General features: G+C 39.3%; 160 protein-coding genes, 4 tRNA genes, 1 rRNA gene, 1 riboswitch and 1 other annotated feature (1 of these 167 cut by a window edge). Of the genes, 110 read left to right on the forward strand and 55 right to left on the reverse strand.

Features of this window, described 5'->3' with window-relative positions; genetic code table 11:
- The 9 genes from fba to BM398_RS05095 form a co-directional block, all read right to left on the reverse strand.
- Positions 1-211 carry the start of a class II fructose-1,6-bisphosphate aldolase gene (fba, locus tag BM398_RS05055; RefSeq protein WP_092336700.1) on the reverse strand. 653 nt of this gene lie to the left of the window's left edge, so 211 of the gene's 864 nt are visible here — the first part of the coding sequence; the start codon lies at positions 209-211; its stop codon lies beyond the left edge, outside the window.
- A 116-nt stretch (positions 212-327) separates the two neighbouring features.
- Positions 328-2,421, reverse strand: a complete 2,094-nt coding sequence (locus BM398_RS05060; protein WP_092336701.1) for a glycoside hydrolase family 13 protein — start codon at positions 2,419-2,421, stop codon at positions 328-330.
- A gap of 254 nt (positions 2,422-2,675) precedes the next feature.
- Positions 2,676-4,535 (reverse strand): ATP-dependent zinc metalloprotease FtsH, encoded by a 1,860-nt coding sequence (gene ftsH / locus BM398_RS05065; RefSeq protein ID WP_092336702.1) that lies wholly within the window; start codon positions 4,533-4,535, stop codon positions 2,676-2,678.
- A gap of 43 nt (positions 4,536-4,578) precedes the next feature.
- Entirely contained in the window at positions 4,579-5,103 is a 525-nt protein-coding gene (hpt, locus tag BM398_RS05070; protein ID WP_092336703.1) for a hypoxanthine phosphoribosyltransferase, read from the reverse strand.
- On the reverse strand, positions 5,096-6,472 hold the full coding sequence (gene tilS / locus BM398_RS05075) for a tRNA lysidine(34) synthetase TilS (RefSeq protein ID WP_175531847.1): 1,377 nt from the start codon (positions 6,470-6,472) through the stop codon (positions 5,096-5,098). The genes hpt and tilS overlap by 8 nt, the downstream gene beginning before the upstream one ends.
- Before the next feature lie 122 nt (positions 6,473-6,594).
- Positions 6,595-6,906, reverse strand: coding sequence for an FtsB family cell division protein (locus tag BM398_RS05080; protein WP_026656347.1), 312 nt, complete (start codon positions 6,904-6,906; stop codon positions 6,595-6,597).
- Between the two features lie 58 nt (positions 6,907-6,964).
- Positions 6,965-7,204 (reverse strand): RNA-binding S4 domain-containing protein, encoded by a 240-nt coding sequence (locus BM398_RS05085; RefSeq protein ID WP_092336705.1) that lies wholly within the window; start codon positions 7,202-7,204, stop codon positions 6,965-6,967.
- A complete protein-coding gene (locus BM398_RS05090; RefSeq protein WP_175531848.1) occupies positions 7,205-9,040 on the reverse strand; it encodes a PEGA domain-containing protein in 1,836 nt (611 codons plus the stop codon).
- Between the two features lie 24 nt (positions 9,041-9,064).
- Positions 9,065-10,399 (reverse strand): CCA tRNA nucleotidyltransferase, encoded by a 1,335-nt coding sequence (locus BM398_RS05095; RefSeq protein ID WP_092336836.1) that lies wholly within the window; start codon positions 10,397-10,399, stop codon positions 9,065-9,067.
- Positions 10,400-10,499: 100 nt separating this feature from the next.
- Between BM398_RS05095 and BM398_RS05100 the strand changes: the two genes are divergently transcribed.
- The 7 genes from BM398_RS05100 (at position 10,500) to BM398_RS05130 (ending at position 21,145) form a co-directional block, all read left to right on the forward strand.
- A complete protein-coding gene (locus BM398_RS05100; RefSeq protein ID WP_092336707.1) occupies positions 10,500-12,275 on the forward strand; it encodes a GGDEF domain-containing protein in 1,776 nt (591 codons plus the stop codon).
- The gene (locus tag BM398_RS05105; protein ID WP_175531849.1) at positions 12,268-13,953 is read left to right on the forward strand and encodes a GGDEF domain-containing protein; all 1,686 of its coding nucleotides are present in this window, start codon (positions 12,268-12,270) and stop codon (positions 13,951-13,953) included. Before BM398_RS05100 ends, BM398_RS05105 begins: the two co-directional genes overlap by 8 nt.
- Positions 13,954-14,115: 162 nt before the next feature.
- Positions 14,116-15,420 carry an ABC transporter substrate-binding protein gene (locus tag BM398_RS05110; RefSeq protein ID WP_092336709.1) on the forward strand — a complete coding sequence of 435 codons (1,305 nt, stop codon included), beginning with the start codon at positions 14,116-14,118 and terminating at the stop codon, positions 15,418-15,420.
- Positions 15,421-15,432: 12 nt separating this feature from the next.
- A complete protein-coding gene (locus BM398_RS05115) occupies positions 15,433-17,196 on the forward strand; it encodes a methyl-accepting chemotaxis protein (protein WP_092336710.1) in 1,764 nt (587 codons plus the stop codon).
- Positions 17,197-17,398: 202 nt separating this feature from the next.
- Positions 17,399-18,061: a hypothetical protein gene (locus BM398_RS05120; protein WP_092336711.1), complete on the forward strand. Its 663-nt coding sequence runs from the start codon at positions 17,399-17,401 to the stop codon at positions 18,059-18,061.
- Between the two features lie 25 nt (positions 18,062-18,086).
- Positions 18,087-18,770: a hypothetical protein gene (locus BM398_RS05125; RefSeq protein WP_092336712.1), complete on the forward strand. Its 684-nt coding sequence runs from the start codon at positions 18,087-18,089 to the stop codon at positions 18,768-18,770.
- Between the two features lie 158 nt (positions 18,771-18,928).
- The gene (locus BM398_RS05130) at positions 18,929-21,145 is read left to right on the forward strand and encodes a type 2 periplasmic-binding domain-containing protein (protein ID WP_092336713.1); all 2,217 of its coding nucleotides are present in this window, start codon (positions 18,929-18,931) and stop codon (positions 21,143-21,145) included.
- 92 nt (positions 21,146-21,237) lie between these two features.
- Here BM398_RS05130 and proS read toward each other — a convergent pair whose 3' ends face one another.
- From proS to murI, 5 genes are all read right to left on the reverse strand, one after another.
- On the reverse strand, positions 21,238-22,671 hold the full coding sequence (gene proS / locus BM398_RS05135; RefSeq protein ID WP_026513399.1) for a proline--tRNA ligase: 1,434 nt from the start codon (positions 22,669-22,671) through the stop codon (positions 21,238-21,240).
- An 83-nt stretch (positions 22,672-22,754) separates the two neighbouring features.
- Positions 22,755-22,964: a binding site (T-box leader), on the reverse strand.
- Positions 22,965-23,304: 340 nt separating this feature from the next.
- A complete protein-coding gene (locus BM398_RS05140) occupies positions 23,305-24,327 on the reverse strand; it encodes a sugar kinase (protein ID WP_092336714.1) in 1,023 nt (340 codons plus the stop codon).
- A 148-nt stretch (positions 24,328-24,475) separates the two neighbouring features.
- On the reverse strand, positions 24,476-25,024 hold the full coding sequence (nrdG, locus tag BM398_RS05145) for an anaerobic ribonucleoside-triphosphate reductase activating protein (protein WP_092336715.1): 549 nt from the start codon (positions 25,022-25,024) through the stop codon (positions 24,476-24,478).
- Positions 25,025-25,114: 90 nt separating this feature from the next.
- Positions 25,115-27,346, reverse strand: coding sequence for an anaerobic ribonucleoside-triphosphate reductase (gene nrdD / locus BM398_RS05150; protein WP_092336716.1), 2,232 nt, complete (start codon positions 27,344-27,346; stop codon positions 25,115-25,117).
- 130 nt (positions 27,347-27,476) lie between these two features.
- A complete protein-coding gene (murI, locus tag BM398_RS05155; RefSeq protein WP_092336717.1) occupies positions 27,477-28,295 on the reverse strand; it encodes a glutamate racemase in 819 nt (272 codons plus the stop codon).
- Positions 28,296-28,329: 34 nt separating this feature from the next.
- On the opposite strand from murI, the gene BM398_RS05160 reads away from it, so the two are divergent.
- Entirely contained in the window at positions 28,330-28,782 is a 453-nt protein-coding gene (locus tag BM398_RS05160; RefSeq protein WP_026656327.1) for a hypothetical protein, read from the forward strand.
- Here BM398_RS05160 and BM398_RS05165 read toward each other — a convergent pair.
- Genes BM398_RS05165 through trmB form a run of 3 tightly spaced genes read right to left on the reverse strand, consistent with a single transcriptional unit; the run spans position 28,765 to position 31,249 of the window.
- On the reverse strand, positions 28,765-30,240 hold the full coding sequence (locus BM398_RS05165) for an SH3 domain-containing protein (RefSeq protein ID WP_092336718.1): 1,476 nt from the start codon (positions 30,238-30,240) through the stop codon (positions 28,765-28,767). The genes BM398_RS05160 and BM398_RS05165 overlap by 18 nt on opposite strands.
- A gap of 34 nt (positions 30,241-30,274) precedes the next feature.
- Positions 30,275-30,595 carry a thioredoxin gene (trxA, locus tag BM398_RS05170; RefSeq protein ID WP_026656325.1) on the reverse strand — a complete coding sequence of 107 codons (321 nt, stop codon included), beginning with the start codon at positions 30,593-30,595 and terminating at the stop codon, positions 30,275-30,277.
- A gap of 3 nt (positions 30,596-30,598) precedes the next feature.
- Positions 30,599-31,249 carry a tRNA (guanosine(46)-N7)-methyltransferase TrmB gene (gene trmB / locus BM398_RS05175; RefSeq protein WP_092336719.1) on the reverse strand — a complete coding sequence of 217 codons (651 nt, stop codon included), beginning with the start codon at positions 31,247-31,249 and terminating at the stop codon, positions 30,599-30,601.
- Between the two features lie 164 nt (positions 31,250-31,413).
- Here trmB and BM398_RS05180 point away from each other — a divergent pair, with 164 nt between their 5' ends.
- Positions 31,414-33,942: a putative glycoside hydrolase gene (locus BM398_RS05180; RefSeq protein WP_242949762.1), complete on the forward strand. Its 2,529-nt coding sequence runs from the start codon at positions 31,414-31,416 to the stop codon at positions 33,940-33,942.
- 20 nt (positions 33,943-33,962) lie between these two features.
- Here BM398_RS05180 and BM398_RS05185 read toward each other — a convergent pair whose 3' ends face one another.
- From BM398_RS05185 to BM398_RS05205, 5 genes are all read right to left on the reverse strand, one after another.
- A complete protein-coding gene (locus BM398_RS05185) occupies positions 33,963-34,898 on the reverse strand; it encodes a 3'-5' exonuclease (RefSeq protein WP_092336721.1) in 936 nt (311 codons plus the stop codon).
- Between the two features lie 27 nt (positions 34,899-34,925).
- The gene (locus BM398_RS05190) at positions 34,926-35,738 is read right to left on the reverse strand and encodes a YlmH/Sll1252 family protein (protein WP_092336722.1); all 813 of its coding nucleotides are present in this window, start codon (positions 35,736-35,738) and stop codon (positions 34,926-34,928) included.
- A complete protein-coding gene (locus tag BM398_RS05195; protein WP_092336723.1) occupies positions 35,735-36,244 on the reverse strand; it encodes an NUDIX hydrolase in 510 nt (169 codons plus the stop codon). The genes BM398_RS05190 and BM398_RS05195 overlap by 4 nt, the downstream gene beginning before the upstream one ends.
- 339 nt (positions 36,245-36,583) lie before the next feature.
- On the reverse strand, positions 36,584-39,028 hold the full coding sequence (locus BM398_RS05200) for a clostripain-related cysteine peptidase (RefSeq protein WP_092336724.1): 2,445 nt from the start codon (positions 39,026-39,028) through the stop codon (positions 36,584-36,586).
- A 60-nt stretch (positions 39,029-39,088) separates the two neighbouring features.
- Positions 39,089-39,433: a phenylpyruvate tautomerase MIF-related protein gene (locus BM398_RS05205; protein ID WP_026513415.1), complete on the reverse strand. Its 345-nt coding sequence runs from the start codon at positions 39,431-39,433 to the stop codon at positions 39,089-39,091.
- A 253-nt stretch (positions 39,434-39,686) separates the two neighbouring features.
- Between BM398_RS05205 and BM398_RS05210 the strand changes: the two genes are divergently transcribed.
- Positions 39,687-40,229 carry a DUF8052 family protein gene (locus tag BM398_RS05210; RefSeq protein WP_092336725.1) on the forward strand — a complete coding sequence of 181 codons (543 nt, stop codon included), beginning with the start codon at positions 39,687-39,689 and terminating at the stop codon, positions 40,227-40,229.
- Positions 40,226-41,971: a carbon starvation CstA family protein gene (locus tag BM398_RS05215; RefSeq protein ID WP_092336726.1), complete on the forward strand. Its 1,746-nt coding sequence runs from the start codon at positions 40,226-40,228 to the stop codon at positions 41,969-41,971. The genes BM398_RS05210 and BM398_RS05215 overlap by 4 nt, the downstream gene beginning before the upstream one ends.
- 68 nt (positions 41,972-42,039) lie before the next feature.
- Here the strand turns inward: BM398_RS05215 and BM398_RS05220 are convergent, their stop codons facing one another.
- The 21 genes from BM398_RS05220 to rpmH all read right to left on the reverse strand — a co-directional run bounded on the left by BM398_RS05220 (position 42,040) and on the right by rpmH (position 60,125).
- Positions 42,040-42,660, reverse strand: a complete 621-nt coding sequence (locus BM398_RS05220) for an HAD family hydrolase (protein ID WP_092336727.1) — start codon at positions 42,658-42,660, stop codon at positions 42,040-42,042.
- A 30-nt stretch (positions 42,661-42,690) separates the two neighbouring features.
- Positions 42,691-43,665: an acyltransferase family protein gene (locus BM398_RS05225; protein ID WP_092336728.1), complete on the reverse strand. Its 975-nt coding sequence runs from the start codon at positions 43,663-43,665 to the stop codon at positions 42,691-42,693.
- Positions 43,666-43,806: 141 nt separating this feature from the next.
- Positions 43,807-44,589 (reverse strand): ABC transporter permease, encoded by a 783-nt coding sequence (locus BM398_RS05230; RefSeq protein WP_092336729.1) that lies wholly within the window; start codon positions 44,587-44,589, stop codon positions 43,807-43,809.
- Entirely contained in the window at positions 44,586-45,362 is a 777-nt protein-coding gene (locus BM398_RS05235; RefSeq protein ID WP_092336730.1) for an ABC transporter permease, read from the reverse strand. The genes BM398_RS05230 and BM398_RS05235 overlap by 4 nt, the downstream gene beginning before the upstream one ends.
- Positions 45,359-46,123: an ABC transporter ATP-binding protein gene (locus tag BM398_RS05240; RefSeq protein ID WP_092336731.1), complete on the reverse strand. Its 765-nt coding sequence runs from the start codon at positions 46,121-46,123 to the stop codon at positions 45,359-45,361. Before BM398_RS05240 ends, BM398_RS05235 begins: the two co-directional genes overlap by 4 nt.
- A gap of 129 nt (positions 46,124-46,252) precedes the next feature.
- On the reverse strand, positions 46,253-47,290 hold the full coding sequence (locus BM398_RS05245; RefSeq protein WP_092336732.1) for an ArsR/SmtB family transcription factor: 1,038 nt from the start codon (positions 47,288-47,290) through the stop codon (positions 46,253-46,255).
- Between the two features lie 93 nt (positions 47,291-47,383).
- Positions 47,384-47,457 (reverse strand) — tRNA-Arg (locus BM398_RS05250).
- A gap of 133 nt (positions 47,458-47,590) precedes the next feature.
- The gene (gene deoD / locus BM398_RS05255) at positions 47,591-48,298 is read right to left on the reverse strand and encodes a purine-nucleoside phosphorylase (protein WP_092336733.1); all 708 of its coding nucleotides are present in this window, start codon (positions 48,296-48,298) and stop codon (positions 47,591-47,593) included.
- Between the two features lie 21 nt (positions 48,299-48,319).
- Positions 48,320-49,210 (reverse strand): DUF3881 family protein, encoded by an 891-nt coding sequence (locus BM398_RS05260; RefSeq protein WP_026656310.1) that lies wholly within the window; start codon positions 49,208-49,210, stop codon positions 48,320-48,322.
- Between the two features lie 29 nt (positions 49,211-49,239).
- Complete coding sequence (gene serS, locus BM398_RS05265) at positions 49,240-50,529, reverse strand: serine--tRNA ligase (RefSeq protein WP_026513424.1); 1,290 nt, start codon at positions 50,527-50,529, stop codon at positions 49,240-49,242.
- Between the two features lie 36 nt (positions 50,530-50,565).
- Positions 50,566-51,087 (reverse strand): DUF4446 family protein, encoded by a 522-nt coding sequence (locus tag BM398_RS05270; protein WP_026656309.1) that lies wholly within the window; start codon positions 51,085-51,087, stop codon positions 50,566-50,568.
- Positions 51,088-51,103: 16 nt separating this feature from the next.
- A complete protein-coding gene (locus tag BM398_RS05275) occupies positions 51,104-52,009 on the reverse strand; it encodes a ParB/RepB/Spo0J family partition protein (protein ID WP_092336734.1) in 906 nt (301 codons plus the stop codon).
- Between the two features lie 18 nt (positions 52,010-52,027).
- Entirely contained in the window at positions 52,028-52,804 is a 777-nt protein-coding gene (locus BM398_RS05280; protein WP_026656307.1) for a ParA family protein, read from the reverse strand.
- A 277-nt stretch (positions 52,805-53,081) separates the two neighbouring features.
- The gene (gene rsmG, locus BM398_RS05285; protein ID WP_092336735.1) at positions 53,082-53,819 is read right to left on the reverse strand and encodes a 16S rRNA (guanine(527)-N(7))-methyltransferase RsmG; all 738 of its coding nucleotides are present in this window, start codon (positions 53,817-53,819) and stop codon (positions 53,082-53,084) included.
- On the reverse strand, positions 53,809-55,737 hold the full coding sequence (gene mnmG / locus BM398_RS05290) for a tRNA uridine-5-carboxymethylaminomethyl(34) synthesis enzyme MnmG (protein WP_092336736.1): 1,929 nt from the start codon (positions 55,735-55,737) through the stop codon (positions 53,809-53,811). Before mnmG ends, rsmG begins: the two co-directional genes overlap by 11 nt.
- A gap of 3 nt (positions 55,738-55,740) precedes the next feature.
- The gene (mnmE, locus tag BM398_RS05295) at positions 55,741-57,156 is read right to left on the reverse strand and encodes a tRNA uridine-5-carboxymethylaminomethyl(34) synthesis GTPase MnmE (protein WP_092336737.1); all 1,416 of its coding nucleotides are present in this window, start codon (positions 57,154-57,156) and stop codon (positions 55,741-55,743) included.
- A gap of 86 nt (positions 57,157-57,242) precedes the next feature.
- Positions 57,243-58,010 (reverse strand): RNA-binding cell elongation regulator Jag/EloR, encoded by a 768-nt coding sequence (jag, locus tag BM398_RS05300; protein WP_092336738.1) that lies wholly within the window; start codon positions 58,008-58,010, stop codon positions 57,243-57,245.
- A 38-nt stretch (positions 58,011-58,048) separates the two neighbouring features.
- Positions 58,049-59,356, reverse strand: a complete 1,308-nt coding sequence (locus BM398_RS05305; RefSeq protein ID WP_092336739.1) for a YidC/Oxa1 family membrane protein insertase — start codon at positions 59,354-59,356, stop codon at positions 58,049-58,051.
- A 17-nt stretch (positions 59,357-59,373) separates the two neighbouring features.
- Positions 59,374-59,583 (reverse strand): membrane protein insertion efficiency factor YidD, encoded by a 210-nt coding sequence (gene yidD / locus BM398_RS05310; protein WP_026656300.1) that lies wholly within the window; start codon positions 59,581-59,583, stop codon positions 59,374-59,376.
- Entirely contained in the window at positions 59,580-59,930 is a 351-nt protein-coding gene (gene rnpA / locus BM398_RS05315; protein WP_026656299.1) for a ribonuclease P protein component, read from the reverse strand. The genes yidD and rnpA overlap by 4 nt, the downstream gene beginning before the upstream one ends.
- Positions 59,931-59,990: 60 nt before the next feature.
- Positions 59,991-60,125 (reverse strand): 50S ribosomal protein L34, encoded by a 135-nt coding sequence (gene rpmH, locus BM398_RS05320; protein ID WP_013282343.1) that lies wholly within the window; start codon positions 60,123-60,125, stop codon positions 59,991-59,993.
- A 528-nt stretch (positions 60,126-60,653) separates the two neighbouring features.
- On the opposite strand from rpmH, the gene dnaA reads away from it, so the two are divergent.
- The 9 genes from dnaA (at position 60,654) to BM398_RS05365 (ending at position 72,563) form a co-directional block, all read left to right on the forward strand.
- A complete protein-coding gene (gene dnaA, locus BM398_RS05325; RefSeq protein WP_092336740.1) occupies positions 60,654-62,054 on the forward strand; it encodes a chromosomal replication initiator protein DnaA in 1,401 nt (466 codons plus the stop codon).
- Positions 62,055-62,362: 308 nt separating this feature from the next.
- The gene (dnaN, locus tag BM398_RS05330) at positions 62,363-63,472 is read left to right on the forward strand and encodes a DNA polymerase III subunit beta (RefSeq protein WP_026656296.1); all 1,110 of its coding nucleotides are present in this window, start codon (positions 62,363-62,365) and stop codon (positions 63,470-63,472) included.
- Positions 63,473-63,497: 25 nt separating this feature from the next.
- Entirely contained in the window at positions 63,498-63,713 is a 216-nt protein-coding gene (locus BM398_RS05335) for an RNA-binding S4 domain-containing protein (RefSeq protein ID WP_026656295.1), read from the forward strand.
- On the forward strand, positions 63,710-64,813 hold the full coding sequence (gene recF / locus BM398_RS05340) for a DNA replication/repair protein RecF (protein ID WP_026656294.1): 1,104 nt from the start codon (positions 63,710-63,712) through the stop codon (positions 64,811-64,813). Before BM398_RS05335 ends, recF begins: the two co-directional genes overlap by 4 nt.
- A gap of 15 nt (positions 64,814-64,828) precedes the next feature.
- Positions 64,829-66,766, forward strand: a complete 1,938-nt coding sequence (gene gyrB / locus BM398_RS05345; protein ID WP_092336741.1) for a DNA topoisomerase (ATP-hydrolyzing) subunit B — start codon at positions 64,829-64,831, stop codon at positions 66,764-66,766.
- 21 nt (positions 66,767-66,787) lie between these two features.
- Complete coding sequence (gene gyrA / locus BM398_RS05350; protein WP_026667313.1) at positions 66,788-69,349, forward strand: DNA gyrase subunit A; 2,562 nt, start codon at positions 66,788-66,790, stop codon at positions 69,347-69,349.
- A 24-nt stretch (positions 69,350-69,373) separates the two neighbouring features.
- Positions 69,374-70,828: a GGDEF domain-containing protein gene (locus tag BM398_RS05355; RefSeq protein WP_092336742.1), complete on the forward strand. Its 1,455-nt coding sequence runs from the start codon at positions 69,374-69,376 to the stop codon at positions 70,826-70,828.
- A gap of 1 nt (position 70,829) precedes the next feature.
- A complete protein-coding gene (locus BM398_RS05360; protein WP_034462119.1) occupies positions 70,830-71,591 on the forward strand; it encodes an exodeoxyribonuclease III in 762 nt (253 codons plus the stop codon).
- 12 nt (positions 71,592-71,603) lie between these two features.
- Positions 71,604-72,563 carry an AEC family transporter gene (locus tag BM398_RS05365; protein ID WP_026667315.1) on the forward strand — a complete coding sequence of 320 codons (960 nt, stop codon included), beginning with the start codon at positions 71,604-71,606 and terminating at the stop codon, positions 72,561-72,563.
- Positions 72,564-72,579: 16 nt separating this feature from the next.
- Here BM398_RS05365 and BM398_RS05370 read toward each other — a convergent pair whose 3' ends face one another.
- Entirely contained in the window at positions 72,580-73,506 is a 927-nt protein-coding gene (locus BM398_RS05370; RefSeq protein WP_092336743.1) for an alpha/beta hydrolase, read from the reverse strand.
- Between the two features lie 163 nt (positions 73,507-73,669).
- Between BM398_RS05370 and arfA the strand changes: the two genes are divergently transcribed.
- From arfA to BM398_RS05500, 26 genes are all read left to right on the forward strand, one after another.
- On the forward strand, positions 73,670-75,178 hold the full coding sequence (gene arfA, locus BM398_RS05375; RefSeq protein ID WP_092336744.1) for an arabinosylfuranosidase ArfA: 1,509 nt from the start codon (positions 73,670-73,672) through the stop codon (positions 75,176-75,178).
- A gap of 69 nt (positions 75,179-75,247) precedes the next feature.
- Entirely contained in the window at positions 75,248-76,771 is a 1,524-nt protein-coding gene (locus tag BM398_RS05380; RefSeq protein ID WP_092336745.1) for an MBOAT family O-acyltransferase, read from the forward strand.
- Between the two features lie 14 nt (positions 76,772-76,785).
- A complete protein-coding gene (locus tag BM398_RS05385; RefSeq protein WP_092336746.1) occupies positions 76,786-77,880 on the forward strand; it encodes a hypothetical protein in 1,095 nt (364 codons plus the stop codon).
- A 77-nt stretch (positions 77,881-77,957) separates the two neighbouring features.
- On the forward strand, positions 77,958-79,043 hold the full coding sequence (locus tag BM398_RS05390; protein ID WP_026656284.1) for an undecaprenyldiphospho-muramoylpentapeptide beta-N-acetylglucosaminyltransferase: 1,086 nt from the start codon (positions 77,958-77,960) through the stop codon (positions 79,041-79,043).
- 98 nt (positions 79,044-79,141) lie between these two features.
- The gene (locus BM398_RS05395; RefSeq protein WP_092336747.1) at positions 79,142-81,061 is read left to right on the forward strand and encodes an EAL domain-containing protein; all 1,920 of its coding nucleotides are present in this window, start codon (positions 79,142-79,144) and stop codon (positions 81,059-81,061) included.
- Between the two features lie 77 nt (positions 81,062-81,138).
- Positions 81,139-82,005 carry a MurR/RpiR family transcriptional regulator gene (locus tag BM398_RS05400; RefSeq protein ID WP_026656282.1) on the forward strand — a complete coding sequence of 289 codons (867 nt, stop codon included), beginning with the start codon at positions 81,139-81,141 and terminating at the stop codon, positions 82,003-82,005.
- An 11-nt stretch (positions 82,006-82,016) separates the two neighbouring features.
- Positions 82,017-82,496 carry an S-ribosylhomocysteine lyase gene (locus BM398_RS05405; protein ID WP_026656280.1) on the forward strand — a complete coding sequence of 160 codons (480 nt, stop codon included), beginning with the start codon at positions 82,017-82,019 and terminating at the stop codon, positions 82,494-82,496.
- A 24-nt stretch (positions 82,497-82,520) separates the two neighbouring features.
- Complete coding sequence (locus tag BM398_RS05410; protein WP_092336748.1) at positions 82,521-83,216, forward strand: 5'-methylthioadenosine/adenosylhomocysteine nucleosidase; 696 nt, start codon at positions 82,521-82,523, stop codon at positions 83,214-83,216.
- A 765-nt stretch (positions 83,217-83,981) separates the two neighbouring features.
- A complete protein-coding gene (locus BM398_RS05415) occupies positions 83,982-85,820 on the forward strand; it encodes an ABC transporter ATP-binding protein (protein WP_092336749.1) in 1,839 nt (612 codons plus the stop codon).
- Positions 85,817-87,625: an ABC transporter ATP-binding protein gene (locus BM398_RS05420; protein WP_092336750.1), complete on the forward strand. Its 1,809-nt coding sequence runs from the start codon at positions 85,817-85,819 to the stop codon at positions 87,623-87,625. The genes BM398_RS05415 and BM398_RS05420 overlap by 4 nt, the downstream gene beginning before the upstream one ends.
- A gap of 18 nt (positions 87,626-87,643) precedes the next feature.
- Positions 87,644-91,462, forward strand: a complete 3,819-nt coding sequence (locus tag BM398_RS05425) for a non-ribosomal peptide synthetase (protein WP_092336751.1) — start codon at positions 87,644-87,646, stop codon at positions 91,460-91,462.
- Between the two features lie 345 nt (positions 91,463-91,807).
- Positions 91,808-92,170, forward strand: a complete 363-nt coding sequence (locus BM398_RS17375) for a hypothetical protein (protein ID WP_242949763.1) — start codon at positions 91,808-91,810, stop codon at positions 92,168-92,170.
- A 45-nt stretch (positions 92,171-92,215) separates the two neighbouring features.
- A complete protein-coding gene (locus BM398_RS05435) occupies positions 92,216-93,814 on the forward strand; it encodes an AMP-binding protein (protein WP_092336753.1) in 1,599 nt (532 codons plus the stop codon).
- 1 nt (position 93,815) lies between these two features.
- Positions 93,816-94,691, forward strand: coding sequence for an amidohydrolase family protein (locus BM398_RS05440; RefSeq protein ID WP_092336754.1), 876 nt, complete (start codon positions 93,816-93,818; stop codon positions 94,689-94,691).
- Between the two features lies 1 nt (position 94,692).
- A complete protein-coding gene (locus tag BM398_RS05445; protein ID WP_092336755.1) occupies positions 94,693-94,950 on the forward strand; it encodes an acyl carrier protein in 258 nt (85 codons plus the stop codon).
- A gap of 158 nt (positions 94,951-95,108) precedes the next feature.
- Positions 95,109-95,945, forward strand: coding sequence for a hypothetical protein (locus BM398_RS05450; protein ID WP_139233784.1), 837 nt, complete (start codon positions 95,109-95,111; stop codon positions 95,943-95,945).
- Positions 95,946-95,967: 22 nt separating this feature from the next.
- Complete coding sequence (locus BM398_RS05455) at positions 95,968-96,963, forward strand: hypothetical protein (RefSeq protein WP_092336757.1); 996 nt, start codon at positions 95,968-95,970, stop codon at positions 96,961-96,963.
- 32 nt (positions 96,964-96,995) lie between these two features.
- Positions 96,996-97,691 carry an aspartate/glutamate racemase family protein gene (locus tag BM398_RS05460; RefSeq protein WP_092336758.1) on the forward strand — a complete coding sequence of 232 codons (696 nt, stop codon included), beginning with the start codon at positions 96,996-96,998 and terminating at the stop codon, positions 97,689-97,691.
- Positions 97,692-97,863: 172 nt separating this feature from the next.
- On the forward strand, positions 97,864-99,444 hold the full coding sequence (locus tag BM398_RS05465; protein ID WP_092336759.1) for a glucose-6-phosphate isomerase: 1,581 nt from the start codon (positions 97,864-97,866) through the stop codon (positions 99,442-99,444).
- 45 nt (positions 99,445-99,489) lie between these two features.
- Positions 99,490-99,603: riboswitch (FMN riboswitch) on the forward strand.
- 358 nt (positions 99,604-99,961) lie between these two features.
- Positions 99,962-101,065, forward strand: coding sequence for a bifunctional diaminohydroxyphosphoribosylaminopyrimidine deaminase/5-amino-6-(5-phosphoribosylamino)uracil reductase RibD (ribD, locus tag BM398_RS05470; RefSeq protein ID WP_092336760.1), 1,104 nt, complete (start codon positions 99,962-99,964; stop codon positions 101,063-101,065).
- Positions 101,050-101,691 carry a riboflavin synthase gene (locus BM398_RS05475; protein WP_092336761.1) on the forward strand — a complete coding sequence of 214 codons (642 nt, stop codon included), beginning with the start codon at positions 101,050-101,052 and terminating at the stop codon, positions 101,689-101,691. Before ribD ends, BM398_RS05475 begins: the two co-directional genes overlap by 16 nt.
- A gap of 14 nt (positions 101,692-101,705) precedes the next feature.
- Positions 101,706-102,902, forward strand: coding sequence for a bifunctional 3,4-dihydroxy-2-butanone-4-phosphate synthase/GTP cyclohydrolase II (locus tag BM398_RS05480; protein WP_092336762.1), 1,197 nt, complete (start codon positions 101,706-101,708; stop codon positions 102,900-102,902).
- A gap of 47 nt (positions 102,903-102,949) precedes the next feature.
- A complete protein-coding gene (gene ribH / locus BM398_RS05485; protein WP_092336763.1) occupies positions 102,950-103,414 on the forward strand; it encodes a 6,7-dimethyl-8-ribityllumazine synthase in 465 nt (154 codons plus the stop codon).
- Positions 103,415-103,515: 101 nt separating this feature from the next.
- Positions 103,516-104,085 (forward strand): helix-turn-helix domain-containing protein, encoded by a 570-nt coding sequence (locus BM398_RS05490; RefSeq protein ID WP_092336764.1) that lies wholly within the window; start codon positions 103,516-103,518, stop codon positions 104,083-104,085.
- The gene (locus BM398_RS05495; protein WP_175531850.1) at positions 104,075-104,839 is read left to right on the forward strand and encodes a DUF6036 family nucleotidyltransferase; all 765 of its coding nucleotides are present in this window, start codon (positions 104,075-104,077) and stop codon (positions 104,837-104,839) included. Before BM398_RS05490 ends, BM398_RS05495 begins: the two co-directional genes overlap by 11 nt.
- A gap of 27 nt (positions 104,840-104,866) precedes the next feature.
- Positions 104,867-105,574 (forward strand): class I SAM-dependent methyltransferase, encoded by a 708-nt coding sequence (locus BM398_RS05500; RefSeq protein WP_092336765.1) that lies wholly within the window; start codon positions 104,867-104,869, stop codon positions 105,572-105,574.
- An 18-nt stretch (positions 105,575-105,592) separates the two neighbouring features.
- Here BM398_RS05500 and BM398_RS05505 read toward each other — a convergent pair whose 3' ends face one another.
- From BM398_RS05505 to BM398_RS05515, 3 genes are read right to left on the reverse strand one after another with little or no spacing between them, the layout of a single operon-like run.
- Positions 105,593-106,597, reverse strand: a complete 1,005-nt coding sequence (locus BM398_RS05505; RefSeq protein ID WP_092336766.1) for a GNAT family N-acetyltransferase — start codon at positions 106,595-106,597, stop codon at positions 105,593-105,595.
- Between the two features lie 44 nt (positions 106,598-106,641).
- The gene (locus tag BM398_RS05510) at positions 106,642-107,169 is read right to left on the reverse strand and encodes a DUF3267 domain-containing protein (RefSeq protein WP_092336767.1); all 528 of its coding nucleotides are present in this window, start codon (positions 107,167-107,169) and stop codon (positions 106,642-106,644) included.
- Positions 107,170-107,195: 26 nt separating this feature from the next.
- Positions 107,196-108,239 carry an ATP-binding protein gene (locus BM398_RS05515; RefSeq protein WP_092336768.1) on the reverse strand — a complete coding sequence of 348 codons (1,044 nt, stop codon included), beginning with the start codon at positions 108,237-108,239 and terminating at the stop codon, positions 107,196-107,198.
- 158 nt (positions 108,240-108,397) lie between these two features.
- Between BM398_RS05515 and BM398_RS17100 the strand changes: the two genes are divergently transcribed.
- From BM398_RS17100 to BM398_RS05630, 24 genes are all read left to right on the forward strand, one after another.
- Positions 108,398-108,574, forward strand: coding sequence for a hypothetical protein (locus BM398_RS17100; protein ID WP_175531851.1), 177 nt, complete (start codon positions 108,398-108,400; stop codon positions 108,572-108,574).
- Positions 108,575-109,230: 656 nt separating this feature from the next.
- Positions 109,231-110,103 carry an amino acid ABC transporter substrate-binding protein gene (locus tag BM398_RS05520; protein ID WP_092336769.1) on the forward strand — a complete coding sequence of 291 codons (873 nt, stop codon included), beginning with the start codon at positions 109,231-109,233 and terminating at the stop codon, positions 110,101-110,103.
- 24 nt (positions 110,104-110,127) lie between these two features.
- Positions 110,128-110,808, forward strand: a complete 681-nt coding sequence (locus BM398_RS05525) for an amino acid ABC transporter permease (RefSeq protein ID WP_092336770.1) — start codon at positions 110,128-110,130, stop codon at positions 110,806-110,808.
- Positions 110,809-110,820: 12 nt separating this feature from the next.
- Positions 110,821-111,576, forward strand: coding sequence for an amino acid ABC transporter ATP-binding protein (locus BM398_RS05530; RefSeq protein WP_092336771.1), 756 nt, complete (start codon positions 110,821-110,823; stop codon positions 111,574-111,576).
- Positions 111,577-111,784: 208 nt separating this feature from the next.
- Positions 111,785-112,924 carry a glycosyltransferase family 4 protein gene (locus BM398_RS05535; RefSeq protein ID WP_139233785.1) on the forward strand — a complete coding sequence of 380 codons (1,140 nt, stop codon included), beginning with the start codon at positions 111,785-111,787 and terminating at the stop codon, positions 112,922-112,924.
- 60 nt (positions 112,925-112,984) lie between these two features.
- Entirely contained in the window at positions 112,985-114,133 is a 1,149-nt protein-coding gene (locus BM398_RS05540; RefSeq protein WP_092336772.1) for a radical SAM/SPASM domain-containing protein, read from the forward strand.
- A gap of 15 nt (positions 114,134-114,148) precedes the next feature.
- Positions 114,149-115,144: an NAD-dependent epimerase/dehydratase family protein gene (locus BM398_RS05545; RefSeq protein ID WP_092336773.1), complete on the forward strand. Its 996-nt coding sequence runs from the start codon at positions 114,149-114,151 to the stop codon at positions 115,142-115,144.
- A 60-nt stretch (positions 115,145-115,204) separates the two neighbouring features.
- Positions 115,205-116,212 (forward strand): glycosyltransferase family 2 protein, encoded by a 1,008-nt coding sequence (locus tag BM398_RS05550; RefSeq protein WP_092336774.1) that lies wholly within the window; start codon positions 115,205-115,207, stop codon positions 116,210-116,212.
- Between the two features lie 26 nt (positions 116,213-116,238).
- Positions 116,239-117,402, forward strand: coding sequence for a glycosyltransferase (locus BM398_RS05555; RefSeq protein ID WP_092336775.1), 1,164 nt, complete (start codon positions 116,239-116,241; stop codon positions 117,400-117,402).
- Positions 117,403-117,423: 21 nt separating this feature from the next.
- Positions 117,424-119,460, forward strand: a complete 2,037-nt coding sequence (locus tag BM398_RS05560; RefSeq protein WP_092336776.1) for a hypothetical protein — start codon at positions 117,424-117,426, stop codon at positions 119,458-119,460.
- 43 nt (positions 119,461-119,503) lie between these two features.
- Positions 119,504-120,538, forward strand: coding sequence for a glycosyltransferase family A protein (locus tag BM398_RS05565; RefSeq protein WP_092336777.1), 1,035 nt, complete (start codon positions 119,504-119,506; stop codon positions 120,536-120,538).
- Positions 120,539-120,571: 33 nt separating this feature from the next.
- Entirely contained in the window at positions 120,572-121,309 is a 738-nt protein-coding gene (locus BM398_RS05570) for a class I SAM-dependent methyltransferase (RefSeq protein WP_175531852.1), read from the forward strand.
- A 43-nt stretch (positions 121,310-121,352) separates the two neighbouring features.
- Positions 121,353-122,846 carry a PIG-L family deacetylase gene (locus BM398_RS05575; RefSeq protein WP_092336779.1) on the forward strand — a complete coding sequence of 498 codons (1,494 nt, stop codon included), beginning with the start codon at positions 121,353-121,355 and terminating at the stop codon, positions 122,844-122,846.
- A gap of 91 nt (positions 122,847-122,937) precedes the next feature.
- Positions 122,938-123,906, forward strand: coding sequence for a GNAT family N-acetyltransferase (locus BM398_RS05580; protein ID WP_092336780.1), 969 nt, complete (start codon positions 122,938-122,940; stop codon positions 123,904-123,906).
- A 29-nt stretch (positions 123,907-123,935) separates the two neighbouring features.
- Positions 123,936-125,459, forward strand: a complete 1,524-nt coding sequence (locus BM398_RS05585) for a lipopolysaccharide biosynthesis protein (protein ID WP_092336781.1) — start codon at positions 123,936-123,938, stop codon at positions 125,457-125,459.
- A 289-nt stretch (positions 125,460-125,748) separates the two neighbouring features.
- Positions 125,749-126,480 carry a hypothetical protein gene (locus BM398_RS05590; RefSeq protein WP_092336782.1) on the forward strand — a complete coding sequence of 244 codons (732 nt, stop codon included), beginning with the start codon at positions 125,749-125,751 and terminating at the stop codon, positions 126,478-126,480.
- An 81-nt stretch (positions 126,481-126,561) separates the two neighbouring features.
- Entirely contained in the window at positions 126,562-128,310 is a 1,749-nt protein-coding gene (locus tag BM398_RS05595; protein ID WP_092336783.1) for a hypothetical protein, read from the forward strand.
- 4 nt (positions 128,311-128,314) lie between these two features.
- Positions 128,315-129,316: a glycosyltransferase family 2 protein gene (locus BM398_RS05600; protein ID WP_092336784.1), complete on the forward strand. Its 1,002-nt coding sequence runs from the start codon at positions 128,315-128,317 to the stop codon at positions 129,314-129,316.
- Positions 129,313-129,840: a hypothetical protein gene (locus BM398_RS05605; RefSeq protein WP_092336785.1), complete on the forward strand. Its 528-nt coding sequence runs from the start codon at positions 129,313-129,315 to the stop codon at positions 129,838-129,840. The genes BM398_RS05600 and BM398_RS05605 overlap by 4 nt, the downstream gene beginning before the upstream one ends.
- Entirely contained in the window at positions 129,833-131,248 is a 1,416-nt protein-coding gene (locus tag BM398_RS05610; protein WP_092336786.1) for a hypothetical protein, read from the forward strand. The genes BM398_RS05605 and BM398_RS05610 overlap by 8 nt, the downstream gene beginning before the upstream one ends.
- 35 nt (positions 131,249-131,283) lie before the next feature.
- Positions 131,284-132,528: a nucleotide sugar dehydrogenase gene (locus tag BM398_RS05615; protein ID WP_092336787.1), complete on the forward strand. Its 1,245-nt coding sequence runs from the start codon at positions 131,284-131,286 to the stop codon at positions 132,526-132,528.
- 72 nt (positions 132,529-132,600) lie between these two features.
- A complete protein-coding gene (locus BM398_RS05620; RefSeq protein WP_092336788.1) occupies positions 132,601-134,121 on the forward strand; it encodes a sensor histidine kinase in 1,521 nt (506 codons plus the stop codon).
- A gap of 18 nt (positions 134,122-134,139) precedes the next feature.
- The gene (locus tag BM398_RS05625) at positions 134,140-134,829 is read left to right on the forward strand and encodes a response regulator transcription factor (RefSeq protein WP_026656260.1); all 690 of its coding nucleotides are present in this window, start codon (positions 134,140-134,142) and stop codon (positions 134,827-134,829) included.
- A 9-nt stretch (positions 134,830-134,838) separates the two neighbouring features.
- Complete coding sequence (locus BM398_RS05630; protein ID WP_092336789.1) at positions 134,839-136,302, forward strand: O-antigen ligase family protein; 1,464 nt, start codon at positions 134,839-134,841, stop codon at positions 136,300-136,302.
- Here BM398_RS05630 and BM398_RS05635 read toward each other — a convergent pair.
- The gene (locus BM398_RS05635) at positions 136,279-136,761 is read right to left on the reverse strand and encodes a hypothetical protein (RefSeq protein WP_092336790.1); all 483 of its coding nucleotides are present in this window, start codon (positions 136,759-136,761) and stop codon (positions 136,279-136,281) included. The genes BM398_RS05630 and BM398_RS05635 overlap by 24 nt on opposite strands.
- Positions 136,762-136,923: 162 nt before the next feature.
- Here BM398_RS05635 and BM398_RS05640 point away from each other — a divergent pair, with 162 nt between their 5' ends.
- Positions 136,924-137,700: a polyphosphate polymerase domain-containing protein gene (locus BM398_RS05640; protein ID WP_092336791.1), complete on the forward strand. Its 777-nt coding sequence runs from the start codon at positions 136,924-136,926 to the stop codon at positions 137,698-137,700.
- Between the two features lie 38 nt (positions 137,701-137,738).
- On the forward strand, positions 137,739-138,428 hold the full coding sequence (locus BM398_RS05645) for a DUF4956 domain-containing protein (protein ID WP_092336792.1): 690 nt from the start codon (positions 137,739-137,741) through the stop codon (positions 138,426-138,428).
- On the opposite strand, the gene BM398_RS05650 is transcribed toward BM398_RS05645, so the two are convergent.
- From BM398_RS05650 to BM398_RS05660, 3 genes are read right to left on the reverse strand one after another with little or no spacing between them, the layout of a single operon-like run.
- Complete coding sequence (locus BM398_RS05650) at positions 138,400-139,158, reverse strand: RluA family pseudouridine synthase (protein ID WP_092336793.1); 759 nt, start codon at positions 139,156-139,158, stop codon at positions 138,400-138,402. The two genes, BM398_RS05645 and BM398_RS05650, sit on opposite strands and share 29 nt — an antisense overlap.
- 6 nt (positions 139,159-139,164) lie before the next feature.
- Positions 139,165-140,469, reverse strand: a complete 1,305-nt coding sequence (locus BM398_RS05655) for a sensor histidine kinase (protein WP_092336794.1) — start codon at positions 140,467-140,469, stop codon at positions 139,165-139,167.
- A gap of 1 nt (position 140,470) precedes the next feature.
- Positions 140,471-141,163, reverse strand: a complete 693-nt coding sequence (locus tag BM398_RS05660) for a response regulator transcription factor (protein WP_092336795.1) — start codon at positions 141,161-141,163, stop codon at positions 140,471-140,473.
- 188 nt (positions 141,164-141,351) lie between these two features.
- Here BM398_RS05660 and BM398_RS05665 point away from each other — a divergent pair, with 188 nt between their 5' ends.
- The 3 genes from BM398_RS05665 (at position 141,352) to BM398_RS05675 (ending at position 143,655) form a co-directional block, all read left to right on the forward strand.
- The gene (locus BM398_RS05665) at positions 141,352-142,539 is read left to right on the forward strand and encodes a DUF3810 domain-containing protein (RefSeq protein WP_175531853.1); all 1,188 of its coding nucleotides are present in this window, start codon (positions 141,352-141,354) and stop codon (positions 142,537-142,539) included.
- Positions 142,536-143,225 (forward strand): hypothetical protein, encoded by a 690-nt coding sequence (locus BM398_RS05670; RefSeq protein ID WP_092336797.1) that lies wholly within the window; start codon positions 142,536-142,538, stop codon positions 143,223-143,225. The genes BM398_RS05665 and BM398_RS05670 overlap by 4 nt, the downstream gene beginning before the upstream one ends.
- Before the next feature lie 163 nt (positions 143,226-143,388).
- Positions 143,389-143,655 carry a hypothetical protein gene (locus tag BM398_RS05675; RefSeq protein ID WP_092336798.1) on the forward strand — a complete coding sequence of 89 codons (267 nt, stop codon included), beginning with the start codon at positions 143,389-143,391 and terminating at the stop codon, positions 143,653-143,655.
- Positions 143,656-143,771: 116 nt separating this feature from the next.
- Here the strand turns inward: BM398_RS05675 and BM398_RS05680 are convergent, their stop codons facing one another.
- The gene (locus tag BM398_RS05680) at positions 143,772-144,668 is read right to left on the reverse strand and encodes a putative manganese transporter (protein ID WP_092336799.1); all 897 of its coding nucleotides are present in this window, start codon (positions 144,666-144,668) and stop codon (positions 143,772-143,774) included.
- A gap of 53 nt (positions 144,669-144,721) precedes the next feature.
- Positions 144,722-144,792, reverse strand: a tRNA-Gly gene (locus BM398_RS05685).
- A gap of 155 nt (positions 144,793-144,947) precedes the next feature.
- On the opposite strand from BM398_RS05685, the gene sufC reads away from it, so the two are divergent.
- From sufC to sufU, 5 genes are read left to right on the forward strand one after another with little or no spacing between them, the layout of a single operon-like run.
- Positions 144,948-145,703, forward strand: coding sequence for a Fe-S cluster assembly ATPase SufC (gene sufC / locus BM398_RS05690; RefSeq protein WP_092336800.1), 756 nt, complete (start codon positions 144,948-144,950; stop codon positions 145,701-145,703).
- Positions 145,704-145,730: 27 nt separating this feature from the next.
- On the forward strand, positions 145,731-147,140 hold the full coding sequence (sufB, locus tag BM398_RS05695) for a Fe-S cluster assembly protein SufB (protein ID WP_092336801.1): 1,410 nt from the start codon (positions 145,731-145,733) through the stop codon (positions 147,138-147,140).
- A gap of 13 nt (positions 147,141-147,153) precedes the next feature.
- Positions 147,154-148,323, forward strand: coding sequence for a SufB/SufD family protein (locus tag BM398_RS05700; RefSeq protein ID WP_092336802.1), 1,170 nt, complete (start codon positions 147,154-147,156; stop codon positions 148,321-148,323).
- A 16-nt stretch (positions 148,324-148,339) separates the two neighbouring features.
- Positions 148,340-149,560: an aminotransferase class V-fold PLP-dependent enzyme gene (locus BM398_RS05705; RefSeq protein ID WP_092336803.1), complete on the forward strand. Its 1,221-nt coding sequence runs from the start codon at positions 148,340-148,342 to the stop codon at positions 149,558-149,560.
- On the forward strand, positions 149,550-150,005 hold the full coding sequence (sufU, locus tag BM398_RS05710) for a Fe-S cluster assembly sulfur transfer protein SufU (RefSeq protein WP_092336804.1): 456 nt from the start codon (positions 149,550-149,552) through the stop codon (positions 150,003-150,005). Before BM398_RS05705 ends, sufU begins: the two co-directional genes overlap by 11 nt.
- A 135-nt stretch (positions 150,006-150,140) precedes the next feature.
- On the opposite strand, the gene BM398_RS05715 is transcribed toward sufU, so the two are convergent.
- A tRNA-Lys gene (locus tag BM398_RS05715) sits at positions 150,141-150,213 on the reverse strand.
- A gap of 205 nt (positions 150,214-150,418) precedes the next feature.
- Between BM398_RS05715 and BM398_RS05720 the strand changes: the two genes are divergently transcribed.
- The 12 genes from BM398_RS05720 (at position 150,419) to BM398_RS05775 (ending at position 170,612) form a co-directional block, all read left to right on the forward strand.
- Positions 150,419-151,195 carry a TatD family hydrolase gene (locus tag BM398_RS05720; protein ID WP_092336805.1) on the forward strand — a complete coding sequence of 259 codons (777 nt, stop codon included), beginning with the start codon at positions 150,419-150,421 and terminating at the stop codon, positions 151,193-151,195.
- On the forward strand, positions 151,196-152,056 hold the full coding sequence (gene rsmA / locus BM398_RS05725; protein ID WP_092336806.1) for a 16S rRNA (adenine(1518)-N(6)/adenine(1519)-N(6))-dimethyltransferase RsmA: 861 nt from the start codon (positions 151,196-151,198) through the stop codon (positions 152,054-152,056).
- Between the two features lie 55 nt (positions 152,057-152,111).
- Complete coding sequence (locus tag BM398_RS05730; RefSeq protein WP_092336807.1) at positions 152,112-155,438, forward strand: tetratricopeptide repeat protein; 3,327 nt, start codon at positions 152,112-152,114, stop codon at positions 155,436-155,438.
- Positions 155,439-155,467: 29 nt separating this feature from the next.
- Positions 155,468-157,426: a 1,4-alpha-glucan branching protein GlgB gene (glgB, locus tag BM398_RS05735; protein ID WP_092336808.1), complete on the forward strand. Its 1,959-nt coding sequence runs from the start codon at positions 155,468-155,470 to the stop codon at positions 157,424-157,426.
- 108 nt (positions 157,427-157,534) lie between these two features.
- Positions 157,535-160,675 (forward strand): DUF6240 domain-containing protein, encoded by a 3,141-nt coding sequence (locus BM398_RS05740; protein WP_092336809.1) that lies wholly within the window; start codon positions 157,535-157,537, stop codon positions 160,673-160,675.
- Between the two features lie 28 nt (positions 160,676-160,703).
- Positions 160,704-161,891 carry a flagellin N-terminal helical domain-containing protein gene (locus BM398_RS05745; RefSeq protein WP_092336810.1) on the forward strand — a complete coding sequence of 396 codons (1,188 nt, stop codon included), beginning with the start codon at positions 160,704-160,706 and terminating at the stop codon, positions 161,889-161,891.
- Between the two features lie 34 nt (positions 161,892-161,925).
- Positions 161,926-162,402, forward strand: a complete 477-nt coding sequence (locus BM398_RS05750; RefSeq protein WP_092336811.1) for a flagellar export chaperone FliS — start codon at positions 161,926-161,928, stop codon at positions 162,400-162,402.
- Between the two features lie 28 nt (positions 162,403-162,430).
- Complete coding sequence (locus tag BM398_RS05755) at positions 162,431-163,135, forward strand: LytR/AlgR family response regulator transcription factor (protein WP_092336812.1); 705 nt, start codon at positions 162,431-162,433, stop codon at positions 163,133-163,135.
- Positions 163,136-163,156: 21 nt separating this feature from the next.
- The gene (locus tag BM398_RS05760; RefSeq protein WP_092336813.1) at positions 163,157-164,515 is read left to right on the forward strand and encodes an ATP-binding protein; all 1,359 of its coding nucleotides are present in this window, start codon (positions 163,157-163,159) and stop codon (positions 164,513-164,515) included.
- Positions 164,516-164,686: 171 nt separating this feature from the next.
- Positions 164,687-167,038 (forward strand): glycoside hydrolase family 3 C-terminal domain-containing protein, encoded by a 2,352-nt coding sequence (locus BM398_RS05765; protein WP_092336814.1) that lies wholly within the window; start codon positions 164,687-164,689, stop codon positions 167,036-167,038.
- A gap of 13 nt (positions 167,039-167,051) precedes the next feature.
- Positions 167,052-167,603, forward strand: a complete 552-nt coding sequence (locus BM398_RS05770) for a GtrA family protein (RefSeq protein WP_092336815.1) — start codon at positions 167,052-167,054, stop codon at positions 167,601-167,603.
- Between the two features lie 75 nt (positions 167,604-167,678).
- A complete protein-coding gene (locus tag BM398_RS05775) occupies positions 167,679-170,612 on the forward strand; it encodes a glycoside hydrolase family 3 protein (RefSeq protein WP_092336816.1) in 2,934 nt (977 codons plus the stop codon).
- Positions 170,613-170,742: 130 nt separating this feature from the next.
- On the opposite strand, the gene BM398_RS05780 is transcribed toward BM398_RS05775, so the two are convergent.
- A complete protein-coding gene (locus tag BM398_RS05780; RefSeq protein ID WP_092336817.1) occupies positions 170,743-172,296 on the reverse strand; it encodes a sodium/proline symporter in 1,554 nt (517 codons plus the stop codon).
- Positions 172,297-172,681: 385 nt separating this feature from the next.
- Here BM398_RS05780 and BM398_RS05785 point away from each other — a divergent pair, with 385 nt between their 5' ends.
- From BM398_RS05785 to BM398_RS05870, 18 genes are all read left to right on the forward strand, one after another.
- Positions 172,682-173,089, forward strand: a complete 408-nt coding sequence (locus tag BM398_RS05785) for a prepilin peptidase (RefSeq protein WP_051199141.1) — start codon at positions 172,682-172,684, stop codon at positions 173,087-173,089.
- Positions 173,086-174,105 (forward strand): P-loop NTPase family protein, encoded by a 1,020-nt coding sequence (locus BM398_RS05790; RefSeq protein ID WP_092336818.1) that lies wholly within the window; start codon positions 173,086-173,088, stop codon positions 174,103-174,105. The genes BM398_RS05785 and BM398_RS05790 overlap by 4 nt, the downstream gene beginning before the upstream one ends.
- A gap of 79 nt (positions 174,106-174,184) precedes the next feature.
- Positions 174,185-175,342: a CpaF family protein gene (locus BM398_RS05795; protein WP_092336838.1), complete on the forward strand. Its 1,158-nt coding sequence runs from the start codon at positions 174,185-174,187 to the stop codon at positions 175,340-175,342.
- Position 175,343: 1 nt separating this feature from the next.
- Positions 175,344-176,042 (forward strand): type II secretion system F family protein, encoded by a 699-nt coding sequence (locus BM398_RS05800; protein ID WP_175531854.1) that lies wholly within the window; start codon positions 175,344-175,346, stop codon positions 176,040-176,042.
- A 96-nt stretch (positions 176,043-176,138) separates the two neighbouring features.
- On the forward strand, positions 176,139-177,515 hold the full coding sequence (locus BM398_RS05805; protein ID WP_175531855.1) for a type II secretion system F family protein: 1,377 nt from the start codon (positions 176,139-176,141) through the stop codon (positions 177,513-177,515).
- 33 nt (positions 177,516-177,548) lie between these two features.
- Positions 177,549-177,767, forward strand: coding sequence for a Flp1 family type IVb pilin (locus BM398_RS05810; protein ID WP_034500810.1), 219 nt, complete (start codon positions 177,549-177,551; stop codon positions 177,765-177,767).
- Positions 177,751-179,187, forward strand: coding sequence for a DUF5702 domain-containing protein (locus BM398_RS05815; protein ID WP_139233787.1), 1,437 nt, complete (start codon positions 177,751-177,753; stop codon positions 179,185-179,187). Before BM398_RS05810 ends, BM398_RS05815 begins: the two co-directional genes overlap by 17 nt.
- A complete protein-coding gene (locus tag BM398_RS05820; RefSeq protein WP_092336822.1) occupies positions 179,177-180,079 on the forward strand; it encodes a TadE/TadG family type IV pilus assembly protein in 903 nt (300 codons plus the stop codon). Before BM398_RS05815 ends, BM398_RS05820 begins: the two co-directional genes overlap by 11 nt.
- Positions 180,080-180,088: 9 nt before the next feature.
- Entirely contained in the window at positions 180,089-180,520 is a 432-nt protein-coding gene (locus BM398_RS05825; RefSeq protein WP_092336823.1) for a prepilin peptidase, read from the forward strand.
- Positions 180,507-180,965 carry a hypothetical protein gene (locus BM398_RS05830; protein ID WP_092336824.1) on the forward strand — a complete coding sequence of 153 codons (459 nt, stop codon included), beginning with the start codon at positions 180,507-180,509 and terminating at the stop codon, positions 180,963-180,965. Before BM398_RS05825 ends, BM398_RS05830 begins: the two co-directional genes overlap by 14 nt.
- Positions 180,966-180,968: 3 nt before the next feature.
- Positions 180,969-182,309: a DUF6382 domain-containing protein gene (locus BM398_RS05835; RefSeq protein WP_092336825.1), complete on the forward strand. Its 1,341-nt coding sequence runs from the start codon at positions 180,969-180,971 to the stop codon at positions 182,307-182,309.
- Positions 182,310-182,358: 49 nt separating this feature from the next.
- The gene (locus tag BM398_RS05840) at positions 182,359-183,369 is read left to right on the forward strand and encodes an SCP2 sterol-binding domain-containing protein (RefSeq protein ID WP_092336826.1); all 1,011 of its coding nucleotides are present in this window, start codon (positions 182,359-182,361) and stop codon (positions 183,367-183,369) included.
- Positions 183,370-183,378: 9 nt separating this feature from the next.
- On the forward strand, positions 183,379-184,047 hold the full coding sequence (locus BM398_RS05845; protein ID WP_092336827.1) for a rhomboid family intramembrane serine protease: 669 nt from the start codon (positions 183,379-183,381) through the stop codon (positions 184,045-184,047).
- Positions 184,047-184,451, forward strand: a complete 405-nt coding sequence (locus BM398_RS05850; protein ID WP_026656212.1) for an HIT family protein — start codon at positions 184,047-184,049, stop codon at positions 184,449-184,451. The genes BM398_RS05845 and BM398_RS05850 overlap by 1 nt, the downstream gene beginning before the upstream one ends.
- 16 nt (positions 184,452-184,467) lie before the next feature.
- Positions 184,468-185,310, forward strand: coding sequence for a fumarate hydratase (locus BM398_RS05855; protein ID WP_092336828.1), 843 nt, complete (start codon positions 184,468-184,470; stop codon positions 185,308-185,310).
- A gap of 43 nt (positions 185,311-185,353) precedes the next feature.
- Positions 185,354-185,911 carry a Fe-S-containing hydro-lyase gene (locus tag BM398_RS05860; RefSeq protein ID WP_026656210.1) on the forward strand — a complete coding sequence of 186 codons (558 nt, stop codon included), beginning with the start codon at positions 185,354-185,356 and terminating at the stop codon, positions 185,909-185,911.
- 99 nt (positions 185,912-186,010) lie between these two features.
- Positions 186,011-186,098, forward strand: a tRNA-Ser gene (locus tag BM398_RS05865).
- A gap of 703 nt (positions 186,099-186,801) precedes the next feature.
- Positions 186,802-187,034: ribosomal RNA gene (locus tag BM398_RS05870) — 16S ribosomal RNA — on the forward strand; the annotation flags it as partial.

Consider the following 187,034-nt stretch of genomic DNA (forward strand, 5'->3'; position numbering starts at 1 on the left):
TATCCATTGCCTTAACCATTGCTGATACAGTCTCAAATCCTGTCATGTACTTACCTGCGCCCTCAGATACACCAAGGATTACAGGTGAATTGAGCTCCTGAGCTGTTAAAAGAATAGACTTTGTCCACTCAAGGTTATTGATGTTAAACTGTCCTACTGCGTAGTGACCTTCTTTTGCTTTTACAAGCATGTCTTTTGCGGATACTAACATAGTTTATCTCCCTTACATTATATTTTTGTAGGCGCTATACTATACCCACGCCTTATTGAACGACTAAATCTATTATATACTTACCTTCCTAAAAAATAAAGTTAATCATTTCACAATCATTCAAAGCTGATGAAGTTGTCAGCCCAGAATCCTTCTGATGAAGTAGGTGCGGTGCTGTCGTACCTAAGGATCAGTCCCGATTTTCTCGATACCGTGACCGTCAGAATACCGTCTTTTACCCTCATATTGCTTGATTTATCGATAAATCCCTTTCCGTCGGTAAGCATAAGCTGTGTAAGCAGCGCTTCCTTCGGAATTCCTATGGGCATAACATCGATTTCTTTGGTAACCTCATATTCATTATTATTTATCACAACAACAGAGGCCGCAGTCCTGTTAAATCTGCCGTATGCAAGGAAATTAAAGTCTGCGTACAGTTCTCTTATCGACCCTTCCGAGAATTCCTTATGTTTCTTGTGAATTTTTATCATCTTCTTGTGATATTCAAGCATCTCAAGGTCTTCTTTGCCCCACGGATAAGTCCTCCTGTTATCGGGATCCGTAAATCCGCAAAGGCCGACCTCATCACCGTAGTATATCGTCGGTGCACCGGGCCATGTCATCTGGATCATCACCGCTTCGCGCATTACAGGCTTACTTATTCCCGTATTTGCCGATGACGACATAAGCGTGCTGCTCCGTCCGACCTTCTGGCTCGTTCTTGTAAGGAATCTCGAGTGGTCGTGATTGGACAACTCATTCATTGCCGTATACAGGGAAGGCATAGTGAAATTCTCGCCTCCTATATATAACATCGTGTCAAAAAACTCCCTGGCATTTCCTATACGTGTCGGCTTAAACTCATCGCTGTGCTTGTCCATTCCCGTAAGGAACCATGTCACAGGCTCCATGAAAGCATCATAGTTCATAACCGTATCCCACTCATCGCCCATAAGCCAGCTTGCAGCGGGACCGTACTGCTCAGCGAGAATTATCGCCTTAGGATTGGCCTTTTTTACCTCTTCCCTGAACCTCTTCCAGAAATAATGATTATATTCCTGGGAATGTCCAAGATCGGCTGCAACGTCAAGCCTCCATCCGTCTGCGTTATACGGAGGTGAAACCCACTTTCTTCCTATGTTTAATATATATTCTTCAAGTTTCTTAGAGCCCTCGTAATTAAGCTTGGGAAGCGTATCATATCCCCACCAGCCGTCATAATGCGGATTATATGGCCAGGCATCTCCCGTAAAAGCAAAGAAATCATGATATGGACTGTCCTTGGAAACATAGGCGCCCGGCTCATATCCCTTGCTGTTCTCGTAAATCCTCTCTCTGTCCATCCACTTATTAAATGAACCGCAGTGATTGAACACACCGTCCAATATAACCTTGATACCGCGCTTATGCGCTTCGCTTACAAGCTCTGCAAATAGCTTATCACTCGCTTCAAGGTTCTTTTGGTCGGTAACACGCTTGATATATTTGGTTGCTTTTGTGTTATCATGCTCATTATTTCCAAGCACGCTTCCACCATCCTCAACAATCTTGCCGAAATGAGGATCTATATGATCATAATCCTGGGTATCATACTTGTGGCAGGAAGGCGATACAAACAGCGGGTTAAAATAGATCGCATCTATCCCAAGATCCTTGAGATAATCAAGCTTATCCATAACGCCCTTAAGATCGCCGCCATAGAACTCTCCGAAATCATACTGAGGATCGGGGTATCTTTCCCACTCACCTACCTTCAGCACGTTTCTTCCGTTATAAGAATATTCACCGGAGACAACGTCATTATCCTTGTCTCCGTTACAGAATCTTTCCACGAATATCTGATATATCACCGCACCCTTGGCCCACTTGGGCGTTGACAGGCCGGGATATACCTTGAAATTCATGCTCTCCATTATATTGGTAACAGCGCCTCTCTTATCATAGTAAAAAAAGCTGCCGTCCATTCCTTCGATTTCAAAAAAATAACTCGCAGGCTCTTCACCTACATTTACGGATGCATCGAAATAATCGAACTCTCCCGATGTCTCCGAATATGTCATGGGATGTCTTTCGCCTTTCCACACGAGAATAATTTCAGATGCCTCAGCCCTCCTGCATCTGAATCTTATATCTACCTTTCTGTTTTTGTCCGGTTCCGCAGGCCTTAGGTAGTCTAAGGTCATATCATGGAAAAACGCTCTCTCATTCATAAGTCATTCCCACCGGTCATATTCGCGCACATTTAGGCCGCGTAGACTCCGTAACATTCGTATATAAAGCAAAAAAGACAGCATAGCTGTCTTTTCTAAGAGAAGGTATTTCTTTCTTATGGGGTATAGCAAAAAACTATATAATGTATTGGGGGGTTACGCATATTATACTAACACCCACCCAAACCCGCGTAAAGACTAACACTTCACAAAGTTATCAAAAACAGCTATGAGTTTTTGTGCAATTTTCACAATCAGATTTCTAATGCATAATCGATATCAACGTTGTGACCTTCGAATAATGCTTCAAATTCCTCTCTTCCGATCTTCTCCTTTTCTATGAGGAGTGCTGAACTGCTGTGCAGAATGTCCTCATACTTAAGAATAATCTCTTTTGCTTTTGCGTAACACTTGTCTATTATGGTCTTTACTTCTTTATCAATCTCGCCTGACATAAGCTCACTGTGCTTCTTTGAATGAGATATATCATAGCCGATGAACACATCTTCTTCATTGTCATCGTAGTTTACAACACCGATGGTCTCTGACATTCCGTACTTGGTAACCATACTTCTGGCTTCCTGTGTAGCTTTTCTGATGTCGCTTGATGCACCTGTTGTAATATCGCCAAAGATGATCTCTTCTGCGATTCTTCCTCCGAGAGATACCATGATCTCCTGAAGCATCTTGTTCTTTGTAAGGAACATATCATCATTCTCGGGAAGAGGCATTGTATAACCCGCTGCGCCAAGTCCTGTAGGAATGATAGATATTGTATGCACAGGTCCCACATCCGGAAGAAGGTGGAACAAGATTGCATGGCCTGTCTCGTGATAAGCCGTTATCTTCTTTTCCTTCTCGGAAATGATCTTACTGTGCTTCTCAGTTCCGATTCCAACCTGAGTAAACGCCCTGTTTATATCATCGGGAGTAATAAACTTCCTGCTGTCTACCGCTGCATTTATAGCTGCTTCATTAAGAAGGTTCTCAAGATCTGCGCCTGTGAATCCGGCAGTTGTCTGAGCAAGCTGCTTAAGATCCACATCGCTTCCAAGAGGCTTATTATGTGCATGAACCTTAAGGATTGCCTCTCTTTCACCAATGTCAGGTCTTGTAACCGTAATCTTTCTGTCAAATCGTCCGGGTCTTAAGATGGCAGGATCGAGGATATCAACTCTGTTTGTGGCAGCCATTACGATAATTCCCTCGTTCACACCAAAGCCATCCATCTCGACAAGCATCTGGTTAAGTGTCTGCTCTCTCTCGTCGTGTCCGCCGCCCATACCTGTACCACGTCGTCTTGCAACCGCATCAATCTCATCAATAAAGATTATGCAAGGCGCATTCTTCTTAGCCTCGGTAAAAAGGTCTCTTACTCTGGATGCCCCTACACCAACGAACATTTCTACGAAATCGGAACCTGAAATACTAAAGAACGGAACGCCCGCTTCACCTGCAACGGCTCTTGCAAGGAGTGTCTTACCTGTTCCGGGTGCACCTTCAAGGAGAACACCCTTGGGAATTCTGGCTCCGACAGCCGTGAATTTGCCGGGATCCTTCAAGAATTCGATTATCTCAGCAAGCTGCTCTTTTTCTTCCTTAAGTCCCGCTACATCATTGAGCTTGACCTTGTTTTCATCACCTGTTGATAACTTTGCTCTGCTCTTTCCAAAGTTCATCATTCGGCTGTTTCCCGAACTGCTCGCCTGCATATTGCTGAACATCGAGAAAACGAATACCATTACGATAAGTCCCACTATAACGGGAATGATTCCATTTATAAGCACATTCTCAGACGGAATGTCTTTTACCTCTGTCTTAACACCCTTTTCTGTACAAATGCTCTCAACTTTGGTCACATCAGTTGTGTAGAATGTCACATCATCTGATGCATTGTTGAAGCTTACTCTTACAGAACCTGTAGGTGTCTCGGAATTGGGCATGATCATTACATATGCGACTGTATCTGCATTAAGATCGCGCTCAAATTCATTCATGGAATATGCGCCTGACTGGCTTGAAATGAAACTCTTACCATATTCAATGAATATCACGCAAACAAGTAATACTACTACAAATAGAAAAATTGAATTAAAACTTTTATTCCGGTTCAATTGCTTATGTTCCCCTTTCGGAAGCTTTTTTATGACGCCTTTATCAATTAAATTCTACTACTCCGATATACGGAAGGTTACGATATCTCTGATCGTAGTCAAGTCCGTATCCTACAACAAACTCATCGGGAATATTAAATCCCGTATAATCCACTTTTACATCTGTAACCCTGCGCTCAGGCTTATCTAGGAGTGTGCAAAGCTTGATGCTTGCAGGCTCTCTGTCGCCGAGCATCTTGATAAGATACGACAACGTTCTTCCCGAATCAACAATATCCTCTACTATAATAACATGTCTGTCCTTAAGAGGTTCATCGAGATCCTTCACAATCTTAACTACACCGCTTGACTTAGTTGAACTGCCATAGCTTGATGCTGACATAAAATCCATCGTAACAGGGACTGTGATACGCTTTGCAAGCTCACACATAAAGAACACTCCGCCCTTTAAAACACATACAAGGTGCACTGTCTCACCCTGATAATCTCTGCTGATTGCTTCCCCAAGCTCCTTTATTCTCTTGTCAACTTCCTCTTCTGTCAATAAAACGCGAACTGATTCAGCCACAGTAATTTCCTCCATCCAAAAAATTTATAGCCAAAATACTTTTTGTATCTTCACTCACCTTGGTATTAGCACTTATTCTGTACCCCGGAACCCACAAAACATGGTCTCCGTCAGCCATTACATAGATACTGTCTCTTCTGTCTATAGGAATTTTGACATCTGTCATGAACTTCGACAGCTTTTTCTTATGAATGCCGCTTCCCGTTTCAATAAATATATAATCATCGGGTCTTCTGCATCTAAAAACGGCTGCTTGTATTCTATCACAATCGAACCATTTAGTATACGTACCGCGCGGAATACTTGCGCCTTTTACAAACTCTATTACGCTTGCTTCCATCCTTCCAAGCCCCGGAATGTCATAGCCGGCCTCACCGTCTTTTTTTACCCGGTCAAAAAAATCTATAACAAGCGAATTATCAAGGCTTTCCGCCGCTTTCTTCGAAAGCGTAAGTACGTCGTACTCTCTCTTTGCGACAAGCCCGTACGGAAGGTCGACATACGCCGTTCCTCTTTCCGATGCCATGATATCCGTCACCGCATCAACGTGACTTGCCGTAATGTCTTTCCTGTTTGGTGTAAGCATCTCGAAACACCTTAAGATCACGTTCTTTTGGATAAAAAAATCTCCGCTCTTAAGAACCTTTAATTCTATTCTGACACTTTTTCCGTCAAAGGTACAAGCCTTGTCAAAAAGTTCTGTCGTAACCTTACATATAAAGTCATCCGCGAGGGCAAAATCAGACGCCACTCTGCACAGATGCTTTACCGCCTCTGCATTTATATTCTCAGTCATATAAGGAATAAGCTCGTTTCTTACCTTGTTCCTCGTATGGATATTCTCGTCGTTGGTGGCATCGTGACAAAAAGATATTCCTTCGCCCGCAAGATACTCCTCAATTTCCTGTCTCGTAACGCACAATAAGGGCCTTATCACATTATCCCTAACGGCACGTATGGCACCCGCACCATGAAGCCCCGTTCCTCGAAGGAGATTTAAAAGAAGTGTCTCCGCCACGTCGTTTCTGTGATGTGCAACCGCAATCTTAACGGCGCCTTCTTTCTCAGCTATCTTGCGAAAAGCCTCGTATCTTACATTCCGTCCCGCTTCTTCTTCGGTCAGCTTATTTTCTCTTGCAATTCCGGGGACATCCTCTTCCACCAGATAATAACTTATTCCCCGTTCTTCGCAGAAGCTACGGGTAAACTCTGCGTCTTCTCCCGCTTCTTCCCTGATACCGTGATTTACATGAACCGCAACAAGCTCGATGCCAAGAAGCTCTCTTAACTTATACAAGACCAGCAAAAGTGCGACAGAATCCGCTCCTCCCGAAAATCCCACAAGGATCTTTTCTCCGGAAACTGCCATTTTATTGGCTCTTATATAGTTTAGTACGGTGTTTTCGAATCTGTTCATATTGAAAAATTAAAGCGCAGACCTATACGTACCCGTATCATTGTCTGCGCTGTGCTCCGCAAAATAATAACAAATTACCTGTCCTCAATTTTAAAAACAATCTCACCGGGATAAACCAGTCCAAGTTTATCCTTAGCGGTTTCTTCTATATATTTTCGTGTCTGGGTATATCTTTCAAATTCGGCTATTTCCTTGCCTCTTGCAACCTCGGCGTCAATCTGGGCATTGAGGTAAGCTTCCTTCTCCTCATACTCATTAACCTTCTCAAAAAGACTGATGCTCTTTATGGACACAACAGTCGCAAGAATTATAACCACACACGACGCGAGCGCGATGCCCGCTTTATTTTGAAAACTACGCCTTTTATAGCGTGCTTTTGTCGCCATATCGTACCTCTTCAAATGCTTTTATATATTTTATTTTAATACATGCTATAAAAGCCTGTCAAATGTAGCGATAGAGCTCTGTTACGTCTTCTTTGTGTATTGTTTCCCGCACATCAAGCACTTCGACATTCACGTCTTTATTACCAAATCCGATGGTTATCTTATCTCCGACCTTTACATCGGCAGACGCCTTTGCAGGCTTTCCGTTTATCTGAACTCTTCCCGCATCGCAGGCTTCATTCGCTACTGTGCGTCTCTTTATCAGTCTTGTTACTTTCAAATACTTATCTAATCTCATTTATTCCTCTCCTGATGCGGTATTTGCCGCATCGCCGTTGTTATTTTTATCTTTCCCTGTCTTATCTTTGCTGTCGCCGGCCTTTTTACCGTCTTTATTATCAGGGTCTTTCTTATTTACAGACGTTGTCTCATCTTCTTTTGTCGAACTCTTATTAGCTGCGTCTGCCGTTGATTTTTTAGACGGACTTTCATCTTCCTCGGAAGAAGCCGTGCTTGCATAATGCGCGGTTGCAGTCGTTTTCTCTGTAGCTGAGGATGTATCGGACTTCTCCGATGAAGAAGGAGTCTCCTTCTTACCTAAGTCATGCGTTGTAGATTCGGATGCTGCCTTAGACGGATTCTCAGTCTGTTTTTCAGTCGAAGCGGCTGTGGGAGTCTCTTCAGACTTAGGCTTAGTCTCAGTCACAGTATCCTCCTTCACTTTTACCATCTCACCCAGGTTATATGACACATCCGACTCATCCGCGTCTATGTTCACGCGAAGACTCTTCGTATTATAACCATTTTTCCTAAGTATTATCTCATGATTTCCTGAAACCTTTTTAAGGCTGGTCGGCACTACACCTATATAATTCCCATCAAAAAACAGCTCCGCTCCTTCAGGCGAATCCACATAAACCTTGTAACCTTCGATAACCTTATTCTTCTGGTTCTTCGTCTTATCCTTGTCAGTTATGCTTGAAGCCGATGTAGCAGCTGAGCTCTTTCCCGGAAGTGACGCAACAGAAACAGCGCTCGATGACTTGTTTGTCTTGTCATACGACGAAGAAAAAGACGAACTGTCTGACGATGAGCTGTTTGATGAATCCGCACTATCAGAATCAGGCTCAAGTTCTATCTTTACCACAGACTTAGGCGTACCCACCTTAAGATACTTGTTCTGTGTGATATATCCTTCGGCCATTACCTTGAGATTGTGGTAACCATAGCTTACAGACTTTGAAGTATCGGCAAAAACCTGCTCCCCGTCGATGTAAATCTCGGCATCTGCGGGAGTTACCTCAAATGACACAAGTCCCTCTTTTGGCTTGGTTATCTTGACATTTCTGGTATCAATGACGGTTTCCTGGTTCCTGCTTATTGTGACATTTGTTTTATACTCTGCGCCGTTTCCGATGATCTGCAGATTATAATCGCCCTCGGGCGCACTAAGCAACATATTGGGAGAAATCTTGTAAATAACGTCATTATCAAGCTCAAGCCATGCTCCGACAAGACTGTGTTCATCAACAGTGTCGGATGACAGGCTGACATAACCGTGTCCGCTTGTAACAACAACGCTGTATACCTCTTTTCCAATTCCGTATGCCTTGATATTGTCGGTCGTAAGTACATTCTCTGCTATAGCAGGCGCTCCGTCCGCAAGTATCAGTGTTCTTGAATCAAGCTTGTAAGTTTCACCCTGTATTCTTGCGGTACCATCGCCCCTTACAAGTTCGTGACTACGCGTATCATCGATAGTCCACGCTTCATCCGATACCTTAAGCGAAGTGATATGCTTGCTGCTCTTAAGGAAATTGACATCAACAATCTGACCTTCCTCTAAGAGTCTTGCCGACATGGGCGTTCCTCTTAAATCGTACATCATGCTTGTATTGTCATATTTAAGGGTATACGTCTTTCCCGTAGAATGATTTCTGAATCTGATTTCCTTATTTTCCGAATCTATGGAACGAATTGAAGCAGTGTCGGAAGAATCGTATTTTCCGATAAGCGATACGCTCTTCTTTTCATTTTTTACGGCAGCACTTACATCTGCGCTGTATACGCAGGTAAAAGCGGCCGCAAGAAACACTGCCGTAAATGCTCTTACAGATCTCATGATTATTCTCATGTTCATCCCCTCATACATGATCTTTTAAAAGAATTTTTTTAACTGCTCAGAATCCAGCAGATATTCTTTAGTATTGTGCGAAGGCTCGTCAATGACGTCTTCTAGCATAGCTCCGAGCACTTCTCCTATCTGCTTTCCGGGAGTCACTCCCAGAGCGATAAGGTCTTTGCCGTTGACCGCAAGCTTCTTAAGGCTCACGCACTCGCCTTCCTTTTTTATATTCTCATAAAGAGCTCTTGAATCCTCTATATTCTTGAGCTTTTCCTCGCGGTAATACTCACTCTGAGCCATTGTATCCGCATATTTCACATCAAGAAGAAAAGGAAACTCATCCTCTCCCACTCTGTTCATGGTTCTTCGCACATTCTTTGCGGTAGCGGGGAACCTGTCATCGTGGTACTTAATAAGGTTGCACACCCTGTCCATGGTGTTTCTGTCAAACTTAAGGCGTCTGAAAATGTCATGTGCCATCTTCTCGCCAAGCTGTGCATGGCCGTGGAAATGGTTAACACCTTCATCATCCGTTGTTATCGTCAAAGGCTTCGCTATATCATGCAAAAACATTGTAAGCCTTAATACTTTATCGTTTCTCACATATCCGAGCGACTTGATAATGTGCTCTCCGACATTGTACATATGATGGGGATTGTTCTGGGAAGTCTCCATGCACACATCAAATTCGGGAAGTATCACCTTGGTGATTCCAAGTTCGTACATAACCTGCGCTTTTTCCGGATGGCCAGAAACAAGAAGCTTTACAAGTTCAGTCTGGATTCTCTCCGCGCTTATCTTGGAAAGCGTAGGCGCAAGCTCTTTTATTGCCTCTTTTGTCTTCTCTTCTATATCATAATCAAGCTGAGCCGAAAATCTGACGGCTCTCATTATGCGAAGTGCATCTTCTGAAAATCTCTCTGCAGGCTCTCCAACGCATCTTATCAGCTTATTCTCAAGATCTTCGATTCCTCCGAACCTGTCTATAAGCCCCTCTTCCTCGTTATAAGCCATGGCATTTATGGTAAAGTCACGGCGTCTCATATCTTCGGTGAGACTCTTTGTAAATGTCACTTCACTGGGATGTCTGTTATCTTCGTACTTTCCGTCTATTCTGTACGTTGTGACTTCATATCCCTCTTTATCCATCAAAACGGTGACCGTTCCGTGTTCAATTCCCGTATCGACCGTTCGTTTAAAAAGCTTTTTTATATCTTCAGGCAAAGCATTTGTCGTTATGTCCCAGTCTCCCGGTTCTCTTGAAAGAAGAGCATCTCTTACACATCCTCCGACAACATATGCTTCAAAACCAGCTTTATGCATGGTATCCAATATCTTTTTTGCATTTTCCGGTAGTTTAATAATCATACCTTCATAATATCCCAAAGAATATCAAATGTGAATAATACTCTAGGAATTTTCTCAATCTCGATATATACTTAATATATGAAATTATGAGGGAATCAGAATGAAATTTAGAATTAACAACAATTTGATAGCAGTAGGCTTCTTACTGCTTATCTTGGTGGGCATATTTTCATTTGTGAAAATTATTGATTCTTCCTACCAATATACCTCAGAGTTAATACCGATAGATGATGGTTGGACCGTTACTTATAACGGCAAAGAAATAGCTACAAACAAGAATCTGAACGACGTACAAGTGCCTGTTATCAATGAAGGTGATACGTTTTCTTTGACCAGAGTACTTCCTCCGATTCGTGATGATTCGTTATGCCTCTACTTTTATTCGATGCACAGCATCGTCGATGTTAATATTCGTCATTATGCTGAGCGTTCCAAGAAAGCCGATAAGCTTGAAAACTGGCAAATATACACTTACGGTAGAGATTTGTACAGCCAGACCACAGAAGTTCCAAACAGATACAATCACGTTCCTATTGTAAAAGGCTATTCTGAAGAAGAGATCACGATCACCTTCATAGGCACGAGAGAAGCATCATTTTCTTCGCTGTCTCCTTTTATTATTGGTTCAAGTGTTGATATATTATCCTATCATCTTTTAAGTAATACAATTAATTTGTTTGCCGGAGTATTCCTTGTAGTGCTCGGGCTTGTTCTTATAGTCATTTCTCCTTATATGTTCTTGTATCACAATAAGGAATCCCGACTATTTTTCAGTGGACTTACTTCACTCCTATTCGGAACTTACATTGTTGCCAGATTTGATTTCATCGATATGCTTATAAATAACCCGATGACTAACTCGTTTTGCGAATACTCATCGTTTATTTGTATGCCTATCTCTATTTTGGGCTATTTCATTTCAATATTCAGGGGCAAACTTAAGAGATTCTTGAAACTCCTTGTAATATTTGATTTCCTTCTTTTCGCCGGAATGACAATCCTGCACCTGTCTACGATCAAGCGTTTTTCAGCTATGACATCCTTTATTCAGGGCTACATTGTCAGCGAGACCATTATGGTTCTGGTAATTCTGGTCAGAAACAGAAAACATTTCCGAAACTCACAGAACAGAAATCTCAATTCAGATATGTTCTTCCTCATAGGTGTTGTGACATTCATTATATCTTCCTCAATAGATATTGCTATGTTCAACATCCACAAGTATTCAAGCAACCGCGGATATACCCAGAACTACGGTAACGGATTTACTTTTGGTGCCGTTATCTTCGTCTCCTGCCTGCTTATAAGTTACATGTTCTACAGTATCTACAGTAGCAAGATTTCTTCATTGCAGGAGAGATTGTCGGATTTCGCTTACACCGATCCTCTGACGGGTCTTTCAAACAGAGCCCGTTGCGAACAGGTAATGAATGTTATCTCTCAGGATCGCAGTATATATGTAATCATCAGTATCGACCTGAACAAGTTGAAAATGGTCAACGATACATACGGTCACCACGAAGGAGATCGCTTGCTTACCGGCTTTGCAACAATTTTGACAGATTGCTTCTGGGATGCAAACCTCATCGGTCGTATGGGTGGAGACGAATTTGTCGTTATAATGCTTGGCGAACATGCATCAAGCTGTACCAAGAGAATACACGAATTCCACTCTCTTATGTCCGACTGGAACCTTAAGGAGCAGGTCTTCCAGTATAGTGCTTCTTACGGCTACGCTTACAGCTACGAGGTTCCGAACGCATCCTCAAACGAAGTATATATGCTCGCAGATTCAAGAATGTATGAAATGAAAAAAGAACATCACGGACGTAAAGAAATGGAACACGAGATGGAGGAGGTGAATGCCAATGCGTAAACATATCACCTTCGCCCTTTCATCAATCTTTTTTATAGCGCTTATATCATTTGTATTTACCACATTCCTCAAGGTCGTACCTTGGTATCCGCAGTTCAAACTTCAAAAAGGATGGGTAATTACTTATAAGAACCAGCAGTACTTAAACACAGATATATCAAACTTAAGTGACCAGCTTGGTCTTACATTCTCACGAGGAGACAAGATAACGCTGACAAGGCCGAGTCCTCTTACTAAGAACAACGCGCCGTTCCCTTACCTTGTATTTAAGACCCAGCACTGCGCTTACGAAGTATTTCTTGACGGTTATACCATTGCAAAAGAGAACCTGGATGCCCGTACAGACGGCTCCTTCATTGGAACAGGCTACAACATCATTCCTCTGAAAAGAGATTTTGAAGGAAAAAAACTGTCAATCGATCTATACGTAGTTGAAAATGATACGAAGATCAACATCATTACCCCGCTTCTGGGTAACTACGACGATATATACAGATTCCTTTTGTATACTGCGGCATATCCGCTCCTGACGGGAATGTTCCTTATCGTTTTCGGACACATTTTCCTATTGATCTCACTTGTCCTGTACATGAGATCTTCGGGCGTATTTACACAGATTATATGCTCGCTTATCGTAATACTTTTGGGCCTCTGGCTCTTAACAACATTTGACTGCACAACGTTCCTTATTACCAAGGAAATGACCACGTTCCTAAGTTATATATCGCTATACCTGCTTGTCCCGTGCATATATCTGCTTATATACAACCTGCACAAGCAAAATGTTTATTCGGTCATCGCAGTACTTGGCTTTGCAACACTGGCATTCAGCATACTTTTTATTGTTCTTCACTTATTGAACAGAGTGCATATACATCATTTCCTGATGCCTTACTACATATTGTCAACGCTGTCGTTCCTTGCGCTGATCATGTACAACATAAAGGACCTTAGGAGCAAAACACGGAATCCTTCAACGCAGATCATCATGTTTGGTATCACATTCGTTAGTTTGAGCTTTATGTTGCTTGTCTTTTTCGACATGATGAACAAGAATGTCGACTGCAGAGACAGCTTTATAATGAGATTCCTGATTCCTTCGGCCGCACTGTTCTTCGTAGTAACGCAGCTGCTTAACCACTTTGTATTCATGACAAAGTTCTATGCTCAGCGAAAAGAATATGCATCTCTTACACAACTTGCCTACGAGGATGCGCTTACACGACTTCCCAACAGAGCAAGCTGTGATATGAAGCTCAACGACCTTGAACGCTCCGATCTTGACTTCTGTATCGTCAGCCTTGACCTTAACGGTCTGAAACAGGTTAACGATAACGACGGTCACCCCGCCGGAGATAAGCTTATCAAGAGCTTTGCGGATGCGCTTTCCAAGGTATTTAGCAGAAAAGGTGACTGCTTCAGAACAGGTGGTGACGAATTCCTCGCCGTATTCGACAGTATACGCCGCGAAGAACTTGATGCCCTACTTAAGAAGTTAGACGATCTTCTTCTGGAACTTGACGAAAAAGATCCTGACGTAAACCACAGCGTATCTTACGGATATGCTTTCCGTTCCGAAACAGAGGAACAGGATGTCCATTCGGTATTCATGCTTGCCGACAAGAAGATGTACGATGCAAAGCGTAAGCACTACGCAGAGATTGGAAAAACAAGATAACTATACAGAATTTAACGCGCCCGCGACTTTTATGCCGCGGGCTTTTTTTGTTTATTTTTTAAGAAAATTTCATACATTTTTTATCGGTTTCATGGCTACATATTAGATAATATAAGTACGAACAAAACGTCTATTTCTAACTCGTCACGAAAAGAGGTATCCATGAAAAACTTAAAAATCTATCTTACAATCTCTGCCCTGACAATAAGCTGTATCTTTGGCGGTTGCGGAAAAGAAGCTGTTTCAGACGAAGAGGCTTCGGAATCTGCGCCTGTTGAAAAACTCACTCTCGTAAATGCAAAGAGTGAAGTAAAGACCCAGATAGAGTCGCTTGCCCAAAAATATGCTCAGGAAACAGGCATATCGGTTGAAGTTATCGGTATTGAAGCAGGCGCGAATGTTCAGGCAACAATCAAAGGATATTATCTTTCAGATCAGATGCCTGACATTATCTGTTGTGAAGCGGCTGATTTTTCCAACTGGGACGGTCTTCTGATCGATCTTAGCGATCAGGACTGGGCAAATCGCACTGATGCTGAATTTGTGGATTCAACTTTTGGAACACTCGGATTCCCCTACACAACAGAAGCAATCGGTCTAGCATACAACGCAGATATTCTCTCTAAATGCGGCGTAGATCCCGCTTCCATTACAGGACCCGATTCAATGAGATCCGCTTTTGAAAAAATAGATGCTAAGAAAGATGAACTTGGTCTCAAAGCTGTTATAGGCTATTTTACTGAAGCAGAAAACTTGGGATGGTCTGCCGGAAACCATATATTTGGCGCATATCTCGACTCAGGTCTTGATCGTTCCGATACGACATACATTGATACATTTAATGATAATGGCAAACTTGATGAATCCAGATTCATGGACTTCGCCAATATGATAGGTCTTTTCAATCAATATTCAGATCCTGAACTCCTGACTACAGGCGCCTACGCAGATCAAGTGTCAAACTTCTCCGCAGGCAAATATGCATTTATTACTCAGGGCTCTTGGATCGGAGCGACAATGACCGGCGACAATTCTAGCGAATACGCCTCTGCCGGAAATTTCAAGGTTGGAATGGTTCCTTACGCTTTTCAGGATGGAATGGACACAATACTTACAAGTTCACCGTCCTGGTGGGCTGTTCCAAAAGAAGGTCAGGTTGAAGCTGCTAAAGCCTTTCTTCAATGGTGCTCCGAATCCGATGCTCAAAAGATTTTGGTGGAAGAAGCCGGATTTGTCAGTCCATTCACCGACTGCACTTTTGTAGCTTCCGATCCGTTTGCTCCTGTAATCGCAGAATATATCGCAGCCGGAAAGACCTCAAGCTGGCACTGGATGAACATGCCGGCAGGTCTTGGGCAAAGAGGTTTGTCTTTTGCCTTCCAAAAATTTGCCGCAGGCGAGGTCGACGCAAACGGCTTCATGAACGAGATCAAATCTATTGCAACAGAATGGTTTAAAACACTTTAAGGAGGCGGAAACGTGAAAGACAATAATAAAGTAATCGTAAAGAAAAAAGATTCCATCGTATTCCAGCTATCTTCCTTGAATTTATTGATGCTTATATCTTTTTTGATTGTAATGTACATGGTGATGTCAGCCATGAAAACATCCACAACGAGCAGTATCAATATGTTTGATTCAATGGTTGGCCTTACAACACATGAAGCAAAACTTAAATCAGATGTCATGAACCTCTATGACCAGACAACAGGATACATTTCTGCAAGTGCCGTTGAAACGCAGGCAGCTCTTTTGCCTCAAATCAATGTTGCCAAACAGGACGTTGCTTCTGATATAGAAACATTGAAAAGCAACTTTGCGCAATATAACGATGAAGAAGCAACTGCGCAGCTTGAAGAGATAACCGCCCAATATCAACGACTCACTACTTTCATAGACTCTGCTATTGCAAAGAGCGATGCCGGTGATAAAGATTCCGCATATAATATTCTTTTTGATAAAGCTGAAATACAGAAGATTGCTATTTTTCACTCATCAAAAGCACTTGATGCCGCAATTACCAAATCATCTGCGGAAACAACAAGCACGATGAATGCACTCTTTAGACAAGGCAGTTATGTAGGATTTGTCGGCGTTTTCATAATGCTCCTACTTATCACATTCAACTTCCTTATAAGTTATAAGAACATAGTTAAAAAGATTGAGCGCATCAGCGGCGAAGTAAACACGATGATCACCAACATCGAAGGCGGAAACGGAGATCTTACGGCTAGAGTGCAGACAAAGACTCACTCAGAGCTCTTATATATCACAACAGGTATAAATCACTTCATCGAAACCCTTCAGGGAATCATGAAGGATGTAAAAAACGGATCATTAGTCCTTACAAGTTCGTCTGAAAAAGTAGTCTCACAGCTTCGTCTGGCAGATGACAACGTAACCAACACTTCTGCGGCTCTTGAAGAGCTCTCGGCAAACATGGAAACCGTAGCGGGAACCGTATCATCCATCAATGACCGCGTTGAAGACGTAAAAGCCGCCGCTCAGGAGATCACGGAACAGGCTCTTTCCGGAACCGAGACCGCTGTTTCCGTCAAACAGGAAGCAAATGAAGTCAAAGCACGCGTCAACCAAAAAAAGATTGCCGCAAGCGACCATGTATCACAGCTCTCCGAGGTACTCTCAAAATCTGTGCAGGATTCCGAGAAAGTCAGCCAGATCAACGAACTTACAAATGTCATCCTCGATATCGCAAAGCACACCAATCTCCTTGCACTTAACGCTTCTATCGAAGCCGCAAGGGCAGGCGAAGCCGGAAAAGGCTTCTCCGTAGTAGCGACGGAAATAAGCTCACTCGCCGAAAACAGCAGACGAACTGCCGCAAATATCCAGGATATAAGCGCAGAAGTTACCGAAGCTGTTCGAAGACTTGCCGACAACGCACAATCAACGCTTGATTACATCAATGGAACCGTACTCGGTGATTATGATGACTTCGTAGAAACAGGTGAAAAATATGAGCAAACGGCGGATATCATGAGCGATTCCTTCGCCGCCTTTGATGATAAGGCGTCTCACCTTAACAAGATAATGCAGGAAATGGTTGAATCCGTGAGAATGATAACCGAATCCATAAAGGAAAGCTCTATCGCAATCACCTCTTCCGCCGAAAGTTCATCAGAAATTGTCGGAGGAATAAAGAAAATTTCCGAGGCAATCAATGAAAATAATGAGATTACCGAGCAACTAAACGATACAACGCAGAAATTCAAATCATTATAAATATTACAATATAGCCTTACTCTAAGACGGGACTTCGCCATGAAGTCCCGTCTTTTCTGTATTCTTGATGTATTTTGTCTAAAAGAAGATTAATTTGCTCTCACGGTTGACAACATTTACCCCCCATGTTATAAGTGTATTAATTCAATTAACACAGATGGCATTATGACATTGTCATTGCACTAATAAAAAGGAGAGACCTATGAAAAAGAAAACAACGACAGCAATTTTATTAGCAACTACAATGATGCTCGCTCTTATGGGATGCGGCGCAGCTTCGGAATCATCTTCTGACGCAAAAGCGCCGGTAGCAGAAATCAACGAAAAGGCAGACATTTACTCGACAGAGTCTGATAAAGAAGAAAAGGATGATACTGACATAGAAGCAGACGAAGAAACCTCAACGGAATCGGCAGCTCCTGCTGATCCTGCTGCTATAGCTGAATCTGCAATTGAATATAAAGGAGAGAAATTTTCAGCGCTTGACGACCTCCAGGCTTCGCTTGATAAGGCAGGTTCAATTGCTGAGCCCGCTTCCGGTTATCCTATCGAAATGGAAACCAGAAATTGCCTATATGCTTTTGATATGATAAATAAAGAGAACGACGAATGGGGCCTTCATTTCACGTCATTTGATGACAATGGTAAAGAAGCTATTATGCAGGTATCCAGTAATGACCCAAACTCCAAAACATCTAAAGGCATACACCCCGGAAGCACCAAGGACGAGCTTATCGCAGCATACGGAGAACAAAAGCCTGATGAACTCGGCTGGTATTCCTATGAATTCGATAAATACGCAATGTACTTCAAAGTAGAAAACGACAAAGTAACACTGATTGGTTCAGAAAACTTGGCAAGATGAATAGGATAATAATGAGGATAACGATATGAAGAAAAAGACAACGACAGCAATTTTACTCGCAACTACAATGATGCTCGCTCTTATGGGATGCGGCTCAGCTTCTACAGATACAGACTCTTCATCGGATGCAGCTTCTGTTGCAGAGGTTAATACAGATACAAATACAACTGACGATACATCCAAGGAAACAGATGCTGATACAGACACAAGCTCAGACAGTGCTTCAACTGATTCTTCAGAAGCAGCCAGCACTACTACTGCTTCATCTGATGCTTCATTTACATATAAGAACGAAACATTTACTATCCTTGATGATCTTCCGACTACACTGGATAAGATAAACGCTGTAGGAACCATTGTTCCGGGTACTCCTGTAGAAATAGATACAGGATCAAAGCTATATGACTATGATGCGACCAAAAACGATGCTGACTTTGGTATAGTTACATTTACTGACAACGGCAAAGAATCTGTAGGACAAATTAGTCTTATGGGTCCAAACGCTAAAACATCAAAAGGAATCGGCATTGGAAGTTCATTAAAAGAACTTACTTCTACTTACGGTGAACCAACCACAAAGCGTGCTAAAGGCTATTTTTATGATTATATATTTGATAAATATGTTCTCAGCTTCGACACCAATGACGACAAAGTATATGTAATCTACTACTATAACTTAGATTATTACAATTCTCGATCAAAGTCTTAAAATATCTACGCAAAATTTGATAAGTTCACAATCAGCTTTGATATAAAAGATAGAAAAATAACCAATGTTGATTACCTTAACTCAGATTTTTTAAATACCAGAAAGTAACATCATTTTGGACTAACTCTTCAAGCTTCGCAAATATGGAGACCTACGACATGACTAAAAAAATACCTCTACTAGAAAAAACTATATGCTCCATTCTCTCTTTTACCCTTCTTGCCACTGCAGTAACAGGCTGTGGCAAGAAAGATACCGAAAGGAAGATCACCGATCCGATAAATCCTGAAGTGTCTACTATGTTAAGCGACTCTCAGACTATGCCTAAGGACTATATTTTTAAGCAGACCGATCATGAAGGCATCCTCAATAAAGACGATTATGTTGAGTATCTTGACTACATCGAAGGCAAAGTAAGAGCCGTTACTTTGGGTAAAGACGCCAAATTCAGGTATCTCTTTGTCAACAAGGATGGTTCCAACGCACAATCTTTTGACCTTCCGATTGATGGAAAAGAGGTTTCTGATGTCATTTGCGCTTCGGATAAAGACGGAAATCTCTATACTTATTACTATACGAATGAATCTTGTCTTAAAAAGTTTAATAATACAGGAAATGAAGTCCTGAGTAAGACACTTGATTTTGAAATCTATGATATGTACTGTAGCGATAAGTACGGGCTTGTTCTTAATACTTCACGTGGCATCGAAACATTTAGCGATCAGCCTGATTTTACAGTTTTAATAAAGTTAGAGGATGCTCAGAAAAAATTTGATTCAGATGCTTTTTACCTATATAAAGGCTCAAAGGATCAGTTCTTTATCGAAGGAGCAACTTCTGAAGATGTCCCCATATTAGCTAAGGTTGATCTTGATAATAAATCTTTTGGCAAAACAAGTAAGGTCTGCTCAGAAAGACACTACTCCTATCAGAGTGGTGAAGGATATGATCTTTATGCAAAAGATTATAACGGAATATACGGCTACGACTATGAATCCGATAAAATGACCAAACTGCTTGATCTTGATGATTCATGCATAGACAGACTGAACTTTTTAAACTGGATTGCAATAAATGATAAGGAATTATTTGCTGCAACACTTGATTTCAATTCAAATATCCATTTTTCTACTTTAACTAAAGTTGATCCCGCAGATGTACCGGATAAAACGATGCTCACTTTGGGTGGTGCATGGTTCACAGCAGATGTAACCATGGCAGCAAACGTATTCAACAGATCAAGTGATAAATACAAGATAAAAGTTATTGATTATTCAGACTCCTACCCTGAAGATGAGCTTGATGATGTTCTGCAGGCGTTTAATCAGGATATTCTCGCAGGAAAAGCTCCCGATATCTTCTGCTTTTCATATTATTTTGCTCCGAACATTGACAGTTATGCAAATAAAGGCGTACTGATGGATCTTTCATCTGCTTTTGCTAAAGGCGGAGCGCTGGGCGATGTAGAAATTCTCCCTAATATATATGAGATGATGAAAACGGGTGACAAGGTGTATTCTGTTTATCCTTCGTTCGTATACAATACTCTTCTGATGAAGGAAAGTGCCGCAGGTGGTAAAACCTTTCTTTCGTTAAAAGAGTATGACGAGCTAAATCTCAAAGATTCAATGGATGGAGATAAGTTCATCAATACAAGTATTCAGACAGCCGGTGATAAGTTCATTGATTGGAAAAACAAGAAATGTAATCTTAAATGCCCTGAATTTATAGAGATTCTTGAATATGCCAAAAAGTTAAACAGCGGTAAGAAAAAACCTGCTGCATCAGACGATGAAGAGATTGCAGTCGTTGATGAGCTTCCCACCGTTAATAGTAACGGAATACTCTGTGATGAGGATTTATGGGGATTTAACTCTTTTACAGACATAGAGCAGAATGAATTAAAGGATAAGGTGGCAATACTTGGTTTTCCTAACAATAGCGGTGAAACCACAACAATGATAACTCCATTCAACCAGTTATGTGTTAGCGCATCTTCCAAATGCCCCGAGGGTGCACTGGAATTTATAAAGAGTTATTGTACAAATCCCGCAATTAATGACGTTTCTACTTTCCCTTCAGATAAGGCTCTTTTTGAATCTTATATGAAAAAGGCTACGGAGCCGGCTGCATCAGAAGAAGACGCTACCGTGTATACCAATTATCACGAGGTAAAACTAAAGCCTCTTCCTGCGGATGAAGCTCAAAAGCTCTACGACAGCATTCTTTCATGCAAGGCAATACACAGGCTTGATTCAAAGATTGATTCCTTCGTTACTGAAGAAACTGCCGCATTCTTCGAAGGTCAGAAATCAGCCGAAGAAGTTGCGGATGTTATCAATAACCGAATTCAGACATATTTAAATGAGCAGTAATTAGCTTTTGCGTTAATAATAACGGGCGCGAGAAATTAATTAGATTTCTCGCGCCCGCTCTATTATCATTTTTTACTTGATAAAAGGATTTATCAATATGCTCTTCCCCAGTAAACCATCTTTTTAGCAGGCTTGCCGCAGATAGGGCAAACATCTGAGATGTTCTCCTGCTCGAAAGGCATACAACGGCTTGTTACGTTGAATTCTTCTTTGATCTTGTCTTCGCACTCGCGGTCTCCGCACCACATAGCCTTTACGAAGCCCTTTGTCTCCTTGAAGTTCTCAGCGAACTCTTCTTTGTTGTGAGCAACAAATGTATGCTCTTCAAGGTGCTTCTTTGCTCTTGCGAACATGTCTTTCTGGATCTGATCGAGGAGCTCTCCGACTTTAGCCGATACTTCTGAGATAGCGCACTCAATCTTTTCTCTTGTATCTCTTCTTACAAGTACGCACTTGCCTGCCTCGAGGTCCTTAGGTCCGATCTCGACACGTACAGGGATTCCTCTCATCTCCTGCTCTGCGAACTTGAATCCGGGTGTTCTGTCTGTATCGTCTGTCTTTACTCTGTAATCTGAAAGACTCTTAGCGATATCGTAAGCTGCGTCAAGAACGCCTTCTTTCTTCTGCTGGATAGGAATAACAACAACCTGGATAGGAGCGATCTTAGGAGGTACAACGAGTCCTGAGTTGTCACCGTGTACCATGATCATAGCTCCGATAGTACGTGTTGTAAGTCCCCATGAAGTCTGATTTACATAGTGGAGTTTGTTGTCTTTGCCCGCATACTGGATCTCGAATGCCTTGGCAAATCCATCTCCGAAGTTGTGGCTGGTTGCGCTCTGAAGGGCTCTTCCGTCGTGCATAAGTGCCTCAACTGTGTATGTAGCCTCAGCTCCTGCAAATTTCTCTTTATCTGTCTTCTGTCCCTTAATTACAGGGATAGCCATATCGTTCTCAAGGAAGTCAGCGTATACGTTAAGCATCTGCTGTGTACGCTCTTCTGCTTCTTCGAATGTAGCGTGTGCTGTGTGGCCTTCCTGCCAGAGGAATTCTCTGCTTCTAAGGAAAGGTCTTGTCTCTTTTTCCCAACGAACAACGCTGCACCACTGGTTGAGTACCTGAGGGAGGTCTTTGTATGAGTGGATTTCTCCTCTGTAATAATCACAGAAAAGTGTCTCTGATGTAGGACGTACGCAGTATCTCTCTGTAAGAGGCTCGAGTCCGCCGTGTGTTACCCACGCAACTTCAGGTGCAAAACCTTCTACGTGATCCTTCTCCTTCTGAAGAAGTGACTCAGGGATAAACATGGGAAGATATGCGTTCTGAACTCCTGTTGCCTTGAATCTAGCGTCAAGGTGTTTCTGAATGAGCTCCCAGATTGCATATCCCGCAGGTTTGATTACCATACATCCCTTAATATTGGAATAACTTACGAGATCGGCTTTGATGCACACATCGGTATACCATTGTGTGAAATCTTCATCCATAGATGTGATCTCTGATACGAGTTTCTTGTTGTCAGCCATGTCTTTTCTCCTTTTTTGCAATTAAGTGTTTCCGGGAACTTTGAGAGACTTTTTTCAAAAAGAAAAGAACCCTCTAATCCCCTAACAGGGACCGAAGATTCTCGGCGGTACCACCCTATTTAAACCATGCAAACTCAGCAATGGTCTCACTCAATTTAACCCTTAACGCGGGAAACGCTGTATTTTCATACAGGACTCCAAGGTAGGTTCGCTGTTTATACGTAAGAACCTCGCACCAACGGCTCTCTCTCTGAAACGCTTACGCAGTTACTATTCCTCTTCAACGTCGTATTATTTAAAGATGATTTTATTAACATTTCGCAGGATTGTCAAGGGTACGTATGTTTTAGGGAACTTTTTGTAGTGTTTTCCTTATAAAAGTTCCCTAAAATTTAAAGAGAACAAAGAGTTGCTTTGCAACTCTTTGCGCGCCGATGCGCGCAAGCTTTAGCTTGCATAATTCATCTGCGCATCGGTCGCATCCATAGCGGAGCGATTTTATTTGATAGGAATTTCCTATCAAATAAAAAAAGACCGGTGGGTCCGGTCTTTTCCGCAAGATTACTCCTGCTTGTAGAGGTTTTATAAAGGAAATACGTTATGGCGAACGTAAATCGGCAAATTCATTTGTCCTCAGCGATCAAGCTCGCTGGTAGGACCTCCGGCATTGTGATTCTTGATGATGCTGTCAATCTCTTTCAGATCACTCGCGGGAAGATCTCCCGGAATCGTATTCTTTACGCTTGATGTCGCATTACCGTATGCAAGCGCTTTCTGAACATCATCATACTTAAGCATTCCGTATAATACTCCGGATACGTAAGCATCGCCGGAACCAATCCTGTCTATAACATCTATGTCTGCATATGGCGCTTCGGTGTAGAATCTATCACCTTTAGCGTCATATATAGTAGATGTAAAGTTGTGCTTTCTGGGGCTTATAACCTGCCGTTGAGTTGTGCAAACTACTTCGACAGGATATTCCTCAGTATAGCTCTTCATTATATCGAAGAGCTCGCCATTTTTCTGCATCATGCGTCGGGATGTTTCCTCCGACACAAAAAGAATATTTACATAAGGGAGGATCTTCTTTATTGCAGTCCTGGCGTCTTCTTCGCTCCAAAGGTTGGCACGGTAGTTACAATCAAATGATACCTTGGCGCCACCTTCCTTGAATCTCTTTATCATCTCAGTTGCAACTTCACAGGTGTTCTTGTTAAGTGCAAGTGAAATTCCGCTTGTATGGAACATTCTTGTAGATGTATACACACTCTCCGGAATCTCTGACAAAGAAATCCTTGTTATTGAAGAATTCATTCTGTCGTAGACTATGGATGGTTTGCGTGGTGCAGCACCGTTTTCGTAGTAATATATTCCAAGTCTTGCCTCCGGTGACTCATCGTAGATAAGGTAGTCATCCGATACACCCTCGAAACGGATTCGGTTCTTAATAAAAGTTCCGAGAGCGTTCTGTGGAAGTCTTGAAATGACTCCTGTGCGGAGTCCCAAAAGCGCTACGCCTGATGCTACATTGAGTTCAGAGCCGCCGGCTCTTTTGTCAAAAACATCTCCGCGTGTCATACGCTCATAATTCGGCGGTGAAAGACGAAGCATAATCTCTCCAAAAGTCAGAAGATCAAATCTCTCGTCTCTCATAGCTGCCTCCTCATAGCCGTAACGGCTTTCGCGTTCAATAAGTACTGCTCACGTTAATTATAATATATCAAAAAGTTTTGTATTGTAAGTGCTTACATTGTGGCGAACATTGCAAAAGTTGCACTGGTTTTTTCGATTTTTTGTACATCTAGAACCTTGAGTAGTCTCTGTCATTATACTTAGAAAGCACTATTTTCCCTGCTTTTAGCGTTTCCTTCATATCGATAACTCTCTGATTGGACGAGCCTCTGAACCTGAGCATCAGGTCTTTTTTATCAAGTTCAAACTCTCCGTCAACAAGTACATCTGTCATGGAAAGAATGGCATCCGTGTCATCCCCATGACATCTCTTGTTTCCGGTATCTGTAAGCTCTTCCAAAGTGTATCCGGAATAGATCCATATTGTAGCTTTGGGGACTTCTTTTTTTATCCGTTCAAGAAGCGGTCTTATCTCTTTCTGGTTAGCTATTTCCATAGGCTCTCCTCCAAGAATTGTAAGACCGTCGATATAGCTTGGCTTGAGAGATTCTACAATCTCATCTTCCACTTCTTTTGTATATTTCTGTCCGTAATTAAAGTCCCATGTCATTTCATTGAAACAACCTTTGCAATGATGTGTGCATCCGCTTACAAAAAAAGCTGTTCTGCATCCTATTCCGTTTGCCACATCACTGTAATATATCTGTCCGTAATTCATTTCTCGCCTTTCCTAAAAAACTCCCATCTAGTAATAAAAGCCGGGATTATTCTCCCGGCTTTTACATAGTAGGTTTAAATCAGTAACCAATCAAAGCTTAGGTGTCGCCATGTGGAGCACTCTTTCTTTGATCTCCTGTGTACGTCCCTGGTTCCAGAACTGTGTTCCGATATAACCGCAGGTACGTCTTGCTACATTCATCTTGTTCTGGTCTCTGTTACCGCAATTAGGGCATTCCCAAATGAGTTTTCCGTCTGTATCTGTAACAATCTTGATCTCCCCATCATAACCGCAGCATTGACAGAAATCTGATTTGGTATTGAGCTCAGCATACATGATGTTTTCATATATATATTTCATTACTGAAATAACCGCTTCAATATTGCTATTCATATCAGGTACTTCTACATAGCTTATTGCTCCGCCGGGTGAAAGTGCCTGGAACTCGGACTCAAACTTAAGCTTAGTAAATGCATCGATCTGCTCAGTAACATGAACATGATAGCTGTTTGTAATGTAGTTTTTGTCTGTAACGTCGGGAATCATTCCAAAACGCTTCTGCAGACATTTTGCAAATTTATATGTTGTTGACTCAAGAGGTGTTCCGTAAAGGCTGAATGAAATATTTGTCTCAGCTCTCCACTTAGCACACTTGTCGTTGAGGAACTGCATTACTTTTAATGCGAAGTCTTTTCCCTTAGCATCTGTATGGGAAACGCCCTTCATATATCTTGTACATTCGCAAAGACCTGCATATCCGAGTGATATTGTCGAATAGTTTCCAAAGAGAAGATTATCAATTGTCTCACCTTTCTGAAGTCTTGCAAGTGCACCGTTCTGCCAAAGAATAGGAGCTACATCGGAAGGTGTTCCGAGAAGTCTCTCATGTCTGCACATGAGTGCTCTCTTACAGAGTTCTGTTCTCTCTTCCATTATCTCCCAGAACTTTTTCTCATCCTTATTTGATGTACATGCTACATCTACGAGGTTGAGGGTTACAACTCCCTGGTTGAATCTTCCGTAGTATTTGTGATCGCCCTCTTTATAATTCTGCGCATGAGCCTTGTTGCCCTTGTTGCACAATCCTTCGGGAACGTTCTCGTTGTCGGGTGTAAGGAAACTTCTGCATCCCATGCAAGGATAAACGTCTCCACCCTTAAGTTCCTTCATCTTCTTAGCTGAGATGTAGTCAGGAACGAGTCTCTTTGCTGTACACTTTGCAGCGAGCTCTGTGAGGTACCAGTACTTGGAATCCTCATGGATGTTGTCCTCGTCAAGAACGTAGATAAGCTTAGGGAATGCAGGTGTGATAAGCTGTCCCTTTTCGTTCTTAACTCCGGTGATACGCTGCTTGAGCATTTCCTCGATGACCATGGCAAGGTCTTCTCTTGTCTGTCCCTCGGGAACTTCGTCAAGGTACATATAAACTGTTATGAAAGGAGCCTGTCCGTTTGTGGTCATAAGTGTGATGACCTGATACTGGATTACCTGGCATCCTCTCTCTACTTCTTTTTTAACACGCATTTCTGCGATGTCATTTACCTGCTTCTTGTTGATCTTCATTCCGGCTGTCTCGAACTCGAGCGCAACTTCCTTACGGAATTTCTGTCTGCTGACATCAACAAAGGGAACAAGGTGTGAAAGTGTGATACTCTGTCCGCCGTACTGTGAGCTTGCAATCTGCGCGATCGCCTGTGTTGCGATGTTGCATGCTGTAGAGAAGCTCTTGGGACGCTCTATCATTGTCTCTGAAATAACTGTTCCGTTCTGAAGCATATCCTCCAGATTTACAAGGCAACAGTTATGCATATGCTGTGCGAAATAATCAGAATCATGGAAGTGGATAAGTCCTGCCTCATGCGCTCTTACCACGTCTTCGGGCAAAAGAAATCTTCTGGTGATGTCCTTACTAACCTCACCGGCCATGTAATCTCTCTGTACGCTATTTACTGTAGGATTCTTATTAGAGTTTTCCTGCTTAACTTCCTCGTTATTGCACTCAATAAGAGACATGATCTGCTCGTCAGTCGTGTTAGACTTTCTGACAAGAGCATGCTTATAGCGGTATGTAATGTATTTTCTGGCAACCTCGTACTTACCTGATTTCATGAGTCCATCCTCAACCATATCCTGGATTTCCTCAACGCTTGCTGCACGAGTAAGAGATGCGCACTGATTCTCCACGCTTCTTTCGATGTCGCTGATCTGGCCTGCGGTTAATTTCTTCTCGTCGGTAACTTCGTTATTTGCCTTCTCAATAGCCGCAAGAATCTTATTGCCATCAAATGCAACTTCTTTACCGCTTCTCTTAATGATCTTCATAAGAACCCCCTTCTTTTATTTTACAAAAAACTGTTTTCGCAATCACGATATTTTTTAGCCGAATAACAATATATTGTGGTCGCATAACTATGATAATACTTTATCTAGTAAAATACAAGAAGGATAATTATTATTTTTTTCTTACATTTTCTAACCGATTATGTAGTATTTTCAAATGTTCAAGCTCTGTCTCACTCGTTATCGGTTTTCCGGAATAAAAATATTCTGTTTTCGATTGTTTCAACATCTTGTGTACGTCATCAAAAATAACTACATTATCTGGTGTCTTAGATAATTCTAATCCGAGAACCTCGGCTAAATGCTTCACTGTACCATGATTTCCGTCGATAAGAAGGGTCTCATCGCCAAAAATCTGTCTGTACGCAGGTTTAAAGTAGTTAAAGTGCGTACATCCAAGTACAAGTGCACAATATTCTTCCATATTATATGGTTCAAATTGTTTCTTTATATAATCAAGGACCTCGTCCGAATCAAACTCAGCTCTTTCCGCAAACTCAACGAGCCTTGGCATCGGCAAAAGGTCTACCCTGTGATGTTCATCTACTCTGTGAAGAAGGTCTTTTAACTTATCTTCTCTAATGGTCACGGGGGTCGCGATTACCATAATACGCTTCTTATCCGTTCCCTCAACAGCGGGCTTTACAGCCGGCTCCATCCCCAAGATAGGGATGTTGTATCTTTTCCTAAGTTCCTTAATTGCTACGCTGGTTGCGGTATTACAAGCTACTACTATCGCTTCCGCTCCCCTCTCAAGCAAAAACTCCGTGATGCCGATCGAATAACTAAGGATCTGCTCCGGGGTCTTTAATCCATACGGTACATGCTCTGTGTCTGCGTAAAATATGTAATTTTGCTCCGGAAGGTAATGATAGGCTTCATGAAGCACAGAAAGCCCACCTATTCCGGAATCAAAAATACCGATCTTCATTTTTGATTTCCTCTGTATATGCTATACTTTAATTATGAATGATAAAAAAATTGACGAACTTCAGAAATTGTACGACAACTCAAAAGTCGGTGCCTTGGTTCAGGAGATTTGCGAGTACTACGCAACAAGAGATGACTATGAAGACAACTCCTATCAGGAAGAAATTGAACCTCATGAAGTAGTTGAGTCTGTTTATATTCTCTTTTGTCTACAGAGCAGAGAACAGATACTTGATGAATTCTCTCTTATACAGAAAAAATATCCTTCTCTGTATACCTGTGTCAGTGCCCTGCACAACAATCTTCTGGTAAATATGGATTATCGTCTGCTGGAGGCAAGTTCTGCCCAAAAAATCGCAGACTATGCCAAGGATACCACTTCCGATGAAGTCCTCACCCACGCTGATACTTTTTCACGTTCGGAAAGTTCTCTATCGGAAGCAATGGATAAATTCTACTCTTGGCTTCACTCAAGGATTCTCGCTTAGATAATCCATAGATGCGTACACTGCCTTACCTTTATAATTAATAAGTGCCCATGATCCGTCATTACTTACTGCAATTCTCTTAAGTTCATCTCCGTCTTTTGCCTTGGTAACGATATCGCTGCTCGTGCTTGGCGAAGATCTGAGATTCAGGAACTCATAATTTACAACAACTTTATCATTAGTCTCCGTGTATCCTTCGGGGATGTCAAAATCACCTTTTCCGCCCCCATCGTCATCATCGCTATCGTCATCGCCATCTTTATCTTTCTGCGATTCCGTAGCTGTTTTTTCTGAATCGGGAGAAGCTACCTTATTAATAAGCTTCGTCTTTACAATAAACGCAAGAAGCATAAGGATAAGTATTCCGGTAACAACAGAAGCGATTCTGACCATTAAGAGCTTTGTCTGCTCATCGATTCCGTTATCATCATCGTAATTATCATAATCTTCATCATATTCATCTTCGTAGTAATCTCTTCCACGACGGCGATAGCGATCATCATCACGATAATCGTCTCTCTCGTCACGGCGTCTCGGACGCTCGTCTCTTCTCGGCATATATTCGTCATCACGACGTCTCGGACGATCATCTCTTCTTGGTGCATATTCATCATCGCGATATCTTGGACGGCCATCATCTCTTCTTGGCGGGTATCCGTCGTCACGACGCATAGGGCGATCATCACCCCTTCTTGGCGGGTATCCATCATCTCGGCGCATAGAACGTTCCTCATCTCTTCTCGGCGGGTATCCGTCATCTCGACGCATAGGACGCTCATCACCTCTTCTCGGCGGGTATCCATCATCTCGACGCATGGGACGCTCGTCATCTCTTCTCGGCGGGTATCCGTCATCACGGCGCATTGCGCGATCATCATCTCTTCTCGGCGGATATCCATCATCTCGGCGCATAGGACGCTCGTCGTCTCTTCTTGGGATTCGACTGTCATCACGATTATCTGCGCGCTCTCTTCTTTGCATATCAGGATTTTCAGGTTGTCCGTCAGCTTGCTCTCTTTGGCGGAAATATGCCTCGCGTTCTTCCGCATTGAAAAAATTATAGGGATCGGCAATCTCGATATCACCCGCATCCTCATGCTGATTATTCTCAGATCCGGCATTTACCTGTGGTATGTCCTGAGTCTGACCGACATTGTCCTGATTACTGACATGCTCGTTATGATCATCATAATCACGCTGATTATCATAGTTACGCTGTCCGTAATTCTGACCTTCGTAACCCTGCTGATCATCCTCATGCCCATCATAGTCCTGCTCGTGCTCATCATAGTCATGGCTGTCATAGTCTTGACCGTCATAATCACGGCTATCGTAGTCATGATCGTCATAATCCTGCATGTCTCCATACATATCGCCCGTATCGTATCTCTCATCCGGATCGTATGTATCGTAGTCATCTCTCTTCCTATAATTTTCAAAGTTTGTAATCTTTGGCAAAACCTTAATCTCCTCTTTAAAAAGGTGCTGACTGTTAAGCCAGCACTTTATCGATTATAGACTGTAATTTTGTCTTGTTCTGAGCTCCTATTGCTGTCTCAGTAAGCTCTCCATTCTTGAATAAAGCGAACATCGGAATGGACATTACATTGTACTTCTGAGCTATGTCGGGTGCCTGGTCAACATTTATCTTTCCGACCTTAAGCTCTCCTTCGTATTCCTCTGCAAGTTCGTCTATAACAGGTGACATCATCTTACATGGTCCGCACCAGTCTGCTGCAAAATCAACAAGCACCGGCAAGTTACTTTTCAAAACTTCTTCTTCGAAGTTCTGACTGTTTAGCGTGTAGTCCATAGGTTAGTCCCCCTTTCTACTGATCACGTACTTAAAAATCGGATTTCCAAGTGACGAAAACTTTTCCTCATATTCAGTCATCACATTTCCTTCGTTCATGACTTCGTCATTATGAAGGTCGTATGTAATGGCATCAATATTCCATCCGGCAGGCTCTACCTCATCGCGTGCGAATGTGAAAAGACCTTCGTTATCAGTCTTAAATTCCACAACGCCGTCCGCTTTTAATATTTTATCATATCGCTTCAGAAACTCGCGGGAAGGAAGTCGCCTTTTGGCATGTCTGTCCTTCGGCCAAGGATCTGAAAAGTTCAAATAAATTCTACCAACTTCTGATTCATCAAATACTTCCGTAATATCTTCCGCATCCATTCTTATAAAGATAACATTTGGAAGCTGCAACTCTTCCTGCTTCTGTATCGCACGAAGAAGTACGCTCGAATATTTTTCTATTCCTACATAATTAATATTAGGATGAAGCGCCGCCATATCCATGATGAAACGACCCTTGCCCATTCCTATCTCAATATGAATCTCATTATCGTTTCCAAATATTTCTTTTTTCCAAAGTCCTTTTTTCTGCTCAGGGTCCTTAACAGTGTACTTACTCTCGGCAATGACTTCTCTCGAACCCGCTATATTACGTAATCGCATTTTTTAAATTCCACCTATCCTTTATAAAGAATTTTACAACATTTGCCCTTGAATGGGAAGTATTGTATTATTTACATACTATGAACTTTTTTAATGACTTCCATAATAAAAACAGAATAAGATTTATCGCTGCTTCATTCTCAATGTTTTTTGCAGCTTTTTTTATGTTGCAAACAGCAGTCCACGCAGAAACAGTCGATCCGTCCGAAGAGGCGCTTAAGCAAAAAGAGGCTCCGATTCAAAGTAATTCCATACAAGGATGGCCCGAAGGTCCTATCATATCGGCAGAAGCTGCCATCTTGATGGATGCGAATACGAAGACTATTCTCTATTCGAAAAATATCGATGAGAAACTCTATCCCGCAAGTACGACAAAAATTATGACTTGTCTTCTTGCTGTGGAGAATGCCAAATTGGATGAGCAGGTTGTGTTCTCTCACGACGCTGTATTTAGTGTTCCAAATGACGGATCAAGTATAGGAATGGATGAAGGCGAATCAATTCCACTTGAGCAGGCTCTTTTTGGAATAATGGTTGGAAGTGCAAATGAAGTTGCCAATGCTCTTGCGGAACATATAAGTGGAAGCGTATCAAAATACGTAGATGAGATGAACAAGAGAGCCAAAGAACTTGGATGTCAAAATACCCATTTTGCCAATACCAACGGACTTCATGATCCGAATCACTATACGAGCGCCCATGATCTTGCTCTTATAGCGGCAGAATATTTTAAAAACGATCTGTTATGTAAAGTCGGAAACACACCAACATATCATTTTACTCCTACTGAATCTCAGCCTGATGATTTCTATTTGCACAACAAGCACAAGCTGATAAACGGTGAAATAAAATATGATGGTATTATAGGCGGCAAAACAGGTTACACCGCACAGGCAAATGAGACACTTGTAACTTGCGCTGAGAGAAACGGCATGAAACTTATCTGCGTCGTATTAAAAGATGACTCACCGGAACAGTTCAATGATACAGTTACACTTTTTAATTACGGCTTCAATAATTTCCGTGTGGAAAAGGTTGCCGATGTGGACAAAAGATATATGCCGGATGATTCTCTTTTCTTTGAGTCCGATAATGACGTGTTTGGTAAGTCGGGAACAATCCTTAATCTTAATCCAAAAGATTATGTTATTCTTCCCGTAAATGCATCTGTTGAAGATACCGACTTTGAGATCTCATATGATCTTACTCCTGAAGAACAGGCTAAGGCAGGCAACGCTCTTGCAAAGGTTATATACAGCTACAAAGGTATCCCTATAGGAAACGCCCATGTATGCTACTTTGAACAGAACGGAACACCCTCACAATTAGCCAATGCGTATCATTCGATTTTTATCAATGTAAAGATACTTATTATGTGTGCCGGAGTCTTTGTTGTTCTAATGACCTTAGTCGCATCTGTTGCAACAAGGATTGCAGCTAACAGAACATTCCATAGCAGAAGCGACAGAATTAGATACAACAGAAGAAAGCGAGAATTTAATAAAGGACATATCCAGTATAAAAAAATATATATTATTGTAGCTGTTATAGTTATCGCAATTATGTGCTTCGGTTTGTTTATCTTTTTTAATTCTAAATCACAAAAAGATGCTCATACAAAAAATACGGATGAGATTAAACCGGAAGCACCTGTTATAGAAGAATCAGCTGATAACATGGATGTGTGGAAAGAAAATCATTTAAAGGTAAAAGGCATATATGTCACAGGTCCAACAGCCGGAACAGATAAGCTTGACGATATCATTAGTCTTATAAACGAAACAGAACTAAATACAATTGTTCTTGATGTTAAAGATGACAATGGAAACATTACCTTTAAAATGGATAATGAAAATGTCATAGAAATGAACTCCGGCATTGCCTACATAAAAGACATTAGTGCACTTTTAAAAAAGTTAAAAGAAAATGATATATATGTAATTGCAAGAATAGCTTGTTTCAAAGATCCTATATTGGCAAAAGCTCATCCTGAACTTGCTCTTACAGCTCCTGACAACTCACTTATAACTGATGCCAATGGTAATGCTTGGGTGAACCCATGTAAAGAAGAAGTGTGGAATTATATTATTAGCCTTGTGAACAGTTGTTGTGCTCTCGGTTTTGATGAAGTGCAACTTGATTATGTTAGATTTCCGGTTGGACAAAAAGCTGATGATGCCTTATATGATCTCGTTTCAGATGATGATGATGCCCGTAGAAATTATATCACTGAGTTCTTAGCCAAAGTAACTGAAGAGGGGCATAAACATAACATTCCTGTATCAGCTGATGTTTTTGGAACAATAATCAATAGTAACAAGGACTCAAAACACGTCGGCCAGGATTATGTAAATCTTGTCTCCAATTTAGATATTATCTGTCCAATGATCTATCCATCTCATTATGCAGACGGAGAATTTAAATTAGATGTTCCCGATGCCCATCCTTACGATACGGTTAATAAAGCACTTGAAAAATCTAATGAAATCTTAAATCCAATTTCAAATAATAATCATGCTGTTATTCGGCCATGGCTTCAAGCGTTCACCGCAACCTGGGTAAAAGGACATATAAAATATGAGGGAAAAGAAATACGAGCGCAAATCCAAGCCGTATATGACGCCGGTTATGACGAATGGATACTATGGAATTCTAATAGCAATTACAATATTGATGCATTAACAAAAAGCTAAAAAAAGCAGACCCCATTATATTATGGGTTCTGCCTCTTTTTTATCTTTCTCTGTTTTTGTTTCATTGTCTCGACATCTTCAGGTGAAATGAACCTACATGTCTTTATTACGAACAGCCTTCCGTTCTCGGCTTTTTTTATCCTGACTTTTGCCTTCATAAAACCATGCTTGTCACAACATGCAACTGCATAGTAATGTTTGCCGTTTGGAGAAAACCATTTTATCTTACGCCTTATGTTCTTATGACATATGTAGCACTTGGTACTCATTATCTCCATATTTTCAAGGATATCTTCTTTGGTATCAAATTCCCTTGAAATATATTTTTCATAGCTGTCAAAGACAATCTTGATTTCCTGCTTCTTGGTCTTGGGTGTTACATAGGTGTCAAAAGATATCCTCTCAAGAACTCTTTCTTTAAACCTCTGAAAAATCCTTGCCGTGTACTCCGCATCCCCCAGTGCTCTGTGGAACGGATTATCCGTATTAAGTCCCAGCTCTTCTACCGCCGATGAAAGTGCCTTTCTGGTACGTCCGTCATCAAACGCAAGACTATATAGTTTTTGTACATCATAAAATGCAAGTGGTCTGTCCGATAAAAGCGGCATTCCAAAGAAGTCTAAATTCCTCTGAAATTCTGTAAGATCAAGAGGTCCCCAGCTGCAGAATTTTGGATTCTCTCCGCACCATTCCAAAAACTCTTTTGCCGCATCACAAAAATCTTCTCCGTTTTCAAGGTCTTCCATGGAAAGATTAATAAGCTTCCCGGTTATCTTGTGCATCTGCTTGTGAACTTTAGGTTTTATAAGCTTTGAAAACTCACCTATCTTAACTCTTTTCTCATCTAATTTCACAGCGCCTATTTCAACTATTTCGAATGAAAGAGTTTTGCCGTCTATTGTAACAGGCGCTTCACCCTGATTCCACTCAAGGTCAAATACAATGTAATTACCCATAAAAAATCGCCTTCCTGTCAGGCTCTATTATACAAAAATTTTTACTTTTATAAACAGTCTGCCTTTTCTGGTCGTATTCTCTGTTCCGAGATAAATAAATTTGCCGTGTCCTCTTACCGAAACTCTGGCTCCTTCTTTGAGGTCATATCCACCGCTGTAAGCAGTGCGTCCGTCTATGTATACAGACTCCGCTTCAATAAGCCTTTGAGCTTCCGATCTTGAGAGGTGATAAACAAAAGAAAGAATTGCATCTATTCTCTCTGATGCAACCGTGCCTCCGATTTCTTCGAATTTCGGTTCGATGTTACACTCGGAAGATTTTACCGTTTCGCACTTCACGGAAGTGTGCTTAATTCTAATAAGTTCTTTGCATATCATTTCTGCGATGTCGCATGTGGCATAAAGATACGCTTCATTTTCTCCCGCAAAGATATCTCCGATCTGATCTCTTTCTATTCCGAGATTCATGACTGCGCCGAGGTAGTCTCTGTGTGTGAGATTATCGGCGAATTTTGCATTCACAGGTTTTATCCTTACACATGCAAGAACAGAAGGCTCCTCCTGCTCCGCCATTATAAAGCTCTCTTCATCCATGTAATCGGGGAGAAAACATACCATCGCTCTTTCGGCGTCTTTATTACCTCCGTACATAACGAAATGCGCACCGTGATATTCGTGTACATTTGCAGGTATTTTTTCACTCGCAAGTATGTTGTAAAAAAGCGCCTGCTCAGATACAGACAAGAAGTCCGTGTGAGTGACAAAATTATTCATGTAAGCTCTTGTGGCAAGATCCTTTGCTCTTCCCGCAAGATAATCGCGTGATTTTTCTTCGTTCATTTTATATTTCTCAGATATTCCTTGTGATCCATTTTCTTTCCGTCAAGAACAGCCTCTATTAGGTTGTCTTTTCCGTCGTAAACAAGCTTCAGTGAAAAGAAGTCTTTTCTCTCTTCCAAGAGTTTAAAAAATATCTTGTCTCCTTCCCATAGATTGAGTCCGTAAACATCACTCTTTTTTATCCATTCAAGTTTTCCTTCATCACAGTCGCTCGGCTCTTCGTTTGGAGCAGGTGCGGTAAAGAGGGACATAAGCTCGTAGTCTCCTTTGCCGGAAACAAAGGTCACAAGTCCTCTGAAATCAAGCTCCTCTTTTGGTATGTCATAACCTGTCTCTTCAAGTATCTCTCTGTGCATACATTCTTCGGGACTTTCATCCGCTTCAAAGTGCCCTCCGACACCGAGCCATTTGTCTTTGCTGATGTCGTTCTTTTTGGAGACTCTGTGGAGCATAAGATATCTGTCGTCGCGTTCGATGTAACACAAAGTTGTAAGTATGTCGTGCATTTATAACTCCCGTTGTAATGTGTTTATGGTTTTGAGTTTATTCTCTGAATAATCTTTTGCTTTATATCTGTGTAATTTGTTATCGGATAACAGGGTAAAAAACAGACTCAAAACACACCTGTTTTTTATCCCCGTTTTTTGTTGTGCATTTCTTATCGCCAAAAATGCTGAAGCCCACTAATAGTGCAGCTTTGCGCGATTTACACAAGCTCAAAAATCACCCCGAAATTTATCCCGATTTTTACTCTGATTTTTATCCGTATTTTTTCTCTAAAACAGCTCTCAAATCAACCTTTAAATTTACTCTGTATCGTTCATTTTTAAGAGCGTATTATTTCATCAATGTTTAAGTGATTCTGTCCAATATTTTTGTCCGTAAATATCTGTGAAACAATATGTCTCAAGAACCGCTCCGTCACCTACGGGAACATTGCTTATTTTCATATCGGACATTGCCCCTTTTACTGTGTATTTTTCACTCAGTAAATATGCGTCCTTAAAGGACTTGTCATACCCATAGTAATCACAGGTAAAATCAATCTCATCTCCCGCCTGCAATTCTGTGAGGTTCTTTGCTATGGTCTCTGTCTCGCCTTCAACGTAGTCGTAACATACCCCCGCAACATACCCGTCTTCATTGTCTGAATCAAACACGAGAATAAGGTTCGCTTTTTGCTTGTTTAGATAGCACGGAACTCTGCCCGTTATTGCATAGCTATCATCGGTTGCCTGTATGTCTACCACATAGTAGGCTACAACATTGCCGTCAATCGCGAGCCAAGTCTTGTCGTTCTGCGACCTCAAATTTCCACTCTCATCAAAGTCGAAAACATTATCCATTCCAAGGTCTATGTATCCCTCGCCGTCATCATAGAACATATTTAGGTCGAGTTCATGTACCATTTTCCACTGGTCTTCAGACAGGCTTATAACATCTTCTCCGGCACTGTTTTTTGTCCACATAAGAGCGGACTCATCAAACCTGTTAGAAGCAATGTATTTTGCTGCCTTTTCCACATCAAGACTTTTACCGAGGAATGCTGTGTTGGAAGAATTAAGTCCCGACACGCTGCTAAAGTCACTTGAAAGGAAGGTCGTAAGAAGCTGTGTTATCATCTCCGCAGAAGCATCCGAATTTCCGCTTCCGGAAAGCTCTCCAAAGATGGATGGTAAAGGTGTCTGTGAACCACCCGCTGCAACCTGTCCCGCAACCTCCATAGAAGCAAAGTTCTGAATGCACTTTGCATACTCTTTATCCATGCCGATATCTTCATAGGTATTTACCATCGAATCTACCTTATGTGTTTTCTTATAAGGGAAGTAGATGGAAAGCCCGTATGAGTTGGTCATATTTGAGCTTGTTTTGTTGTATTTTATTGCGCTTTTTAATGTTGCCACAAGTCCTTTTGCATCATCTGTTCCAACCCTGTTTGCAAAGTCCACAAGATCGACCTGATCTATCTTTGAAGAAGCCGCAAATTCTCTCGTGTTTCCTCTCGCATTTGAAACCGTTTTATAGTTGTCACTATTTATCATTTCAGAGGTGCTTTTTGAGAAGTCGGCAAGCTCTGTCGGAACTGTCTGCGAAAGCTCCGCAAGATCTGTTATTGAAAGTGTTGTTTTTTGCCCCGGACAAGTCTGTGCACATGTACTTGTAAAAGAGTCGATAATATTCTTTCCGATATTTATCGTCTCCATCGATGTATTTTTTCCAAGTTCTGTAAGCCAGTCTGTGTAGTACCAACCAACTCCCGGTTCTGTCTCTTCGGATGCCACAAGATAATCCGCGTAATTAGACACTACAAGAGCGTTCTCAACAGTCGCCATAAGACATGTGTCAAAACCGACAAAATCAAACGTCACTCCGCCGTCTTTAAGTGCCTTATTAATTCCTGCCAAAGACATTGCTCCTGCGGTCTGGAATTTTTCATCGTATCCGTATCCGCCTGTAGACCCACCGCCGTGGTCCCAGAAAATAAGCTCATATCTGTCCGCAGGAAAGTTCTTTGCAGACCACTTGATATAGTCCGACAAAGTCTCTGCTTTTGTCATAGGTAAGTTACCCACGTTATTCACAAGAGGATTTAGCTTACCATCCTTTATCTGATATATCTGATTTGTAGCATTGGAAATTACATTGTTCTGCCACTGCTTACAGCCGCCTGTATAAACAAGGAGATTTATCTTATCACCAATGTCTGCTTTCATCATCTCCTGAATGTCCCTTGAAGCCATTCCGTTTCGGGACTCAAGATCTGCTCCGCACATGTAGACCATAATCGTGATATTATCCTGTCCGTTCCCCTTAATTACAGTCCTTTTTTCACGTGCTCTGCTGTCCACACTTGTGTTAAGATTTCCTGTGTTTGGAGTGTCACTCCAGGTTGCCGAATTTGCACCCGATCCTGTGTATGAACCGTAGCCACCAAAAAGCTGGCCAAGAATCGATCCGGCTGCCCCTGAATTTCCGCCCTGAGAAGTCTGTGAATTCTGTGCTGTATTTGCAGGCGTTTGAGTTGCGGGCGGTGTATCTGTCTGTCCGCCTCCCAACATAGTCGAAAGTCCACCGCCTCCGGCCAGGAACAAAAGCACTATTATCATAAAGAGTGGATTAACCCCTCTTCCAGAACGCTTCATTCCACCGCCGTTTTCCGACGGTCCGGATCCCGATGAATACCCACTGCTATTACCTACAGGACCGGTTCCGATTCCTTCACCTCTTTTGTGTACTCCGGAACCTCCTTCAGTGACATTCTTTTTTCTTCCAACAGGTCTGTTCTCCATTGCTTCCCTCCAGACTTATTTTTCATACAGATTTCGCAGAAAAAATATGATGTATTAATATCAGAAATTACTTCCGTTCCATCCCCACTGATCTGCGGGTGTATATTTTATGTAGATGTGGTCCGGCTTAATGTCGAGTACATCTCCAAAGATTTCTGTTATCTTTTCAGTGAGCTTTTCAAACGCATCCGGATTTGCTTTTCCAAATATCATTACTTCAACGAATGCAGTAGGCAGAGAATTGTCTCCTCTAAAGTACAAATGATACCCGTCTTCGAACCCTGTCATAAGCCAGTTCTCACTCTTTCCCGGAATGAGCTCTATTGCTTTTCCAAGTTCTGTCTTTAACTTTGTCTCCTGTTCCTTTGAAATTGTTATGCTTATTTTTGAATTTATAAAAGGCATATTTTGTCTCCCTTCGTCTACTTTCTTTCCCAATTTATTATACATTATATTGCAGATTGGTTTCATATTAGTTTGTCTTTATCAACGCTTCTGCTACATCTTTGTCGGATTTTCAATCATTTTCATTCTGTTTCTTCTATATATTATTTACTGTAATAAAGTGCATTTTCCTCTTTGCAACACCGCGTCAAAGTGATAAAGTATATATGGTCTTTATTATCAATAAGAAATTTTTACTTGTAAGGTGACTTCAATGGTATCATCCGACGCATATTTGCAAGAACTTCTACGCCGGTATCAGGCAAATTTCGATGTCACAGAAAACTATAAATTTGGTGAAATCCTTTTCCCTGCCTATGCCTTTTTTCATTCGATGAGTGAGAAATATGTTCTTAGAAAAGAAGCTCAGCTTTGGGCTGTCAAAACTTTTGAACATGTTTTTTTTATAAAAGAAAATTCTTTTTCACCGGAAAAAATTGATGAGATAAAAGAGCTGATCATTCAAAAGATAGAACCTGAATTTGTCCGCAAGAATGAGAAGTATCCCGAGAAGGATCACATGATCTCTTACATTACTTTTGTTGTGTTATGCGATTCTGCTCCCGATTCTCAGACAAAAAAACTGATTAAGAAATTTCATTTTGATAAGGGATATCTTCTTAATTTCAGAGGTCACAGCGAAGCTAAACTCGCCGTTGCAACTATGGACACAAGGGAAGTCTTTACCAATTACGTCGGCAAAGAGCTAAAATCTCTGCTCTTTGATATATACAAAAAAATGGAGGAATTGTTATGAATGCAGCAGTAATACTTTTAGTAAGCGTTGCGCTTCTGGCTGCCGGTTATGTTTTTTACGGCAGTTGGCTCGCAAAGCAGTGGGGAATTGACCCTTCGCAGAAAACACCTGCGCATGAACTCGAGGATGGCATCGACTATGTTCCTGCCAAAGCACCTGTTCTTATGGGTCATCACTTTTCATCAATCGCCGGAGCAGGCCCTATCAACGGACCTATTCAGGCAGCCGTTTTCGGATGGATTCCCGTATTGTTATGGGTAATCATCGGAGGCATTTTCTTTGGAGGAGTACATGATTTTGGTGCTCTCTTCGCTTCACTTCGCCACAAGGGTCAGTCAATCGGAGAGATCATCGATGATTCAATGGGCAAAAAAGCTAAGAGACTCTTTATCACATTTGGCTACCTTACTCTTCTTTTGGTCGTTGCTGCTTTCAGCTCAATTGTTGCAAGCACATTCGGTGTTACAACATCAGCCGGCGCAGCAGTTGAAGGACCTACACTTGCAGCTAATCAGTCAACCGCTATGATTTCAATCCTTTTCATCGTTCTTGCGATGGTATTTGGATTCTTTGTTTACAGAAAGAATGCTCCCATCGGAGTTGCTTCTGTTTTCGGATGTCTTGGAATCGTTGCAGTTGTTGCCATCGGTCTTAACTTCCATCCTATCGCACTTTCATACAACACATGGATGTGGGTTATCGGTGTATATATTTTGATTGCATCCGTTACTCCTGTTTGGATCTTGTTACAGCCAAGAGATTACCTCAGCTCTTTCCTTCTTTACTTCATGATCGGAGCCGGTGTCATCGCAGTTCTCGGAGCTGTTGTTACAGGAAACGGTTCATTCCAGATTCCTGCTATGGGTGATGCAGCACTTAAGGGAACAGGCGTATTTACAACAGGTACTGCTTTCCCTGCTCTCTTTGTTACAATTGCTTGCGGTGCTATTTCAGGTTTCCACTCACTTGTTTCATCAGGAACAACAGCTAAGCAGCTTGATAATGAAAAAGATGCTAAGCCTGTTGCTTACGGTTCAATGCTTATCGAGTGTGTAGTTGCCGTTATCTCTCTTCTTGCAGTCGGCTTTGTTTGGGCAGCTGCTTCAGACGGAACATACGCAAGCCCGACTCAGGTATTTGCCGGCGGACTTTCAGCAATGATCGGATCATTCGCTCCCGGTGCAAAAGACATTATGTACCAGATGCTCATCCTTGCAGTATCAGTTTTCTGTCTTACTTCTCTTGATACCGCTACTCGTCTTGCAAGATACATGTTCCAGGAATTCTTCCTTGAGCAGGGACAGACAGCTAAGGATGCAACAGGTTACAAGAAGGTTCTTGCAAATCCTTATGTTGCTACAGCAATCACAGTTGTACTCGGTGTTGCACTTGGTATGACAGGATACACCAAGATCTGGCCTTTATTCGGTGCCGCTAACCAGCTTCTTGCTGCTATCGGTCTCCTTGCAGTTTGCACATGGCTTGGTTCTGTAGGTAAGAACAACAAGATGTTCTACATCCCTATGGTATTCATGCTTGCAGTTACTATCTGCTCACTCATTCAGACAATCACTGCTAAGCTTACAGCTTACACATCAGGATCTGCAGATGTTTGGGCACTTATCCAGGCACTCATCGCTGTACTTCTTGTAGTACTCTCAGTTGTACTTGCAGTAATCTCTGCAAAGACTCTTCTCAAGCAGAAGTCTGAGAAAAAAAACGATGAAAGCAAAGTAGCTTAATCATTTCTATATATATAAAAGAAAGCATAAGATTTTGCTCATGTTGCAGCAAAATCTTATGCTTATTTTTATAAAAATCTTTCCTTTAATTCTGACAGACTATTTATCTCTTCATCCGGAATTTCATTTTCGCAGGTTATATTCCAATATTTACCAAATCCTTGTTTGATCCATATCGTTTTCATTCCTAATTCTTTTGCGGGAACTATGTCATTATCAATTCGATCACCGATCATTACCGCATTTTCCGGATTGCAAGAAGCTTTAGACAATGCAATATTAAAAATTCTTTTGTCAGGTTTTTCCACACCTTCTTCAGCTGATGCAATTATAAGATCTATATATTTTTTTATACCGAATTTTTCAAGTCTTTCTGCTGTTCCTAACGATTGATTTGCTATAATACCTATCTTATATTTTGGGCTCAATGCCTTTAAGGTTTCTTCTGTATCCCCGAATAATTCCTCTTCTTCTAAATACCACTTTGAACCTGAGACTTTATATTTCAGTGTTAATTCCAGATCGCCCTTCTTATTATCTTTGTAAAATTCAATTGCCAGGTTATATATTTTTTCAAACGGCTCACCGGCCACGCTCGCGATATCCTGTAACCTGTGACAATAAACCTTTTCTTCATTTACCAAAGTAGAACCCACATCAAAAAAGATCCATTCAATATCATTTTTCATCAAGCTTTTTCTCCTGCCTTAGTTATTATGTTATTTAGCTTTTATAAGATAAGAACTTATTTTTTCCATGAGCGTGTTATAGCCCTTGTTTACATATTTGTTTCCTGTGATTATAAATGTCAGTACTGTAATGCCAAGAGCTACTATGATTTGTAGAAACGTTTCTTCTATGCTTATACCTATGTTTGTCATCAGTCTGTGTATTGGAATGATCACAAAACTTGAAAGGACATAGATGCAAAGTGTGCGCTGTCCGTATATTGTAACCGGAAATTCCTTATCTGGCATGAGGTTTACTAATGCAAATATTATTATCGTAGCTAAAATGTAGATTGTTCCCCTTAATATCATTCCATGTAGATTATCAAGATTAGTTGCTTTATATGACTGTATAAGTTCATACATTTTGACAGGCATTGTCTCGCTGATGTTTAGGAATACAGTAACTTCAAACGCTGCGATGATAAGTGCAAGACTGTATATCTTAGGAACTTTTCTAATTTTTTCTATACTCTCTTTTTTGAATTTGTAACCGAGTATGAAATACGGAAAGAACGATACGGTTCTTGATATTGAGAAAAACCTCTCCGCCTCTCCTATGCATCCGCAATATATTCCAACAATGAATGCCAGTATTACTATTCCTTTTACTCTGTCAAAATATTTAACGGTCACTCTCCAGAAAAAAAGACTCAGCAGATACCAAAATACATATATAGGTTTAAAGAAATTTATTTTGTTAATTGCAGTTCCCTGAGTAAACAGCCAGATTGTATTAAACATAATGAATGGAATAACTGTTGTCTTCAATAATTTCTCCGGCTTTGCATCTGACTTCGAAAAATATCCGGATATAAAAATAAAGAGCGGCATGTGGAATGAATAGATCACCGCCCTTATAAGTCCCAACTTTCCTGTTGTCCCAAACTCCTCAAGTGCATGCCCAAATACTACCAAAGTTATCAGCAGTACTTTCATGTTGTCGAATGAATAATCTCTTTTCATATTACTGTTTTTATTTGATTCCGTGATACGGATCAGTTATCCTCTCTAACTTGTTATACCCATTATACCCTTTTATTATTTTAAATGGGTATAATGGGTATAACAATCAGACTAACAGTTTCTTCCGTATTTATCTTATAGTCAAAACATATCAAATTTCCCATTTCGCTGAGCCACTCTCTCCGCAACTCTGAAAACCACAAAAGTAAGCAGTAAATATACTATCCCTGTGACAAACTCAGCTATTATCAGTACTATAAAATCTTTTATATTCCCTTCAAAGAGCCTGTTCATCGCTAAAATAGCTTTTGTAAGCGGCATTATCTGAGCCATCACTTGACCTGCCACAGGAAGTTGCTTAATTGGAAATTCAGCTCCGGTAAAGATCATAAGTAGGTAACTCACTACATTTAATACCAAATGCATGCTGTCATTCATAAGTCCGAATGCTGAGATAAAAAGTCCAAAAAAAGTTGCTGAGATCATAGCGACAATTATTGTTAATGCTACAAGTAACAGATTAACACCTGAAAATGTAACGCCAAACACAAGGCATCCTACTACTAATCCGCACACAGATGCACACACTGCAAACAAAGTCGGGAACACTCCGCTTGCCAATATAAGAGAGAGCTTAGAACAGGGAGCAGCAATAATGGAGCGCATTCTTCCATACTGTCTCTCTTTAACAAACATTATTCCTACTCCAAATATGCATGCATTTGTACATAGTAAAAATGCATTTCCAATAACCCAACACGTCAGATCTGTTGTTTTGAAACTAAATGTTGCAACCAGACAATATAAAATCATTGTGATAAGCGGATATGTAATTTCCATCAGAACAAATTCCTCAGCTTCAAATGCTACGCTCCTGCCCTTATGATAAAGATATGCCTGATCCAAAAATCTTTTTATCATCATGCCACCTCCAATGTTGCAGCTATTCGGACGCTTCGATCTATTTTTTTATAAAGAAATGCAGATATTAAGGCATAGATCAAAGTTAATATCATAAGCACCAAAAGCTTTTCACAAAATTCTGCTTTATCTGTAATTCCCCATACTGCCATTCGCATAAGTTCTACTGCATATGTCGGTGCTAAAGTGTAACTTACAATTCTTATTCCAAAGGGTAATACCGACACCGGAAAAGCAAATCCACATAATAATATTATTGGTATCTCAATGCAATTCATGTATAACTCTGTTTTTCTAGACAATGTCAATATGCATGCAATTACTGAGGAAATCACTATGAATGAAATTATAGCCGCAAGTAGTGCAATCAAAAAATATAACGGATCTGCCAATTGAAGCTGTATCCTGAAAAAAATGACTGATGTCATAAGTGAGATTATCATTGTAAGTAATGACATTATTGTGTTTCCTATTATTTTCCCCAATATTATTATCGGGAATCTGGCAGGTGCTGTGAATATCAAAGCCAGTGTTCCGCTAAACCTCTCTCTGTTTATATCACCTGCGGATGAAAAACAAATACATCCCCAAAGTCCCATAAGACCTGCCCCCAACGTAACATAAGCCATATAGTTTGTAGCCCCTGATTCCCTGAACATTTCGTATAAAAGAATTGTGTTCAAAATCGGATTGGCTATAAGGCAAAACCTAAACATCGGCCTTGCAAATGATTGTTTCATCTGAAGAATCATTGTACTGATAATGACTTTAATCATGCTGACACCCCCTTAACAATTTCAACATATGAATCTTCCAAAGAATTGTAATTTCCTTTTATACTTTCAGGTGTTCCTTCTGCAATTACTCTTCCCTTATTTATTATCACGAGACGATCGCATAATTCCTCAACTTCTGCAAGATTATGTGTTGTTAAAAGAACTGTCTTACCCTCATTCTTAAGTCTTCGGATTATATCTCTTAACATCCTTGCGCCTACAGGATCCAGTCCGATTGTTGGTTCATCCATGAAAAGAATCTCAGGATCGTTGATAAGTCCTCTTGCAATCTGCAATCGCTGAATCATTCCTTTCGAATATGTCTCCACAAGATCATCTGCTCTGTCAGCTAAATCAACAAGCTTTAGTATTTGTTCTATCCTCTCGTTCTGTTCTTTTTGCGGAATTAGATATAGATTTGCAAAGTATCTTAGATTATCTCTTGCAGATAATCTTTTATATACTCCCAGCTCACCGCCAAAAATAAAATTGATCCTTGACCTGATATGATTTTCTTCTCCAAAAGATTTATATCCAAACACTTCACATTTTCCGGATGTCGGAGCCAGCAATGTAGTAAGCATTTTTATTGTAGTTGTCTTTCCCGCGCCGTTTTGTCCGAGAAGTCCAAAGATTTCTCCTCTCTCAACATCAAAAGAGATTCCATCTACAGCCTTCACAATTTTTATCTCTTTTTTGAACAAGCCTTTTTTACTTACAAATTCCCTCTTTAGATTTTCCACACAGATTACCTGACTCATTTTCAGTTCTCCTTTTTTGCTTTGAGTTTATTCGATACCCATCGAATTAGATTATAATAGAAACAAAAAATATGTCAAATTAATAAGCGAAGCATTTTCTTTAAAAACGCCTCGCTTAACCAATTATTCTTATAAGTTGAAATCTATTTTTATAGTTTGCAATACTTCTTTTAGTTTATTACTTGATAGTCCATAATACTTTGATGTCTTTACAGGTTCCTCAGTTATAAGACCGCATTCCTTTAGTTCACTCATGTGATGAGATATTGTGGATGGAGCAAGCTTCAATTCTTTTACTATGTCCTGCCCTTTCATCGGGCCTTTGTTTGACAACAGCCTGAGAATCTGATATCTGGTTTCATCAGAAATAGCTTTTAAGACCGCTACTATATCTCCCTTACTTTGCTTTTCATTTCTGATATTCCAAAACAATATCTGTCTATTGTTCTTTGTTCCATTCTCATAAAACAATCTAAATCTTTTTCCCGGCATCATCAACGAAGGAACAAAATAAAACATCTCATAAGGTCCCCTGTTATGAAAAGATTTTCCCATAATATCTTGAGAAACTTCAAGCGGGTTCTTATCCTTTAATCTTTCGATCATATTTTGCTTAAAAGAATCTATATCATCGCTACATTCTTTTATAGCTTTTTTTAGTGATGGTGTATTCATTTCTTTTGCCAGTTCAAAGAACTCTTTGATAAATCTTTTGTTTTCTCTGACAAAAGATGAAAAACCTAAATAGCTGTGACAATACTCATTTACTTTTGAGTATAATTCATCCAGCGAAGCATCATCATTTAAAGCTCTGGAAATCTCATCTTTATTTATCTTCCTAAGATACCATGCTCCCATCCTGTATATTCTTGCATCTTCAGGCATGGACTTATACACATCATAGAATTTTTGCAAAGAAAAATCCTCAGCGAAAACATCAAGTATTACATCTACTAATTCGAAATCCGTAAGACTTTTCACCGCTTCATATGTCTCAAATAGAAAACAATACTTACTTCGCCATTCTTCTATTTTCTTTTCACCATAAATTTTAGTACATTCCGAGTTATCCTCTTTTCCATCCAGAAGAGAAAGCGCTCCGAATATTGTCTCCAATTCAGGATCATATGCATATATACAATTCTCTGCGATTTTTTCGAACAGCATCTATTTAATCTCCATACTAACTTTTTCTATACTCATCGAAATAAATTATAACATATATAAAAAAAGAGAAGCCTTAAAAAGCTTCTCTTAAAATGTTCGCGATGCGATTCGAACGCACGACCTTCCGCTTAGGAGGCGGACGCTCTATCCAACTGAGCTACGCAAACATGACCTTTGTATATTAGCACAATCTGAGGCACAATTCAAGGGAAACGCATAACATAGCGCTTCCCTTGGTACCATGTTTTGTATTACTTTTTTTAATATATGATATGCAAATATTGATAGAACTAATCCACATTAAAGCTGGATTGCTGTCTTAAGTGCAATCTCCATCATATCAGTAAATCCTGTCTCTCTTTCTTTTGCAGTAAGTTCTCCTGCCTTGAAGAGATGGTCTGATATTGTAAGGATTGTAAGTGCATTCTTCTTAGCTTCTGCAGCATTCATGTAAAGAGCAACTGTCTCCATCTCAACCGCGAGTGCGCCCATGTTCTTGTAGAGTTCACTCTCGTTGCACTTCTTGTAGAATGCATCTGAAGAAAGTACGTTACCAACATGGAACTTTACGTTCTTCTCTCTTGCTATGTTTACAGCTTTCTCCAACAAGTCATAGCTTGCTGTCGGACAGAATGTTCCGGGAAGTCCAAACTGGAATCCGTAGTTGGAATCTGTGTGAGCACCCATGGCGAAGACGATGTCCATTACATTAACATCCTCTTTTAATCCACCGGCGCTTCCAACTCTGATGATGTTATCCACATCATAAAAGTTGAAAAGTTCATAAGTGTAGATTCCGATTGAAGGAATTCCCATTCCGTGTCCCATTACAGACACTTCTTTTCCCTGATACTTACCTGTGAATCCAAGCATTCCTCTTACTTCGTTAAAGCACTTAACGTCTGTAAGGAAATTCTCTGCAATGAATTTTGCTCTGAGTGGATCGCCGGGCATAAGCACGGTCTTTGCGATGTCGCCTTTTTCGGCACTGTTATGAGGTGTAGCCATATCTATTTTCTCCTTCTCTTATTAATTTGTTCCGGGAAAATTGATATATCCCTGCATCCAAATGTTACCTTTAAATCTTCTTCCGACTGCCGGTTCACCAAGCAGGTCGGCATCGTTTATACACAAATCGAACTCAAGTCCGTTACAATTAATCCTCATTATGTGTATAACTTCTTTTGTCAGATAGTTCTCCGTCTTATCAACTTTGACTATCTCTCCCAAAACGGAGTAGTGATCGCACTCAACTCCATATGGCATAAAATATGTATCTACCAGACTATACACATCTTGCTTTCTGATTTTTCTCGAAAGCGTTGTGTATATGTCCATGTCGTCAAGAGTCAGTGATTCAATTGCTGCTTCATCACCTCGTCTTGCATTATCTATAAGTTTGTTCCTATAACTGGTTTTCTTTTTAGCCACTTCGATTTGCTGCTCTGTCTTTGCAATCGGCATCATTATCTGACCCTTTATCGACAGCGCGGACAAACTAAGTGTCGTTCCTCTGACAGGGAAGTGATCCTCGTTCTCATACTTGATGTAAGGAATTATATTCTGAAGGTAAAAGATAAGTGAAACGCCAACCCTGTTTTCATTACAGATTCCTGCATATGAATACTGGGCTGCATGGCGTTCTATTGTTATATCTTCTTCCGTACTGATCTGCGAAGGAACTAAGTACGGATAGTAATATTCATATATAAACTTATCTTGTTCATCAAATTCCCCACATACCGCGAGTCCTATTTTTTCATTTGCATAGTCATGCATGAACTCCGCAAGAATAACATTATCCTCTATGGACACATATCCTCTTCTTGAAGATTTCTGAATAGAATCGGTAATTAATCCGGTCAACTCATTCCTGTCTTTTATTTTAGAAAAACCGACTGCTCTTAGAAATTTATGCAAGGAATCTTTTCACCTTTCTACTGCTGTTATCATTTCTTCTTAGGAATAAGTACTTCTTTTCCTCCCATGTAAGGACGAAGAACTTCAGGAATCTTTACACTTCCGTCTGCCTGAAGATTATTCTCAAGGAAAGCAATAAGCATTCTCGGAGGAGCAACTACTGTGTTGTTAAGTGTATGTGCGAGGTAGTTTCCATCCTTACCTTTGATTCTGATCTTAAGTCTTCTTGCCTGTGCATCTCCAAGGTTAGAACAACTTCCAACTTCGAAGTACTTCTTCTGTCTGGGTGACCATGCCTCTACGTCACATGACTTGCACTTAAGATCTGCGAGATCTCCTGAGCAACACTCAAGTGTACGTACAGGAATGTCCATTGATCTGAAAAGATCTACTGTATTCTTCCAAAGTTTCTCATACCAATCTTTTGACTCTTCGGGCTTACAGATTACAACCATCTCCTGCTTCTCGAACTGGTGAATTCTGTATACACCTCTCTCCTCAATTCCGTGTGCACCTTTTTCTTTTCTGAAGCAAGGTGAGTAACTTGTAAGAGGCATAGGGAGTTCTTCCTCGGGAATGATCTGATCAATGAACTTACCGATCATTGAATGCTCACTTGTTCCGATGAGATAAAGATCTTCTCCCTCAATTTTATACATCATAGCTTCCATCTCAGGGAAACTCATAACTCCTGCTACTACATTTCCATGAATCATGAAAGGAGGAACACAATATGTAAATCCTCTGTCGATCATGAAATCTCTTGCGTAAGAAATTACTGCGGAGTGAAGTCTTGCAATATCTCCGAGCAGATAATAGAATCCGTTACCTGCTACTCTTCTTGCAGCATCAAGATCGATTCCGCAGAAGCTCTCCATAATATCTGTGTGATAAGGAATCTCGAAATCGGGAACAACAGGTTCACCGAACTTCTCAATCTCAACATTCTCAGAATCATCTTTTCCGATAGGAACAGATTTGTCGATAATCTGAGGAATGATCATCATCTTATTTGTAACTTCTTCATCAAGCTTCTTCTGATTCTCTTCGAGTTCTTCAAGACGCTTTGCTTCTTTTGCAACTTCATCCTTGAGGGCCATTGCTTCTTCTTTTTTGCCCTGTGCCATCATTGCACCGATCTCTTTAGAAATCTTATTCTTATGTGCACGGATCTCATCCGCTTCTTGCTGGTTTGTTCTTCTTGCTTCGTCGAGTTTTATAATCTCATCTACTAGAGGAAGTTTCTCATCCTGAAATTTGTTCTTGATGTTCTCTCTTACCACATCAGGGTTTTCACGTAAAAATTTTATGTCGATCATTTTGATCTCCTCCATGTATGTTTATATATTTTATTCTTATCTTCTTACACTTTCGCGTGCACTATCCAATGCTTTCTTTTCCTCATCACTGAGTTCAACATCTGCTATTCCGGCGTTGATAACTTTCGAATATGAATAGTTAAGTCCGTCTGTGCTGTGAACTGAATTCATAAGGAATCCGTTGTCATTTTCATCGAGCATACAAAGTGCGAAGCTGAGCTGTCCACCCATCTGACTAAATGCATCATATTTCTCAAGTCCGATTTTTTGGAAGGTTCTCTGCATTCTTTTGTTGATGTCCTGAATGTCCTTACGGTTTTTATCGTTCTCCGCTCTTATCATTTTATTTTCATGAAAAAGATCTACGATTTCATCTTCAAGTGATTTCGCATCTTTTCCTGTCATGAACTTGTTAAACTTTTTTGATACTTTACTTATCTTGCATCCTTGTATGATGACAATAAGTAGAAGTATTAATACTAATGCTAAAAGTGCCAAGATAAAAATTGCAGGATCTATGTTTCCAAGACCCAAAAGATTTAATATGTTACTTTCCATTTTATTCTGTCTCCGATTATTCTGTGCATAGTCTGTTTATTATTTTCTCAAGATCGTCGCTGTTATAAAACTCAATCTCAATTTTTCCTGCGCCACTGCCTTTGGAAGTAATATCAACTTTTGTTCCTATTGCCTGCTTACATCTTTCAGATAGATTTGCATAGATTGCATCCAGACTTGAGTTGGTTTCTACTACCTTCTTTGGCTTGGGTGCTTTGCCAAGATTCTTTACAAGTTTCTCAGTTTCTCTAACGCTTAACTTCTCATCAAAAACTTTCTGAGCGAGCATCGTCTGCTCTTCTTCACTTTCAACAGATATAAGTGCTCTGGCATGACCTGTTGTAATAAGTCCGTCGATAACCATCTGTCTTACTTTTTCGCAAAGCTTCAAAAGTCGAAGTGAGTTGGTAATTGTTACTCTGCTCTTTGATACTTTCTCTGCGACAATATCCTGAGTGTATCCAAATTCATCGATAAGCTTTTTATATGCAAGAGCTTCTTCAATAGGATTTATGTCTTCTCTCTGGATGTTATCAATAAGAGAAATCTCTGCAATTTCATGTTCGCTAAGATCTTTTACTATAACCGGTACTTCTTTTATTCCGGCTTTCTTAGCTGCTCTCCATCTTCTCTCACCACCGACAATCTCATAGTGATCGTTCTTATCTGTTACGATAAGTGGATTGATGATTCCATACTGTTTGATTGATTCAGCTAATTCCAAAAGGCTATCTTCATCAAAAGATTTTCTTGGCTGATTTCTGTTCGGTTCAACCTGAGTAATGTTTACATGAACAACCTGTCCTTCGCTGATGCTCTGTTCTTCAGAGAATGAAACTTCTTTTGTTGTGAAAGATGTCTTCGCAGGTATTATTGAATCAAGTCCTTTTCCTAATCCTCTTTTCACATTCTTAACTGCCATATCTTATGCCCCTCCGCTTTAATCAAATTTTCTGTCGATAACCTCATTTGCAAGAAGTCGATACGCTTCGGCTCCTGCGGACTTTGGTTCATAAACGTTTATAGGTAGACCGTAACTGGGCGCTTCTGCAAGACGAATGTTTCTTGGGATTATTGTCTTATACACATTCTCCTGTATATGTTCCTTTACGTTTTCTACAACCTGGAGTGAAAGATTGGTACGAGAATCAAACATCGTAAAGACAACACCTTCCATATCAAGTTCCGGATTAAGTCTGTCTTTTACCAGATTAACTGTATGTACCAATTGGCTGAGACCTTCAAGTGCATAGTACTCACACTGAATAGGTACAAGAACTGTATTAGCTGTAGTCATTGCATTGACTGTCAGCATACTAAGTGATGGCGGGCAATCTATAATTATGAAATCATAGTCATCCCTTATACCACTTATTGCCTCTCTTAAAATATATTCTTTGTTGTCGGAATCTATCAACTCAATTTCTACTGCGGCAAGATTTACATTCGAAGGAATGATATCAACTCCATCGATTCCCTTTACAACATTTCTGGTTATTACTTCATCAATGCTGCACTCACCGATCATTAACTCATAGATGGTGTTATCGATTTCATTCTTATCAATACCAAATCCACTTGTTGTATTTCCCTGAGGATCGGTATCAATAACAAGTACCTTCTTTCCTTTCTCTGCCAAAGCAGATGCTAGATTGATTGATGTGGTAGTCTTTCCGACTCCGCCTTTTTGATTTGCAATTGCGATTATTCTTCCCATTACGCCTCCCATCATCGTGAAACACTAATCTGATTTTACCACATTATTAAAATTATAGAACATAAAAAAAGCACAATCTTTAGAAAATATGATATTATTTTCCAGATTGCGCTTCATTTACTACATATAAATATGTGTATTTTTTTGATGTTTCATGACCGATTTTATGTTTCACGGATCATCACTATATTTTGTATTCTAATGTTTCACGTGAAACAATCAGTTGTGTTCATTTTTCACAGTAAATAATGTTTCACGTGAAACATTATTTACTACCTCAAAGAGGATTTTTGGCAGGCGTTCCGGCCTTACGTGGATACTGTTTTGAGGTATGTTCTTTTTTATCAACCACACATATCGTGCGGGATATATCTGTTCCCGGTAAAAAGAACTCCTTACATTCCTTAAGCTTTCCACCAAGAAGATGAATTGCTCCCTTCGCTGCTTCTACTTCTTCAGATCCTTTATCACCTTTGAAAGCAATGAACTCTCCTCCGACCTTTACATAGGGAAGACAATATTCTGTAAGAGTAGACATATTAGCTACTGCTCTTGAAACAGCAAAATCAAATTTTTCTCTGAGTGCTCCATTCTTACTCGATGAAAAATCCTCCGCTCTTCCATGGAGTGTTTCAATACTTCCGGATTCATTAAGACCAAGAGTATCTATCACTTCATTTAGAAAGTTGATTCTCTTATTGAGTGAATCGAGCAACGTAACATGAAGATCAGGATAAACAATCTTAAGTGGAATTCCCGGAAAACCTGCTCCTGTTCCGATATCGATAAGCGAATACTCTTTATCTTTAAAATCAACAAACGAAGTACATGAAATACTATCAACAAAGTGAAGCTTACATACATCATCGAAATCTGTTATGGCAGTAAGATTCATAACCTCATTTACGCGAACAAGAATTTCGAAGTATTGATCAAATTGTTCCAGTTGTCTGTCGGTGAGTTCAATTCCGTATGAACGAAAGTCCTCAATCATTTTGTTGTATTTATTCCTCATTCTGTTTTCCTCTGTTTAGTGAGTCAAGATAAATGATCAGTACAGAAACATCAGCCGGATTAACTCCACCGATACGTGAAGCCTGTCCGATATTTACCGGTCTAAACTTTTCAAGTTTCTGTCTTGCTTCAAGTCTTAAACTGCTGACATCATTGTAATCAATATCCGCGGGGATAAGTTTTCTCTCAAGTTTCTTGAACTGTTCAACCTGTCTTTCCTGTCTGTTGATATACCCTTCATACCTGATGGTAATCTCAACCTGTTCGATGACATCCTTTGGAAGGTCAGGTCTGTCAGGATCAATCTCCGCGATCATATCGTAAGTCATTTCAGGACGACATAATAATTCTGCAAGAGAGACTGCAGTCTTTAAAGGCGTACTTCCACATCTTGTCAGGAAATCCTGAATCTTAGAATTTGCTCCGATATTAATACTCTTCAATCTCTCAACTTCTTTTGTAGTAAGTTCAATCTTCTTGAGTAACTTATTATATCGTTCATCATCTATAAGACCTACTTCATGACCTTTTCCTCTAAGTCTTATATCTGCATTGTCCTGTCTAAGAAGTAATCTGTACTCTGCTCTTGAAGTCATCATCCTATAGGGTTCAAGATTTTCTTTTGTAACAAGATCATCAACAAGAACTCCGATGTATCCTTCGGATCTGTCTATAGAAAGATAAGGTCTGTTCTCAATCTGCATCGCAGCATTAATTCCGGCGTACAATCCCTGAGCAGCAGCTTCTTCATATCCACTACTTCCGTTAAACTGTCCCGCTGAAAAGAGTCCTCGGATATCCTTGATCTCAAGAGTGGGATGAAGCTGTCCGGGGCAAAGACAATCATATTCGATTGCGTAAGCATTTTTTACAATGCGACAATTCTCAAGACCTGGCACTGTTCTGTACATTGCAATCTGAACATCTTCAGGAAGTGATGAAGACATTCCGTCTATATACATCTCATTGGTAAATGTTCCTTCAGGTTCAACAAACACCTGGTGTCTTTCATGGTCGGGGAACTTTACAACTTTATCTTCAATTGACGGGCAATATCTCGGACCCACTCCTTCAATGATTCCCGCATAAATTGGGGACCTGTCGATATTATTGCGTATTATTTCGTGCGTTTTTTCATTAGTGTATGTTAGCCAACATGATACCTGTGGTCTCTGGACATCAGAAGGATCTGTATCAAATGAAAAAGGAATTACCGGATCATCTCCAAACTGCTCTGTCATCTTGGAATAGTCGATTGTATTTCCATCCATTCTTGCAGGGGTTCCGGTCTTAAATCTTCTAAGTTCAATTCCCGCATCGATAAGTGATTGTGACAAAAGGTTGGAAGGTTGAAGTCCGTTCGGTCCACTGTAAGTAATCGCTTCACCTGTAAGACAACGACTCTTAAGATAAGTTCCCGTACATAAGATAACAGCTTTAGCTTCATAAGTTATTCCGGAAAAAATCTTTACTCCGGTAATGATATGTTTGTAACCCTCAGCCTTTAATTTATCGGAAGGTTCGTCGTAAAGAATTTCTGAAACCTCAGCTTGCTTTATTGTAAGATGTTCCTGCTTTTCAAGTACCTCTTTCATCTTCTTGGAATATTCCATTTTGTCAGCCTGACATCTGAGTGAATGTACAGCAGGTCCTTTAGAAGTGTTAAGCATCTTTGACTGCAAAAAAGTCTTATCTATATTTTTTCCCATCTCTCCACCAAGAGCATCTATCTCTCTGACAAGATGTCCCTTGGAAGATCCGCCTATGTGAGGGTTACACGGCATGAATGCAATGTTATCCGCACTCATTGTAAAAATTATAGTTTCTAGACCAAGTCTGCTACAAGCAAGTGCCGCCTCACATCCGGCATGTCCTGCTCCAATTATTACAACATCATATTTTTCAGTAAAAACATTCATAAATTATTTTCCCATACAAAATTTTGAAAAGATTTCTTCCACCAGATCATCGCCGACTTCTTCTCCGATGATCTCGCCAAGATAAGCATAAGCATTTGAAAGATCGACTGTATAAAAATCTTCCGAAAGATTTTTTGAAATACTGTCATCAACAAGTTTCAGACTTTCATAAACTTTCTGAAGAAGTTCTTTGTGTCTTAAGTTTGTGATATAAATTTCCTGCTTCGGTAAAATGTCACCATGAAAGAAAAGTTTTGAAAGTGCATCTTTAAGTTCATCTATTCCTTTACCTTTCAACATCGAAGTTTTTATAACGGGTACGTTATCCACATTTGTGAAAAACTTAAACACATTATCTTCATTGATCTTTATGTCATCAGAAAGATCGTTCTTATTAAGAAGAACAATCGTCTTCTTTCCTTCACACAAACTGATGATCTCTTTGTCTTCATCATCAATGTCGCGAGTCGAATCAAGAATATACAAAACCAGATCTGCTTCTTCAATCTTACTCTTTGCTTTATCCACACCCATCTTCTCAATAATGTCATCGGTGTCTCTGATTCCGGCTGTGTCTATAAGATGCAAAACAATATCACCGAGTCTTACGGTCTCTTCAATAATATCACGTGTTGTTCCTGCGATGTCGGTAACGATTGCTCTTTCATCTCCTATAAGAGTATTCAAAAGAGATGATTTTCCTGCGTTCGGCTTTCCAACAATAACAGTCTTTATCCCATCTTTTCTGATTTTACCTTCATCCGCGGTACTAAGAAGTTTCTCAATCTCCGAAGTCAAAGATGAAACTTTGGCTTTAAGTTTTTCAGGATATCCGGTCAGATCATAGTTTTCCGGATCATCAAGTGCCGACTCAATAAAAGCCATCTCATAAATTATCTGTTCTCTCAAACTCTTAACTTTATCATAGATACTTCCGCGAAGCTGATTTCTGGAACTGTCCAAAGCAAAATTGTTCTGAGCACTTATGATATCCATGATAGCTTCCGCTTTAGTAAGATCAATTCTTCCATTAAGAAATGCTCTCTTTGTGAACTCACCAGGATCGGCAAGACGGCAACCACTTTTTAGAAGTAGCTCAATAATCTGATTCATGATGAGAATTCCGCCATGAGTATTAATCTCAATAACGTCTTCTCTTGTAAAACTATGAGGTGCTTTCATAAATGAGATCATAACTTCATCAATGATCTTGTCACCATCACAAATATATCCGAATTTGATCGTATTCGGATCATGCTTTTTTAAAGTCTGTTTCATTTTTGCAGAACGATAAATCTTATCGCAGATTGAAACCGCTTCTCTTCCGCTCACTCTTATAACTCCGATTCCGGAATCAGACATCGCGGTTGCAACAGCGCAGATAGTATCGTCATTAAAATTATTAAAAACACCTGACATATTTTGTCTCGCTTCTATTTTAATAAAATTTTCTCTACATATAATAATACCCCTCAAAGTATACAACTCCGAGGGGTAAATGTTTATTATTTCTTTAATGTAACAACTACTCTTCTGAATGGTTCTTCACCTTCGCTGTGAGTAGTAACAAACCTGTCTCCCTGAAGAGCTGAATGAATAATTCTTCTCTCATAAGGATTCATAGGCTCTAAAGCTACTGAATGTCTGGACTTTCTAACCTTATAAGAAATGTTCTTTGCAAGATTTTCGAGAGTAGCTTTTCTTCTCTCTCTGTAATTTTCTGTATCAACCTTAACATGGATGTACTCGGAATAATCTCTGTTAACAACAAGAGAAACAAGGTACTGAACAGAATCAAGTGTCTGTCCTCTCTTACCAATGAGAACTCCCATCTCATCTCCGCTAAGTTCAATCTCAAGAATCTTATCAACCTGATTGAAAGTAGTCTTAACAACAACTTCCATTTTCATTGCATCGAAAACTTCTTTTAAAAACTTATTGGCTTTTTCACAAACCTCATCAGCATTTATATCAGAGCTGACTGTCTTTTCAACTTCTTTTACAGTCTCTTTTACTTTTTCTTTTTTGCTTTTTATTTCCTGCTTGGGTGAAACCTTTGTATCTAATTTGATATCATCAATCTTGATTTCTTCACTCTTCTCTTCTTTAACTCTAGCCTTGATGATTGCAGGCTTAGCATTTATCCCCAAAAAACCTGATGATCCGTTTGAAACTACTTCATAATCAAGTTTATCACTGGTAACGCAAAAAGTTTCGCAAGCTTCTGTAATAGCATCATCAACATTTTTTGCTGTAAACTCTCTATACTCCATTTTTCCCTCCCAAATAGACAGTAACCATAAATCTTCTCTTATTTATTATTCTTTTCGTTGAAATCTTTTACCATATTTGCTTTTGCAAGAAGAGAATCCTTTTTAATCTCTTTTCCTGAGAAACTATCTCTTACCTTCTTGAGCTGATTCTCTCTCTCTTCCATAGAAACAGAATTTGAACTGCTGTTCATGATGTTTCTTGTAGACATGTTTGCATATCTGTTCATCTGAGGAGTAGTTCTCATCTTCTCCTGCTTCTGTTTATACTTTTCAATGTTCTTCTCAATCTGAGCATCAATATCAGATCTGTCGATGTGCTTATTAATAAGAATCTGCTGTACCGATCTTATAACCGCACCGATAATCCAATAAATACCCATGCCGGCATTAAAGTTAAAGCAAAAGATTGCAGACATCATAGGCATCATAATGTTCATGGTCTTCATTGACTGCTGCATCTGTGCTGCCGGATCATCGGGATCGATCTTACCGTCTGCAGGAACCTGCTGAGGCATGAGCTTTGTGCTTACCCACTGAGTAAAGAATGCAAGGAAAGGAATAAGAATAGCTCCAATAAGTAAAACGAAGTTCTTATCCACAAATGCACTCTTTATCATGTACATAGGTGTATCAGCAATATTCATTCCGAGGAAATTGTTATATCTGTTTAAAAGATTATGTGTATCTAAAACAGAACCACTGATATCCTTAAAGTTATTTGTGATCAAATCCCAGTCAGAAGATGATGCTCTGTTCAAAACATCAATAAGTGTGTTTTCCACATAAGTTGTATCACCTGATGTGAAAAGCTGGTTATTAAACTGGCTGGTAAACATCTTCGCACTTGAAACGTTGTTTCTGATGAAATCAACACCACCATTTGTACTTCTGATCTGCTCAACAAGAGGATAAAATGCTTCTTTAACAGTTCCTACATATGCAGGAATTGAATAGATAACACGATAAAGTGCAAATAAGATAGGCATCTGAACAAGAAGCGGTAAGCAGCTACCTGTCTGTGAAACACCGTATTTAGCGTAAACTTCCTTAGTCTCCTGCTGCATTGCAAGCATAGAGTCGTTATCTTTTTTACCCTTATACTTCTGCTGAATAGCCTTAAGTTCAGGACTCATCTTTGACTGGAGTTTAGAAAACTTCTGCTGTTTGTAAGTCAAAGGAAGAAGAATAAGATTGATAACTATAGTGAATAATATGATTGAAAGACCAAAATTAGGAATACCAATTTTATTAAGTATATTGAATATGGCTGTCATTACATATCCAAGTAACTTAGCAACAGGTCCTACAATACGTCCCTGATAAGGGGTTAAAAGAACTGGTGTCAAAATAAACCTCCTGTACATTACGGAACGGGATCATATCCGCCACTGGAAAAAGGATTACACCTAAGTATTCTCCAGATTGCGAGCAGACTTCCCTTCAATGCCCCATGTTTTTCTATAGCTTCGAGCCCGTACTCCGAACATGTCGGAATATACGGACATTTTGTTCTCTTTAAAGGAGAAATGTACTTTCTGTAAAACTTAATTAAAAAGATAAGTATCTTTTTCATTTTTCACCGCCATTTTTCTTTATGCGGGCCTTCCCTGCCAAGCTTAAAAGAGAATCTTCTATATTATGATAGCTTGCATCTCTTGCACAGGCTCTGGCAACGACTACTATATCCAAACCACTATTGAATACATCTTCGTGTAGCCGGTAAACTTCTCGAACAAGTCTTGCAAATCTGTGCCTTACAACACTGTTCCCAATTTTTTTACTACATGAAATCCCAAGTTTATTAGTCGAACCGTTATTTTTCCACACATAAACAACCAGGTACTTATCGGCATAACTTTTGCCGTTCTTATAAACATTGCGGAAATCATTTGTCTTTTTCATTGAATCTGAAAAAAGCATGTCATTGTCCTTTTTAATTCAGAAAGATGAAAAAAGGTCACAACGTTGTGACCTTTACTATCAAGCAGATAATCTCTTTCTTCCCTTTGCTCTTCTGGCTGCAAGTACTTTTCTGCCGCCCTTAGTAGCCATTCTTGCTCTGAAGCCGTGAACTCTGGCTCTCTGGAGCTTATGAGGCTGGAATGTCATTTTCATATCGTAAACACCTCCTTCTTTACTAATTATACAACGCAATTACATTTAGTAATTACAGATTATATCAGTGTGGAAAAAATCTTTATAATTATAATAAATAAAATCAAGGCAGTCAAGCCATAAAAACGCAGAAAAATAGGGCAAATCTTTGAAAAAAATATCAAAAAAATAATTTGCCTATATATTGTGTTGACAAAACTTATCCACAGCAAAATGTTGATTTTGTGGATAACATGTTGATTAATATATACCACGTTATTTTATCCACATATTTCTTAAATTTTGTGGATAAACCGGAGCATAATTTTGTGGTTATTAATCGGAAATCCAGTAACCACGCCATTTATAACGGTAGATAGCTTAAAGTGGAAAAATGACCATTTATCCACAGTGTAAAAATATAATTATGTTTGAAATTTTTTTTCCGGTAGTTATCCACATAATACCCTTGTTTGATATTTAAAGTTTTTTAAGATAAAATAGTAAAAGTCTACAAGTCTATAAATTGCGTAATTGGGGAGTTTTTTCATGTATTCAACAAAAGAAATCACAGATAAATTAAAAAACAATTGGGAAGAAATCAAACGCACTATAAAAAATGAGTTTGGGATTACAGAAATATCCTATAAAACATGGATTGATCCTTTAAGTGTTTACAGTGTTTCGGATAATACTGTAACTATTTTGATTCCTTCCGACAATTCAATGGCTCTTCAGTACATAATCAACCATTACATGGACTTTATTAAAGTTACCATTTCGGAGTTTCTGGAGATTATGGTAGACGTTTCATTCATTTTAAAGAAAGACACTATTAATAATGAAGAAACACATGAAAATAATTCAGAAGATGCTTCTGAAAACAGCTATATATCTAACAATAACTACGAACAATCAAATCTCAATCCAAAGTACAGATTTGATACATTCGTCGTAGGTAGTAACAACAAGTTTGCGCACTCCGCATCACTTGCTGTTGCAGAATCTCCGGGAATATCTTACAACCCTCTCTTCCTCTACGGTGGACCGGGACTTGGTAAGACTCACCTTATGCACTCCATTGGTCACTTTGTTATGGAACATAATCGCAAAGCGAAGGTTCTTTATGTAACATCAGAGCAGTTCACAAACGAAGTTATCGAATCTATCCGAAGCGGTAAGACAGAAAGCATGTCAAAGCTTCGTGATAAGTACAGAACAGTCGATGTTCTCATGGTCGATGACGTACAGTTTATTATAGGAAAGGAATCAACTCAGGAAGAGTTTTTCCACACATTCAACGAGCTTCATCAGGCCGGAAAACAGATCATTCTTTCATCCGATAAGCCTCCTAAGGAAATGGAAACTCTTGAAGAGAGATTCAGATCCCGTTTCGAGATGGGACTTATCGCCGATATCCAGTCTCCTGACTACGAGACAAGAATGGCTATCCTGCGTAAGAACTCTGAGAACTACGGCAAGAACATTGATGATGAGGTAATCAACTACATTGCTACCAACATCAAGTCAAACATCAGAGAACTTGAAGGTGCATATAACAAGATCATTGCTTATTCAAGACTAAATAATGTAGATGTAACTCTTGAAAATGCCATGGAAGCTCTTAAAGATATCATCTATCCTGATAAGTCAAAGGTCATTACACCTCAGCTTATCATTGATACTGTCTGCGAACAGTATGGCGTAAAGAAAGATGACATACTCTCTAAGAAGAGACAGGCAGAAATTGTTCTTCCACGCCAGATAATAATGTATCTTTGCAGAGAAAACACCGAAGCTTCTCTTGAAGAAATAGGAAAACTTCTCGGTAAGAAAGATCATACAACTGTTATCAGCGGAATCAACAAGATTAAAAAGCTTACCGCAGTTGATGATGATCTCAACAAAAACATGGATATAATAATGAAGAAACTAAATCCTTCATTATAAATTGTGGATAACTTTCTGTGGATATCTATGTAGAAAACCTGTTATTAGGATGTTATTTATATGTTATTTGATGTTGATTGAGGGTGGATAATTTTTTTCACCCTCATTTGTCAAAATTAGGCCTGTTTATAACTTTTATCTTTTCAACACCTAATTTTTTGTTTTCAACACCTAAAAATTTGTAAAAAAGCCGCATAGATAGTATAATGGAATAGGTTTTACACTTTTCAACAGCTATTATTAATTCTTTTACTATATTTTTATATATATTTTATACTTTTTAAGTTCTGAAGGGAGTATGTGGTTAAATGAAAGTCGTTTGCTCAAAGTCGAATCTTATTAGTGGATTGCAGATCGTATCGAAAGCAGTTCCTTCTAAGACAACAATGTCTATTCTTGAATGTATATTGGTAGATGCAACAGAAGGAGTTATTAAATTCATCGCCAATGATATGGAGCTTGGTATTCAAACAATAGTTGAAGGTAACATTGAAGAAAGAGGATACATAGCAATCGATGCAAAGATCTTCGTAGATATTGTAAGAAAGCTCCCTGATAATGCAGTAACTATTGAATCAGACAGCTCAAACAAAGTAGTAATCAGTTGTGAAAAGGCAAAGTTCAACCTTATTGGAAGAAAAGGTGATGATTTCACATATCTTCCTTCAATTGAGAAAGTAGACGGAGTATCGGTTTCTCAGTTTACTCTTAGAAATGTAATTCAGCAGACAATCTTTTCCATTTCTGAAAATGATGCAAATAAAATGATGGCAGGAGAACTCTTTGAAGTTGACAGAGATACTTTGAAGCTCGTTTCTCTTGACGGTCACAGAATTTCTATCAGAAAAGTAAAACTTTCTGAAGAGTATTCATACAAGAAAGTTATTGTTCCCGGTAAAGCACTCGGTGAGATCAGTAAGATTCTAGGTGACAGCACTGAGAAGATGGTAAATATCTACTTTACCGACAAGCATGTTCTCTTTGAGTTTGATAATACAGTTGTTGTTTCAAGACTTATTGAAGGCGAGTACTTCAGTATTGATCAGATGCTTTCAAGTGACTATGAAACAAAGATGAGCATTAATAGAAAAGAGCTGCTTGATTGTATAGACAGAGCTACGCTTCTTGTAAAAGAGGGAGATAAGAAGCCTGTAATTATATCTATTACCGATACAAACATGGAATTAAAGATTAAGTCAACCATAGGAAGTATGGATGAAGTGATCGATATTGATAAGCAGGGAAAAGATCTTATGATCGGATTTAATCCCAAGTTCCTTATCGATGCACTTCGCGCAATTGAGGATGAAGTAGTTGATATTTATCTTGTTAATCCTAAAGCACCTTGCTTTATTAGGGATAAGGATTCAACTTACACATATCTGGTATTACCTGTTAATTTCACAACAGTTGATTAATACTTACCAAAGGACCTGATTTAAGATGGAAATAGTAAAATTAAGAGAACAAGATGAATTCATAAAACTCGGACAGGCTTTGAAAAAAGCCGGTCTCGAGGGCTCAGGTGTTGATGCCAAAATGGATATACAAGCCGGTCTTGTAAAAGTAAACGGCGAAGTTGAGGTAAGACGCGGTCGTAAGCTTTATGACGGAGACAGTTTTGAATATGACGGCGTACAGGTAAAAATAGAAAAATGATAATAAAATCATTGGAATTAGCTGACTTCAGAAATTATGAGAATATAAAGATAAACTTCAGCAGAGGAACTAACATACTGTACGGTGACAATGCGCAGGGCAAGACCAATATTTTGGAGGCAATCTTTGTTTCTGCAACAACAAAGTCACACAAAGGCAGTAAGGACAAGGAAATAATCAGATTCGGTAAAGAAGAAGCACATATCAGAACTATTTTGGAAAAAGATAATGCTGAATACCGCGTTGATATGCATCTTAGGAAGAATAAGTCCAAAGGAATCGCTATTGACGGGCAGAAGATAAAGAGGGCATCTGATCTGATAGGTCGGTTGAATGTTGTTTTTTTCTCACCGGAAGATCTGAGTATAATTAAAAATGGTCCTTCGGAAAGGCGCAGATTCATGGATATGGAGCTGTGTCAGTTGGATCAGATATATCTTAACAGTCTTTCCAAGTACAACAAACTGGTAGTCGAAAGAAATAAGATTCTAAAGGATCTTTTTGAACACCCTGAAAACAGCGTATTACTGGATGTTCAGGATAAGCAATTATTCGAATACGGATCCGTCATAATAAAGACAAGAGAAAAATTCATCAAAGATCTTAATGAAATAATAAGACCTATCCACGAGAAACTAACGGGAGAAAAAGAGACACTGTCTGTTTTTTATGAACCGAATGTAAAACTTGAGGAATTTGAAAGTAAGTTGAAGCAGGCAAGGAAAAAAGATACCTATGCCAAGCAGACAACAGTAGGACCTCATAAAGATGATTTTTCTTTTATGATTAAAAAAATGAATGCGGATGATGCGATAGATATCAGGAAATTCGGCTCACAAGGCCAGCAAAGAACCGCATCCTTATCACTTAAACTGTCAGAAATAGAGATAGTTAAGAGAGCAAAAAAAGAAAACCCGGTACTGCTTCTTGATGATGTTTTGTCAGAACTTGACAGCAACAGACAGAATTATCTTTTGAACACCATCGGAGATATACAGACAATAATAACCTGTACCGGTCTTGATGAGTTTGTTAATAACAGATTTGAAATAGATAAGCTGTTCAAAGTAACCGAAGGAACAGTAAGTAGTGAAAACTAAGGAACGGAGTAGAGCATGAGTAACGAAGAAGTACAGTATGGCGCTGACCAAATTCAGATTTTGGAAGGACTTGAAGCGGTCAGAAAAAGGCCCGGTATGTATATCGGAACTACAGCAAGCAGAGGATTGCACCACCTTGTATACGAGATTGTGGACAATTCTGTAGATGAAGCACTTGCTGGATTTTGTGATCATATCGAAGTAACAATTAACGAAGACAATACTATTATTGTAAAAGATAATGGTAGAGGAATCCCTGTTGACGTAAACCACAAGTCAGGTCTTACCGGCGTTGAGGTTGTATTTACAATACTTCACGCAGGCGGAAAGTTTGGCGGTGGAGGATACAAGGTATCAGGCGGACTTCACGGAGTTGGTGCTTCTGTCGTTAATGCGCTTTCTGAATGGCTTGAAGTTCAGGTTACAAGAGACGGAAAAGTATATGAGCAGAGATACGAGAGAGGAAAAGTTTGTTACCCTCTTAAGGTTGTTGGTGATGCTCCCGAAGGCGTTTCCGGAACAAGAGTATACTTTAAGCCCGACGCTCTTATTTTCAAAGAGACAACAATATATGATTACAACGTTTTGAAGCAGAGACTCAGAGAAATGGCATTCCTTACAAAGGGACTTAGAATTTCTCTTACAGATATGCGTACTGAAGAGGGCGAAGATCCTATTGTTCAGACTTTCCACTATGAAGGTGGTATTAAAGAATTTGTTGAATATCTCAATAAGAGCAAGACAGCTCTTTATGAAGACATTATGTACTTTGAGGGAAATAAGAACAACGTACAGGTTGAAGTTTCTCTTCAGCATAACGATTCATACACAGAGAGCATTTATACATTCGTAAATAACATCAATACACCTGAAGGCGGTACTCATCTTGAAGGATTTAAGGCCGCACTTACAAAGACCTTTAACGATTATGCAAGAGCAAATAAGATGCTCAAGGATAACGATGATAATCTTACAGGTGAAGATATCAGAGAAGGTCTTACAGCTATCATAAGTGTTAAGATTGAAGATCCTCAGTTTGAGGGACAGACAAAGCAGAAACTTGGTAACTCGGAAGCAAGAGGAGCTGTTGCCGGAATCGTTGGAGAGCAGCTTACATACTTCCTTGAGCAGAATCCAAGTGTTGCCAAGCAGATTCTTGAAAAGGCAATCCTTGCACAGAGAGCAAGAGATGCAGCAAGAAAAGCAAGAGATCTTACAAGACGTAAATCTCCTATTGACGGATTGGGACTTCCCGGAAAGCTTGCCGATTGTTCAGACAAAGATCCCAAGAACTGTGAGATATTCATAGTTGAGGGAGATTCCGCCGGCGGATCTGCTAAGACTGCACGAAGCAGAGCAACACAGGCTATCCTTCCTCTTAGAGGAAAGATTCTCAACGTAGAAAAAGCAAGAGTTGACAGAATATATGGAAATGCAGAGATCAAGTCAATGATCACAGCATTCGGAACAGGTATACATGATGATTTCGACATCAGCAAACTCCGTTATGACAAAATCATTATCATGACCGATGCCGATGTAGACGGTGCGCATATTGCAACACTTATGCTCACATTCCTTTACAGATTTATGCCCGAACTTATCAAAGAAGGACATGTATATCTTGCACAGCCGCCTCTTTATAAGCTTGAGAAGAACAAAAAAGTCTGGTATGCATACAGTGATGAAGAACTGAACAAAATCTTGGCTGATGTTGGAAGAGACCAGAACAACAAGATTCAGCGTTACAAGGGTCTTGGAGAGATGGATCCCGAGCAGCTTTGGGAGACAACAATGGATCCTGAGAGAAGAGTTCTTCTTAGAGTAAATATGGATGAGGAATCCGAATCTGATATAGACGTTACTTTCACAACACTTATGGGTGATAAAGTTGAACCCAGAAGAGAATTTATTGAAAAGAACGCGAAGTTTGTAAAGAACCTGGATATTTAAAGAACGTAAAAAGGAAAAGAAATGGCTGATAATAATAACAATAACAACAACGAACTGTCAGATGACGTTTTTGATAAAGTCACTACTGACAGAATAAAGGAAGTAGATCTTCAGAAGACAATGGAAGCAGACTACATCGATTATGCCATGAGCGTAATCGCATCACGTGCGCTTCCTGACGTAAGAGATGGTCTTAAGCCTGTACAGAGAAGAATTCTGTACTCTATGATCGAACTTAACAACGGTCCCGACAAGCCGCACCGTAAATGTGCGCGTATCGTCGGTGATACAATGGGTAAATACCATCCTCACGGTGACAGCTCTATTTATGGAGCCCTCGTTAATATGGCACAGCCCTGGTCAATGAGGTGTTGTCTTGTCGACGGTCACGGAAACTTTGGATCTGTCGACGGTGACGGCGCTGCTGCTATGCGATACACAGAGGCACGTCTTACAAAGATCGCAATGGAGATGACTGCGGATATCGGAAAAGATACCGTAGACTTTACTCCGAACTTCGATGATACAGAAAAAGAACCTGCAGTTCTCCCCAGTAGATATCCTAACCTTCTGGTAAACGGAACAACAGGTATCGCGGTAGGAATGGCAACAAACATTCCTCCTCACAACTTAAGAGAGATAATCGCAGCGGTTGTTAAGATGATCGATAACCGCGTGCTTGAAGACAGAGAAACAGATATCGAAGAAATTCTTTCGATAGTAAAAGCTCCCGATTTCCCTACAGGTGGAATAATCCTTGGAACAAGAGGAGCGGAAGAAGCTTACAGAACAGGTAGAGGAAAAGTAATAGTAAGAGCCGTAACAGATATCGAGCCTATGCAGAACGGCAAGAACAGAATTGTTGTTACAGAGCTTCCTTACCTCGTAAATAAAGCAAACATGATCTCAAAGATTGCTGAGCTTGTTAAGCTTAAAAAGCTCGACGGAATAACAGCGCTTAGAGATGAGTCTGACAGAGAAGGTATGCGTGTTGTAATTGAGCTTAGAAACGATGTTAACCCTAACATCATGCTCAATAAACTTTATAAGCATACACAGATGCAGGATTCATTCGGAATCATCATGCTTGCGCTTGTAAATAACCAGCCTAAGGTTATGAGCATCACAGAGATGCTTAAGCACTACATCGCTCATCAGGAAGATGTAGTAACAAGAAGAACAAAGTATGATCTTAACAAAGCTGAAGAGCGTGATCATATCTTACAGGGATTGCTTATTGCCCTTGATAATATCGATGAAGTAATCAAGATCATAAGAGGCAGCGAGACAGTTGCTCTTGCTAAGGAACAACTCATGGCCCGCTTTGGTCTTACAGATGTTCAGGCTCAGGCAATTGTTGATATGAGACTTCGTACTCTCACAGGTTTGGAGAGAGACAAGCTTGAACAGGAACATGCTGAACTCCTTAAGAAAATCGAGGAATTAAAAGCTATTCTTGCAGACAGAAAGATACTTCTCGGAGTTATCAAGAAAGAGATAACAGAGATTTCCGATAAATACGGTGATGAAAGAAGATCACAGATCGGACATGACGATTCAGATATTGACATGGAAGATCTGATTCCTAATGTAAATACAGTAATTGCAATGACAAATCTCGGATATATAAAGAGAATGTCAATTGATAACTTTAAGGCTCAGAACCGTGGAGGAAAGGGAATCAAGGGAATTACCACAATCGATAATGACTTTGTGGAAGATATCCTTATGACGACCACCCACAATTATGTAATGTTCTTTACCAACACAGGTAGAGTTTACAGACTTAAGGTTTATCAGATTCCTGAGGCATCAAGAACTTCAAGGGGAATGGCAATCGTCAACCTCCTTCAGCTTGCTCCGGGAGAAAAGATTACAGCTATGATTCCTGTTAAGGGCTTTGAAGATGAGGATAAGAGCCTCTTTATGGTAACTAAGAAAGGTACTGTAAAGAAAACTCCTATTACTGACTTCATAAATGTCAGAAAGACAGGACTTGCAGCTATCAATCTTAGAGATGATGATGAACTTATTGAAGTTAAGAGTGTTCAGAAGGGTGCTGAAGTATTCCTTGTAACAAAGAACGGAATGTGTATCCACTTTGATGAGGAAGACGTAAGAGCAACCGGAAGATCATCAATGGGTGTAAGAGGTATGACACTTGACGATACAGATGAGATTGTCGGAATGCAGCTTAATACTCAGGGTGATTCACTTCTCATAGTTTCTGAAAAAGGATATGGAAAGAGAACAGTTCTCAGTGAGTTCAATAACCAGTTCAGAGGCGGAAAAGGTGTAAAGTGCTACAAGATAACCGAGAAGACAGGAGCTGTTATCGGTGTTAAGGCAGTTAACGAAGATAACGAGATCATGATGATCACAAATGCCGGAATCATAATCCAGCTTCGTATGGACGAGATAACTGTCCACGGAAGAGTAACATCCGGAGTAAAGATGATCAATCTTGACAAGGGAGTTACTGTAGCAAAAATTGCCAAAGTTAGAGAAAAAATCTCTGACGGAGATAAAGAACTCGATAATATCGATGAAGTAAACGACGGCGAGATAGACGAAAAGGCTTAATGTATTTCGAGTGATGGGGGAAGTATGAAAATCGGACTTGTAATCTCTGAACTAGAGGATAATGAAGTCAAGAAAATCTGTATAGGTGCTAATAAAGCGGCAGTTGACAAGGGGATAACCCTTGTCATCATGCCGGGTAAATACCTTGTAAATAATGACGATGTTGATGAAAAACATCCTTACAGATTTCAGAACACAGCTCTTTTTAAATACGCAACAAAGCTTGGATTTGACGCGGTAGTAATTGATATTGAGCGAATCGGAAAGAATGTTGCCATCTTAAAGAAAGAGGCTCTTTTAAAGACCTTTTTTGAAATTCCTTTTCTGACTCTTACCGAGCAGGAAGGATATGTTGCTTCTAAAAAAATAATGTCTGATCACGGATATCTTGAACAGCAGGGATATCAGGCTATTTGTGATGCAGTGTCATATGCAGAGACAGGAAAGCTTTCAAATGAAGAGCCTTCCTGTGTTTTCTCGTTCATAGAAGAGTCAGAAGCAGAGGCTCTTTCTGTAATTTCAGAAATAGGAACAAGACTTTTTAACCGAAAATTCGAGGTAGAAGGTCTTTATAAGTCAATGGGACAGATAAATGCAGAGCATGGTGTAAAAAACTGCGGCCTGTTCCTGTATGACAAAAAGATAAGAAATACTTTCAAACATCCTTGGGAATTCCCCGAAAAAATTAGAATTAAGAGTGCGATTGTAGACGGAACCGAAATAGTAACCGGAAACAGCACTGAAATAGATACAGATAAGATATTAGAGGTCTTTGATAACGGTACGCCCAAAGTCCTTGTTGCCGGAAATATCTTTGTCGGCCAGTATCAGCTTGGACTTATGGTAACGGAGTTTAATCCAAGAATACTCATAAATAATTATTTTGACAGCCTTGTTGGAATAGTTACGGTAAGTTCCAGAGTTTCATACCTAGAGACAGAGATTGATAAGACACAAAAAGAACTTCTGGAAGTTCAGGAAGAACTCGCAAGGGATGACTCTGTTCTCGATCATATCGGAGGACAGGATTATCTGACGGGCGGACTTAACAGAAGAGGCTTCTTTGCGAAAGCTTACGATTATCTCAAAGAGAATTTTGAAGCAGGAAAATATGCGGTTGTTGCGTATATAAGAATGGATTCTCTTAAGAAAATAAATGATGTATACGGACACAACGAAGGTGATCAGGCAGTAAGAGAAGTTGCAGAGATACTGGATATTGTGTTTAAAGATTGCATACACGGAAGAATTCGTGGTGATGAATTTGCAGCTATTTCTGTATCTTCAGAAGAAGGAATGGCGGAGAATTTCCGTGAGGAAATGTCATCTCAAAACGCAGCACTTCTTGAAAGATCGAAGAGATATATCAATTATCTTCAGTATTCGGTCTGCGAATTCAGCTATGAAGACAATCTTTCTCTTAGAGAGATGTTAAAAGAAACAGACGAAAGTCTGCAGAGAGTAAAAGGAAATTTCTAACATGGGATTAAAGCTTGTATCATGGAATGTCAACGGACTGAGAGCATGTGTTTCAAAAGGCTGCTTTCAGGAATTTATGGATAACGAAAAACCTGATGTAATCTGCCTTCAGGAGACCAAACTTCAGGAAGGACAGATCAAAATGGATCTTCCTGGATATGAAGAATACTGGAACTATGCGGAGAAAAAGGGTTATTCGGGAACAGCTATTTTTACAAAAGAAAAGCCGATTTCTGTAACCTACGGACTTGGAATTGAAGAGCATGACCACGAAGGAAGAGTCATTACAGCTGAGTATAACGATTACTATCTCGTAACTGTCTATGTTCCAAATGCAAAAGAGGATCTTTCAAGACTTGAATACAGACAGGTTTGGGAAGATGATTTTCTTAAGTATATCAAAAAGCTCGAAGAGACAAAGCCTGTAATTTATTGCGGCGACTTAAACGTAGCTCACAAGGAAATCGACCTTAAGAATCCCAAGACAAACAGAGGACATGCGGGCTTTACGGATGAAGAAAGAGCAAAGTTCGATAACGTACTTGCAGCAGATCTTGTGGATACTTTCAGATATTTTTATCCCGACCTTGAGGGAGCATATTCATGGTGGTCATACAGATTCCATGCAAGAGAGAAGAATGCAGGGTGGCGTATTGACTACTTCGTTGTATCAAAGTCGCTCATGCCTTCCATAGAGGATGCCAAGATTTACAGTAACGCTCTTGGATCGGATCATTGTCCCGTCGGACTAATATTGAAATAAGAGTAATGAATCATGAATAATTTGATCTTTAGTTTAAATGCAACGCTTCCTGTTTTTCTTTTAATGATCTTTGGTTATCTGATGAATAGAATAGGGTTTATAGACGATAAAGCAGCTTCGTGGATGAACAAATTTGTTTTTAAGATTTCACTTCCCATGCTGCTTTTTGTTGACCTTGCAGATCAGGATTTCAAAGGAACATGGAACGGCAAGTTTGTGCTTTTCTGCTTTATGGCAACAATAATAAGCATCGTAGTGATCTTCGGTTTTTCTTTTCTCTGTGTAAAAGAGAAGGGAAAAAGAGGAGAGTTTATACAGGGAGCGTACAGAAGTAGCGCCGCTCTACTCGGTCTTGCCTTTATCCACAATATCTACGGAGATGCAAGCACCGGAATGGGACCGCTTATGATACTCGGAAGTGTCCCTCTTTACAACATCTGTGCAGTTATAATTCTGATGTTCACTGCAGAAAATGAAGGCGAAAGTGACAACAAGAATGAAATGATAAAAAAGACTGCAATCGGAATAGCCAAGAATCCGATCATCATTGGAATAATAATAGGTCTTTTGTGGTCATTGTTCAGAATACCAAAGCCTGCAATACTTTCGACATTTACAGAAAATATCGCAAGACTTGCAACTCCGCTGGGACTTATGTCGATGGGAGCTTCTTTTGAAATAAAAAAAGCGCTTAAGGAAATCAAACCTGCGCTTATTGCTACGTTTATAAAACTATTTGTTCTTGTAGGAATCTTTTTACCGATAGCGGTAAGTATGGGATTTATGGGCGAACAGATTGTTGCGATACTCATAATGCTTGGATCTGCAACAACAGTAAGTTGCTATATCATGGCCAAAAGCATGGGACATGAGGGAGTTTTGAGCAGCAGCATAATCATGATGACTACTTTAGGATGCTCTTTTTCCCTCACATTCTGGCTTTTTGTACTTCGTTCTATAGGAATAATCTGAGCGTGTCAGTATTTCTTTAGAAGTCTGTCTTTGACAGGAAAGATCTTATCTTACCCCAATAATTTGCGGGATCTGTAACTACTCCCTGAATGTGCCCCGATCCAAGGATTATGCAATACATCTTGTCGCATTTTGCAGCTTCGTAAAGACGAGAGCACATCTGGGGATCTATTACCGCATCTTCATCACCATGTATGAAAAGTGTGGGAGTCTTTGATTTAGAAACCGCATCAATCGGTCTTACATCGTTAATATCAAATCCCGAGCGAAGATATATTATAAATCTTGCAAGTGCGACGATGATAGGAGCCGGAAGTAAGGAGCCTTTCATAGTCTTATATGTTTTTGCAAACTGCTTTCTTAAATTTGAATAAGAACTGTCTGAGATAGCGGCTTTTACATTTTCCGGAAGGTGTTCACCTGTTGTCATAAGGACCGTTGCCGCACCCATAGACATTCCGTGAAGAAGAATCGATGCCTGTGGATCTCTTTTTATAATCCAATAAATCCATTCCATTATATCAAGCCTGTCATCAAGGCCATATCCGACATACTTTCCTTCACTCTTTCCGAATCCGCGAAGGTCGGGAAGAAGACAATTTACATCAAGTGAAAGATAGTACTGCGCGTAGATTCCGTTATACTCGTGGTTATCTTTGATTCCGTGAACAAGGATAACGTATCTGTGTGAGTTGCTGCTTGCGGGAATGTACGTAGCGTGAAGCTTGAGACGGTCGATACTGTCTATGTACATGTCCTGTTTGTCTTTATGATTTCTTACAAACATTCTTCCGGCTGTAACAGCTTTGTCGTAATCAGGACTTTCATCGGTATGCTGAACAGGTACGGATGTAAGCTTATAGATATAATTGGTTAGCGCGTAAGCTCCACCAAGAAATGCAGAGAAAATGCCGAATTTAAGAACTGAATTTTTTTTGCTCATTTAAAGAATACCTCGTGTGTAAAGTTTTAAGGGCATCATCATTTAAGCCTCTCCAATATATATTATCATTTTTTTTATAGATAAATGCATTTTTTAGTTTTCTTTTTACAAAGAATGGAATATTATATTTATATAAATATAAATTACTTTAGGAGAATGTAAAATGAAAAAAGAAAACAAAGTAACGTTGTGCATAGATAAAAGTTTTACCGTAGGAAAGGTGGACAAAAGAATCTATGGCTCTTTTATCGAGCATCTGGGAAGAGCGGTCTATGAAGGAATCTATCAGCCTGACAGCAAATTTGCTGATGAGAACGGATTTAGAAAAGACGTTATTGAGCTGGTAAAAGAAATCGATGTACCTGTTGTAAGATATCCCGGAGGAAATTTCGTCTCTGCGTTTAGATGGGAAGACAGCGTAGGACCTGTAGATGAGAGACCTGCAAGACTTGAGCCCGCTTGGGGAGTAATCGAGAGTAACAGATTCGGACTTGATGAGTTCATGAACTGGTGTAAAAAAGTCGGAACCGAGCCCATGTATGCAATCAACCTCGGAACAAGAGGAATCGAAGATGCCAAGAATGTAGTTGAATACTGCAATATTGAGAAAGGCACATATTATAGTGACCTCAGAATTAAGCACGGAGTTAAGGATCCATACAAGATAAAGCTCTGGTGCCTTGGAAATGAGATGGACGGACCTTGGCAGATAGGTCACATGACACCTGAAGAGTACGGACTTAAGGCAGGACGTGCCGGACACCTTATGAAGATGATCGATCCTGAGATTGAGTGTGTAGTATGCGGATCTTCAGGAATCGGAATGCCTAAATTCGGCGAGTGGGAGAGAGTCGTTCTTGAGAACAGTTATGACAACGTCGATTACATCTCACTTCACACATATTATGACAATGAAGAGGACAATACTCCCAACTTCCTAGCAAGCAGCGTATCTATGGATAAGTTTATCGAGAGCGTTGTCAGCATCTGCGACTGCGTAAAGGCAACAAAGAGATCGGATAAGACAATAAATCTTTCATTTGATGAGTGGAATGTATGGTATCACTCAAAGAAAAAAGATGCAGAGCTTGATAAGTGGATGGAGCACCCTCATCAGCTTGAAGAGGATTACAATCTTGAAGATGCTCTTCTTGTCGGTTCAATGATGATCACATTGTTAAGACACGCAGACAGAGTAAAGATTGCTTGTCTTGCACAGCTTGTAAATGTTCTCAGCCCTATAACAACAACCGATAACGGCGTGTTTAAGCATACAATCTTCTATCCTTTCATGCAGTCAAGCAGATACGGAAGAGGTGAGGTTCTTAATACAATTGTAAAGGTGCCTACTTACGAGTCAAAGCACGGAGATGCTCCCTATGTTGATTCTGTAGTAGTAAGTGATGAGGAAAACGGCGCACTTACTATATTTGCCGTAAACAAGGACCTTGAGGATGACTTTGAACTTACCTGCGATTTAAGACAGTTTGCGGACTACAAAGTTGTAGAGCACAGCGTACTTACTCACAAAGATGTTAAGGCAGGAAATACAGAAAACAATCCTGATGAAGTAAAGCCTTCAGATAACACAAATGCAGCATCTAACGATAATGGAGTGCTTAAGACAACACTTCCCGCAAGAAGCTGGAATGTGATAAGACTTAAAGTTTAATCAGAAATTATAAAAATTTCTGTCACAATATGATATACTCTCTATGATGTAAGAAAACGGAGAGTATTAATGGGTTTTAATTCATTTACGTTTATATTGGTATTTCTTCCGATACTGATGATCGGTTGGTATATACTTAATAGATTGCAGAAATATACGGTGGCAGACGTATTACTTATCATCATGTCATTGTATTTTTACTACACATTTGGTGTGGATTTCCTGATCATTTTGTTTGTAAGTATCGGCGTGAACTATGCACTTAGTGCGCTTGTAAGTAAGATAGATTCAAGAAATACCGGAAATATAACTTTTTACAAAAAGCTCATAAAGGTAATAGGAGTGCTATTTAATTTAGGACTCCTATTCTACTTTAAATATCTTGGCTTTTTCGCCGACAATCTCAACGCAGTTTTAAAAACGGGACTGACAGTTGATAAGATAATCATGCCCATAGGAATCAGCTTTTTTACCTTTGGGCAGATTTCTTATATTGTTGACAGGGCAAACGGTGAGGCACCGCACTATAACTTCATCGAATACGTGCTCTATACTGTTTATTTCCCAAAGCTTATACAGGGACCTATCGCTTTCCATAAGGAGATGATCGACCAGTTCAGGGATAAGTCACTTAGAAACTATGATTCCGTGAAGTTCGCAGGTGGACTTATGTCTTTTGTAATAGGTCTTTCAAAGAAAGTGATTTTGGCGGATGTTCTCTCAAGAGTCGTAAATTACGGCTTTGAGCAGACATATTATCTTGATACACTGACTGTTACGGCAGTTATGCTCGCCTATACTTTCCAGATCTACTTCGACTTTTCCGGATATTGCGACATGGCAAACGGCATCAGTCTAATGCTTGGATACAGGCTTCCTATAAACTTCAATTCACCTTATAAGGCAGCGTCCGCAAAAGAGCTGTGGCAGAGATGGCATATGACTTTGTCGCGCTTTTTTATCAAATATGTCTACATACCTCTTGGTGGTAGCAGAAAAGGAAGATACCGCACGATAGTAAATGTCCTCATAGTCTTTATTTTGAGCGGACTCTGGCATGGAGCAGGCTGGACATACGTCTGCTGGGGACTTATGCAGGGACTTTTGGTAGTATGGGATGACCTTGGAATAGTAAGTACCGAGAAAGAAGGAAAATTCCTTTTTAGAAAAGAACCATTACTTGTAATTCCTAAGGCACTGGGAAGAGCAATGACATTTATAGCTTTTGTGGCTTCGCTAATATTTTTCAGATCTGAATCTGTGGAAAAGGCACTGGCAATGTTCAGAAGACTGTTCTTCTTTACTTATCCGGGATTCCTTACAAGAACTGCCGCAAACCTTGATATCGCGGAAAACTACGTTTTCAGACAGTTCCTGTCTCAACTTGGCGGAATAGATGAAAATGTAATTTATATGATCACTATGTTGGTATATCTTGCGGTAAGTGGATTTATCATCACGAGAAAGAACACGGAAGAAATAATAGAAACAACAACATTTGATAAAAAGACGCTTATTGGAATCACAGTTCTTTTCCTGTGGTCGTTCGTATCATTGTCGGCAGTAAGTACATTTATTTATTTTCAGTTTTGATTTTTTTAGAGAATATGGAAAAAGAAAACAATTCAAAAAAGTTTATAAAAAGATTCCTTGTGGCAGTACTTGCAGTGGCCGTGCTTATCGCGGGTGTTGTTGTATTTTTTGACCCGTTCTATCATTACCACAAGCCCTGGTGCGGTCTTAAGGCGGTTCTAAATGACAAGGAATACCAGTGCGTGGGAACACTTAGGAATTTTGACTACAACGCGCTTTTGGTGGGATCTTCCGTAATGGAGAACAACAACAATGCCTGGTATGATGATGCCTACGGTGTTAAGTCGATAAAGGCAATAAGGTCTTACGGCGCAACTGCAGATCTTTGTTATCTATTGGAGGTTGCTTACGAGAATCATGACCTTGACTATGTCTTTTATAATATAGATCCGTCATCGCTTGTCGCAGATGCAGAGACAACCTTTGAAGCAGCGGGATGTCCGATGTATCTCTATGACAAGAACCCTATAAATGACGTGAATTATCTGTTTAATAAGGACGTGTTGTTTGAAAAGATACCGTATCAGGTCGCAAACTCATTTATGGGAGACTACGACGAGGGACTTTCCTATAACTGGGCGAAGTGGAAAACTTTTGGCGCCGATCAGACTCTTTCAATCTACTTCCGTCAAAAGAATGTAGTTCCTATGCTTGATAAAGATGTGCATAAAGATAAAGTGCTGAAAAATATCGAGCTGCTTACAAAGCAAGTAAGAGAGCACCCTGATACAAAGTTCATTTTCTTCTATCCCGCATATTCGATGCTTTGGTGGGACGGAGCCGTTAGGACAGGCGAAAGAGACGCATTTATCCAAAGCGAGAAGATGATGACAGAGGAACTTTTAAAGTATGACAATGCGAAAGTTTTCTGTTTCCAGGGCGAAGAAGAAATAGTGACAAACCTTGATAATTACATGGATTCGATACATTTTTCTCCTGACATAAATAAGTTCATGCTCGATAAGATCATTGAGGGGCAGAACGAGCTTACTGAGAGCAATTACAAGGAAAAACTTGATGAAGTAAAGGCATTATCTGAAAAGATAGTTAAAAAAATAATGCCCGAATATGAAGCAGAAGACCGTTTTGTATATGATATGACAGAATAATATATAGTTTATTTGCAAAAAAAATGGTATACTATCTGCACAGTGTTAAGAATTTTTTTACGGAAGAAGGAATAATCGTGAGTGATTCTGTTACAAAAAAAATCGTACTTACAGGAGGCGGAAGCGCAGGACATGTTACACCTAACATCGCGCTGATCCCCGCATTAAGAAAAGCCGGATATGATATCTATTACATTGGTTCATATAGCGGAATAGAAAAGAAACTGATAGAGGACTATAACGTACCGTATTTCGGAATAGCAACAGGAAAGCTCAGACGATATTTCGATCCGAAGAACTTTACGGATCCCTTCAGAGTATTAAAGGGATTTGCAGAAGCAAAGAAAATATTAAAAAAGATACAGCCTGACATAGTTTTTTCTAAGGGAGGCTTTGTAAGTGTACCGGTAGTAAGAGCTGCAGGCGCGCTTAAGATACCTTATATCGTGCATGAATCAGATATGACACCCGGACTTGCCAACAAACTCAGTATTGCAGGTGCCAACAAGATCTGCTGTAACTTCCCTGAGACAATGAGACTTCTTCCCGCGGAGAAGGCAGTGCTCACAGGAACACCCATAAGAGACGAGCTTGGAATGGGTGATGCCGCTGAGGGTAAGAAATTATGCGGCTTTGAAGATGATAAGCCTGTACTTATGGTAATCGGCGGAAGTTTGGGAGCACAATCCGTAAACGAAACAGTCAGATATGCTCTTCCCAGATTATTGCCTAACTTTAATATTGTTCATATCTGCGGAAAAGAGAAGATGGATAACTTAAAGCTTACTCTTCCCGGATACAAGCAGTTTGAATATGTAAAGAATGAGCTTAAAGACATTTTTGCGATGGCAGATATTGTTGTATCAAGAGCAGGTGCAAATTCAATCTGCGAGCTTCTTGCGCTCAAAAAGCCCAATATTCTCATACCTCTTTCAACCAAATCAAGCAGAGGTGACCAGATGCTAAACGCAAGATCCTTTGAGCAGCAGGGCTTTTCGATTGTAATCGACAACGACGATCTCGATGAAGATATTCTTGTTGAATCAATAGAGGATCTTTATGAGAATCGTGAGAAATATATAGAAAACATGAGGAACAGCAACCTTCATAGCGCTACAGATACGATAGTAGGGCTGATTGACAATGAATTAAAAATTCAGTGACTGAAATTTTTTATCAAATCTTAATAAGCTATTTATTTGTATTTTTATCATAAGAGTTATCATTATAAGGTAGGGTACTTTCGATTAGAGGTGCGAATATGATAGATATCACATCTTATGTTAATGGATACAGTCCGGTAGGCGATATTATTGTCATGGCGGTAATCATCGTTATGGCAATTCTTATTCGTGTTACTTATATCAGACAGAGTTCTGAATTTAAGATGTTTAAGGTGATATTGCTGTGTACACTCATTGCGGCAATTTCAAATCTTGTATTTCGCCAGAATATGGGTAAACTTGGAGAGTATCCTGAATTTTTACTCTACACTGAAAAATACATCACTCATTTTTCTGTTCTTTTAGCGCTTGCGCTTTATCTTATATATATAAAAAATCAGATGAAACTCCCTGAATCAACGGGGCGGAAGATAGACTTTATTTCAATTGCGGTCTTTACTGTCTTTGCATCTGTTGATCTGCTTGGAATGATGTTTGGGTTTGGATTTAGTATCATTGATTATGAGAACATTCAGCCCGGACAATATATCCCGGCATGCGGTTATCTTCTTCTTGCAATTCTTGTACTTTACATATTGATCCGCTATGGTAAGCATATGTATAGGCCTGTAGTAATAGCCCTATATGCTTCTATCATCATGTCTTTTGTGATCACCTGTATTCAGCAGAAACACAATCAAAAATCATTTACCATCTCAACACTGATTTTTCCTGCAATAGCAATAATGTATCTTATGCATTCCAACCCATACAATCTTGAGACGGGCTCGCTTCATGCAGATTCGCTTATTGAAAACATTGAGAATGCATTAAAGAAAAAAGATGATCTTCTTATTTTTTTCCTCCATATTACTGAAGGTGATCGTAAGGGATATAAGTTTCCTAAAGAAATGAGGGATACGATCAGAGAAGTAAGTACATATATGTTTAAGAGAGCCAAACTTTTTCAGGTTTCGGAAGGAAAAATGGCACTCTCTGTCAGTCTTACCATAAACTCGGATTATTCCAAGGGAATAGACAACATTATAAACAAATTCAATGAACAATACGCAATCTATAAAAAAGATTACAAGATGGTGATCATTCGTACCATGGATGAGCTTGATAAGGCGGATGACTACATACAGATGATAGATTATGTAGAAAACAGGATGCTTCAAAATGAAATTCATTATGTCAATGATGAGGATGTTGAAAAATATAAGAGCCACAAATATATAGTTGAACAGCTTGCTGATATCAACAGCAGAAGAGACTTAAGAGATCCGCGTGTACTCGTGTATTGCCAGCCTGTATACAACATAGAAACCGGAAAGTTCGATACCGCGGAAGCTCTTATGAGACTAAGGCTTGAAAAAATAGGAATGGTATTTCCGGACAGATTTATTCCTATAGCAGAGAAACACCATTATATCCATATGCTTAGTCTTATCATCTTTTCAAAGACCTGTAACGAGATAAGAAGACTGCTTGATGATGGGTATTTCATCAAGAGAATATCAGTAAATTTCTCTATACTTGATTTTAAGGAAAAAGATTTTTGTGAGAACATAACCAAGATAGTTCGTGACGCGGGAATCCCGTTTGATAAGGTGGCAATTGAGATTACAGAGAGTCAGAATGAAAAAGAATTTATGGCTCTTAAAGAAAAACTTTTTGAACTTAGGGATAGTGGAATAACCTTCTATCTTGATGATTTTGGAACCGGCTACTCAAACATGGAAAGAATCATGGAGCTTCCTTTTGACATAATCAAATTCGACCGTTCGCTCGTAATTGCAAGCGGATCCGATGATAAGTCAAAGACCATGGTAACTCACATGGCGCACATGTTTAACGACATGAAATATGATGTTCTCTACGAAGGTGTAGAGGATGATAATGACCAGAACAGATGTAAAGAGATGTATGCAAGATACCTTCAGGGTTATAAGTACTCCAAACCCATTCCAATAGAGCAACTTTCCGAGTTTTTGGAGAGAGAAAATTTTGAATGAGTTTGTGAAAATTTATTTCAATATATCCTTAATTACGTTATACTTATAAGGTGCAATTATTAATGGAGGCATTCTGTATGAATATTGTCAGCGAGAGAATAAAGAGTTGCTATAACGCACTTCCTTCATCTGAGAAGAAAGTTGCGGATTATATTCTCGAGAGGAAAGATGATCTTTTTCAATATCCTATAAAAGATCTTGCGCGTTTGTCGGGAACTACGCAGGCGGCATGGACGCGCTTTGCACAGGCCATTGGTTATGACGGCCTGAAAGACCTTAAGAATGCCTACTATACGGAAGCTAATTCTTCCCTTACGGTAGCCGACAAAGGGCCTAAGATTTCGTTTAAGGATGTAAATGAGTATACATCGCTCCAATCGATTGCAGATAACATCTGCGCTACAAGCGTTCAGGCAGTACAGACTACGTATAGGCTTTTTGACGCGGGAACATTTAATGATGCGGTAGATAAGATAATAAACGCCAAACAGATACAGATATTTGGTGTAGGTACGGCAGGACTTGCCGCTTACGATCTTTATTGCAAATTACTCAGAATTCATTATAATGTTGTATTTAATCAGGATCAGCATCTTAGCCTAATGACCGTTTCGCAGATAGGACCTGCGGACGTTGCTATATTTTTTAGCGATAATGCCAGAAACAAGCAGATCATGCAGCTTTTCACAGCCGCAAAGGATGCGGGAGCAACGACCATTGCCATAACAAAGCTTGGCAATAATGCGCTTACGACCAGATGCGACTATGTTCTTTTTGCGACCTCACCTGAGATTGATAAAAAGAGCGGAATAACAAGCTCAAGATTTGCACAGCTTTTCCTGGTAGATACGTTGTACACCGCGATAGCAAATCGCGACTATGATAAAATAGAGAAGTATCTCGCATTGTCATACGAGATATTTTCAGAACCACAGTGGGAGTGAGGAGAACAGTAATGGAAAAAATAGCTAGTTTTACAGTCAACCACCTTGATCTTGAACCGGGTATCTATGTTTCGAGAAAAGATAAAGTTGGACAGGAGACAATAACAACATTCGATCTTAGAATGACGGCACCTAATAAAGAGCCTGTTATGAACACAGCGGAAGTTCATACAATGGAGCATCTTGGAGCAACATTTTTAAGAAACGACGAAGAGTACAAGGACAGAACAATTTACTTTGGACCTATGGGTTGCAGAACAGGTTTTTATGTAGTTCTTGCAGGAGACCTTGATTCAAAAGACATCGTTCCTCTTGTAACAAGAATGTTCGAGTTTATGCGCGACTTCAAGGGAGAAGTTCCCGGAGCAAGCGCAAGAGATTGCGGAAATTATCTTGATATGAACCTTGGAATGGCAAACTTCCTTGCAAAGAGATATCTTGATAACACACTTTATAACATCACGGATAAGCATCTTGTTTATCCCGAATAATTAAGACAGAAAGAGAAAAAATATATGAAAATTGGAATTATTGGTGCCATGGAGGTTGAAGTTGCAACCTTAAAGAGCAACATGACAGTAAAAAACACCGTAAAAAAAGCTTCCATGGAGTTTTACGAAGGAACAATCGGAAACACTGAAGTAGTTGTAGTAAGAAGCGGAATCGGTAAAGTAAACGCAGGAATCTGCGTACAGATCCTTATCGACCTGTTTAACGTAACACACGTGATCAACACAGGAATTGCAGGATCTCTTAACACAGATATAAATATCGGAGATATAGTTCTTTCAACAGATGCTTGCTATCACGATGTTGATATCACAGTATTTGGCTACAAGAAGGGAGAGATTCCCCAGATCGGTGCAGCTACATTCGAGGCAGATAAAGAGCTCAGAGAAAAGGCAAAAGCATCAATCAAGAAGGCAGCTCCCGATATCGGAGTTTTCGAAGGAAGAGTTTGCAGCGGAGACCAGTTTATCAGTAGCGCCGAGGTTAAGGACGCTATAATCAAGGAACACGGCGGACTTTGCACAGAGATGGAAGGTGCAGCAATCGCACAGGCAAGCTACCTCAACAACACTCCTTTCCTTATCATCAGAGCAATTTCAGATAAGGCAGACGGAGGTGCTGAAGTTGATTATCCCACATTCGAAGCTAAGGCAGCAAAAGACTGCGCAGCTATCGTAATGGAAATAATCGCAGAGCTTTGATTGGCTGGTTTTTTATAATAATACAATGAGATGAATAATTATTCTTAAAACTAGATATAATAATTTATAATATAAAGCGGCATAGTCAGCGTGACTACGCCGCTTTTGTCGTTCACACAGAAAAATGGTTGTTTACTAAAAAGTGATTGTTTTTTTGCGGAGAGAGGAGTTATGCTGTGTAAGTTGGTTGAATAAAAATGCAAATAATTAGTTTATATAAAAAAATGAATAATACGATGAACGAGTATTTTGGAAAGTTTAAATGTATAGAAAGAATAAAATGCAAGTAGTTTGTACAAAAATAAATAGACAATTTTTCTTTAATTGTTGATGCATCGACTCCATCCATTTAGCATTTCCTATTGTATATTATTGGAGATTGATTTATCTCCTCAAAGCATAGATAAATGTGATCAACAAATTTTTGTTTACTACTTACTCTTATACCATGCAACATATGTCAATTTAGCTTGTCAAAGAAAGCCTTTATTATTTTTGGGAGTGAATACAAATAAAAATCCGATTTGTATCGTTTCCCAAAACGTAGGTTTTCCGTGAAGTATGTACACTGTGTTTATCAATAACTTTACGAATTAAATTTTGCTTCGGATTCAATAAAATCATCACTGTTATAAGTATCTTTTATTAAATGGATAGCTTATCCAATAACAAAGTCAATACCAGCTAAAAGAGAGACTGTTATATTTTGGAAAATAAGCGGGAATTAACATAAGAAATTTTTAGCATTGAAAGGTTGAGGGGCATATGAGGAATATGGAGAAGTCTTGTGGAACTACTAGGCTTTTGAGAAATGTGTTTTTTGCTTTAGAAACTTGTTGGAAGTTCAGTAAGAAATTAACAGTAGGTTTGCTAGGCGAGAAAATAATTACGTATGTGAATTGGGTGTTTTTCAGCGCTATATTCCTAAAAAAACTGGTCATGGATTTGGATAACCATCGACCTACCGCGGAAATTATTACGTGGGTAGTTATTGTAGGTATCATTTTTTCAATAATCTCATTACTTGAAAACTATATAGAATGTGTTTTAAAGCCACTGGAACAGATACGATTGTTTGAGCAGTTACATTTGAAAATCTTTGATAAAGCACGAAATGTAGAAATTATGTGTTACGAAGATGTGGATTTCTATGACAAGTACACCAAGGCGATTGATAAATCTGAAGAAAAGATTATTGCAGTTATCGAAGGGCTTGGAGGAAGTATCTGGGGATTAATTGCACTGGTTGTTGTCTTTATTCTTCTTTATCAGATTAAACCAGAGGCAATATTATTCATAGTTTTTCCAATCATTGGTAATTTTGTTTTTGCAAATTTAAAGAATAAAGCAGAGTACAAGAGGTATCAGAAATACGCTCCAAATGACAAGGTTTTGAATTATGTTAACAGAACAATGTATTTAGCTGATTATGCCAAGGAAATCAGATTGACCAATATTTTTAATATTTTAAAGAGACAGTATGACGGTGCAACAGATAATTTAGTCTCTATTGCTAAGAAATATGCATTTGAGAATGCTTTTCATAATTTCTGGAAGATAACGTTTTCTTTTACGTCTATTTTTGAGGGAATGTTGATTTATGCAATATATGAACATCTAGTAAGACATTCTATCAACATTGCGGAACTGACAGTAATGACCGGACAGATGATGGCGATGGCATGGATACTTATCTTGCTTTTTAATGATTTTGTCACGGTTAATAAAAATGTTATTTTCTTAAATGATCTTAGATTTTTTTTGGAATATGAGGAGAAAATACCAGAAAATCAGGACGGATTGATTCCAAGTAGTGATTACAAAACAATTGAATTTAATAATGTCTATTTTTCATATAAGGACAAAGAAGTCATATCAAATCTGTCTTTTAAAATCAATAAAGGTGACATGATTGCTTTGGTTGGGCATAATGGTGCCGGCAAGACGACAATAATTAAATTACTGCTTCGTTTGTATGATCCAACTAAGGGCGCTATCTTTTTGGATGGAGTTGACATTAGAAAATATAATCTTCGTGCTTACCGTGAGCTGTTTGCTACAACATTTCAGGATTTCTGCATAATGGGGGCATCGATTAAAGATAATGTTCTGATGGGAAGAGACAAAGACGATGTTGAGATAACAATCAATGAGGCACTTGAGAAAGCGGGTATTCAGAAAAAAATTAGCGAGTTAAACAATGGTCAGAATACTATGATGACAAAAGAATTTGATGAATCGGGAATAGTTTTTTCTGGTGGAGAAAATCAGAAGATTGCTATAGCAAGAACGTTTGTACAGAAATCGCAATTGAAGATTTTTGATGAACCATCAAGTGCGTTGGATCCCATTTCGGAATACGAGTTGTTTAAGAGTATCATTGCAGAACATAAGCAGCACACGATGATACTTATTTCGCACAGGTTATCATCAGTTAAATTATGCGATAGAGTAATCATGTTGGAAAATGGCAGAATCGTAGAAGAGGGAACGCATAAAGATCTGATGGTCTTAGGAAAGAAATATGCTGAAATGTATAAGGCACAGGCAAGAAACTATTTGGCAATAGAAAATATAAAAAGTAATAAAGGCGACATGCGATGAAAAAAAAGCAATCATTTTATGAAGTATGGATGAATAACTGGTATCTTGTGAAGCTGTGTTTTAAATCATCACCTTTATTTATTATTATGACAATTATTGATGGTATCAGAGCACCGTTATCTATCTTTTTTGAACATACATATGGGGTTGGATATGTGTTGGAGGCCGCGGAATTTCAATATCCTTTTCGAAAGGTATTATTTTTTCTAGTAATCTTGACTCTCGGAGTGTCTGCCGGAATGCTTTTTACGGTAGTGGTAGGTGATTATCTGATTGAAAAAGAGAAGCCAAAGCTGAAAAGAAAAATAAAGATGATGATGTATGAAAAGGCACAGGAAGTGGATTTGGCGAGTTATGATAAACCAGATTTTTACAACGAACTGGTGCTAGCAATAAATGAAGGCGATAAGCAGATTGAGCGCTGTTCAACATTTTTAAAAAATACTTTTTCAGGAATTGTTGCCTTCGCTACAACAGGTTTCTATTTTATATATAAGGATAAATGTTCTATATTATTTGTTGCAAGTTCATTTGTTGTTGTCTTTTTGTCTAATAAAGCATTAAACCGTTTACAGTATAGCATCCGAATTGAAAGTAATCCGTTTGAAAGAAAAAGAGATTATGTAAAGCGTATCTATTATCTAGGAAACTATGCAAAAGAATTACGTTTGAATCCCCAAATTAATAAATCGCTCTATGAGGATTTTGAAGAATCTAATAGAGAAATATATGCCATTGAAAAGAGCAATTCAAAGAAAAAAATGTTGTATCGATATATGAGCACATACATAGGCAATGATTTTTTCAATGATGTGGCATATGTAATCTATCTAATCATAAGAGCTTCAATTAGTGGACTTCCAATTAGTAGTGTAGCTATTTTATACCGAAATTTTGGAAATCTTAAGGAAGGAATGTCCGTATTTACCAATACATATCCTTATGCCTGTGAAACAAGTTTATACATTCAAAAAATCAGAGACTTTTTAGCAAGTAAATCAGACATTATTTCGGAAAAGAACTTTGAACTTAATAGCAATATAACAGATATGGATGCAAAAAACATATCATTTTCTTATAGTCCTGAGGGGAAAGATATTATTCAGGATGTTTCGATGCACATTAAGGAAGGCGAAAAGATTGCAATAGTTGGATACAATGGCGCTGGCAAAACTACATTGGTTAAATTATTGATGCGGTTATATGATGTGAATTCTGGAAGAATAAGCGTAAATGGTCATGATATCAAAGACTATTCAGTAGATAATTACAGAAGCGCCATAGGAACGGTGTTTCAGGACTTTAAACTGTTTGCTGGAAGTATATATGAAAATGTGCTGATGGATAACAAATCCAATGAGGCACAAATGCAGAGAAAGAAGGTGATTGCAGCTCTAGAAAAAAGCGGATTGTACGAAAAAGTCATGGAACTTCCTGATAAGGAAGAAACTATGATCACTACAGAAATTTATGAGAATGGAGTAAATCTATCGGGCGGAGAAAGTCAGAAACTGGCTATTTCAAGAATCTTTTTTCGTGATGTGGGATTATTTATTATGGATGAACCTTCATCGGCGTTAGATCCTATTGCTGAATATCAATTGAATCAAACGTTATTGAAGGAAACTTTAGGTAAAGCAGTAATTTTTATCTCACACAGATTATCAACGACAAGATTTGCGGATAGAATCATCATGATGGAGAATGGAAAAATTGTTGAAGAGGGAAATCACAGGGAATTAATTGAGCTAAACGGGAAATATGCTCGAATGTGGAATGCACAGGCAGGACCATATATTATGTGATTTCCGGAGGGGATAGGTATGGAGAAAGATAGTTTATTTAAAGTTTCATTTATTCAGAGGTCTATGTGGCTTACTCAGAAAATGAATCCAGATAGTGAAATGTTTAATGTTGGAGGATATTGCGTATTTGAATCTCATGTAGATGAACGCTGGATAAAAGATTGTCTAGTCAGTATTATCAATGAGCAGGAGATGCTTCGTATAAGATTTGTCGAAGTGGAAGATGATATTTTTTATGAAAGATGCGACTATGCTACAGGAACAATTGAAGTTTCAAGTTATGAATCACTTGATGTTGCTTCATATGTAGAAGATCAGATGTCCAAGAGACTTTCTCTTGAACATCCGTATATGTTCACAATCATGCATGTTGGTCAGAAGACCGTTATATTTATGAAGATGCATCATATGATATGTGATGGATATAGTGTTTCAATCTTTTTTGATCTGTTCAAAGAGAAAATGGAACAGGGGAATTGTGAAGCAAAAGTATGGGATTATACGGAATATATCAATGCTGAAGCTGCTTATATGAAATCAGAGAAATTTATTAAAGATAAAGAATTCTGGTTACAGCATGTAAAAGATGAAAAAGGTGTAGCTTTTGAAAGTTGCAAAAATAATCTTTCCGTCGATAGTAACAGTGTGTCGAGACAATCTGTATTTATAGACAGAGACGAGTATGAAAAGGTAGTAAAGTCACTTGATAAAACGTCGGTATTTCATTATGCAATCACAATAATTTACTTGCTTAACTATGTTTTTGATAATGATGATTTTTATCTTGGATTACCAATTTTAAATCGAGTAGGAAAAGAAAAAAAAGTCATCGGACCTTATATCAAGATGATACCATTTAGTGTAGATATGAGTGAATGCAAAACGGTATCGGACATTCTTACTAGGGTACAGGGATATATTTTTGACTGTTACCGTCATCTTAAGTTCCCTGTCAGTCAACTGTCCCAGTATACCAATAGAAAAGGGCTACTTTATAATGTGGCATTTTCATATCATAGAGTAAATTTTCCGGATGTAATTGCTGGAATTGGTACAAGTAATGTATATGCTAATCCAAATGAGCAACAGGAAGATTTAGTCTTTAGATTAATTGAGAATATTGTATATAGAGATAATGATGTTGAGTTGTGTATAGATTACAAAAAAGATGTCTTTAATACCAATACGATTGATAACATATTGACGCGTTTTAAGGATTTATTCACAACTATCTATAAGGCATTGGATACGGAAATTGCAGATGTTGAGGCAATGAGTGAAAAAGACAGACAGAAGATGCTTGAGCATTATAGCAGTACTACATGTTCTTTTCCTAATATGAATTGTATTCATGATTTCTTCGAAAAACAGGCATCGGAGAGGAAGGATGCTATTGCGGTCAGATATGAAGGTGAATCGGTCACTTATAAAGAACTTGAAAATCGTACAAGGAAATTAGCTGTTTATCTGCAGAAGAATAATGTAAAATGCAATACTCTTGTCGGAATATGTATGGAAAGATCTGTTGAGATGGTAGAAGCAATTATTGCAACCTATCGCTCGGGTGGTGCATATGTACCAATTGATCCTGAATATCCGAGGGATCGTATCGAATATATGGTAGAAGATTCCAACGCTGAGATCATCATTGCTCAAAAGAAATTCGAAGCATTATTACCTTCCGACAAAAAAATCTTTTATATTGATTCGGAAAAAAATTTGTTGGATAAGTACGAGAATGATGAACTTATAAAGTGTGTGAAGCCGGATAATTGGGCATATATGATATATACGTCGGGAAGCACAGGACGCCCTAAAGGAGCGATTAATTTACACTCAGCTTTGGTTAATCGTGTTGTATGGATGCAAAAAGAAATGCAACTTACGGACAAAGACGTAGTATTGCAGAAGACTCCTTTCAGCTTTGATGTATCTGTATGGGAATTTGTATGGCCGTTGATGATAGGAGCTACAATAGTGATGGCTAAACCTGGTGGACACCGCAATCCCGATTATCTGGCAGACATTATTGAGAAAGAGAAGGTTACAACACTTCATTTTGTTCCTTCAATGCTCAGGATTTTTTCTGATAATGTTGTCGCAGATAAATGTAAGTTTTTAAAGCGGATTATTTGTAGCGGAGAAGAGCTGAAAGCAGATTTGATGTCAGATTGTTTGAGAAAATTCAATTGTGATCTGTATAACTTGTACGGACCTACGGAAGCGGCAATCGATGTTTCATATTGGAAGTGTTATGCGCGAGATGGTCTCAAGTCTGTACCTATTGGAAAACCCATAGATAATATTCAGTTATATGTACTTAATAAAAATAGGAAGCTTTTGCCTGATGGTATAAGCGGAGAACTCTATATCTCTGGTGTGGGATTGGCTTATGGATATTACAACAAAGAAGAACTGACAAAAGAAAAATTTGTTGATAATACAATCAATCCGAAGTTTTGCCAAAGGATGTATAAAACGGCAGATCTGGCAAGATATAACGAACAAAGGGAAATAGAGTATCTTGGGCGTGCGGATTTCCAGGTCAAGATTAACGGACTTCGAATTGAGCTTGGAGAAATAGAATATCAGCTGGAAAAGCTTGACCATGTTCATCAGGCAAAAGTAATTGATGTGAGTGATTCAAGAGGGAATAAATCACTTGTTGCGTATATTGAGAAGAATTCGAATCAAGAATTTATGGATGTGCGGGAAATGAAGCGTATGTTAAAAGAAAATCTTCCAGTATATATGGTACCCACCAATTATGTATATTTAGATAAATTACCACTGTCACATAACGGAAAGCTTGACAGAAAAGCCCTTCCTCCATTGAATCTTGAATCTGAGAAAAGAGAAATTGTGTTGCCTAAAAATCCAGAAGAAGAAAAGTTGTTGGTTTTGTTCAAGGAAATGTTGGAAGTTGATGAATTAGGGGTAGAAGATGATTTCTTTGAATATGGAGGAACTTCTTTAAAAGGAATTCAGCTTGTTAGTAAGTATGAAAAGATAGAGCTTGAGGATCTGTATAAGTATTCTACTGTAAGAGATATTGCAGAATATGTTTTAAGTAAGAAAATGGACAGATTTGGATGCTTAAGCGCGTTAAAACTCAGTGATTCCGCTAAAGCAAATTTAATATGTATCCCCTACGGAGGCGGTGTTGCAAGTGTATTTTATAATCTGGCGGATCAAATGTCGGATGATTATAACGTATATGCCGTTAATTTACGTGGACACTCATATATCAAAAACGAAAAACTCGTTGATTTGGATCAGATGAGTATGATTATTGCGACGGATATATGCAAATATGTCAAGGGTGATGTTATAGTGTATGGTCATTGCGTTGGAAGTGCTATGGCATTTGAAGTATCACGTAAATTAAAAATGATTGGTGTGAATGTATTAAGACTGGTAGTAGGAGGAGCATCTCCATATTGTTCCAACGCAGTTAAGCGTGTGTGTGCAAAAGGAGTGGTTTCCTATTATTACAGCAATGATGAGAGAGTTGAGGCATTTATACGTAAGATAGGTGGCGTTGTTTCAGAATTATCATACGAACAAAAGCATCAAGTTTATAAGTGGTTTAGGCATGATGGAAGAAATGCAATGAAGTATTTTGAAAAAATGCGAAAAGAAAAGTACAAGGTGGATAATATCACGGTTATTCTTGGTGAAGATGATCCTTTAACTTGTACCAGTTTAAAGGATGTCCATCAATGGAAATATCATGCTAAGTCAGTCGATTATAAGAATATATCTCAGGCGGGGCATTATTTTATCAAATCAAACAGCAAAGAAGTTGCTGAATTACTAATGGGAAATCCAGCTTAATTTAATAAGATTTAAAAAGAAAGGAAGATGTTTGATATGCAGTTAGATAGACGTGAAACGGTTTTATTTGTGGGAAGAATGGTTTTACTTGCGACGTTATTTCTTGTTATTGCTGGAGTAGGATATATTTTTGTCCCGTATGATCAAAAACTAATTCTCTTCAGTGACAAATATTTTAAATCATTTAAGGAATTACCATATTTTTATTATATTTTCTGGACTTTTATGTTTTTACAAGCTTCAGTAATGATTGGCGTAGTTTCTATGTTTCATTGTGTTCATGAAGAATTGAATACTCCGTTGTTTGTCTGGATTTCAAGATTGTCCACGTTGGGGTATTTACTTATGGGTTTGACCTATGTATCAAGATTGTATTACATGCCCAAAGTGACAAGAGAATATCTTGGTGGAAGCGATATTGTAAAAGAGGTTGTGATTGCCGGAGGAACGATGGAGTTTGATAAATTTCTGATGTCATTTGGATTTGCTTCCCTTTGGTTTTTTACATTGGCAATTTACAGTGTAAGATGCAAGCTTTTCAACGTAGCAATCAGAGTTATCAATTTTGTATGTGCATTTGGTTACTTTATTGGCCTTTTGGGATATTTTGTTCAGACAAGAATATTGACAACGGGAAGCTCTATTTTGGTCATTATCTTTCCTGTATGGGCAATAGAAATGTACAAATATTGCAAAAAGGTGGCGTAACGCTTATCTAGACAGGAATAACAATTATTGAGGAGATGTGGAGCTATGGATTTAAGTAGATTATTAGATTACATGGATCAGAATGCCTGTAATAGTGTGGCTGTTTTCTGTAAAGAAAAAAAGACAATTAAGTTTCAGGATATGAAGCTTGATGTACTGAAAATGGTTTCATATATAAAGAAAATCAGAAAATTACCCAAAGGTGAATATATAGGTATTGTAGGTGATAATTCCTATGAATGGATGGTAGTTGATCTGGCATGTCTAGTTGGTGGATGGATTTCAGTTTCTTTTCATGCAAAGGATTTTGAGGCCAATAAGAATGCTTTGCTCACAAAATACAACATGCAGGTAGTTTTTGCAGATGCTCCATATTGTGAGGATGATAAAAGATATGTTCCTTTTGAAAAAGTATTCGCGGAGATTGCCAATATTGATACCTATGATAAAAAGGTAAAATTTGAGTTTGCACCCAAAGACGTTTTTACGATTATTTATACTTCTGGAACAACGGGTACTCCTAAGGCGTTAAAGATTATGGCAGGAGCGGTTGAGAGCTTTATAAATGGTTTTTACAGTCTGTACGATTTTACTTCGGAAGATAAGGTTTTTATTTTCTTGCCGCTTTCGGTATTGACATGCAGAGCGTATATCTATGCATCTATTATGGGGGGAATTGATATATTGTTGGCTGATATGTCTACATTTACTATGGCAATGAAGGTTGGAAAACCTACAATTCTTCAGGGGGTTCCACATCTCTTTGAAACAGTTTATGATACCGTTAATGGTGTCATTACAAGCGATATCAAAAAGAAAGTAGCGGTTAATACATTCTTTGCACTAAAACATAAGCATTTGATTCCAAAGAAGTATATTGAGATATTTCAAAAGAAATTTCTTAAGGCCTTTCATGATTTTTGGGGCGGCAAAATGCGCTTGATGATTACAGGATCTGCAAGCATCAGAAGAGATGTTTTGGAGTTTTATAATGATGCGGGAATACCTTTGTATGAAGCATATGGCATTAATGAAGGCGGAGTTCTTGCGATTAATTATCCAGGAAATGTAAGAATAGGAAGTGTCGGAAAGCCATTTATGCAAAGAAATATCAAAATTGCCGAAGATGGGGAAGTTCTGGTTAAAAATGATGACTATGCATTTGCATGTGGCTATCAGGAGGACGATTTGGCATTCGAAAAGAAAGTATACAGAAGTGACGGATACATTGCTACTGGCGATATAGGTTATTTTGACAAGGATGGATTCCTGTATCTGTGTGGAAGAAAAAAGGAAATCATTACTCTGAGTAACGGAGAAAAAATAATGCCTGCGCAGATGGAAAATCGTATCAAAGAATCAGACATGATTAAACAAATATGTCTTTTTGGAAATGAAAAGCCTTTTCTTGTAGCAATTGTAACTCCTTCAAATAAGGATATCATTAGAGAAGACGTTGATAATGAAGTGAAGCGGTTTAAAAAGTATGGTGAAGAGTATGCGAAGATTAAGGATGTCATTTTAACAAGAGAGCCGTTTTCAATTGACAATAAGGAGTTAAACGTAAATCTTAAGCTTGCCAGAAAAGAAATAGCTACACATTATAAAAATGAATTAAAACAGATTTTTGGAATGGAGATTTGAGATGATAATTGATGTTCACACACATTTTGCTGATGAATCTTTATTTTCAAAGAAATTTCTAAATGGTGTAGTTGGATCATATCCCGAATATAATTTGGATATGAATATAATCAACGCTCTGATTAAAAAAATTTTGAGTGATAAATTTTGCGATAAGCTTATTAAACAGATGGATGAAGCTGGTATTGATAAAAGTGTCTTGTTGATGGCGGATTTTGGTTATGAGGAAAAACTCGATTGGAATTATTTTTTTCAAAAACATGTTGATGTAATAAAAAAACATCCTAATCGTCTGATGGCCTTTTGGGGATGTGATTGTCGAAGAGATAATAGGCATGTTGATAAATTTGAGGAGAGTATAAAGGAATATGGTTTCAAAGGGATGAAAGTATATCCGCCATGTGGATTTGATCTGACAGATAATAGGATGAATGATTATTATGAAATATGCTGTTATCATGGGATACCGGTGTTGATACATACTGGTGCATCTAATCAGGATATGTATAATGATTATGATTATATTCAACAGCTTAAGGTTATTCAGGAAAAATTTCCGAGTCTTAAAGTTGTTATGGCGCATTTGACGACAGATGGCTTTGAAGAGCGAGTTGAATATTGTAAGGCGCATAAAAATTGTTATTGCGATGTTTCGGCTTTTCAGAGAGAGTACGGAAAAGAGACTCTAGCTGAAAAAATAAAGGTAATAAGGGATACTATACCGGATCAGGTGTTGTTTGGTACAGATTGGCCATTGTATTCTATGATGGGTAAGCAAAAAAAATGGGTGGATTATTTCAGAGACAGTGATCTGCTTAGTGATTCATTAAAGGAAAAGATTTTTTATAAAAACTATGAATATATGATGGAGAAATAATATGGATAGAAAAAAAATAGAGAAAAAAGTCATAGAGACATTTAAATCAATGGTTGTCAAAAATATTAGACCTAATGTCACTTTGGAGGCAGACTTCAGAAATGAACTGGGAATAGATTCCATTCAGTTGGTTTCAATGGTTACTGTATTTGAGGAAGTTTTGAATTTCGATACAATGCTTGCCATTGCAGAAGTAGAGTTTGATGAGATAAAAACTGGAAATGACATCGTTGATATGGTTTTGAAATATCAAAAATAAGGGAGGGATGTTGCCTAAAAATGTATCTAAAAAAAAATCCAAAGCTGGATTGCTTTGATAATAATGTTCTTTTGTATTTGGCAAAAAAAGAAAAGCTGGATTACAGTTTCTACTTTTTTATGATGTATAACATTGTTTATTTAGAAGAAGATGACCTTATGAGAAATCATAATCTTGATTATGGACATCCATACCGTATTACAGGTTTGGATGCGATTACCAAAATATATCATATAAAGTATAAAATATATGAGAAAGAGGACTTTAAATCTTACGAAGAAATAATTGCAACGATATGCGAGAAGATAAACAATGGCAATATGGTTGCGGTTACAGTGGACTCATATGGATGTACGTGGTCACATTTTTATTTGGATCAGCATATGTTTCACACGATTACATTGGAATCATATGATCCTGAGAGAAAAGTTTTTTTATCATCGGATTCATATCTAGAAGAGAAAAGGGTTGAGATTTCTAAAGAATGTTTACTGAAATACTTATCATGGTTCATAGTGTTTTCGGCGGAGAACAAGAAGGATAAGATTAGCCGCTCTAATGTGGTAACTTTTGTGAAAGATTATCTTTTACAATTGGAAGATCGGGATGTGAGAGAACCACTAAAAAAAATATATGATTCATTAAAAAAATATACTTATTCGGAGAAAGATATTGAATATTACAAATATCCTGATAAATCCATTTTTCTTATACGGTTCATTGCACTGTCATGGAGTAGATTTAATTTTGCTGAAGCATTAGTATCTTTAGATTCTGTTTTGGGCGGCAATTATTTTGCCGAGGTGGCGGATAGAATTAAGAAATTATCTTCGGATTGGGCAAAAGTGCGGAATGTCCTTGTTGTTCTTATGCAAAGAGCTAGTAAGGAAAACGACTTTGTGTTTGATGAGAAATACATAGCAAATATGCCAAAATTTATTGAAGATGAAGTCAGTGTTTTGGCGGAAATGAAGAAGATAGCAAGCAATTTATAAAGTTATTGATGGGTGACGAGTGATGAATGAAGAAATACAGACATATGTAAAAACTTTTCAGTATCTTGCATTTGCAGATTATTTGATCAAAGATCATCCTTGTTATGAAGATTGGAAGAATAATAATTATATTAATTTATATGGTTTTGAAGGAGGAAGAGCCGCTGTTGATTATTGCAGCGGTCATCTTTTCGGAGCATTTCCTTTACTAAATCATATCGACAGATCTGATGAGATAAATAATGACTATGAGAAATTCAAAGAAACAGTTTTGAAGGGTACTGAAGTCGGAAAAGCATTTTATTTTAATGTGGATCACTATTATATTAAGAATTATAGTGAGTACGGAACAAAGCATATTGTTCACGATATTTTACTGGTAAAAAGAATCTGTGATGGTTTTGAGTGTATTGAAAACATATATGGTTTTCTGAAAAAAACAGTTATTGAAGAAGATGATTTGTTACGCGCTTTTTCCAGAAATAAAGACAAGTGCGTATTTGAATTGTTTTCAAATGATAAAAAGTCTTTCAGTTTTGATTACCAGGAATTTACACATATGCTCGATGACTATGTGAATAGTACAGATATCAGTGATCACAAAGAAATCTATTTTCATCAATCGGGATTTTTTAGTAATGATTTTTTTGGAGATCGATTCAAAGAAGGTACCGTATACGGAATCAATGTATATGATTTCATTATAGGCTGTATAGAAAAATCTGTTGGAAAAAATGAAATGGTGGACTTTAGATTGGTATTTATTCTTTTGGAGAAGAATACTAATCTAAGTGAAAAGATAAGGTACATAAAGAAAAAAGGATATATTTCAGGAAGTATTGATGAATTGGAAGATGAGTTGTTGGAAATCTGCAAAGCACTGAAAAAAATTGTGTATCTTGTAATTATGTATGATACTTCTTTCAATAAAAAATATATTACTGGAATAGGACAGCTATTGAAAGAACTGAAGGATCAGGAATATGAAGTATATAATAATATACTCAAATTATCATAATGTTATCAGATAATGAAAGGAGTAATAAGTTAATGAAAAAAGTTGGGATTATAGGCGGTATGGGACCGGAATCCACAATACCTTATTATCATGATATTGTTTACGGGGTACAAAAAGCAGTTGGGCAAGATATGTTCCCGTCACTGTCAATTGAAAGTGTTGATGTATACAAAGTACTTAAATTGTGTGAGAATCAGGATTATCAGTTACTGATTGAATACTTATCTGGAGCGATTCAAAATCTATGTAATTGTGGCTGTGATTTTATTGTTATGGCAGCAAATACTCCCCATATAGTTTTTGATGAATTACAAGAAAAAATAAATGTGAAAATGATCAGTATTGTTGAAGCAACAGCAGAGAAGGCGGAACAGATTGAAATGCGAAAACTGGGTTTGATTGGAACAATGACGACCATGAAAGCAGACTATTACAGAACGCCTTTTGAAAACCGTGGCATAAGTATTGTTACACCCTGTGTATCAGACATGGAATATATATCCGAAAAAATATCTTCGGAATTAGAGCGGGGAATTATTAAGGAATCCACAAGAGCGCAGATATACGGTATTATTGAAAAAATTGGACGTGAACAAGGAGTGGATGGTATTATTCTTGGATGTACGGAATTACCGCTTATTATTGAAGAAGCAACTTGTCCTTTAAAATGTTTGGATACAATGAAGATACATATAGAGGCTATAGTTAATATGATTGTTGAAAAATAATAAGCAACATATAAAGCTGGGAGAACTCATAAGTGTACTTTCTGGATTTTTTTTACATTGCTATATTTATAGATGTCATTTTTGCAATCTTCTTGATTAGAAAAAATATCTTTGATAAACTTTAGACTAATGGCGAAACTCAATTTCATGCGCCAAACAGGAGGATTTTATAATGGTTAGTTGGAACAATCTTGATACAATTAAATCCTATAACGATCTTGAAGGTATCAAACACGTTAATTTAGTTGAAGCTATGTCCGGGGAGAACGGAGCAAAGAGAGTAAAAGAGTACTCGGTACCTATGGCGGCAGGTCTTGCATACAATTACGCAGCCAAGGAAGTTGATGATAACATCATCGCAGCTCTTGATTCACTTGCAAAAGAGACACAGCTTATCGAGAAGTTTGAGGCGCTTTATAACGGTGAAGTTATTAACACCGGGGAAAAGAGAATGGTTCTCCACCAGCTTACTAGGGGACAGCTTGGAAACAAGGTAGAAGCTGACGGAGTTGATAAAAGAGAATTCTATGTAAAAGAACAGAAGAGAATCGCAGATTTTGCAAATAAAGTTCACTCAGGTGAGATCACGAACGCAAAGGGCGAGAAGTTCACAACTGTTGTACAGATTGGTATCGGCGGAAGTGATCTTGGTCCTCGCGCTATGTATCTTGCACTTGAGAACTGGGCACACAGAACAGGCAACTTCAAGATGGAAGCAAAATTCATCAGCAACGTAGATCCTGATGATGCATCTGCCGTACTTAACAGCATTGATGTTGCTCATTCAATATTTATCCTGGTTTCAAAGTCAGGAACAACACTTGAGACACTAACAAACGAATCATTCGTTACAGATGCGCTTAAGAAGGCAGGACTTGATCAGTCTAAGCACATGATCGCAGTTACATCAGAGACATCTCCTCTTGCAAAGAGCGAGAACTACCTTGAAGCATTCTTCATGGATGACTTCATCGGCGGACGTTACTCTTCAACATCAGGCGTTGGCGGAGCAGTGCTCTCACTTGCTTTCGGACCTGACGTGTTTGCGCAGTTCCTTGACGGTGCTGCAGAAGAGGACAAGCTTTCTGCAAATGCAGATCTTAAGAAAAACCCTGCAATGCTCGATGCACTTATCGGAGTTTATGAGCGCAACGTACTTGGTTACTCAAGCACAGCGGTTCTTCCTTACTCACAGGGACTTAGCCGTTTCCCCGCTCACCTTCAGCAGCTTGACATGGAGTCAAACGGAAAGAGCGTAAACCGTTTCGGTGAGCCTATTAACTATGTAACTGGTCCTATCATCTTCGGTGAGCCCGGAACAAACGGACAGCACTCATTCTACCAGCTCCTTCACCAGGGAACAGACATCATTCCTCTTCAGTTCATCGGCTTTAAGAACAGCCAGCTTCAGAATGATGTTGATATTCAGGGAAGCACAAGCCAGCAGAAGCTCTGCGCTAACGTAGCAGCTCAGATCGTTGCATTTGCATGTGGAAAAAAAGATGATAACCTCAACAAGAACTTCAAGGGCGGACGTCCTTCAAGTATCATCATCGGTGATGAGCTCAATCCTAAGTCACTCGGTGCACTTCTTGCTCACTTTGAGAACAAGGTTATGTTCCAGGGATTTGTATGGAACATCAACAGCTTCGATCAGGAAGGTGTTCAGCTTGGTAAGGTACTTGCAAAGAGAGTTCTTGCACACGAGACAGAAGGCGCTCTTACTGAGTATGCAAAGCTTTTGAACATTTGATCATTGACATGACGAATTAATCTGCTTACAATAGCAGTAACTTAATAAAAACTTCAGGGCAGGGTGAAAGTCCCTACCGGTGGTATAGCCCACGAGCCGCAAGGCAGAATCGGTGTGATTCCGATGCCGACAGTATAGTCTGGATGGAAGAAGTATGCAGAGCACTTAGCAATAAGTGAGATAAGAAATCTTTGATTTCTGTGATCGAACTTAGTTCCAGCGAGGCATTTATGCCGAGAGCAGAACATCATTAAGTAAAGCTCAGTCAAATAAAAAGCTTATAAGCACCCTGAACAAATTAAATTGTTCAGGGTGTTTTTTTGAGCAGAGCACTTAGCGAGGTATTGACGAGCTTAGTGCGAGCCATGGGGATGTACTTAATGAGGTTTTTTCGAATTTAGTACATATCCCATACAGCAGTAGTTTATTTTAAGCCCTGAACATTTTTGGTTCAGGGTTCATTTTTTTGCAGAGTACTTAGAAGTTTTAGTACATATACCACCACAGAGGACCACAAATGAACGATGAATTATACATGAAAAGAGCCATCGAGCTCGCAAAAAAAGGCACCGGTTTTGTTAATCCAAATCCCCTTGTAGGTGCCGTAATAGTAAAAGATGACGTTATCATCGGCGAAGGCTATCACGAGAAATACGGAGAACTTCACGCAGAGAGAAATGCTATTAAGAACTGCAGTGATTCTCCCGAAGGTGCAACCATATATGTGACACTTGAGCCGTGTTGTCATCACGGAAAGACACCGCCTTGTACCGAGGCAATCATAGAAAACGGCATAAAGAGAGTTGTCGTGGGCGCACTTGATGTAAATCCCCTTGTTGCGGGAAAAGGTGTACAGATACTTCGTGACCACGGAATAGAAGTTGTAACGGGAGTTCTTGCGGACGAGTGTACAGCATTAAACAAAGTCTTTAATAAATATATTTTGAAAAAGCGCCCTTACGTAGTCATGAAATATGCGATGACCGCAGATGGCAAGATTGCGACAGATACAGGCAAATCAAAGTGGATAACCTGCGAAGAATCAAGAAAAGAAGTCCATGTTCTTAGAAACAAATTAATGGGAATAATGGTCGGAGTATCCACTGTTATTGCCGACGATCCAATGCTTAACTGCCGCCTTGATACGCCGCATAGAGATCCCGTTAGGATAATCTGCGATACGAACCTAAGGACACCGCTTGATTCAAAGGTTGTTCAGACAGCAGATACTTTTAAGACCGTAATAGCTACCGCTTCAGAGGATAAAGATAAACTTTCCCAATATGAGAAAAAGGGCTGCAAGATAGTAAATGTCCCGATGAACTCTGAGGGAATAGATCTAAACATTCTGATGGAAAAACTTGGAGACCTTGGAATTGACGGAATACTCCTTGAAGGAGGCGGAACTCTTAATAACAGTGCGCTAAGAGCACACATAGTCGATGAAGTGCATACATTTATGGCACCTAAGATATTTGGCGGAATGGGAAAAAGTCCTGTAACAGGCATAGGAATAGATGAGCCTGATGAAGCCATAGAACTTACTGTTACCGATATTTCCCGAATCGGAGATGATCTGCTTATAGAAAGCGAGGTTAAGTATAAGTGTTCACAGGAATAATAGAAGAGATGGGCTTTGTAAAGAGCATATCTAAAGGCGCCAAAGAAAGCACGCTGTGCATATCCTGTAAAAAAGTTTTAGAGGACGTAAAGATAGGTGACAGCATTGCGGTAAACGGCATATGTCTCACAGTTGTGACTTTTTCAGACAGCTCTTTTACCTGCGATGTAATGAATGAAACATTCTCAAGATCAAGCCTTATGAAACTTGGAAACAAAAGCCCCGTGAATCTTGAAAGGGCCATGAGCGCGGGGGGCAGATTTGGCGGACACATGGTTTCGGGACACATAGACGGGACCGGCAAGATAGCGTCGATAAAAAATGACGGTAATGCTGTCTGGTTCGAGATAACGGCACCTGCCGGCATTCTTGAGGGAATAGTTGAAAAAGGTTCGATAGCAATAGACGGCATAAGCCTTACGGTTGCAAAGATGAGCGCATCATCTTTCAGCGTCTCGATCATTCCTCACACTTTAAAAGAAACAGTTTTGGGTGTCAGGAAAGTTGGGGACGAAGTCAATTTAGAAACAGACATCATTGGAAAGTACATAAAAAAATTTTGCGAGATAAATAAAGACAACGGAAGTATCACGAAAGAATTTCTTTTACAGAACGGGTTTTATTAAGGAGGATAGCAGAAATGGATAAGCAGCTTTTAGAGAAGGCACTTTCCGATTTGAGAGAAGGAAAAGTAATTGTAGTTGCTGATGATGAGAAAAGAGAGAATGAAGGGGATCTTATATGTGCGTCTGAGAATGTGACCGGCGAATCCGTAAACTTCATGGCAAAGTATGGACGCGGCCTCATTTGCATGCCGATAAGCGAAGAAATTGCAAACAGGCTCTGCCTCAATCCTATGGTCAATAACAACACGGATAACCATGAGACGGCATTTACGGTTTCAATCGATCATAAGGACACAACGACGGGAATATCTGCAGATGAGAGAGCAATGACTGCAAGGATGTGCGCGTCAGATGACTGTAATCCGTATGACTTGAGGAGGCCGGGACATCTTTTTCCCCTTGTTGCCAAGAGCGGCGGAGTTATAGAAAGACAGGGGCATACGGAGGCAACAGTTGACCTTCTTAAACTCGCAGGCCTAAAGGAGTGCGGCCTTTGCTGCGAGATTATGAAAGAAGACGGCTCAATGATGCGTGAGAAAGATCTTAAGAATTTTGCAAAAGAGCATGACCTTACGTACATAACGGTTGCCGATATCGCTGAGTACAGGAAGATTTACGACAACCTTGTAGAGTGTGTTTCAATCGCAAACATGCCGACTAAATACGGAAAGTTCATGGCTCATTGCTACATCAATAAAATAAACGGAGAACACCATGTAGCGCTTGTTATGGGAGATATCTCAGACGGAGAGGATGTTCTTTGCAGAGTGCATTCTGAGTGCCTCACAGGAGATGTGTTCGGTTCAATGCGCTGCGACTGTGGACAGCAGCTTGATAAGGCAATGAAGATGATCGCGGAAGAGGGGCGTGGAGTTCTTTTGTACATGCGTCAGGAAGGACGAGGAATCGGACTTGTGAACAAGCTCAAAGCTTATAAATTACAGGACGAGGGAGCAGATACTCTTGATGCAAACCTTGCGCTGGGATTCCCCGGAGACATGCGCGAATACTACACAGGAGCGCAGATACTTAGAGACCTTGGAATTAAGTCGCTGAATCTTTTGACCAATAATCCGGATAAGGTATATCAGCTTGAAGACTACGGAATGAAGATAACACAGCGCGTTTCGATAGAGATAGAGGCAAATCCGTTTGATATGTTCTACCTTCAGACCAAGAAAATCCGCATGGGACATATCTTGAAGGTGTGACAAGATAAGAAAATATAAATTCAAATAAATTTTAAGGAGAAAAATATATGAAAGTTTTTGAAGGAAATCTGGTATCAGAAAAGATTAAAGTAGGCATTGTAGTAGCAAGATTTAATGAGTTCATCACATCAAAGCTCCTCGGTGGTGCGGTTGATGCGCTTAAGAGAGAAAATGTAAATGACGATGATATCGATGTGGCTTGGGTTCCGGGGGCATTTGAGATTCCTCTCATCGCTGACAAGATGGCAAAGAGCGGCAAGTATGACGCTGTTATCTGTCTCGGCGCTGTTATCAGGGGATCGACTTCTCACTATGACTATGTTTGCGCCGAAGTATCAAAGGGCGTTGCTCAGGTCAGCCTAAACAGCGGTATTCCTGTTATGTTCGGTGTTCTCACTACAGACAATATCGAGCAGGCAATCGAAAGAGCAGGCACAAAAGCAGGAAACAAGGGCTTTGAATGCGCACAGGGCGCTATTGAGATGGTTAATCTTATCAGAAATTTGGGGTGAATATATATTTGGAAAAATCCGGGATGTAAAAGTCTCGGATTTTTTTGTGTTGATACTATAACGGTACAACGGTATAATAATGGTGACAGGAGATGATAATAATGAGAATAAAAGAATTGTTAGAAGAGAAAAATAAATCTATATATAGATTATCTAAAGAGACTGGGATTCCTTATTCGACGTTAAATGATATCTGCAACAATAAGACACAGATAATAAAATGCAGTGTCGAGATTGTGTTTAAGATATCAAAATCATTAGATGTAACTATGGAAGATTTGGTTGAGGATGAAATGGAACCTCGTCCAAGTTTTGAGAATTTCAAAAGTAATACCTGCCACAGGGTAAAAGAGCTTGGCGCTATAGATTTTATTCTTGAAATATTGGAACATGATCGAATTAGTTACTATTATAAAAAAGAATGGTACCCGGAATGCTTTTATTTGCTTGCAATGACAGATTATCTTTGTAAGCAAAATGATATTCCGTTATGTGATATTTATGATGAAATAAGAAAGAAAAAATTGAAAGAGATAGTTTATCCAAAAGGAATTCTTGCTTTGTATTCTGTCAGTAAAGATGAGAGCATTCTTGAAAATGCAAAAAAGAATTCAATAAAAGAATTCCTAAAATATAATATTGTGGAAAGTGAGATAGGTAATGTCTTCTGAAAAAAAGGTTGAGTTTAACAAAAATAATATTGATGAATATCTTAAAGAATTAGCAAAAATATATAGAAAAATTGCCGGAAAAAATATGCCTGCAGAGCTGATACTTATTGGAGGCGCATCTGTTTTGATAAACTATGGTTTTAGAAATATGACTACAGACATAGATGCAATTATATCAGCTGCTTCGGGGATGAAAGATGCACTGAATATTGTAAGAGATAAATATAATCTTCCTGTTGGCTGGCTAAATAATGATTTTCAGAAGACTTCTTCATATACACCTAGACTTATGAGAGTTTCTAAATACTATAAAACTTATTCTAATGTACTTACTATAAGAACTATATCATCTGAATATCTTGTTGCCATGAAACTAAAGTCAGGAAGGGCTTATAAAAATGATTTGTCAGATATTGTTGGTATACTTTATGAGCATGAAAGATTAGGTAATCCAATTACTTTAGATTCAGTAAAAAAGGCAACAGAAGAATTATATGACTCATGGGAAAATATTTCGGAACAGTCACGTACATTTATTGCTGATATATTTGAAAACAATGATTTGCAAACTTTATATGACAAGGTTTGTAGAGATGAAAAAGAAACCAAAAAAGATTTAATTGTATTCCAACAGGAGTATCCAGGCGTAATGAATGAAGAAAATGTAAATGATATTGCCGGAAATTTATCAGTAGCTCGAGATAAAGATTCTATACTTGCAAAGCTACGAGAAAAGAAATCTCAAGATAAATGAACAAAATAATGATCGGAACGAGCAGGCATGAATTCAAGAATAGATAAAATACGAGAAAGTGAAAAGATATCTCACACAAAAATCTATACTGATGAAGATTTATACAACACAGATAGTTGGCTTAAAAAGCCAATTAAAATGGTAAAAGATATCGTGCCACTCCTTTCTGATCATGGTTGCATACGTGTACTTGATCTTGGATGCGGAATCGGAAGAAATAGCATATATCTAGCGGAGCAGTTCAAAGATAAAGGATGTTTGGTTGATTGTATAGATATTCTTGATATAGCTATTGAAAAGCTAAAACACAATGCATGTATTCATGATGTTGAGGAAAATATCAACGGGATGGTCTGCACGATTGAACAGTTTAGTGTCCTTGAAAATACTTATGATCTTATTCTAGCTGTATCTGCATTGGAACATGTAGAAAGCCAAAAAGCTTTTTTGGATAAATTACAGGAAATAAAAGCGGGAATAAAGAGCCAGGGAATTGTTTGTCTGGTAATAAATTCAGAAGTTACGGAATGCAACATGAATACAGAGGAAGTCATGGATCCACAGTTTGAAGTAAATCTTCCTACCAAGCTTATACAAGCGTATATCGATGATGCCTTTGCAGGATGGAATACTATAAAGAAAACAATAAGTCCCCAGGAATATGACATTCCAAGAGACTCTGCAATAAGCCACTTATCCACAAACGTAATTACCTTTGTAGGGCAGGCACCTTGAAAGTAACGTTTTCTTAAGTCAAATCTGAATCTTATATTTCTCCAGATAAACTTTATCTTCATCCAAGAAAACGGTTTCTATATATTTGCCTCCGTTAGAAAGAATAGTTTTTTTACTGGCTTCGTTTTCAGGAAGGCAACTGATAACAATTTCTTCAAAACCAAAACTCGAAAGAAAATCCACTGCTTTAGCAAGCATCCTTTTTGCATAGCCTTTTCCTCTTTCTGATGGGCGAACAGAATAACCAACATGTCCTGTATAATTCTTCATTCTCTCAGTGAGAACGTTGTGAACCTGCATGCAGCCAACCATTTTCATGTCAGACTTTCTTATGGCCAGAAGGACATTTCCCCAAGCGCCATGTTCATCTGCGTCCCTTCTGGGATTAGCCCACTCGATGCAATGATCGACATATTCTTTTGTATTTGGCATTCTTTTCATAGAAAAGCATCCGTCAAAAGACGAATCAGCATCAAGCATTTCCTGTCTATATGCCGCTATTTCTTTCTCAAAATTCATGGAAGGTTCAACAAAAAGAAGTTCTTCGTCCGGCAGATTTTCGCCCGGAATATATTCAACGCTGAACTTCTCGCAGATTATTTTTGACTCTTGATTAAAGGGCATATCTGTTTCATCAAGACATTTTTTGAAAAAACTTGTGTGAACATCGCGCCAGTATTTTAGCGACCTGTTACCTTCGCCTTCTGCATAAGCATGGAAGGGCGGTACATCGCCAAAAGGTCTGATATAGACGTCATAGTCTTTAATCACACATACAGCCTCATCTTTGCTGTTCAGGATAACACTGTAATCTCCGATCTTTGGAATTTCATCCGTAATATCCTCCATGACATATTCATCATATGAACTTGCAGTTCCAAACTTCTTTCCCTTTAAAACCAATTCTGCAAGCTTGTCAGTATCACTTTCTTCTATACCTCCAAAGCCCCATGCTTCATAAGGTGTGTTTATATCAACATTCTTTTTTGAGCAAAACTCTGCCCATAATTCTTTTTCTGTCATTATGCTATCCTCGTGTTGTTAGTATGTAGAAATGTCAAAAAAATTTATTTACACTTATAGTATCCTCGATAAAAATATGAATTTCGCGGCATCATCATAATAAGTGCTGAATTTATAATATCAGAGCCGGCAATTATTGAATTGATCCATGCAATATACTTAAGATACATGCCAACGTGTTCAGAAACCAGATAAGAGCTCAAGCCCACAAGGCAAGTAAGCACAAGAAACGGTAAAGTCATGAAAATCCAGAACTCTCGCTTGGATAAAGTAAAATCCGGTGTTAACCACAAATATATACCGGAGTGATTTAGGTAAATATCGCCTTTTCTAAAAACGGTCACTATATGTAGCAACTCATGTACCACATATGTTATTGCAAAAACAATTAATCTGATTATGAAGTGTCCTGCACGTAGACTTCCCAGTGATAAAGCCGCTATGAATAGTAAAAACATCAATCCATATGCAAACCACATATAATTTTTGCGGAACCATTCACGCCGGATAAAAGGTTTATACTCATTTTCATCGATATCCATTTGGGGTAATTCTTTGCCAATATAAAGCATGTTTATTTGCTCCTACATAAATATGTTTATCTCAATTCATTTTTTACGAATACATCAAATCTGGGCAAAGTAAGTTTTATCATTCCTCTGCCTGAAACATCGATAAGTCCTTTATCTCTAAGCCTTTCCCTGTACTGTGAGAACTCGTTTTTCTTTTGCTTGGTTAGTTCAAGCAGTTCGGAAACAGGCATGACATCTTTTTTCACTATAAATGACATAAACCATTTGTCCTTTTCGGACAGCTCTGACCACATCTTCTTATAAACATAGTGACTAAGTGCTTCATCAAATTTGATAAGTACAGATTCGGTTAATTCATGATTTTTTTCTTCCCAGATGTATTTACCCAAGGCCTGATAAGCAAAGGGATAGCCCTTTGTAATAAGCGCCATATCCATCGCTTTTTCTCTATTGATTCCGAATACCTTTGAATACTTCGCAGCAATTAAAGTAAGGTTGAGCGGTTCCATCTCATATTGCGGTGTTCTGTATAAAAATGTGAGATTCTTTGCGTTTTTCAAATTGCTGATGTTTTCATAGAGGCCTGCCATCAGTAGGAATATAGGCAGTTCTTCTCTTATAAGAATCTGGAAGCTGCTCGCAAATTCTTTCATATAGGCGGTGTTTGACACCTCATCGACAGTTACAAGAACTTTTTTCTTTTTCTTTCGAACTTCTTTCAGCATTATCTCAAGTGCAGATTCAATATCAGCGACAGGAGATTTGGTCTTGAGATTGAGCCCTATTCCGAACTTTGAAAGATTAAGATTTGCATCAACGAATTTTGTCACGAATTCTCTGCTGTCATAGAGCTTACCGACTAAGCTCTCGAGCATATTTCTCTCAGCGTTCAGCCTTATTACAATCCATTCATCTGACGCAGAAATCTTTTTCTCGATTGCAGTCATGGTTACAGTTTTGCCACTTCCTCTGGTTCCAGTGAGCATGAAGCAATTATTCTGCGAATCTTCTTCGGTCATTTCCTGAACAATTTCGTCGATTATCAGCTCTCTGCTTATATACTGACTTGGTACTTTTCCGAAATTCATGACAAAAGGATTTCGTTCCATGTGTGGCTCCTTTCTATATACATTTATATACTTTGTGAATGTTTATATACTTCTATATACTTTCGATATAATTATATACTTTTATATACTTTGCATCAAATTATAATATCGATATATAACATGTATAGTGATATGATGATATAAAAATTACTGGAGATGTGGGCATAGAAAGTGCTATAAACTATATGACAATGGATACAAACAATCTGATTACGCCAATGAATGAAGAAGAGCTACTTAGAAAATTGGAAAATTCAAAGAATCATGCAGATCAAGGATATATTAAAGATGCAGATGAAATGATTCAGGAGATGCGGAGTAAGTATAATATTTGATAATATTGAAAAAGTAGTAGCCTACTTTTTATTTAAGGTTATCATATGAAATATAAAAAAAGGTAACTTTAGTATGCCTTCACTGGCTATTTAATGGTTTCGACAAGTACTTATCTAAGGCAGATGGCATATTAAAGTTACTTGTAAAAGCAATTTCATATGTATTTTGCGTAATTTTTATGATAATTGGACTTTACCAAAATGAAAAAAGACATATTAAGAACTTTATGAAAAAGCATTTAATATGCATTAGTCTCGGCAAGCAAGAGAAAAACAGTACCCCCCAGGGATATAAGGCATATTAAAAAGAATGATTTGATAATATTCATACTGTATTCATAACTGCTCCTTTTCAAATATTTACTCGGTATAACTACGTATTGCTACAATTTGTCCGGCGCAGTATGTGACAGCATCTTATATCAATTAACCTCGGTACAACCTGCTGTCAGCATTAAAACTGCACCGAGTAATTGTCTCGTGTTCTCATGATTACCTCCAAAAGAAGTCGTTCAATAGAGTATACCACACCCCGCGATAATGAATCCTTATTGCCAGACATAAAATCAATTGAATTTTCAACAGGCGCCTCTGATGATACTATGATTCCATCCCAAGGGGACAGAGAATTACAGAAGTATAGGAGAAAAGATATTATGAAAAAGTTAGCAGCAGCACTATTAACAGTCAGTGTTTTTGGAACAATACTTACAGGATGCGGAAATGCGGAGGCGGCAGCATCTGAGGCAAATACAGCAGGAGAAGCATCTGCGGAGGCAGGAAGCGAAGCAGGACAGGCCAAAGAAGAATCGGGAGCAAAGACAACCTACGAGACAGCAAAAGAAAACGGATATATCACTTTCGCAACAGAAGGAACTTATGCACCGTATTCATTCCACGATGACAGCGATAAGCTCACAGGCTTTGATATAGAGGTTGCACAGGCAATTGCAGACAAGCTCGGACTTGAAGCTAAGTTCACAGAGACACAGTGGGACGGAATCATCGCAGGACTTGATGCAGGAAAGTATGATGCCATCGCAAACCAGGTTTCAATCACAGATGAGAGAAAAGAAAAATATCTTTTCTCAGATCCATATACATACGTATACGGCGTAGTAATCGTAAACGGTGACAATACAGATATAAACAGCTTTGAAGAGCTCAAGGGAAAAGACGTTGCGCTCACAGTTACAAGTAACTGGGCAGAACTTGCAGAGAGCTACGGTGGCAAGATCGTTTCAACAAACGGATTCTCGGAGTCAATCCAGCTTGTTATTCAGGGACGTGCGGATGCGACAGTAAATGACAACGTTACTTTCCTTGATTACAAGGCAAACCAGCCTGATGCAAATGCAAAGGTTGTAGCAACTTCCGATGAAGCAACAGAGTCTGCAATCCTTATCAGAAAAGATGACAGCGACCTTCAGGAAGCAGTTAACACAGCACTTAAAGAGCTTCGCGATGACGGAACACTTAAGAGCATTTCAGAAAAGTACTTCGGAGAGGATATAACAGTTGCACACTGATAGTGCAAAAAGACGGTGAATACTATGAGCGCAAGATTACTGAAAATAATAGCGGACGCACTTCCGAAAATTCTGCTAAGCGGGATTACTGTTACAGTTCCGCTGACACTCATTTCTTTTGCAATCGGAATGATACTGGCAATTGTAGTGGCAGTGGTACGAGTGCTGAAAATAAAAGTACTCTCTGAATTCTTCAGATTTTATGTGTGGGTATTCAGAGGAACACCGTTACTTGTACAGCTGTTTATCATCTTCTACGGCTTACCGGGTGTGGGGCTCAACATCCCCGCATTCCCGTCAGCGATCATAGCTTTCTCGCTCAATGTCGGAGCGTATGCTTCGGAGACCATAAGAGGTGCGATAGTTTCGGTTCCCAAGAGTCAGACGGAAGGCGCGATTGCATGCGGACTTACTTCATGGCAGGCAATATATTTCATAGTTTTGCCGCAAGCGATAAAGGCGTGCATACCCGCACTGTTCAACACTTTTATCTCTCTGGTAAAAGACACATCACTTGCAGCGAACATTACGATAACCGAGATGTTTATGAAGACGCAGAGAATAGTTGCCACAACCTACGAGCCGCTTGCTCTCTACATAGAGGTTGCGCTCATATACCTTCTGTTCAGTACAGGTCTGACTTATCTGCAGAAGTATGCAGAGAAAAAACTAAGCTATAACTCACGCAAAGTACAGACCGCATAAGGAGAAACAAAGATGATAAAGCTACAGGGCTTGCACAAGTCATACGGAGCCAAAACTATATTAAGCGGAATAGATCTTGAAGTTAATAAGGGAGAGACCGTAGCGATAATCGGACCTTCGGGCGCAGGAAAATCCACAGCCCTTAGGTGCATCAACCTCCTTGAAACTCCCGATAAAGGGACACTTACAATCGGGGAAAAGAGCTACGACCTTGCCAAACTTACAAGCAAAGAAATACTTGAAATCAGACAGTCGACAGCAATGGTCTTCCAGAACTTCAGTCTCTTTGAGAACAAGACTGCGCTTCAGAACATTACGCTTCCGCTTATCAAGGCAAAAAAGCTAAGTAAGGACGAAGCGGAAAAAATCGCTATTGAGAATCTTACTCAAGTTGGACTGCTTGATTGGAAAGATCACTATCCTTCGCAGCTTTCCGGTGGACAGCAACAAAGAGTAGGAATAGCGCGTGCTCTTGCACTTAAGCCTGAAGTAATTCTTTTTGACGAACCGACAAGCGCCCTTGATCCCGAGAAAGTTCAGGACGTTCTTGAGATAATAAAAAGAATCTCAAAAGAGCAGCACATAACTTCCGTGATAGTAACACATGAGCTTGAATTTGCACTCGATGTTGCAGATAAGATCGTGTTCCTTGCAGACGGAAGAGTAGTCGAGGAAGGAACTGCAAAAGAAGTTCTTAAAAATCCCAAGGACGAGCGCACGATAAAGTTCCTCGGACATTTTGCGGATAAGCTTGAATATGTGATATAAGGTGAGGCCTTATTCCTATTTGTAGGGATAGGGCCTTGTTTATTGTTTTCACAAATATAAATTGACAACGTACCGTAATAGACGGATAATAGAATCATCATTTAGATATCCGTTTTATATTGTTATACCCAAGTAGTAAGTAATTTGAAGTATTTCAAAGACACAGAATACAAGACTTAAACAACTTGACCTATCAGGGGGAGCATCGTTGAATAAGGAATTGGGGAAAATAGTATTGATCGGTCCGGTTTACCCATATAAAGGTGGGATTTCACATTATACAGGGCTCATGTTCAGAGCCTTATCTAAGAAGTATGATGTAACTCTACTATCTTATTCATTCCAATACCCTAAATTTTTATATAAAAAAGAACAACGGGATTATTCCAATGATACGTTCAAGATTGATAATACGCAGTATGTGATAAATACTGCAAATCCTGTAAATTGGATTGCTACTGCAAACAAGATAAATAAATTAAAACCTGATTTAGTTATCATTCAGTGGTGGCATCCGTATTTTGCTCCGTGTTATCAGGCGATAGCCGGACACATTAGAAATTCCAAAGTACTATTTATATGTCATAACGTTTTTCCACATGAAAGATTTCCTTTAGATAAATGGCTTACACAGAGGACCTTGAAAAAGGGGAACTGCTATATAGTCCAATCAAGTCAGGATGAAAATGATCTAAAGACAATTGTTTCAAACGCCAAATACATACGGGCGGTTCATCCGACATACAATGCATTCAAGATGCAGAACATGTCTAAAGAGCATGCACGGGAACTTTTGAAAATCAAACCTGAAGAAAAGATTCTTCTATTCTTTGGATTTGTAAGAAAGTATAAAGGACTGGATTATCTTATCAAGGCTATGCCTCAGGTAAAAGAAAAATTATCTGATTGCAAGCTTCTTGTCGTAGGAGATTTTGGTGATGATAAAGAGGAATACATTGAGCTTATAAATCAGCTTTCTGTCAACGATGTAATTGATATATATGACGGCTATATCCCTGATAAAGAAGTCGAGAAATTCTTTGCAGCATGTGATGTTGTAGTTCTTCCATATATATCTGCAACACAAAGCGGGATTGTACAGATTGCCTATGGATTTGATAAACCTGTTATTGCGACAAATGTTGGTGGATTGCCTGATGTTGTAATGGATGGGAAGACAGGATTTATAGTTGACGTAAAAAATGAAAAAGCAATCGCAGATGCAGTTATAAGTTTTTTTGACAAGGATTGTGCAAGTAAATTTGAAATGGGTGTAAAAGAAGAAAACTATAGGTTTTCTTGGGATAGGATGGTAGATAACATAAATAAATTGTATTTGCTGGCATGATAGTATACCTATTTACTAAGCTTATATACAACTAATTCGGAGGAATCATAATTATAGCTTATGAAAAAAAGTGATCTTTTCACGGTTCTTCTACCTTATTTAACAAGTTATAGATTGAATAGATGGTTCGGATACAAAAATTTCAATCCTATGACAGTGACATATTCAGTTACAGCAGCATGCCAATCAAGATGTAAGACTTGTCAGATAGGCGAGATGTTCTGTCAGGATCCAAGTAGAAAAGAGAGAGATTTAAAACTTAACGAAATTGAAAAAATATTCAGTTCAATGAAGCCTGTATATTTTTTTAATATGAGTGGTGGAGAGCCGTTTCTTCGAGACGATTTACCTGAAATAGTTGAACTTGCATGTAAATATCTTAAGCCAAGAGTTATACATAGTCCTACAAATGCTATTCTTTCAGAAAAGATTATAAAGAATACAGAAAGAATTATACAGATTGTCAGAGCATATAATCCGAATGTTCCGGTCACAATTAAGCCAAGTATAGATGGTGTGGGGGCAAAACATGATGAAATAAGAGGGGTAAAAGGAAACTTTGAAAAGCTCCTTCAGACTATAGATGGACTAAAAGGACTTGAAGAAAAATATGATAACTTTCATCTTGAACTCGGAACAGTTATTTCAAATTTTAATATAAATGATCTTGATGAAATCGAGGATTTTGTACATTCGCTTGGTGTTGAAAGTTATAGAAACGAAGTGGCTGAGTGTAGAACAGAATTTTTTAATCTAAAAGATTCGATAACTCCTCCGGCTGATGTTTATCAGAGGCTTATAAAAGATTTTTCCAGAAAAGTTGAAGAGAATATAGGAAAGAAAAAGAGACTTGCTCGTACCACCGAGGCTATGCGTGTTGTTTATTATGAACTAGCGGGCAAGATTCTTGCAGAGAAGAGACAAGTTATTCCTTGTTATGCAGGTGTTTCAAATGTACATATCAACTTTGATGGTGGAGTATGGCCTTGTTGTGTGCTTGGATATGATAAGCAGATGGGAAATTTAAGAGATTATAGCTATGATTTTCAGAAATTATGGCATTCCGATAAAGCAAATGAAGTTCGAAAGTATATAAAGAAAAGGAATTGCGCTTGTCCTTTAGCAAATCAGGCATATAGTAATGAGTTAATGCATTTTCCTACATTACTTAAAGCTGGAGTTAAAGCAATGGAGTTTAGTATGAGATGAGAAAAGAGATATGAAATGAAAGTATTAATTACAGGTGCGACAGGATTTGTTGGCGGACATCTTGTGCCAGCACTAATTGAACGTGGTTATCAAGTTAAGTGCCTTGTTAGAAACGAAGATAAGGCAAGATGTTTGAAAGCTCAGTTTGATGTTGAAACGGTTATTGGTGATGTAACTGATGCAGATTCGTTGCATGGAATAAGCGAAAATATTGATTATGTAATACATTTAGCAGCCATGGGACATGTGAGTTCTGTTTCTAAAGAGGCTTATAATCGGTTTACAGGGATTAATGAAGGCGGAACCAGAAATCTTATTAATGAATTTAGATACAGTAAAACTTTAAAGAAATTTGTTCACTTTAGCAGTACCGCAGCCATGGGGCCTGTTGGGGAGGTGATACTAGATGAAGAGTCTGCTCCAAATCCGGTTACACCATACCAGAAGAGCAAATGGAGAAGTGAACAAATAATTCTTGATGCATGTTCTGAATTCGCCTTTCCTGGAGTAATTGTACGTCCATGTATGATATACGGAGTGGGTGGATATGGAGAGTTTTATAAGTTTTGTAAGTTTATGAAAAAAGGAGTTTTTCCAAAAGTTGGACTGGGGAAGAATTTGACTCCTTTAGTTCATGTTGATGATGTGGTAAATGGTGCCATTCTTGCTATGGAGAATGGAAGAAATGGGCAGGCGTATATTCTTGCATCAGATACTTCCATTGAGATGGACGAATTACATAGACTTATTATGAAAAATATTGGAAAGTGGGCTCCGTATATTTATGTGCCTGTGCCAATAACGCTAGGAGTAGTAAGAATTATTGAAATTGTAGCAAAGGTGTTTGAAAAAGAACCGATTGTTAATTGCATGAATATTAAATCGACTGTATATGACAGGACGTTTGATATAAAAAAAGCAAAGAACGAGTTGGGGTATGTTGTAAGAATATCATTTGATAAAGGAATCAATGAAACAATAAATTGGTTTAAATCCCAAGGAAAAATATAAAGAGTAGAAGAATATGAAGAAAAAAATATATCGGCATATGTTTTGTTTTGTGAGGGAAATATGAATAATCCACTTATTAGTGTTATAGTTCCAGCATATAATGCTTCCAAGTTTCTGAGAAGATGTATAACTTCAATAGAAAATCAGTATTATAGAAATTTAGAAATTATTATTATAGATGATGGATCGACAGATGAAACTCTTTCTATATGTGAATCATTGGCTAACAAAGATAATAGAATTAGAGTATTTCATCAAGAAAATGTTGGATTAAGTGAAACACGAAATAGAGGTGTTCGATATTCAGAAGGTGAATTTATAGCATTTGTAGATGCTGATGATTATGTGAGCTCTGATTATATTAGTGTTATGTATGAAACGGCACTAAATGATAATAGTGATCTTGTAATCTGTAATATGATTTTTGGATTCGATGATTCATATAAGTTTAAGAAAAATGAGCATGTTGTAAAGCGATGTATGTCTGCCAAGGATATATTATTAAGATGGATAGAATATAAGTTTGTAGTTACGTATGCATGGAATAAGTTATATAGAAGAGAGTGGTATATCGTTAATGGCTTTGAATTTCCTAAAGGATCGTATTATGAAGATTTAGCCATAGCTCATATAGTAGTTTCAAAAGCAAAAAAGATATCAATAATTGATAATCGCCTATATTACTATTATCAAGGTGAAGCAACTAGTATTACACATGATAAAAACATATTAGAGAAACGTACAAAGGATTGGTTAGGTTTTTTAGAAGAAAGAGAGTATTGGTTTAGGGTACATGGTTATATTGACGTTTATAAGAAACTACATGTAAAGATGCAGAAGTATTATATTGTTTTTTTTTGTATTCTTGGAAAAGATTCTTTGACAAAAGCATTAGCATTACAAAAATTTAGAAATAACTATAACGAAGTATTAGATATGACGGATTCTGTTTCGGATAAGTTTTTTTTTAAAATGTTTTTGCATTTGCCATATGTTGTGAGAAGTATATATGTATTCTTTTCTAAAGTGGGAATACCAATAAAGGCATTAAAAACTATTCATGGATAGAAATTGTTTTGGAGTTCTTTAATTTAATGCATGCTGAAAAGGGTAAATTATATATGAAAAAAATAGCCATATTTTTGCCAAATTTATCTTTTGTAGGTAGTGGAGGAGCTGAGGTATATGGTTTAGGTATTGCTGAGATATTGTCTGAGGATAATGACGTAACCATATATACTCGTTACAATCCATCACGCAAATTTGATATAAATAGGATATACGATACATATGGTTCTAAATACTTTTCAACTAAATTTGTCAAAATGATATCTGTGGGGTATAAGCATATAGCAATAAAGGATATTCTTGAATTTCAGTTAAAAAAAATGATTTGTGAAATTGATGATACGTTTGATTTATTTATCAATTGTACGCAAGGAAAACTCCCTGGATGTAAGAATATTCCATCAATACATATTGTTCATTTTCCAGATAAACCAGTAAACAATGGTATTTTTTTTCTTTTAAGAAAAAGAATTGATAGTCTATATATTGGCTCATATACAATGTTTTTGGCTAATTCAGATTTTACTAAGAAGTGGTTTGAAAAATATTGGGAAAAGGACTGTTATGTGTTAAATCCACCAGCAAGAGTAGAATGTAATGATGAGTGTATTTTAAAAAATAAGCAGAATATTATTATTGCAGTTGATAGGTTGGTTCCAGATAAGTGCATACTTCAAATGGTAAGTGCATATAAGCAGCTTGTTGATAAATTTAAATGTGATTATAAATTTATAATAATAGGAAATACATCGAAAAAATATGAATATTATAAACATGAAATTGAACAATATATAAGTGGGTATCATATAGAATTATTGCAAAATGTTACACAAAAAAAATTATGTGAGTTATATAAAAGTGCAAAAATATTTTGGCATGCAAAGGGATATGGTGTAGATGAAAATGATCCATATAATTTGGAGCATTTTGGAATGACTACAGTGGAAGCGATGACATTTGGATGTGTTCCTATCGTTATTAATAAGGCTGGACCAGCAGAAGTTGTTGAAAATGGTATTCAAGGAAGGTGCTGGGATACATTGGATGAGTTGTGTGAATATACATGGGAAGTAATTAGTAGTGAGTGTGATTGGAGTAGGTATTCAATAGAATCTATAAATAAAGCAAAAAAATATCAAATGAGTTCTTTTCGAGAGCAATTATTAGAATATATAAACACACTTATATAGAAAGTAGGAAGTGAGATTTTTATGAACGGATGTTTATCAATTATTCTTGCAATACTTATCGTATTATTCAGTGTTATATTTTGTAATTTTTTTTACAACACACGAGGATTTCTTTTTTGTTTAACAATGGGATTAATTATTAGTTGTTTATTATTTGAGGTGTCTTCTTCAATTTTGTTTTCTGTTGATTATTTTAGTATTTATAAAAGTGAATTATTAAGCATAATGATAATAATGGCTTTGTCTGGGTGGCAGATTATTTTGAAGAAAAAAATTCAATTTACTTGTAAGATTATGACAAAAGAATTGGCGTTTATTCTTTTGTCTATAGCAATAGTGATTGCTGTTTCAAAGCCTACTAGTGGGCTTTGTGGAATTTGGAGAGATGATGGGTCATATCAAATTAAAGCATTGGAATTATTTTCTGACCATAATGATAACACTATTAAATTAATGGTAAAAAATAATCTTCCTCAAGATGAAAAAATGTGGTATATACAAGAAATTAATAAAAGACTTCATTCATTATGGATACGACAGAATGTGGAGACAGGGGCTGAAACAGGTATTATGGAAGAGGCTTTTTTAGAGCGCATTTATCATAATGTGCCTACACTACCTGCTTTTTTGGCATTGTTTGGAAGGATGTTTGGTTTTGCAAATATGCAGTATTGCCAAGTGTTATTTCTGTATTTGATTATTATTCTTTTTTTTTATATATGCGAGGTAAATTGTATATGTACTCCATTAGAAATTCTTGGAACATTGATATTAGTATTATCTCCACAAAACATTTTTTTTTCACATACTGCATTTACAGAATTATATCTGATTTTGATGGTAACATTATTTTGTTACGCAATGATTGATTATGCAGATTCTTATTGGCTTATAAGTATAGCTGTCTTAGGATTTTCTTTGATGCATATTTCTATTTTTGCAGCTATGCCTGTTATTATTGTTTGTATTTGGGTAAATGGCATAACCAAAAAAAATACTAAGATTATTTTACAATCAATTTTTTCTGTTCTTGCATATATTTTAGGTTATACCTATATGTCTATATATAATAAGGGGTATGTGCATGAGAATTATTATTTGCTTAGAAAATTTCTACGAGGAAACTTCTCTTATATACAAACTACAATTCTAGTTTTTTCTTCTTCTTTATTATGCGTTATTTTGGCATTTATAATAAAAAAAAGAATGGAAAATATTTATTTTTTTATTAAATTATTGCAACGTGTAGTATATGCACTAATTTTGGTGGGGGGATATATTACTTTAAAGTATGCAATTTCGTATTTGGTAGTTGAAAAGGAAAAGGCAACTATCAACTTTCTATATATTATTTTTTCTACGGGACCATTATTATTTATAGCAATTTTGTCAACTTGTTGGAGATATATAAGAAATAAAAATATTTCAGACAATGATTTTTCATGGATGATGATTTGGATATTGTACACAGTAATAATTAATTGTTTTTGTATGCCTTCAGTAAAATACATATATTATTTTTCTAGATACAATGCAGTATATATGTATGTAATTGTAATTGCGGGAAGTATAGCATTAAATTCTTTAGACAAAATAAAATATAGGAATGTGTTAATATATTTTTCTTTTTTTCTGTTGTTATCATATATAGAGCCAGATATATTTTTATGTAAAAATTATACGGATACTATAATCAAATGGGATACATTTGAAAGAATAGATAACTGTATATCAGATAATGCGGCAATTGTATTGGATAGTGATGAGAAAGGCTATCTGTCCTTATTATATATGGGATTTCATGCGATTGGTATAGATGCATATTTCAAAAATAATGAATGGGATATATATAAACAGTGTAAGGATCTAGAAAAAGCGGGCTATAAAAATGTGTATTATTTAACTTATAACGCAGAAAAAAAACTTCGTGTTATAGATTCAATAAATGAAATATATCAATATACTGTTTTAGATGAATTTAAATATCATAAAAAATATAAATATCCTGTTAGTGGATATAAAAAGAATAAAACATTATACGTACAGGTTGTTAAATAAAAAGGTGAATGTGTTGTATTGATTAACACAGGTTTTTATTGAGATGAAATATAGCATAGTAATTCCAATTTATAATACTCCAATTCCTGATATAGAAAATCTAATTCATGATTTGAGTTGTCAGGATATTAAAGATTATGAAGTTATTTTGGTAGATGATGGTAGTGATATAACTATTTCAGAATACATTGATTCTTTCAATGGGACTCCTGAAATAAAAATTGTTCATAAAAGTAATGAAGGTGTTTCAGTTGCTAGAAATATTGGTATAAAAGAATCTAGAGGAGAATATATTATTTTTATAGATTCTGATGATAGAATACCACACAATTGTTTAAATATAATTGATAGCTATATTACAAAGTATGAGCCGGATATTTTGTTTGGACAAATAATTAGAAAACGTTCAAATGTAGAATTGGATAAACCAAAAAGATTTAAACCTTATTATATTATTGATAAAGATGATGCAATTCGAATCTTGCTAGGAGCAAAAAAATTTAAGAAATATACTATTACAGGTTCACCGTGTGCAAATGTTTATAAGAGAACTCTATTGAAAGAAGAGAGTTTTAGTAAAAAACTGAAATTGTATGAAGATTACTTGTTTAATTTTGAATTACTTTTAAATTGTAGCAAGATACTTGTGATTGATGATGTTTTGTATTATTACAATATGAATGATTACTCAGCGACACATGGGTTATATGGTAAGAAGTATGATAAATTATCATATCCATTCATCAGGGAGTTTAGTAAGCTGATAAATTATTTAACTGGAGAAGCGAGAGAAGAAGTACGTGTGTTTAATTTAAGATTATTCTATCGTATTGTAGCTAATACTATTAAATATCAAAAAGCATCATATGCATACTTTTATAAAATGTACAATTCTTATATGGAACAGGAAGCTATTAATGACATAAAAAATCTTGAGTTTTCAATTAAATGCATGTCGTTAATGGATTATATAAAATTATTGTTTATAAAGCATAATGCGATTGGGGTGATTTTTATTCTATTCAAATTTCGATACGGTTTTAGAAGAATAATTGGAGTAAAGGATTACTATGGATAAAGAGTAATTGGAATATTTGATAGGAGGATGAACATGGTGATATTGTCTGATATAAAAAATATAATGCTAAAAGGAAAAGCTACAAAGGCATTATATTATAAATATAAAGAAAAAACTTTAAACTGTGAATATAAAAAAATGAATAGGAAAGATATATTTAAGAATATATACCAAAATCATTATTGGGGGAATGATGGGAGCGAGTATTACTCAGGCGAAGGGTCTAGAATTCAAAAATTTGTGAATCCTTACTGTGAATTAATACAAAAATATATCCAAGATAATAATATTAAAACAGTCATTGATCTTGGATGCGGAGATTTTCATGTTGCTAATGAATGGTTAAAAGGGGTGAATGTAAATTATATTGGTGTCGATATTTATGATGATATGATAAAACATAATATTGCTTGTTATTCTAATGATAATATAAGATTTGAATGTTTGGATATTGTAAAAGATAAGTTGCCCCAAGGCGATTTATGTCTAATACGACAAGTTTTTCAACATTTGACAAATAATGATATAAAACAAGTTCTTTTAAATGCAAAAGACTTTCCCAATATTATAGTAACTGAGCATGTTACAACTAAGTGCAAATCGGATTCATATAATATAGATATTATAGCTGGAAAAAGCATTAGGACAAAAATGGGGTCAGGTGTATATTTGGATGAGAATCCGTTTAATTTAAAAATATCTGAGATGCTAACTATACCCTATTATTTAGAAGCAAACACAGAATTGAATTCGGTGTTAATTAAGAATTGAATGATATTTTGATGTTTATTATACATCTTGATGGTATGAATGTATGAAAAATGTAGTTTTTTTTGTTCCGCATATGGATGATGAATTATTTGTGGGTGGAGGATTGCTTTATTCATTTGGACATTCAAATGAGTGGCAGACATATGTGGTTTATGCAACTAATGGAGATTTTTATCCACATGAAGCTGAAGTACGCTTTAAAGAAGCTATAAGGGCATGCAATGTTTTGGGAGTTCCTCGAGAGAATATTATTTTTTTAGGGTATGGTGATGGATGGAGAGATGAGCATATTTACAATTCGAATGAAGTAGTTTCGTCTATGGCAGGAAGAAGTTTTACATATGCTCCAGATGGATTTAATGAGTACTGCTTTATAAAGCATGGGAAGCATAATTCATATTTAAAAAAGAATTATGTAAATGATGTTGCTGAAGTTATTATAGAAATAAATCCGGAAGTGTTAGTTTGTGTTGATTTTGATAATCATCCTGATCATAGAATGCTTTATCTTTGTTTTTTGGAAGCATTAAAAGCGGTAAAAATAAAACAAAGGAATTATAATCCTTTAGTATTAACTAAACCTGCATATGAGAATAGTATGTGTGGAGAAAGAGATTATTATAAAAATAAATATGAAGTTAATCAAAGTGGAACAAATGATTTATTATGTACTCCTATTCTTAAATGGAATCATAGAATCGCATTTAAATTAGATTTAGAATTATTGACAAAATTTTTGACGAAAAATCCAATATATAAGGCGGCTTGCTGTCACTATTCCCAATGTATTAGAAAAACAATGGATAGTGCAATAAATATGGACATATCATATTGGCGATTACGAGTAGACAACTTGGCATTATTGGCAGATATATATGTATCCACAGGAAAGAAGGAATATTTAACGGATTTTAAGACAATAGATGCACATAATGTAATTAAAGAAAACTGTCAATTAGATGCTTCAGTTTGGGTTCCAGAAAAAAAAGATACAGAAAGAATTGTAAAATTAAGATGGAAAAAACCGGTTAAAATAGAACAAATATTAGTTTATGAAAACCCAAGAAAAGATGCACATATAGAGGTAGTTGATATAAGAATTGGAAATATTAGTAAAGAGTTAAGTGGTTATATAATGGAGGATGGCTCGGCTAGTATACTTTTTGATGGATATATAGTGGCAGATAAAGTAGAGATAAAAATACAAAGAAGTAAGGGAAATGCAGGATTAACAGAAATTGCAGTTTATGGAAAAGAGCGGACTTTGGATTCATATAAGTTGCCTATTTCAGTAAGAAAAGATTATTTATATGAGCCAAATTCATCAGAAGATAAACAAAAATTTGTTCTGATGGATAAAATGAAGTATAAGGTGAATAACTTTTTTGATTATAGCTTTGGAAATAGATATTATTTAAAAAGAAAATATAGTAATTCTCAGTATAAGAATGTTTATTTATTGAGAGGCATATTTTGGTTAGATAAGCTAAAAGAATTGTGTAGCATTATGATAAATTATAAAAAGCTTAATTTTTGAATATATACTAGGGCAATAAACGGTGATTTGTGAACAGGCTTAAAGGCGACTATGTGGATATAAAAATGGAGAGAGGAAATTTGATTTAATTATGGTTGCATTAACGTATAAAAAAATAACCGGAAAAGAGTATGAACAAGAAATTATTGATCTTTTTAATCAGGTTTTTTCACGGCATACAACAATTGAAAAATGGGAATATAAACATTTTAAGAATCCAATTTGTGACTCAGGAGTATTTGCGGCATTTGATGGAGGATTATTGGTTGGGATGAACGTTTTTTCTCCGTGCAAATATACTGATGGAAAAAACGAATATCGAGTTGTCCAATCATGCGAAAGTGCGGTTAATCCTTCTTATAGAAGATTGGGGATATGGAATAATATACTTGATATTGCTGAAGAATATTATTCTAAGCAAGGATATGATTACATGATTGGATTTCCTAATCCTCAAAACTCATTTCATGGATTTATAAAAAGGGGATGGAATAGTGAAAATGAATTTTTTAGGTTTATTAGAATAATTAATCCAGTAAATAGTTTTAAACATTTTTTTACCGATGTAAGTAAAGAAAAAATAATAAAGGACCTAGCACATTCAAATGATGAAATATTTGAGATATCAAAAAGCATGGTAGATAGTTCAATTGGAGGGATGGTTCCCGTAATGAATCAAGATTTTTATAAGTGGAAATATGCAAAATTTGGGCATAGAGCTTATCATATATATGAAGATAAGAGATGCTTGGGAATTGTATTCGTTAAAGTGGAAATAAAGTATAAGCATGTTTTTGCGGTTATTGAAGGTTCGGTGCCTATATGTAAAGGTATTAAGAATGAGGAGTTGACTGATTTATTTATAAAGAAAAATAAAAGTTTATTTGATGTTTGTATTGTTTGGAAAAATAGGGAACAGATGGCTAGTAGAAAGCTTGGAGAAATACGGTATAAAACTAGTTTTATGCCTTTTATAGTAAAGAAAATAGGAACACTAGGGGAAAACATAAGGTGGAATCCAATGTTTATTGAATATGATGGCAGCATAGAAATAGATTAAAAAATAGGAAAAGTTTTTGAGGAGAATCTGTGTTATATAGAAGACATAGCTTGAAAATAGGAGTTATCATATCATACTTATGGGTTGCGGTTAGAGTAATTGTTAATTTGATAAGCATTCCTTTTTATATAAAATTATTGGGAAAAGGAGAATATGGATTATATCAAATAGTGGGGTCTTTTTTTTCATATATTAATGCGTTTGAAGTTAGTATTTCGGCGGGAGTGATGAGGTTTTATTGTAAAGCTTTGGCACGGAAAAATATAGTAGAGCAAGAAAATGTATTAGCTATTTCACGGAAAATATATCGCTTTTTTTCACTGCTTATAATTGGGTGCGGGATTTTTTGTGCATATCTTTTTAGAGTGTTTTATAGAGGTTCTTTTAGTGATAGTGAAATAAACGAAGGGAGCAAGATGCTTCTTTTGCTTTTTTTTAACTTGATAATCTCTGTTTATAATGGAGTATACATAGCAGCTATTAATGGAAATGAGCATTTTATATTTCAAAAAGGTTTGGCATGTATTACATTGAGTTTACAACCTATAATAGCCATATTACTCTTAAAAAGATATCCATATGCAATTACTATAATAATAGTTACAATTTTTTTGAATTTGCTAGCGGTTTTATCAAGGTATGTATATTCAAAAAGGATTTTAAAAATAAAAGTAAAAATGCATTATAAAGACATACAGATGACAAAAAGAATTCTTATTTTTTCGGCAAGTATATTGTTAGCAAGTATTGCTGATGAAATTTTTTGGAGGGCTGATCAGATAATTCTTGGAAAATTATATAATACAGTGATGGTGGCAGTGTATGCGGTTGGAGTACAAATATATTCTGTTTATATAAATGTAGGGAGTACTATTTCATATATTTTTTATCCTCGTGTGAGTAAATATTATGCACAAAAAGATGGCATAAAAAAAATTAATTCTTTATTTATTAAAACAGGCAGATTTTCTTTTTTCTTATGCTATATGATATTAAGTGGATTCATGATTTTTGGTCAGGAATTTTTATTTTATTGGGTAGGGGATGACTTTAAAATGGCTTATGTTTATGCGGTTATAATTATGATTCCTCTTACTGTGGATTTATTGCAAAATCTTGGATTGACGATATTACAAGTTATGAATAAATATGCTTTTAGGGCAAGAATGTATTTTGTTTCAGCTGTTGTAAATGTTTTTTTGACAACGGTTTTATCTATATATTTTGCAGGAATTGGTGCAGCAATTTCTACAGGAATAACAATAGTGTTATCGAGCGGAATAGTTTTAAATGTTTATTATGCCAAAAATGTTGGTTTGAATATTAAAGAATTTTGGATGAATATTATTAGTGTTTTATTTAAAAGTCTTCCTTTTTCAGTTGGGGTCTATTTTATTAATTCAGTAATAAAAAATGAACAGCATATTTTGTGGTTTTTTGTAAGACTGTTAATATATGTTGTCCTATATTATATATATATATATTATTTTTGTATGAATAAATATGAGAAGAATTATATTGCTAGAACTATTTTTTTAAATAAAAGAATTTAGTAATAGGTGTTAAAAATTCTCTAGGTACACTATAAACGCAAGTTATAGTAGCACATTTATCAACAACGTTCTGCAGTCAAGAGTTATTAAATTTAAAACGATTATAGAGATATCCAGATATAGTGGTTTAGTTCCGTTATTATTTTATTCTTTTTTAATAAAAAAAATTATATACGGTTTATTGATAGTATATTTTTGTGTTATAATTGTTTTTAGCTTGAAGTATTGGTTTGCATAATTTCGTAGAAACATTCAAAAAAGAATGATTTATGAAGGGAGACATAGTGTTATGAATACTAAGTTGGTAAGAAAGATTCTAGCAGTAACTATGACGGCAACAATGCTTATTATGCCACTTACTGTAGGGGCTACGGATTCGGCAAGTGCACCTGCGTCAGGTTCGTCTAGTTCCGGCAGCTCATCGAAAGCTACAACGGTAAGTGCAGCAGAAGCTTCTAAGGCTTCTTCATCAAAGGATTCATCTAGCAGTAATGATTCTTCGAGTAATGATGATGCTTCAACCGCTCAGGTTACTACAACCAGTCAGGTTGCTGTTGGCGGAGCTGTGATTAAGAATGAGCTTCCGGGTGCTTTCTTCGTTGCTCCTTCTTCTCCGATTGCCGGAATCGCAATTAGAGAGGGCGTTGGAGCAATTAAGTCCAAAGCAGGTTTTGCAGGCAATGAGACACCTTTTGTAAGAGCATATACAGTTGAGCGTAAATCCAGCCCTGCCGTTTATGCAAGTTTCGATGCTGCGGCTGCTACAGTTGGCGGAACAGTTGTAGGCGGTATCAACGTTGACCTTGGTAAGCTCACAGGTGGCAAGTTCACATCTCTTCCTGATGGAGTAACTGTTCCTGTAACAATCGGAATCAAGAATTTTGATCCCAACAAGACATACTTTATCGTAAGAGTTGCTCCCGGTGGAGCTATTCAGATTATCCCTGTGACAGTTGAGAATGGCAGAGCTACATTCGAAATTACAGGTGGACTTGCAGGATATGGACTGCTCGTAAAATAACAGGAAATATAACTATTTGGCGGGGAAATGACTCTTATGAGCCATTTCCCGCTATTTATTTACCGGTAAGTTGGGGGACGTATGGGTAAAGAAGAGAATAGGCATGATAGTATCCTTGTGGCGGTGGTTATTGTTCTGGTACTTGTTTGTCTGTGTATGTACGGTATTCAGGGAATATTCGGTTTTTCTCTTTTTCCTGATGAATTTGGCTACTGGGCAAGTGCTGCGGGATTCCTTGGATATAATTTTAGCGAAGTGTGTTCTATCAGTTCTTTTTATTCATTTGGATATTCTCTGATTCTTATTCCTGTTTTGAAGTTATTCTCAGATTCAATAATTGCATATAGGGCGGCGGTGGTAGTTAATCTTTTACTGCAGATTACTTCTTTTTTTATTCTGTGCAGAATTGCAAAAAAAATTTTTGCGGATAATACTAAGCTTTTGCAGATTATTTTGGCAGGAATGACAGTACTGTATTCACCGTGGGTATTTTATACACAGATGACTATGACAGAGGGGCTTCTTTTCTTCTGTTACACAGCTGTTGTGTACTTTATGATTCTTTATATTGAGAAGCCTTCAATCACAAGGGGAGTTATAACGGCACTTTCTTCAATCTATATCTACTCAGTTCATATGAGAGCTGTAGGGATACTTGTAGCGGTTGGGATAACAATGCTGGTCGTCGCATTTATAGGGATTAAGAGGTCAGATAATAGCGTGTTGCCAGCTACAGTTTTTGCAGCGATTGTACTGCTTATTGGCTTCATCATCTGTCTTACTATAAAGGATAATGTCATAGATAAGTTATATTCAAGTGGAATAGAGGATCAAACATATATTAATGATTATTCGAGACAATTTTCTACGTTACATGAGCTTTGTACGCTTTTAGGAATCGGAAGATTTTTCGCAAGCATGATTGGAAAAATCCTATACCTTGGATGTGCAACTTTCGGAACTGCATATATTGGAATATATTCGCTGATCAGAAGGATGGTGAAAAAAGATTTAAAAGCTTTTTTTATTCTTACAGCATCATTCATGCAGTTCGTGGTAATGTGCATTTTTCTGATGCACAGTGCGGATCGTATTAATAATAGATTTGACCTTTTTCTACACGGAAGATATTTTGAGTTTGTAGTGCCCATTTTGGCAATGATTGGAGTATATGAGTTATTAACGAGAGATAACTATTTCAGAAAACTTGTTATCGCAGCCGGTATCATTATGGCAAGTGGCATTGCGTCCATTGTTATAGTTTCAGTTAATGAAGTAGGGATGAATGATCCGCATGTAATGATGATGATAGGGATGAGTTATTTTCTTAATAGAGATGATTTTCATCCGATTCGCGTAATTGTTTTAAGTACAGTTTTTACAATTATAATTATCGGTGCAATTCTTATAGGAATATATTTTTACAAAAAGAAGGGGAATGCCATTAATATCTGTATTGCGTATTTGCTTCTGATAGGACTTGCCTATCACGCCTGCAATCATCTCATATATATATGCCAGTCGTATATTTATGGAGATATTCAGGTCGCGGATGAAATAACAAATTTACGCAATAACGGGCATAATGGTGATATAATACTGTTATATGAGGGCGGGCTTGAGTATATAGATACCGTCCAGATGAGACTGCGAGATGAGCATATACATGTTGTATATGTTGATGATAGCTTTGATATAAGTGATATTTCTAAGGATAGTATGGTTTTGGTGGATTTTGAAAGTGGGTTAAAGGACAAGCTTTCAAGTATCTACGAAAAATATTGGGAGTCAGGACATTTTGATTTGTACTACAACATTTCAGAGAGGTGAACTGATGAAGCTAATAATCCAGATACCATGTTATAACGAAGCAGAGACGTTGGAAGTCGCATTAAATGATCTTCCGACACATATTGACGGAATTGATGAGATAGAGTATCTCATCATCAATGACGGAAGCCGGGATAATACTGTGGAAGTCGCCAAGAGATGGGGAGTTGACCATATAGTCAACTTCAAACAAAATCAGGGACTTGCCAAGGGGTTTATTGCCGGACTTGACGGATGTCTTAGATGCGGTGCAGATATTATTGTTAATACTGACGCCGACGATCAGTATAAGGGCGCGGATATTGAGAAAATCGTGCGACCTATCTTAAACGGAGAAGCGGATATGGTAATAGGTGCAAGGCCTATAGATGAGACCGAGCATTTTTCGTATATCAAGAAGAAACTTCAGCATTTGGGAAGCTGGTCTGTAAGGCGGGCTTCCAATACAAACGTTCCCGATGCGCCGAGCGGATTCAGGGCATTTTCCAGAGAAGCTGCTATGAAGCTCAATGTAGTAAATGATTATACATATACACTTGAGACCATTGTGCAGGCGGGAAGAGAGAATATCCCTATGATGAGTGTTCCGATAAGGACTAATGCGGAACTGCGTCCTTCAAGACTTTTTAAGAGTATGTGGGGATATGTCAAGAAATCTATACTTACTATCTTACGGGCATATGTTATGTATAAGCCGCTTAAGGCTTTTACGCTTATAAGTCTGCCTTTTATTTTCATTGGAATGGGAATTGGAATAAGGTTTTTGTATTATGTTTCGGTAGGACGAAGCGGAGGACATATCCAGTCTCTGATACTGGGATGTACGTTGATAATCATAGGATTTCTCATTTTTGTAATCGGTATATTGGCTGATACGATTGCATCTAACAGGCGTATCCTTCAGGATGTTCAGTTTCATGTTAAGAGTATTGAGTACGGTCGTGAACCACGAATGGAAGCACCGTTATTTACAGAAGAGAGAGAGGTTCTAAAGAGGATAAAATGAGTATGCGAATGACTTTTTTTAAAAGTATGCGAATTGTAATAGCATTTATGATATTGGTAAGTATCTTTTCTTTTACAGAATTTGTGGCGCATGCATCTGAACAGCTGACAGGTGAGATGCAGTCTGTTTCTGTAAATACCGATGCATATGATTCAAAGAGCACTACGGGCAAGAAGGTTACGGTAAGTGCCGGTAGTACGGTGCTGGTAGTTGGAGAAGAGGCTGGATGGGTGCATATAGTATATAAAGGTGACGAATTATATATTAAGAAGGATAATAGCAGTAACCTTGTAGAATTACAAAACAGTGAGACAGCGCAGGAATTACAGGAACAGGCTCAGATTGACAAGGCGTGGACGGAGTCATATGTTGCTCAGATGAAGGCTGTAAGGAATGCCAGAATTTGGAGGACGATCATTATTCTCTTGATTGTTTCTGTGACATCATATGTTATTTTCAGTGGAATAAGACGTAATGCAGAAGCATCCAAGGAAAAGGCAAGCGAGACGAATGCGAATGGATAAGACGCTGACAGAAAAACTAAGAAAAGTCAAAGAAAAGTTATCAGACAAAGAGTTTAGAAAAAAGGTGAGCATTGCGATAAATCCGGAGCCTATAGATGGCTCGGATTATCTGGTCGATTATATGGCTCGAGTGCTGTTATTCTTGTTTCCGTTATATATGTATGAAGCTGATGTTATCAAATTTATGGGGGTATCTGTGAAGGATATCCTTTTTGGAGTTGTGGTAGCGATAATGTCACTGTGGTGTGGCAGGAAGTTTATTAAAAAAGGAAGCTTAAAGGGGCGCTTACATGGGGAGAAAAGGCTTATTATTATCGGGGCTTTTGTGCTTGTTCTTATTTGCTTTATCGTACAGCCCATAATGGACGGGGGAGAAGTTTCGCGTACATATTACTACATGCTCATGTTTTTAGTGCCTTTTTGTATGTATTATATTAAGCCTGTCGGAAAGTATTATCTGCAGATTTTACTGGCTTCATATACATTGATTTTTTTGAGTATATACAGGTATGTTTTCACAGGTGCGGCTACGATAATCGGAGCTGAAGTTCTGCTGGATAATAGTGGCAGAAATATCCCTGCGTTATTGCTTATATGTGCGGTAAGTGCATTTTTGTATGTTTCTGAGGATGATGCGCAGAAACAGAAAGTATATCTTGTTTATTCTGTATTGGGATTTATTCTTTTGTTTTTATATGGCGATATGTTGGCGTTTATGACAATGTTGATGTTTATATTATTTCTACAGTTTATCAGGCGCCCGATTCAGAGTTTCATTAAGCGGAATATGATAATTCTTTTTGTATATGCGTTTTGTGCTTCAAATGCACCGCTTCTGTCATATTTTGAGGCAAAGGGAATTACTAAGACGTTTGATCTTGAGTATAGCATATATATTGATATATTGATTGCTGTGGCGGGACTTGCCGTTACAAGCTACTGGGATAGGATTCCGAAGGAATACGATGAGGATCATACGGTACTTGTAAGATTCTCTAAATGGTACAGAAGGTCAATCCTTTTGGTTCTGATAGCAATATGTATAGCATTTACATATGGGACAAGGGTAGGAAGTATTTCGAGTCTCGCAGGCGGAAAGGCTATATCGGGCTTTTTTACAAGTATTATAAATTCTGCAAATAGTGCAACAGGTGAGTTGTGGAATATATTGATGATTTATGGAGCATTTGGGCTTATAGTCGTTCTGGCACTTGGTGCAGTTGCTGTTAATGAGCTTATAAACAATTGGAAAAGCCCGGTTTGTACTGAGGTGGACAAAGGGTATATCTTACTTGCACTATTATTTATTTTCCAAGGGATTATTTATCCGTTTTCGGGTTCGGCTTTGCCTGAGTTTTTGGTTTTTTTTGGACTGGCAATTACTTGCCGTAAGAAAATGATTGTCTGATTATAATGATGAAATCATTGCAAGGAGGAAGTTTCATGTCTGAGAAGAAAAATATTGCTGTTGCCGGAGCAGGATATGTGGGCATGAGTATAGCAACGCTTCTTTCACAGAATAATCATGTGATTATAACGGACGTCCTTCCCGGGAAGGTAAAAGCTATAAATGAAGGGATATCGCCGGTTCGGGATGAGTATATAGAAAAGTTTCTTGCAAAGAGAAATCTTGATCTTACCGCAACAACGAATGCAATAGATGCATATAAGGATGCTGATTATGTGGTTATCGCAGCGCCGACCAATTATGACAGTAAGCGGGATTATTTTGATACTTCTTCGGTAGAGTCAATTATAGCGGAAGTGATGGAAATCAATCCCGATGCGGTTATTGTAATAAAGTCTACTGTTCCTGTCGGTTTTACTTTGAGAATAAAGAGACGAAAACATATTTCAAATATATTGTTTAGTCCTGAGTTTCTTAGAGAGTCTAAGGCTCTTTATGACAATCTGTATCCGAGCAGGATAATCGTTGGTACAGACAAAGAGGATTCGGTGCTTGTTGATAAGGCACATGAATTTGCGGATCTTTTGAAAGATGGTGCCGAAAGTAAAGATGTAGAGATTATTATAATGCAATATACGGAGGCAGAAGCGGTTAAATTATTTACCAATACTTATCTGGCTCTTAGGGTGTCATATTTTAATGAGCTTGATACATATGCTGAACTTAAGGGGCTTGATACGGGAGCGATAATACATGGCGTGTGCTCCGATCCGAGAGTTGGAGATTTTTATAATAATCCTTCTTTTGGATACGGCGGTTATTGTTTGCCGAAGGATACCAAGCAGCTTCTTGCCAATTATGGTGATGTTCCGCAGAATATGATCGAAGCAATTGTTGAGAGTAACAGGACAAGGAAGGATTTTATTGCTGACAGGATCCTTGATATGGCGGGAGCATACAGCGCCAACGATGAGTGGAACAAGGAGAAAGAAAAAGAGATTATTGTAGGGGTATTCAGGCTTACAATGAAAACCGGTTCCGATAACTTCCGCCACAGTTCAATTCAGGGCGTAATGAAGAGAATCAAGGCAAAGAATGTGAAAATAATAATTTATGAGCCTTCACTTAAAGACGGCGAGACTTTTTTTGGAAATGAAGTAGTCAATAATCTTGATAAATTTAAAAAGATGAGTAAAGCGATAATTGCGAACAGATATGATTCATGTCTGGATGATGTTATGAATAAGGTATATACAAGGGATATTTATAAGAGAGATTAAGAGCTATAATTACCTCCTTTATGCACACTTGTTTACAAAATATGGTATACTAAAAATAAGTAGGGGGTTATTATGCGATTCCGTACGAAACTCATTATCACTTCAGTGGTGATTGTTATATTTCCTCTTTTCCTTGCATTTGGAATGTTCTTAATGGGTGGAAGGTATATTGTACGTAAACAACAGGCGACTCAGGAACATTCAGGGGCCGTCGATTACAATATGGTCTCAAATCCTATCGAAGCTTTTGCAATGGGAACGGATGAATTAATAAAGCATATAGAAGAGGAACGACTGGTTCATCCTTTTATTTTGGAAAATCCGGAAGTGCTTCAGAGCATTGATGAAAAAGTGGCCTCTTTATATTCATATATAATTGTAAAAAGAGGGGACGTAGATTTTTACGTTGCCGGTGAAAATAAGGAAGCTGCCGAGAGTATTATACAAGAACTTAACACCGGAGGCGGCGGAAACAGTATATTTGTATTACCGGAGTCCAAATTATTTGTAAGACAGTATAATTTTATTTTTTCAACAGGGGAACCCGGAAGTCTTTATATCATTTCAGGAATAAAAGCGGAATTTCCCAAATCTCTTATTATATATATGACCGTGTCGATAGTAATAATTCTTTTACTTACGAGTATCTTGCTTACGACATGGATAGGAAGAAGTTTTTTCAAACCCATAGATGAGCTTAATATTGCAATGCAGCACATCAAGGACGGTAACTTTGATTATATACTTCCGACGGATATCAAAGAGAAGGGCGAGATAGGTGCTATCTACAGAAACTACGAGGACATGCGCCTTAGACTCAAGGAATCCGCAGAAGAAAAGATAGAACGAGAACGGCAGAACAGAGAGCTTATAAGCAATATTTCTCACGATCTTAAGACTCCAATAACTGCCATAAAAGGATATTCACAGGGACTTATGGAGGGCGTTGCAGCCAATCCCGAGATGCAGCACAAGTACGTTAAGATTATTTATAACAAGGCGAATGATATGAATAATCTTATAAATGAGCTGACTCTTTACTCCAGTATCGACAACAACAGAATTCCGTATAACTTTGTAAAACTCAATGTTGCGGAGTATTTCGGAGATTGTATTGAAGAAATCGGTGCAGACCTTGAGAGCAAGTCGATAAAGCTTAATTATTCGAACTTAACGGGGCCCGATACGCAGATAGTTGCAGATCCCGAGCAGCTTAAGAGAGTTGTGAACAACATAGTGAGCAACAGTGTTAAGTATCTCGACAGGGATGACGGAACGGGACAGATCGACATAAGGATATTGGACGAAGTCGATTCGATCCGCGTTGAACTTGAAGATAACGGAAAGGGTATAGCCCAGAAAGACATTCCGAATATCTTCGACAGATTCTACAGAACGGATGCTTCCAGAAATTCCAAGCAGGGAGGAAGCGGAATAGGTCTTTCTATCGTAAAGAAGATTATAGAAGATCATGGCGGATATATATGGGCAACAAGCCATGAGGGAGAGGGAACGTGTATGCATTTCGTGCTCAGAAAGTACATTGAATTTGCAGGCGGTTCCGAAACAGTTACAGTTGACCATAATACTTAAAGAAAGGCAGAAGAGTGTATGAGCAGAATACTTATTGTTGAGGATGAAGAGGCGATTGCTGACCTTGAGAAAGACTATTTGGAACTAAGCGACTTTGAGGTGGCTATCGAGAATACGGGAGATGCGGGACTTCGCACAGCACTTGCTGAGGAATTCGATCTTGTTATCCTGGATCTCATGCTTCCGGGTATGGACGGATTCGAAGTTTGTAAGCACATAAGGGAAAAGAAAGATGTGCCTATCCTCATGGTTTCCGCCAAGAAGGATGACATCGATAAAATAAGAGGACTGGGACTTGGAGCCGATGATTATATCACAAAGCCTTTCAGCCCTTCGGAACTTGTTGCGCGTGTTAAGGCACATATGGCAAGATACTCAAGACTTGTCGGATCGGGACATGAGAGCAATGACTTTGTTGAGATCAGAGGTCTTAAGATCGACAAGACTGCAAGAAGAGTATATGTGGATGATGAGGAAAAGAGTTTTACCACAAAAGAGTTCGATCTTCTCACATTCCTTGCAGAGAACCCCAACCACGTATTTACCAAGGAAGAACTTTTCAGAAAGATCTGGAACATGGATTCCATCGGTGATATCGCGACGGTAACCGTTCATATCAAAAAAATCCGTGAGAAGATTGAATACGACACATCAAATCCTCAGTACATAGAAACAATCTGGGGAGTTGGTTACAGATTTAAGGTTTGATTATGTGCTATGCAGTATAGAAAGATTCTTTTGACATTTTATCTGATAATGCTTTCTACGATCCTTCCTATCTATATGAAGGACGGGTATTACATGCTCGGAGAGGAAAAGTGGAATATATACATGATAATAAGCGCTGCCATTGCGGGGCTTATTATTTTTGCGTACATTTCTGAGTTTATCGAAAAAGGCGTGGAGAAATCGGAGATACGAAACCTGTTTAAAGTATTTCTCTGCCTTAATCTTATAAATCTCGCTTTTTCCATCGATCACAAAGTAAGCTTCTGGGGACTTGAAGGATGGCGAACGGGATTTATCACGTTTATCCTGATGATGTTCTTCTGTTTTGTCTATTCGGAAGGAATCGTTATCAACGGATATCTTCTTGCTGCGATATTCCTTACCCCCTTTGTTATTGCTATTCTTGTTATAGCGGAGCGCTTTGGCGTGAATATCCTCAGCGTTTCGGGTACAGATCCGTCATTTTTGGCGTGTGTTGGAAACATCAACTGGTATGCGGGATATCTTTCTATATTTGCGCCTCTTGGAATTGGCTTTGCTGTGACACGTGAGCTTTTTGGAAAGCAGTTCTACTTTTGGAGCTTCTACAGCGTGGCTGTCCTAATGGCTCTGTTTGTTCAGGGAAGCGACAGTGCTCTTTTGACCCTGATCGGCACATACGGCCTTCTTATCTGGTACTGCCTCTATGAAAAAGAGAGACTGCAGGCACTTATGATACAGCTCTTTATTCTTGGCCTTGCTATGTTCGAGGTTAAGATCTTATTGGGAATCTTTCCCGGAAAATATACATATTCTGACAATATTCTCATCAGGATCTGCGACATGAACGGCGGAATATTCTTTATGACCGTGGGACTTTTGTTATATATGATAGTCTCGCTTTCCAAAGAGAGCGAAGAGAGCAGCTTGCGCGGCGAAAAATACAGAAAGATATACAAGACTTTCGTCTGCATTATAGCAACATTGGGACTTGCGTATGTGATAGTAAGGTTTGATGACCTTGCGGGGAACGGACGCGGCACAATATGGCGCGTTACGCTTGATATGTACAAAGAGCTCCCATCATTTAGGAAAGTTGTAGGTGTGGGAAGAGACTGCTTTAGTGCTTATGCTTATTCAAAGCCCGTACGCGCGGAGCTTCTTATAAATGAGTTTGGTGAAAACAGACTTACCAACGCGCACAGTATTTTCCTTACTGAGCTTATTGAAGGCGGACTTGCGGGACTTGTAGGAATGCTGTTTATTGCTTTTTACGTACTTGCAAGCCTTAAGAAATGCAATAAAGAAAAGGGGCCCGCAGCTATCATCTGCGCGCTCCCTATAGTTTCATATTATCTTAACGGAATGGTATCTTTTTCCCAGGTGTTATCAACACCGTATGCGTTCATCTGTCTGGGACTTGGGCTGTATATAGCAAACAGCGGCGAATCACAGGTCGGGAACGGGGATTGATTCATCAAGTTCATGGAAAAAAGTTCTTGTCTTAATGATGCCTCTGACGGCGTCATTATATTCATAGAGGAAATGTTCGTTTATATTCTCTTCTCCATACATCATTACACGACCTGAATAAGCTTGGAGAATAGAGATATAGCGCTTATCCTGGTCAAACATATTCAGTATCTCATCTTTTCTGCGGCGGGGATGTTTTGCAGCAAATTTTCTAATGTCTAACTGCAGATCTACCGGAAGATTTTTCTCACTTTCTTTAACTGTGTGAAGGATCCGGTCGTACTTCTTGTCGTCGATCTTTTTAAATCTGTCGACAAATTCCAAACAGCAGCCGTTATCAGGCAATAAGAGTCTGACTCTGTCATCGCCGTAAACATCTTCTATGACTGCAACAATGTTGGGAACAACGGGTTTTCCGCTGTAATCAAGTAAAATGACTTTATCACCCTTTTTGTACATAGGCACCTCGCTTTTTTCCGTAAAAGACAGCCGATGTTTCCCTTCTATTATAACATGATTATTAACATGATTGCGAACTATTTATTTCTTTTTTAAGTTATTTTTAGGTTCGGCTAATAAAATTTTTAGGGAGGTGAAAAATTCATTCGGAAAGGAGAAGGAATGGCAGGGTTCAAAGATGTGTTTCAAAGAATTGAAGTTAAATATCTGCTTGATGATGAGCAATATACAAAGCTCATGAAAAAGCTTGAGAATATGGCCAAAGTGGACAGCTATGGTAAGACTTCCATCCAGAACATTTATTTTGATACACCTGACTTTAAACTGATCGAAAGATCTTTGGAGAAGCCCGTTTATAAGGAGAAACTTCGTCTTAGAAGTTATGGAACGGCCAAAGATGACACAACATCTTTTATTGAGATCAAGAAAAAGTTTGAGGGAGTTGTCTACAAAAGAAGAATTTCAATGCCATATTCAGAAGCGGTTGACTACCTTATGAATCATAAGGAGCCAAAGGAAAAGTCTCAGATTTCCAATGAGATAGACTATTTCCTTAAGTATTACAAGGGGCTTGCACCCGCGATGGTTATTTCGTATGACCGTATCGCGATGGTGGGGATAAATGACCCTGAACTTAGGATCACATTTGATACAAATATCAGATGGAGAACCGATAAGCTTAGTCTCAAGGAGGGTAATGCCGGACACGAGATCTTGCTTCCGGGACAGCATCTTATGGAGCTTAAGATCGCAGGAGCTATGTCTCCCGAACTGGCTAATATTCTTGACGAGCTTAATATCAGAAAGACATCTTTTTCCAAGTACGGAAGAGGATATCTTGAGTACATGTATGGCCAGACGACTGAAATGGCCCGCAAAGGTATCATACCTAAGAAAGAAGACAAATCTAAGATTGTTGCACTGCGTAGAGCAGTATGACAAAGACATAATGACAAGTTGAAGGGAGTATTGACAGCATGACAACGACAGACATAGTTTTCGGCACAATAATGCCTAACGGCACGATTACAGGTTTGACATTTATTATCTCTATTCTATGTTCTTTGGCAATTGGCGTATATATAGCGTTTATGTACACCATAAAAAACGATTACACCGGTAGCTTTGTAATGGCGTTGGCACTGATACCGGCGATAGTACAGGTTATCATCATGTTGGTTAACGGAAACATCGGAGCCGGAGTTGCGGTGGCAGGAGCGTTTTCACTGATCCGCTTCAGATCTGCACCGGGTTCGGGAAAAGAGATAACTAGCATATTCCTTTCAATGGCGGCAGGTTTGGCAACCGGAATGGGATATATCGGTATAGCGGTAATCTTCGTAGTTATTATCACACTTGCAAACCTGATCTTTTCAAACATTAACATGTTTAATGGTGCTAACGGAGAAAAATATCTTAAGATCACAGTTCCCGAGGGACTGGATTTTGAAGGAATATTTGATGACATATTTGAAAGATACACTAACAAGGCTGAGCTGATGGAAGTAAGGACCACAGCAATGGGAAGCCTTTACAGACTTAGCTACAAAGTAGTATTGAGAGCAAAAGCTTCAACAAAGAGCATGCTCGACGAAATGCGCGAAAGAAACGGAAATCTGGAGATTATCTGTTCAAGGTCTATAGCTTCAAAGACTGAGGAATTGTAATCTCGAAAAACACTTTTTTCTTGCTCGAAGGATGCACGAAACCAAATCGGTAGCAGGCAAGACACACGTTGGTCTTTCCTACTTTTTCGGAATACTCAAAGGACTCTTTTGTTCCGTATTTCCTATCGCCGAGGATGGGGTGTCCCATGTGAGCAAGTTGTACCCTGATCTGGTGGAAACGCCCGGTCTGAAGCTTTATTTTCAAAAGCGATGAGTTTTCATCTCTTTGCATAACCTCATAGTCGAGAACAGCTTTCTTTATCTCTCCGGAAAAAATACGCTGTTCTTGGCCCTTACCCAGGATGATGGTCTGGTTCTTTAGTGAGTTTGCCTCCTTTCTACTCACTACGAGCGCCAGGCCATCGTTCTGTTTTCTTACAAGAAGATCTTCAAGATGTCCGGCGTCGTTTGCCACGTTTCCGTAGCAAAGGGCATAGTAGTACTTGTCGGTGGTGTGTTCTTTTATCTGCTTGGCGATAAAAGTGGCTGCCGCTTTATTTTTTGCAACAACAACGACACCCTCTACGGGCTGATCGAGTCTGTAGAGGGTTCCGACGTATGGAGGCTTGCCGGTCTTACCGGCCACTCTGTTTTTGCGTGCAAGATAATTACGAATGCTGCTCACAAGGTCCATCTTGCCGACCGTAGCGCCTTCTGTCGCCATTCCGGCAGGCTTGTGGCAAACAATAATGTCATTATCTTCATGTATTATCTTAAGTGTAGTATTCATAGCACCTTATTTATTCTTTTGTGTATTTTTTGGTTGCTGTTTCGGAAGGGTAACAACAAATCTTATTATTTTGTCGCCGTCGCGTAGCGCTTCAATTGTTCCGCCGTGGGAAGTGGCGATAGCCCTTGCAACGGAAAGACCTATGCCGTATCCGCCCGTTTCCCTGCTTCTTGATAAGTCGGCTCTGTAGAAACGGTCAAAGAGCCTGTCCAGATTACCGTAAGGAATTGTATCACAGGTATTGGAAACTTCAAAGACAATGTGCTTATTCACAGATAACAGCACGTGGATGCTTCCGTATGAAGACGAATATTTAAAAGCGTTGTCTATAAGCAGGCAGGCGAGCTGGTTCATTGAGCTTTTGTTACCTACAATATGTATTCCGTCCGGAATATCAATCTTGTAGTTTTTCTCCTGTGATTCCGCGATCGGTTCAAAAGAAACTGCTGCATCTTTGAGTGTTTCACTAAGATCAAAGTCGGTAAACACAACGTGCATGCGCTCTTCGTCCATTCTTGAAAGAGTCAGCATGTTTTTTACAAGGCTGTTCATGCGCTTTAGCTGATTCCGTATGCTCGTAGTCCATTCGTTTTTGCCCTGCTCAAGCTCAAGAACATCGATGTTTGCGGATATTACGGCGAGAGGAGTTTTGAGCTCGTGACCTGCATCCGTGATAAATCTCTTTTGCTTCTCCAAGGATTCAACGGCAGGTGCAACAGCCTGTCCGGAAAAAAGAAATACCAGAATAAACATGGCAATAAGTGCAAGTACGCCGATTGCCAGCGATTGGATCATTAGATGCTTGGCGTTTATTATCGCGGTACTAAGGTCCAGAAACAGCAGTAGTTTCGTGCCGTCTTCGGCATCTGATATCAGATATCTGTAGGAATGATAAAATCCGAGCTTTCTCGAGTTTGAAAAGTACAGGTCTTTTGCGTATTCCTCAGCTATATCGTGTGAGACGGATGCAATGTGCACGGTATTTATCCTGATCGTATTGGCATATGAATCCATTTTTACCCAGAAATATCGTGCCTGATAGGGCGACTCAGCCGAATGATTGGAGTTGATCACATCCCAATCAAAAGAGCCGGAGTTATTTTTGGAAAAAGAGACTTTCGGTGCTTTGTTATAAAGAATCTTTGCCGGAAAGTATCCGTTATTTGATGAGAGAATAGCCAGCATGTTGTCTGCATCAGAAACTACCTGATGCATGTTGATGGCATTTATGATGCCGATCATTGTAACAAGAATCAGGAGCAGTGATAAAATTGCGGTTATAACAAACTTTTTTCTTAATTTATTTACCATCTTACAGCTCCGGTTTACCTGGTTTTTTCTCACTTATTGAATATCCGACTCCTCTGCAAGCCTTTATTTCGCAGTTTGCGTGAAGAGAAAGGATCTTTTTTCGAAGGTTTGAGATGTTAACCCATACCACATTGACGTCGGCCTCACCGTCAGACCAGATATGTGACATGAAGGTATCAACGGAGACTATTCTTCCCGGATTATCCATGAGCATTTCCATCATCTGGAATTCGCGTCCGGCAAGCCTTATCCGCTTGTGATTCGGAGTGGACAGTTCATATACGTTTCTATCAAGGGTCAGGTTTCCGCATGTCAGGTTGACCGGTGAAAAATCTGATTTCCTTCGAAGCATTGCACGAACTCTGGCAAGAAGTTCCCCCATGTCGAAGGGTTTGGTCAGGTAGTCATCGGCGCCAAGATCCAGACCTTTTATACGGTCATCAACTTCGGATTTTGCGGTCAAAAAAAGAACGGGAGTAGATATTCCTCCGGTTCGCAGCTTTTTAAGGACCTCCGTTCCATCAAGTCCGGGCATCATAATGTCCAGGATTATTCCGTCGTAGTTTCCCGTAAGTGCGTAGTCTAAGGCATCCGTCCCGTTGTAGACAGCATCTACCGTGTAGCTGCTGTGTTTCAATATAGCTACGAGAGCGTTGGATAATTCTTTTTCGTCATCAGCAAGAAGCAGTCGCATATGTGAACCTCCGCAAAGGGATTTCCTTTTCAAGATAATTTTACCATATTGGGAGAAGGATTAAAGAAATTTAAAAACAAATATATGTATAAAATATGAACGATTTTTCAATAGTTTGGTCATTTTCAGTCCATATTTTTAATGTAGAATATTCATAAATGAATTTTTGGAAACAGGGAGTCAGAAAAATGCACGGAAAAAAAGTATTCTCCTTAAAAATAACCTTAATAATGGCATTTTGTTTTATCTTTAATTTGGCCGCATGGAAAAGTGCGGCCTTTTCTGACTTCTACGTCACGAATATATATCCGAAGATAACATCGGTATATGGAGCACTCACAAGTAAGGTTGCTTTTTCTGTAGGCGAGATCATGCTGGTATTTATCGTTTTGTTTACGGCTTTTGCAATTCTGTTTATAGGCGTACACACCGTGTTTTGGATATATTCAAAGTTTGCGATAAACAAGAGCCAAAGCTTCTTTTCCGCAGAAAAAGTATTCAATAGGATTTCGGGAATCCTTCACAGAGTGTCGCCCATTATGATGGCGATTGTATGCACGATAATGTCGCTTAATTGCTTTGTTCTGTACCACACATCAAAACTTAAAGTGACAGAGACGGGATTTACCAAGGAATATGATCTTGCTCAGCTTGCAGAGCTTAGAGACATCGTGGTTCGAAGATGTAATGAACTCGCAGAGCAGGTACCGCATGACGAGAGAGGAAATGTTATATATAGCGGAAACATGCAGGAGCAGGCCATCCTTGCAATGAAGAATCTTGAAGGAGAGTTTCCAAGACTTGGTGGATATTATGTGACGCCAAAGCCGCTTCATTTCTCGGGATTTATGAGTCAGCAGTACATGCAGGGTTATTATTTCCCGTTCTCGATGGAAGCAAACTATAATGATACGATGTCTATAATGAATAAGCCGTTTACGATGTGTCATGAACTTGCACATACCCACGGATACATATATGAAGATGAAGCAAACTTCCTGGGATTTCTTGCCTGTGTAAAATCTGATGACGTAGTATTTAGATACAGCGGATATTTGGGAGTTCTTAATTATATAAATAATGATTTTTATAACGCTGTCAGCAAGCAGGAATACAATTCACACGTGAAGATTTCTGACAGGGTAAAGTATGACAACCAGTTCCTTACAAAGGAAGCGTGGGTTGAAGTTGAGAAGAAGGCTGTAGTTAAGACGGCTACGGTGAAAAAAGCGGCTGAAACCTTCATAGATACTAATCTTAAAGTGAACGGAGTGCTTTCAGGAAAAGTAAGTTATTGTCATGTAGTTGCACTTATCATGGATTACTATTACAATGAGCCCGAGTACGCAGAAAACGAATCGGGGGACAAGATATGAAAAGTGGCAAGTTAATTAGCGGAGCAGGAACGCTTATTATGGCGCTCCTGCTTGTTGCGTGTAAACCTTCGGCTGAAAAGTTAAGTGAGGCCGAGGCATTAAAAGCAGAACTTATTGAGGCCAAAAATAATGCGGAGAATACGTACCTTGATATAACAGATTCAAGCCTTAAAGGAACTCTTGATGAGCTTGCGCAAAAAGAATCTGTTATTGAGAATAAGGATTTCAGTAAAATGAGCAATAGTATGCTTGAGTATTATGGTCCGAAGATGACGGAACTTACTACTGAATATCGGGGCATACAGGCAACACTTGATGCAAAACTTGCTGAAGATAATGCTAAGAGAGAAGCAGCCCAAAGAGAGGCTATGATAAATGCAACTATTATAAATAATACGGATTTCATGATAACAGAGATGATGCTTCATGATCTTACAAGTGATGCATACTCTGCAAATCTGCTTGATGAGGGAGTTACGCTTGCTGCGGGATACACACTTGTGGGTGTTGATCTTGATATCAGAATAGACAGTACGCAGTGGGAAATTGTTATAAAAGATGACGGGGGCAACTCATTTACGTTTGTCTGCGGGGACTTTAACCAGGCATCAAGAGATGGAATATTCATAACACTAAGCTATGATAAGTCGGCCGGCGGAGGGGTGGCGGACATCCAAAATCAATAAAATTTGTGAGAATTGCACAAAATATTAAGGAAATCTTAAGATATTATGCGTCGATTTGTCGGTGACATTATTCTATTCACAATATATAATCTATAACTGTACTGAAGCAATTGTTTGCAATAATTCGTAATTGCAAAGTATGCAGAAAAGAGGAGAATATATTATGAAGAAGAATATCGTTACATTACTTTCAGTTTTAACACTTTCAGCAGCAGTTCTTGCTGGTTGCGGTGAGGCAGCAGAAGAGGCTTCAACAGAGGCTACATCTGTAGAAGCATCTGTAGAAGCTTTCTCAGTAGAAGAGGCTGCTACAGAAGAGACAACAGAAGCAGCTACAGACGCTTCATCTGATGCATCTTCAGACGCTTCATCAGACGCTTCATCTGAGGCATCTTCAGACGCTTCAGCAGAGGCTTCATCAGCAAAATAATAATAGCTAATTCAATTAGATTTATTAAACAACAGGTAACACTAGTTTAATCAATTGCTTTAGTCAGTACATAAAAAAGCCCCGGTGCATATGCATCGGGGAATTTTTTTATTTCTTTATAATGCGATTCCAAGAACATCAAGCAAAGCGCCTGTGACAGTTCCGATAAGGAACAGAAGAATTGCTATTCTTATATTTTCTTTTTTTTCATCATTAACTCTGAATAATACCAAAAGTCCGATTCCGGCTCCGACTAAGAGGCCTGACATCATTGTTCCGAGAGTGATCATCTTATCAAGATACAAAGTTGTAATTATGACAGATGCCGCACAATTGGGGATAAGACCGATAATTCCCGCAAGAAGGTGGCTGAGCACCGGACTTGTCTTAAGAAGTTCAGATAACTTATCTTCTCCGATAAGCTCGATCGCAAATCCCAATATCAAAGTAAGAACAAGAACAAAAGCAAAAATGTGTATCGTATGAACAAATGCGGATTTTACAATTCCGATAAAGCCGCTGTGGTCGTCCTCTTCGCAGTGACAATGTTCTTTTTCGCACAGAGCATTTATCTGAACCGGATCGTCGAGTCTTTTATTATGAGTAAGATGGTGCCAGTGAACAACTGCATCAATGACAAAGCCTGCGATGATTCCGATGACTGCCTTGATGATCAGTATCTTTATCATAATTCCGGCTGGAACCTGTTCTGATATAAAAAGCGGAATCATCTCATCCGAAGTTGAAAGATAGATCGCTATAAGAGTTCCGAGTGTTATAACTCTGCCTGCGTAGAGATTGGAAGCTGCGGCTGAAAATCCGCACTGCGGAAAAACGCCGATCAGTCCGCCCCACAAAGGTCCGAAGTATTCTGTTTTTTGGACAATCGCAGACGTATATTCCTGAGTCTTGTGCTCCAGATATTCCATTAAAAGGTAGGTTATAAAAAGAAAGGGGAGTATCTTAAGAGAATCGATAAGCGCGTCCATGACAACATCGATGATAAGTTCCATGAATTAACTCCTTGCTGTATAAGAAAGAAAAAAGGGTAAAAAAAAATCAGTAAAGCGGGTGATGGGAATCGAACCCACGTATCTAGCTTGGAAGGCTAGTGTTCTACCATTGAACTACACCCGCACGGTACTGACAAGATTGTATTTTAATTACTTTTGTATGGTATGTCAAGGGGTTTTATGATAAACTTTACATTGTTTTTAAATTGACAATACAAATTTGCGGTGTTATCATATTTCCTACTAAGTTGGTAGGAAAACACGGAAAGGAAATTTATCATGTCAGATGCGTCTTTATTACAGGTAAAAAACTTATCTGTATCAATAGATAACGAGTTGCCGATTCTGCACAAGATCAATTTAGATATAAAGCCCGGAGAGACTCATGTTCTCATGGGACCAAACGGCGCAGGAAAGTCCACACTTGGATATTCTCTTATGGGAAATCCTCATTATTGTGTGACAGAGGGAAATATTCTTTTTGACGGACAGGATATTACCGATATTTCTGCAGACAAGAGAGCAAAGGCAGGAATGTTCCTGTCATTCCAGAATCCTTATGAGATTCCCGGAATTTCACTCAGCAGTTTTATAAGAAATTCTTTTCATGCCCAGACAGGTGCGCCTGTAAAGCTTATGGCTTTCCAGAAGTCACTTAAGGCTGCTATGGAAGTTCTTTCTATGGACGAGGCTTACGCTGACAGAGACCTTAACGTTGGTTTTTCAGGCGGTGAGAAGAAAAAGGCAGAGATTCTTCAGCTTCTTATGCTCAATCCCAAACTTGCGATTCTCGATGAGACAGACTCAGGACTTGACGTTGATGCTGTAAGAACAGTATCTAAGGGCATTCAGGAGTATCAGAAGAAAAAAGACGGAGCACTGCTTATAATCACACACAGCACCAAGATTCTTGAGTCATTGCATGTTGATTATACACATGTGCTTGTTAAGGGTAATCTTGTATGCACAGGTGACGGATCTTTGGTTGATGAGATCAATGCTAACGGATTTGAGAAGTTTATCTCAGAAGCGTAATAATTGGCCGGATAACAGAGGATTGATATGAGCGATAACAAACAGAAAGTGGTTGAGATAGACCGCAGCGCATATGAATTTAAGGATATAGAGACAGAAAAAGACTTCTACAGGATGGAGGAAGGTCTTGATGAGGAAACCGTATTAAAGGTTTCTGCAGAAAAGCACGATCCTGAATGGATGAGGGATTTCAGACTTAAGTGCTTAAAGATATACAACGAGATGGAAATGCCAAAGTGGGGCCCCAGTATAGAAGGCCTTGATATGGACAGGATAACATCTTATGTAAGACATAAGTCGGAGATGAAGAATAACTGGGAAGATGTTCCGGAAGATATCAAGAACACTTTTGAAAGACTCGGTATTCCTCAGGCAGAGAGAGAATCCCTTGCAGGTGTCGGAGCCCAGTATGATTCAGAGCTTGTATATCACAATGTAAAAGACGAGGTTGCAGCTCAGGGTGTTATTTATACAGATCTTGAGAGCGCAATGAAAACAGAATACGCGGATATGATCAAGAGCCACTTTATGACTCTTATACCGCCTACGGATCACAAATTTGCAGCGCTTCACGGAGCGGTATGGTCCGGAGGCTCATTTGTATATGTACCGAAGGGAGTTAAGGTAGACATTCCGCTTCAGTCTTATTTCAGACTTAATGCGGCAGGAGCCGGACAGTTTGAGCATACTCTCATAATTGTTGATGAAGGCGCAGATCTTCACTTCATAGAAGGATGCTCGGCACCAAAGTATAATGTGGCCAATCTTCATGCGGGAGCTGTTGAGCTCTTTGTGGCAAAGAATGCGAGACTTCGCTATTCCACAATCGAGAACTGGTCCAAGAATATGTATAACCTTAATACCAAGAGAGCTCTTATAGAAGAGAACGGAATCATGGAGTGGGTATCGGGATCGTTTGGATCTCATACGGGATATCTTTATCCTATGACAATTCTTAAGGGCGATCACTCCAAGATGGAATTTACCGGAATTACTTTTGCCGGAAAAGGCCAGAACCTTGATACAGGTGCCAAGGTAGTACATCAGGGAGTGGGAACTACTTCGGTTATAAATTCCAAGTCCATTTCCAAGGACGGTGGAATAGGAACATACAGAAGCAGTGTTGTAATTCAGAGTTCAGCTAAAAAGGCAAAAGCGTCAGTTTCCTGTGATTCACTTATGGTAGACAGCATTTCCAGAGCAGATACAATTCCGGGAATGGACATCAGAACCGATGATGCTGATGTAGGACACGAGGCTAAGATTGGAAGAATCAGCGATGATGCTATTTTCTACCTTATGTCCAGAGGAATAAGTGAGGAAGAAGCTAAGGCGATGATCGTAAGCGGATTTGCCAATCCTGTTTCAAAGGAACTTCCGCTTGAGTATGCCGTTGAGATGAATAACCTTATTAAGCTTGAGATGAGCGGACATTGAGAAGGGACTTCACATGAACAAAGATTTGAACATGAAGGTTAATGTGCTGCCTGTTTTGACATATGGTTTTCTTAAGGTCAATGACAGTACAGTTTCCGAATCAGATATAAAAATAGATAGCTTTGAAACTCCGGATGCAAGCAAGATGCCTCAGGGCGTAGATGTAAAGCGCGGAGTTGATTTTGAGGAAGCGGGCGAGATCTTTATCAAGAATAAAGACAGGATCATGTACACCACAGGCGATTTTGCAGGCCCTAATGCTGATACGACGGGAAGAAACGACGGTCAGGCAATCAGAACGGGAATGGGAATCGATGTAGACGAGCTTATGATCTCTGCAGGTGCTAAGTGTGATATTTATACGGTTGAGGAAAATGTTAAAGTTTCCGAACCCGTTATCATAGAGTACAAGATGAAAGACGGCGAAGGATGTATATCATCACAGGTCATTCATGCCAAGAAAGGTTCTGAGATAAACGTCATCCTTGCATATGAGTCAGAAAAGGATTTTGGCGGTTTTCATGGAATCAGCACAAGACTTCTTGCTGAAGAAGATGCAAAGATCAACCTTTATAAGATTCAGATGCTTGGAGATAAGTTCATTCATTTTGATGATATCGGCGGTGCATGTTTTAAGGGCGGATCAATCGGTGTTACGACATTGGAGCTTGGTGCCAAGAAGGCATGGACAGGTTGTCTTGTGAATCTTGTAGAAAAAGAGGCTGAGCTCATATCAAATATGGGCTATCTTGTAAGATACGACAATTTCCTCGATGTGAATTACATTGCAGACCAGAGAGGAAAAAATACAAACTCTGTAATGCACGCAAAGGGAGTTCTTATGGATTCCGCGACAAAGGTATTCAGAGGAACCATTGATTTTAAGAACGGAAGCTCGGGATCGGCAGGCGATGAGCAGGAAGATACGCTTATGCTGAGTCCTGATGTTATAAATCGCAGCATGCCCGTGATCCTTTGTCAGGAAGAAGATGTAGACGGAAGACACGGTGCAACAATAGGACAGCTTGGCGAAGATTTGTTGTTCTATATGCAGACAAGAGGAATCGATGAAGAAAATGCAAAGCGCATGATGATAAGGGCAAGACTTGACAGCGTTGCAAGAACGATTCCCGATAAGGAACTGGAACAGAGAGTTATATTCTACATTCAGAATATCATTTAACAGGTAGGAAAAAGAAATGGCAAACATCGGAGATTATCGAAAAGACTTCGATATTTTAAATTCAGGTGACTATGTATATTTTGATAATGCGGCTACTTCCCAGAGACCCAACCAGGTTCTGGATGCAATATCAAATTTTTATCGCACGGCAAATGCCAATCCGTTAAGAGGGTTATACGATTGGAGTATGGCGGCAACAGAGATGTACGAAGATTCAAGGCGTGTCGTTGCTGATTTCATAGGTGCGAATTCTCCCGAAGAAATTATTTTTACAAGAAATACTTCCGAATCACTTAACCTCGTGGCATACAGCTATGGCCTTGATAATGTGTCAGAGGGTGATGAAGTGGTTATTTCCGTAATGGAGCATCACAGTAACATTCTGCCCTGGCAGATGGTATGCAAGAAGAAAAACGCAAAGCTTGTGTATCTTGAGCCTGACGAAGAGGGTGTTATCTCCAAGGAGGAGTACGAGAGCAAGATAACAGATAGAACAAAGGTTGTAGCAATAGGGCACGTATCCAATGTTATGGGCGTTACCAACCCTGTAAAAGAGATTGCGGCATATGCTAAGTCTAAGGGTGCAATTGTGGTTGTAGACGGCGCTCAGTCGACTCCTCATATGAAAGTTAATGTACAGGAACTCGGTGCAGATTTCTTTGCATTCTCCGGACACAAGATGCTCGGACCTATGGGCATAGGTGTTCTTTACGGAAGAAAAGAACTTTTGGAAAATATGTCTCCATTCCTTACCGGCGGAGAAATGATAGAGTATGTTACAAGGACAGATGCCACTTATGCGGAGCTTCCTCACAAGTTTGAGGCAGGCACGGTAAACGCATCAGGTGCGGTTGGACTTGCTGAAGCAATCAGATACCTTCAGAATGTTGGTTTTGAGGCTATAGAGGCGCAGGAGCAGAAGCTTACGGCACTTCTTATGGAAGGCATGTCAAAACTCCCTTATATCAAGATATATGGCTCAAAAGACCCAACAAAGCATTGTGGCATTGTGACATTTACAATAGAGGGCGTACACCCGCATGACATTTCATCAGTGCTTAACGACGATCATGTATGCATAAGAGCAGGCCATCATTGTGCTCAGCCACTTATGCAGTTTATCGGAGCAGGATCTACGGCACGTGCAAGTTTGTACTTCTATAATACAGAAGAAGAGGTTAAAATATTCCTGGAGAAACTTGCAAAGGTTAGGGAGGTCATGGGATATGGAGCTTAAGCAGTTATATCGTGAGATAGTTAATGAGCATAATCTGCGCCCTGTACACAAAGGAAAATTAGAAAATCCGGATCTTGTAATGCGTGGAATAAACCCAAGCTGTGGCGATGACATTACATTGCAGCTCAAGGTTGAAAACGGTGTTATCACGGACGGAAAATACGTGGGAAGCGGATGCGCTATATCACAGGCTTCTGTTGATATGATGGTTGATCAGATAATCGGAAAGAGCAAGGAAGAAGCGATTAAGCTCGCAGGAACCTTTATGGGTATGATAAAAGGCGAGATTACGGACGAAGAGAGTATTGAGTCTCTTGATGAAGCCGCTTCGCTTCAGGACGTAAGGCACATGCCTGCAAGAGTTAAATGCGCTGTTTTAGGATGGCATACGATGCAGGAGATGCTTGAACATCCCGAGAAGGCCATTGATAAAGTAGAAGATTAAAAAAGAAAAAATAAGCCGCAAAGAAAGAATCAGATCTTCTTTGCGGCATTTTTATTTCTAATTATATATGTAGAAAAAATGACAGAAAAAAAGTACCATCCTCATAGGATATACCTACAAAAACAGTACTCGGCGTGCGCTGCCAGGGTCTCGAACCCTGGACAACCTGATTAAGAGTCAGGTGCTCTACCAACTGAGCTAGCAGCGCATTCGTTATTTAGCGGCTGTGCCGTATCTCAACGACAAGTGATATGTTACTACGCTTAAAAAAGAATTGCAAGTGTTTTTTTCAAAAAAAATAAAAAAATTTGATTTTTTTTCAATTTCGCATATCTGTGAGGATATATTTGTGGTAAATTAGATGTTATGAAAAAATTCAAAAATGCAATTTTTAAAAAGCGGAAGGTGTGTAAATGATATTTGATACGCATGCTCATTACGATGACAGACAGTATGATGAAGACAGAGAGACGCTGATAGCTTCTTTAAAGGAAGAAGGGATTGGCACAGTCGTAAATATAGGTGCGGATATGGCATCAAGTGAAAGGGCACTTGAGCTGGCGCATAAACATGATTTTATATATGCGGCGGTCGGAGTGCATCCGAGTGAAGTGGAAGAGCTAAGCGATGAAGCCATGGATCGCCTGAGATCTTGGAGCGCAGATAAAAGATGCGTTGCAATAGGAGAGATAGGGCTTGATTATCACTGGCCCGATCCTGCGCCCGAGATTCAGAAGAAATGGTTTGTAAGACAGCTTGAACTTGCAAGGGAAGTAAAGCTCCCCGTTGTGATCCATTCAAGGGATGCCGCCAAGGATACTATGGATATAATGCATAGCGAGCACGCGGAAGAGATAGGAGGAGTGGTACACTGTTTTTCCTACTCAAAAGAAATTGCAAAAGAATGCGTGGATATGGGCTTTTATATAGGAGTCGGCGGAGTGGTGACATTTAAGAACGGCCGTAAGCTTAGAGAAGTTGTGGAAGATACTCCTATGGAAAAGATACTTCTTGAGACGGATTGCCCGTATCTTTCCCCCGAACCTCACAGAGGGGAGCGCAACAGCTCTTTAAACCTGCCTTATGTGGTAAAAGAGATAGCTAACATAAAAGGAATCAGCGAAGAAGACGTTATACGTATGACAGAAGAAAACGCTAAGCGTATGTATGGACTAATGACGGAGGTATAAATGGCATATCTTGGAAACGCAGCACGTACAAAGGAAGTGCTGAGCAAATACAATATGAGCGCCAAGAAGAAATTCGGGCAGAACTTTCTTATAGACAGCGGAGTACTTGACGGTATTGTTGAGGCTTCGGGTGTTACAAAAGAAGATTGTGTCCTTGAGATAGGTCCCGGCATAGGAAGCCTTACCCAGTATCTGGCTGAGGCTTCAAAACGCGTTGTGTCCGTTGAAATAGACAAGACACTTATTCCTGTTTTGGATGATACATTGTCTGAGTATGACAACGTGACAATAATCAATGAAGACATCCTTAAGGTTGATATAGAGAGCATAGTAAAAGAATACAACGAAGGAAGAGCAATAAAAGTTGTTGCCAATCTTCCTTACTACATCACTACTCCGATTATAATGAAGCTCTTTGAGAGCGGTGCACCGATTGACAGCATCACTGTCATGGTGCAGAAGGAAGTTGCAGACAGAATGGTCATGGGACCCGGAAATAAGGACTATGGTTCACTTTCTCTTGCTGTAGGATATTATGCAAAGGCAACGGCAGTAATGAACGTTCCGCCCGGAAGCTTTATCCCGCAGCCGAATGTCGGGTCGGCAGTTGTGCATCTTAAAAGATATGAGAAGCCGGCGGTGGAAGTCGGCGATGCAAAGTACATGTTCGAGATAATCAGAACAGCATTTAACCAGAGGAGGAAGACACTTTCAAACTCTCTTTCCAACAACCCTTCTCTTAAGGTTACAAGACAGCAGGTTCAAGATGCGTTAACTGAGATAAATATTGACGAAAAAGCAAGGGGAGAAGTACTTTCGCTTACGCAATTTGCGCGACTTTCAGACATTTTACAAAGATAAGGTGCTTATGATAAACTAACACTGGATATAGTTGGGGCACCAAAGAGGTGATATTTTGGATAAAGTTGAATACAAAATTCGAGCCGATGAGATCAAGGCTTTAATTGGGGAAGGCAGATTTGCCGAAGCTGTGAAGATCGCCGACACAATTGACTGGAAACGAGTGAAAAGTGTCGCAATGCTTTGCACGATAAGTGATCTATATAAGATAAACAGACGCTTTGAAGAGAGCAGAGATATCCTGCTCATGGCATACGACAGACACCCCACGGGTAGAGCGATTGTATACTCCCTATGTGAACTTGCCATAAAGATGGGAGAATTTGTTCAAGCAGTTGAATATTATAAGGAATTTGTCAGAATAGCGCCCAGAGATACAGGGCGATATATCTTACAGTATAAACTCTACGAAGCTCAGGAAGTAAGTCTTGAAGAGAGAATCGCTGTTCTCGAAGAATTCAAAAAACATGATTATAGGGAAAAATGGGTATATGAGTTGGCTTATCTTTATCATAGGATAGGTCTTACTACTGAGTGCATTGAAACATGTGACGAGATGTTCTTGTGGCTCGGAGACGGTAACTATGTCATGAAGGCCCTTGAACTTAAGGCGCTTCACGAACCGTTGTCTCCGGAACAGCAGGACAGATATATCAGATATAAGCAGAAACACGGCGGATATATAGACAGATCCATAACATACAATAAAGAGGATCCCGCGCAGAGCCAGATGGCTCAGAATATGTCGGGAGCACAGGATACCAGGGAGATTCCACCTGTCTCAAATGACGTTGAGATTAAAGCTCCGTCCGTTGATGTAAGCGCATACAATACAATGAATCTGCAGGCAGCACTTGCAGAGGAATTGAAGCCATATATAGGAAATGAGCAGACACAGACGCCTGTACAGCCACAGGCAAGCTTTGCGCAGCAGCAGGAGCTTGCACAGTATCAACAGGGATTCGCCCAGCAGGCAGAGGCTGCGCAGTACCCGGCAGGATTTGGTCAGCCCGGATATGCACAGCCGCAGCAGGGATATGCACCATATCAGAACGGCTACGACCAGCAGACAAGTGCAGCACAGTATCCGGCAAGCTTTGCTCAGCAGGCAGAAGCCGCACAGTATCAACAGGGATTCGCCCAGCAGGAAGCTGCACAATATCAGCAGGGATATGTTCAGCAGCAAGAAGCTCCGCAGTATCAGGAAAGTTTTGCACAGCAACAGGCAGAGGCACCGCAGTACCAGGAAAGTTTTGCACAGCAACAGGCAGAGGCTCAACAGTATCAGGAGAGCTTCGCACAGCAGCAGGCAGAGTCTTCACAGTATCAGGAAAGCTTTGCACAGCAGCAAGAAGTGGCACAGCCGCAGCCTGAGGAAGCGCCTGCAAATTCTTTCAGTGCGCAGCAGGGATTTGGAAATACAACATTTGCAGAGGAAATGGCAGAATCTTCAGAACCGGAAATTTTTGATGATGATGAAAATGACGGCTCTTTTTCGCGTGTTGGCGGAACTATCGGAGAGCCTGCGTCCGGCGGTATAGAAGAAGTATTTTTTGATACACATGAGATTCATGTGCCTGAGCAAGAGCCTGTATTTAAGCCGGCTCCCGAAGTTAGAAAAGAAACTCCCGTACAGGAACAGAGTTCAGATATAGCAGAAATAGCACAGGAAGAGACTTCAGGATTTTTTGATCTTGAAGATGTTCCCGATGAACAGCCTTCTTTCAGCGCTACCTATGAGAACAGACCATTGGAGGACGAAGTACCCGGTGCGGTTATTCATCCGAACGGAAGCTACAGCATGAGCAATGTGGGCGCAAATGCCAATGCAAGCGCAAATGCGGATAACGCAGATTCAGCTTCGAATGGTAACGGACTTGATAATATGCTTTCTCAGGACCATGACGGTCAGATCAAGCTGGCTGTTGAGCCCGATCCCGTAGTAGAGAAGCAGATCACGGGTCAGATCAGTATCTCCGAGTATATTCAGAACTGGGAACAGTTCAAGAAGGATCAGCAGGAGAGACAGCTTGAGAGCGTAAAGAAAAAGGTTTCGGATCAGACAGGAGATCTTTTCGCAGATTACGATGAGATAGCTAAGGCCGGACTTCAGGAGAAAATTGAGAAGGCAATTTCTGATGCCATTAAGAAAGAAAAGCAGAACAGAGCATCTGGAAGAGGCGACTGGTCAAGAGATAATGCCGATATTATCGACGAGGCTGTCGATGAAGTTATAAATAAAGCAGAACAGGGCACAGACGGTCCTATTGAAAATAAGGACGAAGAGGAACCGGCTAAAGATCCTGAAAAGAAAAAGAACAGGTTTGCACGTGAAGACTTCAATTCTACAAGGAATGAAATAAAGCCTGAAGCACCTGAGGAGAAAGCTTCTGAAGAAACCGGTCATGAAGAGGAAGAACCAAGAAGACCTCAGGACAGAGGAAGAAACAGAGTGGAAGCAAGAGGTGAAGACAGACAGAGAAACAGAAATGCTGACAGAAAACCTCAGGGACAAAGACCCGAGAGGCCTGAAAGAGCCGATGCTCAGAGAAATGAGAATCAGGACGGCGCGCAGGGTGCAAAGAAGAAACTTAAGAAGCATGGCGCCGGAAACAGAGATATTGAAGAGAGATTAAGGAAGATGACTCCCGAAGAGAAAGAGTTGTTTGGACCTTATATTCATCATAAGAAATCAAGAAGACAGATTATCAAGGCAATTGATAACATGAGCATGGATGCGTTCAGCGGAAATGTAATTGTTACCGGTGAAGAGGGCGCAGGAACTATCAACCTTGCCAAGGGACTTATCCGCGCAGTGCAGGCATCCAATTCTGACTTCAATGGAAAAGTTGCCAAGATAACAGCGAATACGCTCAATAAGAAGAGACCGTCGGCAATCTTTGATAAGCTTGCAAACGGTGCGCTTATAGTTCAGAGAGCTGCAGATATTTTACCTGAAACAGCAGCTGAACTTATAAAGATTCTCAAGGAACAGAAAAAGGGTATAATAATAGTAATGGAAGATACCAAGGAAGATATGAACAGCTTCCTTGACAGTAACCCTGATTACAAAGAGAGTTTCAGCGTAAGAGTTGATATTGAGGCTCTTGATGATGAGTCGCTTGTTGCATACGCTAAGCAGTATGCGCTTGAGAACGAGTATGCTATCGACAATCTCGGTATTCTTGCACTTCATACCAAGATATCCGAAAGACAGACATTGGACCACGATGTTACGGTCTCAGAAGTCAGGGATATCGTGGATGATGCTATATATTATGCGGAGAAGAGATCAGTATCTCACTTCGTTGATATCATAGTACACAAGCGATATGATGATAATGATATGATAATCCTCAGAGAAAAAGATTTTATGCATTAACAGCTTAAATACATTTACGAGGGGGATGCATGGGCAAAGAAGTATTTATATCTGAAGCAGACGAATACTTATTCGGACAGGGAACGCACTATGAGATTTATGAAAAACTCGGAGCGCATCCGGCAGAAGAAAACGGAAAGAAAGGATACTTTTTTGCTGTGTGGGCACCAAATGCAGCAGAAGTTCACGTTATTGGCGCGTTCAATAACTGGGCGGAAGATGCGCATCCTCTAAAACGAACCAAAGTCGGTAATATATGGACAGGTTTCATTCCGGGAGTTGGAGTGGGCGAATTGTACAAGTTCCTCATAACAACACCGGAAGGAAAAAAGCTGTATAAAGCCGATCCTTATGCAAATTATTCTGAACTCCGTCCCGGAAATGCATCCAGGACTACGGATTTATCCGGCTTTAAGTGGTCGGATTCCGGTTGGTATGAAAAGATCAAGGGCAAGGACCCCAACCGACAGCCCCTTGCGATCTATGAGTGCCACATCGGTTCATGGATGAAACATCCGGATGGGACGGAAGATGGTTTTTATACTTACAGACAGTTCGCAGACAGAATTGTCGAGTATCTCAAAGAAATGCCTTATACCCACATTGAGCTCATTGGAATAGCTGAGCATCCTTTTGACGGGTCATGGGGCTATCAGGTTACGGGCTACTATGCCCCGACATCAAGATACGGTGAGCCTTCGGACTTTATGTATCTTGTCAACAAGCTTCACAAGAACAACATAGGTGTAATACTTGACTGGGTTCCGGCGCATTTTGCGACGGATGAATTCGGACTTTCATGCTTTGACGGAAAATGTATCTACGAAGATCCCGACCCGAGAAAGGGCGAGCATCCCGATTGGGGAACCAAGATATTTAATCTGGGTAAACCCGAGGTAAAAAATTTCCTTATAGCGAATGCTCTTTTCTGGATAAGGAAGTTCCATATTGACGGAATAAGAGTGGATGCGGTTGCTTCCATGCTCTATCTGGATTATGGCAAAAAAGACGGACAGTGGGTTCCTAATAAATATGGAGAAAAAGAGAATCTCGAAGCGATAGAGTTTTTTAAACATCTAAACAGTGTTGTCAGAGGAACTTATCCCGCGTTTCTTACTATAGCGGAAGAATCTACGGCTTGGCCTAAGGTCACTGCGCCACCCGAAGAGGATGGACTTGGCTTTGCTTTTAAGTGGAATATGGGTTGGATGCATGATTTTTGCGAGTATATGAAGCTCGATCCTTATTTCAGGCAGGGCGCGCACAACATGATGACTTTTGCCATGAGCTACAACAATTCTGAGAATTATATCCTTCCTCTTTCACACGATGAGGTTGTGCACCTTAAGTGCTCGATGCTTGAGAAGATGCCGGGCTATAAGGTTGATAAATACGCGAACCTCCGCGCCGGCTATACGTTTATGTTCGGACATGCGGGCAAAAAACTCCTTTTCATGGGACAGGACTTTGCTCAGGAAAGAGAATGGAGCGAGAAGCGCGAGCTTGACTGGTTCCTTCTGGCAAACGACCTTAACAGGGGAATGCAGTCATATGTATCGCAGCTTCTTAAGATGTACAGAAAATATCCCGCCATGTACGAAGTAGACAATGACTGGGGCGGATTTGAGTGGATAAACGCAGATGATAAGGAGCGCAGCACTTACAGCTTCTACAGACGCGCGATAGACGGCAAGGATAATTTGCTGTTTGTAATAAACATGACTCCTGTTGAAAGAAAAGATTTCCAAGTGGGAGTTCCGTTTGCCGGTAAGTACGTGCATATTCTGGACAGCTGTGAAGTGCAGTTTGGCGGAGCCGGAAGCAATATCCCGAATGAGATTACTGCAAAGAAAGGGCTATGTGATTACAAGGACTACAGCATAACCTTTGATCTTCCCGCTTACGGAGCCGAGGTATTTCGCTTTAAGGGAGCGGCTAAAACCAAGAGAAGCACGAAAACTAAGGGAACAAAAAAAGAAAAATTATAAATTCTTTAATATTAAGAAATAAAAATTTTGAGCCGAAATAGAAGGTGACGGAATGTAAGCCCGTCACCTTTTTGCGTAAAAAACATTTTTAATAAAAATGAGGCGTATATGAACATTAATTTTCAGACCGTGGCAGGAAAAAAGGCAACTGAGGATTCTATGTACGTCGGCATGGATGCTGAGGACAGGATCAATAAGAATGCGGTAAAGCAAAGCTCAGTGAGCGCGATTGCCGTGAACCTTGATACAAGCTTATTCAGTAATGATGTATATGCAAGTCATGCCAGAGGAGCTGAAGATATCAGCGAAATGGCAAAGAACACGGATGTTTTGACGCAGCATAATTATATGGCACTTTTATCAAACACTATGTCTGAGGAGGACTATGCAAAGGCTCTTCAGGATGGTTTTGATGTAAAAAATCTAAATAGTTCTGAGACAGTGACCATCCTTGATAAGATCAAGGGTGTACTTTTGGAGGCCGGAGTCAGCGTTATAGGCTACAACGACGATATGAGCGTTGAAAAGCTTACGAAGATAACGGGAAGCAGGTCACTTGCGGAGACGATTCAAAATGAATTTTCTCAGAACGATATTCCTATGACAACTGAAAATGTAAGAGCCGCAAAAGGTGCTTATGAAGAGGCTGCTCAGATAAATGAGCCCTCTGACGGTGCGGTTAAGTACATGGTTCTAAATAACATGAAACCCACCATAAGTAATTTTTATCTTGCAGCTCACAGCACAAACGGACAGAACCTTTCGGGCAGGGGATTCTATGCTCAGGAGGCAGGAGGCTACTATGCGCAGAAAGCCGACAGCATAAATTGGGACAGCCTTGCTCCGCAGATAGATAAAGTGCTTGATGAAGCCGGCTATGATATGAGCGACTTAAGGATACGAGATGATGCAAAGTGGATGGTTGAGCAGGGAATACCGCTTACAGCAGAGAATCTGGGTACACTTGCAGAAATCGCAAAGGTTGAATTTCCGATTACTGAGCAGGCGGCTGTAAAAGCGGCGGCTTCAGCGATACTTGACGGAAAGAGCGCTGTTCAGGGAAATCTTGCAGATTCCGAGAGCAATATCGAGAAGGCAGTAAGAATCTATGAAGATACAAAGAATATTTCAGATGATGCGGTTAAGAGCGTTGTTGAAGAAGAAAAAGATTTAACTATAAAAAATCTTGTTATGGCCGGCAGAGAGGATGCAGGAGTAAATCCTGAGAATCCGACGGCTCTTTTATCCGATAGCGATCCTAAGATTGTTGCGGCAAGACTTCAGCTTGAGGAAGTAAGACTTCGCATGAGCGTCGAAGCAAACAAAAGCCTTTTGGACAGAGGCTTTGAGATAGATACTGCGCCTATGCAGAATCTTATAGAAGAGCTTTCAAACATCCTTAAAGACATTGAGGGTGCGCAGACAGGCGAGATCATTGATGACATCACAGGTGTTAAGGCGTCAAACCCGGCGAGAGTGTATGATCTTACTCTTGAAAAAGTTCAGATCATAAGTAAGGGACCTGCGGACATTTCGGGACTTATGGCCGGAAGATTGCAGACAGCAACTCTTTCGCAGATAAGTGATGTTTCAGCGAGCCTTACAAGAAAGTTCAAGGCAGCGGGTGAAGGATATGAAGCAATGATGACCGCGCCGAGAGCAGATCTTGGAGACAGCATAAAGAAGGCATTTAGAAATGTTGACGATATACTTCGTGATTTTGGCGAAGAGGCAAATGAGGAAAATCGCAGAGCGGTAAGAATCCTTGGCTATAACAGTATGGAGATCACGGAAGAGAATTTTGAAAACGTGAGAGCCTGGGATCGCAAGTTTGTCGCAACTCTTGAGAGACTTAAGCCCGGAGCCGTTCTTAATCTCATAAGAGAAGGAAACAATCCTCTCAACATGACACTTGAACAGCTTTCAGACAGCCTTGATCAGGGAATGTTTAACGGCAGTGAAGACGGAAAAAGAGATTCCGACAGATCGCGCGAGAAGTTCTCCAAGTTTATCTGCAAGCTTGAGCAGAAAAAAGATATCACGAAAGAAGAGAAGGCTTCCTTTATAGGAATATACAGACTTTTCCATACGCTTAAGGCAAATGATTACAAGGCAATCGGCTCTGTATTAAAGACAGGAAAAGATATGACTTTGGGAAATCTTTTGACCGAGACAAGGAGTGGAAGAACAGCAAGAAGCGGAATAGATTATTCCGTGAGTGATAACTTCGGCGGAGTTGACCTAAAAGAAGGAAATGTAATAAAAATTGACGAACAGATAAATTCGGCCTTCAGATTTTACAGGTCACAAGCCGATATAGTATATGAGAATCTCGAGCCTGAAAAATTAAAGGCTGCAAAACCCATGCCCAACACGAAGTTAGAGGATTTTGCAAGAGCGCTTGAGAATGAAGAAATCGATCCTGAGCTTGAGAAAGCATATATCAAAGACCAGGTGCAGGAAATCCGCGGTATAGCGGGTTCAAAGGCAGCGCCTTTAGCAATCGCAGAGATGGAGACACTTGAAGTTGAGATGAATTTCAACAATCTTGAAGCGATGATCGGCATAAGGCGGGATCGAAGAAACGGAAATTTATGGAACAGGGCAGAGGAGCTTGTAAAGAGAGATATATCGAAAGATATGGAAACTCTTACGGAGGCTCTCGATGGCGACAACTATGAAGAGACTTATACAAAGAGCCTTGAAAATATTTCCGACAAACTTTCGGATGTACTTGTAGATCCGGAAACGGAGTACATTGACGTTAAGGCAATTACTCTTATGCAAAAACAGATTTCCGTGATGGCACATACTTCGGAGCGAGGAAGCTTTGAGGTGCCGGTGGAAATAGATGGAACTAAAGTATCAATGCACATCACTCTAAGGAGTGACAACAGCAGAATTTCAAGGATGGAAGCGAGTATTCAGACTACCGACTACGGACTTATCTCGGCAAATCTTTACCGGGAGGAAGGCGGTATAACGGGAATGCTTACAACAACGTATGCAGGAAGTCCCGAAGAGACTGAATATCTTGAAAGCGTAAAAACTAAGATGTGCGATAAATTAGCGGAGAAGATAGAGGATGCAGGTGTAGACCGAAACAGGATAGCAATCCTCTATAACGCACAGGCACAACCTACTAAAGTAGGCACGGTTAATGCAGAAGCCATGGACGGCGAAAGTAATTTGACAGCAGATACAGGCACACTTTTGAAAATGGCGAAAGCATTTATAGAGGCTCTTTAATCTCTATACGTGCAGAAAAGAGGTTAACATGAAAGTAAACTACAACATGTCCGCAATGATCGCAAACAATGCTTTACAGAAAAACGACAAGCTTCTTTCTGAGTCACTTGAGAGACTTTCAAGTGGTCTTAAGATTGCAAATGCCAAGGATAACCCCTCAGGCCTTGCGATGTCCAGAAGAATGAATTCACAGATAGAAGGATTGGGAGTTGCAAATAACAGTGCAAACGACGGAATCTCAATCGTACAGGTTGCAGACGGAACACTCTCTGAGATCCATGCGGTTCTTCAGAGAATGAGCCAGCTTGCAATCCAGGCAAGTAACGGAACACTCACTGATAATGACAGAAAGACAATTCAGGAGGAAGTTACACAGCTTAAGCAGGAAATCGATAGAATGGCCAATACCACTCAGTTCAACGGACAGAGTATTCTTGACGGTTCTTTTGATCTTAAAGGATATGCTACAGACGATAAAGGCAGGACAAATCCGAACATCAAGGTAGCAAGTTATTCAGATAACTTTGATGCCGGTAACTATGTGATAAAAGATCTTGATATTGATTTTGCCAGACTTACGGGCAGAACCGGTGTTGATAAAAAAGCTATCTTCAGTGAAGAGGAAGATCTCAGCAAAATAAAAATATATAAGGTAGAGGTAGACGGAAACGGAGAACCTAAGGAAGTACCTTATATGACAAACCACATGATTGCAAGCCTTGAAGAAGACGTTCTTACATTGTCAGACAGCACGGGAAAGAGCATCAGCATTAAGATGGATGAATCCTACAAGGGAGAACTTAATCTTGAGATTACAGGTAAGGGCGCAATGACCATGCAGGTTGGAGCAAACGAGGGTCAGACACTTGATATCAGAATTCCTCAGGTATCACTTACGGCGCTCAGACTCAATAACCTTGATATGTCTAATCTTACAGGTGCTAAGCAGGCAATCGACAGTTTGAAGGATGCGATTGAAAGCGTTAACGCCATGAGAAGCAGACTCGGTGCGTATCAGAACAGACTTGAGCACACGGTAAGCGGTCTTGATATTACAGTCGAGAATATGACAGCGGCTTACTCAAGAATCATGGATGTTGATATGGCAGAGGAGATGACAATATATTCCACACAGCAGGTTCTTTCTCAGGCAGGAACATCAATGATGGCGCAGGCAAATGAAAGACCGGCGCAGATCCTTCAGCTTCTTCAGTAATCAGTTAACGGTTGTAGAGTAATCGAGGTGGAATATGACACAGGAAAAAAAGCAGGAATTTACCCTTAAGATATCACAGGCAAACAAGACTCAGCTCATTACAATTTTGTATGAGATGGTGATCGAGTATCTTAACGATGCGATAGATGAGATTGGTATCGGGAAAAAAGATGAAGCGGATAAGTATCTTGGATATGCGCAGAACTGCATCGATGAACTTATCAGATCTCTTGACCTTAGATACGAGCTTGCGAAGAATCTGCATGCTATTTATATCTTTTCCAAAAAAGAGCTTATGGTAGCGGGAGTTAATTACAGCAGCCATAAGATCTGGAGAGTGGTTCAGAACTTTAAGTGCTTAAAAGAAGCATATAAGGAAATTGAGAAATACGATACAAGCCGCCCTATGATGGGAAATACCCAGAAGGTATACACAGGTCTTACATACGGAAGACACCTTATGAACGAGGATCTTGCGATGGTGTGTGCCAATCGTGGATATATGGCATAAATGTACATTTTTTTGTTATACTTAAAATATGATAAATATATGTATCGTAGAAGATGAGTCGGATCAGGCCGACCTTCTCAGAAAATACATACAGACCTATGGGAATAAAACTAATCAGCAGTTTGCCATAACCCATTTTACGGATGGCATCGATCTGGTGGATGAATATCGGGCGCAGTTCGATATTATCCTGCTCGATATCCAGATGAAACATCTTGATGGTATGGTTGCGGCTGAGAAGATCCGAAAGGTAGACGCTGACGTGGTAATTATTTTTATCACGTCAACGGTGAGATATGCCGTGCAGGGATATGCTGTCGATGCGCTTGGATATGTTCTGAAACCGGTGCCGTATTTGCAATTCGAGCAGCTGTTCGACAAGGCTATTTCTCGTGTTATGACCAAAAAACAAAAGCTCTATATCAGGGTATCTGTGGACGAGCGACAGCTTAAGCTTGATTGCGACAATATTTATTACATCGAGAGTCAGCGTAACAATGTTTGCATTCACTGCGCCGATGAGGATTATGTAACTGCCGGACCGCTAAAAAAGTTTGAAGAAATGCTTGGCGGTCACGGATTTAGTAAATGTCACAATGCTTATATCGTGAACCTGTCTTATGTGGAAGGTGTCAGGAAGGAAGAAGTTCTTTTGACCAATGGAATAGTTCTTCCTATAAGCCGCGCACGAAAGAAGGAATTCATGATGGCGCTTACGGAAGATATTTTGTAAAAAAAGAGGAGACAAGAATCTATGGACTTTTCATCATTCTTAGACCCGAAGAATTTACAGGATACCCCGCGACTTTTTACCGCTATAGCTGAATGGCTGGCGGTTTTTATATATTTCAATATTTATAAAAGAAACAGTCATGGCAAACTGTATGCGTTGCAATGCGTAGTTTCATTTGCAATGCAGGTTGGATTTCAGTTTGTGGCAGGTCTTTTGCCGATAGGATTCTGGATTCCCAGTATGATCGGTGCCGTGGCTTTGATGTATCTGACTCTGTACATGGTGCTTGATATCAAGCCAAGGGACTGCGGAGTTATAACTACGCATGCGTTTGTACTTGCAGAGTTTGCGGCCAGTCTGTACAAGCAGTTGTATGTGTGGGCTGTGTATCTTAATGGGCATGAAGGATTTGCGTTGTCATTTGCCATTATGTTTGTTGTCTTTGCACTGACCTATAATATCTACTACCGCATTGAACGCGATAATTTCCCCGAAAGCAGAAATCTAAATATAAGTGAGCGCGAGCTTGTGAGTGTTATCGCAACGGGTATCGGCGCTTTCATAATGTCTAACATAAGCTTTGTCACAAAAAAGACTCCGTTCTCCGCAACAGAGAACATGCTTTATGTCCGTACGCTTGTTGATTTCGGAGGCATGCTGATGCTTATGACCGAGATGGGACGAAGAAATGAGATGGCGGCAAAGAGCGAGAACGATGCTATCAATCAGCTTTTTCAGAAACAGTACGAGCAGTACAAACTTGCTATAGACAATTCCGAGGCACTTCGAAAAGAGATACATGACATGAAGCATTATGTACTTGCGCTTAAAAATGAGGACGATCCCAAGAAGCGTGCGGAAGTATTGGATGATATGGAACAGGCAATCGCGATCCAGGAATCATTTATGAATACAGGAAACCGCGTCCTTGATGTTATCCTTACGACAAAGAGTCTTCAGTGTCAGAAGAAGGACATCACTTTAAATGCCATGGTTGACGGTGATGTTCTTTCGGGGATTCATGTAAAAGATATCTGTTCTCTTTTTGGAAATATTATCGACAATGCAATTGAGGCGACGCAGGTTCTTACGGATAAGGAGAAAAGACTTATCACTTTGTCTGTACGAAGTCGCAACCAGTTTATAATTATAGAATGCGAGAATTGTTCCGACGGATCTTTTGTGCGCCTTAAAAAGAATCAGCGCCGCAGGATCTTTCGGGATACGAATCTGCCGAAGACCACCAAGGCAGACAACGTTAAACACGGCTATGGCCTTAAGTCTATAGCACAGGTGGCAGAAAAATACGGCGGAAACATGAACTGTTCGTATGAGGACGGATGGTTCAAGGTTAAAGTCATCCTTTCATATAAAGAATAGTGGAAAACCTTGTGAACTGCGGAATTCACAAGGTTTTTTGCGTGGTCTTCCAGTTTGTTCTTCTTTTTCATTTTGCAAGTTATCACGAATAAATGACAAGTTATCCTTGCACAAACTCCATTAATAAAAATACATGCTATAACAAAATTACAGACAAGGAGGTAAGCTTTTTTGAACGCAAGAGATATTATTTCAAAGCTCTCTTTATTAGAGAAAGCAGCATTATTAGGCGGAAAGAACGAGTGGGAATCAAGAGATATTCCCCGCCTTGATATACAGTCCATTACATTCGCGGATGGACCTCACGGTCTTAGAAGACAGGAAGGCGCAGGAGATCACTTGGGATTAAACGCATCACTTCCTGCAACTTGCTTTCCGACAGCAGCAACTGTAGCAAACAGCTGGGATGAAAAACTTGGTGAAGAAATCGGACAGGCACTCGGCGAAGAGGCCGTAGCACAGAAGGTAGACGTTCTCTTAGGACCCGGTCTTAACATGAAGCGCTCACCGCTTTGCGGACGAAACTTTGAATACTTTTCAGAAGATCCTATACTTGCAGGCAAGATGGCAGCTGCGTATGTGCGAGGAATACAGAGTAAAAATATTTATTCCTGCCCAAAGCACTTTGCGGTTAACTCAAGAGAATATCGCCGAATGGCAATGAATGCGGTGGTGGATGAGAGAACCTTACGTGAAATATATCTGACTGCATTCGAGATAGCGGTAAAAGAGGGAGGAGCCAAAGCAATCATGTCGGCATACAACGAGGTAAACGGTGAGTATGCCAATGAGAATAAACATCTTTTGGTAGAAATTCTCAGAGAGGAATGGGGCTTCGACGGACTTGTGGTAACGGATTGGGGTGCAAGTAACGACCATGTTGAAGGCGTTAAATGCAGATCAAATGTGGAGATGCCAAATCCGGGTCTTGATTCGGCAAGAGAGCTGATAAAGGCAGTTAAGGAAGGACGCATCACTGAAGAAGAGATAGATACAGCAGTTCTTCCCGTTATCGAAGCAGCTTTACATGTAAAGGATAACGACCATACCAAAAAATTTGATGTTAAAGCGCACCATGAACTTGCAAGGAAAGCGGCGGCAAATTCGGCAGTTCTTTTGAAAAATGACGAAGACATTCTTCCGCTTGAAGCAGGAACAAAAGTCGCACTTAGAGGACCGTTTGTAGATAAGCCCAGATATCAGGGATCGGGAAGTTCTCAGGTTAATTCAACCAAGGTTGAAAAGGTTTCCGAAGTTATCGGAAATTATAATCTTGAGGTTGTGGAAGATCCCAGAGATGCAGACGTAGTACTTTTCTTCTTCGGACTTGATGAGATCGCGGAGAGTGAAGGCGCTGACAGAATGTCGATGGACATTCCCGAATATCAGGTTAAAGAACTTAAAAAGCTGATAGCTCTTAATAAGAACATCGTCGGAGTTATGAGCGCAGGATCTGCAGTGAAGATGCCTTGGCTTGATAATCTGAAGGCACTTCTTCACGGATACCTTACAGGACAGGCAGGCGCAAGCGCATTACTTGATATTATAACGGGTAAAACAGTTCCGACAGGTAAGCTGTCTGAGTCATATCCGTTTTCTTATACAGATTGTTCGATAGTAAATTTCTCAGCGGATGATACGAGAAATCTTCAGTACAGAGAAGGTCCTTTTATCGGTTATCGCTACTACGATACCGCTGAAGTTGCAGTGCAGTTCCCGTTTGGCTTTGGATTATCTTATACAACGTTTGAGTACAGTGATCTGAAGGTTACGGAAGACGGCGTATCATTTACGGTTACCAATACAGGAAAACGTGACGGCGCCGAGATTGCACAGTTATACATTGGAAAAAAGCATAGCGGACTTATACGTCCCAGAAAAGAACTTAAAGGTTTTGTCAAAGTTTGGGTAAAAGCCGGTGAATCAAAGGAAGTTACGATTTCTTTTGACGATAAGACATTCCGTTACTTCTCGACAGTTTCAGGAAAATGGGAAGTTGAAGGCGGAGATTATCAGATATATGTAGGCGGAAATGTTAAAGACATCGCTCTTGAAGGAAGCATTTCAAGGGAAGGTACTATAGAGGAACTTCCGTATGATATCAAGACACTTTCAAGATACAGGAGCGGACAGGTACGAAACGTTCACTACGATGAATTTGAAAAGATATATGGAAGGGCACTTCCTGAAGAGAAAGTCGGACCGCTCGAAATAAACGATGCGCTCTGCCAGATGGATACAGCAAAGAGTCTTTTGTGCAGACTTATTTATAAGATCTTGGAAAAGAAATTGGAAAAGTCTTATGAAAAGGGCGTTCCGGATCTGAATACAATGTTCGTTTACAATATGCCATTCAGAGCTATCTGCAAGATGTCCGGAGGAATGGTCTCACGAGATATGGTTGAGAGCATTGTAACTATCGCAAACGGTCATTTCTTCAGAGGACTTGGAGGTGTGATCGTCGGATTCTTCCGCAATTCAAGTGCAAACAAGAGATACGAGAAGAAACTTAAAAATATGTAATAGGAGATATAGGATGAATCTTTGGAAGCGATTTGAAGAAAAAAATCCGAAGGTAGCCAAATGGGTGCGTGAAGGCGGATTATTTGTAATCGTCAGCAATCTGATCACGGTATTTAAGTATCTTTTGCTGACATTCCTCCCCGCAACATTTGCTTTTATGGGAGACAAATCTTTTGGCTGGCCGGGGATACCGCTTACTGTTGCAGGAGAAACTTTTAGCTGGAACATCTTGGGTTACGATCAGGCGCATGGAGGATTGGCTTATTTTACGGCATATATGATCGCGATGGTCATAGGAGAATGCATCAATTTTCCTATCCAGAAGGTGTTTGTATTCCGTAATCATGATAAGCCCGGAAAGCAGATTGCATGGTATGTCATGGCGTTTATTTTGATCACATGCATTGTAAATTCTATCAACTGCATCTGGGTAGCCGTGGCGGGCAAGTTTGTTGCTCCCTGGCTTTACAACATAGGAACCACAGTACTTAACGGAGGAGTTTCAATGATCGTATTTTTCTTTGTAAATAAGATCATATTCCCGGAAACTCCGAAGGAAGCATAATTTTTCACCGATCCTAAGGACAAAGGTCCTTTAGATATTTTCTTTCATCTAAAGTAAAAGGAGGAGAAGAGAGAAATGTTAAACATCAACCCCGCGGACGTCATTGCCGTCCTTAAAACAATGATACCTCAGCTCGTGATTCTCGGTGTGGTATTATTGGCAGCAATCATCGCAACATTGACAGTTATAAAGAAGAAAGAGCCGGTACGCAAATTTGTGCGTAAGCAGGCATGGCTCGCATTCTTCCTTACAGTTGTCATCGTGATTTCCAACATTTTGCTTGTTCCCATGTATTCCATGGTGAATATGGCAATGGGTGGAGGAACTATTTCAGACGAAGCTATCGATGAGGCTAAGGCGCTCTGTACAGAGATAGCTGAAGAAGGCATCGTTATGCTTAAGAACGATGCATCTACACTTCCTCTTGCAGAGGGTAGCAAGGTAAACGTATTTGGATGGTCTTCTACCAATCCCATTTACGGTGGCACAGGATCCGGAGCTCTTTCAGATGCTTATCCTACGGTAGATTTCCTTACAGGACTTACCGATGCAGGAATCGAGTACAATCAGGATCTTGTTGATTACTACAAGGGCTGGAGAGATTCAAGACCGATGGTTGGAATGATGGGTCAGGACTGGACTATTCCTGAGCCTATGGTTTCTGATTATGAGAACCTGATCACAGATTCTAAGAACTATTCCGATACAGCAATTTTGTTCATTGCCCGTTCAGGTGGAGAAGGTGCGGATCTTCCTACTTCTTACGACGGACAGGATACATTCTCAGCTGAGGGACCTTTTGGTGCACTTGGTGTTCGCTATTCAGATCAGCAGGATGATCTTGATGCTTCCAAGTCTTACCTTGAGATCTCTAACAGAGAGAAGGCACTTCTTGATAAAGTAACATCATTATTTGATAAGGTTATCGTAGTTGTAAATTCTGCAAATGCCATGGAGCTTGGCTTTGTAAAAGATTATTCACAGATCAAGTCTGTAATCTACTGCCCAGGCACAGGTCAGACAGGTTTTGATGGTCTTGGGGAGATCATCGCAGGTAAGGTTAATCCTTCAGGAAAGACTGCTGACATTTTCCTTGCAGATCTTATGAACACACCTACATCAAATAACTTTGGTGATTTTGATTACACAAACATGAGCGAATTTGCCGTTGATAACATGTTCGCTGAGGGAGGCAAGGCTTTCCCTACATTCGTAAATTATGTAGAGGGTATCTACGTAGGATATAAGTTTTATGAGACTGCAGCTGTTGAAGCAGCAGCCGGAAACTATGAATTTGATTATGATGCAAATGTAGTTTATCCGTTTGGATACGGACTTTCTTACACAACATTCACTCAGGAGATGGGTGAAATAAACAACGACGGTACAAACATTTCATTCGATGTTACCGTTACAAACACAGGTAATGTTGCAGGTAAGGATGTTGTAGAAGTTTACTTCAATCCTCCTTATACAAACGGCGGAATCGAAAAGGCCGCAGCAAACTTAGTTGCTTTTGAAAAGACAGAGACTCTTGAGCCCGGTGCTTCCATAACAGTTTCAATTTCTTTCCCTGTGGAAGATATGGCTTCATATGACACATACGGACACGGATGCTATGTACTTGAGTCCGGAGATTATGAGATTTCCATCAACACTGATTCTCACAATAAGATCGCAGCAAAGACTGTAAATATCGGTACAGAAGTTGTATACGATCAGAACAACAAACGTTCAACAGATCAGGTTGCAGCAACAAATCAGTTTGGATTTGCAGAAGGCGGTGTTACATATCTTTCACGTGCAGACGGATTTAAGAACTACGCAGAAGCAACTGCAGCTCCCAAGTCATTTGAGCTTGCAGACGAGTATAAAAAAGATTATGTAAATAACACAAATTATAACGAAGCAGATTACAATAACGATGCAGATGTTATGCCTACTACAGGCGCTAAGAACGGCCTTAAGTTAGAGCAGCTTCGCGGACTTGACTATGACGATCCTACATGGGATACACTCCTTGATGAGATGAGTGTTTCAGAGATGAACACTTTGATCGAGCTTGGTGGTTACGAGACTTCAGCAGTTGATTCTATCGGAAAAGTAATGACTTATGACTGTGACGGCCCTGCATCTATCAACAACAACTTTACACATCAGGGATCTATCGGATTCCCTGCAGCTGTAATGATCGCATGCACATGGAACAAAGATATAGCTCATAGATTCGGTGCTTCTATCGGACGTATGGCTAACGATATGGACGTATCAGGCTGGTACGCTCCTGCAACCAATACACACAGATCTGCTTTTGCAGGACGTAACTTCGAGTATTACTCAGAAGACGGAGTACTTGCAGGCTGGATGTGCGCAAATGCAGTACAGGGTGCACGTGAGTGGGGCGTATACTCATACGTTAAGCACTTTGCTACCAACGACCAGGAAACAAACCGTACCGGACTTCTCTGCACATGGCTTAATGAGCAGTCTCTTCGTGAGATCTACCTTAAGTCTTTCGAGATAGCATTTAAGAACGGTAATCCCGGTGCAACAATGGTTGCCTTCAACAACATCGGTGTAATACCTGCTGAGGCATGCTCTGCACTTCTTAACACAGTCCTTCGTGGCGAGTGGGGATTCCGCGGTTTTGCTGAGACAGACTACTTCGGTGGATACGGATATCAGGATGCCGATCGTATGATCAGAGGTGGTTGTGACCTTATGCTTGCAACATATTCAACACCTGAGTCAACAGTAACAGACCAGACAAGTGCAACATCAGTTAATGCTATGAGAACCGCTTCCAAGAACATCCTGTACACAGTAGTTAACAGCCGTGCTTATGACAAGGCAGTTAATACAGGACTTCCTACATGGGTTAAGATTCTCATCGGTGTAGATGTTCTTCTTGTAGGATTTATCGGATTCCTTGAGTATCGTGCAGTTACGGCATATCTCGCAAAGAAGAAGGAAGAAGAGCCTGCAGTTGAACAGCAGACACAGGAATAAATTGCATACACACCTCTCTTTCAAAATAAAAAATAATCGAGGAAACTCCCCGTTGGTATATGCCGACGGGGAGTTTTCGTGTGGATTTAAAAAGCGGACAACTTGTGATACAAAGTTGCCCGCTTATTTCTTATGATTTTATTTCTACTTTCTCAAAAGAGTCTATGATCGATGCGGATGGTTCTTTTGTCAAAAGACTTACGACGAAAATAAATATTATGCTTACAATGAAGGCCGGTGCAAGTTCATACAGATTCCAAACACCGCCTAAAGGACGTACCAAGTATTTCCAGACAAACACCATTGCGCCGCCTGATATCATTCCTGCCATCGCGCCAAATCTGTTCATTCTCTTCCAGTAGAGCGAGAGAATCATGCAGGGTCCAAACACTGCACCAAATCCTGCCCAGGCAAAAGATACGATTCCAAAGACAGAGCTGTTAGGATCCCAAGCGATAACGACGCCTAATACTGCGACTGCGATAAGAGTTGCTCTTGCAGTAAGCATGGCTGCGGCTTCGGATAAGTTGATTCCAAGGGTTTCCTGAATGATGTTTTCGGAAACTGAGGATGAAGCGGCAATCAGCTGTGAGTCTGCGGTTGACATTGTAGATGCAAGAATACCCGCAATTACAAGTCCTGCCAAAAGAGCAAATAAGAAGTTGTGCTCACTTATCTTTTGCGCCAGAACAACGATAAGAGTTTCGGCCTTAGCTGAACTTGAAAGGTTATCGTTATCGATAAGAGATGCAAGTGCGCCGCTCTGCGACAGTGCTCTTCCGACAATTCCGAAGAATGCAGCAATCGATAATGAGAAAACTACCCACACTGAGGCGATTCTTCTGGAAAGTTTTAATTCCGAAGCATTTCTTATAGCCATGAATCTGAGGAGAATATGTGGCATTCCGAAATAACCAAGTCCCCAGCAGAAAGTAGTTATTTTTGAGAACAGTCCGTAAGGATCGGCTGAATTTGTTGCATTGTTGTATGTTGCGTTTACATCTATATAGCCCGGAAGTGCAGCTATATTATCCATAACAGCGCCTATTCCGCCTGCTGAAACAATACCGTAGCCTACAACAAAAAATAAAGCAATTGTCATTACGATTGACTGAATGAAGTCAGTCTTTGATGCTGCAAGGAAGCCGCCTGTTGTGGTGTATCCAACGATAATAACCGCTGAAGCTATCATGGCAAGCTGGTAATTTACTCCAAACAATGAGGAGAAGAGCTTACCGCAGGCTGAAAAACCTGAAGCGGTATATGGAACGAAGAAAACAAGAATAAAGAGCGCACCGATGCACAGGATAATATTGCTGTTATCTTCAAAGCGCTTTTTGAAATAGTCGGGAATCGTGATTGCATCGACTTCGGCAGTGTAATTGCGAAGCCTCTTGGCAGTAAAGAGCCAATTGAGATAGGTTCCCACGATAAGACCGAATGCTGTCCAACCTGCATCAGCTATTCCCGAGAAGTATGCAAGTCCCGGAACACCCATAAGCAGGTAAGAGCTCATGTCCGATGCTTCAGCACTCATGGCTGTTACAAACGGTCCCAGCTTTCTTCCGCCGAGATAAAAATCTTTGACATCATTGGTCTCTCTTGAACTTACGAAACCAACAAGGAGCATCATCGCCAGATAGGCGAGAATAGAAACAATAATTCCGATTTGAGATGTTGTCATTTCTTTTCCCCTTTAGCTTTTCATTATGTAGTTAATTAATCGTATTTACACAATACTATATTAGCGAGATAAAGGGAAGAAGTGTTTGCAAAATCGAGCCTTAAGGAAATCTTAAGAGTATTAATTTTATGACTTTATATGGAGTGATTTTAAATCAAATAGTACGAGAAAACATATATTAAATAACGTAGCGGTGATATGTGCAAATCGTAGAACACACTTTTGACGCGGGTTGCGCGATGAAAATTTTATTTCATAAGGTTTGGAAAAAATATTAATTGTGCAAAATGCTGAAAAGAAATTTGCCTATTTACAAACAAAAATTCAAGTGATAAATTTGTAAATCGCGAGCTCGAAAAAAACGAAAGGAGAAAATCTAATTTACGTGATTTTGATATTGTTCTTAACGGGAGCAGTATTCACAGATCTCTACAGAGATAAGATTTATAATCTCTGGGTGATACCGGGAATGATCGCCGGAATCGTGGGATCTGCGCTGGCAGGAAAGGATAATCTTATTTCTTGTCTGACAGCGATTGGAATTACTTTTGCTATATTGCTTCCTGTGTATCTTCTTAAAGGAATTGCTGCGGGAGATGTTAAACTCTTTATGTCAGCAGCGTCTTTCCTATCCATTGAGGACACAATGTCCTGTATCATAATGGCTTTCTTTGTAGCCGGTCTGATCTCTTTGTCGATTCTCTTGTTTAAAAGAAATAAGAAAAAGACTATCCACTTCGCAGTACCTGTTCTCGTAAGTGCGATTTTTACCTTAGGAGGTGTGGTTGTATGAACAGACCTTTACTTACGATCTGTGACACGGAAAAGGATTATTGCAGAAGACTGGATGAATATTTGAGAGATCATCTGAATTTGTCTTTTGAAATCTGTTCATTCACCGATGCAGAGATTTTTAAAGAGTTTGTAAAAGAGAAGATTCCTGAACTTTCTGTTCTCTCACAGAGTGTGTACTCGGCGCTTTTAGAAGGAGGAAGCATCAAAGCTGTAAAAAACATTTTGGTGCTTGATGAAGCAAATTCCTCTGTGAATGAGGACGAAAGTCAGGAAGAAGAAAAGAATGTATGCCATATAAGTAAGTATCTTCCTGCGGGAAAGATAATAGATGGCATTTTGGATTTCTGTGTGAAGATTCCCGGTAATATCGGGAATCTTGATGCAGAGAGAGGCTCGGAAAAGGTAAAACTTCTGGGACTTTTTTCACCACTTTCAAGGTGTGGGCAAACGGCGTTTGCCGTAAAACTTTGTGAGGAACTTTCAAAGCATGGTAAGACAATGCTCCTTAACTTTGACAGTTTTTCAATGGTCACAGAGATAATGGGGCAGGATGCGGAAGAGGATATCACGGATCTTCTTTATTACTCCGAGTGTGAAGAGGGAAAGTTTTCTGTATATCTTGAGAGGATTAAGAGAAATGCAAGAGGATTTGATTTTGTTCCGCCTGCAAAGACGGCAACTCAGATAAAAGAAATTACTTTTGAGAGAATCAAGTCGCTTACAGAGCTGCTTTCTGAAATCGCGGGATATGAGTACATTGTTCTTGATCTTTCCGAGTTCCCGGATGGCCTTTTTGATATCCTGAGAATTTGCACAAGAGTATTTACTGTTGTGGGCGAGAGCAGGGAAGAAAATTATAAGCTTGAGCAGTATACGAAAGTACTTGGGCAGAACGGATATGACGATGTGCTTGCGAATACCGTGAGATGTCTTTTCCCTAAAGACGGCTCTTACGGAGGGCTTTCAACCTATGCGAGTGAAATGCTTGCGAGGGAGGAGCTTGTAAGTGAGTGATTTTGATGAGCTTAAAAAAGATGTAAAGTCTAAAGTTTTGCAGTCGCTTGATTTTTCAAAGGATATTTCCGATGAGGAAATGTTTGAACTGATCGATAGGGAATTATCTGTAAGTACGCGTGGGCGTGCAATCTCAATGGAGCTTAGAAAGAATCTAAGGCTCCGAATATTTCATTCGATAAGAAAACTTGATATTTTGCAGGAACTTGTTGATGATCCTGAAGTTACGGAGATTATGATAAACGGCGTCGACAATATTTTCACCGAGAGGAACGGAAGAATTGTCAGACAGGAACTGGGATTTGAGTCCAAAGAAAAACTTGAGGATATCGTTCAGCAGATAGTTGCTTCGTGCAACAGAGTTGTAAATGAGTCTTCGCCAATTGTGGATGCAAGATTGTCCAACGGATCCAGAGTAAATATTGTTCTTAGTCCGGTTGCGTTAAACGGGCCAATAATTACGATAAGAAGATTTCCCGAAAATCCCATGACTATGGAAAAACTTATAGAATTTGGCGCACTTACGCCATACATAAGGGATTATCTGGCGCAGCTTGTAAGAGCAGGTTACAACATTTTTATTTCAGGTGGTACCGGTTCGGGAAAGACAACTTTTTTGAATGCTCTTTCCAACTACATTCCAAAGGACTTAAGAGTCATCACTATCGAGGATAATGCTGAGTTGCAAATCAGGGAAGTTCCAAATCTTGTAAGACTTGAAGCAAGAAATGCAAATGTGGAAGGCTGCAAGGAGATTACGATAAGAGACCTGATCAAGTCTTCACTTCGAATGAGACCTGACTGGATCATTGTAGGTGAGGTCAGAGGAAGCGAGTGCGTAGATATGCTTCAGGCTATGAATACCGGTCATATGGCGATGTCTACAGGCCATGCCAACAGCGCGTCAGATATGCTTTCCCGAATTGAGACGATGGTGCTCATGGGAATGGACATTCCGCTTTCTGCGATAAGAGGTCAGATTGCTTCCGGAATCGATATTGTGGTTCATCTCGGAAGGCTTCGCGACAGGTCGAGGAAAGTGCTTGAGATATGCGAACTTTCGAAAGAACCCGATTCTGGTTCGGGAAGAATTATGACAAATACTCTTTTTAGATTTGTGGAAACGGGAATGGATAATGACGGCAAAATAGCCGGTGAATGGAGGAAAGTCGGTGACATTTCAAACAATGAAAAACTTCTTTCTGCAGGTATTAAACTTCCGACCGACGATAAATGATTTGCCGGTACTGGTTCAGGGAGCGGTAATCGTGGTTCTTTTCGGAAGATTGTTTTATGATTCGTGGATTGCGGTAGTATTTCTTTTGCCACTTGTTATACCGTGGTTTTTCTATAGAAAGAAAATCGAAAAAATGAAGAGAGTAAGGATTCTTGGAATTCAGTTCAGAGATGCCATAGCATCTGCGCTCACAAGCCTTAAGGCGGGATATTCCATTGAAAACGCATTTAGGGAATCGGGAAGAGATATGGAACTTCTTTATGGAAAAAAGAGCCCTATCTGTCAGGAACTAAAGCGTATATATAAAGGACTTGGAAACAACATACCGCTTGAGAAACTTATCGGAAGACTTGGAAAGGAAAGCGGCAACGCTGATATAGAGGAGTTTGCGGAGGTTTTTGCCGTGGCAAAAAGGAGCGGCGGAAACATGACTGATATTATTGAAAGAACGATATCGGTTATTTCAAGAAAGATGGATGTCGAAAAAGAAATCGATGTTTTGATAAGTTCAAAGCGATTGGAAGCTGGGATAATGAATATTGTTCCGTTTTTTATCATCTTCTATATAAGTATCACCAGTAACGGCTTTTTTGATCCGTTATATCACAATGTTGTGGGAGTAATCCTTATGACAATCTGCATGCTCGTGTACTTTGCGGCATATCTTTTATCTCAGAAGATTGTAAATATCTCAATATAACAAAGGTAGTTTTATATGTTGTTTCTTTATTTGATATTCCCGGTGGGGATATTTGTCTTGTGGATCTTGGCGCGAGGAGAGGTACTTCCTTCTGATATGGAGGAAACAGGTATTAGTCGTGAGTTCCTGAAAATTGCGCTCTTTGTTTTCAAAAGATTACCGATAAGAGACAGGTTTTCTTTTGGTGAAAAGGTCAGAAGTTATCTGAGAACTCTTGGTAACAGAAAAAATGTTGAAAAGGCTGAAACTGAATATTATATCCGAAAGATTTCAATCGTACTTATCATGGCGGTTGCGGGAAGTTTTCTTTCTGCGCTCATGTACCTTAGTACCATGATGGGAACCGGGGTGTACAAGACTCAGGAGCTTAAAAGAAATAACGGCGGCGACGGAGAGTACGAGGCAGAGCTTATTGCGAGTGATGAAGACGGAAAGGAAATAGGTGAGGCGAAGATTCTTGTCGGAGAGCGGCTTTATACGGAAAGCGAAGCGGACAAAATGTTTGAAGAAGCTTCGGAAATTCTGCAGAAGACTGTTCTTGGTGACAATGATTCTTTTGATCATGTGACTGAAGATATTAAGCTTGTAGAAAGACTTGAAGGGTATCCGTTTATTATCGACTGGCACATTGATGACTACGAAGTGATTCATTATGACGGAAGGCTTGAAGATGAGAATATTCCCGAAGGGGGAGCTGTGGTAAATCTTATCGCGGAGTTTAAATACAACGGCAGAATTTGGGAACTGCAGCTGCCTGCGAGGCTTTTTAAGAAAGAGATTACGCCAAAGGAGAAGATCAATTCTGAACTTAGAGATCTTTTGAAAAAAGCGGAAGAAGGTTCCGCAAACAAAGAAAGCGTTGAGCTTCCGAAAAGCTACAACGATGATGTCATAATCTGGAAGGAAAAAGTAGAAGACAACAGCCTTCTGATACTTGTCATAACGCTGATAGGCGGCGCCGCTTCATACATTCTTAAGGATAAAGAGTTAAAGAAGGGCATAGAAAACAGAGCTTTTCAGATGCTTAATGATTATCCGCAGCTGGTATCGCAACTTGTTCTCTATCTTGGCGCAGGTATGACGATGAGAAATATCTTCGAAAAACTTGCGCAGGATTATCTCAGAAAAAGTAAAAGCAGCGGTAAGAAGCAATATGTTTACGAAGAGATTGTTGTTGCGGTAAGAGAGCTCTCAAGCGGTGTTTCTGAGGCGACTGTATATGAAAATTTTGGAATAAGATGTCAGAGCAGGCAGTACACGAGGCTTGCCACGCTTCTTTCGCAGAACCTCAGAAAAGGAAACAGTGAGATGCTCAAGATTTTGCAGGAAGAATCGCAAAAAGCGTTTGAAGAAAAGATGGACAGAGTAAGGAAACTTGGAGAAGAAGCGGGAACAAAACTTTTGCTTCCGATGATAATGATGCTGGTCATTGTAATGGTGATCATTATGATACCCGCATATCTTTCTTTTTAAAAAATATATTTAGTAAAAAACGGAGGAGAAAAAATGAATTATTTAATGATAGGTGCAAACAAGATCAAGAATAAGATAAAGGAGGGAATCTGCAAGTTCTGGAGTGATGAGTCGGGAATGGGAACGGTTGAAGTAATTCTTATCATCGTAGTTCTTATCGGACTTGTAATTGTGTTTAAGCAGCAGATTGCCGGAATCGTAGAAGATATTTTTAAGGCAATAAGGGAAGATACACGTGTTATTACGAACTAAAGGATATTTGACAGTTTTTTTATCCCTTACGATAACGATGATCATGTCTCTTATTCTGGCTCTATACAGCGGAGCCAGGATTGGGGCTGTGAAGATGAAGACTGAATGTGTGGCGGATATAGCCATGAATTCTGTCCTTGCTGAGTATAGCAGAGAGCTGTATCGGCAGTATGGGCTTCTTATGGTTGATACTTCGTACGGAACGGGTAGCCATTCAATAACAAATACTGAAGAGCATTTACGAAAATATGCGCAGAAAAATTTTGAACCGAGCACGGTCGGAAGGCTGACGGGAACAAGCACGATGATGCGGGCGTTTTGCAAAGATGCGAGGATTACCGGGAGTTCTTTTGCGACTGATAATGACGGAGCGGTTCTTAACAGGCAGATTCTTGCGTACATGTCGGCTGAACCTGCAGAGGGGATGCTGACGGATGTAGATGACAATATCGGTAAGCTTAAGGGTGCGGGATTTGATACGACTGATGTAGATGAGATGGCGCGTGAAAATCAGGAGGAAATTGACAGTTTGGAGCTTCCGACAAAAATAAACGAGGACGGTGAGGAAGAGGAAGTCAGCTTGGGAAATCCTGCGGATGCCGTTAATTCTCAGAGGGGAATAGGTGTATTGTCTCTTGCGGCCGGTGGTATAGACATATCGAGAGCTGCGGTGGATCTTTCGAATTATGCATCGAACCGAACTATGAATAAAGGTACCGGGCTCAGGGACTATGAGGAAATATCCGCTTCGGAGAAACTTCTTATAGATGAGTATCTTTGTGAAAAGTGTGGAAGATACGGCGGAGAACTGGAAAAATCGCTTCTTAAGTATCAGCTTGAGTATCTTATTTTTGGACAAAACAGCGATTACAGAAATCTTGAAAAGATGGCGCAGACACTATTTTTCTGGAGGCAAGCGTCGAATTGGATGTATATGCTTGGATGTTCTTCCAAACAAAGTAAGGCGGATGCGGTTGCAAGTGCACTTACTGCGGTTCTTATGGCGCCTGAGTTTAAGGATCCGGTCAAATGGTCCATCATTTTTGCTTGGGTTTTTGCGGAGAGTGTATCGGATGTGAATATTCTTCTTGAAGGAGGGAGAGTTCCTCTTTTTAAGAGTGATTCAACATGGCAACTGGGGCTTGGAGAGATGCTTCTTTTCAGAGGAAATCTTGGGAGAAAAGATTGCGGAGAAGGTCTTTATTACAAGGATTATCTTAGGATGAAACTTGGAATGACGGATTTAAAAGATAAGACGAAGAGGCTTATGGACATTATCGAGATGGATGTTCGAAGAACTGCCGGGAACGGAGAGTTTATGATCGATCATTGCCTTGATACTTTTTGTGGCGAGCTTACAGTCGGGACAGGTTTTGGTTATGAGGTGAAGATAGAGAGGGTGTACGGATATGAAGAGTAGTCGGGAGGCAGATAAAGGCACTTCTTTAATATTTGATAATTCCAAAAATATAAAAATAAAAAAAGCTTTTTTCCGGGCGGTCAGAAAGAGAAAAGGAGTGTCTTTACCTGCGTCCATGACGGTAGAAGCTTCACTTGTACTTCCTCTTTTTATTTTCTTTTTTGCCAATCTCATGGTGATGTTCAATGTTATAAAAGTTCAGTCAGATCTTGAAGCGGCGCTCCATCAAGTGGGAAATGAAATCGCACTTAGGGCGTTTGATATTTCTTTTGCTGAAGATGCAGTAGTGATTGAAAGTGGCATGGATGTTGCCAAAGGAGTTGTTTCAGTGGCTTATGCATCGTCTAAGGTGCGGGAATATCTTGGGAGCGGTATTGATAAAAGCTGCATAGTCGGTGGGCTTGGCGGATTGGGCTACATGAGGTCTGATGTGACAGGCGGCGATATTATCGACATTGTTGTTAACTACAAGGTTAGGCCCTTGGTTTCGATTGCGGGTTTTACTAAGTTTCCTGTGGAAGGAAGATATTATGCCCACGCATGGACGGGATATGACATTATCGGATCAGGAGGAGACGGAGCCTGCGAGGAAGAGATGGTATATGTCACAGAGCACGGCGAAGTCTATCACAGGAATATAAGTTGCAGGCATCTAAAGCTGAGCGTTAAGAGTACGAGTTTGTCGGGAATAGATAAACTCAGGAATAATGACAGAGCTAAATATTATCCGTGTGAGTACTGTGCCGGGAAAATTACGGCAGGAGATGTGTTTATAACTGATTACGGAAACAGATATCACGGAAGAGTTGATTGCGCAGGACTAAAAAGGAAGATCTACACCATTCCAATCTCGGAAGTTGGTGCAAGGCGTCCATGCAGTGACTGCGGATAGAGGTAAATTATGATTATTCAGATAGTAGCATTGATCGTTCTTTTTGTAATAGCGGTCGAAGACATAAAAAGTATGAATATTTCTTCATGGAAGATATGGATATTGGCAGCGCTTTCTGTTGGGAGTGCTGTATTTGAGGTTGCAATGGGCTCGTATGACATTGAGAGTGCAGCGGTAGCTCTTTTGCCAGGAGTTGTGCTCATTGTGCTTTATTATGTGACCGGAAAGCAGATAGGACTCGGTGACGGAATGGTAACCTTGTGTATGGGACCGGCGTTTGGAATTGAAAGAGTCACGCTTGGGATAACGGTCGCGTTTTTTGTGAGCGGTTTGTTTTCGCTTGTGATAATCGCAGCATTAAGGGAAAAGAGAAAGAAGAGTTATCCTTTTATTCCTTTTATTACTGCGGGAATGGTGGTGGCAACAATTGCGCAAATATAAAGGATATATGACGGTTGAGGCAACGCTTGTGGTTCCAATGGCTGTCTGCGTTATAACACTTCTTATTTTGTTTTCATATTATCTTTACGGAAGGTGCATTCTTTCGCAGGACTGTTATGTCCTTGCGTTTAGGGCGAGTATTGATGCCGACAGATACGGAAATAATCCGGAAAGTACGGTATTTGCAAAAAGAGACAGAGTTCTTGGAAAGAAATATTTTGGAAGTACGAAGCCTGTCATACATGTAGAAAGCAGAGCTTCCGGAAAGGAAATAAAGGTCGAAGCAAGTGCAAGGATAAGAGCCGGAGCAATGGGAAATTATTTTTTGAAACCAAGATCCGGATGGGAATTTAAAGCGGGGCAAAAGGCGAAGTGCCTCGGACAGGTGAAACATATACGCAAGATGACAAGGCTTAAAGATATCGGACAAAGAGTATTTGATTAAAGGATGGAAACTAAAGTGGAATACAAATATTACAGAGATTTAAAGCACAGTTATATTATCGCTTTCTGCAATGAGGTGAGTGAGGAAGAACTTGGCGGATACAAGCTAAAGATAGCGGAGAACGGAAGGATCAAAAAGCTTCTTCCTGTTAGTCTCAGAAAGATCGATCTTGAGCAGCTTCTATATTATGAAGTAAGTTCAATGGTTAGTATGGAAGACAGGTTTTCTTCCAAGGGAATGAGTGCGGATGATCTTAAATGTTTTTTGCGTGAGCTGAAAGAAATGCTTGAAGGGCTTTCCGAGTATCTGCTCGGAGAGGAAGGGGTTCTTTTTGCACCGGAAAACATATATGTGAATATATCGTCGGGAGAATACAGATTTATGTATTATCCGTTTGAGGGAGAGAAGAAGACTTTTGCCGAGTTTACGGAGAAGCTGCTGGATCTGATAGATCACGATGATGAGGAGGCTATAGAAATATCTTATAACCTGTGTGAGCTTTCTAAGGAAGATGGAATACTTCTTCCGCAGCTTGTAGATGAAGCGCTTAAAGAGGAGCCTGTTCAGGAGGAAGAAACGCAGAGAAGTGAACTGAGCTTTGATGAGCCTGATGAGTTTGAGTATGAAGATGACGACGAGGAAGACGAAGTGTATGTGGAAAAGAAAAGTCGTGGTCTCGGAACGCGGAGCAAATTTATCTTTGCATTCTTATTTGCAGGGCTTGTTGCAGCTATCATGTACGTAAGGATGAACTTTGTGCTTTCTGAAGTGGAAAATCTTTTGTCGGTCGGAGTTATTTTGGCCTCTGTGGGGACGGGGGTAGTGGCTCTTTTTACAGGTATCAGAGATCTGAAAAAATCAGGACGTAAAATATATGAAGAAAGAGATTCGTGGGAAGATGATGAAGACGAAGATGATTATTACGATGCTCCTTCATATAGAGATTACAGCGCGTCATATAAAGCGCCTATCAAAATAACTTCTTCGGAAAAAGAATCTGTGAGCGCGTGTGCAGCTGAAGAAACAACGCTTCTTGCCGAAGAGGATTCGGGCGAGATGACGCTGTACAGCAGAAATGCGGATAAGACGTTCAGGATTCCGCTTGATAAGCTTCCAATCACGATAGGAAAACTGGAAGGCTATGTAGATACAGTTATTAAAGATATGAGCATCTCAAGAATCCACTGCAGATTCAGCAGAGATGGTGAAAAGATTGTTGTTTCCGATCTCGGATCGACGAATGGTACATACAAGAACGGTTTGAGGCTCGGACCGAAGGTGAAAGTGCCTATTGAAGAGGGTGATGAAATAAAGATAGGTCGAATTTGCTTTGACTTACGATAACTCTGAAAAATATATGTTATAATACCCTTAACCGGTTGGAGGGGTTCTAATGAAGATAAATATCTATTACGGTGGAAGGGGAATTATCGACGATCCCACTTTGTATGTTATTTCTCAGATTACAACAGTATTGCAGGAGCTTAATGTAAAGGTTCAGCAATATAATTTATATGAGCAGAAGAACGGAATCACTGCGCTTCCGAATACGCTTAAGGATGCGGACGGAATTATCTTGGCGTCTACGGTTGAGTGGTTCGGAGTTGGCGGCTATATGATGCAGTTCCTTGATGCGTGCTGGTTATACGGTGACAAGGAAAAGATTAAGAGTATCTACATGGCGCCTGTTGTGATGTCTACGACTCACGGAGAAAGAGAAGGAATGATGAGCCTTTCCGCTGCGTGGGAGATGCTCGGAGGACTTCCTTGCGAAGGAATCTGCGGATACATTGCAGATACCACAAAGCTCGAGAACAGTTCTGAGTATTCTAAGATTATAGATAAGAAGGCGGAGAATATTTACAGGACGATCAATCAGAAGATGCCTGTTTTTCCCGCAAGTAATCGCGCGGTCATCAACAAGGTTGCCGTTGCAAACAGCATAGATCTTACACCTCAGGAATCGGAGCAGCTTTCTGAGTATGCATCCGATGACAGATTTGTAAAAAAACAGAAAGAAGATCTTCAGGAGCTTGCAAGCATATTTAGGGATAAGATGGGCCAAGATGAAACTACGGCCGGCAATTCCGAGGAGTATGCTAAGAAACTTCAGAGTACATTTAGGCCGGTAGCCGGTATAAATGCCGTGTTTAAAGTTCTTTTCACCGATAATGCAAGGCTTAAGCCTGTGGTAATAAATGTTCAGAACAGCAGATGTACTTGTTCTGCGGGAGAAAGCGGAGAATGTGATGTTGTGATCACTACAGAGCAGAGAGTCTTTGAGGACATTCTTGACGGAAGAATTACATTCCAGAGGGCATTTATGGATGGAAGTATTAAAATGAAAGGTGATTTCAAGCTTCTCAGAAGTATGGATCAGCTTTTTGGACTTATGGAGGAATAACCGAAAGTTATGTCGGAAGGAATGTCTGAAGCTCAGGGCCAGATGAACCAGGAAGAGTTCTGGGAAGAGCAGAGAAAAATATATAAGACTGCGTATGTTACGATTGCGCTTGTAGTAGTAAATATTATTATGTACATATTATGCACGACCGATATCGGATACATTATTTATGATAAAGGTGCTTTGATGCTGTCCGATATTGATTCAAACTGGGGGAAGTTTAGGACATTTACCTCAATGTTCCTTCATGCGGATATAAATCACCTGACCAGCAATATGTTTATGCTAGTGCTTTTGGGAGGCGTGATCGAGAATTATACAGGACACTTGTTTTATTTGTTTATGTATATGATGGCCGGATTATTCGGGAATTTTTTCTCCCTGGGATATGAACAGTTTTTTGGAATAGACAGAATATCTGTCGGCGCAAGCGGTGCTATCATGGGAAACGTAGGTTTTCTGGCACTGTGGCTTATTTCCGGTGGTAAATCAAAAAGAAATATTGCGAATATGAAATTCAGGCTGATCGTTTTCGGATTGTACATTATTCAGTCGTGCTTTATACAGCCGGGTGCCAATACTCAGGCACATTTGGGTGGCTTCCTTATGGGAGTTGTCCTCGGCGTCGTTAATATAATAATATTTAAGAACAACAAAAAAATGGAGGGTTTGGCATAATGAGTGACTGCATCTTTTGCAAGATTGCTAACGGAGAGATTCCGTCAAATACTATTTATGAGAACGAGGACTTTAGAGTAATTCTTGATAACGGTCCGGCAACAAAGGGACATGCGCTGGTACTTCCCAAAAAGCACTATGCAGATCTTTTTGAGATTCCCGATGATGTTCTTGCCAAGGCTGTTCAGACGGGAAAGGTTGTAGCTTCTATGTTAAAAGAGAAGCTTCACTGCGATGGGGTCAATCTTGTTCAGAATAACGGAGCGGCAGCAGGTCAGACTGTTATGCACTACCATTTACATGTAATCCCGAGATATGAGAACGACGGACAGCATATTTTGTGGAAGCCCACAAGTCCTTCAGCTGAAGAGCTTGTAGAGGTAAAGAATACTATAATCGGTTAATACAAGGGGATATTTAATGCGTGAGATCAATGTTTCGGAAATTACCGAAGCGGTTAAAAATATGTGCATAGATGCGAACTATGCACTTTCTGAAGATATGAAAAAAGCTCTTGAGTCTGCTCAGAAAGAGGAAGTTTCAGAGCTTGGAAAACAGATTTTTTCACAACTGGAAGAAAATCTTGAAATTGCGGCTAACGATCAGATTCCAATCTGCCAGGATACGGGAATGGCGGTGTTTTTCTTTAAGATTGGGCAGGATGTTCATTTTACGGGTGGAAATCTTGGAGATGCGATAAATGAAGGCGTAAGACAGGGATATACGGAAGGCTACCTTAGAAAGTCGGTAGTCGGAGATCCTCTTATCAGAGTAAATACAAAAGATAATACACCGGCAATCGTACATTATGACATTGTTCCGGGGGATAAAGTTACAATCACATGTGCACCCAAGGGATTTGGTAGTGAGAACATGAGCAGAGTCTTTATGTTAAAGCCTGCTGACGGAGAAGAAGGCGTCAAGGAAGCGGTTGTTCGTGCTGTTAAGGATGCCGGCCCCAATGCATGTCCTCCTATGGTTGTAGGTGTAGGAATAGGCGGTACATTCGAAAAATGTGCAGAGATGGCAAAAGAAGCGCTTACAAGACCTGTTGGAAGCCATTCTGACAAAGAGCATATTAAAGCTATGGAAGAAGAACTGCTTGAGAGAATCAATAAAACCGGAATCGGCCCTGCCGGACTTGGTGGTAAGATGACGGCTCTTGCGGTGAATATAAACACATATGCCACACATATTGCGGGACTTCCTGTGGCAGTTAATATCTGTTGCCACGTAAACAGGCATGTTACCGTGACTTTGTGATATCGCTAGATTATAGAATAATTGGAATTGAGAAGGAATTGACATGAATAAAGAAATACAGGCTCCTGTCAGCGCTGAGGTCGTAAATGAGCTCAGTGCCGGCGATATGGTTTATATTACAGGAACTATCTATACAGCCCGTGATGCGGCACATAAGAGAATGGATGAAGCGCTTGCTGAGGGAAAAGAACTTCCTATAGATATAAAAGGAAATCTTATCTATTATATGGGACCTTCTCCTGCAAGAGAGGGCAGGCCAATTGGCTCTGCGGGCCCTACAACAGCCAGCAGAATGGATAAATACGCGCCCAAGCTCCTTGACCTGGGACTTGGCGGAATGATTGGAAAAGGTAAAAGATCTAAGGCGGTTTCAGACGCTATCGTAAGAAACGGATCTGTTTATTTTGCGGCAATAGGCGGAGCCGGAGCGCTTTTGTCAAAGGCGATAGTGGAATCGGAAGTTGTTGCCTATGACGATCTTGGTACAGAAGCTATCAGAAAGCTTAAAGTAGAGAAATTCCCTGCAATCGTAGTTATTGATTCTAAGGGAAATAACCTTTATGAAACAGCGGATAAGCTTTATAATAAAGAAAACGAATAAAAGAATTGACAAAGGATAAGCGACTTTGTATAATTACATTTGCGTCTTGGCTGTTAGCCAAGAGAATTCAAACCATATTTGGTAGAGGGATTCAGGCATGGAGAAATACTCAAGTGGCTGAAGAGGCGCCCCTGCTAAGGGTGTAGACCGTTCGCGCGGTGCGCGGGTTCAAATCCCGCTTTCTCCGTTGAAGTGAAACGTTACTGACTGATAGATTTCAGTTAGTAGCGTTTTTTTGTTTGTCCGGAAATTTTATATCATGCATATTAGTTTTGATATGTATGTGTTCTTTTTGTAAAAAAATTATCTAAAAAAATCTTTCAGATAAAAATGATAAAGTATTCTTGTCAACAATTTTTTACATAAAATAAAAAACAAAAAAAGCCTTGACAGAATAAAGCCTTGAAACATCTGGCTTGGAATATTTCTTGCGACTAAATAAAAAGTTGAGCGAAGTTTTTATACAAAAGAGACACTTTTGTATAAATGCAGAAATTATATTGGATCACAAATGGGCTATTTTGCGGTTTTAACTGCATTTCACCACAATATATAGTGTTCGGAAATTTTTTTAAAATTTCTCAAAAAAGTTGTTGCATTTGTATATACGCTTTGCTATAATAACTTTTGCCCGCTTGAGAGAGGGGCTGAAAACCGCAGAACTAAGCGGGTTTCATAAAAACTTTGAAAAAAGTTTAAAAAAGTTCTTGACAAAGCATTTCAACTATGTTATTATGAATGAGTTGCGGCGCTGAGCTGCAAGAACTAAGAACCTTGACAAATAAACAGTAATGCAACCCTGAAAGATTCCAAGAGAATAATTCAGAAAAATGTAAATTAACGGACAGAACGAAAAGCCAAGCTTAAGTTCTTAGCCGGATTAAACTTTTAAACGTGAGAGTTCGATCCTGGCTCAGGATGAACGCTGGCGGCGTGCCTAACACATGCAAGTCGAACGGAGATTTAACGCTGATGAAGCTTCGGCAGATTCTTGTTAAATCTTAGTGGCGGACGGGTGAGTAACGCGTGGGCAACCTGCCTCATACTGGGGGATAACAGCTGGAAACGACTGTTAATACCGCATAAGCGCACGGTATCGCATGATACAGTGTGAAAAACTCCG

Origin of the sequence: Butyrivibrio sp. M55, assembly GCF_900116865.1 — a bacterium.
GTDB lineage: Bacteria > Bacillota > Clostridia > Lachnospirales > Lachnospiraceae > Butyrivibrio.

Excerpts from the sequence above, each read along its gene's own strand:
- BM398_RS05060 (WP_092336701.1), bottom strand. The coding sequence starts at position 2,421 with ATGAATGAGAGAGCGTTTTTCCATGATATGACCTTAGACTACCTAAGG.
- tilS (WP_175531847.1), bottom strand. The coding sequence starts at position 6,472 with ATGGCAGTTTCCGGAGAAAAGATCCTTGTGGGATTTTCGGGAGGAGCG.
- BM398_RS05080 (WP_026656347.1), bottom strand. The coding sequence starts at position 6,906 with ATGGCGACAAAAGCACGCTATAAAAGGCGTAGTTTTCAAAATAAAGCG.
- BM398_RS05085 (WP_092336705.1), bottom strand. The coding sequence starts at position 7,204 with ATGAGATTAGATAAGTATTTGAAAGTAACAAGACTGATAAAGAGACGC.
- BM398_RS05090 (WP_175531848.1), bottom strand. The coding sequence starts at position 9,040 with ATGAGAATAATCATGAGATCTGTAAGAGCATTTACGGCAGTGTTTCTT.
- BM398_RS05095 (WP_092336836.1), bottom strand. The coding sequence starts at position 10,399 with ATGATTATTAAACTACCGGAAAATGCAAAAAAGATATTGGATACCATG.
- BM398_RS05100 (WP_092336707.1), top strand. The coding sequence starts at position 10,500 with ATGAAATTTAGAATTAACAACAATTTGATAGCAGTAGGCTTCTTACTG.
- BM398_RS05105 (WP_175531849.1), top strand. The coding sequence starts at position 12,268 with ATGCGTAAACATATCACCTTCGCCCTTTCATCAATCTTTTTTATAGCG.
- BM398_RS05110 (WP_092336709.1), top strand. The coding sequence starts at position 14,116 with ATGAAAAACTTAAAAATCTATCTTACAATCTCTGCCCTGACAATAAGC.
- BM398_RS05120 (WP_092336711.1), top strand. The coding sequence starts at position 17,399 with ATGAAAAAGAAAACAACGACAGCAATTTTATTAGCAACTACAATGATG.
- BM398_RS05125 (WP_092336712.1), top strand. The coding sequence starts at position 18,087 with ATGAAGAAAAAGACAACGACAGCAATTTTACTCGCAACTACAATGATG.
- BM398_RS05130 (WP_092336713.1), top strand. The coding sequence starts at position 18,929 with ATGACTAAAAAAATACCTCTACTAGAAAAAACTATATGCTCCATTCTC.
- proS (WP_026513399.1), bottom strand. The coding sequence starts at position 22,671 with ATGGCTGACAACAAGAAACTCGTATCAGAGATCACATCTATGGATGAA.
- BM398_RS05140 (WP_092336714.1), bottom strand. The coding sequence starts at position 24,327 with ATGAGAGACGAGAGATTTGATCTTCTGACTTTTGGAGAGATTATGCTT.
- nrdG (WP_092336715.1), bottom strand. The coding sequence starts at position 25,024 with ATGAATTACGGACAGATATATTACAGTGATGTGGCAAACGGAATAGGA.
- nrdD (WP_092336716.1), bottom strand. The coding sequence starts at position 27,346 with ATGAAGATCATTAAGAGAAGCGGTAAAGAAGTTGCATTTGATGGCAAT.
- murI (WP_092336717.1), bottom strand. The coding sequence starts at position 28,295 with ATGAAGATCGGTATTTTTGATTCCGGAATAGGTGGGCTTTCTGTGCTT.
- BM398_RS05160 (WP_026656327.1), top strand. The coding sequence starts at position 28,330 with ATGAATGATAAAAAAATTGACGAACTTCAGAAATTGTACGACAACTCA.
- trxA (WP_026656325.1), bottom strand. The coding sequence starts at position 30,595 with ATGGACTACACGCTAAACAGTCAGAACTTCGAAGAAGAAGTTTTGAAA.
- trmB (WP_092336719.1), bottom strand. The coding sequence starts at position 31,249 with ATGCGATTACGTAATATAGCGGGTTCGAGAGAAGTCATTGCCGAGAGT.
- BM398_RS05180 (WP_242949762.1), top strand. The coding sequence starts at position 31,414 with ATGTTGCAAACAGCAGTCCACGCAGAAACAGTCGATCCGTCCGAAGAG.
- BM398_RS05185 (WP_092336721.1), bottom strand. The coding sequence starts at position 34,898 with ATGGGTAATTACATTGTATTTGACCTTGAGTGGAATCAGGGTGAAGCG.
- BM398_RS05190 (WP_092336722.1), bottom strand. The coding sequence starts at position 35,738 with ATGAACGAAGAAAAATCACGCGATTATCTTGCGGGAAGAGCAAAGGAT.
- BM398_RS05195 (WP_092336723.1), bottom strand. The coding sequence starts at position 36,244 with ATGCACGACATACTTACAACTTTGTGTTACATCGAACGCGACGACAGA.
- BM398_RS05200 (WP_092336724.1), bottom strand. The coding sequence starts at position 39,028 with ATGGAGAACAGACCTGTTGGAAGAAAAAAGAATGTCACTGAAGGAGGT.
- BM398_RS05205 (WP_026513415.1), bottom strand. The coding sequence starts at position 39,433 with ATGCCTTTTATAAATTCAAAAATAAGCATAACAATTTCAAAGGAACAG.
- BM398_RS05210 (WP_092336725.1), top strand. The coding sequence starts at position 39,687 with ATGGTATCATCCGACGCATATTTGCAAGAACTTCTACGCCGGTATCAG.
- BM398_RS05215 (WP_092336726.1), top strand. The coding sequence starts at position 40,226 with ATGAATGCAGCAGTAATACTTTTAGTAAGCGTTGCGCTTCTGGCTGCC.
- BM398_RS05220 (WP_092336727.1), bottom strand. The coding sequence starts at position 42,660 with ATGAAAAATGATATTGAATGGATCTTTTTTGATGTGGGTTCTACTTTG.
- BM398_RS05225 (WP_092336728.1), bottom strand. The coding sequence starts at position 43,665 with ATGAAAAGAGATTATTCATTCGACAACATGAAAGTACTGCTGATAACT.
- BM398_RS05230 (WP_092336729.1), bottom strand. The coding sequence starts at position 44,589 with ATGATGATAAAAAGATTTTTGGATCAGGCATATCTTTATCATAAGGGC.
- BM398_RS05235 (WP_092336730.1), bottom strand. The coding sequence starts at position 45,362 with ATGATTAAAGTCATTATCAGTACAATGATTCTTCAGATGAAACAATCA.
- BM398_RS05240 (WP_092336731.1), bottom strand. The coding sequence starts at position 46,123 with ATGAGTCAGGTAATCTGTGTGGAAAATCTAAAGAGGGAATTTGTAAGT.
- BM398_RS05245 (WP_092336732.1), bottom strand. The coding sequence starts at position 47,290 with ATGCTGTTCGAAAAAATCGCAGAGAATTGTATATATGCATATGATCCT.
- deoD (WP_092336733.1), bottom strand. The coding sequence starts at position 48,298 with ATGGCTACACCTCATAACAGTGCCGAAAAAGGCGACATCGCAAAGACC.
- serS (WP_026513424.1), bottom strand. The coding sequence starts at position 50,529 with ATGATCGACATAAAATTTTTACGTGAAAACCCTGATGTGGTAAGAGAG.
- BM398_RS05270 (WP_026656309.1), bottom strand. The coding sequence starts at position 51,087 with ATGGAAAGTAACATATTAAATCTTTTGGGTCTTGGAAACATAGATCCT.
- BM398_RS05275 (WP_092336734.1), bottom strand. The coding sequence starts at position 52,009 with ATGGCAGTTAAGAATGTGAAAAGAGGATTAGGAAAAGGACTTGATTCA.
- BM398_RS05280 (WP_026656307.1), bottom strand. The coding sequence starts at position 52,804 with ATGGGAAGAATAATCGCAATTGCAAATCAAAAAGGCGGAGTCGGAAAG.
- rsmG (WP_092336735.1), bottom strand. The coding sequence starts at position 53,819 with ATGAGGAATAAATACAACAAAATGATTGAGGACTTTCGTTCATACGGA.
- mnmG (WP_092336736.1), bottom strand. The coding sequence starts at position 55,737 with ATGAATGTTTTTACTGAAAAATATGATGTTGTAATAATTGGAGCAGGA.
- mnmE (WP_092336737.1), bottom strand. The coding sequence starts at position 57,156 with ATGTCAGGTGTTTTTAATAATTTTAATGACGATACTATCTGCGCTGTT.
- jag (WP_092336738.1), bottom strand. The coding sequence starts at position 58,010 with ATGGAGTATAGAGAGTTTACAGCAAAAAATGTTGATGATGCTATTACA.
- yidD (WP_026656300.1), bottom strand. The coding sequence starts at position 59,583 with ATGAAAAAGATACTTATCTTTTTAATTAAGTTTTACAGAAAGTACATT.
- rnpA (WP_026656299.1), bottom strand. The coding sequence starts at position 59,930 with ATGCTTTTTTCAGATTCAATGAAAAAGACAAATGATTTCCGCAATGTT.
- rpmH (WP_013282343.1), bottom strand. The coding sequence starts at position 60,125 with ATGAAAATGACATTCCAGCCTCATAAGCTCCAGAGAGCCAGAGTTCAC.
- dnaA (WP_092336740.1), top strand. The coding sequence starts at position 60,654 with ATGTATTCAACAAAAGAAATCACAGATAAATTAAAAAACAATTGGGAA.
- dnaN (WP_026656296.1), top strand. The coding sequence starts at position 62,363 with ATGAAAGTCGTTTGCTCAAAGTCGAATCTTATTAGTGGATTGCAGATC.
- BM398_RS05335 (WP_026656295.1), top strand. The coding sequence starts at position 63,498 with ATGGAAATAGTAAAATTAAGAGAACAAGATGAATTCATAAAACTCGGA.
- recF (WP_026656294.1), top strand. The coding sequence starts at position 63,710 with ATGATAATAAAATCATTGGAATTAGCTGACTTCAGAAATTATGAGAAT.
- gyrB (WP_092336741.1), top strand. The coding sequence starts at position 64,829 with ATGAGTAACGAAGAAGTACAGTATGGCGCTGACCAAATTCAGATTTTG.
- gyrA (WP_026667313.1), top strand. The coding sequence starts at position 66,788 with ATGGCTGATAATAATAACAATAACAACAACGAACTGTCAGATGACGTT.
- BM398_RS05355 (WP_092336742.1), top strand. The coding sequence starts at position 69,374 with ATGAAAATCGGACTTGTAATCTCTGAACTAGAGGATAATGAAGTCAAG.
- BM398_RS05360 (WP_034462119.1), top strand. The coding sequence starts at position 70,830 with ATGGGATTAAAGCTTGTATCATGGAATGTCAACGGACTGAGAGCATGT.
- BM398_RS05365 (WP_026667315.1), top strand. The coding sequence starts at position 71,604 with ATGAATAATTTGATCTTTAGTTTAAATGCAACGCTTCCTGTTTTTCTT.
- BM398_RS05370 (WP_092336743.1), bottom strand. The coding sequence starts at position 73,506 with ATGAGCAAAAAAAATTCAGTTCTTAAATTCGGCATTTTCTCTGCATTT.
- arfA (WP_092336744.1), top strand. The coding sequence starts at position 73,670 with ATGAAAAAAGAAAACAAAGTAACGTTGTGCATAGATAAAAGTTTTACC.
- BM398_RS05380 (WP_092336745.1), top strand. The coding sequence starts at position 75,248 with ATGGGTTTTAATTCATTTACGTTTATATTGGTATTTCTTCCGATACTG.
- BM398_RS05385 (WP_092336746.1), top strand. The coding sequence starts at position 76,786 with ATGGAAAAAGAAAACAATTCAAAAAAGTTTATAAAAAGATTCCTTGTG.
- BM398_RS05395 (WP_092336747.1), top strand. The coding sequence starts at position 79,142 with ATGATAGATATCACATCTTATGTTAATGGATACAGTCCGGTAGGCGAT.
- BM398_RS05400 (WP_026656282.1), top strand. The coding sequence starts at position 81,139 with ATGAATATTGTCAGCGAGAGAATAAAGAGTTGCTATAACGCACTTCCT.
- BM398_RS05405 (WP_026656280.1), top strand. The coding sequence starts at position 82,017 with ATGGAAAAAATAGCTAGTTTTACAGTCAACCACCTTGATCTTGAACCG.
- BM398_RS05410 (WP_092336748.1), top strand. The coding sequence starts at position 82,521 with ATGAAAATTGGAATTATTGGTGCCATGGAGGTTGAAGTTGCAACCTTA.
- BM398_RS05415 (WP_092336749.1), top strand. The coding sequence starts at position 83,982 with ATGAGGAATATGGAGAAGTCTTGTGGAACTACTAGGCTTTTGAGAAAT.
- BM398_RS05420 (WP_092336750.1), top strand. The coding sequence starts at position 85,817 with ATGAAAAAAAAGCAATCATTTTATGAAGTATGGATGAATAACTGGTAT.
- BM398_RS05425 (WP_092336751.1), top strand. The coding sequence starts at position 87,644 with ATGGAGAAAGATAGTTTATTTAAAGTTTCATTTATTCAGAGGTCTATG.
- BM398_RS17375 (WP_242949763.1), top strand. The coding sequence starts at position 91,808 with ATGGGTTTGACCTATGTATCAAGATTGTATTACATGCCCAAAGTGACA.
- BM398_RS05435 (WP_092336753.1), top strand. The coding sequence starts at position 92,216 with ATGGATTTAAGTAGATTATTAGATTACATGGATCAGAATGCCTGTAAT.
- BM398_RS05440 (WP_092336754.1), top strand. The coding sequence starts at position 93,816 with ATGATAATTGATGTTCACACACATTTTGCTGATGAATCTTTATTTTCA.
- BM398_RS05445 (WP_092336755.1), top strand. The coding sequence starts at position 94,693 with ATGGATAGAAAAAAAATAGAGAAAAAAGTCATAGAGACATTTAAATCA.
- BM398_RS05450 (WP_139233784.1), top strand. The coding sequence starts at position 95,109 with ATGAGAAATCATAATCTTGATTATGGACATCCATACCGTATTACAGGT.
- BM398_RS05455 (WP_092336757.1), top strand. The coding sequence starts at position 95,968 with ATGAATGAAGAAATACAGACATATGTAAAAACTTTTCAGTATCTTGCA.
- BM398_RS05460 (WP_092336758.1), top strand. The coding sequence starts at position 96,996 with ATGAAAAAAGTTGGGATTATAGGCGGTATGGGACCGGAATCCACAATA.
- BM398_RS05465 (WP_092336759.1), top strand. The coding sequence starts at position 97,864 with ATGGTTAGTTGGAACAATCTTGATACAATTAAATCCTATAACGATCTT.
- ribD (WP_092336760.1), top strand. The coding sequence starts at position 99,962 with ATGAACGATGAATTATACATGAAAAGAGCCATCGAGCTCGCAAAAAAA.
- BM398_RS05480 (WP_092336762.1), top strand. The coding sequence starts at position 101,706 with ATGGATAAGCAGCTTTTAGAGAAGGCACTTTCCGATTTGAGAGAAGGA.
- ribH (WP_092336763.1), top strand. The coding sequence starts at position 102,950 with ATGAAAGTTTTTGAAGGAAATCTGGTATCAGAAAAGATTAAAGTAGGC.
- BM398_RS05490 (WP_092336764.1), top strand. The coding sequence starts at position 103,516 with ATGAGAATAAAAGAATTGTTAGAAGAGAAAAATAAATCTATATATAGA.
- BM398_RS05495 (WP_175531850.1), top strand. The coding sequence starts at position 104,075 with ATGTCTTCTGAAAAAAAGGTTGAGTTTAACAAAAATAATATTGATGAA.
- BM398_RS05500 (WP_092336765.1), top strand. The coding sequence starts at position 104,867 with ATGAATTCAAGAATAGATAAAATACGAGAAAGTGAAAAGATATCTCAC.
- BM398_RS05505 (WP_092336766.1), bottom strand. The coding sequence starts at position 106,597 with ATGACAGAAAAAGAATTATGGGCAGAGTTTTGCTCAAAAAAGAATGTT.
- BM398_RS05510 (WP_092336767.1), bottom strand. The coding sequence starts at position 107,169 with ATGCTTTATATTGGCAAAGAATTACCCCAAATGGATATCGATGAAAAT.
- BM398_RS05515 (WP_092336768.1), bottom strand. The coding sequence starts at position 108,239 with ATGGAACGAAATCCTTTTGTCATGAATTTCGGAAAAGTACCAAGTCAG.
- BM398_RS05520 (WP_092336769.1), top strand. The coding sequence starts at position 109,231 with ATGAAAAAGTTAGCAGCAGCACTATTAACAGTCAGTGTTTTTGGAACA.
- BM398_RS05525 (WP_092336770.1), top strand. The coding sequence starts at position 110,128 with ATGAGCGCAAGATTACTGAAAATAATAGCGGACGCACTTCCGAAAATT.
- BM398_RS05530 (WP_092336771.1), top strand. The coding sequence starts at position 110,821 with ATGATAAAGCTACAGGGCTTGCACAAGTCATACGGAGCCAAAACTATA.
- BM398_RS05540 (WP_092336772.1), top strand. The coding sequence starts at position 112,985 with ATGAAAAAAAGTGATCTTTTCACGGTTCTTCTACCTTATTTAACAAGT.
- BM398_RS05545 (WP_092336773.1), top strand. The coding sequence starts at position 114,149 with ATGAAAGTATTAATTACAGGTGCGACAGGATTTGTTGGCGGACATCTT.
- BM398_RS05550 (WP_092336774.1), top strand. The coding sequence starts at position 115,205 with ATGAATAATCCACTTATTAGTGTTATAGTTCCAGCATATAATGCTTCC.
- BM398_RS05555 (WP_092336775.1), top strand. The coding sequence starts at position 116,239 with ATGCATGCTGAAAAGGGTAAATTATATATGAAAAAAATAGCCATATTT.
- BM398_RS05560 (WP_092336776.1), top strand. The coding sequence starts at position 117,424 with ATGAACGGATGTTTATCAATTATTCTTGCAATACTTATCGTATTATTC.
- BM398_RS05565 (WP_092336777.1), top strand. The coding sequence starts at position 119,504 with ATGAAATATAGCATAGTAATTCCAATTTATAATACTCCAATTCCTGAT.
- BM398_RS05570 (WP_175531852.1), top strand. The coding sequence starts at position 120,572 with ATGGTGATATTGTCTGATATAAAAAATATAATGCTAAAAGGAAAAGCT.
- BM398_RS05575 (WP_092336779.1), top strand. The coding sequence starts at position 121,353 with ATGAAAAATGTAGTTTTTTTTGTTCCGCATATGGATGATGAATTATTT.
- BM398_RS05580 (WP_092336780.1), top strand. The coding sequence starts at position 122,938 with ATGGTTGCATTAACGTATAAAAAAATAACCGGAAAAGAGTATGAACAA.
- BM398_RS05590 (WP_092336782.1), top strand. The coding sequence starts at position 125,749 with ATGAATACTAAGTTGGTAAGAAAGATTCTAGCAGTAACTATGACGGCA.
- BM398_RS05595 (WP_092336783.1), top strand. The coding sequence starts at position 126,562 with ATGGGTAAAGAAGAGAATAGGCATGATAGTATCCTTGTGGCGGTGGTT.
- BM398_RS05600 (WP_092336784.1), top strand. The coding sequence starts at position 128,315 with ATGAAGCTAATAATCCAGATACCATGTTATAACGAAGCAGAGACGTTG.
- BM398_RS05605 (WP_092336785.1), top strand. The coding sequence starts at position 129,313 with ATGAGTATGCGAATGACTTTTTTTAAAAGTATGCGAATTGTAATAGCA.
- BM398_RS05610 (WP_092336786.1), top strand. The coding sequence starts at position 129,833 with ATGGATAAGACGCTGACAGAAAAACTAAGAAAAGTCAAAGAAAAGTTA.
- BM398_RS05615 (WP_092336787.1), top strand. The coding sequence starts at position 131,284 with ATGTCTGAGAAGAAAAATATTGCTGTTGCCGGAGCAGGATATGTGGGC.
- BM398_RS05620 (WP_092336788.1), top strand. The coding sequence starts at position 132,601 with ATGCGATTCCGTACGAAACTCATTATCACTTCAGTGGTGATTGTTATA.
- BM398_RS05625 (WP_026656260.1), top strand. The coding sequence starts at position 134,140 with ATGAGCAGAATACTTATTGTTGAGGATGAAGAGGCGATTGCTGACCTT.
- BM398_RS05630 (WP_092336789.1), top strand. The coding sequence starts at position 134,839 with ATGCAGTATAGAAAGATTCTTTTGACATTTTATCTGATAATGCTTTCT.
- BM398_RS05635 (WP_092336790.1), bottom strand. The coding sequence starts at position 136,761 with ATGTACAAAAAGGGTGATAAAGTCATTTTACTTGATTACAGCGGAAAA.
- BM398_RS05640 (WP_092336791.1), top strand. The coding sequence starts at position 136,924 with ATGGCAGGGTTCAAAGATGTGTTTCAAAGAATTGAAGTTAAATATCTG.
- BM398_RS05645 (WP_092336792.1), top strand. The coding sequence starts at position 137,739 with ATGACAACGACAGACATAGTTTTCGGCACAATAATGCCTAACGGCACG.
- BM398_RS05650 (WP_092336793.1), bottom strand. The coding sequence starts at position 139,158 with ATGAATACTACACTTAAGATAATACATGAAGATAATGACATTATTGTT.
- BM398_RS05655 (WP_092336794.1), bottom strand. The coding sequence starts at position 140,469 with ATGGTAAATAAATTAAGAAAAAAGTTTGTTATAACCGCAATTTTATCA.
- BM398_RS05660 (WP_092336795.1), bottom strand. The coding sequence starts at position 141,163 with ATGCGACTGCTTCTTGCTGATGACGAAAAAGAATTATCCAACGCTCTC.
- BM398_RS05665 (WP_175531853.1), top strand. The coding sequence starts at position 141,352 with ATGCACGGAAAAAAAGTATTCTCCTTAAAAATAACCTTAATAATGGCA.
- BM398_RS05670 (WP_092336797.1), top strand. The coding sequence starts at position 142,536 with ATGAAAAGTGGCAAGTTAATTAGCGGAGCAGGAACGCTTATTATGGCG.
- BM398_RS05675 (WP_092336798.1), top strand. The coding sequence starts at position 143,389 with ATGAAGAAGAATATCGTTACATTACTTTCAGTTTTAACACTTTCAGCA.
- BM398_RS05680 (WP_092336799.1), bottom strand. The coding sequence starts at position 144,668 with ATGGAACTTATCATCGATGTTGTCATGGACGCGCTTATCGATTCTCTT.
- sufC (WP_092336800.1), top strand. The coding sequence starts at position 144,948 with ATGTCAGATGCGTCTTTATTACAGGTAAAAAACTTATCTGTATCAATA.
- sufB (WP_092336801.1), top strand. The coding sequence starts at position 145,731 with ATGAGCGATAACAAACAGAAAGTGGTTGAGATAGACCGCAGCGCATAT.
- BM398_RS05700 (WP_092336802.1), top strand. The coding sequence starts at position 147,154 with ATGAACAAAGATTTGAACATGAAGGTTAATGTGCTGCCTGTTTTGACA.
- BM398_RS05705 (WP_092336803.1), top strand. The coding sequence starts at position 148,340 with ATGGCAAACATCGGAGATTATCGAAAAGACTTCGATATTTTAAATTCA.
- sufU (WP_092336804.1), top strand. The coding sequence starts at position 149,550 with ATGGAGCTTAAGCAGTTATATCGTGAGATAGTTAATGAGCATAATCTG.
- BM398_RS05720 (WP_092336805.1), top strand. The coding sequence starts at position 150,419 with ATGATATTTGATACGCATGCTCATTACGATGACAGACAGTATGATGAA.
- rsmA (WP_092336806.1), top strand. The coding sequence starts at position 151,196 with ATGGCATATCTTGGAAACGCAGCACGTACAAAGGAAGTGCTGAGCAAA.
- glgB (WP_092336808.1), top strand. The coding sequence starts at position 155,468 with ATGGGCAAAGAAGTATTTATATCTGAAGCAGACGAATACTTATTCGGA.
- BM398_RS05740 (WP_092336809.1), top strand. The coding sequence starts at position 157,535 with ATGAACATTAATTTTCAGACCGTGGCAGGAAAAAAGGCAACTGAGGAT.
- BM398_RS05745 (WP_092336810.1), top strand. The coding sequence starts at position 160,704 with ATGAAAGTAAACTACAACATGTCCGCAATGATCGCAAACAATGCTTTA.
- BM398_RS05750 (WP_092336811.1), top strand. The coding sequence starts at position 161,926 with ATGACACAGGAAAAAAAGCAGGAATTTACCCTTAAGATATCACAGGCA.
- BM398_RS05755 (WP_092336812.1), top strand. The coding sequence starts at position 162,431 with ATGATAAATATATGTATCGTAGAAGATGAGTCGGATCAGGCCGACCTT.
- BM398_RS05760 (WP_092336813.1), top strand. The coding sequence starts at position 163,157 with ATGGACTTTTCATCATTCTTAGACCCGAAGAATTTACAGGATACCCCG.
- BM398_RS05770 (WP_092336815.1), top strand. The coding sequence starts at position 167,052 with ATGAATCTTTGGAAGCGATTTGAAGAAAAAAATCCGAAGGTAGCCAAA.
- BM398_RS05775 (WP_092336816.1), top strand. The coding sequence starts at position 167,679 with ATGTTAAACATCAACCCCGCGGACGTCATTGCCGTCCTTAAAACAATG.
- BM398_RS05780 (WP_092336817.1), bottom strand. The coding sequence starts at position 172,296 with ATGACAACATCTCAAATCGGAATTATTGTTTCTATTCTCGCCTATCTG.
- BM398_RS05790 (WP_092336818.1), top strand. The coding sequence starts at position 173,086 with ATGAACAGACCTTTACTTACGATCTGTGACACGGAAAAGGATTATTGC.
- BM398_RS05795 (WP_092336838.1), top strand. The coding sequence starts at position 174,185 with ATGTTTGAACTGATCGATAGGGAATTATCTGTAAGTACGCGTGGGCGT.
- BM398_RS05805 (WP_175531855.1), top strand. The coding sequence starts at position 176,139 with ATGGAGGAAACAGGTATTAGTCGTGAGTTCCTGAAAATTGCGCTCTTT.
- BM398_RS05810 (WP_034500810.1), top strand. The coding sequence starts at position 177,549 with ATGAATTATTTAATGATAGGTGCAAACAAGATCAAGAATAAGATAAAG.
- BM398_RS05820 (WP_092336822.1), top strand. The coding sequence starts at position 179,177 with ATGAAGAGTAGTCGGGAGGCAGATAAAGGCACTTCTTTAATATTTGAT.
- BM398_RS05825 (WP_092336823.1), top strand. The coding sequence starts at position 180,089 with ATGATTATTCAGATAGTAGCATTGATCGTTCTTTTTGTAATAGCGGTC.
- BM398_RS05835 (WP_092336825.1), top strand. The coding sequence starts at position 180,969 with ATGGAAACTAAAGTGGAATACAAATATTACAGAGATTTAAAGCACAGT.
- BM398_RS05840 (WP_092336826.1), top strand. The coding sequence starts at position 182,359 with ATGAAGATAAATATCTATTACGGTGGAAGGGGAATTATCGACGATCCC.
- BM398_RS05845 (WP_092336827.1), top strand. The coding sequence starts at position 183,379 with ATGTCGGAAGGAATGTCTGAAGCTCAGGGCCAGATGAACCAGGAAGAG.
- BM398_RS05850 (WP_026656212.1), top strand. The coding sequence starts at position 184,047 with ATGAGTGACTGCATCTTTTGCAAGATTGCTAACGGAGAGATTCCGTCA.
- BM398_RS05855 (WP_092336828.1), top strand. The coding sequence starts at position 184,468 with ATGCGTGAGATCAATGTTTCGGAAATTACCGAAGCGGTTAAAAATATG.
- BM398_RS05860 (WP_026656210.1), top strand. The coding sequence starts at position 185,354 with ATGAATAAAGAAATACAGGCTCCTGTCAGCGCTGAGGTCGTAAATGAG.